Below are 230,686 nucleotides of genomic sequence, written 5' to 3'. Positions count from 1 at the left end.
TAGGGCAAATAAGCGCACCTCTGTCCGTTAGAAATGGAAACGCCGTATTTTCAGGCAAATAAGGGCTCCCCAGTCCGTTAGCTAGCCGCATCGTTCTCGGCCAGCCATCGAACCCGTCATACCCGTCGTGCAGCATACAACATTCGCACGCCCCATGCCACACGGCCCGGGGAAAGCGGCGCCAATTCAAGCAAAAATAACGGGGCTCTCCCCGGTTAACGATTCCGTTTGGGGCATGTCGAGCAATAATCGTGCGGAGTGTCCGACGTCAAATAATACAAGCAGCACGTTTTGCGCACGCGGATCGGGTTAGCGGATTCAGCCGTGAACACTTTGGGACTGTTGAACTTTTTGATCGGGTTGCGCGGTTCGCCAAAAAGACGGGGAGGCGCGTCATAGAGCAGATAGCGGTAATCCTCCTCCATCCGCTGCTTTTGCTCGGGGCTGGCCGCTTCCGCAAATTTTTTCTCATACAGCCAATAGACATAAATCGCCGTATTTTCCCATAATAACGCTTTGGAGATGCCGGCCGCTTTGGACACGGCATTCCATACCCGGGACAGGTTTCCGGCAAACATCGTTTCGATCACCCGGTCGCGCCATTCGCTTCTCTGTCCCTCCCCTGGCTCACTGGCCTCCAGGTCTAGGAGCCTCGCTTTGGGCAGCCATGCCTGTCCCTGGTAGCTCGATTCAATCGAGCCGTTCTCCAGGGCCAAATTCAAGCCTTTGTTGAAGGCGGACATTGCATAAAGTCCGGGGGCGATGACAAGAAAAGCATACCGCTTGGCAAACAGCGAGACGGTCGCGAGCTCGGAATCGGTCTCGAAAATGCCGCTTACCCCGCGAAAATAAGCCAGGCTTTTCTCCGGGTCCAGCAAATCGGCAAACGGAATAGAGAATGACCGGTCGGGCGAGGAGTCCCGGGTTAACCGATAGTCGGCGGCCAGGACTTCAAATTCTTCCGGTTGAAGCGAGTTGTCTGTAGTCTTTTTCATCATGAATTTTCCTTCCCTTTCCGTGAGGGATACATAATGGTGTTCCAAACAAGGGATCGACGGAGATCTCGCAATCCATCCGGAAGACGGCCCTGACCATCTCCCGGGTCACGATATCCTCCGGTCTGCCCTGCGCGAACACGGTTTTGTTGTGGACCGCAACGATATGATGTGCGTAGCGGCAGGCCAGATTCAGATCGTGCAGGACCATGACAATGGTGCGGTTCTCCTGCTCATTCAATTCAAACAGCAGATCGAGGACTTCAATCTGGTGGCTCATGTCCAGGTATGTTGTCGGCTCGTCGAGCAGCAGCGTTTCCGTGCCCTGCGCGAGAGTCATGGCGATCCAGGCGCGCTGGCGCTGTCCTCCCGACAAAGCATCCACCGGACGTTCCGCCATCTCCAATAGACGTGTGGACTCAAGCGCTAGCCGAACCATTCGCTCATCCTCACGGGACCACTGCTTCAGCCAGCTTTGATGCGGATACCTTCCCTGCCGCACAAGCTGGCTCACCGTCAGCCCTTCCGGGGCGGACGGTCCCTGGGGCAAGATCGCCATTCGCCTGGAAACCTCCTTGGTAGGAAGCTTGGCGATCTCTTCCCCGCGCAGCAGCACCGTGCCCGACCGGGGCTTCAACAAGCGGGCGATGGTGCGCAGCAGCGTCGATTTGCCGCAGCCGTTGCTGCCGATCAGCACCGTGATTTTTCCTTTGGGAATTGCCAAATTCAGGTTGTCGATCACTGGCTCCGTTCCATAAGAAATGGTCAGTTCTTTTGTTTCCAAAATACTCACGGTTCTCCTCCTTCTCAAAGAGGTTGTTCAAAACGTCATCCGAATTTTTGAACACACACTTAAAATTGATTTCTGTTCTTGAACAGCAAGTACAGGAAAAACGGCGCACCAATCCCCGCGGTGAACACCCCTGCCGGGACGTCCAGCGGAAGAAACGCCGTGCGTCCGACCAAATCGGCGCCGAATACGAGCAGGGCGCCGGTCAGCGCCGACACGAGCAGCAGGCTGCCGAACATCCGGCCCACCAGTTTTCTGGCGATATGCGGCGCGATCAATCCGGCAAAGCCAAGCGTACCGGCCACGGCAACCGCAAATCCGGCGAGCAGTACGCTGCACAGCAGCAGCATAAAGCGGTGGCGCTCAACGGTGACGCCGAGTCCTGTGGCCAGATCGTCCCCGAATTCCTGCGCGTTCAAACTGCGGGCAAACCAAAGCACAAGCGGTACGACGAGCAAAATAACCGGAATTATCGTATAAACATCCGGCCATGAAGCGCCGTACACGCTGCCCGTCAGCCAAATATACGCTTGCCCGGCGGTATAGAACGGACTGATAATCAGCATAAACGTCGTGCCGGCGCCGGTGATGGCCGAAATGCCGATGCCGATCAGCACGAGGCGGATCGGAGTCACCCCGGCTTTCCAGGCCAGCGCATAGATGACCATCGAGGTCGCCAACGCTCCGGCAACCGCAAAGGCCGGCAACAGCTTGATGCTGACCGCCCCGCCCAGCAGCGTAACAAAACCGACAGCAACAGCCGCCGCGCCGCCCGTGATGCCGATGACATCCGGAGACGCCAAAGGGTTGCGGATCACTCCTTGCAAAATGGCGCCGGACATGCCGAGCGCGGCTCCGACCAGCAGGGACAGCAGCACCCGCGGCAGCCTCAACGTAAGCACTACAAAATCATACTCCCCGGCATTCAGTCCCAGAATCGTCCGGAGCACATCCAGCGGCGAAATCAAGTCACTGCCCAGGCTTGTGCCAAGCACAGCGGCGAGCAGGACAAGAAGAACAAGCACGGCGATGACAAGCACCGCTCTCTTTTCGACCTGCAGAGATACGGCTTCCTGCTTGCTGCGGAAGATAAAAGCACCTCTCATATCTTCGTCACCCCCTTGCGGGCAATGTAGACGAAAAACGGTCCGCCAATCAGGGCGGTCATGATCCCAAGCGGAAGTTCCTCCGGCAGGATGATCAGCCGGGCGGCCACATCGGCCAACAGCAGCAGCACCGCTCCGCCTATAAGCGAGTAGGGAATAAGCCAGCGGTAGTCATTCCCGACCAATGTGCGCATGATATGGGGCACGACGAGACCGACAAGACCAATGGAGCCGGCCACGGCTACGGAGCCCCCGGCGAGCAGCACGGTCACGGCGCCCATGGCCGTCTTGACCAGGAAGACGTTTTGCCCCATGCTTTTAGCGATATCATCGCCGGTCAACAGCAGATTGATCGCCCGGCCCATAAACAGCGCGGCTAGAGCCGCCACGGCCATATAAGGCAGGACGGGATACAGCATCTCCAGCGTGCGGCCGCTGACGGAGCCGGCCAGCCAGAACAACACCTCCTGCAGACCGGTCCCGTCCAGAACAAGCACCGCCTGCGTGAAGGACGAGAACAAGGCGGTAATCGCCGTCCCAGCCAGCACAACCTTGATCGGGGTCAGACCGTCCCGCCCGATAGAGCCGAGCGCATACACGACGGCCGCCGCAACGGCGGCCCCGGTAAAGCCAAACCACATCATCGTATTTAACGAGGAGACCGACAACACCACATTTGCAAACACAATAAAAAATATCGCCCCGGCGTTGATGCCAAACACGCTTGGAGAAGCGAGCGGGTTGCGTGTCAACGCTTGCATGAGCGCTCCCGCAACCGCCAGGCTGGCGCCGACAACGGCGGCGATCACCGTCCGGGGCAGCCGCTCGGTACGGAGCACGATATGCGGGGTAGATTCTTCGTCATAATGTTTGAACGCTTCCACCGCCGTGGAAACCGCAATTTCCGTGCGGCCGTAAATCATGCTCGCGGCACCCGCCGCGGCCAGCAGCACCAGTAATGCCGCCAGCCCCAAAATCTTGGATTTCCCTTGTGCAAACAGGGGCAACATGTCCTCACTCTTTCCCCTTAGTTCAGTTTGAAATACTCATACAGACCATCGAGCAAAAGGTTGGCCGACTTGTAACCGCCCCCGAGGTTCCATATCACCTCATCCACCTGGACAAACTGGTTGTTTTTGACCGCATCCAGATTGGCCCACAGCTTGCTTTTTGTCCATTCCTCGTAATTCTTCTGGGCAGCTTCGCCCTCCTCATTGTAATTGAAGTTAAAGATCATGTCCGCATTCATATCCGGAATGCCTTCCTTCGAGGCAAGCTCGACACCCCAGATATCTTCGTCATGCCCCGGAGGTCTTGTAAAGCCAAGCTCTTGCAAAATTTGGCCGGCATAACCCATATAGTAAATCCGCACCTGATCGGCTCTGAAATTGGTGATCGTGGCTTCAATCGGCAGGCGGTCGCCCATCTTCTGTTTAAAGTCGGCCACTCTCGCCTCCCAATCGGACAACAGCTGATCTGACTTGTCTTCAAGGTTCAACGCCGCGCCCGCCGTGTTCAGCGTTTCCTTCCAGTCGTACAGCGTCTCCAGCATCACGGTCGGCGCGATTTGGGACAGCTGCTCATAAATGTCCTCATGCCGCGTCTTATTGGCGATAATCAGATCTGGCTTAAGTTTATGTATTTCCTCCAGGTTCGGCTGAGTCTCCTGCCCGACGATGGGCACGCCTTCCAAATCGGCCCGCAAATATTCATAGACAGGCTGCTGCGCCCAGGATTCGACCACTCCGGCCGGCTTCACCCCCAGCGCAACCACGACATCGTTGGCCCCTTGGAACAGGGTGACGACTTTTTGCGGTGTTCCCTTAATCTCGGTTTCCCCCATTGCATGTTTAATGATCCGCGTCTCTTCCCCCGCACTGCTATCCGTCACGCCGTTTCCAGCGCTGCCCGCGTTCGCGCTGGCGCCCGCCGCCTGGCTCGTATTTGCCGTTCCTTCCGCCGCCCCGCCGGCGGCTCCGCAGCCTGCCAGCACCGTAATGATCAACACAAGCGCCATATAGCTGAAAAATGATTTGTTAAACCTGAACATCATTGTTTTTCTCCCCCATTACATTCTAAATGATAATGAATATCAATATCAGTTAGATTGTAATGGAGGTTGGAATATTATTCAAGTGGTATTTCAAATTTTTATTATAAAAAAACACGAGCCGCAAGGGCATTTTCCCCCCCACGGCTCGCCAAACTCGATATGCCTGCTATTCACCCGATCAAATCAGCACATTTAAGCGGGCTCGCCAATCACTTTCCATTGCTGGATGCCGGTTGATGCGGCTGCCTTGGCCTTCATCGTTAGCCGGATTTTCGTCGTTGTCACCGGGTCGAAGCTGGTCACATTATACCGATCCGGAAGCACGCCGTATGCGGATGGGTTCGAAATCTGCACCCAATTATTCCCATTCCAGTATTGCAGATAAAAAGACTCCGGCAGATCGATCCCCTGATTATCGTCAAACCAGTACACTTCGCTGGACGAGATCTTAAACGGACGGTTGAAGTCATATTGAACCCACTGCTCGGATCCAGGGTTATCCCAGTTGCCATACACCGGGTGTCCCCGGTCCGCCGAGTTTTCCGGTTCGTACTCGTCATTCAGCCCGGCCAGACTTTCCCAAGGGGATACGTAGGAGGTGGAGGCCGTTCCATTGACGGCTACATTTTCTGCCGGGGCTCCTCCCTGCCCGACGTTTATTGTGAATTGTTTTTGCACCGGAGCGCCCATTTCGTCGTAATCGCGAAGCTGCACGGTAAACCGGTAGCTTCCTTGGGCATTGCCGGATACGGTCCCTTTGATTTCCCCGGTAAAGCGGTCCAAGGTCAGACCTCCGGGCAGCGAGCCTTGCGTAATCGTCCAATCGTAGAAAGGAACCCCGCCCTCGGCCTGCAGCTTCAGTGCGTAATTCCCTCCTGGCGTTGCGTTAGGAACAGCAGTATTTTTGATGGACGGACTCAGGAAAGGTGTCAGCTCACGATTTAATTTCCAGCCCGCTTTTTCCGCGATCAGCAAGGCCAGTTTGGTCAGCATCCAACGCTTGTTGTCGTGAAAAAGATGGTTATATCCGCCGTTCTGGCCGCTGAGCCGGTCCCAATACTGCTGATCTCCGGGAATATGGTAGCTATTGTCGAGCGGTACCGGAACGCCTTGGTAGTCTATAATATTGTCCGCCGTTCTCCAGCCGCCGCGCTCATAGGCCGCCATCCCTTGCCAGCTATCGGAATACGCGACCGCGTGGCCAAACTCGTGCATGATCAGGCCGTAAACGTCCGTGCGAGTACTCGACATTTCCGACAGGTACCATTCCTCGTCATTCAGCGAAGCAAACGGCGTCGCGGTATCGTAAAAGTCAAGGATCGTTAGCAAGGAACGATGGATATTCCCCGGTACGGTCACTCCGCCCCGCTTATGGTATTGTCCGTTGTTCGCCGGTCCGCCGGTCGAATAGGGTCCATTGAGTCCTCTCAAGTAGATCCACATTCCGTTGTAAGGCTCATTGTTGGTTGCGGCGACATGCCCGTTGAACCCATCCTCCGGCAGCCAGGTCGTTTCCGCATTGGCCGGGACGGTATCAAACGGCTCCATATCGAAGAAATAGAACCAGTCTTTGATCGCCTGTTCACTGGCTGCGCGGATCGCGGAATCGCTGAAATAGGGCTGAATCGTGTCGTATCTGTAATCGAATTTAAGCGGCAGTTCCGGCTCCCTATTGTCGTCTTGATCCAGGACGCGAATCGGAGTGGTTTGCGTGCGGGAGGCGCCATTCACGCCGGTCACCGTCAGCTCCAGCGTGTAATGTTCGATTTCGCCGTTTCCGCCGATCCGGTCTGGTTGGATCTCAAGGTAAAAAGGCTTGCGCTCACCGGCGTTTTGGAACGACAGCGTCTTGGACGCCCCGTTTGCGCTAAAGGTGCTGGGACGGTCCAACATCAATCTGGAGGTGCCTTTGGCCTTAATGTTTATGGTCAAAGGATAAGCGGCGTTCTGCGGCGGAACAAGCGTTAATTTGACAAAAGGATTGGCAAGATGGCCTTGCCAGTCCACCAGTTCCACGCCGTAATTGTTCAGGGTTCTCCCGAAAATATCGACAATTTCCGCTTCGTTGCTAAGTTGCTGTGGCTCCGCAGGCTCGGCGGCAGCGGGTAAAGCGAACAAGGAAAACGTTAACAGGAAGCTCATCCATAACGAGACCCATTTTTTCATGCTTTATACCCTCCCTTGATTTCTGGTTGACGGTCGGCTTCTGGTTCGACTAACCGTCATCCTTCAAAAATAGCGGTACTTTATGATCTTATTGTCCGGATTTGATAATGTTCATCACCATTAGCGGAATTTTGTGTCCTTATTGTTCAATGAATGGTGCAGATCGCGGGCATTTCCTAGCGATGGAGGGAAAATAGCGACATAAATTTCCTCTTTTTCTATTTTAATGGATAATATCGCCGAAATAACGACATTTTTTGTCCTTATTGTTTTCGCTTGAAGCTAATTCATTTGCTCATTTAACACCCCAGCCTCCAGAAACTCGGCGTAATGCTGATAGACTCGTTCTCTGGCATACGGGATACCCGGCGCAAATTGAATCGACGCGGAGGAGCGCACACGCCGGACCTCCCGCATCGCTTCAAGCAGCTTGCTTTCCCTGAGGTATCCCAATACTCCGGCATCGCCGCATACGGCCGCGGCGGCCAGCCGCCCTTGAGCCATGGCAACCAGCGCGCTTTCGATCCCGGTAATATTGCCGGCGACATACAAGCCTTCCACCGGGGTTTGCATTTGCTCATTGTGAAGCGGAATATGACCGCCCAGCTCCGGTACATGCATAAAAGGGCATCCGGCCACCGCGGCCAATTCCGCCAGCGGATACAATCCCCCCGCCAGCGCTACGAAATCCACCCGCTCCTCCCGTTCACTGCCGGGGATGAGCTCGCCGGCTCCGGTTACGTCCGCCAGCGTGACGGATTCCACCCGCTCCTTACCGTTTATAGATACGGCCTGCGTTCGCAGCATTAATGGGATGTCCCATATTTTCAACCCGCCTCGGGGAAAAAAACGGGCTGCCGGCCCTGCCATCCCTAATGTTCGCGCTATTCTTCCACCGATCCTCATGAATGGCGAAGGGGCCAAATGGGCCAGGCCCATCAGCTTCGCCAAATTCGCCTTGGGCGAGGCGTCTTCACCGGACAGCGGACCTGGCCCCGGCAGCACGATACCTGCGATCGGCACGCCGCTGACCGCCAGCTCCCGAGCGATAGCCATGGCCAGCGTATTCACGCCGATAATCAATCCGCGCTGGCCGGGTTTCACATAGTGCACATTGGCCAGCACTTGGGCCGCGCCGATCGACATCACGCCGGGCAGCGTCCAGCCGGGGCAGGGCCGGGGAATTTCGGCGGCGCCTGTAGCGAGCAGGACGCGTGCGGCCGTTAGCGATCCGCCGGTCGTTCTGACCACCCAGCGGTTGCCCGGCCTAACCATGCCGTATACGGATACGCCGCAGCGGATTTCAACCCCTAAGGCAGCGCATTTTTTCAACAATTGCTCAGCTTCCCGTCGGCCTACCCACCAGTGTCCTTTTTCCTCGTGAAACTGACCCAACATCCGTCCGCCCGGTTCGGGAAACTCATCCAGTACGGCTACGCCAAGCCCATGTCCGGCCGCTTCGGCCGCGGCCGATAAGCCCGCCGGACCGGCGCCCACAATCAACAGATCGAATTGCGGAGGTTTCGTCACGGCAGCTTCCTCCCCGTGATTTCATTGGGCAGCCGCCGTCCCTCGGAAATACGCATCCCTGCTTCGAGCGGGGTGAGACAGGCACGTACCGGCCCCTTGCCTTCCACGTTCAGCCGGCATTCCATACAATGGCCGATGGCGCAATACAACCCGCGAGGGCTCCCGGATTCCTCGTGCCTGCGCAGTGTGCGAATCCCTGAGGCGAGCAATGCCGCGGCGATCGGCTCCCCTTGCCGTCCCGTCAATTCCTTGCCGTTAAATGTAAAGCTCACCGTTTTACGCGGCATTTTCTGCGGACCCAATATCGGGTGGTCAATGATCCGTTCCACTATTCCTCCCCCCTTGCCAGTTGGCCGAAAGTCACGGGCCGGATCGGCGGGCGGTAGGCTAACAGTTCGGCGCTGCGCGGGGACTCGGGATCCTTTGCGTGGACCCAGGCCTCGAGCAGATGCCTGCATACCCGGCCCTGGCAGGCGCCCATCGCGGCCCGCGTTTTCATCTTAAGCTGCCTGGAGGTTCGGCATCCCGACTCATAGGCCGCCTCCAATTGTTCCAGCGTCACTTCTTCGCAGCGGCAAATCACCAAGGATGGACGTTGCATATCGTAAGCCTCCTAAAAATAATGGACGGCGCAGGTCTTGAGCTCAGTATAGAAATCCAGGGCAGCTTGCCCCTGTTCGCGCGTGTGCGAGCTGGAAAGCTTCAGGCCGCCGAACGGGGCTTGATATTCGACGCCTGCCGTCTCTTGATTGACGCGGACCATTCCGGCCCGGGCTTCGTCCAGGAACCGGTGGGCATAAGATAAATCCCTGGTGAATAAAGAAGCGCTCAGGCCATAAACGGTTTGATTGCACAGGGCGACGGCTTCCGCGAAATCGGATGCTTCCAGCACCACGGCGACCGGTCCGAAAATCTCCTCCTGAATCAGCGGATGCTCCGCGTTTAAGCCCGCTGCCACGAGCGGTCTTATATAATAACCTTCCTGATCCCCTGCGGCTGCCGGACCTTGAGCCAAAATTTCGGCATGCTCCCACGCCAGCTGCACATAGGAGTTCACCGTTTCATATTGGTTTGCCGAAGCTACCGGTCCCAGGTAAGCCTGCGGATCAAGGGCCGGGGCCAGCTTGAGCCTTGATACCGCTTGCGTCAACGCTTCGGTAAACGCATCGTAAATGCCGGATTCCACGATGATGCGGCTGGTCGCCGTGCATTTCTGGCCCGCCGAGCGGAACGCGCCGCTGACAATCAGGGGCACGGTATGCTCTAGATCGGCGTCGCCCAGCACCACCGCGGCATTTTTTCCGCCCATCTCGGTTTGATATTTGATGTTGCGTTTGGCGCAGGCCTCGGCGACGTGCATACCGGTGGCCGTGGAGCCGGTAAAGCTGACCGCATCCAAAGCCGTTTGCTCCAGCAGCGCATCGCCGATTTTACTGCCCTTGCCGACGACCAAATTGACGACACCGGAAGGAAGCCCGGCTTCGGCGAAAATTTCCGTCAGCCTGGTCGCGGTCAAAGAAGCGGACTCGGCCGGTTTCCAGATCACCGTGTTGCCGCAGATCAGCGCCGGCGCTATTTTCCACAGCGGAATGGCCACGGGAAAATTCCAAGGGGTGATAATTCCGGCCACCCCAAGCGGCACCTTTCGGCTATATTGCAAAACATCCGGCTCGCTGGAAGGGATGACCGACCCACCCACCCGGACGCCCTCTGCGGCATAATATCGCAGCAGGTTTACGCCGCGCATGACTTCGCCGCGCATTTCCGTAATCGGCTTGCCCATTTCCATGCTGGCGAGCTGGGCAATCTCGGCGGCCCTTGACTCCAAGGCCGCCGCCAGCCGGTGCAAATGCTCGGCTCTTGCGGCTCCCGTCAAGCGGGACCAGGAGGCGTATGCCAAACGTGCCGCCTGCTCCGCTTGCGCTACGTGCGAGGCGTCGGATAAATGAAGCACGCCCACCTCCTCCCGGGTGTCGGATGGATTGACTACGGCGCACTCTCCTGCCGCGGGGACAATCCATTCTCCTCCGATCCAATTCCGGCTGTGTACCATTGACGATTCCTCCTGTTTTAAGCTCATTCCAAGCTCCCTTCTTTTGCTTCTTTTTTGGACTCAACCCAGAAGTCGGCGCTTGGCTGCAAAGTCAGTTGGCCAATCCATTCGTTTTGAGTTAACGGCTCTGCATCCCGGATCTTCAGTCTTTCGCTAACGGTTGTAACCAGCGCTTATTTAGCCGAAAAGACGGGGATTCAATATCTAACGGTTGTCCCCGCGCTTATTTGGGTAAAACAGGTTCGAATCCTTTGAAATAAGGCAAAATAAGCTCTGTCGCAACCGTTAAATTTGGTTTCCCCTGCATTTTATCGAAATAGCGGCGCTCACAACCGTTAGAATGACGCCGGCCTTGCTTGAAGGAGCTGCGCCGTCCTGATTTCAAGCGCCGCTTTTGCTTTTGCGCCCTTCATTGCGCGCTTCCTTATTATGGCCGACGTACCGGCAATGTCCCTCTTTTGTGTGACCGCCGTTTAATTAGCCGGTTGTTTGCGGTGGGCGGCACGCTCGAACGCTTGTTTAATCACCTCGCAATCGGCATCCGGCAAAGGCAGGCGCGGCGGGCGGGCCGGCCCCACAGGGAATCCGGCCAGCTCCATCATGTACTTGATCGACTGGACGAGCTGCGGGCTGGCATCGAAGTGCAACAGCGGCAGCAGCCGGCGGTACAGCGCGGCGGCTTCCCGAACCTTGCCTTGTCTGGCCAGGCCAAACAGCTCCACACCTTCCTGCGGCAAGGCGTTTGGCACCCCGGAAATCCAGCCTGTGGCTCCAAACAAAACGCCTTCCATTGCTAAATCATCGACGCCGATCATCACTTCCAGATCCGTCTGATCCAGAATATCGTGAACGCGGCGGATGTCGCCGGAAAACTCTTTGACGGCCACGATATGTTCGAACCCGGAAAGCCGGGCAAGCAGCTGCGGCGTCAAGTCGACCTTGTAATCATGCGGATTGTTGTAGGCGATGATCGGCAGTCCCACCTCATTAAGCGCCTCGTAGTGGGCGATGACTTCATGCTCCAGCGGCCGGTAGTTAATCGGCGGCAAAGCCATCACGCCGGCAGCGCCCGCATCCTTCGCATGCTTCACCCACTCGACGGCCTGCCGTGTGGAAGGCGCCGCCGAGCCAGGCACCACCGGTACCCGCCCGGCCGCGGCCGCGATCACGGTTTCCACGACTTTGGCCCGCTCTTCGCCGGTCATGGTTGCGTATTCCCCCAGTGAACCGGCCGGTACCAGACCGTTCACCCCTTGTGAGATCAGCCAGTCGCAAAGCTCGGACAAACGTTTGTAGTCCACCTCGTAGCTATCGGTAAACGGCGTAACGATGGCCACGTAAACTCCTTCAAATCTAGGCATATCGTGATTTCTCCCCTCGCTTTTCATTTATTCATGTCATAAAATATTAATCTAATAAAGTATGAATCCTTCCGGCAGTGGATCGGCCGGGTCCAGCAGGAAATTCATAAAACCTAAGACATGGGCGGTTCCCGTAAACCGCGGGATAACAGCCCTGCGGTCGTATGCCATCGTTTCCCCGGAAATGGTTCCAATCGCGCGGGCGCCGGTTATCCCTTCATAGACGACCTGCTGGCCTCGCGCAAGCAAACCTCGGGAATAGAGAACCGCCAGATGAGCGCAAGCTCCCGCCCCGCCCGGTGACCGGTCAAGCTGTTCCCCGGCGAATACAGCCGCACTCCGGTAGACGATCCGCGCCGGATCACGGTCATCATCACGGTCATCAAGACTGGCTTCACGGCGGCTCCCGAGCCCATCGCCCCTTCGATAAAAAAACACACCATGAATCCCGGAATCCCAGTCCAGCACCGAATGTTTGCCTTGCAGCCGCCTTTCCGCCGCCCCTCGGATCAGCCGGGCCCACTCCCGCAGCTTGGGCAGCGGGTACGCTCCCCTTACGCCGAGCAAAGAAGCATCAACAACGGCGTACAGCTCTCCGCTGAAGCCAATGTCTACCCTCACCTCCGCGCCTTCAACATTCACCGTAAGCGGCTTGTCATAAGCAAAGCTCGGAACCGGCTCAATCGTAACCGCGTGAACTTCCTCCCCTTCGCATTCGGCAATCGCGCGAACCGTGCCCGCCGGGCAATCGATCAGGACACCTGCGGCTGCATCGGAAAACTCCAATTGTCCTGTAGCGATCCAAGCCGTAACCGCGGCGATAATCCCGTGGCCGCTAATGGCCGCCAGGCCCTCTTGGTTCAGGAACAGCAGGCCGAACCGCACTCCTTTCGTTACCGGCGCCGTGACGACCGCCCCGGTCATCGCCCCGTGCCCTCGCGGCTCGGCCAGCAGCAGCTTCCTCGCGGCATCGAAGTTCCGCCGGAAAAAATCCGCCTTCTCCTGCAGCGTAGCTCCGGCCAGCGGCGGCAAGCCGCCGGTGATGATCCTTAGCGGCTCACCTCCGGAATGCGTATCGATCGCCGCATACCATCTCTTCATTTTCATGCAATACCGGCCTCCGAACCCATTCGTATTAGAGGTAATTTTGAACTCTTTTGAACTCTAACTATTAAAGCAGAAAGAACCCCTGATTCAGCTCATCCCGATCCTGCAAAACAAACTGGTGAAAGCCCGTCACCCAAGCCGACCCGGAGATTTGCGGAATGACCGCCGGCAAGCCGCCTACCATCGTTTCTTTCACAATCTTGGCCCGGAACAGCGAGCCCACGATGCTCTCATGGACAAACTCTTCTCCTTTCGACAGTTCCCCTTTGGCATGAAGCACGGCGGCCTTGGCCGAGGTTCCCGTCCCGCACGGCGAACGGTCGATCCCTCCGGGAGGCACGACCACCGTATTCCGGCAATGGGCCAACGGCGATACCGGATCGCTATAGAACTCGATATGGGTAAGCCCGCGAATGACCGGGATTTCCGGATGCACCACCTCAACCTGGCGATTCACCGCCTCGCGAATCTTAACGGCCAAACCAACGATTTCCGAACCCCGCCCGGGAACCAGCGGAAGACGAAGCGGCCGCGCGTCGACAAGCCCGTAAAAATTGCCGCCATACGCAATATCCACGGAGATTTCGCCAAGCCCTTCGACATCCACCAATACATCCCTTTTGTATAAAAAAGAGGCGATATTCGTGAACGTCACTTGCCGCACTTTCCCCTCCTCGATCTCCAGCCTGGCTTCCACAAGCCCCGCCGGGGTATCGAGCCGGATGACGTCTTTGCTGGCGGGATAGATTCCTCCTTCAATCAGCGCGGTGCAAAGGCCGATCGTATCATGTCCGCACATCGGCAAATATCCGCCGGTTTCAATAAACACCACCCCGATGTCGGCCCGCGCGTCGCAAGGCGGGGTCAAAATACAGCCGGACATCACCTCGTGCCCCCGCGGCTCGAACATCAACGCAGTGCGGAAATCGTCGTAATGCTCGGACATGTAGACCATCTTTTCCGTCATCGTCCTTCCATGCAGCTCCGGTGCTCCGCCGGTTACGGTGCGGGTCGGGTTGCCGCCGGTGTGGGTGTCGATCGTGCTGACCAGCTTGGAAAATCTCATACTCATAACACGGCCTCCTGATGGCGGGAAACGGAGCCCCGAAAACGGTCATAGCGCAGCGGCTCGACCGGGATGCAGGTGGCGGCGCCGCTTAACATTTCGCACATTACTTTCCCCGTGACCGCGGCCAAGCTGATGCCGTCTCCTTCGTGCCCCGCCGCCACATAAAATCCGGGGATTTCGTCGATGGCGGAAACGATTGGGAGATGATCAGCGGTCCAAGGACGCAAGCCCGCGTAAGTCCGCAGCAGCGGAATCCGTTCCAGCATGGGGAAAAAGCGAATCGCCCGTTCCGCAATCAGCCGGATCACCTCCTGATCGACACGGCTGTCCAGCCCGGCGAATTGGCGGCTGGAGCCGATCAGAAAGTTCTGCGAAGCGGTCGGTTCGAACACGAGCGCGATGCCGTACTGTTCGAATCTCGGGTCCACCTTGCGCGTTCCGCCGAATTTGCTGATCAAATAGCCGAATTCCATTACTTTCCGTTTCCCAATGCTTTCCCAGCGGGAGGCTACGAGAATGTGGCCCTTACGGGGTTCGATCGGAATGTCTATCCCGGCCATTTGCCCGATCCGCTTCGCCCATACCCCGGCGGCGTTAATGACAAATTTCGCGCGGATCGTGCCGCCGGAGGTTTCCACCCCGCGAATCCGGCCCTTCTCATCCAGCAAAAGCGCCGTCACGGACGTATGGGTTCGCAGACTTGCACCATGGCGGCGGGCGGTGGAAGCTAACGAATAAGTGAGCAATACCGGGTTCACCGTGGAATCGGTGGCGCATTCCAAGCCGCCCGGGAGATCGTCCGCCAGATCAGGCCATTCCTCCCGCAGGTCCTTCCGGTCCAACATGCGAAAGGGGAGGCCCGCTTCGCACTGGCGCGAAACCCAGCTCTCGGCAGCCTCCATCTCTTCATCGGTCTCGCACACGAGAATGCTGCCGGGGGCCCGGTATTCGAATTCCTCATCGAGCTCCCGGGCCCACTCCGCCACCAATTGCTGCGATTTCAGGGACATTTGGCTGTCGAAGCCGGGGGCCTTGTCAATCGCCAAAATATTGCCGTCACATTTAGAGGAGGTGCCTCCAGCGATTTCGCCGCGCTCCACCACGACTACGTCCATTCCGGCTTTCGCCGCATAATAGGCAATGGACATGCCGATGATCCCGCCGCCGATGACGACGACTTCCGCAGCTTCCGAATTCATGAACGATAGTCCCTCCTTCCTTTCAAAAGAGGTTGTTTCTCTTACAGAACGATCAGTTCTTTGTTCGATTTCGTCAGCACCTCAATGCCCGTTTCCGTAATGAGAATGTCATCCTCGATGCGGACACCGCCGAAATCGGGGATATAAATCCCCGGCTCCACTGTCAGGATCATCCCCGGCTCGAGCACATCCTCCGTTTTTTGCGAAAACCGCATCGGCTCGTGGATTTCCAAACCGAAGGCATGACCGAGACCGTGGCCGAAGTAGTCGCCGTACCCGTAGCCAGCTATACAATCCCTTGCCAGCGCATCCCCCTCCTTCCCTGTCATCCCCGGTTTCAGTCCCTCCAGGGCGGCCCGGTTGGCCTCCAACACGATCCGGTAGATCTCCTGATGGCGCTCTGTGGGCTCACCAATAAAGACGGTCCGCGTTAAATCGGAGCAATACCCTTCGTAGCTAGCCCCAAAATCAAGGGTCACGAACTCATTGATGCCAAGCGGCTTGTCGCTGGCCAACCCGTGCGGCAGCGCGGAGCGTACGCCGGAAGCGGCGATCGTGGGATACGCCGACGAAACCGCCTCGTTTTGGCGCATAAAGTATTCCAGCTCCGCAGCCACCTCCCGTTCGGTAACGCCCGGCTTCATGAAGCCCAAAATATGGGCAAAGGCTTTTTCCGTAATCTCGATCGCCCGCCGGATATACGCCTGCTCCCGCTCGTCTTTGATGCCGCGCAGCTTTTCAACGATGTTTTCCGTCGGCACCAGCTCGATGCCCTGAAAACACTTTTCGTATGCCTCATATCCCGCATAAGTCACCTGATTTTTTTCAAACCCCAACGTTCTGACCCTGACCCCTTCCAGCTTCTCCCGGATCAGCTCAAGCGGGTCACCCGCCGCCTGTACAACCTCGTATTCACGAGCCTGCTGGGACGCCTGGCTGGTATAACGAAAATCGGTCACCAGCAAGGCCTGGTCCTGCGTAATCACCACCCAACCCGCAGTGCCGGTGAAGCCGGTCACATATCTGCGGTTATAGGGGCTTGCGATTAAAAGTCCGTCGATCCCCTGCTGCTTGAGCGCTTCCCGCACCTTTTGGAGACGCTGTTCTTCCATAGATTTAACCCTCCCTCTGCATTTTCAATTCCTCAGCCCTTCATCCCGGTTAACGTAATGCCTTCGATAAAATAACGCTGCCCGATAAAAAACACGACGATCACCGGCAAAATCACCACGGTCGAAGCGGCCATCAACAGATGCCACTGCGCACTGTGCAACGATTGGAACATTTGCAGCCCAAGCGCCATCGTAAATTTGCTTTCCTCATTCAAGTACACCAGCGGCCCCATAAAATCGTTCCATGAGTTCATGAAGGAAAACAAACCGATGACGATCAGCGGCGGCTTCGACAAAGGGATGATGATCCGGGAAAAAACCGTCCACGGACCGGCCCCGTCCACATAAGCGGCTTCGTCCATATCCCGCGGGATGCTGGTATAAAACTGCCTTAACAGAAAAATGTCGAAGGCCGAGCCAAACCACACCGGCAGAATAAGCGGGAAGTAAGTGTTGATCAGATCGGCCAGCTTCCAGCCGATAAAGGTCGGAATTAACGTGACCGCACTGGGCAGCATCATGCTCGACAGCAGCAGTCCGAAGAAAAACTTTTTCCCCGGCCAGCTTAACCTGGCGTAACTGTAAGCCCCGAGCGAACTGCTGATCAGCGCTCCGGCCAGGCAGCCGATGGTGATGGTTAACGTGTTGCGGAAAAAACGGAAAAAATCGATCGTCGTCAAGGCCTCCACATAGTTCTGCAAGCGAAAGGGCGAAGGTATCCACCTTGGCGGCATCTCAAAAATTTGCAGCGAACTCATCATCGAACTGCGGACCAGCCAAAATAACGGCAATAGACAAAAGCAGGCTCCTAAAATGAGGATCGTGTAAACGGTCAGCTGCGAGATTCGGCGGCTTCTCCGCATCGTCGCTACACCTCGCTTTCATAAAACACCCAGGACTTGGATGTGCGGAAAAAGATAACCGTGACCAGCAGGATGATCATAAAGAGGATCCAGGCAATAGCCGACGCTTGCCCCATTTCGCCGAATTGAAACGCCTGGCGGTAAATGTAGTAGTTATAAAACAAGCTGGCATTGTTGGGCCCGCCCTGCGTCATGATCAGCGCTTCGGTAAATACCTGAAAAGCTCCGATCGACCCCATGATCAAGTTGAAGAAAATAATCGGCGTCATCATCGGGATCGTAATATGCCGAAACTTCCGGAGCGGGCCGGCGCCATCGACGATGGCCGCTTCATAGAGAGACCTCGGCACGCCTTGCAGGCCCGCCAGGAAAATAATAATCGTGCTCCCCATCCCCCACAGGCTCATCAGCACGATGGAAGGAACCACGGTGGTTTCGGAATACAGCCAATCCAATGTCGGCAGGTTCAAGGCTTCCAGGAAGCTGTTGAACAGGCCCAGGTCCGGGCTAAACAGCCAAATCCAAATCATTGAGGACGCGACTGCGGGCACGATCGCCGGCAAATAATAGATCGTGCGGAACACGGATTTGCCGCGGATAAACTCCATGTTCAGCAGAAATGCAACGATAAACGAAAAGACCAGTCCGAGCGGAACGCGAAGCACGACATATTTGAAGGTGACCCATAACGAGTTGTAAAAATATTGATCCGTGCCGTCGAACAGCCGCGTATAATTCGCCAGCCCGATGAATTTGGGCGCATTTACGATCCGGTAATCCGTAAAGCTGAGCAAGAGACTGGCGACCATCGGCAAAATGACGAACAGCATCAGCCCGCAGATACTGGGCAGGGCAAACAAAATGCCTGCTAAAGCAATACGGCGTTTATGAAGAATAGCAATCCCCCCAATCCGGATGAATGGATAAGCCAGGATATTACCTGCCGTAATATCCTTGAATCAGCGGCTGCACCTTGGGCTCCACCCCCTTCAGCGCTTCTTCGGCCGTCTTTTTGCCCGTCCAGACCAAATCGAGGGCAGGCGTCACCAGGGCATTGATTTTGTCCAGGTTCTTCACTTCGAAGCCCGGGGTGCGGATGCCGTTTTCAATCGTCTGCTTCATATAGGCTTCGGTGTATCCTTCCGGATGCGCCTCGTTTCCGGCGGCCCATTTGTTTATCAGGTCCGGATTCGTGTACCATTCTTTTTTCAGCGGCATCCATAAGCCGCCTTCGATCAGCGGCAGCACCGATTCGGGGTCCGCCATATATTTATAGAGCAGCCACGCTTCTTCCGGGTGTTTGGTCGATTTGAAAATGACCGTCGGCGCCCCGTCCAGCAGGGTATTGCTGACTTTGAGCTTCGGCAGCACTCCGACCCCGAGATTAAAATCCTGCTCCGCAAACGCTTGCAAAGCCCAGTTCCCGGAGACCGTCATGGCGACTTTTTTCGTCTGCAGCGCTGTATCGGGCAAGTTTTTGGTTTGCATCGGGGTGGGTGACACATGGTGAACATACATCAGATCCGCCAGCTTTTGAATCGCCTCGATCGCCTCCGGCTGGGCCAGCCCAAACCCTTTTCCGTCCTCCGTCAAAAAATTGCCGCCATTTGAAACCACCGCCGCCATCATATTGTAGGGATCGTACTGAAGACCGTACTGCCTGATTTTGTCCGGGTTAAAGTTCGGATCGAGCGCATTTCTCCCCTGGTCATCCAGCGTTAATTTCTTAGCGTATTCCACAAACGTATCCCAATCCCAGGCTTTATCCGCGTCGGTCGGGGGCAGCGATGCGCCCGCTTCCAGCAGCAGATCCTTGTTGTACATGAGCCCGTACCCTTCCACCGCGGTGCTCATCCCGATGATGTTGCCGGGAGCGATTTCGTACCATACCTGGTCGAGATAATCCTCCTTTTTAAAATCCGGGTCGTTTTCGATCAGCGGGGTGAGGTTCAGCAGCTTTCCGTCCGCGCCCCAGCTCAAAGCGGCTCCGGAGGACAAATAACCGAGATCCGGGGCGACATTCCCCGCCACCATCGTCGTCAGTTTGGTTAAATAATCGGCCGGAACGTGCATCGGCTCCACGCCAATTCCGGTCGCCTGCTCAAAACGTTCAAGCGCTTCTGTTACCGTCTTTTTCTCGATCGTATCCCCCCAGAAGGAGAACTTCAGCGTGATCTTTTCTTTACCGCCGCCCTGGGTCCCGTCCTGACTTTCGGAGGTTCCTCCGCTATTCGAACACGCCGTTAACATCACGGTGACGGCAAGAACCGCCGGTAAAACCCATCCCGCCAAACGCCTTGCACTCATCATCCCCTAACCCTCCATTCAGCTAAAAATGATTTGTATATTTATTGTAAAAAATCACGGTTCTAAAAAGAATTCGAACATTTTTGGATTGGTGGAGGATTTTTATTTGTTTGGTAAAAATGTTTGTTCAACCCTTTAAAGGTAAACGGATGTGCACGATAGTTCCTTCCCCTTCTTGCGAAGTTATGGATACGCCATAGGCCTCTCCGTAAATAAGCTTGATTCTTTTGTCCACGTTTTGGATGCCGATGGAGCTGCTCTCCATTTCGGTTAATTGCTCTAATCTGTGAGCGGAAATACCGATGCCATTGTCTTCTACCGTGAACGTGCGCTCGCCGCCCTCCACCCGGCCCCGAATCATAATCCTTCCCCCGGTGTGCAGGCGGGAAAAACCGTGGATAATCGCATTTTCGACGAAAGGCTGCAGAAATAGTTTGGGAACTTGATACGAATAAAGCTCGGGAGAGATGTCATAGGTGACGGTAAACTTGCCCTCAAAACGCTCGTTCGTGAGAAAAATATAATGCCGGAGCCAATTTAAATCCTCCGCCATATCGCCGATATCGCGGCTGTTTTCAGAGGTGTACTGCAGCATGGCGGACAAGCTGACGATCATCCGGCTCAGCTCTTTTTGCTCGTTCTCCAGCGCCGTCCAATTCATGATGTTCAGGGTGTTGTACAAAAAATGCGGATTCAGCTGGATATTCAGCGACATGATTTGCGTCTCTTTTTCCCTGAGCTTGACCTTGTAATTCTCTTCGATTAAATTTTTGATTTTTACGTTCATTTGGTTGTATTTATGAATCAACAACCCCATCTCGTTGTAAGACTCAACCCGGATGCGGGTATCGAATTCCCCTTCGCCCGTCTTTTTGATTGCACGCAGCAGTTGATGAATGGGCCTGGTGATGGAATTGGCAAACAACAACGCCAGCAGGAGCGAGAAGATCAGCAGAAATAACGTCAAGTAGAAGGTATAGGATTTGATCTGCGGTAAAAACGCGGCACCCAGAGCTTCCGGCGAGATGGTAACCGCCGATACCCAGCCTGTCACTTCGGAAGTATCAAAGCAAACGATCAGCGGCTTGCCGTCCTCCATCATCGTCAATGTCCCGCTTTTCAGCTTGATCATTTCCTTCAGCCAATCCGGCTTGCCGCCGGCATATGCCCGCTCCATGTCCGTACCGGCGACTAGCTCTCCTGACGGGCTTACGATAAAAAAAGAAGCTCCGTTGGCAGGGAGCGCACTTTCAAACCGGGCACGGTAATAGTCCGGCTGGTAAGTGATGACCAGCACCGGGAGCTCGGCTTTGCCTAGCAGCTCGATCACTTCGCCATTGTTGATTTTGAACAGTTTAAGCAAGCGTACCCCAGTCAGCAGTTGGAAGTATTCCGGCGGGTTGGACGGATTGATTTCCCGCTTGAACATTTGCGCGAACGAAAAGGTAGGGACCCACGCCATCCCCCCATCCGCTTTTACCGCAGCCTGGTATAGACCGGTTTCGTTAAAATCTTCATAAGGGAACAATGCGGAAGCTCCCGTGGGGCCGATGTTGGAATAGCTGGTGAGCAAATGGATCGAGTACATGTCCTGCAAATCGGGAAAGTATTTGTTGAGCGCGCGGCTGACCTTTTTTTCCATCGTAATCATGCTGTATTCGTCCTCCGGGTTCGCATGCAAATATTGCTCGTACAGCATCTGCTCCGCAATCAGGGCGAGGCTGCTTTCCTCCACCCGGGCGAGCTCGGCGTCGATGATTTCGTTGTTTTGCTTCACGATGGAGTAAAGGTTTTGCCGGGCGAATTCGGAGACGAATTCCCTGCCGGAGAAGTAATATTTAGAGCTGAGGATGCCAAGCGGAATCGTGATAATGAGGGCATAGGATAAAAAAAGTTTGGTCCTGTAGCGAAGATCCTTTAATCGCGGCAAACCGTAACGTCCTCTCAAACGACATCCCTTCCTTATTCAGCGAATGGCGGACAGGTGGCGGTATTCTTCCGGACTTGTGCCAAATTCCTTGCGAAATAGGCGGATAAAGTACTTTACATCCTTATAGCCGACGTTTTCGGCAATTTGGTAAACCTTTTGCGAGGTATGCAGCAGCAGCTTTGCCGCCGCCTTCATGCGGGTTTGGGTAATGTATTGGTGGATGGTCATACGCGTATGCGTTTTGAAAAGGTGGCAAAAATACGAAGGATTAAAATGAAATTTCACGGCCAGCGTGCTTAGCGACAAATCTTCTTCATGGTAATGCGTTGCAATGTAGGTTTTGCAGCTTTCGATAATCGGCTCGGCTTTACAGCGTTTACGGTCATTCGGGCGATCGCTCAACTCGAAGAGCCGTTCCCGGGCTGCCTTCGAGGCGGCGAGACGCACAGAGCTTGCTTTTTGCTCCGCTTTCGCCAATAGCGGCACGATTCTGTCCTCTTCCACCGGCTTAAGCAAATAATCGCAGGCGCCAAGCTGCAGCGCGCGCTGCGCATAGGCAAACTCCGAATACGCGCTTATAATAATGACGCATTCGTTCCCGCCGCGCCGGGTCAAATGCTCCACGAACTCGAGCCCGCCCATGACCGGCATTTGAATGTCCGTAAAAACCAGGTCAATGGGTTGAACGCTGATGCTTTCAAGCGCCTCCGCACCGTCCCTGGCATGAAAAATGTTGTACTTTGGGTTCAATCCCTGAAGCATCCGCGACAACCCTTTCCGGTGCTTCGGTTCGTCGTCCACGACCAAAATGTTCAGCATTTTCCATCTCCTCTTTTTTGCCGTCAGGCTTTGGAATCGGAGCAAAACACCGACAAATATTTGACTTCATCCGTCACCGGCGTATATTTATGATTTTCGAAGGAGTCGAAATACAAGCTGTCGCCGGCGTTTAGCGTATACGCTTCGTTGCCTACGTAATAGATCATGGTGCCTTCCAGCACATATATAAATTCCTGTCCGACATGAGACAACGTTCGTTTGCCCGTCTTTCCTTTTCTCGCCACAAAATAAAACGGCTGCATCAATTTCTCCGGCCGTTCCGCCGCAATCGCGGAAAAAGAGTACCCCTTATCGGTGCGGACCATTTTATCCATGCTTGCCGTTTTCGTGGTGTGTACGGTACCATGCAGATCACTGTCATCGAGCAGCACGGAAACTTTGGTTCCCAGCGCTTCGGCAATCTTGATGAGCGTACCGATCGGGGGGACCGTTTTCCCGTTTTCGATTTTGGACAACAGGCTTTTCGTAAATCCGCAAGCCTTGGCGATGTCGTCCAGACTCCGGTTTTGTGATTTACGGATCTTTCGGATTTTGCTACCCAGCTCCACGTAAGTTATCCCCTAAATAAAAATGAATTCAACTTGGTTTAATCAAATGAAACAACATTTAATTGGAATTGTCAATAAATTTTAACAAATCAACCGAGGCAATTTAACATATCTGTGATTCTTGTTATACCTGTTGGCAACAATTATACTTTTTGATATAATGACGTTTGTTGGTTAAAAATTTAAAATGCTTCACTTGGAGGAGCCTGTCACCAAGGGAGTAGTATGTCGATTTCGGCATAACATTCCCTTGGTTGCAGGCTCTTTTTGTGTTTTTTTTAATTTTTTTCACATCATATACTTCAATGGAGGATGATTGACATGCTGATTTTAGAACTGGCCATTATTCTGATTGCATCCAAATTAGCCGGAGACCTAAGCGTAAGATTACGGCAGCCAGCGGTTTTGGGGAAACTGCTTATCGGTATTTTGCTTGGCCCCGCGGTGTTGGGCTTGATCCATGAAACCGATATTCTTGATGAAATAAGTCAGATCGGCGTCATATTACTCATGTTTATTGCGGGTCTGGAAACGGATGTGGATGAATTCAAGAAATCCGGCAAAGCATCCGCTTACGTAGGTTTGGCCGGCATCGCCCTCCCTTTCGGATTAGGATATCTATCGGGTGTTCTAATCGGCATGCCCACATTTGAAGCTATTTTCCTCGGCTTGCTGCTGTCCGCGACAAGCGTCAGCATTTCGGTCCAGGCGCTGAAAGAAATGGGCAGGCTCAAATCCAGAGAGGGTGCTACGATCCTGGGGGCGGCCGTGATTGACGATGTTCTCGTCATTATCCTGCTGGCCTTTGTCATGAGCTTCGCCGGCGGCGACGTAAACTTGGGCATGATTATATTGAAGAAGTTCGCGTTTTTTGCGATCGCGATCGTTTTGAGTTGGAAAGTCGTCCCTTGGGTACTGCGCAAGTTCTCTCCGCTCCGCGTGTCGGAGTCGGTCATCTCCGCAGCATTGATCATTTGCTTCCTGTTTGCTTACATGGCTGAATATGCCGGCGTGGCCGCCATTATCGGGGCGTATATTGCGGGGGTGGCCATCAGCCTTACCACGTATAAGCACGAGGTTACCGAAAAAATCGAAACGATCGGATACGCTGTGTTTGTCCCCGTGTTTTTTACGACGATTGGCGTTAAAGTTGATTTTTCCGCCGTCTCCTCCCAGCTTGGCCTGATTGCCGGATTAAGCGTGCTGGCCATTGCCACCAAACTATTGGGATCGGCCTTTGGGGCCAAAGCCGCCGGCTTCGGTTGGCGCAGCGCCCTAGGGATCGGCTCGGCGATGGTGTCCCGGGGCGAGGTCGCGCTGATCATTGCCGCCATCGGTCAAGAAGCCGGGCTGCTGAACGAAGGGATGTTCGCCGTCATTGTGCTTGTCGTACTGGTCACGACGATCGTCACCCCTCCGATGATGAAGCTGTTTTTTAACGAAAAGGAAAAAAAGCCCGGCACGTTATAGCTTGCATGAGCTTTTGCTTGAAATTGTCGACTCAAGGAGATGGTTCAGAAATCTCCTTGAGTCATTTTTCTCCGCTTAATTGCAAAGGGATTTAAGTTTCTTGATTGCGGAATGAACGGTAAGTCTATGAAAAGTAACCAATTGCCCATGATAAGTAACCCCAAAAATGCCGTACGGCGTTGGGGATAACGCCATCAATTCTTCTCTGTTTTTTATATCAATGACTTTGGCTTCAAGCCCGAGCTTTCGGGCCCCTTCCAACATATTTTCGGTAGCGACATCCACAAACGGACATTGGTTGGTGCGGAAAATGGTTAGTTCATCGGAAGTTTTCAATCTTTCCTCCCAATTGTTTGGAAAAAAAGGAAGCGGACCATCCTTGAGCGGATGTACTAACAGTTCAAATCCGTAGGGCGCTTCTTGAATCAGAGTAAACCCGTTTTTCAAGAAAATGTCTTTGCTCGGAGTCCAAGAAGTGTCCGAATTGGTGATTACCGCAACACCGCATTTATTTTGCTGCCTTGCATCTTCAATGCATTTATGGATAAGCCTGGTTCCGTGGCCTTTTCCGGAAATGTTGACCCATAAGCAATGGATGATCATATAATCGTTGGCGTGGACGACTCTGGACGAATATTCCGCAGCCGTATACTCTATAAATCCTGCTTGTTTTCCATTTTCCATCAGCTTTATGTATTTTAATCCTGCTGCCAGCTCGTCCTTTAACCAGTTGTTTTTGTTCTGATATCCGGTTGATAGAGGTTTGCTTCGTAAGCAATATCCTCCTTCTTCTTCAAGGTTTTGCTGATTTAATTCAATCATCTGAATAGCTTGCATCGGATTCGGGACCTTCCTTTCACGGATGAATTACAGTATGACTTCTAAATCGCTTAATGATTCTATGACATAGTCCGGTTCAATTTCGTGATTCCAAACGCGCTTATTCCGGTTCAACCAGCATGCTTTTATGCCTTCCCGCTTTGCCCCTACGACATCGGAAACCGAATCTCCGATATGAATAACTTTGTCCGGATCCGTATCATAAATTTGAAGCAATTCTTTAAACATGGTATTGTTTTCGTCATTTTTATAAGACCGATAATGTTCGGAAGTCAGAATCCGCATCCCGTATTCCTTATAAAATTCCGGGATCATCGCCTCGTCCGCATCACTAACGATACAAACCTTATAGTTTGGCAAAATTTTATTTAAGAAACCGGACGTGTCTTCATATAATTCCGAGCGTGTGTGTTCCTCAAATAATATTTTAAGGGCTGCCGCTGCCTCGTACGTCATGTTCATTTGCCGGAATAAGCTTCCGAAACTGCGTTCATATACATCGCTCATTAAGAAAAATAGTTTCGTTTCTTTCATCTGTTCCCAATGCTCGAAAAAATAATTTAATAATAAACGCCCGCACTCGTCTGCAGCTTCATGCGTATAGGTATTCACTAATATCGGCTTCCATATCTGCTCGATTCTGGAATCCACATTCACTAAAGTTTGGAACATATCCAGACTAACGACTTCAAACGGTTTCATTTTTTATCATTCCTTAGAAAAGAAGATTGTTGTCCGCGTCACTATCATTACATTCCAACGAAAAACATAAGGACAAAAAATGTCGTTATTCTAGCGGTATCCGTCCATTTGAGAGCATTAGCGGAAATTTATGTCGTTATTTTCTCGGATCGCAAGGAAATGCCCACGTTCAGGACCATTCATAGGAAAATAAGGACAAAAAATGTCGCTAATGGAGATAAACATGCCTTGCTTCGGATGATAAGTACATAAAATTCCGCTATTTCGAAGGCCAACAGTCGGGCGTTCTTGTTTGAATAAAAATCCCTACTTCTTTGAACCTCTCATGGCTAAAGCCACGAGATTCTTGGGTAGTCCGTTCTGCTGAACAGAATTAGCACGTAATGTGCCACCAAGCTATCCCCGAAGTTCCTGCGGTTCCTGCAATTATGCAGATAGGAGTCTCTTGCCTTCGGCAAGGATGTTTTTGCTTGCATTGATATCCCGATCATGGCGGGTTTGGCAGGCCGGACATATCCACTCCCGAATATGAAGGTCTTTAACTTCTTTATTTTGGTAACCACAACACGAACAGAACTGAGAAGAGGCGAAGGTTCGGCCTACGGCAACAACCATTCGCCCATACCACTTTGCCTTATATTCAAGCATCGTTCTAAATTGATACCAGGACACTTCACCAATCGCTTTGGCCAGATTGTGGTTTTTCATCAGGTTAGACACCTGCAAATCTTCAATCGCAATCATGTCGTGGTTTTTGACAATATGCGTTGAAAGCTTTTGCAGGTAGTCTGTTCGGCAGTTGGCAATGCATTCATGGATTCGGACGACCTTCACTCGTTGTTTATTCCAGCCCGATGAACCTTTCACCCGTCTGGAAAGAATCCGCTGTTCTCGAATGAGTTTGTGTTCCATCTTCCGCAGGAATTTCGGATTCTCAAACACTTCACCGCTGGATAATACCGCGAAATCTTTTATTCCTAAGTCAATTCCAACTTCTTGATTTGTTTTTGGCAGGGACTCTATGTCGGTTTCCACTAGCAGCGAAACAAAGTATTTGCCTGAAGGATTACGCCTAATCGTCACATGCAATATACGACCTTCTACTTCTTTTGACTTGGCAAACCTTACTAACCCTAATTTAGGGAGTTTCATCTTGTTGCCTATGATCGAAATATTGCCATTGGTATAGTTGGTCTGATAAGACTGTACAGGATTCTTTTTACTCTTAAATCTCGGTGCGTCAGTCTGTTTCTTAAAAAACCGGTTAAACGAATCCGCCAGATTTTTCAAGGCATTTTGCAAAGAAAATTTGTCCGGTTCTTTTAACCATTCGAGTTCTTGCTTCAATTTCGTTAGTTCGGCTGAACATGCAGCATACGACAATCCTTTTCCTGTGCTGCGGTAAGCTTCATTCCATAATCCCAAAAAGTGGTTAAATACAAAACGGGAACAGCCGATCGTCTTGTTGATGAGAACAGCCTGATCTTTGTTCGGATAAATGCGAAATTTATAGGCTTTATGGATAAGCATGCTCTCACTTCACTTTCTGATCTTGAACATACTTTTGGTTTTGTATGTTCGCTCACCATAGCAACAAAATAGGATGATTCATCACCATAATAATTTTACCATACGTAACAACCATGTCGCTTTATTGACATGTCAAATGACATGCCTGAACCGAAGTTTTCTTACTCATGACTAAAGTCGCGAGTATGCGAAAACTTGTAATCAAAAAAAGTAGGGATCACCGATCCGATATTTATAAAAATGTAAACGCCGACTTAAACTCCTCATAACTGCCGTAGCGTTTCTCCGCCAGCCATGATTTTTCGGCCATGGCCCGCAGCGGTTCGGCGATACCCGCGCTCACTTCAGCTTCGGTCTGCGCCGACGGTTTGTCGCTCCAAATGGCGAATGAGCAGCCGATCAATGCGTCGGGGTATGGCCGCGCGTACTCCTGCCCTTCCGCCTCGCTCACTCTGGGGAACACACCGGGATGCCAGCTGTCGTAGATCTTTTCTCCCTTTGGATATTTGTAGCCGGCATTTTCCCCCAGCACATAGTAGAAATACGAATCGTTATAATTCAATAAGTCATGGCCTTTGTCCATAAAAGCTTCCACCCTGGCCATATTGCGATGCCATTTGGTCCAATAGGCGATTTGAATGGTAGACTTGAGCGCGGCGCGTTCCGTCTGATCGGCGCGGTATAATCCGTCGTTCCACGCCCGCACGACAAAGCCCTTCCGCTCCAGATGATCGGCGATGTCGTTAATATAGTCGATATACGTATCAACGCCTGTTCCGCCTTGGATGCCCAACGTCTCCCGAGCATACGCCTCCAACTGCGGATACGCTCCAAACTTTTCAAAATCGATAAATTCGTCGCCGCCGATATGGAAATAAGGGCTGGCCTGAAACAGTTCCGCATACTCGTCAATCAAATCCAGCACAAACGCTCTGGCGTGCGGATTCGTAATATCCAGCGCTCCCTTGGCCGGAACACCGTTCGTATCTTTCAACAGCCAGTCCGGATGATTCCGCAGCGCGTAACCCAGGTGGCCCGGCGAATCCAGGGAAGGGATCAGCGTGACGTGATAACGTTCCGCCACCCGGACGATCTCCCGCACTTGCTCTTTCGTCAAATATTCCGGCGACATGACTTCCGGATGGCGGTCGCTCCGCAGCGTAAAACCTTCGTTTTCCGAAAAATGCAACTGCAGCGCGTTTAACTTCAGCCAGGACATTTCCTTAATTCTTGCCACGATCCATTCGGCTGTAAAAAACTTTCTCCCCATATCCACATGCAGTGCCCGTTCTTGCACCGCCGGGTAGTCGACGGCCTTGCCGCAAGGCAGATAGCCCTTCCGCAGCAGCTGCTGCAGCATGGTTCGCCCGCCGTACATGACCGCTCGCTCGCCAGAAGCCGTGATTTTAACAAAACTGCCAATGTCGATCGTGTAGCCCTCCGGATTGCTTGTTTCCGGCGGTTCGGCAAGTTCGATGACCAAATCGCCGGGGGCGGCGTCGCCGATAGCTCCATATTGAACCGGCAGCTTGTTTTCGGTCGGCAGCCGTTTAGCCGCAAACTCCGACTGAAGCAGCGACACCGTATCGTCAAGCCGCGGATTGCCGGAGGATTTTGCATTGGGAATAATGAGAATTTTGGAGGCAGCGGCCGGCTTCCACCGTTGTTCGGACGCTGTTGTAAACTGCTGCACGCTCGGAAAAAGACTTCCCATTCCATGCTGAGTTTCCATTAGCTCACCTCATCATTGGTTTTATTCCGAAATGGCACTTAAACCTCTCTCCATATTAACACAGCTGCTGCCCGCAGGCCTGCAATTTCCTCAAAAATCACAGGGACCAGCTTGTTTTTTTTAACTCTTCCGTACTGAATAGAATATCGTAGGCCTCAATCGCCGCTTCTTCGACAAACTCCCTGACAACGCGCTGCACTTCCGCTTCCTCGGAGGCGTGAATCATCGCATATAAATTATACGGCCAATCCGGGTAGGAACGGCGCTGATAGCAATGGCTGACCTCTTTGAACCCAGCTAACCTTTGACCGGCTTCGCGGATTTTTTCCTGCGGCAGAACCGCAACAAACAAACCATTGGCGGAAAAACCGGCCACCCTGTGCCGCAAAACGGCGGCAACCCGCTTCAGAACCCCTGTGGCCTGCAGCCTCTCCAGCCGGATCAATACGTCATCTCGGCCGCAGCCAGCCCGGTCCGCCACCTCGGCAAAAGGGTCTGGCAACAGCGGCATATCGCCCTGCAGCTCGCGAATGATCCGCAGATCCAGTTCATCGGTCTCGCAAGCCCGCCGCGGCGAAAGGCTCACGCGCTCCTGGCTGCCTGGCAGCGGAGGGCTGCTCTTTTCGGCGTTCCCCTCCATATTCAAAAACACGTTCAATTTAAACACCTGCTCGGACGGAAATTCGTACAGCCGCGCATAACCCGCTGCTTTACGAATCGGCCCGAGAATCGCCTCGCGCTCTTCCTCCGACCGTGCCGATAACGTAAACCACATATTCAGCCGATGCCGCCTGCGGTAATTGTGGGTAACCCCTTTAAAGCCGTTGACGACGGCGGCGGCCTGATAAAAGCGGCTCTCCTCCACCTCCATGGCATAAAGCCTTCCCGCGTACCCCAGACCCGCCGGGTTGAAAACGCCGCCAATCCGCCGAATAACTCCTTGCTCCTTAAGTCCCTTTAGCCGTTCCAGCACTTCTCCCGGCTTCAGCCCCAGCTCTTCGCCAACCGCTTGCCAAGGCTCGGCCGTCAGAGGAATACGGGTCTGCAGCCGGTTCAGGAGAGACCGATCCTGCGCATCCAGCTCCATTTAAACTTCCCTCCCGCCCGCCGCTCTTGCAGCCGGTCTTTTATGACACCATGGCTCCTCCGCCAAATAATTGCCGCCGCTGTAAAAATACGATCTGGCCCGGCAGCCTCCGCAAATCCCGACATTCCGGCACGCCCCGCAAGATCCTTCATATTTCTCGAAATTCCTTAAGTCCTGAAACGCCGGGCTGGTTTCCCAAATCTCGTGAAACGGCCGCTCGCGCACATCGCCGACCTTGACCGGCAGGTACGGGCAAATATGCACCTCGCCGTTCGGCAGGATGGAGCAATAGGCGACGCCGGCCAGGCAGCCGCGCGTGTAGCGCAGGTTAAGCCCCATGCTTTTGGCCAAAGGCATAAATTGCGGGGCGCAGGTCGGCTTGATTTCAACCGAGGTCGTCTTTCGCTTCGCCAGGACGTTTTTTAATGCGGTGAAATATTGTTCGCGCTTTAACGCATTTTCTTCGATGTAAATGCCGCGGCCGGTCGGGACGAGAAAAAACGGATGCAGGGAGGAAACGTCCAACTCCTCCGCCAATGCGGCCACCCGTTCGAAATCGTCCATATTTTCGGAGGTCAGCGTCATATTGATCTGAACCTTGAGCCCGGCTTCACGCGCGTAACGTATCCCCAGCACCGCCCGCTCCCACCCGTCGGACGCCTTTCGGAAGCGGTTGTGGTAGGCGGGAGAAGCGCTGTCAATGCTGATGGCGATGCCCGCCAGACCGGCTTCTTTCAGCTCGGCGGCTTTGGCGCTGTCAAGAAGCGTGCCATTGCTGCCCAGCGCGGCGCGCAGCCCACGCCCCGCCGCGTAAGCGATCAGCTCGCAAAGATCGCCGCGGGTCAGCGGTTCGCCGCCGCTGAAAATAAGCATCCGGAATCCCGCCTCCTTGATCTGATCTATCAGCCGGCGCCCTTCCTCCGTCGTCAGTTCGCCCTCCGTCGGCGACTCCGGTCCGGAATCGCGATAGCAATGTTCACAATAAAGATTGCATCTTCTGGTCACATTCCAGGATACGAGCATGGCGTTATCTCCTTTTTATACGATGGCTTTATACGATCCCGATTTCACGATCGCTTAAATAACAGGAAGGATCGGCCGCCCAGAAATCGCCGGTGGCCGACGCTCTTGCCCGGAAGTTGCCGTTGCACAAATCCAGCCAAGCACACGCCGTGCACCGCCCTTTCAGCAGCGGTTTCCGGTCCCGCAGTCCGGCCATAACGGGGTGGGCCGCTTCCCGCCAAACTTCGCTGAACTGCTGCGTTCGAAGGTTGCCAATCTCCAGGTGCCGGGTGAATTGGTCCGGATAAATACGCCCATGCCAATCGACGCAGCCGATCGCCACCCCGGAACGGTTGCCGCCGTTTCGCCGCAGCAGCCCGAGCAAAAGTGGAGCCCGCTCCGGGTCATGCTCCCTCATCCATTGATACAAATAAACCCCGTCCGCATGGTTATCTACGGTAAGCAGCTCTGTCTGTTTCCCTTTCCGGTGCAAATCCAGCGTTTTGGCGATGATCTTGTCCAGCGCCCGCCGCGATTGTTCGCGGGTGACATCCTCCGTCTGCAGCGTGCTTCCTCTACCGGAATATACGAGATGATAGAAGCAGGCGCGCGGGATGTTCTCCTGGTCGATCAAATCGAGCACCCCATCCAAATCGGGATATGTATGCTTGCTGATCGTAAACCGCACGCCCACTTTTTGCCCGACGGACAGGCAGTTGCGCAAACCAGCCAACGACTGGGCAAAAGCTCCCTTCCGGCCGCGGAACAAATCATGGCGCTCCTCCAGGCCATCGAGGCTGATGCCCACATATTTGACCCCGGACTCCTTCAGCAGCCTCGCTTTCTCGGGAGTAATCAGCGTGCCGTTCGTGGATACGACCGGACGCAGTCCCTTGCCGGCCGCATAAGAGATCAGCTCCAAAATATCTTTGCGGACCAAGGGTTCTCCCCCGGAAAAAAGCAGCACAGGCACCTGAAACGAAGCCAAGTCGTCGATAAACGCTTTGGCTTCGGCCGTGGAAAGCTCATCCGGTTCCTTGGCCGCCCGGGCATCCGCGTAGCAATGCTTGCAGCTTAAATTGCAGGAGCGCGTCGCGTTCCAGACCACAACCGGCCCTTTGCCGGCCGAAACGCCATGCGGTTTGTCTCCCGGCGTGATGTCATAGCGGAGATGATCCCCCTCGCTCTGCATGCCGGTGAGCAGTTTCGTCACATTGATCATTTCATTCCTCTCTTTCTCTGTGATAGTAAATTTATCCATCCGAAATTATTATAAACAAAGTATGTGAAAATTCACACAATATAATTCATGGGCCGGCCGCCAGGCCATAGCCTAGCGATCCCTGCCCACGATGAAATGCAGTAAGTGTCTCAAAAAAACAGTGCCCCGCGGCAGCTCCTTCAAAGCTTCGTCGGCCAGGCAGTAATGTTCCCACATTTGCTTTCTGGCGCCTTCCTGGCCGAGGATCGTCACAAACGTGGAGTTCTCGTTCTCCTGATCCTTGCCGGTCGGTTTGCCCAACCGCTGCAAGTCGCCTTCCCAATCCAGCAAATCATCCTTAATTTGAAAAGCGATCCCCGCGTGATAGGAGTAGGTTTTCAGAACGTCCATCTCCGCTTCGCCCGCTCCGGCCAAAATGGCCGGAGCCACCAGCGATACCTCAAAAGCGATGCCGGTTTTGTAAAAGCAATTCCGGTTCAGTTCCTCCAAGGTCAGCGCCTTGCCTCTGGAGCTAAGGTCCATCGCCTGTCCCATGCAAATTTCGCCGGCCTTTTGCGACATGTACCTTAGCAAAGCGAGCACGGCCCCGCTCGGGAAGCCTTCGAGGGAAGAAACCTCCTCAATCGCTTTCTGGATCAGGAATATCCCCGTCAACTCCGCGATCGCGCTGTTATGAACCCGGTGCAGGGTGGGCCTCCCTCGGCGCGTGGACGAGTTGTCCTGGGACGGCAGGTCGTCGAAAATCAAGGAAGCGGTATGCATATATTCGAGCGCTCTGAACAGCGGCGTAAGCTGCGCATCCGGCAGCCCGTACTCCTTGACGCCCATCACCCAGGTGAAGATCGGCCGCAGCCGTTTGCCGCTGCCTTCCAGGCTGTAGTTGGCCGTTTCGATCAGCAGCTCCTGCATCGGTAGAGCGGCGGCTCCCGGTTTAGAGATCGGCAACCGTTTATTAATGGCCAGGCGGGCCGTATGGATGATTTCGGCAAATTGCTCCTGTTCGCTGCGATGGCGATTCATGACGGCGAGCAGTTGGTCCCGCAGCAGTTTATCCAAGAAATCCACGTCTTCCGCTTTGTGCACCATGCGCTCTATGAACCGGTTCAATTCCGGACTGCCCGTGGAAAAAATCTCCAGCACTTCTTCGTACTTCGCTTGACCGGCGCGTTTCCGATACCGCTTAAGCCCATTGATGGCCCGGTCGAGCAGGATTTCGCGCACTGCCGCATCCGAGCGGTAGACATGATGGATCAAATGAAAGATGACCGCCCAGTATAATTCGAAAGGATTGATCAAATCCGGGCGTTGATGGCGGTATTTATAATAATAGGTGTAAGGCGTTACCGCGCCGCGCTCCATATCTTCGGACAGGTCGGCGAAATCGTCGGCCAACTGGTTGTACAAGCCGTAATAAAACACCCGCCGGTCAAAACCCTCGTCCTGCGGGGCCCCGATCACGGAACGGACAATCAGCCGCGACGAAGAGGACTTAAGTATAATTGGCAAATATAGTTCCTCGTTGGAATAATCCGCATGCGCAAGCTCCTTCACCCTGTCCACATGCTGGGCATGAAAGAAAACATAGGATTGGTCGAAAAACGTCCGCTGGGCTTCCGCGGGTTGACGGCTTTTAATGTACTCGTAAGCTTCGCGAAGCTCCGTGTACACGTAGCGCATCAATTCGCGCTGCCCGCCGCTCCATTCCCCTGGTTCAGGTACGGTCCCGCTGATCAGCGCGGCGCGGATCATCCGGGAATACCGCTCCTTTTCGTCCGCGTTCAGCGCCTCGGAATCAAGCAGGTCATCGATAAAAGGATAAGTCAGTCCGTAATAATAACCCGACTTGATCGCCGCCTCCAGGATTTGCGCCCGCTTTGCGGCCGGGGCTTCTTCGCTGATTTCGTCCAAGGCGTGCAATACGACGCCAAGGATAATTTTGATCAGCTTCCGCTGGGCTTCCTCCGCATTCATTTCCTTAGGAAGATGGGCGGACACGCTTTTGATTTTATCGATGAGCCAGATGGCGGCAGTCTCCACACCTTCCTTTTGGGCCCAGCGGTAAAACGACCTGAGGCTAATCAGTTCGGGCAGGTTTCCCTTTGCGGATTCTGCGGGACGAAGAAGATGTTTTTTCAAGTCTGCCAGGAAATGCTCCATCCGCTTTCGCGTACGAGGATCGTTCAAATCTTTGCCTAGATCGCGCAAATAGATATAGGACACGCTGCGTTCCAAATAAGCGTCCAGTTTGTCCGACCGGTTCAGCCACCTCAAATAGGTTTGGACATCGGAGGGATCGGGCCTCTTTCGTGTCTTGGCAAAAAGAAACGGCAGCGGGGCGCGATGAATATGCCTTCTTTTCCACTGCCCAATATCTTCAATTAAACCGGAAACATAACTCCGTTCAAGGACCTGCGCCTTCAGCGCGGCAAAATATTCGGCCGCCCGCTCCTCGGCCCTTTGGTACGAAGCGCCCGCAACCTCAATAAGTTCAATGTTCATAACGCCTACCTCGTTTTGTCTATTCTATGATACGTTGTAATTTATGATTACGTAGCAAACTATCATTACGTTGCAAATAAAGTCATCCCCATTTACTATAACAAATGTTACAGTAAACGGCGTCAACCATATGTAAAGGAGAAATGGGGGAACATGAATGCGTTTCATTTCATTCCTGAGCTCGTTTTATGCCGCATGGCGGGATTATCCGGTTGCGGCGGGCACAGTGCTCGGCAACCGGTATGTCGTACAAGAAATCGTCGGCCAGGGCAGCTACGGTTTAACCTATAAATGCGTAGACCGGGCCAGCGGCAGCCTGGTCGCCGTCAAGCAGGCCAGACCAAGCAAAGGCCCCTATGCCAAACGCTTGCTGGAAAGGGAAGCGATGATTCTGAAGGCGTTGCCGCATCCGCGATTTCCCGCATTCATCGAATGGTTTACCGGCAAGGGCAACGCGTATTTGGCAATGTCTTTTTTGCAGGGCGATACGTTCGAAGATCTGATCTTTGGGCTGGACTATAAGTACGGAGAGCGGGAATGCGTACGGATTACGCGGCAGCTTTTGGAGCTCATTATGTACACCCACGAAAAAGGATATGTCCATTTGGATTTGCGCATTCCCAACGTTCTGGTGAAAGATGGTGAAATCTATCTCATTGACTTTGGCTTGGCCAGAAAAATAGGCGAACCGGCGCCGGACCATTTTCCCGTGCGGAACGGGTTCGGCCGGCATGGTACGGCTTCAAGGCAGTTTAAAGCGGCGGAGGTTTCCTCCGATTTGCTGGACATCGGCCATTTTATGCTATTTCTCCTCTACTCTGCGTACGAGCCGGAAAAAAACAGCGGTCCATCGGAGGAGCGAAGCTGGCAAGACGAGCTGGCGCTCTCCGGCGAGCTGAAAACGGTCATCGAACGTTTGCTGGAACTGCGGGAGCCCTATTCGGGTTCCGCTGATTTCATGAAAGAGCTGGAGTCGCTGAGCCACCTTACCAAACTCCAATAAACCTTCCGATGCATGCGGATTTGAATGTGCCGTCTCCTTTATGTTAATATCCGAATAAAATAACAATAATGATTACAAATAAGGAGAGTGATTACGATGTTAAGAAGATTCATCGATAAGATCCTGCATTCGATGTCTCATGATTCTCACCGAAGGCGGCGCTACAGCAGTTCGGATAGGCATCACGGAAAACGATACAGCAGCAGCGCGGGGAGGCACTACGGAAAACGTTACAGCAGCAGTTACGGACACGCCCGCCCGTTCGGCTCCTCTTCGGATTACAAGCGCCGACACGGCCGCATGGGACACGACTACTACAAGTCCAGAAGACACAGCTCAAGCTAACGGTGATGTACGTCTACGTCAAAATGCGGCCAGATAGCGGTAATTTTAGGCGTTATTTTTGATTTTCGATCCCTCGTCCGTGAATAGCGGAACTTTTGGTCTCTATTTTATTCCAGACTTGAAAAAAAGGGGAGTTTCGCCCTCATCTGCCGAAAATAGCGACAAAATTTTCCTCTATTTGCGATGAACCCCCTGTCTTGACGTAAATAACGCCCTTTTATACCGCTAATTTCGCGGTGGCCCGCGTAACGGTTAGATTAAAAAAAGCGGCGGCCAACCGCGACCCGCAAAAACACCAGGTCCAAGGTTAACCGCCGCTTTATATCCACGGCAATTTAGCGGGTAAAGGCCAAACCGATTTCCGATACAATAGCGCTGCCCAGATACGTTCCCGTGAAGACGAAAATGGCGACGATGGCGACACGCCAGGACGTTTTGCGCAGATCCACCAGCCGGTTGGCCACGGAAATGCCCGCGAACGTCAGGATCGGCGTCGTGATGGCCAGGAAATTCACCGCTTGAATCGCGTTTACGAACACATCGGAGCTAAGGCAAAAGATGAGCGAAGTGATCGACACCCAGCCGAGCACCGGGAATTCCTGCAAAAATTTGACCGGCACCTTCTTCATGGCCGCCGAGATGAGGATGCCGATGAAGGAAAACAGCCACAGCACGGCAAGCCCGCCGATCGTATCCCAGGAGATGGACCCGGATTCCGGATTTCTCCAATATTTGACCTGTTCCGTGAACAGGATCAGCGCCACGCTAAGCAGGAGCACCAAAGCGTATTTGACGTATTTGTTTAAGCTGCTCGTCATTTCGCTCTCCCCCTAACCAACAGTTTGTACATAAAACGCTGCAGCGGCACCGCCAAAAACACCATCGTGTACGTGCCGAGGAAACTGGTTAACAGCTGGCTGGCGGACGCATACGCGGTGATCGTGTCGGCTCGCTCGGGCGCACCCGCGATCAGCGCGGAGGATGCCCCGGTCATCATGCTTGCGGAGCCTACCCCGGAAGACATGGCCAACGCTTCGATGGAGAAGCCGGCCGCGCTCATCAGCGGTGCAATGATGCTGAAGAACAACGTGCCGAACAGGGTTCCGATGATATACAGGGACAACACGCCCCGGCCTTCGTCGGAATCCAGCGTATACTTCTCGGAGATGTAGGCCAGTTCGCCTTCCCGCCCGATACCGAGCGTGGCCCCGATGGCTTCGCGCCGCAGGCCGATCCAAATGGCCACCGGCAAGCCCAGCAGGACGGTCCCCAAGTTGCCGATTTCCTGCAGAATAAATACCCAGCCAACCTGCATAATCTCATGGATTTTCGGAGCGATGTCGGCTCCGTATCTAGCCATGAGCGGCAGCATGATAAAGATCAGGTATTTGCCGGCAAAATCCACGTTTTCTTTGCTGTAGACTTTTTTCATAAACCCTTTGCGGAATATGGCCAAACCCAAAATCATCGTAATCAGGATCGCAAAAACGAGCGGCAGCAAACTAATGCGCACGGAGCCGACCGGAATCGACTGGATTCCGATCCACTCGGAAACGGTGATTACCAGCAGTACAAAAATAAGCAGATAGATAAAGTTTAACTTCGGCTTCATGGGTCTCTCCTCAGTAGTTTTCGTCATTTCCGTTCCACCCGCGCCTTAAGAGGGCGTCAAAATGGAAGCCAGCAGCTTCTCGTAATCGGCGAAAGAACGGCGGTACAGCTTGCTGCGGTCGATGCGCCCGTTCATGCGGTCAAACACCCGGGTCAAAAATTCGGGGAACACGCCATAAATGAATTCCGGGTCGATGTCCTTAAAGTCGTCCCCATGGATCGTTCCCGTAAAACCGCTGTATCCGATTTGAATGCAGGGGATCATAAAGGACAAATCGCCGATGTCGCCGGCCGCGCTGATCGCGTTATTGTTCAGGCAATCGCTGATCTCCCCGGTTTCGCGGAACGCTTCCAGCACGAATTCCGATAAATACCGGTCCTGCACAAACGGCAAATACCCCATCTGCGTCTCGATTGCGACCTCGCCCTGCAACGCCAGCGCGCTGCCTTTGGCGGCATCGTCCATTTTCGCGGCCACTTCGGTCATGTATTCGACGGTTTGGGTCCGCAGATCCGTACCGACCGTAATCTGGTTCGGAATAACGTTGGTGGACATATCCGAGGACATCACGATCGGGTTCATGCGCACTTTTTCCGCGTCTTTCAGCTGCTGGCGGCATAAGCCAAGCGCCACGTTGAACAGCGTGGACATGCTGTACGCGTTTTTTCCCGAAAACGGATCAAAGCCGGCATGGCTCGCCTTGCCCTTAAAGCTGTACTTCTTGTACAAGAATCCAGCCAAATCACAATTGATCTCAATCGTCCGCCGCGGGTATTCCCCGCCCATGGCATGTACGCAGATACCGATATCGATGCCGTCAAAAACGCCCAGCTTCATCGCTTCCGGTTTGCCGCCATAATAAGAGATTTTGCCCTGCTTCAGCAGCTCTTCCCGGTAAGCCAGATCAAGGTATTCTTCGGCAGGCACAAAAACGAACGACAGTGTATAATCATACGCCTCATACGCTTTTGTCGTAAAGAAATAGTTGTATAGAGCGAGCGCGATGGCAACTTGTGTATAGTGGCCGCAGTTATGCGCCGCTCCGGTTTCCTTGTCCGCCCGCCAGTGAGTTGGCGCGTACACGGCGTCCAACTCGGCGATAAACGCGATGTGTAACGGTTTGCCTGATCCGAGCGTCGTTTTTATACCGGTGGTGCTAAAGGTTTCCAGTGCAGCGTCCGGGTTCACCTTTCGTAAATAATCCGACACCAATGCGCTTGTTGAGAATTCCTTGTAACCCAGCTCAGGATGGTCGAAGATCGTCCGGCCGATTTGGGAAATCGTTTCATACTGTTGTTTGAAAAACATTTCGTTTCACCTCCACATCCAATTTGTATAAACATAAATTAAATCTTATTTGAATGCAGCGAATTGTGTCAATATTTGTTGAAAAAAATCTCATACCTTATTATGGTCAGCGCGTTCTGAAAAATTCAGCAAACCAGTGATATCCTTTCATTTACCCTTTCCGTTTATGCGTTCCCCGAAAGGAAAAACAGCAGAACCTCCAACACGCTTCGGAGGTTCTGCTGTTTGAATGATGACCGGTTCCAGGTCCGCTGCTTTCCTTTAATTCGGCCCCGCAGGTAGCGTATCGCGGGCGATCATGATCAAGTTGATCAACGGATCCTGCGCCGCCGTGTTGCGCACCGTGATCTCGATCGTTCCGTCCGTCACGTCCACGCCATGGCTGTACACCCGGTTAGAGGTGAATGTGATCGCCGTTTTCTTTTTCCCGTTAATATATAAATCCGCTTTGCGCGTGCCGTTCCGCCAGATATCGTTAAAACCGGTGTAAACCGTGTAGGTTCCGTTCTCGACCGTAAATTTATAAGTCAAATCGGTGCCGGCGGGAGAATTGACGACATTGCCCCCATTCAAGTACCGGAGGGTCGTAAAAATATCCCCGCTCTCCGCACCGGCCGGCCTCGACACTGTCCCGACATACCCCCAAGGCACGGGATCGCCGGCGTCGTATGCCTGGTCCGGCGTGTCTTTGTTGAGCAGCGCCGGTTCAAGATAAGCGGCCATTAGCAGGTAATCGCTCGTCTTCTGACCGCCGCTGTTCACGAAATATATCGTTTGGGCCGGGACCGCGTATAGGCTGAACTGCAGCGTCTTACCGCCAAACTCCGGCAGCATGGCCTGCAGCGTATAGATGCCCGGCAGCGCAAACGTATCGTCAGCCAGCGGCTGGCCTCCCACGGTCCACACGACCGGCGTTGTTACGGACGCCGATGCGGCGTGCGGTGTCACCTCGATTTCGCTCGGCAGGTTGAGGAGCGTACCGGTTTCGATCACCTGCGGCAAATCGACCTCGGCTTCCACACCGCCCATCCGATCCAATACATCCGGCGTCCAGCTGCCGTACCATTTGATCGAAATGTCCGTCCCCTGGCCGAATTCGATCGGCAGCCAGACGTACTTGGCGCCGCCGTTCGCGGAAAAATTGCCGCCGTTCCAGTTGTCGCCCATGTAAATGAACTTGCCGCGTTCGGGATCAACCGGAATCACGTTTGTCGTTTGCGAATTAAAAGCCTTGGCCGGGTCCGGGTCGCTTGACGAGGTGCGGACAAAAGGATTTTTCAGCGCGGACCAGGGTCCAAAAATATGATCGGCGACGCTAAACATATTTTCGTTGGGGGACCATCCGGTTGCTCCTGAGGTCAGCAGGTAGTATTTGCCGTTATATTTGAACACCGCGGGCGCTTCGCGTAATCCTCCAGGGAATACCCGCACATAATCTTCCCCGTAAACACCTTTATAGGTCGTATCACGGACAGGATTGCCGTGTTCGTCCACATTCCCGTCTTTATGCCAGCCGACCACGTCCGAATAATCGTCGAGCAGCTTGGAAATATACATCGTCCGGTTCTCTTCGCTGGAATAAATCAGGTAAGCCGTGCCGTCATCGTCTTTAAACAGATTCATATCCCGCGCCATGCCCGGGTTGCCGGGCTGGTAATCGACCTGATCCGACGGGCATTGATCCATGCGGTAGCTGCGTTGGTAAACGAACGGCCCTGTCGGCGAATCGCTGATCGCGTATCCGGCCTGCGCCTTCCCGTAGTTTTGCGCGTTGTTTTCCGGATTTTTGTCCCCGTCGATATGGGCCCACATCACGTATTTTTGCGTTTTTTCGTTGTAGATCACCTTGGGTCTTTCGATGATGCGGCCGACGCGAATGTCCGCCCAGACATTGTAGGTATCCGTGCGGCCTTCGTACAGCTCGGAAATCAGCGGGTCATCGGTAAAATCGTCCAGCGATTTCACCATTCTCAGCGCCATGCCTTCGTCTTTCCAGTTGAGCAGATCCGCCGAAGAATAGACGCGTACGCCTGCAGCCGGCCAAGCGCCTTGATGGTATTCGCCGTACCAATAATATTTCTGCGTCTTTTCATCGAACATCACCCCGGCGCCATGGGCGTCGATCGGATTACCGCTCGTATCCGCCCAGATTTGATTCGGCGTAAACGATGTTCTCACCGTGCTCACCCCCGTTGATTTGGACTCGGCCGAAGCGCTCGGCAGCGGGGCGAAATGAACGAACCCCAGAGCCGCCACAAGGCAAAGCAAAAGCGGTTTGCAGAAGCGTTTTAACATAAATCAATAAATCCCTCCTCAAAATAGTAAGCTTTGCGGGAAGTTACCCGCCTAGTTGAGCTTTATAGGCGTCAAGCTGCTTTTGCAGCTCGGCCAGCACTTTGTCGTATCCGGCCTGCTGGAGTTTGCTGCGGAACTCCTCCACCGCCGCCGCCGGATCGCCCGCCTTGCCCATCACGATCGCCGGCCCCAACTCGCCGGTCACTTGGGAGATGGCCGTCAGTTCCGCTTCCACGGGCGTCTTGTCGAACACGAATTGCCCGTAAACGTAAGGTTTCTTGATCTTGTCATATTCGGCGTACAACGTCTCATCGATCTGATCCCAGGTCGTTTCGCTGGGGATTTCAAACTTGTCGACCCGGCCGCCCCAAAAATCGGAGTAGAAGTTGTCTCTCGCTTCGTCGTACCCTTCGGGGCGGGCGCGTTTGCCGTCCTTGATCACGTATTGCACCCCTTCGATGCCGTAATTGAGCAGATGGTAAATCTCCTCGTTGTTGCGGATCAAGTCATAAGCCATCAAAGCGCGCTCCGGATTTTTGCTGTGCGCGCCGACCGAGGTGCCGCCGTGCGTGATCGACAGCTCCATCAGGTTCGTGCCGCGCGTCCGCGAGAACGGGAACATTTGCAGCTCCGACCCCGGCTGCAGCCGGTCCATCTCCACGCGCAGGCCGGAGAACGTCTGGGTATGATGCTGGTCAAGGCCGGACAGGCCCGCCTTCAACGCGTCCCGGTTGTTGTTTTTGTTATTCAGCGCATCCTCGCGCCAGAAGCCTTTGTCGGCCCAGCTTTTCATCATGGTCGCGTAATCCAGAAAAACGTCCTCGAAAACGGGGCTGACGACCGTAAATTTCTCTTCATAAGATTTGGCCGTATAGACCGGCAGGAAACCGGTCGAGATCGGCAGCTCCAACTCGTCGGTGTAGGATTGCACAAATCCGCCCCACGTCTGCGTGCCCGAAGCGGCGTCCCAAGGAATAACGTCCGGTTTGTTGTCCTTGATATACTGCAAGTACTTCCCGATGCCTTCCCAATCCTTGATCGGTTCAGTGATCCCGGCTTCCTTCGCCCAGTCGCCGCGGTAAAAAAAGCCGTGGTTCACCCACTGCGTGTAATCGTTTTCCGGAATCAGCACGATTTTGCCGTTGTACATGCTTTCCTTCCAGTCTTCTTCGGGAATGGAGTTCCACGTTTCCGGGGCGTATTTGGGCAGCAGCTCGTCAAGGTTCATAAACGCGCCGCGCTGTGCATTGCCCCACGTGTCCAGCCAGTCCGTGCCGATCGTGATCAGATCGTAGGGCTCGCCGGAAGCCAGTGCGAGATTGTATTTCGTCTGCCAGTCAGCCCATTCGATCCATTTCCATTCCAGCTCGGCGTTGATTTTTTCCTTCATCATTTTGTTCACTTCGGCAAGCACCTTTTCGAATTGCCCGTTTTTCGATTTGTCGCCAAGCACCAGATAGCTGATCTTGACGAACTTCGATGTGTCAACCTCCCCACCGGTTCCCGTACCTGGATTTGCCGAGTTCCCCCCGGAATTGCCGTCGCTCCCTTTCGCGCCTCCGCCGCCGCTGCCTCCACTGCACGATGCCAGCACGAATACGAGCAGCACCGCCAGCAGCAGGCTTAACCCTTTTTTCCATTTGCTCATGGATATGAACCTCCTTTTTGAATATTTGTTATGGCCTCCTCACCCTTTTACCGCGCCAACCGTAATCCCTTTGATAAAATAGCGCTGCACGAACGGGTAGAACAAAATAACCGGCCCCGTCGCGACGATCGCCGTCGCCATCTTCATCGATTCGAGCGGCACGTCGCGCAGCTCCACGTTGGAGGCCGCCGCCGAGTTGCGGATGAAGTCCGCGCTGGTGATCACGTTATACAGGAACAATTGCAGCGGCCGGTACTTCACGTCCGGCGACAGGAACAGCATCGAGTTGTACCATTCGTTCCAGTAGCCGAGCGCGATGAACAGGCCGATCGTGGCCAGCGCCGGCGTCGTCATCGGCAGAATCAGCCGGACGAAAATCGTAAAGTCGCCGGCCCCGTCGATTTTGGCGGATTCGGTGATCGCATGCGGAATCGAGCGCACAAAACTTTTCATCATGATGATTAGGAACGGGCTGAGCAGCCCCGGCAGCAGCACCGCCAGGTAGTTGTCCTTCAAGCTCAGGTACTGGGTCACGAGCAGATAAAACGGTACCAGTCCGCCGGAAAACAAGGTCGTAAAGTAAATGAAAAACGAAATCTTGTTGCGGTACTGGAAATCGGGCCGCTGCAGCGCGTACCCGGTCATGGCCACCAGGAACAGGCCCACCGCCGTTCCCACCACGGTAATGCCGATCGTCACGAGATACGAACCGAGGATGAGCCCAGGATTCTCAAACACGATTTTGTAGGAAAAGGTGCTGAACTCCCGCGGCCAAAAATTGAAGCCGTATTTTTTAATCGCCGCCTCCGCCGTAAAAGAAGTGCCGAGTACGAGCAGGAACGGCAGCAGACAGAAGAGCGAGAACAAGCCGATGAACACGTAGCCGACCAGCTTGACGACGATCCCGCTCATATCCGTCCGTATGCTGCGGGTTTCGTGTGTATCATCCATGCGCGCTGCCTCCTAGAAGAGAGAGTTGTCGGGGGAGATTTTTTTGACCATCCAGTTGGCGGTGACGACTACGAAAAAGCCGAACACCGACTGGTACAGGCTGACAGCGCTGCCGATGGAGAAGTTGAAGTTGGTCATGAGCGCGCGGAATACGTAGGTTTCGATAATGTCCGTCGTCGCGTACAACGCCGTGTTGTTGGCTCCCACGAGGTTGAAGAACAGGCCGAAATTGCCGCGGAGAATGCCGCCCAGCGAGAACAGCAGCAAAATGATGAACGTCGGTTTCAGCCAGGGCAGCACGATGTAGCGAATGCGCTGGAACGCGTTTGCCCCGTCGATCTCCGAAGCTTCGATGATTTCGTTGTCGAGCCCCATGATCGCCGCGAAATAGACAATGGAGCCGTAACCCGTTGACTGCCAAAGGTAGGTCAGCACGATGATGAAAGGCCAGATGCTCGCATTGGAGTAAGTTTTGACCGGGTCCATGCCCAGCGAGGTCAAAATGCTGTTCAATAGTCCGTAGTCGTAGCTGAGCACGTTGTACGCGATCAGGCCGATCAGCACCGCCGAAATAAAATGCGGCAGAAACATCAGCGTCTGAGTCACTTTTTTGAACCATTTTTGGCGGATTTCGTTGAGGAAAACGGCGACGACAATTTGCAGCACGTTCCCCAATAGGATAAAGGCCAGATTATACACGACCGTGTTAAAGGTCAGCCGCCACAGGTCCCCGGTCATGACGAGAAATTTGAAGTTGTCGAAGCCGACGAACGGGCTGCGGAAAATGCCGTCCGTGTAGTTGTATTTGATGAACGCGAGATACAGGCCCGGCATCGGCAAATAAGCAAATACGATGAAAAATAGGATGGCCGGCAGGCACATCAGCAGCAGCGTTCTGTTGTTGCGGAAGCGTCTCCAGCGGCCGCTGCCATGCAGCGGCTGGCGATGATGCCGCCCGGTTTGCGCCTGCGTTTGCGAAACGGTTGCCATTCGGGTACCTCCTTTCATACCGGTATAAAATCGAGCGACTTCAGCTTTCCGTGGGCCTGCGGATCTACGGCTTCAAGGAAGATGGAAAGCTGTTCGCCTTCTTCACCAAACCACGGGCCCGGCAAATAAAACGAATCCGCGCTGCCGCCGGCCATCACCGGCCTTGCCGCGCCTCCCGGAAGCCATAACCGGCCGACGATCCGCTCGCCCATGAAGACCGTGAGCTTCAGAGCGGAGCCGTTCGCCCGCACCCTCCAACCCTTGCCCGCCGCGGAGCTCTTCACGCTGGCGAACAGCCACCCGGCGGCGCCGGAAGCGAGCGTCAGCGGCAGCTGCTGTTCAGCGGTGGCCTTATCGGCCGCTTCGGCGCTGGCCTTAAGCTGCGGCTCTTCCGCGGCGAAGACGGTGAACCCGGACGCCGCGCTGCCTTCATACACGATGACACGTCCTGCTGATTGACCAATAGAGCGTCTCAGATACACCGTCAACCGTACCGTCTCGCCCGAATTGACGAATGAACTGATATCGACAAACGGATCAAGCGGATGGACCGGGCCCGCCTCATTTCCGTTGACCTCCAACCTTGCTTCGGCCTCGAGACCCCGGAAATGAAGCGTCCACGAGTCGGCGTCTTGCGACGGCTCAAACTCCCTGCGGAAAATTTCATAAGCCGGATGATCCGCTGACTGCCAGCCGCCAAATCCAACCAGCGGCCACAGCGACTCATCATCGGCTTCGCCAGTTTGGCTGCTTGCGCCGGGTTTTCCGGGCTTTTCGGGCTTTTCGTGCATTCCGGTCTTGCCGTTTCCGCCTTCTGCGTCGCCTGCGCCAAACGTATCATCCGCCGTATGAAACACGCGCCAATTTGAACTGATGTCGCATACGCGGGTTACGGCCGTAAGTCCCCTGATGCCTTTTAGCGCCGGCAGCCTGAGCCCCGGTAGCCGGGCATCGTCGAAATTGGTGTGCCCCCAGATTTCCGTCCGTACCTGCAGCCTGAGGGTCCCGGCCGGCAAACCGTCCGATTCGCCGATCAGCATAAATGCGCCCCCTCCCCCAGGAGCCGCCGTCCCGATGTACTGGCCGCCTGCGTACAGCGAGACGACGTCTCCGCCTTGGCGGACGAGGAACCCTTTGATGTTCGTTTTACCCGGGACGCGCACGGCCGTTTCATACCAGGCATAGCCCCGGTAAACGCCCAAATGCTCCAGAAACGGCGGATGCACGCTTGCACCGCCGGCCCTGACGGCCCGCGCTGCCGGCTTGCCCCCGGCCGCCGAAGCCAGCCGCCATTTCACATCAGCGTTCTCGGCGGGCTTCACCGTCTCGGCTGACGGCTGAACAACCGTAAGCTCTCCGTCTAGCGAGACCTCCTCTGTATAAAGCGCTTTCAAACGATCGGTGACGATCAGGGTCAACTGCCGCCCATCCCCCAGCCGGATTCGGCACAAGACCGTCTCGGCTCCGGCAAACCGAATACGCAGCTGGCGGCCTTTTTGTTCAAGCGCTGCATATTCCGCTGCTGCCGACGCCACCGGAGCATCAAACGCCAGCGCCATCTCCCCGCTGCCTTCCATGTGAAAAGCCAGCACCGCTCCTCCTGCCTGCCGCTCTGCCATATAAAGCTCAGCCGTCGAATAAACAATACGGCCCGGGAGCCCCCATAGCGACAAAGGCACGTCAACCGGCAAAGCCAGGGATCTTAAGCCGACGAGCTCCAGCGCTCCGGCGGACGGAAAGCTTAGGCCATTCTCCGCCGCTCGCAGCGTTATCCGCTTGTCACAACCATCCCCGTTGGTGATGAAAACAAGCTGACCGCCGCCTTTCAGTTCCAACGCAAAGGGGCCAAATACATTTTCCGTGTCCCCCTCGGCCTTCCACGCCCGTTTCGCGTCGGGGTCCGCTTCCGCCAACGCCACTCCGTAAGCGCGAATCAGCCTGCCCAGCAGCCTGCCTTCATACGCCTCCGGGCGGATATGCCCCTCCGGGGAAATCATCCCGCCGAAGTCGTAATCCGAGGTGAGAAAGGCGAGCGGTCTGCCCCAGTTGTTCGTCGCGTTCGTAAATCCGAAATTCGTCCCGGACACTTGCAGGTACGGCCCGAGCAGCTTGGCCCCGGCTGACAGAAGCCGGAGCAGCAGGTAATGCGTTCGGTTCGTCTCCGTCACCAGCAGCGGAACATTCATTCCGGCAAGCTTCTCCCGATAATGATGCACCTTGTGCTCGAATTCGGGGTCACGATTATCGGGATAAAAATTGCAGGTCGGCACCACGCCTTCCGCCAGTCCCGAAGCCTGCGGCAGCCCGCCCTGTCCGGCGCAGGCAATGAGCGGCACCTTGATACCTTGCGCCAAAGCCATGTCGCGAAGCGCAGAGATATAGCCTTTGGGATCGCCACAATCGTAAAAATCCAACTCGTTGTCCAGTTGAACACAAATGACGTTTCCCCCTGCACCGGCTTGCTGCCTTTGCAGGATCGGCAGGATTTTGTCATACCACTTGCGGACATACTCCAGGAAAACCGGATCGTTATCCCTTAGCCTCATCGGCGCTTGTTTGGCGTAAAGGTAAGCCGGCAGCGCGCCCCCATCCCACTCGGAGCAGATGTACGGCCCGGGCCGCGCGATCACCCAAAGTCCGGCTTCGGCGGCCAGGCGCAAAAACGATTCCGCGTCCCGCATCCCCTCGAAATCCCATTCGTCTTCACGCAGCTCATGAAAGTTCCAAGGAAAATAAACGTCGATACTGTTGTAACCCATCGCCTTGACCTGCTCCATCCTCTCCCGCCAATGTTCGCGGGGTATTCGGAAGTAGAACAGCGATGCGCACAGAAGGACAACGCTTTCCCCGTTGATACGGACGGCGTTGCCGCTGAAGCTGACGGCTGATTCGGCATGGACACGGATACTCAAACGGAATCACTCCTCACTCATTTGCCGCAATTTTAGTGAAACCCATTTCATGAAACCCGTTTCATTATATGCAAAAAAATAATTATGGCACCAAAACCACAGTGAATGAAACGGGTTTCATTTTGGGGGAAAGAAACAAACGGGTCAGAAAGGCTGGAATAACGCTTGAATAACTTAGGAGTAAAAAATAAGGACAAAAAACGTCGTTATTCCGGCGGTATCAGGCAATTTGAGAGAAATAGCGGAAAAATATGCCGCTATTTTCTAAAATCGCAAAGAAATGCCAGCGTTCTGGACCATTCATCGGAAATTAAGTACATAATATGCCGCTAATGGAAATGAACATGCCAGGGCTCTGGATATAAGTACATAAAATGTCGCTATTTTGAAGTGAGATATGGTTGGACGTTCCGGTAGCCGGCTGTCGTCAAACACCGTTTCCAGGTTAAGCCTAACAAATACTTTGAATTTCAATGGGTTGTAATCGTGGTAAGCTTACAAGGTCGTTTGTAAGTAAGTTGCGGAGAAAGTTGCTGCGATCAAGGGTTATTACATGAATTTTGGACCGGGGTTGGCCCCTGTAATGTAAGGGTTTTCATTCGATATTCTATCCTAGCGGAAAATCGTTGTCAATCCTTTGATTAACGCCTTTCTCCCCCGGCTCCCCTACGCTATCATCGTTTTCCGGCAGGGGTGGCGGTGGATTCGCGCACGACCAGCTCCGGCTTGAGCAAGGTCGTCTTGGCTACTTTGTCCTTGGTAATCATTTTGTGCAAAATTTCGGCCGCCGTACGCCCAAGCTCGTTTGCGCGCAGCGATACCGTGGTCAACTCCGGAATGCTGTTGGATGCGAACGGAATGTCGTCATAACCCACGATTGAGATGTCCTCAGGCACTTTCAGCCCGGCTTTGGCCGCCGCTTTGAGCGCGCCGATCGCCACGAGATCGTTCAGGCAGAAGATCGCCGTGGGCCGCTGCGGCAAGCTTAACAGCCGGTTTATAAAATCCGTACCGCTCGCCACGGAAAAACCTTCATGAAGTATCCATTCCTTCCGCACCGGGATGCCGTGCTGTTCCATCGTTTTCGTGAACGCGGAAGTACGTTGCAAAGTATTGGACATGTGCCGGTATCCGCCAACGATGGCGATATCGCGGTGCCCCAGCTCGATGAGATGCCGGGTCGCCAGCTCCGCGCCAAGCCGCTCATCCACGGCCACCCGGTTGAGTATTGATCCGGGCAGACGCCCATTGATGAGCAGCAAAGGCAGCCTTTTGCCGATTTCGACGACCTCTTCCGCAAGCTCTCTTCCGGGTTTCGCCAGATCGATCCGCCCGCCCAGCATGACGATCCCGTCCACCTGCTTCTCCGTCAGCGCGTTCAAATATTGTGATTCGCGGATATATTGATCGGCGCTGTCACCGTTGGCGGACACCGTATCACAGAGGAAATAAGTATAACCTTGCTTCCGCGCTTCCTGGTCAAACCCGGACAAAACCTCCGGAAAAAAAGGATTCGTAATGTCCGGCAGGATGATGCCGATCATCCCCGTCTCTTTTTTGGTCAAACTGCGGGCCAGGGCGTTCGGCTGAAACTGGTATTTGTTAATCAGTTCGTTGATGCGGTCCCGGGTCTCTTTTTTGACCGGAGCCGTATTGTTCAGCACCCGGGAGACCGTGGCCACGGAAACATTCGCCTCTTTTGCGATATCATAGACTGTAACCGATTTCACAAAAGTCACCTACTTGACATTTATTGGGGACGAAACCAAGTATATCAGAATCCTCGGCACATGAAAACCGGGCTTCTCGCCGAAGGCCGCACGCTGCGCCCCCGTTTAGCGGCCCCGCCCCCTTATATCTTAAAAAAAATCGCGAGTCAGGTTGGCTTCCCCATGCAACTCGCGATTTACGGTCTTTCGCAACTCGGCCCCTTATGAGAGCGGTGATTTTTGACGTTACTTTGCCGCTTAATCGTTTATCATTTGCGCCAGGCCTTGCTTGGAATCGATGTTTTTTTCCATCGTATCCGCCTGCTTCTCCCAGTCCGCAAACTTGCCGTAGGCCGTATAAATCGTCGAGCCGGTCGGCAGCTCGGGATGTTCGTTTTCCCCGTTCGTGCCCCAGTTCACCCAGCCGGAATCACTGCGCTGCACGATTTGGTAACGCGATACGACCTCACTCGTGTACCACACCATGGCATAGCCGGTTTCATCGTTAAGCTCGGCGGTTTTGTTGGCGCTCAGCGGGAAAATGGTTTGCTCGGGCGCGCTGTTGACGTCTACTGTTTTTTGATACAGCACCTGTTCGTTCCGCTCGCCTTGATGCACTTGTTTATGGGATTCGGGAATGATCTCGGCAATATGCGCCTTGATTTCCTCCGGCGTCAAAATCCCGTCCTGGATGCAAAAGATACGCCAGAAGTAATCCCAGGACACCTCGTTGATGTTCTCCCCGATGCTTTCCTTGTACTGCTTCAGCTTGTCGTTCCCCAGCTTGTCCGCGTCCGCCAGCAGCCGGTGAACGCCGTCCGACAAAATATTGGCGTACAGGTCGCCTTCCCGGTAATACGTGCCCCCGTAAGAAGCGAAGGATGTAAATACCCGGTTGCCTTGCCCGCTCTCGAATTCGTCCCCGACCGTAATTTTATTGACGACCGGAATGCCGTCCACTGTGGTAGAGAAATCGTCGACCTCGTATTTTCGGCGGAACCAGGGTGAATTGTAGAAAAACTCCCAGATCACCGAAAACTTTTTCCCTTGCAAATTTTCGTCCAAACCGTCAGGCACTTGGCCGTTCATGCGGTACCGGCAGTAGATCGGGCCTTCGGCCTCGACCACGTATTCCACCTTCGTGTGCTCCGGCGGATTGATCAGCCCGTTTTTCGGGGTGAAGAAAGGACCGTAAAATCCCCCGATCGCATTGGAGTAATCCTTAATTAAATTCTTCCGTTCTTCCTTGGCTTCGAAATACCGGATGCCCCATTTCCCGTAGGAAGTGCCGTCGGCGGTGCCGGAGCACAGCTCCAAGATATAATAACCGGTGTCCAATCTGCGGAAGCCGTCCGCCTGCACGGGGTCGAGCTGCTGAATGCCCGTAAACGCCTTGGCCTTAGCAACCGGATTTTCGCCGGCATACAGCCAATACGTGGCGACCAGTTTGTCCATGCTGACCATGTAAACGATCGACGCTTCCCGGATATATTCCCCGTCAAGAATCACATCCGCGAGTTGAAAAGGAACTTTACGGTGCTCGTCGTCATACAGTTCAAGGCTGCCTGGGTGAACCCGGTAATCGGAGAAATTCAGCTTGGTGATCACCGGCTCGTTTTTTCTCGGCAGATGGTCTGGATTGTTTAGCATGATGGGGAACTTATATTTAAATGCTTGCGCTGTTGTGTCCATAGTCAAAACCTCTTTCCTTGGTTGGTCTGATGCTGCGATTTATTTGGCAAATTTGAAGGAGAACGGCAGCTTTTTGCCCTTCTGGGCGTCGATCAGGACGGCGATTAAAATAATCAAGCCTTTGACCAGCAGCTGCCAAAACGAGCTGACCCCCATTAGGTTCAAACCGTTGCTCACGACACCGATGATCATCACGCCGAAAATCGTTCCGCTGATGCGGCCCCGTCCACCGGCCATGGACACGCCGCCCAGCACGCAGGCCGCGATGGCATCCATTTCATAGCCCTGACCTACCGATGGCTGGCCCGAATACATTCTCGCCGAGAGCACGATCCCAGCCAATGCGGAGAGCAGACCGGCCAGCGTATACACCGCAATCTCCACCTTCTTGATGCGCACGCCCGAGAGACGGGCCGCTTCCCGGTTGCCGCCAATCGCAAAAATGTTCGTTCCGAACTTCGTTTTGTTCAACAGCACGATAAAGATCACGATCAAAATAACCATGTATAGCACCGGCAGAGGCAAAAAACCGAACAGCTTCCCTGTCCCCAACTGGGTGTATGCGTCGTTGGTGATCCGGGCCGACCGCCCGCCGCTGTAAATATAAGCGATCCCCTGGGCGATGTTCATCGTCGCCAGCGTCACGATAAATGCGGGCAGCTTAAATTGGGTGATGATGACCCCGTTAAAAAATCCAAGCAACGTGCCGATGACAATCCCCAGCAAAATCGCCACGGGCATCGGAATGCCGTTATTCACCATAAAACCAACGGTCAGCGTCCCGGAAACGGCCACAATGGCACCGACCGAGAGGTCGATCCCGCCAAGAATCATGACCAACGTCATGCCGAGCGCGAGGAAAACGTTATTGGAAACCTGCCGCAGCACCGTGATCAAATTTTCCGTCGTCAGGAACACCGGCGATACGATCGATAATACCACGCATAAAATCAACAATACGAATATAATGCCGATATTGCTTTTGAACATCGCTGTAAGGGCGCTATTTTTTGTGCTCATCGTTTTCTCATCCTCCTGTCGCATAGCGCATAATATTTTCCTGGGACAGCTCCTCCCGGTTTAATTGCGCCACCAGCTTGCCGCTCCGCATTACGCACACCGAGTCGCACATATTGATGATCTCCGGAAGATCGGAAGAGACCATAACAATCGCCAACCCTTCATTGGCCAGCCGGTTGATGATCGCGTAGATTTCCGATTTGGCGCCGACATCGACCCCGCGGGTAGGCTCATCCAGGATCAAAAGCCGCGGATTCGTGGCCAGCCATTTGGCGATGACCACCTTCTGCTGGTTGCCTCCCGACAAGCTGGACACCTCGATGTCCGCCGAAGCCGTCTTAATATTCAGGTCGCTTACGTATTTGCCGATCTGTTCGCTTCTTTTTTTCTCGCTGATCAAAAACCGGCTGCCCATCAACTGATCCAGATTCGTTAACGTCAGATTGAAGCCGACCGAGTTCTCGAGGACCAGCCCCTGGTCCTTACGGTCTTCCGGGACCATGGCGATCCCCTTGGCGATGGCTTGGCTGCAGTTTTTAAAGCTGACTTCCTTACCGTTTAAATAAATCCGTCCACGGTTATGCCGGTAGGCGCCGAAAATGGTTTGCATCAGCTCGCTTCTGCCCGCGCCCACCAGGCCGGAGAAACCGAGGATTTCGCCTTTGCGCACCCGGAAGGAAACGTCCTCGAACGCGCCCCCTCTGGACAGCCCTTCAACGCGCAGCACTTCCTCGTCCCGCACGGAATAGGTACGGGTATAGAAGCTTTCCAGCTCCCGGCCGACCATCATCGCCACCAAATCTTCCGTGTTGGTGTCCGAGGTTCGCTTCGTGCCGACATAGCTGCCGTCCCGGATGACCGTGATGCGGTCCGCCATTTTGAACAATTCCTCCAGCCGGTGCGAAATGTAAATGATCCCTACGTTTTGCCGCCGCAGCTTCTCCATCGTGACGAACAGGCGCCCCACTTCCTCATCGGACAGCGAGGAGGTAGGCTCGTCCATCACCAGGATTTTCACGTTAAAAGAGATCGCCTTCACGATTTCGATCAACTGCTGCTGGGCCACCGTCAATTCCCCCACCAAGGTCGTGACGTCGATGTTTAGCCCAAGCCGCTCGATCATGCTCTTGGCCTCGTTTTTCATCCGTTTTTCGTCCTTGAACCCCCATTTGTTGACGGGCTCGCGCCCCAAAAAAATGTTTTCGGCGACGCTCAGATAAGGCACGAGGACGATTTCCTGGTGAATGATGCCGATTCCGTAAGCCCTTGCGCTTTGTACGCTATCGATATCCGCGGCCTGCCCGTCGATAAAGATTTGTCCGCGGTCCGGCTTGTGGATGCCGCCCAAAATTTTGATCAGCGTCGATTTGCCCGCGCCGTTTTCGCCCAGCAAGGCATGGATCTCGCCGGCTTTCAGCTCAAAATCGATCCCTTTAAGCGCATGGGTGCCCCCGAAGCTTTTGGCGATCCCATGCATCTCCAGCAGATTATCTGCCATGGTTGCTCACCTCCGAAGCGGTATCTTCTTGAAAAAATTAGAATGCAAGGGACGCTTGCATTCTAATTAAGGGGCTTATTGCCATTTGCCGGCGGTTTCCTCGGCCATTTCCTTCGTTACGATATGAGAAGGCAGCAGCACTTCCTGTTTAATCTCCTTACCCTGCAAATAATCGACCGCCATATTGAAGGAAGTTTCGGCGATTTGAATCGGCACTTGGGCCGAAACCGCCGTGAACGAACCGTCGAGCAAAGCGGCTTTGCCGTCCGGAGACGCATCGATGGAGTACACGCCGATATCCGTTCTGCCGCTGGCCTTAATCGCCGCCGCTACGCCCAAAGCCGAAGGGTCGTTGATCGCAAAAAATGCGTCGATGTCGGCATTCGCCTGGATAATATCTTCCGCGATCGGCAGCGAGGCATCCAGCGCCGCCTTGCCGTCCTGTTGGGCTACGATTTTAAATTTGGAGGCGTTTTCGCCGAGACCGTCCATAAAGCCCGCTACCCGCTGCACGCAGCTTTCATTGGAAGGGAAATCCAAGATGGCGATTTGGGCGCCGTCCGGATAGTCTTTCACCATCTGCTCGCCCATCAGTTTGCCGGCCATGTAAGCGTCGGTGGCGATGATGCTTTTCACGAGGTCTCTATCCTCTTTAATGACGGCCGTGTCGACGTTGAACACCGGAATGTTGCGATCATGCATCGCTTCCAGCCCCTGACGGATCCCCGCGGAATCGACCGGGATAACGAACACGGCGTCAAAGCCCTGGTTGGCCGCGTCCGACATTTGATTGATTTGCTTGTTCAGATCATAGTCCGGGTCGAGCATCGTATATTTGTAGCCTTTCTCTTTCGCCAATCTCTCGAAGGTATCATTCATCGCCGTTTGAAACGTATTGTTCTGCGTGTTCGTCAAGAAGGCAAAGCTGTACGTCCCGTCCTTGCCTCCGCCATTGCCGCTCCCCGCTTGATTTCCCGCCTCGGTTCCTTTCCCGTTGCCGCAAGCCGATAGAGCCAGAACAGTAAGCGCTATCAAGGAAAACTTAAAAAAATGCTTTTTCACAATAAACCAGCCCCCTATGATGATTTAGTGATAAAGAACGTCTGCGGTCGATCCGGTGCGCGCTGTTTCCGTCGAATAAACCGCTTTCAATTTCTTTACGTAAAATGTATCATAAGAGGCTGGGTGATGTCAAATATTTTGTCGAATTTTTAAATAAAAAATAGTTATTAATTTTATTTACGTAAATTTCTTAAGAATTAAATCCTCAATCTCCGCTGGAGCCGGTTCCAATACAATATTTTTCCAAGCCTTCAACAGATTTTTCGATTCGACGATATAAGGCGGTACGCCGATATACTTATGCTCATCACGGCCCAGCAAGGCCTTGGCGGTCGCCAAACCTACCGCGACCCCCTGATCGTATGGCCGCTGCGTTGAAAGTCCCTTCACCATTTCTTCTTTAGCCAAATACGTGGCGATTTCCGTGTCGAGATCGAAGGTGAAGACGGCCACATCCTCCCGCTTCAGCTCCTTCAAAGCCTTGATCGCCTCCAGCGCCGGTCTGTCCCAAGAAATGTACAGGCCTTGAATTTCCGGGTGTCGCTTGAGCATTTCTTTACAAACGTCGTACGTTTTCTCGATTTGGTAAAAATACTGCTCATCAACGATTTCAATATTGCGGAAATTGCTGCGGATCGTATCGTTGGCCACGGCATCCCTTAAATGCGTGCCGTAAAACGGAGCGCCATGCCCGATGAAGCCGATCTTGACGTTCTGCTTATTTTTAAAATAATTGCCGAGCAGGAGCGCCGCATTTTGGCCGTTCTCCCGTTCATTGACCGAAACGCAGCAGGAATACTGGTCTTTCGTCATCCCCTCCGGCACATGGCTCATAAAGATCAGCTTCGTTTCCTCCGAGATGTTATTGAACTTCTTGGCGGTCAGCTCATCGTCGACCGGGATCGCGATAATCGCATCCGGTTTTTGCATGCGCAAGCCTTCGAGTTGCGTGACCTGCAGATTAGGGTCAAAACCGGCATTAGTAATGGAAATAATGGAAATGCCGTATTGGTCCAACACATGGCGGATCCCGTTTTCGTATAGTCTTGTCCACGCCGTGCCGCCATAATGGAAAGAGATGCCGACTTTATAGCTGCCTGCCGTCAATTTTTCAACCTCTTCCTTGGACAACGTCAATTCATCGGGAGAAACCGGCTTTTCACCAAACGGCCCCTTGCCGATCACCTGGGTCGACTTCTGAATTGAAAACGCCATCGGAACCTTGATTTCCCGGGACTCGCCCGGACCGTGATCGATTTTGTCCACCAGCATCGCAACCGCTTCCATAGCCATTTGCTTCGTGTCCTGCTTCAGCATCGTCAGCGGCGGATTGATGATTTCCGACCATTCCTCATCGCCGAACCCGATCACCGAAACGTCGGCCGGCCATTCCAGCCCCAGTTTGTTCAACACCCGCAGCAAATTTAAGGTGATCCGGTTGCCGCTGGCCACAAAGGTCGGATTTTTATGCTGGCCCCAAACCTCTTTGATCCCTTTTTCGAAATCTTCCAGCCGGTTTTGCTCCACTTCGATCAATAGCTCTTCACGAAACGGAATTTTGTAGGAACGAAGCGCTTCGCGATAGCCTTCCAACCGGTCTTCGACACTGGAAAAATCCCCTTTTTCGATGATCAAGGCGATTTCCTCATGTCCCGATTTCAACAGATGGATGCAGCCTCTGTAAATCCCTTCCCTGCTGTCCGCCAGCACCGAGCCGACGCCCTTGAGATCAACCTTGCGGTCCAGGAACAGAAACGGAATCTGCTGCTGCTTAAGCTTCTGGAACTGCTTCGCCTCCGTGCTGGCCGGCACGATGATCAGACCCGCGATCCGCTTGTTGTTCAGAATGTTGGTAATGATGTTCTTCTCCAGCGTCACGTCGTCATGATGGAAATAGACCGTTAAACTATAACCCCGCTCGGTCAAACAGGATGAAATCGCCGATGCCAGCTGGGAAAAAAGCGTCCCCGACAATCCCGGCAGGAGCAGGGCGATCTCCGATTTTTTGCCGATTCTGAACTTATTGCCGGCAACCGCGATTTTCTTGTCGTAGCCCAATTGCTTGATGACGCCTTCCACTTTTTCCACCAGCTCGGGACTTACGTATCTCGTTTTATTAATCACATGGGAAACCGTGGCTATCGACACGCCGGCTTCCTTAGCTATCTCTTTAATTGTCGCCAATTCTCACACCCCCACCCATGAATTTACGTAAATTTATAAAAAAATTGTAGCATTGTATACGATTTCAGTCAATCGAATCCGGGGGAAGTGCTGTTTATATAGTTGAGTTTTATGGTTTTCGAAAATTTACGTATAAGAAAAACGTCTATCGAAACTATGGCAATATTTCCGGATAAGTAACTGTATCTTTTGCAACTATTAGATTCAACAATCATGTATTGGTTTGGGAGACGATAATGGAGTTCAGTAGGAATAACTGTTCCCCACAAATTTTGAGTATGTCCTGATATTATCCTTCCATAATCTGAATAAAGGTTCATCGATTTCTTCTCGACTGCTAAGCCCTTTTCGCCGTGGATTCGCGTTCAACCAGCTTGACGGGGATTTTGAGGCGCTTCCGGCAAACCGCCGCGTGCTCCAGCCAGTCGACCACGACGGCAGCCGCTTTGCGGCCGATTTCGTAAAAATTTTGCCCGACCGTCGTCAGCGGAACGGCGACATGCTCTGTCAGCGGATTGTTGTCGTAGCCGATGATGGAAAGGTCCTCCGGCACGCGCAGACCGCCGTCCAGGCAGCGGTTCAGCAAACTGGCGGCGACGAGATCGTTTTCCGCCTGGACGGCGGTCACCCCCTCGCTGACGTACAATTCCAGCAGTTCCTCAAAAAAGCGGTCCCGTCCCCGCTCCTCGATCGTGGCTCTCCCGTCCAAATGAACCCAGCGGCAATCCAGCGGGATGCCAGCATCCTTCAGCGCCTGGCAGTAGCCGAAATACCGGTCGAGTACCGAGGAAGTCGATTCCAGGGAAACGCTGGACAAAAAGCCGATCTTGCGGTGGCCCAGCCTGGTCAGATGGGACACGGCCTGATACGTGCCGTCCACATTGTCCGATTCGACGCTGCCGATCGAAAGGCTCTCAAAATGCTTATCAATCATCACGATCGGGTACTCTTCCAGGGACAGTTTATGGAGAATGTCGAAGTTCCCCTGGGCCCGCGGGTAATAAATGAGGGCCGAGGCCCCGCGCCGCGGCAGCGTATCCAGCAGGTTCCTTTCCTTGCTGTCGTCATAATTGCTCTGGTGTACGCTCAAAAAATAACCGTGCTTGTTCAACCATTCGGAAGCCCCGCGAATGTAGCCCATCGTCCCCCGGTCGTCCTCCTCGGGGATAATGAGGGAAATCATTTTTCCGATCCGCGCGGTTTGTTCCTTCTGAAACCGGCCTAACGGTTTGACGAAGCTGCCGCTGCCCTGAATCCGGTAAATGTAGCCTTCCTTCTCCAGCTCCTCCAGCGCCCGCCGGCTCGTTACCCGGCTGACACCAAAGCGTTCGGTCAACTCCGCTTCCGTCGGCAGTTGATCATCGGCCTTATACACGCCTGAAGCGATTTTTGCTTTCATTTCCTCGACGATTTTACTGTACAGCGTCCCTCTCATGCTCCGTCTCCGTCCCTCTATTTCTTAAAAAATTATTGCACGGCGTTGTAACGTTCGTATTGCGCTTTCTGAATTTCCAAATATTTTTGCGTGCCCATCCGGTCCAGCGTGTTGACGTAATGGTCCCAGTCCGACTCGAAATTGGCTTTGCCGGTCACGAATTTAACACGCATTTCCGTAATGTATTTGTTGATGTCGGTCAAAACCGCGCTTTGTTCCTTGCTTTCCTCCGGCGTCGGCACAAAGGTCGGCCAAATTTCCTCGGGAAGATACTTTTCCAGCTCTGCCGAATCCGTCTTAAAGTCCTCGTCCACCGTTTTGCCTTTGGCGGCGGAACGAAGCTCCGCCGGCGGTTCGACGTAAGGATAATAACCCCCGTAGACGTTGTCGACGTATTGGAAGGCGCCAAGCTGCTGCCCGCCCTCATAATGCAAAATTTCATCGATATACACCGGTTTACCGTCCACCATATTGTATGTCTCCCCTTCGCTGCCGAAGAACCCATACATCGAGCCTTCTTCCCCGTAAAAATAATCGACCCAGGCGATCGTTTCCTCCGGATGCTTATTGGCTTTGGTGACCGTAAACGAGGAAGTGCCGCGCGTCATCGGGTCCATCCAGTTGACCACCTTGTCGCCGCCCGGCCCGGCGAGCACGTTGATCCCGATGAAATTTTTCGGGCCCGTGGTTCCGATATAGGCCGGATCTCCCCAGGAGAAAGCGCCGACCTTGTCACCCGAAGCGTCAGTGACCCACTGGGCATATTCATACTCGGAATAGTTGAAGAGCGGCAAGGTGCCGTCCCGGTACAGCTGATGCAAATATTGCAGCACCTGCTTATATTTCGGATCGTTAAAGACGAGCTTCAGCTCACCGTCCTTATCCTTGTAAATCCATCTTTCCGCCGCCTTCAAGCCGCCGTTCCCCATGCCGAAGCTGCCGAGCAGCTGGCGCTCGAACATACTGTTGATAGAGCCGGAAGGCATCACCCAGCCCATCTCGTCATGCGGATCGCCGTTGCCGTTGGCGTCTTGTTCTTTGAAGGCCAGCAGCACCTCCCTGAGCTCGTCGGTTGTGGCCGGCGCCTCAAGCCCCAGCCGGTCCAGCCAGGTTTGATTGATGTACAGCCGGATCGAGCGGTATGTCAGCGCACTGTCGATGTAGGGCAGCGAATAAATATGACCGTCCGGCATCGTCAGCGCTTTTTTCACCTCGGGGTAGTCCGTAAACAGCTTTTTCAAGTTGGGGGCATGTTCCTCGATCAGATCCTCCAGCGGTAAAAAAATACCCTGCCCTCCGTAGCTGATCAACTCATCGTTGCTGAAGCCGATCTGGTAAAACGCATCAGGCAATTGATTGGAGCCGAGCATGACATTTTTGCGTTCGGTTAGGCTGGCGCCGGGAATTTCCTCCCATTCGATATGGACGCCGGTTTTTTCCTCGTATTTTTTCCACATCCACAAATCCTTCGACGGCGGCCGGACATCATTGTAGCTAACCCGCGCAAATTTCAGCGTAACCGGTCCGTCCGTTTCCCCTTCTTCCTTGGGCGTCCCTCCTTTGGAGCCGCAGCCTCCAAGCACTAAGCTCAGCGCCAGCAAACCGACCATAAACCAGCGAAGCCGTCGTTCCATCACATCATCCCCTCTTTCTTCAGCCTTTAATGGCACCGACCAAAATCCCTTTTTCAAAAAATTTGGAAAGCAGCGGATACAAAATGAGCAGCGGCAGCGAGGAAACGACCACGACGGCGTATTTAATCCCCTCCTGCACCACCATCCGGTCCGCGTAACCGTCATCGATGGCGATCGCGACCATTTGCCGGAAATCGTTTTGGATCAATATTTCGCGCAGGATCAGTTGCAGAGGATACAGGGAGCGGTCCGAGAGATAAATCATCGCGTCAAAATATGAATTCCAATGGCCGACGCCGTAAAACAGCACCATCACCGCGACAATGGGGGTTGAGAGCGGCAGGACGATTTTGTACAGCAGCCGGTAATCGCTGCAACCGTCCACATAGGCGCTTTCTTCGAGCTCGACGGGAATTTGCGTCTGAAAAAAAGTCCGCATGATGATCAGGTTATACGCGCTGATCGCCCCCGGCAAAATGAGCACCCACATCGTGTTGACGATGCCCAGCGACTGATTGACCAAATAACTGGGAATGAGGCCGCCGCTGAAAAACATGGTGAAGGTAAACAGAAACGTAAAGATGTTTTTGCCGAAAAAACGCCGCCTTGACAACGGATACGCGCCGAGGATCGTCATGATCACGTTCAGCGCGGTGCCGACGGTCGTGTACAAAATCGTGTTGCCGTAACTGCGCCAGATATCCTTATTTTCAAAAATGGTGAGATAGCTTTGCACCTGAAAGCCTTTTGGCCAAAGCAGCAGGGGGTTGTCGTAGATTTGCCGCGGGTCCGAGAGCGACGCGAACAACACGAATAAGAGCGGATACAATATCAGAAACGTCAGCAGCAAAACGAATAGGAAAATGACCGCATCAGCCACTTTTTCCCCCGTTGTCCGATAGATTGCGGTATGCATGTGCGTTCCTCCCTTCGGCTTACCAAAGACTGGTTTGCCCCGCCCGTTTGGCGATCGCATTGAAGGAAATCAGCAGGATGAAATTGATGACATTGTTGAACAAGCCGACGGCTGCGGAAAAGCTGTATTGGGCGTTTAAAATCCCGCTTTTGTACATGTAGGTGGAGATCACTTCCGAGGTTTGCAGGTTCATATCGGTTTGCATCAGCAGCACTTTTTCGAAACCGACATTCATGATGCCGCCGATGCTGAGGATCGACAGGATGACGATGGTCGGCATGATTCCGGGCAAGGTCACGTGCCACATTCTGCTCAGCTTGCCGGCGCCGTCCATGTAAGCCGCTTCATATTGCTCCGGCGGAATGCCGGACATTGCGGCCGTGTAAAGGAGCGACGACCAGCCGATGCTCTGCCACAATCCCGACCAGACGAACAGATGCCAAAACGATCCCGGGTCCGCCAGGAAATCGCGGCTGGTACCGCCAAACCAAGCGATGACCGAGCCGATCACCCCATTCGTTGGCGAAATGAAGAAAAACAGGATGCCGACGGCGACGACGACGGAAATAAAATGCGGAGCGTAGGAGATGGTTTGCACGACGGTGCGAAAACGTTTGGAGCGGAGCTCGTTAAACATGAGCGCGAGGATGATGGGAGCCGGAATGCTGACGAGCAGGCCGTAAACGCTGATCCCCAGCGTGTTGCGCAAAATGTTCCAGAAATAATAGGCATTGAAAAACCGTTCAAAATGCTCAAATCCGGCCCACGGGCTGCCGCCGATCCCCAGCGCGGGCATGAAATCCTTAAAAGCGATTTGCACACCGTACATCGGCCAGTAATGCCAAACGACAAAGTACAGAAAAGCCGGGAAAATGATCACGTATAATGCGAGGTTTCTTTTGAGCTGGCTGCGGATATAGGTCCATCGTGCGGGCGGTCGCTTATTCCCTTGCGGGGGCGGTTGCTTGCTCCATTGCGTTAATCGTTGCGTGATCCAGTGCGGGGGCCATCGGGCAGGTTGATTTGCGGAGGCGGATGGTTTCGTTGGGGGAGTAGTTTTCACATGCAATCATGGCTCCTTTCTGAAAAAGGTGGTGAATGCGCAGTCAGTTGCAACGGTGGTAAAAGGTAAATTCCCCAAATTGTTATGACATATATTATGTCACGAATTATATTTGGTCAATGTGTAATGACAAATTATTAAAATCACATTGGAAATATCCAATCAAGCTGCTAATTTGGCCAATCTTCTTTCCAATCTCATTGGATATTTCCAATCAGAACGTCCTTTTCAAGCGAAGGAACCCTGCTATACTTCTTCCTCCGGCATGTCGGCGAGTCCCGCCCGCAGGCCCTGCAAATCGAGACCGTCGGCCGCAAACGCCTGGCGGATGAGCTCCGGAACGACAAACTCGTCGTATTTCCCCAGGTAAGGCGCTTCCTCCGGCGCCAGCAGATCCTCTTCACGACAGTCCCGGCAAGCTCTTGCGATTTCTCCGATTAAGGTTTGCGGATCGCTTTTGCCTGAAACGATCATGTAGTATGGCTCCATCGGGACGACGGAGCGTAAGGCGAGGCGTTCGGACAAATGGTGCTTAAGCAACCGCTCCAAGGTACGGAACGCCTTGCTGCCGACCCAAGGGAGCACGAACAAGGCGTCTCCGCCGGCCGGCAGGACGACCTGCCGGGCCAGCCCAGTCTCCCTGGCCAGCCGCCGCGCCCGCTCCAACCGGTTCACCGCTTGCGGGGACAAATACGGATAAATGGCGGAGCCGGCGAGCACTTCCCGCATCTTTTTCACGACCTGGGTGTGAACATCTCCGCCTGCCCCAAGCCATAACGTATCCACTTTGCCGATCGCCGGTTTTACGTAAACCGCCTTATGCTTTGCGTCCACCTCCGTCACCTTCCACAGCTTCCCAGCCAGGGTAAAGCAGTATCCGGGCGGCGGAACGGTCGTAATCGAGCCGATCTCCTCGGAACCGTTATACACAGCATGTTCTTCGTCATCCTGAAAGACGGCGTAAAAACGGAAGTTGTTTACGATCTTCTCCCCGGTCAGGCCGATGATCAGCGACTTTTCTTCCGTCCACTGCAAATGGTCGGTTTGCAGGAGATAATTCAGGAACATTTTATACTGCTCCGGGCTCACCTGGCGAAACGACGGCAGCGTCAGCACCGCTTGCGCCAGCTCGGCCGGCTCCACTTCCCCCATGCTTTTCAACATGCTCATCGTTTGATGGTACATCGTGCCGATCGGCAGTTTGCGGCTATTCAGCGGCTCGATCCACTTGTGCCGGACGTACAGCTCGATTACCGCGATCGCGCGCAGCAGCGTCCACGGCATGCGGGCCGGCAGCGGCGCATCTTCGTCTTCCTCCTCTTGGACGACGAACAGCATCTCCGATGCCGCATCGCCGCGCCGGCCGGACCGACCCAGCCGCTGCACAAAGCTGGACGAGCTGTACGGAGCGCCAAGCTGCACGACCCGCTCAAGCTCTCCGAGGTCGATCCCTAGCTCCAGCGTCAGCGTCGCCGCGGACACCGCCGGTCCCGGGCCGTTTTTCAGCGCGCTCTCCGCCTCTTCCCGCAGCATCGCCGAAATGCTTCCGTGGTGAACGTAAAACACGTCCGGCTCGTGGCGTTTTGCCGCAACCCGGCGCATTTCCAGCGTCGTGAGCTCGGCGTCGGAACGGCTGTTGGTGAAAATCAGCGCTTTCTTCAAATGCGTGCTGTCGTAAATGTACTCGTAGTATGCCTTGCGAGCGTTCTGCAACTGCTCGGCCTGCTGTTCGTCACGGGCGTCGGGAAACGAAAAATGCTCGACCCGCAGCCGCAGCTTGCGCCCTCCCGCCGAGGACACGACCTCGACCGGCTCGCGGCTTCCGGCCCCTAACCATGCCTTGGCCGATTCATAATCGCTGAGTGTCGCCGACAGCCCGATCCGTCTCGGCCTGGCGCCGGCCATCCGCTCGATCCGGGCGATTTGGCTCAGCACTTGGATGCCCCGGTCCACCCCCATAAAGGCGTGCACCTCGTCGATAATGATGTAACGCAAGTCTTTAAACAACGCGGGAATCGCGTTGGGACGGTTCATCAGCAGACCCTCAAGCGACTCCGGCGTGATTTGCAAAATTCCGGAAGGATTCCGGACCAGCTTCGTTTTTTCGGTTTGCGGCACGTCGCCGTGCCAGTGCCAAACCGGAATGCGCGATTCGCGCAGCAGATCCTCGAGCCTGGCGAACTGATCGTTGATCAGCGCCTTCAGCGGACCGATGTATAAGATGCCGACGGAGCTTGCCGGCCGGTTGTACAGCTCGGTCAGCGCGGGAAACAACGCGGCTTCGGTTTTCCCCGAGGCGGTGCCCGAAGCGATCAGCAAATGGCGGCTTGTCCCAAAGCAGATGCGGCAAGCCTCCACTTGAACGGCCCTTAGCGTCTCCCATTTCCGCTTATAAATAAATTCCTGAATAAAAGGCGCAAGTTGATAAAAAGGATTATCGCTCATAATTCAAACTCCGCGAGAAAGCCGCCGACTTCATCCGGATCCGCTTCGGCCGGCTTCACCTGGTGCTCGCCGACAAGCCGCTCGAAGGAAGCGTCCGGATTTTGCCGCAGCGTATGCAGCAAATCCATAAAATCCCGGATCACTTCGCGCGGGGTGAGCAACTGATCGGCGCCCAGGCGGCCGACGGCGGCCTCCATAAAATAAACGATCTCCTGCTGCGTAATCGACGGCGCATAGCCAAAATGCTGGGCATGGATGTTTACCAGCTTTTGCAGGAGCAGCAGAATCTCCTCGGGCGACAGCATCTCCAGCTTCAGGATCGGCCCGGAATAATTCACGAAGCCTTTTCCGGCGTAGCGCCCTTCCATCAGCCGGGAGCGCAGTGCTTCATAGCTGAACAGGCCCCTGCGCTCGTCTTCGACAAATTGCGGCGTTCCCCCGACAAAAATGCCCAGGTGCTCCGCTTTGCCCTGCATCGTATCGTTAAACATCGTCAGCAGCTTTTCGTAATTGCTTTGCCGGGACACGCTGTTTGAAATTTTATACAAATTGACGGCTTCATCGATAAACAGCAGCAGCCCCCGATAACCGATCCGCGCCGCGAACTCCGACCACAACTTGACATAGTCGTACCAATTTTCGTCATCGATGATGACGCCGACATTCAGCTCTTTTTTCGCTTCCGTTTTGGTCGGGTACTCGCCCCGCAGCCAGCGGAGCGCCGCCTGCTTCCGGTCGTCGTCGGCCAATTTATGGCCGTTCCAGTAGGCCGCCAGCACTTTGGCAAAATCAAACCCGTGCACGAGGTTCTGCATTTCGGCCGTAACCGCAAAAATCCGCTGCTCCACCGCATCGTTTAAAGCGGGATCGCTTAGCTTTAGGCCCGTCTCCCGCAGCGCCTCCTGCTGCAGAGCGGCGAACCATTTTTGCAGCATCGCTTCCAGCGCTCCACCGTCCGGGCGCGTCTTGGTGGACAGATGGGTCATCAGCTCGCGGTAGGTGGCCAAGCCCTGCCCTTTCGTCCCGACCAGTCTCCGCTCCGGCGACAAATCCGCGTCGGCCACGACGAAGTCCCGGTCCATCGCGTAGTTGCGGATCGTCTGCAGCAAAAAGCTTTTTCCGCTGCCGTAACGCCCGGTAATAAATTTGCACGCCGCTCCGCCCTCGGCGATGTTGTCGAGATCTTTGAGAATGGCGTCAACTTCCGCCCGGCGACCCACCGCGATATGCTCCAGCCCCACCCGCGGCACCACGCCGGCCGTGAGCGAATTGACCAGCGCCGTGGTGAGCCGCTTAGGGATTTTCACTTCATTCACGAGAATTCTCCTTTCAAATGCTCAAAAAATTCCAGATATTCCGGGACAAGCCGTCCCCCGTCAACAACCAGGTCCCCGATTGTTTCCATCGCCAGTTGGTTGATTTCATCCATGATCAGCTCGGGCATGGTGCCGTAAGCTTCAGCCACAGCGGCAAGCGCGGAATCGGGCGATAGGCCTTTAAGGGCGAGCAACGCTTCGAGCTGCACCGAATCAAGCCTGCCGGCGAACGAAGCCCAGTCCTCGTCCAGCGGCGGCATGTCCCAATACGCCGAACTCCCTCCATCTTCCTTGTCAACTTCTTGCTCAGGCACGATAATGTCCAACGTGTCCAAATCCGCTTCCGAGTCCAAATCTCCTTCCAAACCCGAAATCGCCTCTGCCGCCGTTTCGTCCCGTTCCTCATAGCCGATCGTCAGCCTGCTGCGCACATAATCCGAATCCTGCTTAAGCGCCGCCAGTTTCTCCGCGTCGATCTCGATCCGCGGCTGTGAAACCGTCTGCGGAGCAAACTCTTTTTCCAGGTAACGGTCGATCAGGCGCTCTGTCTCAGAATCCATAACGATGCCCCTCAAGCGTCCTCTAAAGCCTCTTAATTCCCTTAATTGGTTTTCGGCATAGCGGATCGTTTGCGTAATGTATTTTCGGAGCGGACGGTGGCTGCTGAGCGGGACCGAAACGAGGGATGCCGTTCTCCCATACAGCGAATCATCGTAGACCGCGCTGCGGAACAGATACCGCTCGATCGTCCGCTCGCGGCCGGGATGGAATTTGTCGATCAGCCGGGTGCCCTGGGTTTTGCACAAAAAAGCGTCAAGCATCCCGACAATCCGCGGGACCCACAGCTCCAGATCCGATTTGCCGGGTCCCTGATAAAATTTGCTGCGCCGCAAATCGTAGTCGCTTAACGCGAGCAGCAGGGCCAGCGGAATCCGGCAGGGCTGCTCTTTAAAAAGCCGCAGCAGCTCCATATCCACCAAAGCCTCCGGATACGAGCCGCCGCCGCGCGTGATGATTTCCAGCAGCGGAACATCCAGTGCGTGCACGAACGCAAAATCGGCGAGCCAATCTTTCAAATAGGCGTTTAACTGCGGGTACTGGCCGCCATACGCGATCCAAATCCGGTTAAGCTCTGCGTACCCTTCCTGCGGGTCCGACCACCCCACGCCGTTGATCAGTTCATAAGCGTATACAAATATGTAGGACAAATCCGTATCGGGATAACGCCCGTCTCGCACTTCGGAACGCCAGTAAAAATACCATTTCTGCTGCGATTCCATCATATGTTCGTAGGTCGGCCAATAGCTCATAAACGGCGCGAAAGGCGCCGGCTCGCCCTGCTCGTTCACCCGTTTTCGCGCCTCCTCGGCAAAATGGCGCTCGCGGTTGTAAAACGGAATGGACACCGCAGACGCTTGACTCAGGTCCGTATCTTTTTTAGGCGGTATATCAAGTCCAGGCTCTTCTTCGCATAAATCGATTTCCGCAAATTCAATGGGACGCGAACGATTTTCCATGGCAAACTCTCCATCCTCATGGACAAACGTTAAATTTCCACTTTAGTATATCATAACTGGGGAACATTTGTTCACATCCGCCTATATGGAAAATAAAAAAACAGCGACTGGACTAGTCGCTGCTCTTGCAAAGTTACTCCGTGGCCTGGTCGTTTCCGATTCGCTTCAGACTTTCCTCATTGGAAGGAAGGGCCGTTACGTCGGGCTGCTCCGGCATAAAGCCGGTTCGCAGATGAGGGCTCGTATCCTCGTAAACAGTTTGCGGGTCCCCGTCTTTTTCGATCGGTATCCGCTCATTAGGCATAGTGATTCCTCCTTTTTTGAATAGATTCCCCGCTTTCGTGAATTCCATGCTCGGGCGGATTATCTAAGGCAAGGGCCATAGGCGGACCCTGCCCATTATCATGCAAACAGACATGGAGCCTATGTCTCCCCCATATGCTGATAGGGAGGGTACGTCTAGGAGGGATGGCTTTTGAGAATACAAGTTCGAGCCGGGGATACGCTGTGGTATTACAGCCAGCTGTTTAATCTGCCGCTGCAGTTGATTGTGGATTCCAACCCTGGACTGAACGCGGCGAATCTTACCGTGGGTCAGGAAGTGAATATTCCGGGTTTTCTGGTTAGCGATTATCAAATCAAACCCGGCGATTCGCTCTGGAAACTGGCCAGGGACCGGGGGATTCCGCTGGATATGCTGATTCTGCTGAACCCGTCGGTCAATCCGAACCGGTTGGAGGTCGGGCAGAGAGTGCAGCTGCCGCTGAGAGTCACCTGGTTTGTGGTGGACGTCAGAAAACCGTACGATTATGCCGCGCTTCGCTCCGATTTGAACCGGCTTATGGATCTGTATCCGTTTCTCGGATATCGTAATATCGGCAATTCCGTGATGGGAAAAGCGCTGCCCGAGCTGCGCATCGGCAAAGGCAACAAACGCGTTCACGCCAACGGGGCATTCCATGCCAACGAATGGATCACGACACCTGTCCTGATCAAGTTTCTGAATCATTATTCGCTCGCATTAACCAACAATACCGGGATCAGAGGACTTCAAATGTGGCCTTACTACGAGGCGGCGACTTTGTCCATTGTTCCCATGGTCAACCCCGACGGCGTGGATTTGGTCATAAACGGCTTGCCGGAGCAGGAGCCATACCGCAGCAATGTGCTGTCCTACAACAACGGAAGCACCGATTTCCAGGGGTGGAAAGCGAACATACGCGGCGTGGACCTCAACGACCAGTTCCCCGCACTGTGGGAGCGCGAAGCCGCCAGAAATCCGCAGGAGCCCGGACCGCGGGATTATGGGGGAACCGCCCCGCTCACCGAGCCGGAAGCGATCGCGATGGCTGATCTAACGAGAGAAAGCGATTTTGCCCGCGTGCTGGCTTTTCATACCCAGGGTGAGGTCATTTATTGGGGGTTTGAAAACCTGGAACCGCCCTATGCCGAAACGATCGTTAACGAATTTGCCCGCGTCAGCGGATACGAACCGGTGCGGAATATCGAAAGCTATGCCGGCTACAAAGACTGGTTCATCCAAGACTGGAGAAGGCCGGGGTTTACGGTGGAGCTTGGCAGCGGGGTAAATCCCTTGCCCCTATCGCAATATGACGAAATTTACGAAGAAAGCCTGGGAATCCTGTTGGCCAGCTTGTATATGTAAACCTTTTATTTTTTAATGGACCGGATAAGGTTATTCCGGTCCGTTAGCCCGCTCCTCCATACGCTTCCAGGCTTCTTCCTGGAGTTCGTTATTGATGGCTATGCCCGTCAAAGCTCCCGCCGCGGCGGCTGCAATCACCTGATACTTGGCGGAAGCCGCATCGCCGGCGCCATAGATTCCCGGCACGTTCGTTTTACCGAGATCGTCGACGATCATCGCACCGCTTTCCGTCATATCACAGCCCAGCGTTTGCGGCAAGCTTGATCCCGGAACCAGCCTCGGTGCAAAAAAGATCCCGCTGCAAGGAACGGCCCTCCCATCCTTCAATACAACCTGCCGCACCATGCCCTCCTGAGAATCAATGCGTTCGACCGGCAAATCGAAGACGGGAACCTGGTGGCGGCGGAGTTCTTCACGCTGTTCCTCCGTCCATTCCCCCTGTTCATGGGTGCACACCGAAAATTGCGCGGTCCAGCCCGAGATCATTTGGGCCATATGCAACGCATGGTCCCTGGGAACGATCACGACGAGCGGCCTGTCCCGCATTTCCCAGCCATCGCAATAAGGGCATACAAATGCGCTTTTCCCGTACACCTCGGCCAACCCCGGGATATCCAGAGGCGCATCCTTCATTCCTGCGGCAAAAAGCAGCTTTTTCGCATGGAACGTCTCCCCCTGTGCGGCAGTAATTTGGAAATGTCCATCCTCTCCTGTCACCGCCGCTGCAGTATCCTCCACAAAGTGAACCGTAGGATAGGCTTGGATCTGTTCTTTGGCGATACGCCGGAATTCTCCCGGTTTGATGCCGTCACGGGTCAAAAACCCGTGGGACTCGCCCGTCACACGGTTGCGCGGGCGGCCTTCGTCAATCACGACTACGCTTTTTCTCGCTCTCCCCAAAACCAAAGCCGCGTTTAACCCGGCCGGTCCGCCTCCGATAATGCCTACATCCAGCAAACTTGTCATGATGATCTTCCTCCTAAACCAAATGGATATTACAGATTCAATATATCTATAATATCCGCGAATGAAATATTCGTCAACTGCCTAAAAAGACCCCGGCCCCTGCCGGACCGGAGTTTAAGTGTTACAGCGATTCTTTGATGACCCGTTTATAGAACATGACGGACAGAAGTCCAAAGACGGAATACAGTACCGTATACAGCAGCATAACCAGGATCATCGGCATCCACAGCTCAGTCCCGAAGAAGAACCAGCCGGATTTGACGGCAAAATAACTGTGGGACAAGCCGACGGCCAGCGGAATGCCGAAATTGAACAGCTGCTTGATTTGTATGCCGGTGAGCAAATTACTTTGCGTGAACCCGATTTTTCGCAGGATCGTATAATTCGGTCTCTCCTCTTCCCCTTCGCCCATTTGCTTGAAATATAAAATGCAGCCCGAAGTGATCAGGAAGGTCAATCCCAGAAAGGCTACGATAAACATAATCAGCCCCATGTTGCCCTTTTGATTGTTGGTGAGCTCAGGCTGGGACATATTGCCGGAACGACTTTCAAAGCCCATGCCTTTATACAGTTCGTCAGCCTGATCCAATTGTTCGCGGTTAACGATATCGATGCCGTAATATACGGAGGTTCCCCTTTGGATATGCGGGTTCACGTCCTTCGCCACCCGTTCAAACACCGCTTGATCCACAACGGCCGCAGGCACTCCGCCTGAAAAAGGAATGGAGACGAGCGCAATTTTATCCATCCCGACCAGCGATAATTTGATCTCGTCCGTTTGTCCCATAAGCGTCAGTTCCCCTGTCGACCGGATCGACATAAACTGGGTCATCGCATCGTTTAACCCCGTAAACAGCGTCTCCCCCGGAGCGATGTCCACGCCGTCCACCGATTTCTCGCTGACGATCGGAAGCGTCATGATTCCGTTGCCGTCGTCCTGCGTGCTGACGCCGATAACTTGGGAGACGTCGGCGTCGACCATAAGAACGTCGCGTTTGGTTTCCTTGTACTCGATGTTCGCCTGCCGGAGCGCCTGCTCAAACGCCGCAACATCCGCGGGCTCCATCATCGAAAAGTGGTTCGGCACGCTTTGCTCGGCCGACGTTTCCGCGGAATAATACGAGATATAACTGAGCGACAGAAGTCCGATCGCCAGCGCCGATACGGTCGTGATGATCGTCAGCAGCAAGGCGTTGGATTTCATCCGGAACATAATCGAAGAAAGTGACAGCACCTCGTTCAGCGACAAATAGCCGCCCTTCGCTTTCCGCACCAGGTTAAAAATAACGCTGACCGACCCTTTATAGAACAAATATGTCCCTAAAATAACGGAGCCCAAGATCAGCACCATCGCCAGAAACAGCTCATTCATGGCGGTGAAAGCGCCGCTGAACAAGCGGGTCGAAACCTTGTATCCGAAAAGGATGAATCCGATGCCGAGCAAGCCGAAAAGCAGCTCGGAGACGCGCATTTTCCGGTACGTATTCTCCGTTGAAGACACGACCCGAAAGAGCGAAAGAATACTCTGCCGCTTGATGAACGTATAGTTCATGAGCATGATCAGCAAATAAACGGCCGCGAAGACAATCACGGTTTGCAGCAGCGCCTGCGCTGAAAAGCTGAGCTTCGCCTGTTCATCGACCCCGATGATTCTGAACAAGATCATAAGGAGCAGCCTTGAGCAAGAAAAACCGGCGAAGATGCCGATCAGCATGGAACCGAAATACAGGATCAGGTTTTCGCTGCTTAAGATCCCAAAAATTTTCCCTTTCGTTAACCCGATTAATTGAAATAGCCCGATTTCCTTGCTGCGGCGCTTGATAAAAATCGTGTTGGCATACAGCAGAAATATCGCCACGATGACAACGAGCAAAACCGACGCGGCGGCCAATCCCGCTGCCCCCTTCACGGAACCCTTGATTTCATCAAGCGCCGGATCGTATTGCAGAGTCACAAACGCGAAATATAAAGCGACGCTGAAAATAAGCGCAAAGACGTACAGGTAATAGCTTTTGATATTTTTCTTTAAATTGCGGTAAATCAATTGGGTTAAGCTCATCCCTGAACACCGCCCAATACGCCTTGTGCCTTGATGATATCGTTAAAAAACGCCTGCCTGGACTCTTCTCCCTTGACCAGCTGCGAGTAGTTCTGCCCGTCTTTGATAAAGACGACCCTGCTGCAATAACTGGCCGCCACCGGATCGTGGGTGACCATGATGATCGTAGCTTCGATTTTCCGGTTGAGTTCGCTGAGCTTGCCCAGCAAATCGGAGGCCGACTTCGAATCCAGCGCGCCGGTCGGTTCATCGGCAAAGATGATGCTCGGATCATGGATAAACGCCCGTGCCGCGCTCGTCCGCTGCTTTTGCCCCCCGGAGATTTCGTTCGGATATTTGTCTTTTAGTTCGTAAATCCCCAGTTCGGTGGCGATCGTGCGAAACTTGTGATCCGCGTCTTTCCGGGACACTTTTTTAATCGAGAGCGGCAGCAGCACGTTTTCTTTGACCGTTAACGTGTCCAGCAGATTGTATTCCTGAAAAATAAACCCTAAATGGGACTTTCGGAATTCGGCGAGTTCCTTTTCCTTCAAACCGGTAAATTCCTTGCCTTCGATTTTGATGCTGCCGAGGCTGACCTTGTCGATGGAGGAGAGCACGTTCAGCAGGGTTGTTTTCCCGGAACCGGACGCCCCCATAATGCTGACGAATTCACCTTTTTCCACGCTGAGGCCGATCCCTTTCAGCACCTCCTGTTTATTGAATTTGTTGCCATAGCTTTTATGAATTTTGCTGGCTTCCAATATCGCCACTTTCCATCACTCCTTTGGTTCTGCCTCTATCTTAACCAATCGCCTCCCGCCCTGTCCTGCGATTCGCCGAACAAAACACGCAGGGCATGTGACAATGTTGTCACATGCCCTGCGTACTTACGAAATCGTTGCTTTGCGGAAAATACAGCGTAAAAACGCTCCCCGCGCCCGGCCTCGATTCTGCCTCGATGCGTATGGACAGCGAATCCGCGGCCTTTTTCGCCAAATACAGCCCCATTCCCGTAGCCGCATGATCCTGATGCGCCGCTGTCGACGTGAATCCTTTCTCGAAGATGCGCGGCATATCCTTCGGATCGATGCCCCGGCCGAAATCCCGGATGCGCAGCCAGGTCTGGCCTTCCTGCGATCCGCTGTCCACGACGATATCGGAAGCCTGGCTGTACTTTACGGCATTGCTCAGCAGCTGCCGGAGGATGAAACCGAGCCATTTGGCGTCCGTCAGCGCCTCCTTAACCGTTAGCGACAAGTCAAAACCGATGCCCTTTTGCAGGCACCAGGCTTGCAGCTCCTTGATCTCCTTGTGCACGACAGGCTCCAGTTCCGTTCGCTCGATATAACGGTCATTTTCGATAAAAGCGATCCGCATCTGATGCAGTTGGCGATCCAGCAGCAGGTGAATACGCAGCCATTCGTACCTCAATTGCGATTTCAGCGTCCCTTCCTCCAGCCGGTCGATCATGAGCCGCATGGCGGTGAGCGGCGTTTTGACTTCATGGATCCAGGACATCAGGTCGTCCTTTTCCTCTTCCAGGCGGGCCACATGTGCCGAAGCTTCCTTCCGGTGCTTGTCCGTCTGCGCGCTTATCATGTCCAGCGTGATCTCTTCAAACGGACTGCCGGGAGGAGCGACCGCGGACAGGTCGTACGTATCGTCCCACGCCGCAAGGCTCTGGTAAAACCTCGTTTCTTTCGAATAACGCAAAATTAGAAAGACGGCAAATAATAGCATCGACAAAAAGACGATATAAAGGATTGGCATCAGCGGGATCGCCCGGTCAATCATCGCGATAAACACCAGCAGCAGCTGTAATCCGAGGATCAGCAAAATCCAGCTCAGCCGTTCCCTTATAAATTTCCATATCATAGCAAAGCCGCCTCTTCCGTGGCCATATACCCTTGTCCCACTTTGGTTTCGATATATGCGCCGAGCCCGATTTCTTCCAGCTTTTTGCGCAGCCGGTTCACGTTGACCGTCAAGGTGTTATCGCTGACGAAGTGCTCGTTGTCCCACAAGCTCCGAATCAGCTCTTCCCGGCTGACGATCTGATTTTTACGTTCGATCAGCATTTTTAAAATGAGCATTTCGTTTTTCGTCAGCTCGATCGTCCCCTGCTCGTTCCGGATCGTATTCCGCACATACTCAACCGCGGCCCCGCGCCACGTCCGTAGCTCCACCCGCTCCGTATTGTAGTCGTATACGCGCCGCAGCGTCGCCTGGATTTTGGCGATCAGCACTTCGAAATGAAACGGCTTTTGGATAAAATCGTCCGCCCCCAGCTGCATGGACATTACCATATCGGTAGGATGGTCGCGCGAGGACAGAAAAATAATCGGTACTTTAGAGTGCGCCCGGATCATCCGGCACCAGTGGAACCCGTCATATTTCGGCAGCTGAATGTCGATCACAACCAGATCGGGACGGATCGCCGTAAACTCCTGCAGCACGTCCCCGAAGTCGCGAACCCCATGCACCCCGTAGGACCACTGCTCCAGCCGCTCTTTGATTTCCCGAAAAAGCGTCCGATCGTCTTCGATTAGCATAATGTTAAACAAGCCTATCACCACATTTGTTCGTTTCGTTTTCCTTTTCAGTTTAATGGAAAACGGACAGCCGCGCTATCCTCCTAACGCTAAATCGCGGTGAGTTCAATCTCGAAGCCCAGATCCTCAATCATGCGGTGATCCAGGGCAACGTCCTGCCCCTCGGTCGTCAAGTAGTCGCCGACGAACAGCGAATTGGCCGCGTACAAGGACAATGGCTGCAGCGAGCGGAGGCTCGTTTCGCGGCCGCCGGCCACGCGGATTTCCTTGGACGGACAAATGAAGCGGAACAGGGCCAGCGTTTTCAGGGCCTTAAGCGCCGCCGTCCGTTCGGCTCGCTCCAGCGGCGTTCCCGGGATGGCGTTGAGGAAATTGATCGGGATCGAATCGGCGTCCAGTTCGCGCAGCGCAAACGCCATCTCCACGATTTCCCGGTCCGTCTCGCCCATCCCGATGATCACGCCGGAACAAGGGGACATACCGTGGGCCTTGGCGATGTTCACCGTTTCGAGGCGCTGATCGTAGGTATGAGTGGTTGTGATGGACGGATAATTCGCCCTGCTCGTATTCAAATTATGGTTATAGCGGTGAACTCCCGCTTCCGACAAACGTTTAGCCTGATCCGCTTTCAGCAGACCGAGGCAGGCGCATATTTTGAGCGGCATGGTCTCCCGGATTTCTTTCACCGCCTCCGCGACCTGCTCCAGTTCCTTGTCCGTCGGCCCTCTGCCGGACGCCACGATGCAGTAGGTTCCGGCTTTGCGCTGCAACGCTTCGCGTGCGCCGGCAAGCAGCGACTCTTTATCCAGCAGCGTGTATTTGGCGACCGGAGCCGCCGAAACGATCGATTGCGAGCAATAGCCGCAGTCCTCCGGGCAAAGTCCGCTTTTGGCGGTAATAATCATGTTCAGCTTCACTTTTTTGCCGAAATAATGCTTTCTGACTTGAAAAGCCGCTTCCATCAGGGGGAGCAGTTCATCATCCTCCGCCTGAAGCACGGCCAGCCCTTCTTCGATCGTGAGGCAATCCCCGTGAAGCGCCTTTAAAACGTAAGTATCCCACGGCCCATTCGTTTTCATCATGTTATCCCATCCCTTCAGAAATTAGCACTATCACTTAATTGTCAACCTAAAATCACTAGATAGGTTAACAATGAGTCCAGTAAATTTTAACAAAAGAAACCGGTTATGCAAAGAACCTTCTGACGTTCATCTTAAATTTTAGATAATTGGTTAACCCCATAAAACAATGATATAATGAATATATCAAAATAACTAAGGAGCAAATAGATGAAAAAAAGTAAACTATTCGAATGGATCCGCAGAGTCATCATGATCATCATTGGGGCAGTGATTACCGGATACGGTCTGGAAGCCGTACTGATCCCCAACGATGTCATTGACGGCGGCGTTACCGGCTTAAGCATCATGGGTTCCGACCTGTTCGGCATTTCTCTCGGTATTTTGCTGTTTATTTTAAATATTCCGTTCGTCTACCTCGGTTACAAACAGGTCGGAAAAACGTTCGCGATTATGAGCAGTGTCGGCATCGTGGCTTTATCGGTTTCCACCGTGCTGATGCATCATATCAAACCGATTTTGGGACCTAAAGATCCTTTGCTTGTCGTCCTGGCTGGGGGGCTGCTGATCGGCGTCGGAATCGGGATCGTGCTCCGCAGCGGGGGCGCCATGGATGGATCGGAAGTGCTCGCGGTGCTGCTTTCCCGCAAAATTCCGTTCTCCGTCGGCGACATTATCCTCGTCATCAACGCCTTTATTTTTACGGGCGCCGGCTTTATTTACGGCCTGGAAAACGCCCTGTACTCGGCGCTAACCTATTATATCGCCAAAAATGTCATCGACATCATTCAGGTCGGTTTGGAGAAATCGAAGTCGGTCAAGGTGATCAGCAGCAAATCGGAAGAACTCGGGGAAGCGATTCAATCCCGTTTGGGCCGAAGCGTTACTTTTACCCCAGGCCGGGGCGGATACTCGAAGGAAGAGACGCAAATCTTGAACTGCGTCATTAACCGCATGGAAGAAACGAAGCTGCTCTCCATCATCAAAGACATCGATCACAGCGCATTTGTCGTCGTATCCGACGTTTCCGAAGTGCGCGGAGGAAACTTCAAAAAACGCGACATCCACTAACATATTTAAATGATATGATAGACGAAGATTATATTTTACATATGCCGATTTAAGGAGATGGATCATATGAAAATGAATCGTTTGGGCGCATCCGATTTGTTCGTCGGCGAAATCGGACTGGGCTGCATGACTTTGGGGACGGACGAAGCCAAAGCCGTCTCGCTTATCCATGAAGCGCTGGAGCTCGGCATCAACTTCCTCGACACCGCCGATCTGTACGATACCGGGCACAATGAAGAGATCGTCGGCAAGGCGATTCGGGGACGGCGGGATCGGGTCGTGTTGGCCACAAAAGTCGGCAACCGGAGAATTCCCGGGCAGGACGGCTGGGGGTGGGACCCTTCCAAAACATATATCCTGTCGGCCGTAAAGGAAAGCTTGCGCAGACTCGGCACGGATTATATCGACTTGTATCAGCTTCACGGAGGAACCATCGAAGATCCGATCGATGAGACAATCGAAGCGTTTGAGCAATTGAAGCGTGAAGGCGTCATCCGGGAATACGGCATCTCCTCCATTCGTCCCAACGTAATCCGGGAATACGCCGCCCGCTCTTCCATCGTCAGCGTCATGAATCAATACAGCATCATAGACCGGCGGGCCGAGGAAACCGTTCTTCCTTTGCTCCAGGAAAAGGGAATCAGCGTTATTGCCCGCGGCCCGCTGGCCAGCGGCAGGCTCGCCGCCGGGAGAGAGCCCGTCAAAGGCGTTCTCGATTATGAGCTGGAAGAGCTGATCTCGCTGCGCAAACAGCTCCAAGAGCTGGAGACCGACGGGCGCAGCCTGACCCAATTGGCGATCCGGTATTCCCTCGCCCACCCGGCGGTGGCCGTCGTCATTCCCGGCGCCAGCTCCAGGGAGCAGTTGCTGCAAAACATCGCCGCCGCTGACGTTCCGGCGCTGTCCGCCGAGGAAGTCCAGCTGATCCGCCGGGTGAGCAAAGCTAACGTGTACGCGCAGCACCGGTAACGGCCGGCGTTGCATGGGCCGTAACGCGCGCCGAGAGAGGAGCGCGTTATCTTACCGAAAGAAGGATTAACTGGTTGAAGTTAATCCTCATGCAAGGCACGGTGATAGGTTGAATTGAGTTAGGTTTGGTTTGGTTTGGTTTTGTTGGACGAGTTGAGTTAGTTAGTTGGGGTGGGTTGAGTTAGTTTGGATAAGTTTGGTTAAGTTGGAGACAGGAGCAGCCTTTCTTTCTGCCCGGGAAACTCCAGCGAAAAAATAAGTACAAAAAATGGCGTTATTCCAGCGATACCGGTCAATTTAAGAGGAATAGAGGCAATTTATGTCGCTATTTTCTCGAATCATATGGGGTTTCCCCGTGTCTGGGCCATTTATAGGAAAATAAGAACAAAAAATGGCGCTAATGAGTGGGAACACGACTTACTCCGGATAATAAGCACATAAATTGCCGCTATTTTGAGAGCCGACGATTCGTTGCCGTTCCAAGCAGCCGGCTTTTTCAAAACGATCACGTGCCAACTCCCCCCATTTGAATTTTTTCAAAGTCCGCCCCGGAATAATTCCCCGGCTAACTTTATAAGCTGCTCCTTGGTTAAAGCGTGCCCGCCGAAAGTGGATAAGAGATAGTAAGCATCCTGCTGTTCGTTATACCATGTAAGGTAATGATAGCTTCTATTCTCTTTTTTCACATGGTTATAAACAAGGTGCCTGCCTTCTACCGAAATAAGCTCTGCCTTGTCTTCCTGCTCCTGCGTAAGCTTTCCGCCGCGAAGCATTACGGCGCTGATTTCAATATGAGCGGTACCTAGTGTATATTTCCCCTGCACAGCACCAGCCTCCGTCCACGGAATCACTTTTGCGGCAACGCCAGTCCCGCTTGATGCTTCGACTTTAGCTTTCAGTTCCTAAAATGCGTCGTAGTCGGTGATCCTGCGCTCCTTATAAGCACTCACCTCCTTGTTTTTCTATGTTTTATAACACATGAAGCAAACAAAAAGTGCCTGCGATCAAAAAAGATTTCGCGGCAATTGGGCATAATAGTCCTGTTTAACCAAAAATAAATTTAAGGAGTTAAAACAATGGGCGTATTGGATGGCAATCCGAAAAATGAACCGATGCATTACGGAGAAATATTTACGATTTGGGAAAGCTCGATGGGAGCGAAAATGATACTGTCGTGTTATCAAGCGTATACTTATCATGCCGGCGATAAGGAGCTGAAAGAATTGCTCGGCGATTTGATCGATCAAGCCAAGCTCGAAATCAAAGAGCTCGACAAACTGCTCAGCGAGGCCGGCATTACGCCGCCTCCCATGCTGCCGGAACGCCCGGAAGCCAAGCTGGAAGATATCCCGGCCGGGGCCCGGTTTGCCGATCCGGAAATCGGCGCAAAGCTCGCCATGGATATCGCGGCAGGATTGGCGGGATGCAGCGCGGCGATGGGCATGTCCATCCGGGAGGACATCGGCGCGTTATTTGCCAAATATCACACCACCAAAACCGGATTCGGCCTGCGGATTCTTCGCTTAAACAAAGAAAAGGGCTGGCTTGTCCCACCGCCGCTGCTCGTTAAAAAGCCCGAATAAAAAAGCAAAGGAGAATAACGATAAAGTTGCCCCCAAAAATCGTTATTCTCCATCCATTCAAACTATAACTTTCTCCACGAAAGGGATGCCCTTCCGGCGGTTCACCGCCATCACGAAATCCGAAGGCAGCTCCGTGCTGCAAAATTCCATGTCCGCTGGCAAAAATTCCGGCTTGCCGGGATCATAAAACTTGCGGGCCGCTTCGGAGCTAAGTATCCTTAACCTGGTTTCTTCCGCCGAGGGAGCGAAGGTTTCCCGAAGCATGCCGGAAATATACTCCGCGCAGGCCAGGTCGTCGTCCCCCGTCGGATGCGAGGCAATGATGTTGACTCCGATGGCGGGATTGGACTTTAGCCAATTCCTTTTAATATATTCGGCGGTTGTCCTGGCGTTTGAAAACCCCGTAACCAAAACGAGCTTGGCATCCAGAGCGTGCAACGCCGCTTTCACGCCATTGGTCGTTTTCTGGACCAAAAACTTCCCTTGAAGGTCGGCCCGCCCTATCCGCGCCGGGGAATTGTCAAGATCAAAACCGTCAATAAGCAGCCCTTTTTCCTCTCCCGCCAGAAGAAGATCCCTCATTTCCTTTTTCAAGCAAAAAGCTTCCTCCAGCGTCGCCGCAAGAAAGATACCTTTAACCCCATGAATGAATGCCAGATGAGCGACCGTAAATGCCCTTATGACGTCAATCACCACGTTGATATCCGAAGCCGCGGGTGTCCGGCCGTCCCCCTGCATAATCTCGATATTCAACATGTTCCTCCCTTCTTCCCGAGCATTATCAGCTTATGCCTAATCCGGCTTATATGGTGCAACGGACATGAAAGTGAATACCTTCCGTGTAAACAACAAATAATGAACTTGTTAATTATGTGTTTACATTTTGCCGATTTGAGGAGCTAATTCACATGGAAAAGACCAAATCACGCAAGCTGAATATTTCGTTCGAAAGCGATATAAGCCTCACTCCAGGCCGCAAATTGAAAGAGATGGAGTCAAACGAGGCGGCAGAAAAGTCCGGCAGCGAATCCAAAGGCCGTATTTGGGAATTTATCGCTATCGCCACCATTCCGATCGTGCAGGTGTTCGGCAATTCGATGCTGGTCCCCGTGCTCCCGGAAATGCAGCGGCAGCTCGGTATCAGCAAATTTCAGAGCAGCCTGGTCATCTCGATTTTTTCTCTGGCCGCCGCACTGTTCATACCAGTGATCGGCTATTTATCCGACCAGTTTGGGCGGAAAATGATCATCATCCCCGCTTTGGTCGTCTACGGCGGAGCGGGCGTACTGGCCGGCTTCGGAGCGATTTGGGACTCCTACGGGGTGATAATTGCCGCCAGAGCGATCCAGGGGATGGCGGCCGCTGGCACCGCTCCCATCGCGATGGCCCTGGTTGGCGACCTTTATAAAGGCGGCACGGAGAGTAAAGCCTTGGGATTGATCGAAGCCTCCAACGGGTCAGGGAAGGTGCTTAGTCCGATTATCGGTTCCCTGCTCGTTTTAATCGCCTGGTATGCTTCTTTTTTCGCGTTCCCCGCGTTTTGCCTTATTTCTTTGCTTGCTGTCTTGTTTTTGATTAAGGAACCCAAACATGAGCAGAAGCAGGAGCTGGGGAAATACATTCACAAAATCGGGGATATTTTCAGCAAAAAAGGCAGTTGGCTGATCACCTGTTTTTTTGCCGGTTCTTTGGGGTTGTTCATTTTGTTCGGCGTGCTGTTTTATTTGTCCAACATATTGGAAGATCCGCCTTACAACATCGACGGAGTCGTCAAAGGCTTGATTTTGGCGATTCCCCTGCTTGGCATGGTCATTACGTCCTATACGACCGGGAGTCTGATCAAGAAAAAAGGCACGCTGATGCGCTGGCTTATAAATATCGGGCTGCTTTTGATGACGCTGGCCCTTGGGGCCACGATTTTTTTCTTCAAAAACATTTACTTATTTATCGGCCTGCTTACGGTCAGCAGCATCGGCACAGGTCTGCTCCTGCCCTGTCTAAACACGATCATTACCGGGGCGGTGCAAAAAAGCGAACGGGGCATGATCACTTCCCTATATAACAGCCTGCGTTTTTTAGGAGTCGCCTTCGGACCGCCGTTATTCGGCTGGATGATGGATCGCTCGGATTATCTGGTGTTTATTTCCGTCTCCGTCTTATCGTTGATTACGCTGGGGCTGGTCTTTTTCCTGATCCGGCCGCCGCGCAAAGTCAGCTGAATCCGCGATTCGCTTTTGCCAAAAGATGGGCACCTGCCGGGGGGCAAACGCATAATATGCCTATGACATTGGATCCAAGATAAGTTTAAAGAAATGAGGAGATTTCAAGATGAATAGTACGTTGCGTACAGTTTGGCCCCCCGAGCTGAACGACCCGAGCGGACTGCGCCATCAAGCCCCTGGCGAGGGCAACCGTCAACCGTTGGAGGCAATGAGCCGCGGCCTCACGATGATCATCGATAAAGGATTGGGCAGAAATGCGTTTGCGGATTTTATCGAACTGGGTTCCCCCTATGTCGATTGCGTTAAATTCGGCTTTGGCACGACCCCGCTGTACAGCACGGAGCTGCTGTTATATAAGATCAACTTGGCCAAACGGCACGGTCTGATGGTAATGCCCGGCGGCACGCTGCTGGAAACGGCCGTACAGCAAGACGTCGTTCCGGCTTTCTTTGACGCGGTCTGCAGCCTCGGTTTCAACGGGATTGAGGTATCCGACGGAACGATCGACCTTCCCCGCAAAAAACGCACCGAACTGATTCAGGAAGGCAAAAAACACGGACTCCGGGTCGTTACGGAATTCGGCAAAAAGTTGACCGGGTCGCTCATCGATGCCACACATCTGGCGGAGACTCAGGAGGCCGACCTGGAGGCCGGCGCCGAATTGATGACCGTAGAAGCCCGCGAATCGGGATGCGGCGTCGGCATTTTCGATGATAACGGCGATTGCCGCATGGACATTGTCGACAATATCCTCGAATTTGTGCCCGATTCCCGCAGGCTGATGTGGGAGGCCCCGCTGAAGCATCAACAAGTGCTGCTGCTGCGGAAATTCGGGTCGGATGTGCACCTGGGGAATATTCCTCCGGCCGATATTTTGTCGCTCGAGACAATGCGCCGGGGGCTGCGCCAGGATACCTTCGAATTTGGCGTTAAGCAAACGGGGGCGAAGGAATTTTTTTACGTGATCTAAATAATCGCGCAATATAATACAGCCTTGGCCCGATGGTTGACGATCGGCCAAGGCTGTTCTCCTAAAAATCGGCTATCTTTTTAATTGCTGAACTGGTCGTTTCCGCTGGCAAGCTCGCCTTGTCATGGTAGAGCATCCAGAGAACGAGGATCACACTGGCCAGCGCCACCTGCGACAACAGCATAAATCCAATCGAATACTGTCCGGTTACGGAATGGATGTAAGACAATAGCAGCGGCGGGAAAAATCCGCCAAGTCCGCCCATCATCGAGACGATCCCGTTGACGATGCCGGCCTGCTTGTTGAAATATTGCGGCACCAGCTTAAAGATCACCCCATTCCCGCACCCCGCGGCGATCGCGATAACGAGGCAACCGACCGTATATAAGGTAAACGTCGGCGAGAAGGCCAACACGATCGCGGCCAGCGTAAAGGCCGAAAAGACGCCGACCAGCAGATACAGCGCGTTAAAGCGGTCCGCCAGCCAACCGCCAACCGGGCGCATGAACGTAGCAAGCGCGATGAAGCCGGCCGTCCGCATCCCTGCGTCAACTTTGTCCAGGCCAAAGTTCGTGACGAGGAAATTGGGCAAATACACGGTAAAAGCGACAAACGAGCCAAACGTAATAAAATAGAGCAACGAAAACAGCCACAGCTTTTCGTTTTTGTAGACGCCTTTGATTTGTTCCATCATTGACGTTTTCACTTTGACTTCCTTGCGGTCGCCTAAGAGAAAATTCAAAGCCGCAAATACCAGCAGCAAGATCAGATACAGCTTCACGGTCATCGTCCAGCCGATTTGCGTAGCGATAACGGGCGCCGAAAATGAGGTGACGGCCGTCCCCAAATTCCCTAATCCGTATACGCCGTTCACCAGGCCATGGCGTTCTTTAGGGTAGTATTTCGGAATCGACGTGACGCCGACGGAAAACACGGCGCCGCCGATCCCGAGGAACAATCCGCCAATGATCAGATCCACGTATGACTTCGCTTCGCTGATGTAGTACACCGGAAACAGCAATAAAATGAAGCTGATCAAAAAGACGATCCGGGCCCCAAAGATGTTCGTGTAATAACCGATGGGTATACGAAGTACCGAACCGAGCACGACCGGAATGGCCGTGATGATCGCCACCTTGTCCGGCGGGATGTTGATGTCTTCGCCCATAAACGACACGAGCGAAGAGATGATCACCCATACGGCAAAACCGACGATGAGATTTAACGTTTGCAGTGGTAATTGAACTTTTCTTATCACATAGATCACCTTTCCCATATTACTGAATGAACCATAATCAGATTCCCCACCCGTATCTTAGCGTATATGTTCCCTACGCCTGAATAGGGATTTCCCCCGATCCGCCCAAGAAACTCCCTTATGTAACCATTTCGACACGAAAAAGCCCATAATCATCAATTGATGGTTATGGGCTGCTCATTGATATATAGGGACTATTCAACAATTAAGTTATACATTTCCCTATACAACTGCTCTTGTTCGGCTTTGCGCATGACCTTCTCGGTCATCGGAAACAGCACCGTTTCTTCCTTGACGAAATGGACGGTCAAGATTTCAAAGGCCTCGCCCGCATCCCGCGAAAGAGCCTTCATTTGCTCAAGCGTGAACTCACCGTCGGAATAATGAAGGAAATGATCGATGTAGGCAAAGACTTCTTCATGCTCATTTTCGATCGAAACGATCGGACCTTGCTCATATCCAATATGTTGCCCCAACCTTGGAAAAAAATAGGCCTCTTCCTTCTGAAAATGTTTGCGCAGAGGCGCTTTGAAATCGTTCAGCAGCTTGCGTAAACGGACTAACTCACCCTTGGCTTGCTCAGGCGTATACCGGTCATTCTGGAGCCCCAATACGATCGCGTGCCACTCGTTCATCAGATGCGCCAAATAGCGGTGCTCGTTTTCCAGGATGCGCATGGCGGGCGCTTCGTTTTGCAACGTTCCTTGTTCCATGAAATCCAGCCTCCGTTAAAATTCCAGGAGCTTTTTTTTGAGCGCGTATTCCACCAGCTCCGGTCTTGTTTTCAGATTCAGCTTTTCCATCATTTTCGCTTTGTGGGCTTCCACGGTTTTGACGGAGATATGCAGCATTTCGGCGATCTCCTTATTCCCGTACCCTTTGGCGACGAGCGGCAAAATTTCGATTTCGCGGGTCGATAGCAATTGGTAAGGACTGGCCTCATCTAGCTGTTGATTATGGGCGATGAACTCCCGGACAAGGGAGGTGGCAAGTTTGGGATGGATATAAACGCCGCCCTGATACACCATACGAATAGCGGTGACGAGCTGCTCGTCCGGCGAATTTTTCAGCACATAGCCGCGCGCGCCGTTCTTAAGCACATGGAATAAATATTCCTCGTCGTCATGCATCGTCAGAATGATGATCTTGGTTTCGGGAAAATCCTCGTTGATCTTGGCCGTGGCGATCAGGCCGCTTTCCCCGGGAGGCATGCTGAGGTCCATCAGCAGAATGTCGGGCCGGTGCTTGGCGACCATTTTGTACGCTTCCAGGCCATCCGCCGCCGTAGCCACGACTTCCATATCCTCTTGAAAATTGATGATCATCGCAAACCCGCTTCTGACAACGGCATGATCATCCGCAATTAACACTTTCACTGCGCAATCCTCCCCGTCCTTGATGTATTCTCTCCGCTTAACCTTTGCTTAAGCGCCTTACCGGGCTTCTCCGAGCGGAACCCTAAGTTGAACCGTTGTTCCTTTGCCCGGCTTCGACTCGACGGAAAGCTCACCGCCCACGAGCTCCGTCCGCTCCTTCATTCCGTATAAACCAAGCCCGGTCCCTTTCGGATCGCGCGTATTGACGTTAAATCCATGGCCTTGGTCGGCAACGACCAGCTCCAGGGTATGCTCCGACGCAAACAGCCGGACGTCGATCTCGTCGACATCGGCATATTTCAAGGCGTTTAACACCGATTCCTGGCAAACCCGGTAAACGACCGTTTCGATTTCGCTGTTAAAGCGCCGGCCGCCCAGTTCCGCGTTAAAATGAACCAACACGCCGTAATTTTTCTCAATCCATTTAAAGTGCGAACGAAAGGCGGCGTCCAGTCCGAGATCGTCCAGCGAGGCCGGCCGCAGCTCCACCGACAGGTTGCGGATTTGTTCCAGCAGCCTGGTCAAGGAAGCCTCGGTTTGCCGTATTTTCTGCAGGGCCTCATCCTGCACCTTGAAATATTTCAATACCCGCAGGTCGACCAGCGAGCTGATTAGCTCCTGAGCTACGCTGTCGTGCAGCTCGCGGGAAATCCGCTTGCGTTCGTCCTCCTGCGCTTTAATAATGCTTTTCGTCATCTTGTTGCGGTTGAGCGTCTGCTGCGTCATCCATTGATTCGTCAGATTGCGCAGCATCAACACCCGAATTCCCGATTCCGCATCAACGGTTTGAAAGCTGGCGGAGTATGGGACAACCTCTTTATTTTTGGTCTCCAAAAACAGCTGGAACGAGCTGAAATCCTTCTGTGTATCGGCGAGATAACAATTCAGGCACGACATCAGCTCATCTTCGCTCGTATAGCCCGCGCACGTGAAGCAAAACGAGTTGCTGTCCGGCTCGGCCGGCTGCTCCAGCACCCGGGGATCCAAGATGGCCTCGGCCTGCGGATTCATCGCTATCACCCGGTGCTGCTTATCGAAGAATACAATCGCATCCGAGCTGTGTTCATACAGGCTCATGAGCAATTCGAACGGAATATTCGCAGGCGGCCGGATCACTGGGGTGTCAACTCCTTTACATCAAATTCGCCAAACTTGCCGTGCAGCGCTTCATGCAAATGCCGAAACGCCTCGTCCGTCATGCGCCGCTCCCCGCGGTAGCCAACGAGCAGCACGCCTTCCACGCGATCCGCCAAATACAAAGGAATCGCCGCCAGGCTGGTCAGCCGCTCCGAAACGACGATCGGATAATTGAACAGATCCGGCGGATTCAATTCCTTGGCAACATTGGAAACGAGCATGGGACTGCCGGTCTTGAAGACGATGCCGGCAATCCCTTTTCCCGATTGAAGGACGATGCGTTTATAGCGGTTGTTTAAATTACCCGATACATATTTCCAGGTGAGGACGAAATCGTTCACGGCCGATTCGGCGAAGGCGAGCGATACGAAATCGTAGCCCATTTGCTTTTTCAAGCGATCTATTATTGCCTGGTACTGACTGGAGGAAGAATTCATATCCACGGCTCCCTAATTCTATTCCAACGATCCAGCTTAATGCTGACGATGCTTCCTATAAAGGATATAGCTTCTCCGGACATAATTCAAGGGTACGCTCCAGACGTGAACCAAACGGGTAAACGGCCATAGGGCAAAGATCAGGAAGCCCGCCAAAATGTGGATCTGAAACGAAAGCGGGACATCCACCATGTAGGAAGCCTCCGGCCGGAAGATCACCAGGTTGCGGAACCAGATCGAAATCGTGTCCCGGTAATCGAACTCCGGCTGAACTTTGTTCGTTACCAGGGTGGAGAACATGCCCATAAATACGATAAACAACAGCAGCAAGTTTACGATCATATCCGAAGTCGAGCTTAAGCGGCGTACCGTTTTGGTCGTTAGGCGGCGCGCCGTCAAGAGCAGCATTCCCGCCAACGTGAAGACGCCGAAGAGCCCGCCGACATACATCGCGCCCATATGGTACAAATGATCGTTCACCCCGATGGCGTTCATCCACGATTTCGGAATGCCCAGACCGGCGATATGGCCCATGATGACCGGAATAATGCCGACATGAAACAGCAGGCTGCCGATCATCAGCTGTTTTTTCTCGATGAATTCGCTGGATTTGGCCGTCCAGTTAAACTGATCGTAGCGGTAGCGGAAAATATGCCCCACCACAAACGTCGCCATGCAAAGATACGGGAAAATGACCCAGATAAACTGATTAATCAGATTCATGTGCTATCACCTCCTGCTGCAGAAGGCACAGCTTAAATGTTTCTCTCAGCGCCTTGATGAGATGATAATAGGGACTCTTATGCTTTTCCAACGATTTCATCAATTGATACGTTCCGTCCTCCAGCACCGTGATGACCGTATGCATGCCCACCTCGCCTCGCGGATGGTCCAGCCAATCGGCCGCGTACAGAAACTCCAGCATCAGCGGCAAATAATCCGGCAATTCCCGGTCTGCCATTTCCAGCCCAAACATTTCATAAATCGTTTTGAGCGTGGTCAACATCTGCCCGCGTTCTTTGGAATCCTCGTATTTGGAAAAGGTCATATACAGCGTTGAGGTTTTCTCGAAATCAAAAGTCCCCACGTAACGCTCCTCGATCTCGTCCATGCTGAGCTGAAGCAGCTCTTCCCGGTATTTCATCACCGGTTCCATGATAGAAGGCGGCAAAACCTCATCCCCGCTCTCGAGGATCTGCGAGAAGGTTTGTTTGTCGGGATAGGCCAACTGTCCGGCAAAAAAGCCAAACAGCTCTCTATGCTCCTGCAATTTTGCCAGATCAATCACGCCAGATCCCCCCGTAAAAGTTTTGTTCGTACAGCTCCCTGCCGCTTTTTCCGGAGTTCGCCGGAACGGCCGGACCGCAGCCGTCGCAATTCATGCCGAAACCTTCCGAGCCCTGGGCGCGGTACGGGTCCATGTAACCTTCCTTATGTGAGGTCGGAATGACGAAGCGGTCCTCGTATTTGGCGATCGCCAGCAGCCGGTACATCTCTTCGATCTGCCGGGCGGTGAGTCCGACCCGGGCCAGGCGGCTTTCGTCAAACGGCTGCTTCGAGAACTGCGCCCGCTGATACGAGCGCATCATTGCCATACGCTGCAAGGCGATTTTGACCGTGGCCGTATCCCCGGCAGTCAACAGATTGGCCAGATATTGCACCGGTGTTCTCATCTCTTCGATCGCCGGGAAAATCAGGTCCGGATTCTGGATCGAATCTTTGCCCTCGAAATGGCTCATGATCGGGCTAAGCGGTGGCACGTACCAGACCATCGGCAAGGTACGGTATTCCGGATGGAGCGGAAACGCCAGCTTGTATTCGATCGCCAGCTTATAAACCGGCGACTGCTGCGCGGCTTCGATCCATTCTTCGGACAAGCCGTCTTTACGGGCTTGCTTGATCACTTCCGGATCATGCGGATCAAGGAACAGCCCGAGCTGCGCCTCGTACAAATCCTGCTCATTTGCCGTGGAGGCCGCTTCCTGCACGCGGTCCGCATCGTACAGCAGCACGCCCAGGTAGCGGATGCGTCCGCTGCACGTTTCCGAGCAAACCGTCGGCAAGCCCGCTTCGATTCTCGGGAAACAGAAGGTGCATTTTTCCGCCTTGTTTGTTTTCCAGTTGAAGTAGACCTTCTTGTAAGGACAGCCGGTCATACAGTAACGCCAACCCCGGCAGGCCTCCTGGTCGACGAGGACGATACCGTCCTCATCGCGTTTATAGATAGCTCCCGACGGGCAGGACGCCACACAGCTCGGGTTCAGGCAGTGCTCGCACAGCCGCGGCAGATACATCATAAACGATTGCTCGAAGTTGAATTTGATCTCCTCTTCGATCTTTTCGATGTTGGGGTCTCGCGGACCGGTAATATGTCCGCCGGCCAGATCGTCTTCCCAGTTTGGCCCCCAGTTCGGCTCCATCGTCTCGCCGGTGAGGACGGATTTCGGACGCGCTGTGGGCTGATGCTTTTTCTCTCCGGAATTCGTCAGCTTCTCGTAATCGTATGTCCACGGCTCATAGTAATCTTTCATTTCCGGCATATCCGGGTTGTAGAAAATTTTGCCCAGGGCGATTTTGGACAGCTTGCTGCCGGACTTCAGCTCCAACTTGCCTTTACGCAGCGTCCAGCCGCCCTTGTAATGCTCCTGGTCCTCCCAGCGCTTCGGATAACCGATGCCCGGCTTCGTCTCCACGTTGTTGAACCACACATATTCGGCGCCTTCACGGTTCGTCCAGGTGCTTTTGCAGGTAACGCTGCACGTATGGCAGCCGATACATTTGTCCAGGTTCAGCACCATGGCAATTTGCGCTTTAATCTTCAAGCCAGTCGACCTCCTTCAGTTTGCGCACGGCAACGTACACATCCCGCTGGTTGCCGATCGGTCCGTAATAGTTGAAGCCGTAGCTGAGCTGAGCATAACCTCCGACAAGCTGCGTCGGCTTCAAATGAATGCGCGTAGGCGCGTTGTGGCTGCCGCCCCGCTCCTTGGTGATTTCCGAGCCCGGCACGTTGATGTGTTTATCCTGGGCATGGTACATGAACATCGCGCCTTTCGGCATGCGATGGCTGACCACCGCTCTCGCCGTCACGACGCCGTTACGGTTGTATATCTCCAGCCAATCGTTATCGTTAATTTGATGCTGCTCGGCATCCTCCCGGCTGATCCATACGGTTGGACCGCCGCGGAACAAAGTCAACATGTGCAAATTATCCTGATAGGTGCTGTGGATGTTCCATTTGCCGTGCGGCGTCATGTACCGCAGCACCAGGGTGTCTTTGCCTCCGGCGATCTGCTTGTCGCGGGGGCCGAACACCATCGGCGGCAGCGTTGGCTTGTAAACCGGCAGCGCTTCGCCGAATTGCAGGAAAATCTCGTGATCCAGATAAAAATGCTGGCGTCCGGTCAACGTACGGAACGGCACGAGGCGTTCGATATTGGTCGTAAACGGCGAATACCGCCGCCCCGATTTATTGGAGCCAGTGAACACCGGCGTTGGGATAACCTCGCGCGGCTGGGCGGTAATGTTCGCGAAGGTGATCCGTTCGGCGGCGCGGTCGGCGGAAATATCCTTAAGCTCTACACCGTGTTCCTGTTCGGCGGATTCCCAAGCCCGCTGCGAAACTTTCCCGTTGGTGGCCGAGGACAGATGCAGCACGGCATTGGCCGCATGTCTCGCCGTATGCAGCTTCGGCCGGCCGTTTTTGATCGTCTCGTCGAAATAAGTGCCATTGATAGACTTAAGTTCTTCGTACTCTTCCTTTACCGGGAAGGATACTCCGTGCGCGCCAACCTTGCCGGTTTCCAGATTCGGCCCAAGCGTTACGTACTTATCGTAAATTTTCGTATAATCGCGTTCGACCACGGCGAAGCTTGGCATCGTTTTGCCAAGGACAGGCGCAGTTTCTCCGCGCTTCCAGTCCTTCACCTCGCCGTATGGCTGGGCGATTTCACTCATCGAATCATGGCCGAGCGGTGAGGACACGAGGTCTTTATACACCCCGGGCAGATGCTCTTTGGCCATCTCCGACACCACGCCGGCCAGCGTGCGGTAAATATCCCAGTCGGAGCGCGATTCCCACAGCGGATCGATGGCCGGATTAAACGGATGCACGAACGGGTGCATGTCGGTCGAGGAAATGTCGACCTTCTCGTACCACGTCGCCGCCGGCAATACGATATCCGCGTACATCGGCGTCGCGGTCATGCGGAAGTCAAGGGACACAAGCAGGTCCAGCTTGCCTTCCACCTCGTCGCGCCAGACGATTTCTTCCGGCTTCTCCTCCTCGTTTGGCGTTGACAACAGCCCGTTATGCGTCCCCAGCAAATGTTTCATGAAAAATTCCTGGCCTTTGGCCGAGCTGGAAATGAGATTGGAGCGCCATACGAACAGGGAACGCGGGAAGTTCTCCGGCGCATCCGGGTCTTCTACCGCAAACTTCGTTTCGCCCGAGACGATCTGCTCATAAGCATGCTTAATGATGTCGGCGTTATCCGTTTGGCCTTTGGCGGCCGCTTCCGCGGCAAACGCCAGACTGCTTTTGTTGAACTGCGGGTACGACGGCAGCCAGCCGAGCCGGGCAGCCAGCACGTTGTAATCCGCCGGATGGCGGTACGGAATGTCCCCGCCCGTCGGCGATTTAAGCGAGTCGGCGCTCATCTCCTCGTATTTCCATTGGTCGGTGGCGAAATAGAAAAACGAGGTCGCGTTTTGCAACCGCGGCGGAGCTTGCCAGTCGCGGGCAAAAGCGATCGATGACCATCCCTCAATCGGCCGGCATTTCTCCTGGCCGACGTAGTGCGCCCAGCCGCCGCCGTTAACGCCCTGCGAAGCCGTCAGCATCACCAGATTTAGAATGGAGCGGTAAATCGTATCGCTGTTAAACCAGTGATTGATGCCCGCGCCCATGATGATCATCGAGCGGCCGCCGGTATCCAGCGCGTTTTGCGCAAACTCACGGGCGATTTGCACGATGAGCGAGGCTTTGACGCCGGTGACTTTTTCCTGCCAGGCCGGGGAGTAATGCGAGCTTGCATCATCGTATCCGCCAGCCGTATGCGCGGCGCCCTGCCGGTTTACACCGTATTGGCTGAGCATCAGGTCGTAAACGGTTGCGGCAAGCCGGGTCGATCCGTCGGCCAGGGTAACCGTTTTGGCCGGAATCGAGCGGGTAAACGTGCCGTTGCCGGCGGCATCGAAATAAGGGAACACGATTTCCGTCCACTCCGCGCCGTGATCCTCAACCGAAAGCGCCGGTTTGATGACCGTGCCGTCCTCGCGTTCGAGAATCAGGTTCCACTTCACGTCTTTTTCCCAACGCTGCCCCATCGTTCCGTTCGGAACGGTCAGTTCGCCGGCGGCCTCGTCGAAGATGACGGGCTTCCACTCGGCGTGTTCCGCCTGTTGTCCGAGATCGCTTGCCCGCAAAAAACGGCCGGCTTTGTATTTGCCTTCATGCGAATCAAGCAAAATCAGAAACGGCATATCCGTGTACTGCTTGGCATAGTTCAGGAACATCGGCTCCTGCCGCTGTACGTAAAACTCGTCCAAAATGACATGCGTCATCGCCTGCGCGACCGCCGCGTCGGTTCCCGGATGGGGAGCCAGCCAGTTGTCGGCAAACTTGACGTTTTCCGCATGGTCCGGTGCCACGGACACCACTTTGGTCCCTTTATAACGAACCTCTGTCATAAAATGGGCGTCCGGCGTCCGCGTCAGCGGCACATTGGAGCCCCACATGATGAGGTAACCGGCATTGTACCAATCGGATGATTCCGGCACATCGGTTTGCTCGCCCCAAATTTGCGGCGAAGCCGGCGGCAAATCGGCGTACCAGTCATAGAAGCTGAGCATTTCGCCGCCCAACAAGGAAATAAACCGCGCACCCGAAGCGTAGCTGATCATCGACATGGCCGGAATCGGCGTAAAGCCGGCGATCCGGTCGGGTCCATATTTTTTAATGGTATAAATGAGCTGCGCGCCTATAAGACGGGTAGCTTCCTCCCAGGTCACGCGCACATGGCCGCCTTTGCCGCGGGCCTGTTTATAGGACTTGGCGGCTTCCGGATTTTCCACGATGCTGGCCCATGCCTCCACCGGGTTGTCGTTGTGCTGCGCCAGCGCCTCTCTCCACAGCCGCAGCAAGCGGCCGCGCATATAAGGATATTTCACGCGCAGCGGGCTGTATTCGTACCACGAGAACGAAGCGCCCCGCGGGCAACCGCGCGGTTCGAACTCCGGCATGTCCGGCCCGCAGGACGGGTAATCGATTTGCTGGTTTTCCCAAGTGATGATGCCGTTTTTCACGAACACCTTCCAACTGCAGGAGCCGGTGCAGTTCACGCCATGCGTCGTCCGCACCACTTTGTCATGCGACCAGCGGCCGCGGTACATGTTCTCCCATTCCCTGCTTTTCTCTTCAACTTTCGACCAGTTTCCCGAAATAGATTCCGCCTTCTTGAAGAAGGTAAGTCCTGATCTTCTTTTCATAGGAAGTATTCACACTCCTTCATCACGAATGAATGCATTTGATCGGGGAATCCAATGGAATTCATTCTGCTCTCTCCATTATCTAGCGGCGCACCTCCATTTTCCCATCAGGGAAATCCCTTAGTATGGAGGTGAAAACCCTAAAAAGAAAACGCCTGACGGCGTCCTTTAATGGCTCTGACTGGCTCTGACTTCTACTCGTCCAGGCCGATTTGAGGTAAATAAGGGTATTTGTGACCGTTACATTTTCTGCCATGCCCGAAAAGTTAAAACTCAACTTTCGCAGAGCAAAAATCAGCTTGAGCCCTTGAACTGAAGATTTTCAAAGAATTAAGATAGGCGGCTGGCAAAATAGAAAAACACCGCTTCGTTTGGTAAAGTCAAGTCCAAAACCGATCGTGGCAAGAAACGCGGAAGGGCGTTGGAAGCTTGAGGACAGAGAAGACCGGTGGGTTGGGCGGCAGATCAACACTCACTGTCCGGACGCTTTGCACGATTATCCCGTTTGATCAGGTAGCAGAGAAACAGACAAGCTCGGGAGAAGAAGATATTTGGTGGAGAAGCAGATCGGTTCGAGATAATTTAGACGGGCTTAGGAGAAGGAATCAGGTTTAGGGGAGGTGAAACAGACCGGACTAGAGATCAAGACAGTAGATCAAGACAGTAGATCAAGACAGTAGATCAAGACAGTAGATCAAGGACAAGACGCGAGGGAAACGAAAAGACCGTGATTTTGCTGTAGCCTGAACCCTTCCATTTGCAGCAACGCCCCGACTGTTCATACTAACCCCTACCCATTAAGTTGATCTGCGTCAAAATTCCCCACCGTTCCAGCGCCTCGATCAGGCCGCAGCCGCAAGGGGCTGGTTCGGTTGGCGTGCGATCAGCTGGCGATAAGGGATCGCCGGAATCGCCACACACATGCGCAGCAATTTCTGCCGCATCGTTTCTTCCGCTCCGGGCAGGTGCAGACGGCGGCGTACGGTGTACTCGTTCAGGTACGCCTGCAGATGCTTCAGTCCCAAGGCTATATACGTACTCTTCAGCGATTCCCACGCCTCTCTCACCACTTTCCGTAAGGGCGCATACAGCCGAAAGGCTAGGGGGAACGACTCTACCGCCGATGTACGGACATCCACATGCCCGTTGATGAACGCGGCGAGTTCGTGACGGTTTGCCCTTTTCCCGTCTCCTCTCTTATGCGGCACCAGGCGGATTTTGACCTGCTCCGGCTCGCCCGATTCCGTTACCGTGCATCCCGCTACGACTGCCGAGGCATACGGATGCGGAAACTGACACCGGGACGGATTACGCCCATACAGATCGCTGTTCACCTTCACGTCTCCGCAGAGCAACTCCCGGGCATCGAATTCCCCGACGGCATGGCGTATTTTGTGTAGCATCAACCAGGCGGTTTTGTAGGTGACCCGGATTACCTGGCTCAGCCGCATCGCCGAGATGCCGTCAGGGAGTAGGAACAACTCCAGCGCTTTAAACCACTTGAGCAGGGGCAGATGCGTTCGTTCAAAAATCGTGCCGACCAAAGCCGACGTTTGATGCTTGCACTTTCCGCACTCGAACAAGAGGATATGCCGGGAAGTCAGACGACTGCACCGGGTGTGAGCGCAGCGCGGGCAGACAAAGCCGTTCGGCCACTTCATCGCGATCAGCGCCTCCATGCAGGCCTGCTCGCTGTTATAACGGCTGCTGAATGATTGAAGTTCCGTTCCCGCATTGCCCTCCATGTTCGCTCGCCCCCGAATCAAGAAATTACAAACGTGTGTTCGATTTATTTTATTATACCAAACATACGTTCCCTTATCAAGCCGAAAATCTCACCTGAACCGCCTCATTTTTCCCCCTCTCTTTTTCTTCTCTCTTTTTTTGGAACCCTTGCCTAGCCCTCACCCCCTGCTTCCTTAACGAAAGGGATAATCGTGCAAAGGCAAGCAGCAGGCAGGGATACCAAGACACGAACCCTTTAGCCCCCCTCCCTCACCTGGCGTCGATTTGTGCCACTGCTCGAAACGGCTAAGGTGCAAAAGGTAGATGCGCTGGCCTTGGCGGATCGTGACGCCCTCTTCATCGTTGACGCTTCCATGCTTCCATGTTTAAGCAGAATCGTAGCAAAGCGGTCGAGTTGCTTGCCCGATTTTGGAAAGACACTGTCCGCCTATGTTTCAGCGTCAACTCCGGCAACGGATTGCTGCTTTACCCAGCTAAATCAAGACTTGTCTGCCGATTTTTATTGCATCGGGTGAATAGCAGGGATGATGTAAATCACTTTACTTTAAATAAATAAGGACGTTCTAAGCGCCTATTTCTCTCATTCCCCGTTCGCACAGAAATAGAGCACTTTTTGTCCTTATACGCTTTTGAACCATTGAACCAGAAATTGCAAACGTATGCAGTAATGATAAACGAGGCGAATGGGCAAATTGGTCATCGTACAAATCAAAACAAAAAGGGAGTTTGCTTAACATGAAAAATATCTCCAAAATCATCATTCTGTGCTTGGCCGTTCTTGTTTCCGGATGCGGAACCAACATGAAGACGCAAAACGGCAGTGTACCGCAAACGCAAAACGTTGCCCCAAAAACACAGACTGTTCGGCAGCTTAAAGAAAATAAAGGCTCCTATAAGGTATTGAATACCAATTTGGATCAAACCTACTACAAAGATGCCATCGGAAAAACAGGTACAGAACTAAAGCGGGAGCTTCATCAAATCATCAGCAAACAAGATAAATTAAGCTACGGAGAAATTTGGAAAGCGTTAGGCGATACGGATCAGGATCCAAACCATCCCGATAACGTAATTCTTCTTTATGAGGGGCGATCGGTCCCCAAAACGAAGCACGAAGGCAGCGGCGGCAACTGGAACCGCGAACATGTTTGGGCTAAATCCCATGGTGATTTCGGCACAAGAGTTGGACCCGGAACGGATTTGCATAACCTTAAGCCGGAGGATAAGGACGTCAACAGCGCAAGAGGTAATTTGGATTTCGACATCACCGAAGCGGCAAACACCAAATATCTAAAAGCTCCGGACACCTACTGGGATAACGATTCCTGGGAACCTAGGGATGAAGTAAAAGGAGATATCGCCCGAATCATCCTGTACATGGATGCTAGGTACGAAGGTAACGGTGAAATCGATCTGGATGCGGTAGATCAAGTCACAAACCGCAGAGCCCCCAAGCATGGCAAATTATCCACGCTTTTAAAATGGCATCGAGAAGACCCGGTCGATGATTTCGAGAAAAGACGGAATCAAGTCATTTATGAAAAATACCAGCACAACCGCAACCCGTTTATCGACCATCCGGAATGGGTAGATCAAATATGGGGGCAGCAAGCGCGGTAGATGTCCCCCGCCGTTAGGAACGGGACACCACCAACCCGAGCGGTTCCCTACCGGTCGAACGCCAAACCGGATGCCTTCATCATACCAGCAGGTTCTTCTCATACAGCTCGTCAAAAATGATCCGGCTGATCAGCGACGCCCGGTCCAGGTCGGCATAACTGAGCCAGGCCAACTCCGCGATTTCGGAAGCGGGCGCAAGCTCCCCGGAGTAATCGGCCGTATAACACGTCATTTTGACGAGCACCCCTTCCGGCTTGCCGTCGGCCTGGGCTTCAAACGCACCATAATACGCGATCGTCTCCGGTTTGATGCGAACGGACAGCTCCTCGCCGATTTCGCGCTGCAGTGTTTCGGCGTCGGTTTCACCGGGCTCCCGCTTGCCTCCGGGAAAATAGAAAAGTTCCTTCCCCTTGGAACGGACGCCCAAAATCCGCTGATCCTTAATACAAATCCAGGCGATTTTATCGATATGCTCCGGCATGTTATTTCCTCCTCGTTCTCTAGGTCCTCAGTTCAACGCTTCCTGCTTAGCCTTCTTGGCGCGGGCCGCCTGTTCGGACCGATGGCGCTCGCCCATTTTATACACAAAAATCCCGCCGACAATGACCAATACGCCAATCAGCTGCTTCGGGGTAAACGGAACCTTCTGCAGCCCGAGCCAGCCCATGGAATCGAACAATAAAGCAAATCCCAGCTCAGAGGTCATGACGATTGCCACGGCATATGTCGGCCCCAAACGTTTAACTCCCTGCACCATGCAGGTGACGACACCTACGCCGATCAAGCCGCTGAAATAAAACCACGGCTGCATATCGTGCAGCGCGAACATATTTTTCCCTTCGAACAAAAATCCGATCACAAAAGAAGCGGCGAACCCGAGGCCAAGCACCAACGTGGTGGTCGTCCAGGTGCCCGTATGCTCATTGACTTTGTTGTTAAAAATATTTTGCATGCCGACCAGCGCCCCCGCGATCAGCGCCAACAAGATCCCTAAAACCATGGTTTCCTCCCGGTTATTCGTAGATATTCCGGTGGGTCAGCTTTTGCAGGCCTTCCCTGTCCTTGACCAAAATGCCCTTCCGGCTCCGTTCGATCAACCCGCGGGCGCCGAACTTTTGCAGCACCCGGTTCAGATGCCGGTAGCTGGTGCCGATCAGGTTGGCCGCATCCGTCAGGTCGGATGTGCTAAGCTCTCCCCTAAAATCCGCATCGGATTCGTCAAACGTTACGGACAGCAAATAGCTCGCGAGCCTGACCTCCACCGGATACAATAAATTAAAGCTCATTGAGCTCGACTTCATGTAAAACTTTTTGGTGATGATGTCCAGCAAGAAATGCAGCAGCGGGGAATGGTCGCCGCAGTATTTCCGCAGCCAGCGGTATTCCACCCCGATCATATGCACCGGCGACACCGCCTCGACCGTGTTGATGATGTCTCCGTTCCGGATATACTCCACATCCCCGATCACTTCAAGCGGCGTCTTGAAGGAAATGATAAGCGTGCGGCCTTCCTCCGACGTGTTGTATATTTTGATTTTGCCTTTCACCAAAACATACATCACCCCGGAAGGCTCCCCTTGGGCGCAAATCAACTCGCCCTGATCGAAAGCAAACAGCGTCAGGTGCGGGATAAGCGGTTCCGTAAATATGTTATCCAATTGATACGCCCGCATATAGGCTTTAAGCAGCCCGCGATCTTCGATTTCATTCAAGTTCCGATTCCCTCCAAGCCTCCGGCCGGCCTACAATTTAAGAATCGCGACGCCGGCGATCATAAGCGCGATGCCGACAAATTGCGGCAGCCGCATTTTTTTCTTTGGGATGCCAAACCATCCGGTGCTGTCAATCAAAAAGGTGATGCACAATTGCGCGATCAGGACGGCCGCGATCGAAAGCGTGACGCCGACGTGCTGAATCGCCGTGACATTGGAGAAAATAATAATAGCCGCGAGCGCTCCACCGCCGAGATACAACGGCTGCACACGCCCCAGCTGTTTCAGATTGCCGTCCCGGATAAACAGCCAGATGAGCAATGCCGCGGCAAAGCCGGTGAATTGGGTCAGCGCGGCCGCCGGCCAGGTGCCGATGCTCGAGCTGATCCGCGCGTTCGCCACCCCTTGGAGCGTAATAAAGGCTCCGGCCATAAACGCAAATAACAAGCCTTTCATGGTGTTCTCCCCTCTTCATAGTCTGTTCATATTAAAAGATAACACGGGACCATTTGGAAAGGACATATGTCCTGAAGTTTGGAACAACTAAAATTTGCCGAGGCTACGGCGCTGTAATAATATTTAAAAGCAAGCTGTTTCGCATTCATTCACTATTATAGGAGGCGCCTTCATTGCAGCTAACGCTCGAAACAAAAACACATTGGGACGAAACTTGGTGGGAACGGCTTGGTCCGATTTACCGGGAAGCCTTCCCGCACGGGGCCAAACCGGAGAAAGTGCTGCGGAGCATGTTAAACAAAGGGGTAGCCTGCATACACGCCGGGGCCCTGGACGGCGAAGCGGCCGCCATGGCGATTACCGGATTTAGCGGCCCGGCGGAAAATAAGCGGCTGATCCTGGATTATATGGCCATCCGCCGCGATTTGCGCGGAAAAGGGCTGGGAGCGGGCTTTTTCAAGCAAATCCGCGATTGGGCAGCTGGCGAAAGCCAGGTCAAGGCAATCATCATTGAAGCCGAGGCGGAAGATACGGAGGAAAACCGCAGCCGCCTAAAATTTTGGAAACGCTGCGGTTTTATAGCCACCTCTTATGTACACCAATATATTTGGGTGCCCGAGCCCTACCGCGCCCTCTACCTTCCGCTGTCCGCCGGCTTTGCCGTCACGGATGACGGGCAGTCCCTTTTCCGCGATATCACTTCGTTCCATCAAAAATCGTTCCGCGGACATTAAGCCGCTTCTATAAATAATACGGATTGAACCTAGGAAAAATAGTTCCGACTGCAGCTTTAATCCGCCTGATAGCTGTCATAGATCTTTTGCAGCAAACTCGATAGCTGTTCCTTTTCCGCCTCCGTCAAGCAGCTTGTAAACCGGCGGTTATGTTCCTCAAAAATCCGCCGCAGTGTCGGCTCGAAGTCTTTGGCCTTTTGGGTCGGATACAACCGGTAGGAGCGGCGGTCATGATCGTCGATCCGGCGGTAAACATAGCCCGCCTCCTCCAGCTGCTTTACGCAGCGGGCCGTGGTCGCTTTGTCGAACTTGGCTTCGCTTGTCAGTTGATCCTGATTGATCCCGGGGTTCGCCAAAATAGCCTTCAGGTAAGTGTGGTGCCCCCCGCCGCCGATGTCGTAAGGCTTCAGCAAGGCGGCCAGCTGCTTTTGGTTCATGCGCTGGATGTATGAGATCAACTTGCCGACGAAAAACTTCTCCATCCCTTTCACCTCTTTGCGAGCGGTCTGTTTTACGAAAATTTTACTAAAAATCTGTTGCAAGCGCAACTAAATCGGAGTAAACTGGAACCAGCAAAAAAAGTTGCGTGCGCAACAAATGCAATCTTTGGGTTTACCGAACAAGAGAGGTGTAAATTTTATGCAAACGGAAAGTAAAGGCGTTCCTGTATCCTATCAGGAGGATCCGCAAATCCAAAAACGGCGCTGGCTGATTCTGGTCGTGCTGAATCTGTTCACGTTTATGTCGACGCTCGACGGCAGCATTGTCAATATCGCGCTCCCGGTCATTTCGAAGCGCCTGGACCTGCAGGTCGCGGAGGCGGAATGGGTGGTGACCGCCTATTTATTGATGATCTGCGCGGCGATTCTTTTTTTCGGCAAGCTGGGGGACATCGTCGGAAAGATCAAAGTTTTCAAGTGGGGTATGATCATTTTTACTGTGGGCTCGCTGCTTTGCGGGTTCAGCTCAACGCTTACGATGCTGGTCGGGTCGCGGTTGATCCAGGCGCTGGGCGCATCGATGACGATGGCGAACAGCCAAGGCATTATCACCGATATTTTTCCGGCAAATGAACGGGGTCGGGCGTTAGGCTTGATCGGCACATTCGTATCCTTGGGCAGCATCGCCGGACCGAGTTTGGGCGGGGTCATCGTGTCGGCGCTCGGCTGGGAGTATATTTTCTGGGTCAACATTCCGGTAGGGCTCATCGCTATCGCGCTCGGCTGGAGAACGCTGCCTGCGGACCGCACCAAACTGCGGGTGAAAATCGACAAAGCCGGCAGCCTGCTGTTCCCTTTATTTATTCTCGCTTTATTCTCCGGCTTGCTGCTGGGACAGCAAATCGGCTACCGCGACCCGCGTATTATCGCGGCCCTGATCATTGCGGCCGTGGTGTTTATCGTTTTTCTCTGGATCGAAACGCGCAAGTCCGAACCGATGCTGCAGCTGTCGCTGTTTAAAAATCCGCTGTTCAGCCTAAGCATCCTGTGCGGATTTCTCGTTTTTGTCGCCAATTTTTGTTTTAATATCATCGCGCCATTTTATACACAGAGCATTTTGAACCTTTCCCCGTCGCAGGCCGGGCTGCTGATGATGCTGTTCCCGATCGTGATGGTGATTGTCGCTCCGCTCAGCGGCGCATTGTCGGACAAAATCGGTTCCGAGCTGCTCACCTTCGCTGGCCTGATTGTGATGGTCGTCGCCCAGGTTGGCCTGGCCGGTCTTCACGGCAGCAGCCCCATTTTCCTGGTCGGTGTATGGATCGCGATGCTCGGTCTTGGAAGCGGCTTGTTCCAATCGCCCAACAATTCGCTGGTGATGTCCAAGGTGCCGAAAACGCAGCTGGGGATCGCCGGCAGCATCAACTCGCTCGTACGCAACATCGGCATGGTGGTTGGGATTACGGTCGCCACCACGACCTTGTTTGGCGTCATGAGCAGCCTGGCTGGCCAGCGGGTTACCGGATTGGTGCCGGGTCGCCCCGACCTGTTCCTCTCCGGCATGCACATCGTCTTTATGACCTCGGCGACCATTTGCCTGGTAGCCGCGGTGCTGACGGGCTGGCGTTTATGGTCGGCCAAACGCGCCGTTCGCGGCGAACAGCTGCGTTCGCAGTAGGCCTTCGCTTACAACTTTCGATGATGATAAACGGCTTTCTACCGGTAACCAGCCGGAGGCGGCCGTTTTTTTTGCGGGTTAAGCGGCAAAAAAACTTGCGGGAATGATCCCTGCGCCTACCTGCTTGGCTTACCAAATTGAGTCAACTGAACCGCTACCTTTATCCAAACGGGTGTCGTTTAGCAACATAAAATAAGAGCAGAAAACGAAAGGAGATGATAGTCCTATGGCAAGAACATTATTGGATTACAATGCATCGGTAGTTTCGCCCGCAACCAATGTCGGTCCGGCGATCCCGATCCCTATTTCACCGGCCGGCGTCCAAATCGCCGCCGTCTCGGTGTTTATTGATCCGGCAAACCCCGCTTCATTTAACAACCGGGTTGAACTGAAAGCCACGATCGGTGTCGAGGCGTTAGCCGATACCCCGAATATTTTGGTGCGGATTTGGAGGGCGGGTACCGAAATATTTTACGGGCTCGTGGAATTGGAAGATCTCTTTAACGATTGGGGCCTGATCACCGTGAATATGGTAGAGCAAGCTCCTCTCGGCACGCAAAATTACCAGTTAATCGTGGAAAATCAAGACAACAATGCCGCGGCAAGAGTTGTAGGTCCGATCGTTTTTACAGCTACGGCCATCGGGTAATCGCTTCTCGTACCAACAAATAAAGAAGATCGCCCCATCCAGGCCAGGAAGGCGCAGAAAGCGGCGATCTTCTGTTTTGTGTTTACGTCCATTCAACCCGGTTCAAAAGCTGGTGTTTCAGCAGCGCCAAAATAAAGTCCAAGTAGAAATCCTTCCGGACCACGACCTTAAATTGTTGTTCCCTGCCCTCGTTCATATAGAACAAAACATCAGTATATACGTCGTTTTCCTCAAACCGTTTCTGCACGTCCCGCATTTTCTCCAGCATCGGCTCTTTCTGCAGAAAGGTGATCTCAAACTCCACATCGGCGTCGCCCGCCGTTTCACGGATCTCCAGGCGCTCGGGATCAAACCGGTATGTGAGCTCCATCTTACATCACTCCTAATATGGATTGACCTAAGAATAACGTCTCACTCACGGCAAGTCAACTTTTGGAAAAAGCATTCCGCACATAACTTCGATAGTCCTCCGGCGTGTCGATGTCGCTCGGCGCAGGACCGGGAAGATCGGCATAAACGATGCGCTCCTCGTATTTGCGCAATAGTTCTTTGGCGCCCGCGTCGCCGTTCAGCGCGGTCAGTTCGGCAAACAGCGGGGCGGCAAACAGCACCGGATGGGCCGGACGATCCTTATAGCGGGCCTGAACGATCAAAGTTCCTGTTTCCCGGAACGTATCGGCCACACGGCGGATTGCCCCGGGTTTCATCTCCGGCTGATCGCCGAGCAGCACCAGGATGGCCGCCGGCGAATGGCGCGCCCGCAGCTGCCGTACGCCTGCGGCCAGTGAAGCGCCGAGTCCGTGGGCCGCTGAGTCCGTTTCCAGCCATTCGACGGACTCTGCTGGAGCCGGCCGGACATGGTGCGCTTCCGTTGCCGTCATTACTCCGGCTCCCTTCTGCAGCTCCGGCCGGACTTCCAGGTGCTCCCGCTTTAACGGCCCGTTTTGGGCGGCGATCACCGCAACCCGGCAATTTCCCGACGACAACGCCTGATATACCGTTTGCTTAAGCACATTGCCCTGGGGCGCCGGAAGCAGCAGCTTGGGCCGCCCCATCCGCACCGACGCCCCGCCGGCAAGAATCAGCGCCCAAACGGCGTTTGCCGCGTCAGACATGGCAAGTGGTCTCCAAACGTCGGCAGAGCTCCCGCGGCGCAGAGCCCGCTTCGGCAACCTGCGCGGACGGAAATGTCGCCCGCAGTCCTTTGCGGTCGCGCAAAAACCCCCCGGGCTTGCCGTTTCGGCAGGCCAACATTTCCGCGAGGATACTCATGGCGATCTCCTGCGGCGTTTCCGCCCCGATATCCAGGCCGACGGGGGAATACAGCTTATCCAGCAGGGTGCTGTCTATGCCGCTGCGATACGCTTCGCCTTGCTCCGTCTCTTGCACCTTTCCCTGCTCTGTTCCCTGCTTCGTCTCTTGCTCCGTTCCCTGCTCCGTTCTCTGCTCCGTTCCCTGCTCCCCGGCTTCGCCAAGGCTTCCGTCTGCTTCATCCGCCTTATGCGGCTGTTTCCGCACGACTCCCATATGCTCCAATATTCTTTCCAGCCGGTATCTTGAGCCGACAAGCCCCAGATAAGCCACCTCCGGCTTAAGCATCTTCCGCACCGCTTCCCGGTCCAAGTCGAGATTGTGCGACATGACCACCACGAATTTGCCTTTAACGTCCACTTGGTCAAAGGCGAGCCTCGGAATGATCTGCAGTTCGTCCGCCTCCGGGAACCGGCTTTCGCTTGCCTTCTCCGTCGCATGATAGGCGACGGTGACACGCCACTGCAGCATCTTCGCCATGCTGCAGAGCACGCGGGCATCGTCTCCGGCGCCGACGATGACCAGCTCCGGGCGCGGTGCGATGCGTTCGACGAGCAGCTCCAGCCGGGAGCTGCCGCGTACGTCTCGCACCAGCCCGGCCGGCCGGCCGCCGTCAAGCCGGCCGGCGTACGACCCGCTGGGGCTAACCCAGCGCGTGCCCGGCGGAACGGCGACGGGATCGGAGGAGCCGATCACCGTCACCGCCTCATAGGGCTCCCGCGTTTCCGCCCGCCCCAGCTGGTCGGATAAAATCCGGTCCGCCGCCTCAGGAAGACGCACCGGATCAAACGGCTCCAGCCAAACGGTGATCGCCCCGTTGCAGCCGAGCCCAAGCCCCCAGACGTCGTCGCCTTTGACCCGGAAGTCGTAGAACAGCTTTAGCGGCTCGCCGGAACTTAGCACCTCCGCGGCGTGCCCGCGTAAATCCTCCTCGATGCAGCCGCCGCTGAGGATGCCCGTCACTTCCCCATCCTCGTGGATGAGGCAGCGCGCCCCTTCGCGGCGGTAGGCGGAGCCGTCCACCTCGATCAGCGCAGCCACGACGCAGGGCCGTCCTTCCGTCCGGCAAGCGAGCAGCGAGCGGGTTATCTCCTCCATGCTCAGGTCATCTCCATCCGTGTCAATTCGGCATCGCCGATAAACAGTACGCGGTCTTTGACTCAAATATGCCGGGATCTTGAATGGGATAACCTGGATTTTTTAAGATGATAGCGTATAAAATTTCCGGCGGACTAAAGGACAAGGCGCAGGCAAAGCGGGGAGACAGGAGAAGAGGGAATGGGAAGAAGTAGAGAAGGGGAAGTTTTCTCGTAGTAGAACCAAAGAGGGAATGGTTATGGGGTGGAAAGTTTACGGCCCGTCTTTAGAGTCAGGTTCTAACCCTAAGGCAAGTTCGATAAGAACCTGTCTCTAACAGCGGGTGGAACCCCAAACCCATCCCGCCCATTGCATCCAACGTATGGGTTTGCACGACAAAGAACCTCGCCAGCGGCGAGGTTTATATTAAGATATGCGTCGATAAACGTTTTCTTACGCCCGCTCTTTTTGTCTGAGCGTCACACCGATCGGCTGAACGACGATCCCCGCTTTCGTCAGCGAGCTGCGGATTATGCCGGCAAATTCCACGGCATGCGCGCCGTCGCCATGAATGCATATCGTATCGGCGCGGATCGGCACGTCCACGTTTTGCTGGGACATCACTTTGCTTTCCGCCACCATGCGAATCACCTGGTTGACCGATTTTTGCTCATCGGTGATCAAAGCATCAGGCTGTCTGCGGGGTGTCAGCGAACCGTCGGATTGGTAAGTACGGTCGGAGAACACCTCGCTTGCGGTGCGCAGCCCCGCTTTTTGCCCGGCTTTAATCAATGCGCTTCCGGCCAAGCCGAACAAAATCAGCTCGGGATCAACTTTGTACACCGCCTCGGCGATCGCTTCAGCCAGTCCGGCATCGCGGGCAGCCATGTTGTACAGGGAGCCGTGCGCTTTCACGTGCTGCAGCTTTACGCCTTCCGCGCGCACGAATCCCCACAGCGCGCCGATTTGATATACGACCATGTCGTAAGCTTCCTGAGGGGAAATATTCATCTCCCGGCGGCCGAAGCCGGCGAGATCCGGCAGTCCCGGATGCGCGCCGAGCGCCGCTCCGCTTTCCAAGGCCAGCTTTACGGTTTGGCGCATCGTCGACGGGTCCCCGGCGTGAAAACCGCAGGCGATGTTGACGGAGGTCACATGCTTCAGCACCTCGCTGTCACTGCCGATTTTATAAGCGCCAAAGCTTTCCCCCATGTCGCAATTCAAGTCCACCACGCTCATGATTCATTCGCCTCGCTTTCGATAGATTATTCAACGATTCGGTTTACTTCTGCTGCTGCAAATGACCAAGTCCCTGGCGCAAAGTAAGAACGGCCTGTTCACGTTCGACGAGCTGCCGCTGCGCCTCCCTTAAGCTGATCATCTGGAATCTCACTTTCCCGCCCAAATTCACCTGGGCGAGCAGCGGCAAATCCGCGGAAGCCACCTGGGCGATTTTCGGATATCCACCGGACGTCTGGCGGTCAGCCATCAGCACGATCGGGTTGCCATCAGGCGGCACCTGCACCGTTCCCATCGTAACGGCCGAGGAAATCATCTCCACGGTGTTCGCCAGCTTGAGCTTGGGTCCTTTGAAACGGTATCCCATCCGGTCGGACTGCGGCAACACCTCAAACGGTTCGCTTACGAATAACGTTTTGCTCTCATCCCGGAACAAATTGTATTGCTCTCCCGCGATAACCCGGACCTTCGGGTTCGGCTCGTAGGGAGGAATGAGGTCTGCGGAAACCGCCCAGCGGCTGACGGCACCCAAGTTATTTTCCGCCTCCCGCGCCAGCAGGCCCAGCATATGGAGGCTTCGCAAAGACATGTTCCCGGCCGGAAGCCGGTCGCCTTTGGCCAGCGCACGCCCGTGATATCCTCCGATGCCGGCCCGCAAATAGGTGGAGCGGCTGTTCATTTGCACCGGCACGTCCACCCCGCCGCTTACCGCCAAATAAGCTCTGCAGCCTTGCTTCATCGGCCCGAAGGTGAGTGTGGAGCCTTTGGGGGCCAGGACGGTCCGCCAACCCGGAAGCGATACTCCGTTTAGCTTGGGCGATAAATCCCCGCCGCAAATCGAGATCAACGCCGTCTGCTCGAACAGGATCTCCGGGCCCATCATCGTAATTTCGAGTCCGGCATCCCCTTCCTCGTTGCCGACGAGCAAATTCGCGATGCGCATCGCGAAGGCATCCATCGCTCCGCTGACGATGACGCCGTATTTTTGCGTGCCGTACCGGCCCAAATCCTGCACCGTCGTCAGCAGGCCGGGTTTATGGATCAAGAGGCTCACCGCTTATCCTCCTCCCAAGCGTCAAATTGCCCGCGGGATATCGGGTAAAAGCGGACCGTATCGCCCGCCTCCAGCAAGGTTGGCGGCACTTGCCTCGGCTTAAACAGCTCGACCGGCGTCCTGCCGATCAGCTGCCAGCCGCCCGGCGTATCGAGCGGATACACGCCGGTCTGATCCCCCGCGATACCGACCGTGCCCGCCGGAATCGACAGCCGCGGGGTTGGTCTGCGCGGCGTCGCTATTCGTTCCGGCATGCCTCCCAAATACGCAAACCCGGGAGCAAATCCGAGCATATAGACCAGGTAGTCAGCCGAGGTATGTATGTCGATGACTTCTTCGGGTGTGAGTTCGTGATGCTCCGCCACCGCAGCCAAATCCGGACCCAGCTCCCCGCCGTAGCAAACCGGAATTTCAACCACCTTCGACGGCGGGAGGCCGGTATTTGTCAACTTGCTCAGTACGTCGCGAAGGCGGGCGGCGGCGAGTTTAAACGGGTATACTTCTTCCTCCCGTCCAGCTTCTTTTTGATCCGTTAGCAGCTGCATGATGTCATAATATATGGTTACCGAAGTAAAGGCGGGTACAAATTCCACCATCCATCGGAACGGATTTTTTTCAAGATAATCGGCCAGTTGCCTGACTTTTTGGTGTACCGCCGGATGAATCGCTTCTCCAAGCTTGACGATCAGAGCGGTATCCCCAAGCGGAACGATTTCCGTTCCCTTTGCATGGCCGGCGCCGAGAGCCCCGTTGTTCATCATATTCCTCCTAAAAACATATAACCGAATTTCGAAATATCAAATCCGTTTTACGAAACTGCACCTTAGAAACCCCGGCGTAAAACATAAGGGCAAAAAAGGGCGTTATTCCGGCGCTCTCCCCTGTTCAAAGAGAAATAGAGGTAATTAATGTCCCTATTTTCTCGAATCGCTACCGAAATCCCCGCTTCTGGGCCGCCCTTAGGCAAATAAGGACAAAAAATGCCGCTAATGGGGATGAACTTGCCCGGCTCCGGATAATAAGCACAAAAAGTGCCGCTATTTTGAAGGACGACGGTTCGGCGAAACTACGGTTCGTCGAGACGACGGGTCATCGTTCCAGCCGACGGTTGGCCTTTCTACCCGACGGTTCCAGCAGCCGGCTGTCAATATTTTAGCGAAAAATACCGCTCAATAAAAGCAAACAGGCTGTCCAAGGATAATCCTCCCCGTCAGCCTGTCTCCATCCGAAGCACACCACTTGAGCCAATATATTCCCCAAGTATGTAGCCTTTCATCTTGTTTCGTTTAGTCCGCAAATTCGACATTATGATACACTTGCTGCACATCTTCCAAATCTTCCAGCGCATCGATCAGCTTCTCGAATTGCGCCTCGGCCTCCTGCGGAAGCGTTACATAGTTTTGCGGCAGCATCGTCAGCTCGGCCACCGTAAATTCGGTAATTCCCGCGTTTTTGAGCGCTTCCTGCACCGTGTGGAATTGATCCGGTTCAGCGTATACGATGACCGAATCATCCTCTTCTGCGATATCGCGCACCTCGACATCGGCTTCCATCAGGATTTCGAACACTTCATCAATCGTTTTTCCTTCCATCCCGATCACCGCGGTAGCGTCAAACATATAAGAAACCGAACCGCTGACGCCCATATTGCCGCCGTTTTTGTTAAATGCGGAACGCACCTCCGGCGCGGTACGGTTCACGTTGTTGGTCAGCGTATCGACAATGACCATCGAGCCGTTTGGCCCGAAGCCTTCATAGCGGAGCTCCTGATAGGTTTCCTCCGAGCTGCCTTTTGCTTTATCCAGAGCGCGGTCGATGATCGCTTTAGGCACATTGTAAGTTTTGGCCCGTTCCAGAACGACTTTCAAGGCGCGGTTCGATTCCGGATCCGGTTCGCCCTTCTTGGCGGCCACGTAAATTTCAACCCCGAACTTTGCGTAAATCCGGCTTGTGTTGGCGTCTTTCGAAGCTTTTTTCTCCTTAATATTGTTCCATTTGCGACCCATACTGTTCCCACTTTCTATGTTTAGTACCTATCTATTATAACCGATTTTTTTCAAGCTGTGGACTATTCTCTCAGGCCCTGCGCAAAAACAAAACAACCCTACCTTTTTACGCAGTAGGGCTGTTTAAGATGGGGCGCATTACCGCTTTCTTTTCCGCCGGGGAGCCGTGGAACAAACCGCCGCCTTGGGCGCCTCACTAACGGCATTGTATTTGACCAGATGCTCGTAAACGGGAACGCAATGACGCCGAGTCACTATGTTTATCGGATGGATGACTCGGACAAGCTGGGGATCGTAGATATCTTGGACGATGACCTGCGTCGGCGCAACAATCGTTACGGGCGGACAGCAATGGCAGCTCATTTGGATTCACCTCGCTATAGGTTATTGGCTTCCTTTACGGTATATGAGACTACCCCGTCGTATGACTGTTCTTTCGCCCTATTCACAATAAAAACAGCCTGCCCTCTGTAAAAGAACAAGCCGCTTCTACTGAATGCCGTTAGTGTCTTCCACTTACAGCATCTTTGTCGTCCACGATTCGCAGTTCCACGTTTCCGTCACGACGTCGCGGTAAAACTCCGGTTCGTGGGAAATCAGCAAAACGCTCCCCTTATACGCCTTAAGCGCGCGCTTTAATTCATCCTTCGCGTCCACATCCAGGTGATTCGTCGGTTCGTCGAGCACCAGCAAATTCGTCTCGCGGTTAATCAGCTTGCACAAGCGGACTTTGGCTTTTTCTCCCCCGCTCAGCACAGCGATTTTGCTCTCGATATGCTTTGTCGTCAAGCCGCATTTGGCCAACGCCGCACGCACCTCGAATTGCGTATACGACGGGAACTCGTTCCAAATTTCCTCGATGCAGGTGTTGTAGTTGGCATCCTTCATCTCCTGCTCAAAATAACCGATTTCCAGCAGATCGCCGAGCTGCACCGACCCGGATAACGCCGGAATCTGCCCGAGAATGCTGCGCAGCAGCGTCGTTTTCCCAATCCCGTTGGCCCCGACCAAGGCGATTTTTTGCCCGCGTTCCATGCGCAGGTTCAGCGGCTTCGACAGCGGCGAATCATAGCCGATCACAAGCTCCGTCGCTTCAAATATCAGCTTCCCGGACGTTCTTGCATCTTTGAAATTAAACTGCGGCTTCGGCTTTTCCCTGGCCAGCTCGATGATCTCCATCTTATCCAGCTTCTTTTGTCTGGACATCGCCATATTCCGGGTTGCCACGCTCGCCTTGTTGCGGGCAACGAAATCCTTCAGGTCGGCGATTTCCTGCTGCTGGCGCTTATAAGCGGATTCCAGCTGCTGCTTTTTCGCTTCGTACACCTGCTGGAAATGATCGTAGTCGCCGGCATAACGGGTCAGCTCTTGATTTTCCATATGATAGATCAAGTTAATGACACTGTTTAAAAACGGGATGTCGTGCGAAATCAAAATAAACGCATTTTCGTATTCCTGCAGGTAGCGCTTGAGCCATTCGATATGCTGCTCGTCCAAATAGTTCGTCGGTTCGTCCAGCAGCAGAATGTCCGGCTTCTCCAGCAGCAGCTTGGCCAGCAGCACCTTCGTCCGCTGTCCGCCGCTCAGGTCGTTAACATCCTTGTCCAGCCCGATATCGGTTAAACCGAGTCCTCTTGCGGTCTCTTCGACTTTGGCGTCGATCATGTAAAAGTCCTGATTCGTCAGCGTATCCTGGATCGTGCCGACCTCCTCCAGCAGCCGCTCAAGTTCCTCCGGCGACACCTCGCCCATTTTACCGTACATGTCGTTCATTTCCTGCTCCATATCGAACAGATACTGGAACGCGCCCCGCAAAACGTCCCGAATCGTCATCCCTTTGCTAAGCACCGCATGCTGATCCAAATACCCGACGCGCGTCCGGCGCGCCCATTCGATTTTGCCTTCATCCGGTTGCAGCTTGCCTGTGATGATATTCATAAACGTGGATTTGCCTTCACCGTTGGCCCCGATCAGGCCGATATGTTCGCCTTTCAGCAGCCGGAAGGATACGTCGTTAAAAATAGCCCGGTCGCCAAACCCGTGACTTAGCTTTTCTACATTCAATATGCTCATAAATTAATTAACACCTTTTCTGTAAGTTAATCTAAAACTCTTGCAAAAAGATACACTCGTCATATTATAAAGGTTAATAGGAGGACAACTCAATACGGCGGAAAAAATTATTACCCGCAAAAAAAGCACCTTCCCCGAACGGATCTTTAGGGACGGTGCTTTTGGCAGATCGTTTAATAACCTAAAATCTCGTCGATTTGGCCCAGCTCTTCGGGGGTGAACGACGTGTTTTGCAGCGCAAGAGCCGCGTCTTCGATCTGGCTGACCTTGCTCGCGCCGATGAGCGCCGAGGTCACTTTGCCGTCTCGCAGCACCCAGGAGAGCGCCATTTGCGACAGCTTTTGCCCTCTTGCGGCGGCCAAATCGTTAAGCCGCTTCACCTGGGCGATCCGCTCCTCGGTCAAATCCTCCGGACGCAGGAACACGCTTGGCCCGGCCGCCCGGGAATCCGGCGTGATGCCGCCCAAGTAGCGGTCGGTCAGGATGCCTTTTTCCAGCGGCGAAAAGACGATCGAACCGATCCCCTCTTCCTGCAAAACATCCTGCAGCCCTTCTTCGATCCAGCGGTTCATCATGGAATAATTAGGCTGATGAATCACGCATGGCGTGCCGAGCTCTTTAAGGATTTTCGCGGCCGCCCGCGTTTCCTTCGGCCGATAGTTGGACAGCCCGACATAAAGCGCTTTTCCTTGACGCACGACGAGGTCGAGCGCGGACATCGTTTCCTCCAGCGGGGTATCCGGATCAGGGCGATGATGGTAAAAAATATCGACATATTCGAGACCCATCCGCTTAAGGCTCTGATCGAGGCTGGAGACGAGATATTTTTTGGAGCCCCATTCCCCGTAAGGTCCCGGCCACATGTAGTAGCCCGCTTTGGTCGAGATGATCATTTCGTCACGGTAAGGGCGGAAGTCTTCCCTGAGCACTCTGCCGAACGTTTCCTCCGCCGATCCCGGCGGCGGTCCGTAATTGTTGGCCAGGTCAAAATGCGTAATGCCGAGGTCAAACGCCCGGCGCAGCATGGCCCGCCCGTTCTCCAGGACATTGATGCCGCCGAAATTATGCCATAATCCGAGGGAAATGGCGGGCAGCTTTAAACCGCTTCTGCCGGCGCGGTTATATGTCATTTTTTCGTATCGGGTGTTGTCTGCCTGATAGGTCATAGCTCGTACCTCCTTTAATGGTCATGAGAACAATATAATCGAAGGCGCGGCTTAACCCTATATCAACAAGGCTGTTTTATATGGCATAATGTCCGTTCCTGTTATAGATTGTCCCGGTAGGCCGATGGGGGGACGCCAATCGTCTTTTTGAACATTTTCGAAAACAGCAGCGCATCCTGATATCCAACCGAACGAGCCACTTCGCCGATCGCAAAGCGGCCCGTTTTCAGCAGCCCGCAGGCCCGCTCCATCCGGTACTGCAGCAAATACCGCTGTGGCGGATATCCCGTCGCCTGCTTGAAAATGGCCGACAAATATTTGCGGTCCAGCCCGACGATCGCCGCCAGCTGGCCGACCGAAATTTCCTCGCCGTAATGGCTGTGCAGAAAATCAAGACAACGGTGAACGTAAGCATCCTTCGCCTGAACTTGAACCGCTGCTCTGCCAGGTGCGGAAACCGGAGCCTGCTCTACCATAACCGAAAAAAATTCGTACAACAGGGCCCGCAAACGCAAATCGCGGGTGGCTGTATTTTCCTCCGCCTCGTTCAGGAGCTCGTACAGCTTCGGCATCAAACGGGTATCCATCGGAAACACCGGCTGCTCCGGGGTCGCACGGGTCCGCGCCAGGATCTCCCCCGCCTGATCGCCGCAAAAGGCAATCCAGGAATAAACCCAAGGCTGCGCGGCATCCGCCTGATAAAATACGACCCGCTCGGGATAAGCGATAAACGCCTGCCCCGCCGTCAGCGTCAGCGTCTCGCCGTCCTCCACGCGAACGATCCCTTTTCCCTCATGGACAAAATGAATTTTATACACGTCCCGCACGCCCGGGCCGAAGGAATGCAGAGGAGCGCAGGCTTCCTTGCCCCAATAGCATAAATACAGCTCCGGCGACGCGCGGAACGGACGATCCGGGTTGTAATGAAAAATCGCGGCCATCTCGGCACCCTCTTTGCACACTGGCAGTGGAATTGAATGCGCTGCATCCGCTGCCATTTTACCACAAGTTGATCCCATACAAAAAAGAGCGAGGCCTGCCAAGGTCATTGGTTTCCTTGGGATACCCGCTCTTTTTTACCCGTTTCGCCAAGCAGATCGCTAATGAACCGCTACAGGCTCCTGCACCTTCTGATAAAAAGCACCAAGCGTATTCATCGTTGTCATTGGAGCGGCCTCTAACGGATAAAAGCCTTTTTTCACCATCCATTGCCATACATCATAAGCGTGGTGCGAGCTCATGCAGAAGGCATGTTCCAGAAAGCTGCGGATTTCGGGATGGCTCATTTCCATGGCCGCCCAGGCGTATTCCCTGCCCGCCCGTTTCAAAGTCAGCAAATAAGCGGTAGCGATCTCCCGGTCGTTGAACTGCTCTATCGAGGTTCTTGGCATGACCGGTACGGGGGACGCGGACGCTTGGGTAAAAGATTGCAGAACAGGCTGCAAATCAGGAATCGGCAGTTTCTCGGCGGCCCCTTCCGCATTGCTTAAATACTCCGCCTTCATGTTGTAATCCTGAATATGGAGCGGAAGATGTTTTTGCAACATCGCCTTCAGTTCAGGGTCCTGCGCTTGATTGATAAAACACGCCATGTTCGTAATCGAGTTGACGCAGCTTAACGCGAGTTCATTCAAATCCTGCGCCTCGTGTGCGGCCAGTTCCATGAAACACGTACCTCCTTCGATTTTTGGTTAGTGAATTGAATAATCACTTATAGAATGCGCCCCATCGTTTTCTATTATTGCCGGAAGCCGTAGTAAAACTGTCCATTACATAGACAAATACCCATCAAAGCCCATTGTGCATATAGTGCATTAATACTAATATTGGAGTGTGAAATCGTGAACAACGAATGGAAACAAGAACATTTAGCCTGGCACGAAACACTGGAGCTGCATGAGCTTGTCGCCTCGCAAGCCGCCAATTTGGCGGTGTTCAAAAAGAAACTGCCGATGGTGATGGACCCGGCGTTAAAAGGGCTTTATGCCGAGGCGATCAAAGCTTTGGAGCACAATTTGCGCGAGCTGCTCAAATTTTATCCGATGGCTCCAGGTATGGCCCGCAACGTTTCGCCCGATATGACCGGCTTTGACGCGGCCAGCCTGCTTGGCTTCGCCAAAACCTCTGTACGCAATTACGCGGTCGCCATCACGGAGACGGCTACGCCTCAGCTAAGGGAAGTGTTCCAAAAACATCTGCTGGCTGCCATCGCCCTTCATGCCAAAATCTTTAACTTCATGTACCAACACGGCTACTATCCGGCGTACAATTTGGAAGAACTGCTGGCCCATGACGTGCAAATGGCCAACCAAGCGTTGAACATGTAATGTAATTAAGAAAAACCTCGCCGCTGGCGAGGTCCACAGGTGGATTATTTCTTTTGTTCCTTTTCTTCAGGTTCATCGTATTTATTGATATGCCCTGTAATGGCTTCGACCGCTTCATTCACATTCGTGGTGGCCGGCACAGCCTTAACCTCGTCTTCGGTCTTGTCGACAAAATTTTGATGATCCGCGCGTACGGCTTCAATTTTATTGCTCACCTAAAGGTCACTCCTTTCCCGGAAAGTTGTGGTTTGAAACTTACTATGCGATATTTTGCGCTTCTTTATGTATAAGGCCGTCCCCAGGCAGATCAATCTGCCGGGACGGCCTTTTTCTCACAACTCTGCGCGGGTCGCCATGTATTCGGGTCTAGGCTTCTTCCCGAAGTAAGGCTCCGCCAATTTGTTCTTCACGCTATTATAGACCATAAAAATATTGCTGCGCGGATATGGCGTGATGTTGCTGTTGGAGCCGTGCATCAAATTGCAGTCGTACAGAAGGACCGAGCCTGCCTTGCCGACCGGCGTTTCAATGCCGCAGCGCTTCGCCAGCTCGGTTAAGCTCGCTTGATCGGGCGCGATGAATTCCTTGGAGGGATCCTCCGGCGTTTGGCTTACGCAAGACACGAAGATTTGATGAGAACCGGGCATGACCATAAGCGGACCGTTAAATGGATAATTGTCTTCCAGCGCGATCAAACAGCTGAGCGCCCGCATGCGGGGCATCCCGTCCTCCACATGCCAGGTTTCGAAGTCCGAATGCCAGTAGAATTCTTTGCCGGTAAATGCGGGCTTGTAATTGATCCGCGACTGATGGATGTAGGCCTGCCCTCCCAGAAAATACTCAACGATCGCAAGCAGCCTCGGATGCCGGGACAACTCCTGAAAAACCGGATGGGTCCGATGGATCGCAAAAATCGATTGCACTTCTTCCCCGCCGGGCACGCGGATAATTTCATCGGATGAGAGGTTCTGGGATGCTTCCCGCAAGCGCCGTGCCTTCTCCTGATAGCCCTTTAATTCCGCTTCGCCGAAAAAGTTTTCCAGGAACAGATAACCGGTTTTGGCGTAAAAATCCGACTGCTCTTTGCTGATCCCGCTTTCCGCGTTCCACTCGCCATATACGATGGGGTCCTGCCGCGGAAGCCATCTCGGCTCAGCATAAACCCGGGAAGGGTAAGCATCCGTCTTTGGATCAAAAATTACGGACGTTTCCAATTTATTCATTTCTCCTCATCCCCTCATGAGAAATATTTGTCCAAACCAAAAAAGGACCTCCGCTTGGTGAAGGCAAAGCTTACCCAGCAGGGTCCTTAAAACGGACAAAGGCCCTAAGAAAAGGGCCTAATAAGATCTCATAATGTAGCGATATAGACCCATCCACTGCTGACGAGGTTAGCTGACGGGCTCGGGTAAGATGGTACCCTACAATCAATGCTGAATGATTCGCCCCAAAAAAATGGTTCCCCCGTTTTCCGGCCGCGTAAGCCGGAAACTAAGCGTGAGTCTATATTAAAGGCAATTCGTGTTCATGTCAACCCATGTTCTGTAACATTTTTGATTTTACCATAACCTCGCGGATGTACTCGTTACCGCAGCTGGCTTTCCGCTTTAGCCAAATCGGCCTGATCCTCCTGTAAATCTTCCTTGGCGCGATCCAGCGGTTCCGGATTCATGCGCCCATCCGCCTGGGAAATAGCCTTTTCCGCTTTGTGTATGGCGTTATAGGCATTCTCCACCGTTTCCTCAGTCGGATGGGACTCTGCCTGCGTTACGGCCCGGTGCGCTTTTTTGACGGATTGCTGGGCCGATGCGATCGGGTTTTGCGATTGCATGCTGGAATAAGGATTTGCCATGTATTCAGCCTCCTCAAACGATAATATGATGCAGGTTCCTTACTAATTTGAGGAAAAGGCCCGGACAATATGCGTTCGAACTTTTGCCAATCCCATGCTCCTGCCGCTTAGGCCGCGGTGAAACCCAACTTTAAAGCAGATAGAGCGTGGATTTGACAGCGATGGAATGCGGAGCTGGAAAAAAGGAAGAGGGGGAAATCGGCACGAAATGCAAAAGTGCAGGCGATTTTCGCTTTTGCATTTGATTCCATCGAGCCGTCCTTCTTACCCTAAAACTGATTCAAGAAGTCGCCGATGATTTGATTTTCCCCCAATTACATTAAGGCTTTCTTGCCCTAGCTCAGGGGTCTTTTTTTCTAAATCGAACTTTTCACCTTCAAAGCTGCCCGTTCCTCCCGCTCCCGCAGCTCTACTCTGCGGATTTTGCCTGTATTCGTTTTTGGCAGCTCGTCGACAAATTCGATCTTTCGCGGATATTTGTACGGCGCCGTCACCGCTTTGGCATGAGCCTGAAGCTGCTTGATCAGTTGCGGCGAACCCGCCCACCCCTCTTTCAGCACGACAAAAGCTTTGACGATATGCCCGCGAATTTCGTCGGGACTCGCCACCGCGGCGCATTCTTTGACAGCAGGATGCTTCATCAGCGCTTCTTCGACTTCAAACGGCCCGATCGTATATCCGGAACTGATGATGATATCATCGCCGCGCCCCTCGAACCAGAAAAAGCCTTCTTCGTCCATTCGCGCCCGGTCCCCGGTAATAAAATACTCAGCGCGCACGTTTTGTTGCTTCCGCTCCGGCTCCAGGTAATAGTTTTTAAACAAAGCCGGCATGCTCACGTGAACGGCAATATCCCCGACTTGTCCTGCAGGAAGCGGAATTCCCCGCTCGTCGACCACCTCCGCCACGCCCGGGGAAACCGCTTTGCCCATCGATCCCTGCTTAAGCGGAGTATCCTTCAAATTGCCGATCAGCAGCGTGCTTTCCGTCTGCCCGTATCCGTCACGAATGGTAATGTTCAATTCCTCCCGGAATCTCCGGATCACTTCCTCGTTTAACGGCTCCCCGGCGGAAACGGCGCTGCGTAGGCCGGACAGGTTATAACCGCCCAGCCCGTCCGTTTTCGACATGATCCGATATTCGGTTGGCGTGCAGCACATGACCTGGATACCGTAGTTCTCCAGGAGCTGCAGGTAGCGATGCGGTTGGAACGCCCCCTGATACACGAAACCGGTCGCCCCATTCCCCAGTACCGACAGGAACGGGCTCCAAATCCATTTTTGCCAGCCCGGAGCAGCCGTAGCCCACACCGTATCTGTGCTTCGGATATCCAACCAAGGCGAGGTGATCCTGAGATGCGCGTAACCCCACCCATGACTATGCACCACGCCCTTCGGATTGCCGGTCGTTCCGGACGTATACGCCAAAATGGCCATATCGTCGCGATGGGTTCGTACCGCCTCAAACGTGTCCGGCTGCCCGTCCATCAATGTCTCAAGAAAAATCCAGCCGGTAGGAGCGAGCGCGGTTTCTTTGCCGTCAGCAACCGCGATGCGAAACGCCCAAGCCGGCAGCTCCTCATCGATGTTGTCCGCCTCTCCGGTCGCATTGTGCCAGGCGATGACCGCCCGCGCCCCGGAGTGCCGGAGCCGGTAAGCCAAATCCTTGGCCCGCAGCATTTCGGACGATGGAATGATCGTCAGCCCCAGCTTCAAGCAAGCCACGTAAACCACGTAAGCACTAATATGCCGCGGCATCATCACCAGCACGCGGTCCCCTTGATTTAACCCGAGTCCGGACAATCCTCCGGCAAGCCGGTTCGCCCTGGCCAACAGCTCTCCGTACGTAATTTCCTCATAATCGCCTTGCTCGCTTAACCATTTTAAAGCCGTTTTCCCCGGATTGTGATTCTCCATCTCCGATGTTATATTGTAAAATTCCGGCGCTAACCATTGTTCATAGTTCAAGTTGATCTATCCCCTTTAACTGAAATTACCAGTATTTTTGATCAACTCATTATACCACATATTAGTACCAGGTTCTAAGACCGAAAGTGAAAAAACCTGCAAAAAAGATTTGCAGGTTTGACAAAAAAGCTCCCTCTATCTGGCCCGCTTGGCGCTTTTGCGGACCACGGCCGGAATTCGGCTACCCAGCGGGTCAGCCGTGACCGTCCGGTACAGCTCGAGCAGCTGCCGGCTCGGTTCGTTCCAGCCTTGGGTCAGGGCCGTTTCACGGGCCCGGTCCCCCATGCGGCGCAGCAACTCTTCATCCAACAAAGCGAGAATGGCGTTAACCAAACTGCCCGGGGTCTCCGGATCGTACAGAAACCCGGTGGCTCCTTCCCGGATCTGCTCCCGGCTGGGCGGGCTTGCGGCGGCCACTACGGCGAGTCCTGAAGCCATCGCCTCCAACAAGACGAGCCCCAGCGTTTCGGTCGTCGAAGGGAATACGAAAATATCGCTGGACGCATACGCCTGCGCCAACTGCTCCCCGTGCAAAAATCCGGTGAACACCGTCCGCGTGCCGGCGAAGTGGGATTCAAGCCGTTCCCGGTGTGGTCCATCGCCCACGATCGCCAGCCGAAAGCGGTCCGACGCGAGCAGTACGTCGCGAAGGCGTTCGATTTCTTTCTCCGCGGCCAATCTGCCGACGTATAATAGCAGCCTTTTGTCCATCTCACCGCCCGAAAGCATCCTGCGCATCTCTTCGTTGCGATGCCGGGGACCAAACAGCTCCGTATCCACCCCACGCTGCCAAAGCCGGACATTGCTGAACTTGCGTGAAACAAGCTCATCCTGGACCGCCCCTGACGTACAAAGATTCAGATCGGCGCGGTTATGCAAGCGGCGCAAATATCCCCAAAGGATCGGCTTCAGCCAGGGAAGCTTGTAAAAATCGGCATACTGCGGAATATGCGTATGGTACGATGCGACCAACGGATAACGGCGTCCATACCATATGCCCGCTACCCCCAGCACCGCCGGATTTACCATGTGAACAAGGTCGGGCTTAAACGTATGCAGCGCCTTGCCGACACGCCGGCTTGGCAGCGCCAGCGGCAGGTTCGGATACAGAAAAAACCGCAAGCTCGGAACCCCGATCACTTGGGCCCCTTCCACTTCGCTCACGCCCTGATCCGGCGCGATCACGAGCACTTCGTGCCCTTCCCGGACCAGCCAGCGGATGCTTTGCATCAGCCGCGTGACGACGCCGTTTGTTGAGGGATAGAAAGTTTCTGTAACGAAGGCGATTTTCATTGGCTGTACGCCCCCTTAACCCCAGCTTACATCGGGCAGCACATTGTTCATGACGACGCGGTCTTTATATTTACGAGCGGTTTCGAAAATGCCCAGCAGCACCTCGTCCGTCAGCAAGTTCGGCGTAAGGCCTAGCTGCTGCAGCTTCGTATTTTTCGCGTGAAAATAATGCGATTCTTTTTCAACCCGAGGGTTCGGCAAATGGGCGATCTCCACCTTGTAACCTTCCCGTTCCACCGCATGTTTTACCTTTTCCGCCAGCTCCAGCACCGAAAATTCCTCGGTAAACTGGTTAAATACGCGAAACTCCCCGCGGTCGGCCGGATGGTTTACGGTAATTTCAATACATCGCACCGTATCCGAAATATTGAGAAACCCCCGGGTTTGCCCGCCCCGCCCGTACACCGTCAAGTCGTGGCCGATCGCCGCCTGAATCAAAAAGCGGTTCAGCGCCGTGCCAAACACGCCGTCATAGTCAAACCGGTTCATCAGCACTGGATCCAGCAGCGTCTCCTCCGTATGCAGCCCGTATACGACGCCCTGATTGAGGTCGGTCACCCGCAGCCCCCAAATCCGGCAAATAAACATCAGGTTATGGCTGTCATGCACCTTCGACAAATGGTAAAAAGACCCCGGCTGCTTCGGATACGGCAGCACGTCCTTGCGGCCGTTGTGCTCGATTTCGATATATCCTTCCTCAATGTCGATATTGGGTGTCCCGTACTCTCCCATCGTGCCGAGTTTAATCAGGTGGCAGTCCGGCGCCAGCTCGCGGATCGCATAGGCTACATTCAGCGTCCCCACCACATTGTTGACCTGGGTGAACACCGCGTGCTCCCGGTCGATCATCGAATACGGAGCCGAACGCTGCTCGGCAAAATGCACGAACGCTTCCGGACGGAACTGGCGCATAACCTCGCACAAAAAGTCGTAATGGTTCAGATCTCCGATATAATACCGGATCATTTTGCCCGTAAGCTTCTCCCACTTGGCCACCCGCTCCTGAAGCGTAGCGATCGGGGTCAGAGAATTCGAGCGCAGCTCCTCGTCCCATTTTCTCCTCGCCAAATTGTCGATGATCGCTACCTCATGCCCTTGTTTTGACAAATACAGCGCCGTTGGCCATCCGCAAAAACCGTCGCCGCCCGCAATAAGAACGCGCATTTCTGGCCGACCTCCTTTAAATGATCCATGCTGAAAGCAAAATTGGTCTTAAGTTAACGATAGCATCGTAATATTAAGGCGGCATAAAACGGCGGAAACTTTCCGCCAAGGTCGCGCTTTCCGCCAAGGTGAGCCAGTTTCCAGCGCTTTCGGCCTTAGTGTCCGGCCTTTCCCGCTTCCTCCCTTTGCCCTTTCGAAAGTGCTACAATAGATCATGCATACATAAGCGAATCGAAATTCGGAGGAGATCAACCTATGGAACCATTCGATACCCTGCTGGAAAAATACGCGGAGCTGGTCATCCAAGTCGGGATCAACGTGCAACCCGGACAATGCTTGATGATCTACGCTCCCTTGGAAACCGTAGAGCTCACAAGGCTGCTCGTCGCCAAAGCTTACCGCGCCGGAGCCAAATACGTTCACGTCGACTGGGAGGACGAGCAAATTACCCGGATCAGGTACGAAACCGCTTCGGACGAATCGCTGTCATATTATCCGCAGTGGCTCGCGGACATGGCCGAGCAGTTTGGGGCGGAAGGCGGCGCGGTGCTGCGGATTAAAGTGCCGGATCCGGAGCTGCTGGCCGGCATCCCGTCCGCCAAAGTTTCCGCCGCCGTTAAAGCGGCCGCCAAAGCACGGGAGAAGCATTTCGCCCAAACCCGCAACAACCAGATCAGCTGGTCGCTGATCAAGGCGCCTACGCGAGCCTGGGCCAATAAAGTATTTGCCGACCTGCCGGAAGACCGGCGCATCCGGGCAATGTGGGAAGCGATTTTCCAAATGAACCGCGTCTACAGCGATGATCCGGTAGCGGCCTGGCGCGAGCATATCGATGAGCTCAAGCAAAGACAGGAGTACATGAACGCGAAACGTTACAAGTGGCTGCACTACCGTGCGCCGGGAACCGACCTGTCCGTGGAGCTGCCCGCAGGGCATCTTTGGCTGGGAGGCGGCGACTACAATGCGGCGGGCAACTATTTCGTAGCCAATATGCCGACAGAAGAAATTTATTCGCTGCCCCACCGCAACGGAGTAAACGGCACCGTCACAAGCACGATGCCCCTGAATTTGAACGGACAGCTGGTGGAAGGCTTGAAACTGACGTTCCGGGACGGCAAAGTGGCGGAATACGACGCCAAATCAGGCCGGGAGCATCTAGCCAACCTGCTGAGCACCGATGAAGGCGCCTGCCGTCTCGGCGAGGTTGCCCTGGTGCCGCACAACTCCCCGATCTCACGGCTGAACCGGATTTTTTACAATACCGGCATTGACGAAAACGCCTCCTGCCATTTGGCGCTCGGCAGCGCCTATCCGGTCAACATCGAAGGCGGAACCAAGTTAAGCAAAGAGGAATTGACGGCCAGAGGCGCCAACGTCAGCTTAACGCACGTCGACTTCATGATCGGCTCCGCGGGGCTCGATATCGACGGCGAACTCGCCGACGGCACGATCGAGCCGATCTTCCGCAACGGCAACTGGGTCTAAGCAACTGGTTGCAAGCCTAGACCCAAGGCGAAAATGAGCCTTCCCACATTGCGTATACGGAACGGAAAAAGGCCGGCGCTATCACCTCACATTGGAAAAATCCAATTAAGCCGCTGTACGTTTCACTTGTTTTCCATCCTATTGGATAATTCCAATCAGAACGTGTTGGAGAAGCCGAGCTCTTGAATCAAATGTGAAAAGAAGCTTCCTTTCCGCTCTACCGCGAATCGGAAGCCTCTTTTTGCTTTGTTTATCTATGTCCTATCGGCCAGATCAACTCCATGCGGCCCGGCCCGATCGTACCCGGCCAAAAGCGGCGGTGTTACACGCTTTGCCCGCTAACCTGCGGCAACCGCCGTCCTTCCCGCAGCGTTACGCGCCCTGCCCGCTAACCTGCGGGCAACCGCCGTCCTTCCCTGTCGCTTCAGCCGCTTGGAGCTGTGCCGTTTCGGACATTTCGAGCCGCCCAGCTCCAGTTGAACGGGCCTGCTCCGGCTCAGCATCACGCCGCAACCGGGCTAATCTCCAAACCCCAAGCAGCGCAATCACCACCCCGATCGCTCCGAACCAGGTGATCGACGTCAGCGACACCTGGCCCACGGCCACGCCGCCAATGGCCGCACCGGCCGCCATCGCCAGCTGGTTCATCGATGAATTGAGGCTCAGCATCACGCCGGACGATTCCGGAGCCAGCGTGACGAGATTATACTGCTGCGTTGGCCCGGTGGTCCAGGCTGAAAAGGACCATAGGATCAGCACCGCAAACACGGCGATCAGCGAACTTGCCGCAAAAGGCAGCAAAATCAACGCGGCGATATGAATGATCATCCCGGCGGCCAACGTAAAGTTGACGCCTTTTTTGTCCGCGCTGTATCCCCCCGCTTTGGAGCCGATCAGACTGGCGATCCCGAAGGCCAGCAAAGCCGTGCTAAGAAGCGCTTCGCCCATGCCCGCCACCTGAAGCAGATACGGCGAAATGTAGGTATAGGCGATCGAATACCCGCCGAGCCAGAAGAAAGTGATCGCCAGCGCGAGCGCGATTTTCGGATTTTTCAGCATGGCAAGCTGTCCGGCCAGCGGTACGGGCTTGTCGCCTTGAAGCCGGGGAATCGTAAAGCGAATAACGATCATCGCCAAGACCCCAACTAAAGCGATCCCCACAAACACGGCTTTCCAGCCAAAGCTAGAAGCGATCACCCGGCCCAGCGGAACCCCAACGATCAACGAAGCGGTAAACCCCATGATTACAGTGGCGATTGAACTCGCCTGTTTCCCTGCGGGGGCGATTTGCGCCGCGATGCTGAGCGCCGTAACGACGACCATGCCCGCCCCCAGCGCCATGACCACCCGTGCGGCAATAAACCATCCGAAGCCAGGCAGCACAAACGATAAGACGTTCGCAACCACAAAAATGCCAAGCGACAGCAGCATGAGTTTCCGCCGGTCCATGGCGGCGGTGAACGCCATCAAGATCGGTGTCCCGATCGCATAGGTCAGCGAAAAGACGGTGATCAACTGGCCGGCCGCCCCGATGGATATGCCAAGCGCCCCGGCAATCTGGTCCAATATCCCCGAGATAATGTACTCCGACGTACCCACCAAAAAACTGATCAAAGCCAAAATATAAATCTTCCATGTATTCGACATTGGTGTTTTGCCCACTCCTTTAAACCTAATTATTATATTTCCAAAAACATCGAAATATACAGCAAAAAAAATTTACTTCAACAAATAAGGCGCATATTTTTCCGCCACTTCGCGGTTTAAGCTGTAATAAATAAAGGTGCCTTCTTTCCGCGAATCCAGCAATCCGCACTCAAACAATTGCTTTAAATGATGCGATAGCGTCGAGTTGGCGACAGTTCTCAGCTTCTCCCCCAGCGAGACGCAGCATTGGTCCGGCTCGTTCGCCAGCAGTTTGACGATATTCAGCCGTGTCGGTTCTCCGAGCGCTTTATAAATTTTTACGGCTTCGCGCGTCTCCGGGCTAATCTCCATTTGCAATGCCTCCTTTCTATACCGGGTTGCATATTTCTATATCGATGGAAATATAGTACCGTACTTTTCCCCTAATGTAAATATCCCAAAAGAAATTCTTGCCGCCCTTCTTCTGCCGCATCACATGCGATTGAATGTCGCCGAATTCGCCGCTGCTGCCGGCAAGAAAAATATACAGATCGCCGCCGATGCCATGAAGTTCGGGCGCCCACAGAAATCGCTTTAGATGATCATGCATTTCGGTATCCAAGATTTTGGTCTCTTCTGCCGCGACCAGCCCGGATATGGAATCCGCCTCTCGGATCGATATCGAATGGTTGCCGTCGGCATCATTTGTGGCGACAAAATAATACGTGCCTTCCCACTGCGCAATGCAAGGGTCGGCACGGTTCATCGCAATCGGAAACGCAAAGCGATTCTGCCGAATGCTTCCCGATATGCGATAAGCTCCGGGACGGCTCCAGTCGATTCCGGCCGCATCCCACTCGACCGGCTTAACGGCGGTTGTGCCGTCACTGTATATAGCCGTCACCTTGACGGCTTTTAACTGTTCTACGGACGAAACGGCTACACGCTCCGGCAACTCATTGCGTACATGGACCGGCACCGTAAGCTTATGAATCAGCCTCTGGGCCACGCTCCGCGATACGTGTATCACATTGCGCGGCACTGCTCCTTCGATGCCGACGGGCAGCGGGCTCAGCGTGAAGGCTTCGCATAACCTTGGCTTCGAAGCGTCGCCCGGGCGTGTCACGTCCGCCATTTCACATTGATAATACCTGTCGTCCTCTTCATGCCAACGAAGAATATACCTTCGGGACGCATGATCATATTCGCACATGATATCCTGTACATGACGCCCGCTCACTAGGTTTAGCAGGCCGCTCTCCCGATACTGCAGCAAATCCGGGGAGGTAAATAGGAGTACCGAACCCTTGCTCTGCTGATCGGGAGAGCCGTCCGCCTCCGTCCGAATGGCTACAACGCCAAAGTTTCCGTCGGCCATAAGGAACAGGTACGGATTTTTCAAACTTTTGGCGGACAGGACGCCATTCGCAAGCTCTGCGGCTTTAGCGAACAGCACCCCTGAGTTATGATTAAGCTCCCGATAACGTATCCCGTCTTCGGTGTATGCGAGATGCATGCTGTACGCGAGCTTCGGGGAATAGATTTGCGGTTCCAGCGGTTCTCTCGTATAGCAGAGAATTCCGTAAAGTTTATTTTCCATACGCTAGTTTCTCCTAATTCTACCTCTCGGTTTTCTCGTAACGGAAAAAGCCGAAGTCGGCATGGCCGCCGATTTGTGCGGTAGCATAATAATATAACCCGATCCGATAGCCCATAAAGTGATCCAAGGTGTAACGCATGTTAAGCACTCCGCCGATCGGCATCCATTCCGACCCGTCGACGGAATAATGAAAGGATGCCAAATCTTTGCTGTTCTCAAAATCAAAGTGAATTTTCATTTGCACATCTCTGCCGTGGAAACGTACGGTTTCCAGCTCTTTCTCTTCACCGTTTCCCCCGTTCACGCTCATGGCAATGAACTTGTCGCCGTTCTTCGCCACCTTGACGCCGACGGTGCCGAAATGGCTTTGCAGGGCAACAAGACCCGCATGATCGCCGGGCTTCATACGGGCCGTGTCCAGCAAGGCCGCCCCCATGCAAGCCGGCCCTTCCGTGCGCTGCGTCAGCGTATTGCGCGCCTGAAGGACGCCTGTCGCCAAGCTGCCCGTCGTCAGTCTCAGAAAGCCGGGGCGTTGGGTCACCGACCATAGCCGGTTATCCGGGTTATGATTCCACTGCCAATTCAGGGCAAGCCTGTCGTCCTCATAGTCGAATTCATCGCTGATCACAAGCGGCTTTGGATGCGCAGCCGGCAGTTTCGTCTCAAAGGATAACGGAACTTTCCCATCCTCTCCAAGAACGGGCCAATCATCTTTCCAGGATAGAGGAACCACACAAGGAATTCTGCCGACAGCGTCATGATCCTGGAACAACACGGCGTACCAGTCGCCGTCCGGAGTATTAACGATGCCCCCCTGGGCCACACCATTATTGTGGTAGTCCATATCATCGTCCAGAAGAACCTTGTGTTCATATGGACCGAGAAGCTCCCTCGAACGATAACACAACTGCCGTCTTCGCCGATTGCCAACTCCCGGCCAATCGATAAAAAACAAATAATAATAGCCGTTCAGCTTGTAAGCATGACAGCCTTCGATGCGCAAATTGATGCCTTCCCGCCCGCCTTCCAGCAGCAATTGATCGATTCCCCCGGGTTTTATGGCCGTCGCGTCTTCCGTCAGCTCCTTAATCCGGATATCGCCGTTTCCGTAAATCACATACACGCGTCCATCGTCATCAAAGAGCAGGCTTGGATCATGGTGAAGTCCGGGAATCACCGAACGCTCCCATAACCCATGTTCAATGTCCTCCGTCCGGTATACATAGAACTGCTGCATATCATTACTGGAGAAGCAGACATAATACCTCCCATTGTTGTAGCGAAGGCTTGCCGCCCATGAACCTTTGCCGTAGATTCCCGTTCCGTCCAGCAAACGGTGAGCATCGTTATCCTCAAAGGTATCGTACACATAATTCACGATTTCCCAGTCCCTCAAGTTCTCCGATTTCATGAGCGGACATCCGGGCATGGAATGCATGCTGGTGCTAACCATATAAAATGTTGTATCCACCCTGATTACATCTACGTCAGGCACATCCGCCCAGATAATAGGATTCGTAATCGTGGCTGTATTCACGGTTATTTGCTCCTCTCTTCGGTTTCGGTCAGATCGATTACACGCCGGAACGCTTCCTTGGGCTCCATCTGCTCGTCAAACAGGAACGGCCAGTTTTTGCGGCCCCGGACAGGGAAGTCATCCAGCCAGGTATAGTTATCGGCCACGCCCCAAAATGTAACGGAATCGATGACATTTCTATGCTCCAGCAGCAGGGAGAAAATCTCTTCGTAGCGCTGCTCCTGCAGCTTCAGCATGTTCTCCGTCGGCGCTGTCAAATCGGTGCGCCGATCATCGAATTGGAACATAGACAGATCAAGCTCGGTAATGTGAAGTTTGACGCCCAAGGAGGCATACCGTTCAATCGCTTGACGAATCTCTTCAATGGAAGGGCCGTAGATATTCCAGTGCGCCTGCATGCCAATGCCGTGAACCGGGACGTTCTGATCCAGCAGATCGCTTACCAGCCTGTAGATCTTCTCGCGCTTGACCGGGTTGGTCTCGTTATAATCGTTATAAAACAGCAGAGCATCCGGGTCCGCTTGATGAGTCATTTCGAACGCATGGCGGATAAAATCCTCTCCGATAATCTGCAGCCATTTCGTATCCCTCAAATATAAGTCGGATTTATCCTCAATCGCTTCGTTCACCACATCCCAAGCGTAGACTTGGCCACGGTATCTGCCGGCTACCGTGTCAATATGATGCTGCAAACGACTCAGCAATTGCTGCCGGGTACAAGGAGCGCCCGCCGAATTCCGGAACATCCAGTCCCCAGTTTGATTGTGCCAGAGCAACGTGTGCCCCCGCACAGCCAGGTCATTCGCTTGGGCAAAGGCAAAAATTTGGTCGGCGGCAGCAAAGTTGTAGCTTCCCTCCAGCGGCTGAACCTCCACCGGCTTCATCTCATTTTCGGCCGTAATGCTGTTAAATTGCTTGGCAATGAATGAATCTTGGCTGGAAAGGATGCCCGTACTCACGGCAGCTCCGATGTTGAACGCATCCTGGAACGCCTCACGTAATGCCGGGGCGCCATTTAATGCTTGTGCCATAACTGTCTTCTCCCCTCAATGAAATGCCTTCTACGGAATCACAAATATTTCGGATTAAGGATTATCCCTTGATGCCGCCGAGCGTCATCCCTTGGACAAAATACCGCTGCAGGAACGGATATACCATCAGAATCGGCAAGCTGGCAATGATCGTCATCGTAGCCCGGATTGAAGCCGGCGTGACCATCGTTCCGCTGTTGCCTTGAGATGCCGAATAAATATCGCTGGTTGATGATGTAGCTGTTGTGGTCGAGGTTTGCAGAATCTTCATCAGCTCATATTGCAACGTACTTAAATTGATATTGGATGAATTGTACAGAAATACGTCAAACCAGGAATTCCATTGTCCTACCGCTACAAACAGCGACACCGTGGCCATAGCCGGAATGGTCAGCGGCAGCACGACACGAATAAAGGTGGTGAATTCTCCTGCGCCGTCGATCCGGGCCGATTCCAGAATCCCTTCGGGAAGGCCTTCGATAAAGGAACGGACGACGATCATGTTGAACACTCCGATAACGCCCGGAACAATATAGACCGAGAAGGTATTAATGAAGCCCAAATCCCGGATAAGCAGATAAGTGGGAATCAAACCGCCGCTGAAATACATGGTGAACACGAAAAATATGGTGACAGACTTGCGCAGCACAAACTCCTGACGGCTGAGGGTGTAGGCCAGCATCGCCGTGCAGAACACGGAAACAGCGGTTCCAACCACCGTGCGCAGCGCCGAGATCAAAGTGGCGTGATAAATATCGGATTCTCCGAAAATGTATTTATAATTGTCCAAGGTCCACATCCGTGGCCACAAATAAATTCCGCCTTTGATGGCGTCGTTGGCGTCATTAAAGGAAACGGCGATCATATTGATGAAGGGATAAATCGTGACAATCATCAGGCAGATCATAAAAATAATGTTGCAAAGATCAAAAACTCTATCACCTAAACTAGACTTGCGTAAGCGGGCCGCTTTCCCTATTCGCATGGCACGGGCCTCCTTTTTAAAATAATCTGCTTTCTCCCATTCTCTTCGCAATAAAGTTGGCGGAGAAAAGGAAGATAAAGCTGACTACGGTTTTGAATATGCCTGCCGCCGTTCCCAGGGAGAAGTTCCCCATCCCCAAACCATACTTCAGTACGAATATATCAAGGTTTTCCGAATAATCCATGTTCATGCCGTTGCCCAGCAAATATTGCGGCTCGAATCCGGATTCAAGAATACTGCCCAGATTCATAATCAGCAGAATAATGATCACCGACTTGAGCCCAGGCAACGTTATATACAGCATCCGTTTGAAACGGTTAGCTCCGTCGATTTCAGCCGCCTCATATTGGGAAGGATCGATCGAGGTAATGGCCGCCAAATAGATGATCGTGTTCCAGCCTACATTTTTCCAAACCTCGGTTGCCCCGAGAATGCCCCAGAAGTATTCTCCTTTCCCCATCCACAGCACCGGCGTATCAATCAGATGAAACTTCATGAGCAGCAGATTGATGATGCCGTCCGGGGACAACACCGTCAGAACAATACTTGACGCCACGACCCAGGAAATAAAGTGCGGCAAATAGCTGACGGTTTGAACGAACCGCTTGAATATAACATTCTTCAACTCATTCAGCAGAAGCGCCAGCGTGATCGCCGTAATGAAACCAAGCACCAGATTTATGGAGCTCATCACTAAAGTGTTGCGCAGCACCCGGTAAAAGGTACTGTCTTCAAACAGAAGACGGAAGTGTTGCAAACCTACCCATTCCTGCTCCGCGAAGGATCTGGCCGGCTTAAAGTTCTGAAAGGCCATCGTCCATCCCCAGAGCGGAAGATATTTGAAGATAAAAGCCCAGATAACGAAGGGGATACACATAAGGGCGAGCGTTCGCTGTTGAATCAGGCGTTTGAAAAACAGGTTTTGTTTCTTTCCTTTAACTGTAGGCGCCGAGTTTAAGGAAACGATCGGTTTCACCATATGAGATTACTCCTTTCCTGCTCTGCTCTAAACCCTGAGGGTCGAAACGCCTTTCGACTTCCGACCCTCAGCATCTGGCAAACCTATTTCAAATGTTGCATTACCATTTTCCGGAAACGCGATCTTTTACAGCCTTCGTTATCGTATCTTCATACGTTTTCTTGTCCAGTTTATTAAACTCGCCCATATACTCGTTCCATGTGTTATCGAAACTGGACGGCGGGTCCATAATCAGCTTGGGCAGGTATTTCTTCTGCAGGTCATCCGCCTTGGTGATGAACATTTGTTCAGGCGATCCTTGCTCCAGGGCGATCGACCAAGCTGGAGACCAAGGACGTTCATCAGGCTTGCTGAACAATTCTGCGAAGGTCTTCACACCGTATTCTTCAAGCAGCTTCTTGTCGCCGTCCGTGTAAGTAAAGGTTGCGACCTCCGGCTGGTTGCCAGGACCATAGGCATTGCCGTCCGCAAGAACGGAATTATTGCCGTAACGAGGCCAACTGTAGTTGAAATAGTCAAACCCGTATTTTCGGCTCAATTCCGGATCCTCGTGGATTTTGCGCTGTTCATCATCCTTGTAATAAAAACGTCCATTCTCATCCACGCTATACGATTCGTCCTTGATGCCCCATTGAACCAGAATCTGGTTTTCCTCTTTCAACAGGTTATCGAAGTACTTGATGATGCGGACGGGATCTTTGGCTTTGACGGTGATCCCGACTCCATAATTGTTGACAAATCCAGGAGGGTCGATATATTGATCCTTAATACCTTTGTCGAAAACGATAGGCAGCGCAACATAGCGTTTATCATCAATGCCGGCTTTCTTCAAATTGTTGGTGGCATCCCCAACCTGCCAGGAATAGCTGAAATAACCGAGTACACGTCCGGAGGTCAGCTTAGCCAAATATTGATCCCGGTTCATCGTGAAAGACTCCGGATCGAGCATCCCTTCGGCATTCACCTCGTTCAGTTTCTGAATCCAGCGCTTTTGATACTCGGAGCCCGCCACCAGATTGGCTTCATGAGTTTCCAGATCGACCATGACGCTGCCGTCATTCGGATAACCAGCCAGGTGCATGGCCGGGTTCTGCAGGGTGAAGAAGTTGCTTGGCTCGCCGGCCAGTGTGGCGAAACCAATGGTTTCCTTGCCGTCCACCTGCGGATATTTGTCCTTGTATTGCTTGATGAGGTCGAAATATTCATCCAGTGTAGTAATTTTCGGGTAATTGAACTCCTTCAGAACAGAACGTTGAATATAGAAGCCGGTCTGAAAATTAGGCTCCGAAATATAGCCGATGTTAGCTCCATAAGGGAAAAAGTAGATTTTCCCGTCATCCTGCCTGAATTTGTCCATATAAGGACCATACACACGCTTGATGTTGGGTCCGTACTTCTCGATCAGATCATCGAGCGGAATGAAAGCTCCCGCATCCATCAGCTTGGCCATTTCTCCGCTGGAGTCAATGATATCGGGATAGTCTCCGCTGGCAATCATAACCCCCGCTTTGGTAGGGGCATCACCCACCAGGTATTCCATCTTCCAGTCAACGCCGGTTTGTTCGAACAATTCTTTCCCGATGGTTGTTTCACTTGCCAGAACATCCTTTTTAGGAGCGCCAAAGGTAAAATACGTATAGGTAACCGGGCTGTTGTCATCGCCACCGGACGGGGAGGCTTCCGAAGATGATGATGAGCTGCCCCCGCTGCAGCCTGCTAAAGCTGCCATCAACAATACTGCCATTCCTGCGATTAGTACTTTCCTTCCAAACATTCAACTGATTCCCCCTTTGGTATCATCAGACTTGTAAGCTCTTTCAATATAACAAGTAACCGCTTACAATGTTACCCAACAAACTGTATTTCCTGCTTTGAAAAGTATATCCTTTTATAAGCGCCTGCTATATTTCCTTCACCTCGTCAATCGGCAGTGCAATTTCGATGTGCGTTCCTTGTCCTTCCCATGTATGGATCGCGAAAGCAAAACGATCCTGATAACAGAGCTTCAGACGGCTGTACGCATTCTTCATGCCGATCCGCTCGCCCATGCCGGCTTCCTGCTCCAAATACTCGCGCAGTTCTTGCAGCTTGGCGGGGGACATCCCGATTCCGTTATCATCTAAGCTGAAGATCAGCTGGTCTTCGCGCAGGGTAACGGACAGCCTGATGATGCCTTGACCCGGAATCGATTCAACTCCATGGATACTGGCATTCTCGACGAACGGGAGAAAGACCATCTTCGGAATCCGCTGTTCAAGTGCCGCCGGTTCCGCTTCAATGCTGTATTCCAGCTTGTCGCCGAAGCGGTACTTTTGAATCTCCAGGAAGTTCCGAATGAGTTCCAACTCCTCATGGACCGTGACATAGTTCCGGCTCCAAGAGATGGACCGTCTGAACATCTTGGCCATGTTATGGATGATCTTGGCTGTCTCCTTCTCTCCCTTGATTAAACTTCTCATGCGGATCGATTCCATGGTATTAAACAAAAAGTGGGGGTTAATCTGACTGTGCAGTGCATGAAGCTGAGCCTGCTGCTGCTTCAGTTCCAGATCCTTCTTCTGAATATCCGCAAGATAGACTTCGTTGATCAAGTTATGGATCGTCTCTGTCATCCGGTTGAACTCGATCGTCAGCTGGCCGATTTCGTCTCTCGCCTCTTCATGGGGGATCGTCTGGAAGTTCTGGGTTTTCACCTTTTTCATATGCTTTAGTATTCGCACCAGCCGTACATGCAGCGACCTCGACATCGCGGCTATGATCAAGCTGGGCAGCACAAAGTTGATGCATGCAAGCCAAACGACCATGGAACGCGACTTCCGAACCTCTTGAAGTACGACTTCTTCATTCATAACGCCTTGCAGCGTCCATCCCTCCAAATAATTAATTCCAGGATAGGAGGCTGCCAAGCGAAGAGAGTCCTTCGGAAACACAATGTCCCCGAATAGAACCTTTTCCGTCGGCCATTCTGTTCCTGAGTCATTGCTAAACCGCACCCGGCCTTGGGGATCAACGAAGTACACCTTGCCGTCGAACCCGCTGCCCAGGAAATATTGGCGGATGAGATCCATATTCAAATCAATCTTAAGCAGTTGCTCAATGCCTCCGGTATTCTCATTGTCCAGTCTTTGAATCAGGCTGAACGTCTGATCCGAATAGACAAGAGCCGGGTAGGGAGCGGTTGACGATCTTAACTGGTTATACCAGTCCGTATTTCGGGCCTCATCGGTCAATTGTTCAATATAGCCGGAAGATAATATGGTAGGATTGTCCGTATACACCTGATACCAACGGATCCCTTGGGCAGGCTGAGCGGAAAATTCTGTTTTCAGATAGGAGTTGTAAGCCTCGATGTAGTCAATTTGACTGTTAAAGTGACGGGTCAGGGTTGCATTGAATACGGGATCGGCATACATGGAATACGATAGGCCGACTCCTTGGTCGATGGTTACGCGCAAGTCGTTTTTGAGATTGTCCAAGGCCATGCCCGCATCGCGAGTTTTCTGGCTGCGGATATTGTCAGTCGTCACATTGTAGAAGACAACATTGGTTACCACAATGGGAATGAATACCGACAACACATACATGAGCAGCAGCTTGTCGCGCAGTTTCATATAATTCAGATTGAATTTTATGTTCATACACAGCCCCTCTATTCTCTGCCAATCAGCATGTTCCGGTACTCCGTTGGCGACACCTGCTCCAGCTTCTCGAATTGGATCACGAAATAATCCGCATTCTGAAAGCCTACCCGGGCCGCGATTTCGTACATCCTGAGATCGGTTTGGCGAAGCAGCTTCTTGGCCTCCCGCACCCGCAGCTGCAGCAGATATTCGTTGAAATAGCACCCGTAGCTTTTGCGGAACAGCCGGCCCAGATAGACGGGGTTCATATAGAATTGAGCCGCTATGCTCTTCAAGCTGATATTCTCGCAGTAATGGGAGTCAATGTATTTCTTAATCTGCTTGATGCCGCCCTTGGACTGCTCCTTCCGCAGCTCTGCTATATATTGCTCCGCTTCTATGACCGCCAGCAAGAAGTGCTCCTTCAACAGCGTCAGGCTCCAGTTGCCGTAATCCCGTTCGGCCAGCTCCTTCAATCGCTGCACCCCTTCAATACTGCCGTCCATTTCCTTTACTACACTGATCATTCCGGTCATACAGCGGGAGAGGGAGCTGTTAACGGCCTGGGGAGTAAAGCGCTGGGTGCGGAAGATTTCGAACATACCGTCTACCGATTGCCGGTACGCCTCCTGTTTGCCCTCTTCCACTTGCATAATCAGATTGCTTACAGTGCCCGGACTCATGTCGAAAACGTACAGGGGTTTATCCTTAATTTGCGCGTATTCAATAACCCCGCAGCCCTCGGCATACTTATGCCTGGCTGCTTCGTTAGCCTCCAAATAGGACCTGCGGACATCCGTTATGTTATGGACTGTTTCGCCTGCATAAAGGCTGACGTCCGCTCCCAGTTGCCCGGAAAGGGCTGAACGAATCTTCTCCATAGCCTGAGTCAGGCCTCCGTACCGTTCTTTCAGCAGCTCCACAGTAAACAACATCCCGAATCTTCCCTGCTCCTGCTCAAACACGGGAATATCGGATTTCCGCTCTTCAAGGGAATATAACGCTTTCATAAATTGCTTTAGACCAACTTGCAGTTCCCCGGGAGCGGCATGAAGTTCGACCAAGGCATAGCGAAAGCCCGCCGCCCCGGTAAGCCCTAAGGCTGCGGCATATGTTTCCGCATCCTCCAACCGAAGCTTCTCCTGCACCAGGGCCTCCAAAAATGAACCGTTAGCGTGATCTTCTCCCTTCGTCTTGGCAATTTTTCTTTTGCTCATGTTTAGGGCAAGCTTTCTTAGGGTTGCGGTCATCTCTTCATCATCCACAGGTTTTAAAATATAATCATGAACTCCGTAGCGAAGTGCCTGCTGTGCATAACTGAAGTCATGATAACCGCTGATCACGATGAAAAACAGGTCCGAATCGGCATCTTCTTTCACGCTGCGGATGAGGTCCAGCCCGTCCAGAGCGGGCATTCGGATATCGGTGATCACAAGATCAGGCTGCAAATGCTCAATCATATGCAGCGCCTTATCTCCGTTATCCGCCTCTCCCACAATCGTATAATTAAGGTCCTCCCATGGAATCAGCTTCTGCAGCCCTTTGCGGACAAAAAACTCGTCATCCACCAACAAAACTTTGAACATGTCCCGTGTTCCCTCCTGCTTTCGGGCAATTGAGCGGCCGCCGGTAAATAAAGGAGCGGCATGAAAGGAAGCCCTGCGAATGAATCGCAGAGCCTTCCGTTTACAAGTTATATTTGGATGCCGGTATAGATGTGAATCGCGTCGCGCAGGAATTCGGCCATACCGGGCTGGTCTTTGTCGTAATAAGCCTTGAAACGCTCGTCGTCCACATACATCTGGGCGAGGCCGGCGTGGGCCTCCTTGCTGTATTCGCTCCAGTAAAACGTCAGCCAGCGTTTATGCAGATCCGCGGCTTTTTGCGCCAGCTCGCCCGCCGGGTCGCCCGTGCGGAAAGCTTCCTCCAGCGTGGACTGCACTTCGTCCGCCAGCCGGGTTACTTCCTCGTACTGTTCGGGTGTCATATTCATCAGCTTTTCATTGGACTTGTTTACGGTCTCTTCACCGTATTTCTCCCGAATTTCCTTTCCGTATTTCCGTTCGTTCTCCTCGATCATGCTTTGCTTAAAGCCTGCAAATTTCTCTTTATCGCTCATCGTCATTCTCCCTTCGTTTACGGCAATCGTTTTTTCAACGTTGGCGATCAGGATGTCGAGCTGCTTTCTTTTGCCGAGAAGCTGCTCGCGGTGCTCTCGAAGAGCATGGACCCCGTCAAAGTCCGGATCCGTCACGATCCGTTTGATATGATCGAGACTCAGGCCAAGCTCCCGGTAAAACAAAATTTGCTGCAGCCGGTCCACCTCCTGTTGACCGTAGATCCGGTATCCCGACGAGTTGATTCTTGCCGGCTTAAGAATGCCAATCTCGTCGTAATAACGCAGCGTTCTGGTGCTGATCCCGGCCAATCGTCCCAGCTTTTGAACGGTATATTCCATGTTTTCACCTCCTGACACTTTCACTCTACACCTTGCCGTAACGTGAAGGTCAAATCTTTTTTAGTGTTGCTTTTTTATCTGATCAGATCCGTCGGATTCATTCCCGTGATCTTTTTGAACAAGGTGCTGAAATACGGCACATTTTTGTATCCGACCTTCTCCGCCACCTCATAAACGAGCATGTTGCGCTCAAGCAGCAGTTCCCGGGCTTTCTCGATTCTCACGCGGGTAAGGTAATTGTTGAAGGTTTCCCCCGTGATGTTTTTGAAAATAATGGACAGATGGTTCCGCGAAATATAGATTTTTTCCGACAGCTCGGCTAGCGTAATATCTTCGGCGTAATGCTCATGGATATAATGAGTCATAAAATCGACGACCTGCCGGTGTTTGCTGTTCCCCCGAAGCTGGCGGCTTCTGCAGATCATGGATATCTTGGAACACAACCAGTCGCCGAGTTGAACCGGATCGGTCAGCAAAATCAATTCTTTGGCGATGAGATCGTTCGGGAACAAGTCGTCCAGCAAAATACCTGCTTCATATAAGCTGTAGTTGAATACGCCCCACACCTCGCCGGCCTGCATTTGAATATACTCCGGTGTAATCGCTTTCTGATTTTCCAACAGCTTCACTTGCTCTTCAACCAGGGCCTTGGCCTCTTCCTCCTGGGACGATTTGATCGCACCCGCAATTTCAACGTAAAATTTGACCGGAAAAAAAGTGACGGACTGCTGATTTTCGCTCCCCTTCTCTTCCCTCTCGTACAAATACATCTCGTAATTCGGGGTGAGCCGCTGGGTTCTCGAATCAATCGCGCGAAACGCCTCTTCGGTCGAGTCGGGAATTTTCGTCCATTCTTGCTTCATTTCCCCAATGCCGACGCGAATCTGGAGCTTCACATAACATTTGACGCTGTCGATCAGCTTCATGCCCAATTCCTTCAGCCGATCCTCCAATTCCCCGCGTTTCTCCTCCGGCTGGGGATGAACGATCAGCACCGCTCTGGAGCTGTGCAGCTCGGTATATTCGATCGCCGCAAAGATTTTACGCGCCACCTCGCATGCAATATTGCTGATGGCAAACCGGAACAGGTTCCAATCGGTCAGCGGGAATTGGCTGGCCCGCACATCGCGGACCGTATCGATGCCGATGGCGATATGATTGCATTTTGACCAATACCGGTATGGATGCGGCAAGCTGTCGGGAGAGCGGTAGGTGCCCTCCAGCGTCCCGACCACGGCCGATCTTACCCATTCTTTTTCGATAAAAGGCTCGTAAAGCCTGAGTTTTTGCTCAACCTCGCCTTGCTTGAACCGCTTAACTTCCTCTTCCGTCAGTTCCTCGACCACCTTGGACAAAATCCTTTTCAGCGTTGGAACGCTGATCGGTTTGGACACATAGTCGCTTACGTTATATCTTAACGCTTGCCTCGCGTATTCGAAATCGGAATAACCGCTCAAAATAATGATCTTGCCGTCGTACCCTTCCTTTCTCAACTGTTCGATCATGTCGAGGCCGTTCATCGACGGCATATAGATATCCGTGATAATGATATCGGGTTCTGTCTCACGGATCATTTTCAGGCCGTCCGCTCCATTCAGGGCGTCACCCGCCCATTCGGCGCCGAGCTGTTCCCATGGAATTGCCCGCTTCATGCCCTGAAGCACCTGACGTTCATCATCAACGATGGCAATTTTCCACATTTCGCTGTCCTCCTAATCCTCTTTCTTATCCTTCCCCGCAGACTGGGGGGGCTCCGTCAGAAGCGGCAAATCGATCACGACGCGAGCACCGCCTTCTTCCCGCTCCGCCAGTTTGACGCCATAGCGGTCATCGAAGTAACCGGCGATCCTTTCCCTCACATTGCGCATCCCGTACCCGCCTGTGCGGCGAGGCTGTTTCCTGTCGGCAGCCCTACTTAGCCCGGATCCGTCGTCTTCGATCGTGATTTGCAAGCCATCGGTTTTATCCTCGAACCGGATGCGAATAAAGCCGCGGCTCCGGGCATTAAAGCCGTGAACGATCGAATTTTCCACGAACGGCTGGAGCGTTAACTTCGGAATAAACAAATCGCGAAGCTCCGGCGGTGCTTCGATCTCAAATTCAAGCCCTTCGCCCCAGCGAAGCTGCTGGATTTCCAAATAACAAGCAATATGTTCAAGCTCCTCGGCAATCGTGATGAAGCTGTTGCCGTTCGACAAGCCGATGCGGAACATGCGTCCCATCAGCTCAAGAATCCGGCTAAGCTCATCCTGCCCCGCTTCAATGGCCATCCAGTTCAACTGGTCCAGCATATTATAGAGAAAATGAGGATTAATGTTGGCCTGCAGCGCCTCAATCTCCGCTTTGCGCTGTTGCTCGTACCGCCGTTCGAGCGAGCGGTACAGTTCCTCAATCCGCTCGTTCTGCTTGCGGTATCCGGCAAACAGATACCCGAATTCGTTTTCATAATCGCGGGGAAGCTCCGTTTTATTGCCATCGACGAAATCCGACCGCATTGCCGTAACAAGCTGTTTGATCGGCTTCGTAAACTGGCTGCTGAGATAATGGGTTAGCAGGAGGACCGACAAAATGGCGGCCAGGCCGATAAACCCGATCACCATGGCAAGCGTATAACTGCCTTCGGTGATTTGCTTCCACGAGGAAATCTCCACCAGCGTCAAGTTGGAATCCAGCAATTTGGAATACACGAGCAGCGAATCGCCGATTTTGGCATTTCCCCGGATCCGGACATGCCCCGATTCCGCGTCTTTGGCATTGATCCATTCGGACAGCTCCGTATGGTCTAAAACTTGTCCGGTTCTGACCAATTCCCTGCCCTGGGAGTCCACCATCAGCCGATTGGCATTGGAGGTATGGCCGGCCAGTATTTTGACAATCTCTTTATATTTGATATGAATCACCAGTACCCCCAGGTACTTGTCATCGTACACGATTTTGCGGCCAAAACTGAGCACTGGGACCTCTCCCTGAAAGCTTCTTATGTTATGTTCGGTGGACCAGGCGAAATCATTGTTCACAAAAGCGCCGGCCCAAGCCTCTTGGTTTAGCTTGTTCAGGTCCCGGAACTGGATGTAATTGTCTTCTTCCCGCTGAAAAGGGTGTTCCATATATAAATCGATGCCTTGGATCAACGGAATCGAATAGGTCAGATTGGCCAATGCATTTACAACGTTGACGGAACGCCGATAAGTGTCGTATTGGTCCCGCCGATCCTTAAGAAAAGAGATAATCTCGTTATCGCGGGAGGTGGACAGCGAAATTTGTTCGATCATCGTAAGACGCGTCGTAATCTCGTTGTTCAACTCATCCAGCAGCCGCTGCTGATACAGCGAGCTGGTTTTAACTAGCTCGTTGGAGGAAATAATGTAGCTGGCCCACGCGATGCAGGCGACCACGATCACGATGACTACGGCAAAGCTGCGAAAAAAAAGGGTGTCGACGCGGAATTTTTTAAAAGGGCTGATCATCTCTCGGGTGCTCCTTTCCGGTACATAAGGAGAAAAAACGGTAAAGCCGCGAAACGAATCGTTTCGGCAAAGCTCTACCGTTATATTATTGGCGGCCCACCATCCTTATCCCTTTATTCCGGTTGTGGCAATGCCTTCAACAAAATACTTTTGCAGAAACATGAATACGAAAGTGGCCGGCAGAATGGATACGAGCGACATCGCCAGAAGCTGGCCCCATTCCTGAGCGGACTGGGAATCGTTGATCATCCGCAGCGCCAGGCTGACCGTATATTTGTCAACCGAGTTGATATACAGCAAGTGGCCGAGGAAATCATCCCAGTTCCAAAGGAAGCAGAAGATCATGACGGTGACGATGGCCGGTTTGGTCAATGGCAGCACGATCCGCCAGAATATGCCGAACCAGGAACAGCCGTCGATTTTGGCCGATTCATCCAGCTCCTTCGGAATCCCCCGGATGAACTGAATAAGCAGGAAGACGAAAAACGTACCGCCTGCGCCTGCCGCTACCAAGTGGGGAACAATAAACGGCAAATACGTATTGACCCAACCCAACTGGTGGAACAATGAGTATTGCGGAATGATCAATACTTGTCCCGGCATCATCAAGGTTAACATGAAGATGGAGAACCAAAAGTTCTTCAGCGGAAAGTTCAGTCTGCCGAACCCGAAGGCTACCAGCGAGCTGGAGATCAAGGTGACAATCAACACGGCGATCTCCAGGCCGAAGGTATTAAGATAAAAATCCGTAAACGTGTGTCCGGGAACCGAATTCCAGCCTTTCACGAAGTTGCTCCACTGCGGAACCTTAGGAAAAATATTCGGCGATCCCAGCTCGGTATTGCTTTTAAGCGATGCGCCGATCCACCAAAGCACCGGGTAGACCATCACAAAACTGAACAGAATCATGAAAATATGCCGGATGAACGGTTTTATTTTGATCATCATCTGCGTCTCTTTCTCCCTTCCGTCTCCGTTTCATAGAACACCCAGTATCTCGACGTTCCGGCGATGATCAGCGATGCGATGACGATGATGACCAGCATGATCCAGGCGAGCGCCGAGGAGTATCCGAGCTGATACCGGCTAAACGCACGTTCGTACAGATAGAGGGCGTATACGTAGGTCGAGTTCATCGGACCTCCGTTGGTGATGACAAACGCGGAGGTGAACATTTGGAACGCGTTGATCACGCCCATGATCAGATTGAAGTAAATAATCGGCGACAGCATCGGAAGCGTAATGCGGAAAAACTGAACAAATTTGTTCGCCCCGTCCACGGAGGAAGCCTCGTACAAGTCGTTCGGAATTTGCTTCAGCCCCGCCAAGAAGATCACCATCGCGGAACCAAACTGCCAAACCGCAAGCAGAACGAGCGTACTCATCGCGGTATCCGGGCTGGTGATCCAGCCCTTGCCTTCGAACCCAAAGGTGGCGATGATTTTGTTGAAAATCCCCTCTACCCCAAAGATGTTCCGCCAAAGCATGGATACGGCGATACTTCCGCCGATCAGCGATGGAAAATAGATCGCTGTGCGGTATATGCCGATTCCGCGAACGGCTTTGTTCAGCAGCATGGCGATCAACAAAGCCGCGATCAGCTTTAAAGGGACGGAGGCGATCACGTATTGGAACGTAGCGCGAAGGGATTCTTCAAATTTCGGATCCGAGGTAAAGATGTTGACGTAGTTTTTGGTTCCTACCCATTCGATCGGTCTGAGCAGGGTGTAGTTCGTAAACGAATAATACAGCGATAATAAAAGCGGATACGCCGTGAGCCCGATAAAGCCGATCAGCCAAGGCGAAATAAATAAATAGCCGGCAATGGGAGCATCCCATCTTTTCAAAGAAGAACGTCGTTTTTTCTTCACGATCCTCTCCTGATTTGCGGCTACGGGTGCGGAACGACCCATATGCGATCACCTCTGTAGTTTGTCTGATAGCTTAAGTATAGATGGGTCTCCAAGGCGGTTAAATGAGGGTAATCCTCGATTTCTTTTAAAATATCACGAAAAAATCCTAACGGACACGGCGTCACATTTTCGTTTTATACTTTCCGGACAATTGCCGCTTCCTGTTTTGTTTCCTCGCTTGACGAACCGTGTCCGGGGCCGAGCAAATTCAGGATCACCACACCGATGATAATCAAGCCGATTCCGATGATGCTGCCGGCATTGATCTTTTCTTTCCAGATGAGCACGGAGATGATGACCGTCAATACGGAACCGAGTCCGGACCAAATGGCGTACGCGGCGTTCAAGGGAATCGTTTTAAGCGACAATGACAAAAAATAAAAGGAACATACGAAGGCGGCGATACTAATTAAAGAAGGCGTTAACTTGGTAAATCCTTGGGAAGCTTTCAGCATCGAAGTCCCGATCAGCTCGCTGGCAATAGATATCAACAGTAACAAATAAGCCATTATTTTCTCTCCTCAATCTCATTTAAAATGTACCGGATTACCTTTTCTTTTAACGCTTGATCCGGCGGGGCAAAACCGAACATTTCGGCAAACCACAGACCGTCGGCGGCCAGCCTGAACAACGTCGAAACCACGGGGTCCAATCCGTCATTTTCGATGTTTTTTTGAAGATCACGGTATTCGTCCTGCATTTCCCGTAACAGATGCGGATTGGTGAAAAGCGCGGTGGAAAGCGCGATCGTCATGTCGTTTTCGTTTTGCACCGAATCATAAGTGGTCTCTATGTAAGCTTTAATCCACGTTCCTTTTTCGCTCGGGTCCTTGTCCGCCCTGGTCCTGAGGCTACCGACGAAGTCATCGGAATATTGCTTTACCATGCCTGAAATCAATTCTTCCTTGTTCGGAAAATGATAAAGCAGGCCGCCTTTGCTGACCCCGGCCTCTTGAGCGACGGCATCCAGGGTTAAATGCTCAACGCCGCTTACTCTCGCCACTTTTGCGGCAGCCTGTAAAATCACGTTTCGCTTGGACGCTTTTTTGGAACCTTCCATGAAATCACCTCCGAATTTAGTATACCGTCTGGACGGTTTGGTTTTCAATTTTTATTTTATCTGCTTGCCCCTTCGGCGGCTGAACCCGTGTTCCCCACGTTGGAAAAATCCAATCTAACCAACAGCGGACGTCACCATTCTGAAATTCTATTGGATAATTCCAACGCAAAAAGAGGAATGGTTGCCCATTCCTCTGAAATAAGTCCGCAAATGAAATTCATGAGACCGCCGGCGGCAATCCGTCATGCCGATTAATAAATCCGTCTGCCCCGTTCGTCGGGGATGCCGCTTTTGCGTAAGAAATACGTGTTGATCTGATCCCGCCATTCTTTGGCGTGTTCCGCCTGCTCCGCCAGCCGGAGCGCGACCTGCTTGTGCAGCGAATCGGGGATCAGGCCGGTCAGGCTGCCCCAGTCTATTTCCAACCGGGCGGCGCGCTCCGCACCTTCGAAATGCGTGTCGTAGATGTGCTGGATGACCGTTTTGCCGGAATGAAGGACATGGGTGTACGGGACGTGATGGAAAAACAGCAGCAGTTCATCCGGGCAGCTATCCAAAGATTCATACAGCCTGAAATTAGGCTCGGCGTATTGGGCCGTATAACCCGTTCCCGTCGCTTTGCTCCGGTCCACCCCGATCCCATGGCAATCGGCAAAATGGTACGTTCCCCACATCGAATATTCATAACCGTCGACGTTGGGCCCGTAATGATGGTTGGGATTGACCATGAATCCGATGCCAAGCGGCGCCGTGTAGGATTCGTAAATGCTTAGGGAATCGAGCAAAATGCCGCAGATCGTCTGAACCACCCGCTTCTCGTTCCCGAAGGTCAGGCGAATCCACTCCTCCGCGATTTCCTCTGCGGTCAGTCTCGGATTCCAGGCGAGCCGGCCGTACCCGTACAGATTGGCCTGAGCAAGCAAATGCCCGGTCCAGTTGGTGCCATCCCCAATATTGGAAACGGCCGCGAAGCCGCTGTACCGGCTGCCGTGTGCCGAACCGTCGACAATCCGCCCCACGGACGTGCCCTCCCCCTGCAAATACGTATCGAATTCCAGCACTTCCTTCCATTGCGGCACCAGATAACACACATGCCGCTGCTGTCCGGTATACTCCTGGGTAATCTGAAACTCGATCATCTGGTTCGTGGCAGGCATTGCGCCAAGGAGCGGCGACACAGGCTCCCGCACCTGAAAATCGATCGGCCCGTTTTTCACCTGCAGGATGACGTTATCATGGAAGCGGCCGTCCAGCGGGACAAAATGATCGTATGCCGCTCTGGCCCGGTCCGTCTTCCGGTCGCGCCAATCCTGCTTGCAGTTGTATACGAAGCAGCGCCAGATCACGACGCCGCCGTGCGGATCCAGCGCTTCGGCCAGCATATTGGCGCCGTCCGCGTGGTCGCGGCCGTAGGTGAACGGCCCAGGCCGGTTCTCCGAATCGGCTTTGACGAGAAAACCGCCGAAATCGGGGATATACCGGTAAATGTCCGCCGCCCGCTCGCGCCACCACCGCCGGACCTCCGTGTCCAGCGGGTCGGCCGTAAGCAAACCGCCGATCTCCAGCGGAGCCGCGTAATTGATACTGAGGAACAACTTGATCCCGTAATTGCGGAAAATCCCGGCAAGCCCGGCCACCTCCGGCAAATACGCCTCCGTGATCAGCATTGTTTCCAGGCGGTGCACATTTACATTGTTGATCGATAGGGCATTCACCCCGGTAGATGCCAGAAGCCTGGCGTAATCGCGAATTCGCTGCAAATCGGAGTTAATTTTCCCGTCCGCATAAAAAATCGAGTTCCCGGCATAACCGCGTTCAATCGACCCGTCGATATTGTCCCATTGGTTGATCATCCGGAGTTGGTTGACCGGATTTTCCACGATATGAAGATCGCTAATGGGGCTGCCAATACCAATCAGTCTCAGCAGATGGAAAACGCCGTACAGCACGCCTGCGGAAGAAACCGCGCCAATGGCGATACGGCCGGCGGACAGATCGCTTTGGATCGCGAAGCCTTCCGCTCCGATGCCTGCCCGCGTTTCTTCGTCAATGAATTCCTGAAGCAGCGTGTTGCCGCCGATGGTTCCAATCACAATGCCTGAACCGCCATCCCAGATTTGTGAAATCTCGGGCGTCTGCCCCAACATCCCTTCCAGTCCGCGGACGAGTTCGGCCACGGCGGAAACGATGATTTCATCCTGTTCCGCAACGACAATGCGGCGATAATCAGCATACTGTTCAAGCGTTTTGCCTGCTAACCGGTTATACCCAAGCCAGGCCTGATAGCCCGTGTTTTTTGCGAAAAATGGTGTATGGCTCATTCGTCCACTACGCTCCTGTCAAATAATTTGGAAAAGCGGCTTTTCAGCAACAAAATAAACGGGAAGGCCCGGGAACCGCGCCCTGAGCACACCCGCCAAATAATTCATGCCGGGCTCCTCGCTTTGCGCGTGGCCCAAGACGATGATGGCCTTGCGTTTTCCTTGCTGCACGGCATCTCTTACATATTCGGGAGTTTCCCACTCCGGTCCTTCGCCCAATATAATCAAATCCAAGTTTTCCTGCTCAAAAAGCGGAATCGCCATAAGGCCGCCGCCCCTGTATCCCGCGAGCATGCCAATTCGCGAACATATCATGGACAGGTCGCCAACGACGCGCACATACGGAACGCCAAGCTTGCTCTTGAGGTGGCCGGCAATTTCACGTACGCTCGCCTCCGGAATTTGGATGATGGCCGATGCCGGATGATATTCCGCAAGGTGCTTCTGCCAGTCCAACTGCTCGATAAGCCCGGTCATGATACCGTCGGGCTGATAACGATGCCAATAATCATGGAACCTGAAAATCGCCATTCCGGTTTCCTCGATCAGCTTTCGTTTTTCCGTGGCTACAGGATCGTTTTTAATGGCTTCTCTATTATTATGATGGCTGAAGAATATCCCCTCGTGGCTGATCAGCAGATTTGCCCCTGCCTTTGCGGCCTGACGAATGACATCAGATGAGGCCACGAACGCCGTGGCAATCCCCCTGACTTCCGCCGACGGATCTCCGAATTCAAGCACATCCACCGTCGTTTCAAGCTGCCCCACGGGGTTGATGAGTTCTTGAATAACATCCTCGATTCGAAGCGGCATGGTTTCTCCCCCTTCTATCCTTATAATCTATGACTGGGTAATATAATACCCGGAACAAGGTTAGCGTTCCGGGTTTTGCGTCTGGCCAAGCTTAGTTTTCGTAAGATACGGAAGCTTCCTTCAATTGATCAAAAGCTTGTTCCGGAGTAATTTTCCCGAAACTGAGTTGGTCATGGACATAAGGGAAGTCTTTATCGATAAAGTTCGTCCAACCGCCAGCGCCTGCCGTCCAGATTTGCGCGTCAGGTGCGGAAGCGTTATACATGTCCAGACCGCCTTTATCCGTTTCGCTCATGCTGGATTCCAGAATTTTTGCGCTTTCGCTATTTGCCGGGATACCGCGCAGAGTGCCCAGGGTCTTAGCTGCTTCCGGATCATTAACGAACCAGTTAACAAATTCGATAGCTTCTTTTTGATATTTGGAGTCATTGGTAACCGCCAAATACATAGAAGGCTTCACCCATCCTCCCGCTTGCTCCGCACGAGGCATCGTCACAAGGGAGTAAGCGCCTTTTTTCAAGCTATCCCAAGAAGTGAGCCCATTGGAGAAGCTGTAACGGAACAAAATTTTGCCCGATGCCATCAGATCCATTTGCGGATCAAGCTCCTTGTCCGCCGTGTTTACGTCTGCCGGAGGCACCAGCCCTTCCTTCCGGAGCTTGTCAAAGTGATTTGCCCAGTCGATGAAGGTATCACGGTCGATGTTGAAATGGCCATCGTCCGTAGTGACCGGGCCCTTGCCTTTAGCGTATTGATAGGCCGAATACACGAAGTAGTTGGCGGCATAATCTTTTACGAAGTATTGTCCTTCCGGCAGTTTGGATTTGGACGATTCGGCTAACGCGAAGAAATCGTCCCATGTCCAGCCGTTGGCCGGAGTTTGAATGCCCAGTTTGTCGAGGGCGGCTTTATCGTAAATCATGCCGAACGCAACCGATCCAAGCGGAACAGCGTATTGTTGGCCGTCAAGCGAGCCGCCCGCGAGCAGCTTCGGATCGAACTTGGATACATCCACATCGGTCAATGGAGCCAATTGATTCCGGCTCATCCAGTCCGGCATCCAGCCCGGATCCAATTGAACGATATCCGGAGCATTTTTAGCCGCTGCTTGCGTGGAGAGCTTATCCAGATAACCGTCCATACCGGAATACTCCGGTTCAAAAGTGATGTTAGGATGATTTTTCGTGTACAAATCAAGGGCGGCTAACGTAGCCTGATGCCGATCCTGTGACCCCCACCACATAATCCGAAGCTTAACTTGCTTGTTGCTCGTGTTCGCAGCCGCGTTTCCGGAATTTCCCGTTTGCGAATTATCGGCAGAATTTCCTCCCCCGCCGCCGCAGGCGGCCAACGAACCTACCAGTGAAGCTGTTACCGCCACTTTAAGTAAACGCTTCCAACCAAACATTGTGAAACCTCCTTTTGAATAGCAAAAATCTGTTTTCATCTCCTATAGTACCGATTCGAAGAGGAGGTTTATATAAGAGCAATGCACGATTTGTTATAAAATTCCTCGAAAATAATAGATCATTCCTCCCGGCATCTCTTAAAAGATACTCCAGTTAAACTCGCTCGACAGCCGCTCCAGCAAATGGACGCCCGCGATGCTGTTTCCTTTCGGGTTCAGCGCCGGCCCTACCACGCCGATGCCCAATCGGCCGGGGACCAGGGTCAAGATGCCTCCCGATACGCCGCTTTTGGCCGGGAGTCCCGCCCCGATCGCGAACTCGCCCGACCCGTTGTACATCCCGCACGTGACCATGAACGTTTTGGCGATTTGCACGTAACGCCGGGGAATCAGCTTCTTGCCGGTGATTGGGTCCGTGCCGTCCTTTGCCAGCACCAACGCCATACGCGCCAAATCGGCGCAGGTTACCTCGATCGAGCAGTGGCGGAAGTAGATGTCCAGCACTTCTTCCACGCCGCAGCCCAGAATCCCTTTATCCAGCAAAAAATAAGCCATCGAACGGTTCAGATGGCCCGTCGCCGCCTCGGACCGATATACCTCCAAATTGTAATCCAGCGAAGGATTTCCGGCCAACTCGCGAAAAAACTCCAGGATGCGGGCCGATTTGTTCGCCGCGCTGTCGCCCTGGATCATCGATGACACCACGATCGCCCCCGCGTTGATCAGCGGGTTAAACGGAATCGCCGGCTGCACCAGCTCGAGCTTCATGATCGAATTGAAGTTATCGCCCGTAGGCTCCATGCCCACCTTGGAAAAAACCGCTTCTTCCCCATGATCCATCAACGCAAGGATCAACGTAAACACCTTCGAGATGCTCTGCATCGTAAACGGAGCCTGGGCATCTCCGGCGCTTACGGATCTTCCTCCCGCATCAATCAGGTGGATCCCCAGCCGATGTTTGGGCGATTTCGACAATTCCGGAATATACGTGGCCACGGTTCCCTTCGCGCTTTCCCGTCGGCTCGTTTCCACCCACTCCGGCAAACATGCTTCCAATCGATCGAGTTCGTTCATGGCCTGTTTCCTCCAATCGATCACGATGTTGGGCCGGGACGAAACGCCGGCGATGCCTTTGCTTCGTCCCGGTCAGAAAATGGAGTTACTGCTGCGAATCACTCAGCTTCTGCTTGGCCAAACGGATCATTTCCCGGACCATCGATCCGCCGATAGCGCCGCCGATTTTGCCGGCCTCCTCCGAGGTCAAATCCCCGTTGTCGCCTTCCTTTAGCGGCACGCCAAGCGATTCGGCCACCTCGTATTTCACGTCGTCCGGATGCTGCGGATCGACGGGGTAGCCTTCGCGCCGCATAACCTCCGCTTTGAACTGCTTCAGGTCCGCTTCGCTGGCGCCTTCCGCCGCCGGACCGTTTCCTCTTCTTTTTACCATGGATATCCCTTTCTTTCAATCAAGAATTATCCATAACATGCCCCGGAGGAGACAAAATAATCGAGCGAAAAATGTATAACCGGCCGGCAAAAACGGAATGAAATAGTATTGAACATTGTTTTTCGTGATGAAGATCATAGTCCGTATGAGTGATAAAAATGATAATTTAATCCGATAATTAATTTTTATCGAAATGCCATTTCTAAGATAAGTGTTCAACAACCTTTAAAGAAAAGAAGGGTTAGAAATGAACTTGAATCAATATGTTCCGCTCATCGCCAAACCGGTCAAAGCCGTCTTAAAACCGGCTCAGGAAGTGGGAATCATCCTCGTTTCGGCGCTGCTTGTGGCCGCTGGGCTTAATCTGTTTCTGATCCCCCACAAGCTGCTGTCCGGCGGGCTGACGGGCGTCGCCTCCTTCATCGGTTATTTTACGGACTGGAATATATCGATTCTGTACTTTCTGCTGAATGTCCCGCTCATCGCCTGGGGCTGGAAGGCGGTTGGGCGGCGGTATATCATTTTAAGCTGCATATCCGTCGTGAGCACGACGTGGTTCATGGCGATCATCCCGCAGATCCAGGTGACCAATGACCCGATTCTCGGTGCCGTGTGCGGCGGGATTATCTCAGCGGCGGGCATCGGATTTTCACTGCGCGTGGGCGGCTCGACCGGCGGCTTCGATATTCTCGGATCGATCGTTACCCGTAAATACGACGTCGCGATGGGCAATATTTTGTTTCTCCTGAACGGCGTCGTAATTCTGGCGCTCGGGTTTCTTCAGAGTTGGGACCTGGCTCTCTACTCCATGCTTTCGACCTTCGTCAAAGGCAAAGTCGTCGACATGATCCATGTCGGACATATCAAGGTCACCTGCTTTATCATCACCAAGCAAAAAGAGCAGATGCTCTGCCGTTTGCGCAAGCTTCACCACGGCATTACGTGCATCCACTCGGAAGGCGGGTACAGCGAGGAGAAAAACTACATGCTGATGACGGTAACGACCCGCTATGAGCTGGCCGCCGTGCGCAAAGCGGTGGCGGAAACCGATCCGTACGCCTTCATGAACGTGGTGCAGTCCACGGAAATCCTCGGGCGGTTCGCCCGGACGGTGAAATAACCCAACAATAAAGACCGTTTCCCAAGTTTAGGAGACGGTCTTTTGCAGGCGATGTATTATTTTTCAAGTCCATATATTTCGTACAGCTGGTCAAGCATCAGATTGGCCGCTTTGATGCCGCCGGCGGTATTCCAGATGGCGTCATCCACTTTATAGACTTTGCCGTTTTTCACCGCGTTCAGGTTTTTCCATAGCGGATCGTTCGTCCAGTCAGTTTCGGTCTGATTCGCTTTGCCGTCGCCCGTTTCGTAAGTAAAGTAGAACAAGCGGTCGGCGTCCGCTTCGGACAGCCGTTCTTTCGTAATTTCATCGACGAACGTGTCTTTGGCGTTTTGCGTCATTTCATTTCTGGCGATGCCAAGCTGCTCGAAAATAATTCCGGAGAATGTGTTCGTGTGATATACGCGGGTTTTGCCGTCCATGAACCGGACAACCGATACCGTTTCTTTCAGCTTGTCGCCGGCCTTGGCTTTGAAATCTTCAATCCGCGCTTCGAAGGCGGCCAACAGTTCGTCGCCTTTGTCGGTCATTCCAAGCGCTTCCGCGTACAGTTTGAAATTGTCCATCCAATTCCCGCGCAGGTCTTCGGACATGATCGTTGGAGCGATCGCATTCAACTGCTCATAAACCTTCTCCTGGCGCATCTTGTTCCCGATGATCAAATCCGGCTGCAATCCGGCAATCAACTCCAGATTCGGCTGGCTCTCCTCGCCAACCACTTCAACCCCGTCCATCTCGGCTTTGATATGCTCATACCAAGGGTCTCCGGTCCAGGAACGGACGGCGCCCACCGGTTTGACTCCCAGGGCAAGCAGGGCTTCCGTGCCTTCATTGGTCAAAATGACAACTCGCTTCGGCGTACCGGCTATTTTCGTTTCCCCCATCGCATGTTTAACGGTACGGACATCATCGGCGGCCGCGTTGCCGCTTGAGTTCCCATTCTCCGCGGCCGGCGTGCCGCTTGCCGCTTGGGTATTGCCGGATGCCCCTTGGCTTTGATTGCTTCCGCATCCGGTCATTGCCAGCAAGAGCGTCAAAATAACGAGCCCCCACCAAACGGTGCGATTTCGAATGATGTGATTGCGAGTAAAGCTCATGAAAGTTCCCCCTTAAATATGTCTGTTTAGTGCTTGGCAAAGATCATAATTCAAACGTGATAATGATTATCATCTTCACCGCGATGTTCAAAACTATAAAGCATGAAAAACCGCTTGTCAATCTATTAAGAATGATTCTCATAATCGTTGACAGCCCGCACCGCATCTTCTAATATTTAATGGATATTATCTTCTACATCCGGAAAGTGGGAATTTGCCTCATGAAAGGTTTCGGCTTATTGATTTCAGCGTTTGCCCTGGCCGCAGCGCTCGTTTGCAGCATCAGTTTCGGCGTGACGGACATTCCTTTCGGCACCGTGTGGGAATCTTTTGTCCGCCCAAACGGCAGCAACGAGCATCTGCTTATCCAAACGGCCCGCGTTCCGCGCGCCTTTATCGCCGCCGCCGTCGGCGCTTGCCTCGCGGTTGCGGGAGCGCTGATGCAGGTCATCACCCGCAATCCAATCGCTTCGCCCAGCACGCTTGGCGTTAACTCCGGGGCGGCCTTCTTCATCATCCTGGCAACCGGATGGCTGGGCATCTCGGGAATGCAGCCCCTTACCTGGGTTGCTTTGACCGGAGCGGCCTTAAGCGGAATGGTTGTTTTTCTGCTCGGAAGCATCGGCCGGGACGGCATGACGCCGCTCAAAATCACGCTTGCCGGCGCTTCGATGGCCGCTTTTTTCTACTCGCTCACGCAAGGCCTGATGCTCTCCGACGGTAAAATGTTCGACCAAGTCCTCGTCTGGCTCGTCGGGTCCGTTGCGGGGCGGGGAATGGATCAGCTTCTCTCCGTTCTTCCCTATATGGGAGCCGGGATGCTTATCGCTTTCCTTTTGTCCGCACAGCTGAATATCCTGGCGATGGGGGATACCGTCGCGCAGGGGCTCGGCCAACGCACGGGGCAAATTAAAGCTTTGGCCGCGGCGTCCGTTATTCTGCTTGCCGGAGGGTCGGTTGCAGTGGCCGGTCCGATCGCGTTTGTCGGAATCATTATTCCGCATATCGTCCGCTATTTCATAGGTACGGATTACCGCTGGATTTTGCCTTACTGCGCCTTGTTTGGAGCCCTGTTGCTGGTGGCCGCCGACGTCGGTTCAAGGTACATCGCCATGCCGAAGGAAGTGCCGGTTGGGGTCATGACCGCGCTGCTCGGAGTACCGTTTTTCGTATATATCGCAAGAAAAGGGGTGAAAAACTGATGGCCAAGCCCGGCAAACTTGAAGTCTCGGCCGCCAAATCGACCATACTGGCGAAGAAAAAAAGAACGATTTGGATCTGCCTGTTGTTGTCCGTAGTATGTTTGGCGGTTATGGTCATCAGCGTTGCTGTCAGCAGCAAGTATATTCCTCCCCTTACCGTTATCAAATCTTTATTCGGCATGGCTGAAGCCGGGGATCAGGTTATCGTGCAAAAAATCCGGCTGCCGCGGATCATTATCGCCGCGCTGGTCGGCGCATCTTTGGCGGTGGCCGGGGCCATTCTGCAGGGCGTCATCCGCAACCCGCTCGCTTCGCCCGATGTGGCCGGAATCACCGAGGGCGCTTCGCTAGGCGCCATCTTGTTCATTTTCCTGTTTCAGGGGACCATATCGATTCATTGGATGCCGCTCGCCGCGATCGGCGGCGCGTTTCTCGTCACGGCGTTATTGTATGTGCTAGCCTGGAAAAAGGGAGTGTCTCCCTTGAGGATCATCCTGATCGGGATCGGCGTTTCCGCCGCCATCAAATCGCTGTCGTTCATGCTGATCATCTCCGGTCCCCTGCAATTGGCCAGCCAATCGCTCACGTTCATGACCGGCAGTATCTATGGCGTATCGTGGGAGAACGACGTGCTGACGCTATTGCCCTGGACGGCTATATTGCTGGCTCTCACCTGGCTGCAAGCCCGCCAGGTCAACATCCAGGCCCTCGGCGATGATATCGCCACGAGCGTCGGCGCCCGCGTGCAGCTGCAGCGTCTGCTGCTGATCGCCCTCAGCGTATCGCTCGCCGGTTCCGCCGTGGCCATCGGCGGAGCGATCGCCTTTATCGGCCTGATGGCGCCGCATATGGCCCGCAAACTGGCGGGGCCGTCCTTTTCCGGCGTGCTCCCGATCAGCGCGCTGCTGGGCGCTTTGATCCTGCTCATTGCGGATCTGATCGCCCGCACCGCTTTTTTGCCCCGGGACGTCCCCGCCGGCGTTTTAACGGCCGCGATCGGGGCCCCGTTTTTTATGATTTTGCTGTACCGGAACCGCAATCGGTTATAAAAAAACATCTAAAAAGCAAAGAAATGGCGGTGCTAGGGAGTTATCCCTGCACCGCCATTCTTATTCGTTATCTAACCAACATGAATCTCCAGTTATGGTCCGCCGTGCCGTTATCGTCCCATTGTACGATCTTTGCGCCTGCTTCCTTGGACATGCCGTCCACGCCGAGCACCATGCCGCTGTGGCGGTTGACCAATTTGTAGCTGCCATCGCCCACCGGCGCGAGCTGCCATTCATGATCCGCCGTGCCATTGTCGTCCCACTGTACGGCGGAAGCTCCTCTAGCCGTGGACATGTTTTCTATACCCAGGACTTTGCCGCTGTGGATATTCGTCAGCTTGTAATAACCGCTGTCTAAGCGCTCAAACCGCCATTCATGATCCGCCGTACCGTTATCATCCCATTGGACCGCCTGCCCGCCGTTGGCCGTGGACATATTGGCAATGCCGATCACCATGTTGCTGTGTACGTTCTGAAGCTTATATACGCGTCCGTTTTCAATCGGCGTCTCCCCACCGGAAGAAGTCGCAAACTGCCAATAATCGAAGTTGAACAGACGCTGGCCGCTGGCGCCTTTAAACATAAAGTAAATATTATGAACCCCTGTCACACGATTAACATTCGTTTCTTGCAATCTCCAAACCTGGTTCCCCCCTGTAGGAGTGACATTAAGCGTGCCGATCACCTGGCCCTTCGGACTGTCGAGGCGAATTTCGATTTGTCCTACCACCGTTGACGCGACGTTAGCTTTAAACGATGTTGCGCCGGTTGATCCGAAATCGGCGTTCCCCACTGCAACCCAGTGCCCGTTGTGGATATCGGTTACATTCATATTTACGCTTGGCACCATGCCGCCCGGCGCTTGGGAAACTTCGGTCAGAATGCCGCCGTTCCACCCGATGGTTTCCGCCTCGGTTCTTTGATACGGATTCAGATGCTTTGTTTGCGAAACACCCTGCATCGTGCCCTGAACCGGTACGATTTCATTCCCGCTATACGTCAGTTCATTGATATGCGGGGAACGGTACCCCATGCCGTCACCTAAAAGGGCTTTGCTGACGGTTTGGGCATGGTAGGTAATATACCACTTATTATTAAAGCTAAAAATGGTGTGGTGATTATTGCCCCCGACGCCGAAGAACACAGCCGGATTCCTCAAGATGGATTTCACGTAAGTAAACGGCCCCATGGGGTTGTTGCTCACCATATAGGCGATTTCACCGGGAGGCGGGCTGCCTGGCGGATGATTTCCGCCAAAGTTGGAGCAATAGGAATAATAGTATTTTCCGTTATACTTGTGGATCCCTGAATCTTCAAAAAAGAAAGGAGCGTCAAGCAATTGCGCATTGCCTTCGGTATGAATCATATCGCTGCTTAATTTGATGACGCGGGCCGTCTTGGGACTTGCCCATTGATTTTGAGTTGGATTATCACCGCCAGGAATTCCCCCGCCAAAATATAAGTAGCCGGAGCCGTTATCATCTACCAGAACAGCCGGATCAAATAACCAAACAACGCCGCTGACTCCCGGGGTACTCCAGGAAACCAGCGCTTTTCCCAGCGGATCCGTCCACGGTCCGATCGGACTATCCGCCGTGAGTACACCGATCCCTCCAGCGCCATTGGCAAAATAAAGGAAAAACTTATCCTGGCCATTTATTTTTTTGTGCGCTGCGGCCGGTGCCCAAGAACCCGACGCCCATTTGGCGATGCCGCCTGACCCGGCCACCGGAATAGCCCCGTGATCCGTCCAATTCACCATATCGTCGGATGAGATCAGATGCACCTTATTTAAATTGCTGAACGAGTTGGCCTTGATCTTTCCGTTACTGTCATATTCATAAGCGTCGCTTGACATATAAATATAGACTCTGCCGTTATATACCAGCGCGGATGGATCGGCCCCAAGCTTGTGATCCATTAATGGGTTGGAGTTGCCCGGAGTTTTAGCGATGGCCGCTGTTTCCGCCTGTGCAACCTGTCCGTTCAGCACTCCCGCCCACATTATGACAAAGGCCAATAATAAAGCTTTCATTCGATTGCTTTTTTTCATTTCATTCCCCTCCTTGCATGAGCTATCTAATAAACGTTGAATCTCCAGTTATGATCCGCCGTACCGTTATCGTCTTCCGGCAAGATAACCCTTCAACCATTTCATGGCCGGACGTTCGGCGCCCGAGCTGGTGATAAGATGAGAGCCGTCCTCCCATGTTTGTCCTTGAATATACCCCCAGAGCGTGATGCCTTTCACGTTCGGGTGTTCCCACAGCACCGGAAACTTTTGCTGGTATCTTTGCAATTGAGTTCCGTCGTCGCCCGTTATATCCAACTCCGAGACGTAGATTGGCAGCCCGGTAGCAGACAGCGTGCTGAGAACGCTGTTCATCGTGCTTACGGAAACGGTATTCATATTGAAATAGTGACATTGAATGCCGATGCCGTCGATCAAACCTCTGGCCTTCAGCAAGTTTATGATCTGAACGTATTGCCGCGCCGCATTCGGATCGCTGATTATGCCGTATTCGTTAATCAATAGTTTGGAATTCGGGAACGCCTTTCTCGCTTGCTCGAACGACCAGATGACCCAATCCCATCCCGTAGAGCCGTCGCCGCCGATCGCATTGCGGTAAGAAGGCTTGGCGTGCAGCGGTTCGTTCACAACGTCGACGAATTCCGCGTTGCGGTATTTTTGACCGGCCGCTTGAATCCATTCGGTAACTTCCGCCTTTTGATTCGCAGCCGGCAGCCCGGAAATCCACACCGGCTCTTGGTTTCCCCATACGAGCGTATGGAATTTGAACGGTAAGCCGTTGGCCTTGGCGTAGTTGTAGGCCATATCCGCTTGCGACCAGTTCATGGAACCGCGTACGCCTTCGACAGAACCCCATTTTGTGGAGTTCTCAGGTGTGACTTGGTTCCAATAAGCAGCAAAATTGGAGGGAACATAGCCAGCGATAATGTTGCCTAAAAATTTGGAGCCTGACACAAGCCCCGCATTCGCAATTTGCGGCAAGGAAAACACCAGCAAAGATACCACCATGACCAAAGCGGTCAATACATGCACAAATTTTGACTTTAACAAATACATAAAATCGCCTCCCAATAATGAATTTTGGAAATCGAGCCGCTTTGCACGGGGGATTCTCCGGATGATCACTCCGTTCCCGTCATCCGGTTTTCGATTCGGAAATAATCGACATCCACGTATCCGCCGGCAGATTGAGTCGCATAATTAAAGATGGCAAACCGATAACCCATGAAATGCGGTATGGTGTAGCTCATCTGCAGCCTATTGCCGATCGCCGTCCACCGGTTGCCGTCCAGACTGTAATAAAAATAGGCTTTATCGGTTTTGTTTTTGAAATCCATTTCCACCTTTAAATACACATTGTTCTGTGTAAGCGGCACGCTGGCCACTTCCACCGGCGTTGCCGAACTGCCGTTGACCATCACGATCGATTTGGAATTGCCGGACATTTTGACGCCAACAAACCCGTAGTTCTTCTGAAGCGCCGCAAGCCCCGCATAATCGCCGTTTTTCATGCGGCTTACGTCTATCGCGATCCGTCCGGAGCTTTCCGGGCCAAAGGTTCTTTGAGTCAGCGAGTTGCGGGCATCCAAAATACTTGTGCTGGTTCTTCCGGTCGTCAGTCTCAGATATCCCGAACGCGCCGTAAGAGACCAAAGATTGTTGTCGGGATTGTGATTCCACTGCCATACCAGCGGAAGCCGGGATTGATTGAATTCATCGGAGGCCACAAACCATTCATTCGAATTCACGCCGGTGACCGGCTTTTGCATCTGCGTGGGGACCTGGCCGTTCACGCCGAATACCGGCCAGTTGTTTTGCCAAGTGACGGGGACAATATAGGGGATGCGTCCTACGGATCCGTGATCCTGGAACAGCAACCCGTACCACTTCCCGTCAGGCGTATCCACGATTCCGCCTTGGGCGATGCCGGCATAGTCCAAAGCGACCCGCCCTTCATAAGGACCTGTAATACGATCCGCTCTAAACACCAATTGGGTGCGGCCGGCTCCCTGCGGCCAGGTGATCAGGAAGACGTAATACTTGCCGTTGATTTTTTGAATATGCGCCCCCTCGGCCGGGAGTCCTACGTTAGGACCCGCTACCAAACTGGCGTTGGGGATAATGACCTGATTTAACCCGCCCGGTTTGACGGCGGCGGCATCCGAGGTGAGTTCGGTAAGGCGAATATCTCCGCTCCCATGAACGAGGTACACTCTCCCATCATCGTCAAACAGCAAAGACATATCATGGTAAAAACCGATCGTTGAGCTTGTCCACGGACCGTTTTCGATATCTTGCGTCCGGTAGATGAAGGTCTTCCCCGCTATGCTGGATGAAAAAACTGCATAATAGGTGCCGTTATGATATCGAAGACTGCTGGCCCACGAGCCCTTGCCGTACTCATTTTGGCCATTCCGTAAAGCTTGCGCGTCCAAATCCCCCAGTGTATCGTAAACATAGTTCACAATTTCCCAATTGACGAGATCATAGGATTTCATGATCGGCACACCCGGGTCCATGTGCATTGTTGTGCTCGTCATATAGAAAGCGTTTCCAATTCTGATTGCATCGGGATCGGGCACATCCGCCCATATAATCGGATTCTCAAAAATATTTTGATCCTGTGCAGTATTCTTTTGTATTACTTTCACGTCTCCTTTCGTTTAACCTCTGAATGGAATCAACCGGAGATCACATCTTCGAATAAACTTTTACTTCCGATCAACCTCCTTAAAAATCATATAATAGAAATATATTACATTTTTACAATTTCACTATAAATGGATTGGCGATAAAACTTAATAGAATTTTTATTGATTTTATTGAACTTTCTTTTGAAATATTAAATTACAAAATCGCGCTTTTGCCGGAAATGCAAAAAAAAGCCCATCTTCCTTTCCGGTTGGAAGCATGGGCCGCACATTATTAAAAAGAGGCGGCGAAAATTTCTCTACTTTAAAACGGAACGTTACCTAGGCATGAAGAGGCCCGATGGGATCAACTGCAAAAGTGCATTCCATTCTCCGCAAATATCCATTTTAGAGCGGTTGAAATGCAAAATTGCATCTCTTTTGGGGCTATACGATAAAAAAGTAGCTCTTGACCCGAAATGAACTGCACTTTTGCATTTCGTGGGATTCCCCCGCTTCCTTATATCGCAACGTGCCGGGAATGGCATATAGTTCCTTCCACGTAAAAGTTTCAGCATGTTCAAGTTCCTGAATAGCGGCTTCAAGCTCCGCATTCCATCGCTGTCAACTCCATGCTCCCCTGCTTTTAGGTTGGTTTTCGTTCTACGAAAGTTGAGTTTTTAATGACCACGCCCCGCCTTTTTACTGAACGTATAAGTGCGTCCGGCCTCTCCCGCAAACGTAACGGAGTCAAGACCCGGCGCTTCCAAGCGGCAAGGCCCGGAAACCGCGCAAGTCACGGCCGCTTCCGTTATCATGCCCTCCGCCCAAGAAAAGTCGACGGTAAAGCCGCCCCGGGCACGCAGCCCTTTGACGCTCCCCTCGGGCCAACTGCCTGGCAAGGCGGGCAGCAGCCGGATCACCCCGGCGTGGCTTTGCAGCAGCATTTCGGCAATGCCCGCCGTTCCGCCGAAATTGCCATCGATTTGAAACGGAGGATGGTTGTCGAAAAGGTTTGGCAGCGTGGAGTGAACCAGCAGCGCCCTCACGTTTTCGTAAGCCTTGTCCCCATCCTGCAGGCGGGCCCAGAAATTGATGATCCACGCCCGGCTCCAGCCGGTGTGGCCGCCGCCGCTCGCCAGCCTGCGTTCCAGTGTCGCCCTGGCGGCTTTGGCCAGCTCCGGCGTGTCCTCCACGCTGAAAGCTTCGCCCGGGTATAAAGCAAATAAATGGGAGATGTGGCGGTGTCCCGGCTCCACCTCCTCGTAATCCTCCATCCATTCCTGAATCTGACCGTATTTGCCGATCTGCGGTTTGGGGAGCCGCTTCAGGGCGGCGGCAAGCTCGCCGCGGAAGACAGCGTCCCGTCCGATGATATCCGCACTGCGGATGCAGGCGTCAAACAGCGCCTCGATAATCTGAAAATCCATCGATGCCCCGATGCACAGCACCCCCGTCTCGCCGCTCGGAAGCTTGTATCTGTTCTCGGGGGAGACGGACGGGCAGGTAATCAGGCGTCCCTCCCCGTCTTCGATCAAATAATCGAACAGGAACTGTGCCGCCTCCTTCATCGTCTCATACGCCCGCGCGAGGAAAAAACGGTCCTGGGTGAACCGGTAATGCTCCCACAGGTGCAGGCATAACCAGGCGGCGCCCATCGGCCAGTAGGAAGCCGGAAGATACTTATCCTGAGGTGCCGTGTCCGCCCAGATATCCGTATTGTGATGCGCCGTAAATCCCCGGCAGCCGTACATGACCCTGGCCGTTACCCGGCCGGGCTCCCGCATCCGCTCGATCAAATCGAACAAAGGCTCGTGGCACTCGGTCAGATTGCAGTTTTCCGCCGGCCAGTAATTCATTTGCGCATTGATATTAATCGTGAATTTACTGTCCCATGGCGGTAAAAAGCTGTTGTTCCATATTCCCTGAAGGTTCGCGGGCAAGGAACCCGGGCGGCTGGAGGAAATGAGCAGGTATCGGCCAAATTGGAAATAGGTTGCGATCAGCCCGTGATCCTCAGCGCCCTGCCGAAACAGCTCCAGCCTATCATCGGTCGGCAGCGCGTCTTTGCCCGGACTCTCCGGCAGCTTCAGGTCTACGCGCCCGTACAGCTCGCGGTAATCCGCGATATGCCGGGCCAGAAGATCAGTGTAGGGAACCCTGCTGAGCTCATCCAACCGCCGCTTGCCGTAAAGCTCCGGGTCCGGGTGGCGAAAGGTCGTGCCGGCAGTCAACAGCAGCGTGACCGCATCCGCTCCGTTCACCAGCAGGTGGTCGCCAAGGGTCCGGCAGTCGCCGCCTTCCGGGACCGCCTTCATTACGGCGCAAAAAGCGCCGCCGCCTTTGCCCCCGCACTCTCCGCGCATAACCAGCCCGGATAATCCCCATTTCTCCGACTTCTCCAGGTATCTCCAATTCTTCCGGTTAAACCGGGCTTTGAAAGATATCGCCTTCGCCTTGTCGGCGGAAACCCGGATGACGATCGCCTGATCCGGATAACTGGCAAACAGCTCGCGGGTGTACCGCACCTCGCCGATCCGATAGCTGATCCGGGATACGCCATTCTCCAGATCAAGCTCCCGCATGTAGTCTTGGGCAGGCTGCACGTGATCAGCGAACGACAGCAGCAGATCGCCGAGCGGCAAATAATGGCGTTGCGCTTCGGGCAGCCCCGTCATCGTCAGCGCCGCCAGTTCCTCCGCCTCCTGCAGCCGTCCCTCCATAATCAGCTTGCGTATTTGGGGCAAATGAGGCAATGCGTCTTCATTGTTGCGATCGCGCGGCCCTCCATACCATACCGAATCCTCGTTGAGTTGGAGCATCTCCTGGGCTGTGCCCCCAAAGATCATCGCGCCAAGCCGTCCGTTGCCGATCGGAAGCGCTTCGTTCCATTCGGCCGCAGGTTTCCTGTACCATAAGCGGTGCTTCTGTTCCAAACTGGTCATACTGCTCCTCCAATCCGCCAAAATAGCATATATGTTCAGCGATTAGTCCAGTTCCACCAAAGCCTTGATCACTTTCGATTCAGGCTTCAGCCAACTGTCGAACTGCCCGATCATGTCTTCAAATCCGCAGCGGTGGGTAATGTAACGGCCGATATCAATGCACCCCGACGATACGGCCGCAAGCACCTGCTCAAAATCCTCCCGTGTAGCATTTCTGCTGCCCTGAAGCGTCATTTCGCGGGCATGAAAATCGGGATCGCTAAAGGTAATCGTGCTTTTTACCAATCCGACGAAGGTCAAAGAGCCGCCATGGCCGACAAGTCCGAAAGCGTTTTCCATCGACGAGACGTTGCCGGTAGCATCGATGACGAATGCCGGGAAGCTGCCGTCCGTTAGCGCGGCCAGCCGCTCCTGCGGCTCCCGGAGCGCGTTCACCGTATGCTCGGCCTTGGCCCAAACCTTGCAAAATTCCAGACGCTCGTCGTTCACATCCATCGCGATCACCTTTGCTCCGGCATATCCGGCCATCGCCATCACGCCAAGCCCGATCGGTCCGGCGCCGATGATGAGCGCCCGATCCCCCGCGCCCAGCCCCGAGCGGCGGACGGCGTGCGCGCCGATCGCCAGCGGCTCCAGCATCGCCGCCTGATCCAACGTCAGTCCTTCCGTCTTGATAAGACTCGATATTGGCACGGAGATTCGCTCCCGCATTCCGCCGTCCGTATGGACACCCAGCACCTTCATATGTTGACAGCAATTCGTTTTCCCGCTCAGGCAGGCCCGGCAATGGCCGCAATGAATGTACGGGACAACGCTGACCTGATCGCCGGCCCGCAGCCCTTCCCGGTTGTCGCCGATTTGCTCGATCGTCCCGGCCAGTTCGTGGCCGAGCACGCGCGGGTAGGTAAAATAAGGCTGATTGCCCCGGTACGCGTGCAGGTCAGTTCCGCAAATGCCAATCCTCCGAATCCTTACGATCGCCTCGCCCTCATGCATTTGCGGCTCCGGCAGATCCCCTCGAAACACGAACCGCCCAACTTCCTCGCAGATGATGCCCTTCATGATCATCGCCCCCCGCTCCGCCGGACCGGCTCTCCGCCCCATTCCGGCCGTCCGCTCGGCCACGTTGCGCCATCGACCGGCTTCAGGATCTCCAATACTTCGCGCAGCAATGCTTCGTCCATCGGTTCTTCCGTCCACAAAATATTATTGCGGATATTGTCCGGGGTCGCCGTGCTGACCAGCGTCGTCGGGATGCGTTCATCCGCCGTGGAGAACTGGACCGCCAGCTTCGCGATGTCCGCTCCTTTACTCCGGCAATGTTCGGCGGCCTGCCGGCAAGCGGCCCTGATGTCCTCGCCCGCAGGATGCCAATCCGGCACGTCCCGGTTGCTCAGCAAACCCATGGACAGCGGCGACGCGTTGATCAGGCCGGTTCCCTGCCGTTCCAAGAGCGGAAGGAGACCAAGCAGCGTAGTATCGTTCAGAGAATAATGGCAGTACGATAAGATGACATCCAGAGCGGTACGGGACAAAACCGCTTCGAAGATATTCAAGGGCAAGCCGGATACACCGAAAAAACGGATTTTCCCGGATTTTTTCAACTGTTCAAGCGCGGGGACTCCTTCCTCCACCACCTGCTCCAGCGAGCCAAATTCGATGTCGTGGAGCAGTAAAATATCGAGATAATCCGTCCCCAGGCGCCGCATGCTTTCTTCCGCGCTGTGAATCACCCGCTCCCGCGAGAAATCAAATTCATCCTGCCCGTAACGCCCCGCTTTCGTGGACAAAACATACCGGTCCCGCGGAATCGCCCGCAGCGCTTCGCCCAACACGGTTTCCGCCTTCGTCAGGCCGTAATAAGGCGAAACGTCAATCAGATTGATGCCCATGTCGATGGCGGTATGGACCGTACGTATCCCCTCATCCCGCTGAACGTCCCGGAACACGCCTCCCAGCGAAGACGCCCCAAAGCTTAACGCCGACACGTTCAGCCCGGTGTTCCCCAACTTTCTGTATTTCATCGCGTCGTTCCCCCAATCTCAATGTTTATTCAACTTGTAAAATTTCGCGGCGTTGGCGCCGAAAACAGCTTCGATCGCTTCCGCGGGCAGCCGGTCTTGCAACGCTTGCCGCAATATGTCCACGACTTGATCATAAGTTGCCGCCAGAAGACACACGGGCCAATCGCTGCCGAACATCACCCTCTCGGGGCCAAACAAATCAAGCGTTGCATGGACGTATGCCGTGAAATCTTCCTTTTTCCAACCTTGACGGCCGGCTTCCGTCACCATCCCCGAAAGCTTGCAGCAGATGTTCGGATATTGGGCGATTTCCGCCATATGGCTTCTCCACGGCTCCAGCACCCCCGAAGCGATCGGCGGCTTCGCCAAATGGTCGACGACGCCCCGAAGCCTGGGGATTCGCTCCAGCAATCGGACAAGCTGCGGCAGTTGATTCGCCAGGACAAGCAAATCAACCGGCGCGTCCTGTTCCGCAAAATATGAAAACGCTTCAAAATAAGCGGGCGATAAAACGGTGTTTGGGTCCTCCATCTCCTGGATCATCACGCGAAGCCCGATAAATTTCGGATGCTTGCAAAACCGCTCATACTGTTTCTTATAAGTAGGGTCCTCAAGATCCAGCCACCCGACCACACCGGCGATGAAATCGGCCGTTTCGCTTAATTCAAGAATAAATTCGGTTTCCTCAATCGTTGGCGCCGCCTGCACCAGAATCGTTTTGCCGATGCCGTGCTTTGGCAAATGCGGTTCAAGATCGGAAGGCAAATAATCGCGGAAAAGCACCGGAATTTCCGGCGTAATCCAGCCGTAATCGTTTCTGTCGATCTTCCAAAAATGCTGGTGAGCGTCAATACGCATCAAACCACCTCCATTCCACCTTATTGTGCGCCAAACTGCTTCATGCGGAGAAGTATGCACAAGGCCGAAAACGGTTTTGCCAAACGGCAGGAAATGTGACCGTCTTCTACTTTCACATCCGTATTGTTGTCCGGGAACATTTGCGTAATTTCGTAATGCCCCCATGCAGGAAGAGGCAGCTTTACACTTTCCGGAACATCACCTCCAAAGGTATGTACAACTGCCATCATCTGTGATCGGTCTTTGGATGTGCGCGTGATTCCTTGCCATCCCTTGGGATGACGATAGCTGTGCACCAAGGTGCCGTATCGATTTGTTGTACCTTCCTTAATGATCGGAGAAACCAGCTTATAGAAAGCAATGGCCTCGTCCACAATTTTCCACTGTTCTTCATTCAAATCATGGATATCGCCGGACAAACACATCCGGCCTAACATCGTGCCGGCCAGCGAGTACACCAAACGCTGCAAACTGTCATTTTTTCTGAGAACGGCCCAGATCTGGCTTTGCCTCGGCAAAATCACTCTATGCAAATTCGCGGCAATGATCGGGATTTCCTCGCATTCATGAGCGTCCGAAAATGATGACATACTTGTAAGTCCAACCATGGAAGGCTCCAAGCGGTGACCGCCGGATGCGCAATTTTCAATCACAATATCGGGTACTTCTTGTTTGATCAACCTGAAAAAATCCTGAACCGCTTGCATCTGCCGGCGTAATCCTTCACCGAGCGATTCCGCGCCGTCGCAGCCGATGCCCAGATTATCGTTATAATCAACTTTTAAATAGCCGAATCCATGATTTTTCAAAAAGGAGATCACTTTCTCTTTCAAATAGCTGACGACAAAGGGATCGCGGAAGTCCCAAAACCGCCGGTCACCGCTCGTGATCGGCAAGCCGTCCCGTTTTAAGAGATGATCAACCCAATGAAACGCCGCGGATTCCACGCCGCAAACTTCCATTTCGAACCAAATGCCGGGAATCATCCCGCATTTTCTAATATGTTCGAGCGTTTGTTCCAGCCCATCGGGGAAATCAATCGGGTTCACATCCCAATCGCCCATACTGTTAAACCAGTGCGTCCCTTCCCGCTTATACCATCCGCAATCAATGACAAGATAACGTATTCCCCTGCCTTTGAGCCGTTCGGCAATCGCGTAAAGATTCGCAGCCGATGGAGACCCCCATGTTGTACAAAACTCGTTAAAGACGATCGGCAAATCTTCTTCCAGCGCCGGCCCGCGCAATAGAGGCCGGTCCTGCATCCCGGTTAACCGCTCCGCCGCACGGTCAACATCCCCCACTACTGCGGTGAGATAGGCGCTGGGAGTCTGAAATGCCTCTCCAGGGCCAATCGTCTTGGTCCAATGGCCAAATTCCCTGTCCGCCAGTCCGCCTGACAGATACAGGGCGTCATCCCGTCTGCCGATCTCGATCTGCCAGGAGGCGGGGTGGGCGATTTGAACCCCCCAAGTCACGCCAACGCGGGTGTCCTCCAAATATGCCGCCGGGAAAAATCCCCGCACCGGCATGGATCCTACCTGTCCGAAGCGCAGACATCGTGTACCCGAAGGCGCCCAGGCCGGTTCAAGGTTTAAATCTTCGATATTACTGGAATATAAGCGCCCTTCCGCGGACCATGAACTAAGGATTCGATGGAAAATTAACGATTCGGGAGCATCATCCTCGGCAAACGGGGTGAACCCTGTCAACGAGAAGGATGATATCATTTCCGCCGTAACGGGCAGTTCGCTTTCATTCTTGACGATTGTAAAAGACTCCAGCGCTCGATACCCCGAATACCAGGTTAAATGATGCTCGACCCGGCACGAACTCGGGCTGCGCCATACGGACACCACCGTTACACTAGTATCGCGCTCCAATTTACGCTGTTCTTCAAATAACAGCGCATCCATGGTTCCGCTGTTGCGCATGGAATGGCCGTGCGCGAATCCGCCGGGATAAGCATCCCCGATGAATTTGAGTTGCACTAAAGGATCCGCCTTGTATTTCTTCTCACAGACATGGGATACCATGGATTCCGGCAGCAGGACCAAGCCCGGTTGCCCGGTTTGGCCGTCTTTAACATAACGGGCTATCATATCGCCGAATCTATAGTCCTTATTAATCTCCATTTCATCCCGACCTTCTTTTTTTAGGATTCGTCTCTGTCCTTTGCCGTTTCGTCTCTTTCACGGTAGGCGCCTGGCGTGATCCCCGTATACTTCTTGAACACTTTGGCGAAATAATGTTTACTCTCAAACCCGACCCGCCGCCCGATCTCGCTCACGGAAAGATGCCGGTGCGTCCCTAGCAATTTCTGCGCTTCCTTGATCCGGAATGCGTTTAAATAATTCACAAACGTGTCTCCCGTCACTTTCTTGAACAAGCTGCTGATGTAATTCGGATGAAGATTCATCAGTTCGGCAAGATGATCCAGCGAAAGGTCGTTCATATAATGCTGTTCTGTATAGGCCAGAATACGTTTCGTGTGCCGTTCACACTCCGAATCGGCTTCGGAAGGAAGCTCTTGATCGATATGTGTCAGCAGCCCGGCAATCTCATTTTTGTCAAGCGGTTTCAGCAAATAATCCACCACGCCCCAGCGCAGCGCTCTCCTCACGTATTCGAAATCGTCATAGCCCGTCAGGATAATAAATCGGTCGCACAATCCGCTCTCCTTGGCCTCCTCCATCAGCTCGAATCCGTTTTTCTCCGGCATATGGAGATCCGTCACCGTAACATCCGGCATATAACCTTTCATGACTTCAAGCGCTTCAAAAGCGTTGCCTGCCTCGCGCACCTCGGTACCGAGCGGAGCCGCATCTTTGATGACCTTGACCAATCCCCCAAGAATAAGCGGCTCATCATCCACAATCAATAATCTCATCGTTGACCCGCCGCCCCTTTCGATATGATGATGGTGAGACATGTTCCCCGGCCTTGCTCACTATCGAGCGCCAAGTGCGAAGCGCCGCCGAAAAACGATTTGACCCGCTCGTTGACGTTAATCAGACCTACGCCTCCCTCCATCTCCTGGACGGAATGTACATCGCCTCCCCCCGTTAGCCGTGAACGGAGCCTGGGCAGTTTGTCTTCCGGAATGCCTATTCCGCTGTCCGAAACGCAGATCCGGATTTCGCCGGCGGTTTCCGACGCCTGAAGCTTGATATGGACGGGTCGCAGCGTCGCGGACGCCCCATGGATGATGCAGTTCTCGATCAAAGGCTGGAGCATGAACCGGGGGCAGGCGATCTGCTCCGCGTCGACGGCAATGTCAATCTCGTAACTCAGCCTGTTCTGAAGCCGCATTTTGTGAATATTGAGATAGAAGACGACCGTCTCGATTTCCCTGGCAAGCACCGTCTGATCCTCCTTCGAAGACAGGCTGTAACGCATCAGCTTCCCGAACCAATAGGAAATGTCGGCTACCTCTTTATCGTTGTTGGATTCCGCCAGCATTCGGATGGTCTCAAGCGTGTTGTACAGAAAATGCGGTTTGATTTGGGCTTGCAGCACTTTATAGGCCGCTTCTTTGTTTCGCAGCTCGGCCCGGTGGACGTTGTTGATCAGCTCATCCATACGCTGGATCATCGAATTGTAGGTCATGGTCAGAAACCCGATCTCATCCTGACGGTTCGGCTTGTCGTGCTTGCTGATGTACTGTTTCATATTGTCATCGCTCAAGTTGCGCATATGTCTGGCCAGGCGAAGGATACGTTTCGTAATGGTAGACGCGAGCGCATAATACGCAAGCGACAGTGCCGCCAGAAGAAGGACGATGGTGGAAATCAGAATAATCTCTTTGCGTTTGACTGCGTGAAACACTTCGTCTACCTTTCCGGTGACGACGACCCGGACGCCAAGCTCCTCGATGTAAAGCTGATTTACGATCGTTTTCCGGTTGATGAAATAAGCTTTCGTATCGTTCGTGCCGAGCAGCTTCCACGTTTCGTCGTCAATCCCGGCAGCTGCGCCTTCCGCCGCCGGCAGACCTCCTTGCTTCGGTAACAGGAACGCTTTCCAGTTGCCTTCTCCGCCTGTCGCGTTGTAAAATTTCCGGATCAGACCACCGCTGATGCGGAGCTCGAGAAGCCCGATGACCTCTGTAAAATCCGGGTTGTAAATGTTCTGGTAAAAAACGAGCCGCGGTTCCCGGGCTCCTGGATCGGGCACACCCCACACTCCTTGACCAGGCTTCAGCGAACTGGCGATCTCCTTGCCCTGAGGATCCAGAGACGATATATCGAGAAACCGGTCGGTGATTTGAAGCGCGCGCTCCTTTGTTGTATATATCCTGAACCTCTCAATTTCCGGATTGGCATACAGCGACTGTGTAATAATCGGACTGATATACCGGTTGTAGGCGTAAATGCTGTCCGATTCGGATTCATAAATTCCGCCTAAATAATCCGTCACATACGGGTTATATTGCAGCAAGCGATGGATGGAGTCGACGCGGGTCAGATCCGCCTTCATGTTTGCCTTGGCCTGTTCCAATATTTTTTGCCGGCTCTCCACGAATTGTTGGGTCAGGTTGCCGTAGATTTGTACATAATAGTAATATCCGAACGTGACGACCGGAATAAAAATCAAGATGACATATCCTAAAATGATTTTGCGTACGATGCTCACGGTAACGATTCCCCCCGCTGCCGATTTATTTCTTCTAACCGTACCATGAGCAAGCAAAACCCGGTAGAGTTTTGACCTCCCTACCGGTTGCGGCGACCTTCGCTTACTCGAACAAATCCTTCTTCTTCTGATAAGTCTCGTTTGCCCAATCGACAAGCTCTTGCAAGCCCATATTCTCGGCCGTCTTCACCATATTCTCGTATTTCGCAACGGCTTCCTCTTCGGAACCCGCCAGGTAAATTTTAACCTTCTCATTTTTGATCATCTCGTCGATCTTGGTTTTGATCGTCTTTTCTTTAGAATCCGGCTGGGTCTGAATCAGGCCGAGCGCCGGCTTATAGGCGGTAATGGCCTTTGTCTCCAGTAAGGCCTGTGTCTTCTGCGTGCCCGGAACATAGGACAGCATGCCTTCCGTGACTCCGTCGTTGTACAGATACCACCATTTAATTCCATTGCCGTTCATGAAATCGGCATCGGTCGGATTGTATTTCAGATCCGGATAACCCGCATCGTTCCATGTCCAATGCTCGCCCTCGACGCCAAACATGGTCAGTTTTTTGCCTTCGTCGCTCGCCAGGTATTGAATGAACTTGATTGACGCCTCCGGATCCTTGTTTTTCTTGGTGATGAAAGTACCGGCAAATCCGAGACCCGTGCTCACCACCTTCGCGTCTTTCGACAAGGCGCTGGGCAGCATTTTGAACGTAAATGAACCTCCGTTGCTCTTAATTTTGATGTTATCCGAGTCCGCCGTGGTAACGGTATAAACGTGAGCAAACGCTTTGCCGCTTGTTACGTACTGGTCGTCAATCTGGTCGTTTGCGAAGGCGAAATTTTCCGCCAGAATGTATCCATTGCGATATAAGCCATTCATAAATTTGAAGAAGTCCAACATCTTCGGCTGTCTGATGGCATAATCCACTTTTCCATCTCGTTCATACCAGCCATCCAGGAGGGCTTCGGTGCCGAACTGCTGCAGAAAATACTGCTCAATCCACTCTTTGTCCATCATCAGCGGCACCATATCGGGATACTTCTCCTTGACCATGCCCAGCACCTTCGTGAAATCGTCGAGCGATTGAATCGGCGGATTGCCGAGCTCCTTCAGGATATCTTCCCGCACGGCTATGCCGGGATTGCCGTCGCTGCCGATCGAATATTTATTTTGAGCCATTTCCTCCTGTGTGGCGAAGGAATTCCGTACCGTGTAGAAGTTGCCGTCGTCCATTGTATGGATCGCAATTCTCGTCTGATCGATTTTGAAATCCGGCGCATATTTCTCGATCAACTCATTCCAGGGATAGGACAGCTTCGAATCCGACATTCGATTAATGTTGGCATACGTGAAGACGAGGTCCGGCAGATCTCCGGAAGCGATCATCAGCGGCAGCTGCTTATCGTCCGTTGCGACGGTAACGTTGAGCTTGACTCCCGTTTTCTCCGTAATTTTCTCTGCGATCGGTCCTTTCCATTCTTTAACCGGATACCATGGCGCATCGATGAACAGCGACAACTCCTTCACGCCGCCGGATTTCTCCGGCGAATCGCCGCCTTGCTTCGCGCCTTCGCCGTTGCCGTTGTCGCCGCAGGCGGACAGCAGCGTGAACGCAAGCACCGCCGCCAGTGTCGCTGCAAGCAGCTTGTAGCTTTGGAATGTTTTCAAAACAAACCCCTCCAATGGATATATTGTCATTTTAATGTAAGCGCTTAAAAATAGAAACAACCACTTATCCTTTCACAGAGCCTAACATGATTCCATGCACAAAGTATTTTTGCAGAAACGGATAAACGCAGATGATCGGCACAATGGAGACCACCATCGACGTTACCTGCAGCGAGAAGCTCGTAACCCCTGCCGAGGCCGAAGCGCTGTTTGCAACGGCAATGGCATCCATTGGCGAGTTGCTCTTGTTGATCACTTCCATCATGCGGTAAGTAAGCGTTCTCAGGTTCTCCGATTGTACGAAATAAGCGGAATCCAACCATGAATTCCATTGGCCGACGCCCATGAACAACGCCATGGTGGCCAGTACCGGCGTCGAAACCGGCAGGATGATCCGAAAAAAAATCACGAGTTCGCCAGCGCCGTCCATGTGCGCCGATTCCTTCATCTCGCCGGGGATTTCCCGGAAGAACGAGATGGCGATCAGCAGAAAAAACGTGTTAAGCATGGACGGGACAATGTAAACGGCAAATGAATTAAGCAGTCCGATCGAACGCAGCACCACGTAATAGGGAATCAAGCCACCGGAGAAGTACATCGCGAAAATGATGATCGTAAAATACGTCTTGCTGAACAACAAATCACGGTGCGAAAGAGCGTAAGCGACCAGGCTCGTCAGCAGAAGTCCCAACACCGTGCCCGATATCGTCCGGGCAACCGTAACCAAGAAGGCGCGATACCATTTCGGATCGTCCAGAAAAACTTTGTAATTCTCCAGAGTAATGCTTCGGGGCCACAAATAAACGCCTCCCAGGAGTGTATCGGAACCTTTGTTAAATGAGGCGATCAGCACATAATAGAACGGGTACAGCATGGTGAGCATGATGATAAACAAAACGATGTAAATCACGCTGTCAAAAAGAAAATCCTTCTGTTTTTGGCTTTTGAGCACCACCAACCCTCCTTTTTTCTAGAATAAGCTTGACCCTGACACTCGCTTGGCGATGAAGTTGCTGGAGAAAATCAACACCACCGAGATGACGGATTGAATTAGATCGATCGCCGCCGCATAGGAAAAACGGCCGTCGCTCAGACCGACTTTGAACGCGTAGGTCTGTACGATCTCCGATGTCGGATTGTTGATGCTGTTGCCGAACAGGTAGGCCTGCTCGAAGTTCGAACCGACCAGCCCGCCGCCGAGAATGCTGCCGATCGTCAGGACCAGCACAACGACGATGGTCCCCTTCATCCCAGGGAGCGTGATATAACGGATGCGCGCCACCCTGCCGGCGCCGTCAATCTCGGCGGCTTCGTAAAGCGAGGGATTGATTCCCGTAATGGCCGCCAGGAAGATGATCGTCCACCAGCCCATTTCCTTCCAAATCGCGCTTCCGACGGCAAGCCCCCAGAAGTAATTGGGACTCGTCAAAATATTGAGCGGTTTGTCGATGAATCCGGCTTCGATCAGGGCTCTGTTGACCATGCCGACGTCCGCGGACAGAAAAGCGTAGGAGACGCCGACAACAACAACCCAGGAAATAAAATGCGGCAAATAGCTGATTGTCTGAACGAACCGCTTGAACGCCATGTTCTTCACTTCGTTCAGCATGATCGCGAGCAAGATCGGCGCGGGAAAAGCGAAGATGACCTTCAGAAAGCTCAAGACCAGCGTGTTGCGGACAATCGTGGCAAACTGATAATCGTGGATGAATTCATCGAAATACCTCAGACCCACCCACTCGCTGGTAAAGATCCCCTCAATGCCGTTTGAAATGCTGTAGTCTTTAAAAGCCATCAAAATACCGAACATCGGCGTGTACGAAAAAATCAGCAGAAAGATCATGCCGAGTCCGACAAATACATGCAGTACCTTTTGCTTTTTGAACCGCTTCCACAATTGGGTTCGCCGGCCACCCCCAGCCGCGGGGCTCATAAGCTGTGTATCCAGTTCCATATGCGCTCCTCCTCAAAGTTTTGTGCGCATTGCTTCCTGAGTAAGCTTCGTGCAAAACTTACTTCGGAACCATGGGCTTTACATCTAGTGTATCCTCCTGGACTTTATCGCCGTAAGCCAACATTTCTAAGAAAGCGTTGTCATTTTTTAAGAGCCAGCCCCGTTGCCGGATCAAAAAGTATAAAAAACCTGAAGCCAAAGCAAAGATTTCTCATTGCCTGGTTCAGGTTTCGGTTTAAGTGAATAACTCTTTTATAGTTGAAATCCAGCGTTTTACTTCTAAGCGCTGTTCGCTTCTAAGGCACGCAATACCGTAAACCACTTCTTCAGTATAGCTTAAGGGAACAAAGGCGATCTCATTGTCCTCTCCAATCACAAAGTCCGGCAGAACCGAAACGCCAAGATCGCTTTTTATCATGGTATGTACTGTATTTATGGTATCTCCATAGGTATAAATGGAATCGGGACAATTCTCAATAATTTTCCTGTTCATCCTTTTTAGTGTTGGAGGGGATTGGTGTTCGTCAAATAAAATGATCGCTTGATGATTTAATTGTTCGATGTCCAGCACACTTTCATTCGCAATAGGATGATTTTTGGGCAGTACACAAACATAGGACCCTTTAAGTACTGGATAAAAACAAAAATCAATGTCCTTTCCCAAATTATCTTCCGAAGTAAATATGATATCAAACTTTTGGTTTAATAAGTCTTCTTTCTCTCTGGTCAAATTAGACTTCTTCAACTGAATCTGAATCTGCGGGTATCTTTCCTTAAACCGCCTAATAATGTCCGGCAAAACTTGCTTCTCAAAAACAGTCTCCGTGTATCCGATAACCAAAGTGCTTTCATATTTTTCCGAGAGCAGTTTTGCTTTCTTAATGGATTGGTCTAATCTAAATAGCAGTCCTTCCATATCTTCGTAAAAGCTATTGCCGGCTAAAGTCAAATTAACGGTCCTTTTATTGCGAACAAATAAAATGATTCCCAGCTCATTTTCTAAACTTTTTATATTGTGGCTTACAGCAGGTTGTGTCAAATTTAATTTCTCAGCCGTTGTTGAAAAATTCAGGGTCTCGGCAAGAGAAACAAAGCACTTTAGTTGCTGAATATTCATTTGAAACACCCTTTTTAGTAATAAATCCTTTTTATAAATCATAACATAGGGTAATTTCACTGTAGTGTCAACCTATGCTATTCTTTCCTTGTGAAAGTTATCACTAGGAAAGAAGGAATAAACATGCGTTATATTGTAACAGGCGTAGATGGTCAACTAGCAAGCCGTGTAGCGGAAACCGTGCTAGCAGAAGTAGATGGCCGCAATTTAACCTTCACATGCATGAAGAAAGACAGAATTCCCAAAGATACGGTTCAACGATGGGAAAATGCGGGAGTCAAAATCTTTGAAATCAATTATGATGACATTCCATCCATGGAACGGGCTTTCAAAGATGGTGACCGCATCTATATTGTCTCTGGCCTTGAAGTAGGCAGAAGAGTCCAGCAACACAAAAATGCGATTGATACGGCGATCAAAGCAGGAGTCTCCCACATCACGTATAGTTCATTTATCGGTGCGACAGATCCTAATTACGCTCACGTTTTTGTAACTCCGGACCATACAGCAACTGAAAACTACTTAAAGTCAACGGGCATTGCCTACAATGCAATGAGAAATAACTTATATTTAGAAAACTATCTGACTATGTATACGATGTTGGCACTAATGTCCGACAATAAATGGTTGAGCACTGCCGGCGAAGAACGGGCTACTTTAGTTCACAAAGATGATTGTGCAAGGGCCGCAGCCGCAGCCCTGCTCGGAAAAACCAAAGACAACGAGGCTTATAATATCGTAGGATCAGAGTCTGTTTCCGTAAGGGATCTGTGCAACCTCATTAAAGAAGTTTCCGGTAGAGACCTGGAGTATATTCCTGTGAATGCGGAGCAGTATTATGAACACCTGGAGAAACTGCACATTCCTAGAGAAATTACCGGGGATTTCTCCCGCTCGCCCGTTCCATTCTGCGGCGATGATCTCGTGACAACCGATGCCAGCATTAAAGAAGGGCTTTTAAACGTTCATTCCGATGCCATTGAAACTTTAACTGGACAAAAGCCAAAAACAGCAAGGGATATTATCGGAAAATATAAATATATTTGGGAGAACAATATCCAAAACTGGCGGGATATGAAATGAAACCCTTCAAGCAGGCATTTATTTAAATAAGGAGAGATTTCATATGCAACCGAAAGAAGCTTTAAAAGACTTTGTAGGAAGCCATATGATTTATACTTATGAAAATGGTTGGGAATACGAAATCTACATTAAGAATGACCATACCATTGATTATCGGATCCATAGCGGCATGGTTGCGGGCCGCTGGGTGCGGGACCAGGAAGTTGATATTGTAAAACTAACGGAAGGCGTTTATAAAGTATCATGGACCGAACCAACAGGAACGGATGTTTCCTTGAATTTTATGCCAAATGAAAAACGAATGCACGGTGTTATTTTTTTCCCAAAGTGGGTTCATGAACATCCGGAAATTACGGTTTGTTATCAAAATGACCATCTTGAATTAATGAAAGAATCGCGCGAAAAATATGAAACTTATCCCAAATATGTTGTTCCTGAATTTGCTGACATCACATTTTTGGAGAATGCCGGCGTTAACAATCAAGAACTAATCTCCAAAGCGCCTTACAAAGGGATGACAGACGACATCCGTGCAGGAAAATTGAAATAAGTAAATCTAAAAACGCATGAAAAATCGGCCTCTTCGCAGACGATGCGAACAAGGCCGATTTTTAGATGGTATTCCTATTCTATTCATCTCCAAGTAATGTAAACGAGGACAGGCTTGCGCTTCCCGAGCCTCTATACGTAAAATATAACGCCTGTATGCCGTCCGGTATGACGAGATCGGCAAAATATTCCGTCCAGATATTCGAAAAATTAACCGGTATATTTCCGAGAGCCGGGCCGTCCCAAGCTGTTTTCACCTCAAAGACGCCGTGGCAATATCCGCGCACCTTGATTTTAATCTTCCTGATTCCATGGCAATCAAAATACTTGAACCCGGCCGTAGCGGAATCCGTCATATTGGCGATGTACCCGATTTCTTCATCCCCGTCTTTTCCATCCTGGGTGATTTTCGGAAAACGGCTATCCAGCCATGCCCCGGATTGGCCGAAACCGCCTGTATACAGCTCCTCGTCTTTACAAAACAGATTGCATGCCAGGTAAGCGGGATATTCCCCGCGCCCCGCAAGCGGTCCGCCATTCGGACCGCAGGAGGTCATCTCCGCCTGAAGGAGCGTTCCGTCTTCCCGGAATGCGATCGGCTCGATACAGCCTTGCCGGCAGAAAGCTGTACCGTTGGTATGTCTATGGTAAAAAACAAACCATTTCCCGTTGATGTCGACGATGCTGCCATGGTTATTGCCGCCGTAATACATCGGTTTATCCGCCGGCTTGTAGGAATCGATATGAAGGTCGTTGTTGCTTACGACAACCCCCTGGTAGACAAAACCTTTCGTTGGAAATTTGCTGGTGGCATAACACAATTCATGCATGGCGATCGAGGAATAGACAAAATAATAGGTATCGCCTTTCTTCCTTATGGAAGGAGCCTCAAAAAACTCATGTCCTTCAAACCCGCTGCCCTTGCCGTAAGGTTCGCTCGGCGCGACAAATACCGGTTCTTCCACAATCGTGAGCATATCAGGACCAAGCACCGTGGCCATTGCGCCGTGTCTGGATTTGTCTCCAATCGCACAGAAACCGGTATACAGGTAGGTACGCTCTCCTTCCGTCAACACGCCCGGATCAAACTGGGGTTCATCGCCTTCTCTTTCGCCTAGGCGTGTGCCGTCGGCATATCTGACGTAACCGTAAAATTCATACTTGCCGGCCGGCGTATCGCAGACGGCTACCGAAACGATGGAAACCTTATCCAAAACATAGTAGAGATAATACCGTCCATCCGGGCCGACGGTAACGTCAGGCGCATAAAGGCACATTCTGCTATCCGGATTCAGCGGGTCATCCGTCTTCTTGTAAATCACGCCTTCATACCGCCAGTCGCCCAAATCGTCCACGGGCGCCGACCAGCACACATAGTCATCTAAGCAAAAAGCGTGTCCGTTGAAACGGTCGTGAGAACCATACACATAAACCCTGCCGTTAAAAACATACGGTTCTCCGTCAGGTACGTATTCCCATGATGGCAGATAGGGATTCAATCCTTGCTTTTTCACTATAATTACACCCTCCTTGTTAACAGCAAGACTTTCTTCTCATACTTCAATCTCATCTTCCCTCACGACCACCGGGGCACCCTGATAAGAAACGATGTTTTGACCGGATTTCCCGGCGATTTCCACTGCGAATTGTCTGTCCTCAGGCATACCGTCATAACTGCCGGTCCGCCCCCCAATCGTCAACGTGCGGTCCGATTCGCACCAACGCATCTCAATCGTGGAATAAGCACCCGCCTCATAGTTATAAGTATCCCCCTCATCTTCATAAAGCGTAAATTCGGCATCTTTACCGGGGTATACTTTCAGGCGAATAACCGCTTCAGGCTGTTCATCCGCATATTGCACGTCCGGTCCGACAGGAATGATGGAGCCGGCACGGACAAAAAGCGGAAGCGTCTCCAAATCGGCTTTCGCTTCAATCGTTTGGCCGCCCTCGATTCTTTCGTCAGTCCAATAATCGTACCATTCGCCGGCCGGCAGGTAGACGCTGCGCGACTTGCTGACGCCTTGAAGTTCACGGGAACCGGGCCCGTAATACATCGCTGTCGTGACGGGCGCAACCAGAAAGGCCGGACCCAGCATAAACTGGTCGTCAATATCGTGTACGCGCGCATCCTCCCGATAATCGAAAGCTAGCGCCCGGAGCATCGTATAGCTATGATGCGCAACCGCCCCCGCAAGTGAATAAATGTAGGGCAGCAGCCTGTACCGAAGCTTCAGATATTTCGCCAACGTATCGTAAAATGGTTCGCCCGGCTCGCCGAATTGCCAAATTTCCCTTGGCGTGTCCGTCCCGTGGGAACGGAACATCGGCAGACAAGCCCCCAATTGGAACCAGCGGACATACAGCTCGCGATACCCCAGATCTGCAACTCCATCGTTATAATCTCCGTTCCAGAACCAGAGATCTTTATGGTTATGAACGAAAAACGCGCCGATATCCAGCGTCCAAAATGGAGACCCCGCCGCGCAAAAGTTAAGACCGTCCGCAATCTGCTTTCTCAGCGTCTCCCAGTTGGCAGATATATCGCCCGACCAAGTAACCGTGCCGTAACGATGCTGCCCGGCATAAGCGGAACGCGTCAAATTCACGACCCGCTTGCCGTCGGTTACGGAACGTTGTCCCTCATAGATGCCTTTGGAATGCAGCAGCGAATAGGCATTGATATACTCCGGATCGAGATAAAGCTTGGCTTCCGCCGTATTCATCAGCATTCGCTGTTCGGGCTCCGGCTTGACCGCTCCTTTCCAGTCCGCTTCGAACGGCTCGGAACAGTCGCACCACCATGCGTCTATCCCATGCGAGAACAGTCCGGCATGAGCTTGCTTCCAATACAATCGGCGGGCTTCATCCGTAAAAGCGTCATAGGTTGCCTGGTTGCCGAGCAGAAACCCATGTTCGCTCATTTCCCGATGATTCTCGCCGCCCTCTTTCATGATCGGCCAGATTGATACCATCAGCTTGGCGTTCAGCGCATGCAACTTGCGCATCATTTCCGAAGGGTCCGGGAAACGCTGCGGGTCAAGCGTCTTTTGCCCCCATAGCTCCCCCGTCCATGATTGCCAATCCAATACAATGCAATCGAGAGGCAATCCGCGGCGGCGATATTCCTGTACGGTATCGATCAATTCCTCCTGGGAAACGTAGCGTTCCTTCGATTGCACATAGCCGTAAGCCCATTTCGGCAGCATCGGCGCTTCGCCCGTCAAATCGCGAATCCCGGCGATGATCTGATCGAATTCCGGACCGTAAATAAAATAAAATTCCATTTCATCGTCGACGTCAGTCCAAATGTAAGAACCGAAGGAGTCGTCATGAAAACTCATGTACGAATAGGAGTCCACCAAAATTCCATAACCTCTTGTAGATAAAAGGGCCGGGATAACTGCCTTCATATTTTGCTGATACAAATATTGATGTTTACCCCGAAGATTCATCATCCCCTCTTCATGCGAGCCAAGCCCATACAGCGCCTCGCCAGCCTGCCATTCGAACTCCAGCTTCGTATGATAGGCCTGCCTGTCGAAAATGCGGTTCATCCCTTCCGCCCTAGCGCGGAACCCGTCCGCCCCATGATCCGTATCAACCCCGCCCGCAGAAGCATCGAAGATCTTGCGGTAAACGTCGGTGCGCTCGAGCGTTTTTCCGCCTCTGGACGGTTCTGCCGCGAGCAGACTGCCGCTAGAATCCCAATAGCTGAATGCGCAAGTTGATTTGTCCACCCTTACCTTAAGCAGCTCGGTCGAGATTTCCAGATGGCCCGAATGATCTGCAATCTTCAATTGCACATCCTGTCTTTCCGGCCGATTCACAACCATAAGGCTCTGTTTCCCGCTGAACTCCGAATCCAAAGTATAACGGATTCTGGCAATCCCGGGTGTGCAAAAAGCAATCTGCATGATTCCGGCAGAGGTGTTTAACGTAACGCCGTTCGCTTCGGTATGAAAATGCGTCAACCTCAAAACTATCGCTACCCTTCCCCGTGGATTTGATAATATAATGATATTATTGTTAATCACATCATATCTAGCAGATAATTGCGTATTATCGTCACTATATTACGATTTCCAGGAGGGCGCATGTTCGAGCATCGTTACCGGGAAAACAAGCCGCACGGCGTTCCCGACTTTCCGCTGCATATATACAAGGTGGAGCATCAAGCCGGGGTTCTTTCCATCCTTCCCATCCATTGGCATAATGAGATGGAAATCATCTATCTGGCCCAAGGAAAGGCCACGTTCCGCATTGAAAGCCGGGAGTTCGCCATTCGGGAGGGAGAAGCGCTCGTCGTTCACCCGGGCGAACTCCATTCGGGAATGAACGATCATGATGCAGGGATATGCTATTACTCCATCGTGTTCAAATTATCCTGGCTGTCTTCGCTCCAGGCCGATCGAATCCAGGAGCTGTTCCTCGGGCCGATCCTGCAGGGGACAGCCAGGCTGCCCGCCTTGTTGTCCGCTCCCGCAGGGACGCCTCCCGAATTGCTGGACTATATACGGCAGCTTCTGATCCGCTTCGAGCAGCGGTCGCCCGCTTACGAATTGAGCTTGAAAGGCCTCCTGCTGCTGCTGATTGCGGATGTTTGCCGGCACGGATTGATGGAAAAAAACGACGATCAAGGAAAACGCCACGCATATGAATATAACCGGCAAATCAAAAAGGTGCTGGCTTATATGGAAGAGCACTCCCATGAAAAGCTTGAGTTGGATCAACTGGCTGCCGTAGTGTCCCTTAGCCGTTCCCATTTTTGCAAATTTTTTAAAACGCAGACCGGAATGCGGCCGATGGAATATGTGAATTTTATCCGGATCAATAAAGCCGCGGGCTTGCTGCGCAGCGGATCGTACAATGTTCTGGAAGCCGCGCTGGAGTCCGGCTACCAGCATGTCAGTTACTTTTCCAAATGGTTCAGGTTTTATATGAATATGACGCCTTCGGAATACAAGGCCTGCTATGCTTCCGGACTTTAAAAGGCAACTTTAGAAAGCGTCAAAATCACAAAAAGGACCCGTCGCCGCTTTGCGAGCCGGTGCGATATTCCTGCGGCGTTAAGCCGGTCCATTTTTTAAAAAACCGGGTAAAGGATTGCGGCATTTCGTATCCGATCAACCAACCGACCTCGGCCACCTTCAACTCGTCCTTCCTCAGCAGCTCCTTCGCTTTGCGGATTCGGAGCTCATCGATATATTCCGATAGATTGACACCCCGTTCCTGCTTGAACAGCCTGGACAAATAGGAGGGATTGAAATGGAATTCATCCGCCAGTCTCACAAGGGACAGATCTTCGCTGATGTTATGTTCAATGTACATGCACATTTTATCGATTGCGCCGGCCGCCCTCTTCTGCTCTCCGCTTTGCCGGAGCGAAAACAGAACCTCGGCCGCGCCTTTCAAAAACTCCAAGGCTTCTCTCCAGGAATGATAGTCCTCCAGCCGCATCAGGCCAAACGAACCGATCTCGCGAACTTCCCAGCGATTGATGTAAGACAGCAGCACAAGCGCAATGGTGTAACAAAGCTCCGTCAGATTGGGGTCTTCCCTCCCGTGTTCGTAAGCTGCCGGCTCGGCCAATTCGTCGAACAGCCTCATGAATTCCTTTCTTCTTCCTGCTTCCAAATGCGCGGCTAACGCTTCGGATTTATCGCGCAATGACCGGCTGCGGATCGAGGCGGACGCCGGGGCGTCCTCATTGGGAAACACCTTTTGGACCATTCGCGTTCCGTCCCCGGTCCGATCATGCTGGTGCCGCCTCATTTTGTCGTAAACGGCGGGAAGTCCTTCCCAGGCGAACGCTTCGCCGCTTAGCGTAACGGCAACCGTCGTATCGAGCGACTCCAGGCAGGCTTGCAGAATCAGCTCAAATGTCCCTTCCAAATACATAACCGTCTGTTCGAAAGCGTCCGTTCTTTCCCCATCGATAAGCCGCTTGGGCTGAAAAAGCCAAATCAGATCGCCGTATCGATCAATGACACCGATGCTGTTCGTCCGCTCCGCCAAAAACGCCTCCGCCAGAAACTTAACCGCAAGTGCCGTCTCCTGCCGCTCGGCATACGATGGGGATGCCCCCGCCGTTCCGGCATGCGTTAAATTGCAGAGCGCGATCAGGACCGGCAGAGACACGTCCAGCGGTATCTGCAGCCGCTGGAAATCTTCCGCCAGTACCCGTTCGAAGAGGACGTCATGGAATAACAGATTTCGAAAATAGTCCCCATGCGCAAGCGTCTCAAGCGTATGCAGCTGCTCTTTCGACCGCCGGATCAGATCGTTCGCGCGCAAGGTATCCGCCAATTCCTGAAGCGCTCGCTCAACGGCTGCGATCAATTTCGGATAACCTTCGTTCTTCAGCACATATTGCACGTCCGGCGCTTGAATCGCCTGATAGACATAGTTGAAGTCGCTATGTCCCGTCAGAAAAACAATTTTGCACTGCGGCCAGTTGAGACGTATGGCTTCCATCAGTTCCAGGCCGTCCATACCGGGCATGCAGATATCGGACAAGACGATATCGACTCTGGTCCGGTTTAACAAGTCCAGCGCTTCTTGGCCGGAATACGCCTTGTACAGATCGAGGTCGAGGTTCAGCTTTCCGAAAATATCCGCCAAGCCATCCGTAATGATCTCTTCGTCGTCAACGATCAGCATTCTGTACACCTGACCGGTCACCTCCATCGGCAAGAAGGATCGTTACCCTAAGCCCTCCAAGCTCGCTCCGTTCCGTTTGCAATCCGCTATCCTCCCCGAATGTGATGCGAATTCGGCGATGAATGTTGACCATCCCCGTGGTCTCGGCCTGATCCCGGACATCGTGCAATGCTATCCGTATCCGCTCCAACGCTTCATCCGCCAAGCGGTCTCCGTTATCCTCCACGATAATTCGGACCTGGCTGCCCGCCTTCTCGAAACGGACGGCGATCAAGCCGTCCTTGACCTTTTTTTCAAGGCTGTGCTTGAATGCGTTTTCAATGATAGGTTGAACGATCAACCGGGGCACGGGAATCGACCGCAGCTCATCGGGCAGCGTATCGAAACGGACCTGAATCCTTCTGGAAAACCGCAACTCCTGTATTTCCGCATACATTCTCGCATGATGAATTTCCTGTTCCAAAGCAACCAGGTCGGAAGCATTTCTCGTCACAAACTCGAAATACTCCCCGAGCAGCGTCGTAAACTGTTCGATGCGTTCCGTGTCCCCCGTCTTGGCCATCGTATTCAAGATAAAAAAACTGTTATATAAAAAGTGCGGGTTGATTTGCGATTGCAGTTGCTTCAGCTCCGCTCGCTGAGCCATGATTTTTTGCTTATAGACTTGATCGATCAAGGAACGCAAATTTTCCACCATCTGGTTAAACCGGCCGTACAAGTACCGAAACTCGTCTTTGGATTCATGGGCGATATAAATGCTCAGATCCCCTTGCTCCATCCTCCTGAAGCTTTTAACGAGCGTCAGCATAGGCTTGTGGATGAACTTATAGGTAGACAACGCAAAAGCGGCAAAAATCCCCAACGCACAGGCGGCGAATACCCATGCCCATTTGTAAAACTTGCTCAACGGCTTTTGCACGACCTGTTCGGGAATGAAACGGTAGATCGATAATCCCAGGTCCGCAGAGTGCGCCTGGACGGCGTAATACCGGTTCCCCGCAATAAGCAGCTTGGCCGTTTTGCCTGCTGCGTCCGGCCGGATTTCCCGGATATAAAAGGGTGCGCCGGCTTTCGACAATTCCCCCGTTCCGCCCGCCAAAGCCACCTTGGCGCTATCCGACAGCAGCAGCGTGCCGCTGCCGGGATAGGTGTTGAATTGGGCCAGCGCCTCCTGAAGCTTTTGCGGATCCAGCTCGATCTCGACCGTAAACAACGGCTCCGCCCCCTTGGTTCCCCGCTGTTTCATCGCGCCGAGGAACAGTCCGCCATTCCATTCGATGACCTGGGAACCGCCGCCAAATACAGAGCGGATTTCGCGGTAGCGCTCAGCTTCGAACCCGCGCACTCCGCCCAGGGCCGACATCGTTCGATCGATCGTCGCGATATGAACGCTCACGTCCTTGATATACATGCTGCTGTTTTGGACGGTGTACAGCCGTTTCATCAGCGAATTCATATTCTCCGTACGGTCGATCGTCGCCATCGTTTCCCAGGCGAGGGCGAGTTCGTTCAGGTTATCGTCCTCCAGCAGACTGAACTGCAATAGCTTTATACGCTCGATCTCATTTTCCAGGTCGGTCAAATAGAATGCAGTTTGCGCGGCAGCCGTCTTGGTTATGTCCGCGCTTGCGGTTTGCACGACCCAATGGTACAGATAAACCGCGGATAACAAAATAGGCAGCATGATCAGCAGAAAAGTGATGATCAACCGTAGAAATATCGTATTTCGCAGCGAAAAGTCCTGCCTTAAAAACAAAGCCGATGCCTCCAGCCATTTTTTCTCAATTATAGCCCGAAACCGAAGAGACAACCAGACATTCGAAGCAGCCCTATGCAATTAATCGCACATTCATCCTTTGACGCTGCCCAAAACGATGCCTTTTACGAAATATTTCTGCAAGAATGGATACGCCAAAATAATCGGGAGTGAACCGAGGAAAATCTGCGACGATTTCAACGTCCGATCGGAAATAAGCGCCAGGTTGAGCATATCGTCTCTCGACATATTCGACAGGTTTTGCTGGATCACGATGGTTTGAATATAGCTTTGCAGCGGATAATTGGACGGGTTGCCCATCAGCAGCAGACCATCGAACCAGCTGTTCCAATGCTCGACCATGGAAAACAAGGCCAGTGTGGCAAGTGCGGGCTTGGAGATTGGCACGAAGATCGCCCACATCGTCCTCCAGTGGCTCGCTCCGTCAATGAGCGCCGCTTCTTCCAGCTCCTTCGGAATCTCCCGGAAAAAGTTAAGCAGCAGCACGACGCTGAATACGGGAACCGCGCCCGGCAGAATAAGCGCCCAGATCGAATCGAGCAGCCCGTATTCTTTAATCGTCGAATACCAGGGAATCAGTCCCCCGTTAAACAGCATCGTAATAAAAAAGAGCCACGCATACAGGCTGCGAAACCGAAAAGCATGCGACTCTTTGGCCAGCGGATAAGCGACCAAGATGGTCAACAGCAGGTTAAGCGGAGTTCCCAAGCCAATCCGCGTCAGCGACACGAGCATCGCTTGCCAGAATTCGTTGCGGCTCGCCGTATACATGTAAGAGGCGAATGTGAACTCGACGGGCCACATCCTCACGTACCCCGCCGAGGCCGCCGCGCTCGAACTGAAAGAAACCGCTATGATATGAATCAAGGGCAAGACGCAAATGAGTGAAATCAAGATAAGAATAACGGCATTGACCAGGGGAAACCATTCAAACCGTTTTCCCTGCCGGATGCGGGCATACCCTGCCGGTTTTGGCGCCAACCTTTGCTCCAAAGTTCTCCCTCCTCTAAAAAATCCGATATTTCGCAACCCGATAGGCAAAGAAATAGGAGCCGGAAATCAGCGTAAACGATACGACCGATTTGAATAAACCGACCGCCGTCGCTACCCCGTACTGCGCGTCAAGCAAGCCGATCCGGTACACGAACGTATCCAAAATATCGCCGCTCTCGTAAACTTGCGGACTGTATAAATTAAACACTTGATCAAACCCGGCATTCAGCAGCTGCCCCAGGCTTAATACCGACAGCAGCACGATCACCATGCGCATTCCCGGAATCGTGATATGCCACATTTTGTGCCAGCGATTGGCGCCGTCCATGGTCGCCGCTTCGTACAGTCCCGGATCGATGCCCGTGATTGCCGCCAAATATACGATTGTCCCGTAGCCGAAGTTTTTCCAAATGTCCGAAGCGATCAGCGTGAAGGGAAACCAGTCGTTGTCGCCGAGGAAAAAGATCTTCGAAATCCCAAATAATCCGAGGAATTCATTAACGATCCCTCCGGAAGGGGAAAGAATATCGATCAGAATGCCGCCCAGCACGACCCAGGATAAAAAATAGGGTAAATAAATCGCGGTTTGCACGGACCGTTTGATCAGATTATTTTTCAATTCGTTTAAGAGAATCGCAAAAATGATCGGAACCACGAGCCCTAATATAAGCTTAAAGCCGGAAATAAAAAGGGTGTTCCACAAAACCTGGGTGAAATTCGGCAAGTTCATGACATACTCGAAATTATCCCAGCCGACCCACTTCTGCTCGCCGAACAAGCCTTTGGCGGGAATAAACTTTTGAAACGCAATCATCACGCCGGCCATCGGGATATACGAAAATAACACGATCAACATTAGTCCCGGCAGTATCATTAAATGAAGCGGCAATTCTCTTCGCCATTTCGCTCTCATTTTCATCCTCCACATCGGTGAGCAAGAGTAGGGCTGAGGGAGAGCAAAAGCCCCCCTCCGGCCCGGAATCGTTACTTCGTAGTTTCATACCATTCGTTGACTTCCTGGGTAATTTGGTCCCCGCCAAGCTTTTTCCAATCGGCCACGAACTGGTCGAATTTATCGATGGGATCCCCTAATATGATCTTGACGAACACCTCGTTTTGCAGCTTTTCGAGCGTCGCTTTGCGTTCCACCATGGTTGGAGTCGGGGCGCCGACAAATTTTTCCCGCAGAAACTGATTGTTTTTGTCGTATTGATCAGCGATTCCCATAGAGCCTACTTCTCCATAAATCCGTTCCCAGCCCCATAACGCGAACCCTTCCGACGATCCCGACGCGTAGGCTTCCAGTTTTTCTTGAATCGTCTTGGCCTCCCCGGTCAGTGTGGAGAAATCACCGGCTTTGCGCGCGGCATCAATCGCCCGGAAGGCGTCTACGTTTTTCTTAACCGGATACGGCGTAACGGGCGAGAGCTGCCATACGCTTTCGGCCTCCGGCGGCGCAAAATACTTATCGAACTCCGCAGTCTCGCCCCAGTTTTTCTCCAGATGCAAATTGAACATTTTGATCACTGCTTCAGGATGAGCGGCTCCCTTCTTAACGGCGAAGAAACGGGTAGTGCTGAATTTAAGCGGCACCTTCGGGGTCTCGCCCGACTCCGATACGATCGGGAAAGCCTGCCATTGCGCGTTCGGATCATTATCGCGGTTAAGCTGAAGCGGCCATATAGAATTCCATTGCTCGCCGTACTCCATCCCGATCTTTCCGGCGGAGACCTGTTCGGACACCTTGCCCCCGTCTTTGACCCCGAATTCCTGATCGATCTGGCCGTTTTTGGCCATATCCTGCAACACCTGAAGCGCCTTTTTCACTTCCGGCTGAGTGCTGCCAAACACGAGTTTTCCGGAGGCGTCTTCCACCCATATGTTGGGGTAGGCAGCGTATCCGGCCATAAAACCTTCAAGTCCCATCGCCCCGCCCCATAAATCTTTCGTCACGCCAAGACCGAAGGTATCCTTCTTGCCATTCCCGTCCGGATCGTTCTCCGTAAACGCTTTCGAAATCGCCAGCACGTCGGCCATCGTTTTCGGCGGCTTCAAGCCTAATTTATCCAGCCAATCGGTACGAATCCAAATGTACATCGCCCGTTCCATGGAAGATTCCAACTGGGGAACCGCCATCAACTTTCCGTCGAACGTAGCGGCATCGAACACACTTGTTCCTTCTTCCGAGAGCACTTTTTTCGTAAAAGGAGACGCGTACTTTTCGTATAACTCCGTCATGTCCTCGATTTGGTCGGAATCGGCCAATTGCTTGAGCTGCGTGGCATTCACCGGGATGACGTCCGGCAAGTCGCCGGAAGCCAAAGTAACGTTGATTTTCTGCAGATATTGATCGGAAGTCGGGCTGCCCTTGACGACCCAGTCGTATTTGATCTTGATGCCAAGCTCGTCCTCGTACAATTGGGTCCAGCGATTGTTGTCGATCGTTTCGCCCTTCAGCACGCCAAGCACATTGTTCTCCACAACATCGCTCAAATCTCTGACGAATGATACTTCGATCGCCGGATCGTATTTGCCGAGCGGGCCGTCATCCGCGGCGGAGGTCTGGTTCTGGTTATCCTTTGAAGCTCCGCCAGGATCCCCGTTTGCCCCGCTCCCACCCGAGCAAGCGGCAAGCATAAACGAAACCAGCACTAATACGGAGAGGCCTTTTAACCACACTGAGCTATTTTTGGTCCTCATTTTCATTTGCATCCCCCAGTTCAATTGTATTCGCCTTCCATTTGGTTACGCTTTCATTATGCATTGGAGCACATTTCGCGACAACGTTCATCTTTTTACTTTACTTCTCCTTCATTTACCGAAACCAATCGAGTACCGTACATGATTCTCTTCCTTGCAGAATTTAAAAAAGGGCTGCCCCTTAGGTCAATGTTTCACGACCTTTTGGGACAACCTCTTAATCTGCCTCTTTTTCAAGAGGTTTAACGTAGGTTATCTACGACAGCGTCAGGTAAGGTTGTGTCTGTCTCAGCTTCATTGGTGGCGCTTCTACCTGAAGCTGTGCCAAGATCAGCTACGAAGGTGGTCACGCTTTGGGCGGGGAGATGAGCCCAGAAATTCTGACCCGTCACCGTAAGCTCCGTTCCGGGTTGAAGATTGCTGCTGCTGCTCGTGATCCATCGGGATACTTTCGAAACCGATCCATTCTGAAGGACAAAGTTCTGATTGACCCCGGAGCTGCTCCGGTTTATGGCAACGATAACGATTTTGTTGTCACCTTTATAGGCCGACACGTATACGGTGGTTTCAGGATTTTTCGTGGCATCCACCCTGACATAACCGGGACGAACGAATTTGGAGAAATGAGCCATATTGTAACCGCGTTTGCTGATTGTGCCGTCCTCCTTCATCGGACCGTATGATCTGCGGATATACCACCATACGTAAGCCTGAAAATCTCCCTCTACCATCGCATTGTGGATATGGTAGGACACATCCAAGGCTTCGGGCCAGCGATCCGCCGAGTTGTTGTCGCTGTTCGGGTAATATACCTCCGTCATCCAGAGATCTTTTCCCGCCCCTTTTTGTTTGAATAGCGGATAAGCGAAATTGCTGATCTGGGTACCGTATAGATGTGCGCCAAGAATATCCATATTGGCAAGCGCCTGCGAATCGTTCAATATCGGGTCCGACATATTTTTCAGATACTGGAACGATTCCGGCGCGATCACTCTGGCATTAATGGAACCGGCGTTTTCTTTCATGAAGCGAAGCATTTCCTGCGGAGTCCACCACGTCCAGTCATGCGCATAATCGGGTTCGTTTTGTACGGAAATCGCATACAGATTCACGCCATTATTCCTCATATAAGTCACGAAATCGTTAAGGTGCTGGGCATACGCGGCGTACTTGTCGTAACGGAGCCGTTTTGCCGACGTATCCCCGTTGCGGTTGAAGGTCTCTACCATGTCGGCGGGCGGGTTCCATGGCGACGCAAACACGATGGCTCCGAGGGCGATGGCTCGTTTTGCCGTTTCCAATTCCCGGTACCACTGATTGCGGTCATCATGTACATAGATTCTTAAGATCGAGAAACCTAACTGGTTATTTCCGTTTCCGAAAGCGGTTTCTCTTTGTGCCGCCGTCAAATCTCCGATCCAAGCCGGGTGGTTGATGCCTCCGAAACCGCGAATCACTTGTTTTTCCGCCGATACATTCACGACGGCGTCGCTGGCTGCGGCAACATCGCCCGGTGCCGCCAAGGTCAATGCAATTACAAGGGCCAAACCTGCACAAATAGCTTTCTTAAGCCATGAAATCATAAATCTGCTCCTCCCTAATTATTTTGCGTCAAAAACTGGACGCATTCGGTTGAATAAATATACGTCCTGTCAATCCTCGAATAAATTTTTACGGCCGATCACCCTCCTTAAAAATCATATAATAGTAATATATTACATTTTTACAATTTCACTATAAATGGGTTGGCGATATAATTTAATAGAATTTTTTTTGATTTTATTGAACTTTCTTTTGAAATATTGATTTAGTGGTTAGCAGATCAATATCCACTGTCCGGACGCTTTGCACGATTATACCGTTTGATCATGAAGCAGAGCTGACGGGAGGGATGGGGCAAGACACCGGGAAAAATGAAAAGACCGTGAGCCTACTGCAGCCTGAATCCGATTGCAGCAACAACTGCACCGTTCAAGCACTTCTATCAGGCTGCAGCCGCAAGGGGCTGATTCGGTTGGCGCGCGATCAGCCGGCGGTAAGAGATCGCCGGAATCGCCACACAGATACGCAGTAACTTCTGCCGCATCGTTTCTTCCGCTCCGGGCAGGCGCAGCCGACGGCGTCCGGCGTACTCGTTCAGGTACGCCTGCAGATGTTTCAGTCCCAAAGCTACATACGTACTCTTCAGCCGATTCCCACGCCTCTCTCACCACTTTCCGCAAGGGCGCATACAGCCGATAGGCTAGAGGAAACGACTCTACCGCCGATGTACGGACATCTGGATCCCTTATCCTTGCCCCCAACCCCTGCCCCCTGAACGAAGGGGATAATCGTGCAAAGCAGCATGCAGGGACACCAAGACACGAACTCTATAAATAGACAGTCCCCTCAGTCCTCAGTACGGCAGCCTCGAATCAATAGAGCTAAAGTCATAATTTATTTCGTCAGCCGCTCCTTCTCATTGTTTAAACTTTAAACAGCAGTTGGGAAAAATAGTACAGATCGTTTTTCCACACGGGCCAATCGTGTCCGCCGCTTTCCTCAACCCAAATGTGAGGCACACCGTGCTCCGCCAAATAAGCGTGCGTCCGTTCGCTGATATGCTTGAGATTATCCTGATCCCCGCAAGAAAGCCACAGCAGTCTGAGAAGGGCCGCCGCCTGCGGATTCGGAACGAGTTGCTCGGGAGCTTTTGTATTGGGGGCCGGGGAAAAAGCCCCGATCCAGGCGAAGCGGTCGAGATGCTTCAATCCTATGTTCAAGGACTGCCCGCCGCCCATGGATAAACCTGCAATCGCGCGGCTCTCCTGAACAGTAGATACCGGGTAGTTCGATTCAATAAAAGGGATCAGATCGTGGAGCAAATCAAATTCGAACCTCTCAAACGCCTGGATCTTTTCGGGGGCGAAAATGTCTCCCACCGGACGGTCGTCCGGCATGGCGCGTCCGTTGGGCAAAACGACGATCATAGGCGCGAGCTTGTTGTCCGCATAAAGATTGTCAAGGATGATATGGGGCTGTCCATGGTTGAACCATTCATTTTCATCCCCGCCTATGCCATGCAAAAGATACAATACGTTATACATTTGGTTTCCGGAATATCCAGGCGGAGTATATATCCTCGTTTTGCGAGGGGTCCCTACCGCCCCGGAGAAATATTCCACCACTTCGACATTGCCGCGGGCTATGTTTTCCCTGTACCGGTCGTATCCGTCAGGAGCTGTTGTTCTCATTTCATTCTCTCCTTTCGTTTTTCTCAAAGCGAATTCATAACGGCGCATATCCAAATCCCAGGATCGTAAATCGATTATGCTCACGGCCTTGATCATATCACGATAAGCATGCGACTCCCGCGGCGGCTTGATCACCCTTTAACCCCGCCGACCATCATGCCTTTGACGAAATATTTTTGCAAGAAAGGATACACCATGATAATGGGGACGGAGGCAACCATCGTCATCGTGGCGCGAACGGACAACGGTGTAACGGTGTTTTGCTGCGCTCCGCTGGCGCCCAGGATCATTCCGTCCAGGCTCGAAGTTCCCGAAGTCGTATTGGAATTCTGCAAAATTTTCTGCAGTTCATACTGCAGTGTGCTTAATTCAATGTGCGAAGAATTGTACAAAAACACGTCAAACCAGGAGTTCCACTGAAAGACGCCCGAGAACAAGGCCACCGTAGCCAAAACCGGCGTCGTCAACGGCAATACGATGCTGAAAAAAGTTCTGTAATCGCCCGCTCCGTCAATCCGCCCCGATTCCAGAATGCTCTCGGGGAGATTCTCAATAAAGGAACGGATGATGATCAGGTTGAACACGCCGATTAATCCGGGCAGGATGTATACCCAGAAGTTGCCCACGAGTTGCAAATCCCTCATCAGCAAATAGTTGGGGATCAACCCACCGTTAAAATACATGGTTAAAATAAAGGCGATCGTAATAAATTTGCGGAGCACGAAATCCTGCCTGCTGATCGAATAAGCCACCATGGCGGAGCAAAACACCGTAGCCAGCGTACCGATGATCGTACGCAATATCGAGACGAGCGTGGCGTGAAATATCGTGGCTTCCCTGAAAACATAATTGTAATTGTCCAGCGTCCAGATCCTCGGAAGCAAATAAATCCCCCCTTTGAGCGAATCTTGAGCGCTGTTCAGCGATACGGCCAGAACATTTATGAACGGATATAGCGTCACGGCCATCAATAGAACCATAAAGATGTAATTGCAGAGATCAAAAATACGATCACCGCCGGAAGATTTAATTCGCGGTTTCCTAACCCTTCTCGCGGCGTTTGCGGATCGATGATCCATTGGTTTTGCCTCCTTCTCTAGAAAAGTCTGGCTTCACCCGCCCGTTTCGCGACATGGTTCGCGAAGAACAGCAAGATGAAGCTGACCACCGTCTTGAACATGCCGGCCGCGATGGATAGCGAGAAGTTGCTTTGGGCGATGCCGTATTTTAATACGAATATGTCAATGTTTTCGGAATAATCCACGTTCATGCCATTACCCAGCAAATATTGGGGCTCGAATCCCGATTCCAGCAAATAGCCGATATTCATAATTAAAAGGACGACAACGACGGATTTAATGCCCGGCAATGTAATATAGATCATGCGTTTAAACCTGCTGGCGCCGTCGATTTCGGCGGCTTCGTATTGCGCCGGATCAATCGTCGTTATCGCGGCCAAATACACGATCGTGTTCCAGCCGATATCCTTCCAGACGGAGCTGGCTCCAAATATTCCCCAGAAATATTCGGGAACCCCCAGAAATAATATTTCGTTCCCTCGATCAACCAATCCCGTCCAGATCAACAGCTGGTTGATGATTCCGTCAGGCGCGAGCGTCGTTTGAATAATGTTTGCGGCCACTACCCAGGAAATGAAATGGGGCAGGTAACTAATCGTTTGCACCGTCCGCTTAAATGCTACGTTCCGGAGTTCATTGAGCAGCAGCGCGAGCGTAATCGCCGTCACAAAGCCGAGAATCAAGTTGATGGAACTCATGGCCAGCGTATTTCGCAATACGCGCAAAAACCGCTCGTCTCCAAACAAAAATGTGAAGTGTTGAAATCCGACCCAGGTTTGATCCAAATACCCGCGCGCCGGTTTATAATCCTGAAAAGCAATCGTCCAGCCCCATAAAGGAACATATTTGAAAATGACGAGCCATATGAAAAAAGGGATAGTCATTACGGCCAAGGCGCGCTGCTGCACCAACTTTTTGAAAAACGGCCCGATCCCTTTCGGTTTTTTGTATGTCTCCGGCCGGGACGCGGCCAGCACCGAATCAGTCTCCATACTATTCTCTCCTCCCCGGCCTTCCGATAGAATCGATTATTTACCGCCGGTAACGATTTTGACTTTCTCCTGCGCTTGCTCCGTCGTCCACTTTTCATAGCCGGCCGTGTCTAGTTTTCCAAATTCGTTCATGTATTCGCTCCATACCGAATCAAACTTATCCGGCGTTGCGAGCACGAGTTTCGGGAAGTATTTCTTGGTCAGTTCATCCTTGGCCGTTTCCCACAGCTGCTGCGGCGAATTTTGTTCCTTGGCGAATCCCCAGGCAGGATACCAAGGGCGGAACTTTGGGGCCGCGAACATTTGGCTGTAAGTTTGCACGCCGTATTTGTCCAGAATGTCCTTATCCGCCTGCGTCAAGCTCATTTGGAATACTTCGGGCTGGTAAGCCACGCTTTTGGGATTCCCGCTCGCGAGTGTGGAATTGGCGTTGTACATCGGCCAGTTCCAATTGTAATATTTAAAGCCGAACTTCTCGTTAAAAGCTTCGTCGATCATGTTGATCTGTTCCTGTGTCCGGTAAAAGCGGCCTTGTTCGTTGACTTCATAGGTTTCGCCTTCGATGCCCCAAGACAACAGGGTTTGGTTATCTTCGGTCAGTATATTGTCGAAATATTGGATGATTCTTACCGGGTCTTTTGCGCTGACCGTAATACCGATGCCGCGGTTCGTTGCCAATCCGCCTTCGGCGTCGACATACGCATCGGGCGTGTTCTCGTCAAAGGTAACGGGAAGCGGGAAGTAGTTGTAAGCGTCCTGGGCGGGATCCTTGCGCGCCGCGTCCTTCAGGACGTTGAGCGCATTTCCCACCTGCCAGCGGTAATCAAAAAAGCCCAGCACTTTATGGGAGGTTAATTTGGCGATGTATTGGTCGTAATTGTCCACGAAAGAAGCCTTGTCGAACAGACCTTCCGCATTTAACTCGTTCAGCGTCTTCAGCCATCTTTTCGTTGCGTCTGATGCCGCGTACGTCTTGGCTTCAAACGTTCCCGGATCGACGATGACTTCGCCGTCGTTCGGGTAACCCATGAGATGCATCGGAGGATTGGATGTCGCAAAAAATCTCCAGTCATGCGTAAGGGTGATCATGCCCGTCAAATCTTCATCCTTATGCTTCTCGGCATAGTTTCTAATCAGTTCAATATATTGATCCAGCGTGTTGACTTTCGGGTAACCGGCCTCGGCCAAGACGCGGCGCTGAATCCAAAATGCGGCTCCGGGCTCCGGGTCCGGAACGAAGTCGCCGACCTGCACGGCGATCGGAAGGAAATAAAGCTTGCCGTCTTCAGCTCTAAGCTGGTCAAAATATGGACCGAATACCCGTTTGATATTCGGGCCGTGCTCTTCGATCAAATCGTCAAGCGGGATAAATACGCCTGCGTTCAAAACGCTTTCCATCGCCGCATCCGGAATCAGCACTTCCGGATACTCGTTCGCGGCGATCATCGTACCGATTTTCGTATTCAGGTCGCCGACCAGAAACTCCAGTTTGAAATTGACTCCAGTTTGGTCTTCCAGCATTTTTCCGAGGGTGGTCTCGTTTGTATTGCGGTCCTTGGACCCGGCCACGCCATTAAAGATCGTAAAGGTGACCTTGTCCTGCTTGTTGCTTTCTTCCGGGTTGTTGCCTGTCTCGCCCGCGGCTTTATGGTTGTTATTGCCGCCGGAACAAGCGGAGATTACAGACAACAGCAATACCGCGACCAGAAAGAGAACCCAAAATTTCTTTTTTGTCAAAACTGATCTGCCCCTTTCGTTTGTTGATTGGTATTTACAGGAACAGTATAAAATCGTTTTCCATTTGGGGTTACCCGGAGAACTATAGGGCTTCCTGCAAAAATTTCAGTATTTGTTTCGGCGGTCAACTTTTTTCGTTCGGGATGGCGAGCATGACGCAGGTCCCTTCTCCCGGACGGCTGTCCAGCGAAAAACGAATCTTCTCCCCGTATATTATTTTGGTTCGGTAAATCGCGTTTTGAACACCGATGCGTTCGCCCATGGTTTCCTCGGCCTCCAGGTAACGGTACAGCTTGTTGACCGTTTCATCGTCCATGCCGATCCCGTTGTCCCTGACGGTAAAAGTCAGTTCATCTTCCGTGGCGTCGATGCGAATCTCGATCATCCCTCCGTGTTTCAGCGGCTCGATGCCGTGGATACAGGCATTCTCGACGAAAGGAAGGAACGCCATTTTCGGCACCAGGCATTCGTACGCTTCCGGCGCGACGGCGATCCGGCAGTCCAGTTTGTCCTCGAAGCGATATTTCTGAATGTCCAAAAAGCATAAAATAAACTCCATCTCTTCCTTCACCGAAACCCGGTCTTTGTTCCAGGTCAAGGAGCCCCGGAAGAATTTGGCCATGCTATGGATAATCTTAGCCGTGTCGCGCTCTTTTTTCAGCAAGCTTCTCATCCGAATCGTTTCCAGGGCATTGAACAGAAAATGGGGATTCATTTGGCTTTGCAATGCATTCAACTGCGCCTTCCGGCGCTCCAGCTCCAGCGACTTCTTCTGGATTTCCGCCAGGTACACGTCATGGATCAAGCTTTTGATCTGCAGGATCATCCGGTTGAATTCCAGCGTCAATTGACCAATCTCGTCCTTGTGCGCCTCGCCCTGAATCGGTTCAAAACTTTGGCTTTTCACTTTTTTCATATGCTTCAGGATTTGGATGATGCGCAGGTTAATCGACCGGGTGATGATAAGAATAATTATGGTCGGAATGATCATCATCACGCCGCCGGACCATAAAATAAAATCACGCGACTCGCGGACTTCCTTAACGATTTCGCCTTCGCTGACGATGCCGGCGATCTTCCATCCTTCCAGATAACTGACTCCCCGGTATTCCTTCACGAACCGGATCGTTTTGTCCGATCCGAGCGAGGCGAACGAGGTTTCATTCCCGCCCTGCCAGTCGATTTCCCCGTTTGTCGTATACTCGATCCCGCCGTCCGGGTTGATCAGATACATATCTCCCTGCACGTTTAAGTTCGAAAACAGAGACACCAGATCGATCGTTTTAAAATCGATTTTGAGCAGCTTTTCCTTTGACATCCGGTTCGCAAAATAGTCCAGACGCCGGATCAGCGAGAAACTGGCGAAATGCCCGTCATCCGTTTTCGTGCGCGCAAACACAGGCTGGGTCCGATCGCTGCCCGCCGCCATTCGATACCAATCCTCCGACCTGATATCATCCGACAGGTAGCCGATGTTTCCGGAATTCAGCAGCGTCGGGTTGTTCACGTAAATCATCATGTTCTGGAGATACAGGGAAACGGGGTGATAACTGTTCAGCACCCGTCTTAAATAATCGTCATAAGCTTCGACGTAATCTTCCGTATTGGCAAAATTCCGCTCCAGAATTTCATTGGTCTTGAGGTCGGCGTAAAAAAATGAGGACAAGCCCACCGCATCGTCAACCTGGGAGCGGAATTCGTTTTTGATTTGCTCCACCGCCAGGTCGATATCCCTGACTCTCCCCTCCCTGACATTATTCGAGATGAGATTATAAAAAATAGCGTTGGTCACGATCATCGGCGTAAAGATGCAAAGAAAATAGACCAGCAGCATCTTGTTCCTTAGCCGGGTATTATGAAGCAGTCGGTTCATCGCGCGCCGCCCCCTTCCGCTACCGATTGCTCATGCGATTGCGGTATTCCGTAGGGGTCATCTTCTCGACCTTCTCGAACTGGGAGACAAAATACTCGGCGCTGTTGAATCCGATCCGCTCGGCGATTTCATAAACGCGCATATCCTTTTGCCTCATCAGTTTTTTGGCCTCTTCGATCCGCAGCAGCAGCAAATATTCGTTAAAATAAACGCCATAATGCTTCTTGAACAATTGCCCGACGTACGCGGGGTTCATGAAGAACTGCGCCGCAAGGCTTTTTAAGCTCAAATTTTGCTGGAAGTGCTGGTCCACGTACGATTTAATTTTGTGAATTCCGCTCTTGCCGCTGGAATTATAAAGCTGTTTGACGAGTTCCGCGGCTTCGGACGCGAATTCGCCAAATAATCCGCGCAATTCTTCCAATGTGAGATTATAATCGTGCCAGCCCAGAATCGCCTCGATCAGGCCGAGTTCCTTCTCGTCACCTTCCACGCTTCTGACGGAGTGCACGATGCCCAGAACACATTGCATGATCGATGTTTTGATCGCTTCGATAGAGAAGTTCCGCTCCAGAAAATCCGCAAAGATGCGGTCGATGGCGCTTCGAATGCCGTCCCTGTCCGATGCTTCGACCGCTTCGATCAAAGCGTGGATCGACGGTTCGCGAAGATGCAAATAGTTCAGTTCCGCGCCGGCGATGTCCGAGTATAGCAGCGCATGGGTGTTGTGACGGAGCCATTTGTGCTGCATCGTTTCCTTCGCGCTGATATAGGAGAACCTCAACCGGTTTAAGGATTCGACGGATTGGCCGGCATAGATTCGCAGTTCCAGGGCGAAAGCATCCTTCAGCCGCCGAAGCGCGGACCGCATAAAAAGACGGATATCTCCGCCGAAAGGGATGAGGTACGTATCCGGCACAATGAAGCCGTACGTGCGGCGATGCTCATACACGATCGGCGGCGAAGCGGCAGCGCCGAGTTCTTGCACCGTTTCCCGGACGGTTTCCATTAGCCGGTCTCTTGCCGGGGAAACCGCATTTTTCCAAGGTACGACATTGTTAACTTCCAGCAATATGTAAGTAAACGCTTTCGCATCGTCGAAAAAAGAAACCTTACTCCACTCATCCAACGCCGTCTCGTCGATCTCGTCCCGCAGCAGGGTTTCAATCAGTTTTTCGCCCATCTGCCTGCGGTTTTGATCCCGCAACCGTTGTTTTGCCGACAGCTTGTCTCTAAGCTTAACGAGCGCTTGCTGAATATCGTCCGGATCGATGGGCTTGAGCACATAATCCTGCACGCCGAACCGCACCGCCTGCTGGGCATAGCGGAAATCGTTATGCCCGCTGATGATGACGAATTCCGTTTCCAACTGCAGCTTGCTCGCGGCCTCGATCAATTCGAGCCCGTCCAGCACCGGCATACGGATGTCGGTCACGACTAGATCCGGCTTTTTCGCCTGGATGATCGCCAGGGCGTCTTCTCCGTTGTCGGACTCGCCAATCACTTTAAAGCCGCTGCTTTCCCAATCGATCATTTCGATTAAGCCTTTCCGGACAAACAACTCATCGTCCACAATGATGATGGAATACATTTAGACCCCTCCCACTATAAAGTAATAACTTCTCCTGTTTTCTCGTTCATTCTCAATATTTCAACTTTGACAGTGTAAGAGATACTGGTGGAGAATATAGTCTACACCACGATTTTCTGTAAGAGCGTAGGCGGGAACAGAGCTTAGGATCTTCTCGTTTCCAAAACTGTAGATAATTGGTTATGATCGCACAATGGATCTCCACATTCCGCCCTTGGGGTTCACCCTCCCATGTCACACTGGGTCTATGCCCTTACATTCCTTCGTTCTACCTCTCAAGGGGTGGATGCCGTTTCTCGCTCCTTTACAGGGTCGTTGCCCTTACGGTGTGTCGTGCGTCGGCTTCTCCGGTGCTTCCGTTGTCTAGTTGTACACATGTGAATAAGCGATATTGCAGGGTGATTGCTTCCTTGACTTTATGCAGCCAATTGTTGCAGCTGGGCTTGCCTAACGGGGCCCATGACATCGTTGGCGTTATACATTCTTTGCTTTGTTCCCAGGGTATAAAGCACCCGTATGAGTTTTCCACATAGGGCAATGAGAGATTGCTTCTTCTTCAGCGGGTTCTGGCTCCGCGTCGTGTAATACCGGTGAAGCGCTTGGAACTCCGGATTCTTTGCAACCAGCGGCATCACCGCTCGGAACAACAGCGCCCGTAGGCGTGATCGCCCTCGCTTGGTTATGCCTGTCTGTCCTTTCCGTATGCCTGAACTGTTTTCCATCAGATTAAGGCCCGCCAGACGAATGATCTGCTGACCGTGATCGTAGTGATTCAGATCTCCAACCTCGGCTAGAAATCCGGCTACGGTCAGAACGCCGATTCCGGGTACAGACAGCATTTCTGTCGTTCCTGGAATGCCCTCCAAAATTCCGGCCACTTGATGCATAATCGTTTCAAGCTGCTCGTTAAACAGGTCAAACTGCGACAGTAGCGTACTTAGTTCCAGCCTGGCGGCAACGATGCCTTCTGTCAGACCGATGGAGACGCTTGCTGCAGCGTAAAGCGCTTCTGCCCGCTTGATTCCAACGCCACGCCTGACTTCCGTCTTCCAATGCGCTAGGACGTCTCTAGCGCCCTTGGCGACGATATCAGCAGGCAACGGGAAGGCTCGCATGGTCATGAACGATGCCTTGCCACTCCAGTTTTTAAACACTTTTGCGTACTCCGGAAAGAATCGATCAAACCAATTGCCGATGCGGCTTTTGACTTGAGTTAGACTGTCCGATACCTTCTCGCGGAGGTTCATCAGGATCCGCAGTTCTGCGAATTCCTTCGTCGGCAACTTCGGTTCGGAGTAATTCCCATCCCGAATGAGTTTTGCGATGACTTTTGCATCCTTGTAGTCACTCTTCGTCGGTGAGTTATCTTCAAGCTCTTTCGACTTATTGACATGATGCGGGTTTACCACTACGACTTGAATCCCTTGATCCTGTAAGAAGGCTGCTAACGGAAACCAGTAGTGTCCAGTAGGCTCGATGCCAAATATGATGTCCGTCTTGCCGTGTGTCTGCCCGAGCTCCTTCATCCACGTCGCCAGCTTCGTCAGCCCTTCCTGGCTATTATGAAACACGCAGTCTTTTCCAAGCTCAATGCCACGGAAATCTACTGCACGAGCCACATGAATCTTCTTGGCGATATCCGCTCCGACGACCAGTGTCGATTCGGTAATTCGTGTAATTCGTTGATTCTTTTTCTGTTTCAGCTTATACTTCATGTAGAGCGTCCTCCTTCAATTAGGGCAGTGAATGGCCACCATTCCGAGACCCAGCATACAGGAGGCGCTTTTTCTTTTCAAGGGGCAAATTACTTCATTACAGGAATGGCTCCTTATGAAGAGTTATACATACTATACTTTTTCGGGAAAACGCTTTAATTCATTCACCTCCTATTGTGCTATAATATAGCAAAAATAGAAAATATGGAGGATTTTTCTATGCCGATTATCCAACAAGGCGCTTTTTATACGAAAGAATACAGGAACCTGTTCAAGGAGCTCGGCTACTCCGAAGCGGACATCGAGGCTAGGCTCGAACGGACATGGGCCGATTTGTTTTATGGAGATCCGGATGTGCGGATCTATTATCCGCTGGGCGACGATAAAGGCTATATTCTCGATACCGGCAATCTGGACGTTCGGACGGAAGGGATGTCCTACGGGATGATGATGGCCGTGCAAATGAACAAAAAAGAAGAGTTTGACCGGTTGTGGAACTTCTCGAAGACGTTTATGCAGCATAGAGAAGGCCGTTACGCCCATTACTTTGCCTGGCATTGCAAGCCTGACGGTATTCGCATCTCCCAGGGGCCTGCGCCGGACGGGGAAGAATATTTCGCAATGGCCCTGTTTTTCGCCGCAAGCCGTTGGGGAGACGGGCCGGAACCCTATAACTATTCCGAGCAGGCGCGAACGATTTTGCGCGCATGCCTGCATCAGGGCGAAGCCGGCGACGGCGACCCGATGTGGGACCCGGAAACGAAATTAATCAAATTCGTACCGGAATCCCCTTTCAGCGATCCGTCTTACCATCTGCCGCATTTTTACGATTTGTTCGCCCTTCGGGCCGACGAGCGGGACAGCGCGTTTTGGAAGCAAGCGGCGGATGCCAGCCGCACCTACCTTCACGCCGCATGCCATCCGGAAACCGGACTTGCCCCCGAATACGCCAATTTTGACGGAACCCCGGCAGAGCCGCAGCCGCATGGCGATTTCCGTCATTTCTTCAGCGACGCTTACCGGGTTGCCGCCAATATCGGGCTGGATTGGGCATGGTTCCGAAAAGATCCCTGGCAGGTCGGGCAATCCAACCGGATTCAAAGCTTTTTCCGGAACATTGAAGTTTCGGATTACCGCCGGTATACCATAGACGGACAGCCCTTCGACGAACCGGCGCTGCACCCGATAGGATTGCTGGCGACCAACGCGATGGCTTCGCTCGCCGCCGACGGCCCGGAAGCGCGTCATTTTGTCCGTTTGCTTTGGAATACACCTTTACGCACCGGCCAACGGCGTTATTACGACAACTGCCTGTATTTTTTTAGCCTGTTGGCCTTAAGCGGAAATTATCGGATTTACTGACGGGCCCGATTTATGCATTTTGAGGCGATTTCAGAGGCGACTTCGGAGGCGATTTTGTGGATCAGCTTCAGCGGTTGCAGTAAAGCGACGCCTCACCTGAGCATACCTGCTTCCAGCCCTAGCTTTCCTGGTCCATGTTGAATAGAATAGTTGCAAAATGTACATTTACTTATCCGCAAATGCTGCCACAGCACTTGATTAAGTGTAAAACCTGCAATTACTCCGCTATCTTTTGAAGAATGAGGCTAAAATCGAGGAAATAAATGTATGAAATGCAATTAAACAGATGATTAGGTGAATGAACGTAAAGTTAGTTGTATGATTTGCAATTAATGGTCGGAGCCAAGCCGGTCAAGCACACTTTTGCGTGTCAACCGGCCCGGCGAAAAAGTATTCATGAATGCAATAAAACCGCAAAAAAAGACCAGCGAGGCCAATGATAGCCAAGTGGTCTTTTTTACAATTATAAAGTTTAATATTAACCCAAACCGTGACCATTCGTGGTGAAAAGAACGGGGCTGTGTTGCTTTCCGATAGAGACTAGAGTAGTAACTGGGGCCGCCACAGCCGCCAATAAGCTACAAGTAGCTATCCATAAAGCCAATTTCCTCTTCATTCAGTTTCCGCACCTCGCTAATTAAATTTTTATACCGCTCGTTCGCCGCTTCCGTTGCAAAATTCCGGTATTGTTCAAATATCCCTATACATTTTAGCATACCGTATCTGTTGTAAATTTCAATCGCGAATGCCAAACTGTCCAGTACATACTTCAGCCCTTGGGCAAAATCTTTTTTATTTAAATAATACTCGCCTAAACCTGCCAACATGTTTGCGTATCGATCTGCGGTGAATTGCTCGCTAATTTTCTTAATACGATAGTGTTGCTCTTGGTAAGTTAGATAAGATGCGTATTGTTCAAGCACATCGTCGATGTTAATATCAAACTTGTTCGCAGCAGTCACGATCTCACATAAGGCCGGGAATACTTCATTCCCCCTTGTGGAAATAAACTTTAAATATTCCGGCAGAACCTCGACCTTACCTGACACTAGTTGATACATATGACGGTTGCCTTCAGCCCATTCCTGAAATTGCTCGATCACTGCCGTCTCGTCTTCAGTGGGGTTCTTGACCCAACTGCAATCCGTATACAAGGAGACATAATGCAGCGCGGTTTCATAATCTCTCGTATAAAAGTGTGCTTCACCCAATACCAAATAGGAATACAAAATGTAAAAAACAATCTGCTTTTTGGTTTCCGGTGATTTTTTGCTCCCGTTTAACTCATAATGAATGGTTGCTTTTATTTTAAGTTTTTCCCCTAATTCTTTTAACTTGTCCCAACGACGCAAGGAAGAAAACACATTGATTAAATCATTCAGCGCATCCAGTTGATAAAGTTCGTCCAGCCGGTCGACAAAAGGCTCAAATTGCACGGTCAACAATAAATTCCGGTTCTGATCTTTAGACAGCCGCAACGTGAACAACCGGTATTGACACAGCGCCAGCCGTTCGGAATGCTGCTTCTGTTCACCTTCCGCTACCGCTTCGTACAGCAAGATGGCCGCTTCTCGTTGGCCTTCATGAAAAAACTGCTCGGCCAAGTGAAAAAGCAATGGTATGTAAGATAGGTTGTCCAACATTAAGCGTATTGACCGCTCGATACAGTCCAGCTTGTTCAATTCGGCGCACCGCCGCAAGAAGGGCCCCAGTCTGCGCCAGTCGGGCGCGGCCTGAAAGAAACACTCGTCAACATACAAATCGTAAAAATAACCTTCGGGCAACCCCATTCCCGCCGTAATCCGGTCAAGCTGCTGCATGGCAATGGGACGATGGCCATTGATGATCCCGCTTAACGTTCCGGAATTGATCCCTGTAAGTTCGGTGAACTGATTGAGCGAGAGTCTCTTGTTTTTTAAATAATCCTCCAATTGAGAGCGAATCGTGCTTGCCGGCTTCATACGAACACCTCCTCTGTTCAATAATGGAATTATCAACCATATATTCCTAATGATATTGTTTATTGTAACATTGGTCAATAAATAATAAGGAAAAAAATGTGTCCGTTTCCATCGTAACCTTAGGTAACCCCCTAATATGGATTGATCCACGTTGAGTCCATCCAGCCATCCAAATCGTATTCGCTCATGCACTGATCCTCCATTCTTTTGAATGCTTCGGCTCTGGGTTATCCATTATACGGATTATGGAACAATTTCAAAAACAGTACCTTGATTAAAATCAGTCACTTTCATAGAGCCATGCACCCCTAAATATAGCCTGCTCTGATCCAGATTCGTCCCCAAACTAACATAATAAGCGGATTGAGACCCAAAGTTATAATTGGTTTCAATCACACCAAAATCACTTAGTTTGCAATCATTTCTTATCCTAGTGTAAGCCAGAACCCCATTAACCGGAGGTCGAGATTCTTCTTTTCGGGCAAGATCGGTAAACACAACGCTTCCCATCAAATCGGGGATTCCATTCCCCATATATGACTGGACGCCTGTAAGTGAAGTTCCTCCAAACTTATCGGGACGGGGGTCTTTATGAAAATAACTGGTTAAAGGCTGAAGACGCCGCACTGAAGTTTGTACTGCTTCATCGTAATAAGCGATTGTTTTCTCATCCAAAGCCGGGTTCGAGGGACAATCTCTTATAATCGAAGTCGGAAAAGCACCTTCCCACCCTCGCCAGCCAAAATTAATAAATCCCTCCGAGTCAAGCTCAACTTTCATTAAAGAAGCTTGAATAAGCTGTGTAACCGGTATGGGTTTATAATGAGTGAATGAAAAAATCGACTCTACCAAACCTTGCCCGACATTTCCTACATATTTAATATACTGACTATAAGACCTTTGAAAGGAAACCCCCGGAATATTGCGAACCCCTTTAGCCATTGCCGTAAGCGTTTCCTGAATAGGTGATGGAAGTTCATTAAAACGTGTGACTACAGGCGGATTTTCGATAAGTGTATTCTTAGCCACATCGATTTCAATTATTTTTCCGGCGATTTCCATATCATCCTGACTTAAATTAAATGGGTCATAGCCCGCTCCGCCATCTCCGGTTGTTAAAATCAGTTTTCCATTTTCAGGTGAAAAGTTTAAACTATTGACGCCATTATGATTAAAAAATGGTCTTCTTATGTTAAGCAATGTCCGTCGTTTTTGAGGTTGCCCATTCGGCTGTAAAATCCATTCTTCAACGGTATCAATGTGATCATATTGCGTTTCTCTATTCATCCACTGTAAGTTTAAGGTTTCCGGATCACATGGGTCAGGCTTAAAAGGTTTAGGAAGAGCACCCGGACCTTGTGTTCCGGCCACAGAATAATGAAGATAAAACCGGCCGTTATAATAAAAATCGGGATGAAACGCCAGCCCAACTAATCCGCGTTCGTCATATCCGCCTCTAGAAGCACCTAGTTTTATGATTCGTGGGCGAATATCCAAAAAAGTCCTTATAACTCCGTTTCCTATGTAAAAGATCTCTCCTACCTGGGTTGCAATAAATAATCTTTCAATGGAGTCCCCCGGAAGCACAGCTGTTTTCATTACAGTCGGTAAATTTATCTTACTTACAATGGGCTGTAAACTAACCTTAACTTTTTTCAACTAGCTTTACACTCCCCCCTATTTTTTCTTTTAAAGAATATGAAAAGTACGGTTTCATTAGTACCAAATTGGGGGCCGGGGCCGATCACCCTTTAATCTGACGGTACACGATGTGCTTAATTGAACGTGCTGATTAGCTATAAATTATAGCGTCATCCTGAATTGAGTAGAATAGACTTCAAACTACAGATTCTCTACTAACATGAAACGGATCAGCATTCTTTTCTTCTAGCAACTCCTCAAATTTATCCGCCCCATTTTTTATGAAATATTCATATTCTGATTGTGAGATAAAAAAGGCTAAAAGAATTCTCCCATCTTTTTCTTCGCTTTTAGTTGTGACATGGCTGTATTCTTCTGGGAATGCAAATGGTTCAGTAAAATAAACTGCACCTTTGTTGTATTTTTGTACGAATGATTTATCAATGTTTTCAATGCCGCTAATCGCTATTCCTCGTTCCATTTGCATTTGGTTAGCTATACAATAAAACAATGTACTTGCAAGAATATATCCAGCACTGCTAAATGCTCCATCAACTACCATTGAAACCTCTATATTATCGCCTACTACCTCCTCATACTTGCTAAATCCGAGAGTATTATAAACTAAGCATTCTTCAAACACATTTTCATATTTCAAAATTTGTATTTTTGGCATTTCCTCAATATTTTTAAATACCTCTCGGTCGATTGGGTTCCCTAAAAATTTGCTGTAATGGTCGTAGTATAATTCTCCAAAGTTAATCATCCTAATTAACACCTTTTATAAGTTTCTTCTACTTCATAGTTATAACTGACAGGCTCTCTTTTCTCCTTCTACCACCATGGTGCCTGTGGTAATTATCATTATTATACTCTACCTGTTAACCTCAGGCAGTGTGTTGGTGATGGCCCATCCACTTGACTGTGTGCACATCCTTCAACAAAAAGAGAGTATTCTAGAGCAATACTTATAAGCATGCTTTTTGCAATCCCTGATTCGACGTTCGGCTAGTGATTTAAAACCTTAAAGAGAAAAAGCTTAAAAAAACAGGTCTATATAGGTTATCTAACCATAATAGACCTGTTTAACGTAACGTATAAGTACATCTAATTTTTGATGACTTCATAACAAGAGAATAAGCTAATATTGGTAATAAGTGCTTCATTAAGCATTGGAATGGGTATTATACAATTTACTCATAATCCTTTTTAAAAATGGCCCCCACTTGTTCCGGACTTGTATTTTCAGGCCAAGTAGTCTTATCGTTGTAGAAAGCCCCATTAAAAATGACATTACTAATCTCTGCATTTGAAAAATCAACTTCCGATAAATCAGCATTAGTAAAATCTACACCTAGAAGTTTAGAATTTCTAAAAGATGCCCTAGATAAATCGCAATTTATAAATTTGATATTTTTAAGATTAGAATATATAAATCTTGCCTTCATCATGCTAGAGTTGGAAAAATCCACTTCCTCGGCTACTGATTCATAAAACGTAGCTTTTATCACCTTAGAGTAAGATGCATCACATTTTTTAAATAATGAGTAATCCAGATTTGACTTTGTCAAAATTATTCCATTCATACTCGTCTCTAGAATATTTAGAGATGCTAGATTCGAATAATAAAAATCAGTATTGGTTAACAAGCACTTTTGCAATGTTGAGCCTACTAATACAACATCTGTCAAGTTCCTACCAACTAAATCTAACTCTAGTAAAGTAACATCCTCTAACTGCAATTGTGAACCTTTCGATTTGGATTCAGTTATCCATAACTGGTGATCTTCCACCATTTTATTTAGTTCTTGTTGTGTTAACATCCATTACACTCCTCTGCCCATGTTATGGCCACCAAAGGATATTCACCTTCCAATCCATTGTACCGATAGCTTTTTTTAGTTGATCAATATGATCCTGAGATAATTTAGTGGTATCAAGAATAACATTTTCTCCCTTTCGAAGTTCATCCTCTATATCTATCAATGCTCTATCTAATCTGAACCCACCTTTTCTAGGAGGATAATAAGAGTTAAATCCTTTTACATCCCATACTTGTCCATCCCTATCGATAAATTCACCTCTACCCTTAACTGGGTCACGAATAATTGGCCCCGCAAGTTCTTCCCTAACCTCTAATTCAAGCCCAGCCTGTCGTTCTATTTTAGATTTGTCATCAATGTTAAAATTATGGTCTGGATCTTTTGCCAAACTCTCATACTCTTCTATAGACCTATCAAAATATCTTCCCTTATCTCCATACTTGTCTATCAATTCTTTATAGTAATCCGGCGCAGTTTCTCTGATTTTGTCTAAATCGGCTTTCGGCGTTCCCTCAGTCTCTTCCTGTCTCTCTTTATTACCTCTATCCTTCCTCTCATCTCCCCCGCCACCATGATGTTTCCGGTAATCATTATTATACTCCACCTCAAAATGACGTCCTAAGCCTCCGCCGCCATTACCTTCGAAGCCGAGGCGTCTTCCGCCCATGCCGCTCATCCAGCCTTGCAGGCTTAGGGAGAGGCCTTCCAGGATTTCCTCAAAAGCTTCCGCCGCTTGCTCCAAAGATTTCAAGCTTCCGGTTTTTAGCTTGCCGTCCCCCAGTTTCGGAGTTCCGTGTTCGTCGGTGAAAAATGACTTCATTTTTCCTGCGAGCCCCAGGCCTCCGGCAGCACCGGCCGCGCCCATTTCCGCGTTCCCCAGGGCCCGGCCTGCCGCGCTTTTCGCCTTCAACATGCTGGCCGCTTTTTTGGCGACCCCGGCTCCTCCAGCAGCGGTAAGGCCGATATCCACCGCCAAACCCGCGGCTTCAATCGAGTCATACCCGATCTGATAGCTCTCGTCTTCCCGATCGGTGAGCGGGTTCGGCAAGCCGTTGTTCCACCATTTGACTAACGGGTTCACGAAACCCTTTAAGGTCTCTCCACCATCATGCAGCAGCTCGGAGCCCGATTTTTGATAGGTCACCGCTTCCAATACGTATTGTCCAGTGTTGATAGCCGATTTCACCGTCTCATTGCGTTCCGCGAGCGGTTTGACCTCTTCGTCGGTAAACAGTCCGTAGTATGAGCTGACCAGAGGATCTCCAAATTGCGCCGTCAAAAGCGCGTCCGAAATATCGCTGGCTGTATTCCATAAACCTTTAACGTATTCTACGGCTCCATCCCATTCCCCTTTTAGTGTCGCCCCAATATTGTTCAGGGCAACTTCCCCGACGGCATATGCCGCCCCTTTCTCCTTCAGCACCTGCTCAAACGGAGACAAGAGCTTCTCATACGTTTGGTGCAGACTTCCGGCCAATTCGACCTGCTGCCCGCTGAATTCAGCGGATTCATTATGCTGTGCCTTGCTGTTCTTTGCTTCTACATCGAGACCGTCCGTTCCTTCCACCCGGATTTGGCCCGCCCGCAAAAACAAATTTTTCCCGGCGCTGACGTTTATTTTTTGCGAGCTCTGGAGGCGAACTCCGCCCGTCTGGTTCATCCCGATATACAAGGTATCTTCCTGTGCGCTGATCAACAAGTCCGCATCGCCGAGCACGATTTCTTTGCCCTGCGGGTTGCCGAATGATTTTACGCCCGGGTCCTGCATTTTGCGCTCATATTTGTCAGCCGGACTTTCCGGCAAACTCTCCGCAGGTAACGCTCCCCTGGCTCCTCCAACCGCAGGCGTAAACGTTGGAGCAGGCTCCATCCGCACCGACTGGATGACCATCGCTTCATCCTCGTCCGCACTGGGAAAATACAGCTTGATCCGGCTGCCGATTTCCGGCATCATATACCATACCTGACTGCCTTCGGCGGCATAAGGGAACCACTGGGCGTCCTCCGGGTCCTGCTTTTCGTCCATATCCAGATGAATGCGCACTTGGTTGCGGCTGTTTTGCAAAATCTTCCCTTCGATCGCCGCGCCAATCACCGTGGAATTATATTTCTTCGGAACGATCAGCCCTTCCGGACGTCCGCACTCGTAACTCCAAGTCAAAACTCCCTGACGCATCCGGGCAGTGCGTTTGTAAATGGCAAAGATTACTCCCCCGCACTCCACCTCATCGCCAAGCTGCAAAATTTCCGGCCATTCGAACGTATACCCGGTATGCCGGATAACATCTTCCCCCGCAGAAGCTTCATTTGCAGCGCTTAACGATGCCAGCGGAATCATTTTCCGCTCGTACACGAGGGGGACAGTCTCCAGTTTCAAGCGGCGCCGGCCTTGCGGCAGCCCCACCCAGAACTGAATCCGATGCGCCGTAATATTCGGGACCAGCATCGCCCCGGCATGCGAAGCCAAACGCTGCAAAAAACTCCAATCCGTCTCCTGATACTGCAAGATAAACCGTCCGGTCGCCCGTTTGTCAAACGCTTCATCGATCATATCCGCGCCGGGATAGTCTCCGATCACTTGGCGAATGACCTCGACGTAGGTTTGACCTACATGCTGAAAAGAGCGGTTTTGGAGTGTCGTGTCCAGCTTGAAGCTGTGCGACACCGCCTCCAGTTTTATATTCAGCCGGTCCATCGCCTTCGAAATTTCGATATCATACAATTGCCCTTTAAATAATGGCTGATCCTGCCCCACATCATCGGTGTGCCAAAGCTCGATCAAATCATCCGAACTCGTTCGCCTAAGGATCGTCTCTTCCTTAGCCGGATCGGCGCTACCTTGAATGCTTAGCCGCGCATGTTCCCCGGCTGAATGGCAAAGTTCCACCCCAGCCAGGCGAAACTCGCCGTACGGCCAAACCATTTTTAACTGCCCATATGTAATGACGTTATCGGTGGTTGCAGCCACGTTCCTCCCCTCCTTCCCTATCGAAATCAGCCGCCCTGCCCATCGTTCGTAATGGTAATGATCCCCCCGGGGCTTTTACATGTGCAGCGCAGCGTCGATTTGCTCAGCAGAGCCTGCTCCCCTTCGACCAGAACATCCTCCTTGCCATCCGTCCATTTCGACCCGAAGTCGATTTTCGGCTTGCAGATATTGTTTAACAATTTACACATGCCAAAAGCGCCCACATTGCTAATGTTGGCATCGGGTCCGCAGACGCAATCGGCAATATTCATCACCGGCTTGCCTTTGACATATACGCCGTGGCTGAGCGGCAAATTAAGCACCCCCGGGCGATTCCCTCGATCGCATTCGAGTTTGGCCCCCCGAACCACATAGGAGTACTCCTCATTTAACGCCCCGAAGCTATATGCCATTAATAATTGCTGCAGATTCATCGGCTGACCTCCTTTTCGGCTTTTTCCCAGCGCAGCGCCCCCGCCATAGCAAAGGCAAGCGGATAATAAAGCCCCGCTTCCGGCAAAGGAAACTGCGCACTGGCCATCAATCCTTTTCCGCTGTCTCCTTCTATTTCACGCTGACAGTAACTGACCAGAACTACCTGGTAATAAGGCTTGGCACCCGCCAAAAAAAGTGCCTCATAATAAGCAAACGGCTGCTTCTTCCCGTGGTAAACGCCCTTTCCCTGTACCTTCATTTCCGGTTTTGCAAACAAGCTGTTCGTAAGCAGCATATCGCGTACCGGCTCCAGCTGCGCTTCACCCAGTTCGATGTCCAGCCATTTCACTCCAAAGCCTGCGGCGGCCGTGCGATCCAGAAAGTAACTGCGCGTAGGAGCCGGCCTCCCTTGCCCTATCGGAATGTCAGGGTGAAACGATTCCGGCATCAAAAGCGCCAACTGTCCGCCCAAAGCGCTTCGCCCTGCGACGCCGATCGTTTGTCCATCGCGCAAATCAATCGTTCCTCGCTCCAGGCCTTCCAGACATTCGTCCATGCCGACGCTCATCCACGAATCGTCGTTTGCGGCCTCGGTCAGCTTCCGGTGCATCAGCCGCTGATTGTACGCCGTCAAATACTGTTCATCCAAATAATCGGTCACAGAGCATACCCTCCATCCAGTTCGGTCTTTTCCAAAACAAAACCGCTTAACCCCCGGCGCAAAAAACTCTCGGCGGCATGGAGGCTGATCGCAAGATAGCTTTCTCCTCTTCTCGGTCCGCGAATCTGCACGATGTGATGCCCCCGCAACTTGCCCCGGTCCAGCACCAGACGCTTCACCGACCCGTTATGGACGTGGTATTCTGTTGCGGACGACAACACGTCCACGGACGGATAATCGGCGAGCCAGTAGACCAGGTCATTCCCGGATGAAGGATCAACGATATAGACCTTCTTGAACCGGATAAATATGTTGTATTTCTCCGCAATATTTTTCAACGCGTCCGAGTAAAGCGGTACCGGATCAGCGATCCAATCCACCGCCTCCATCGCGGGATCCGGTCTCGCCTCCAGCACCTGCACCGGCGGCAGCTCATGAAAGGGCTTCTTCAACAAGTCGATCTGCAGCACGGCCGGTTTATGAGCTATACGCGGATCGTTTTTCATCACAAAATAGTCAGGCAGCCTCATCTTCCCCTCTCTATTCGATCCAATGAACCGATCCTGCCTGCTCCTCGCTCAGGTCCAATTTCTTTCGGTCCAATGTGCGAAAGCGCGCGCCTTCCAGCGAAGCCTCGTGAAAGCTGACCCTTCCTTTCAAACCCGCTGCGGTGAAATCAGCCCCGTCCAGCCTTGCCCGATCAAAACGTAAGCCCAGCAATCCCGGCAGGCGGTAAATGGAATCCAGCGGCTCCAGCCGGCCGATATTCACGAATACCGCGCCCTGCAGATCGCTATCGGTAAAATCGGCGTCGGTAAGCAGGCTTCCGCGGAACTCCGCCCCGTTTAGGTTTGCTCCCCGCCAGCTCGTCCCGACCAAGTTGCATTCCACAAAGCGGCAGAAACTAAGGTTGCCCCGGCTGAAATCGGAATAAGGCATCTTCTTTCCGTTAAAAATATGCCCGGTTAACGGCAAGCTGCGAAAATGAGTATAGGCCAGCCTTCCGCGGTCACCTTCATCCGATCCGAGAAGCGCCTGTATTTTTTCCGCCTCGCCCGCCTGCTTCTCCTCCCAGTACAATATCTCGCCCCGGTCCATCAGTTCCCCCGTCCTGATCTGCAGCCGGTCGGCTTTGTCGAGCGCGGTAAACTCGGGAACTTTTACGAGTTCAGGCATGGCAGTCCGCAATAAAGCGGTGACGTATTGGTCAAACGCGGGAGCGTACTCGAGCGCCAGACGCTCCGCATCGGCCCCGCTTAGCAGGCCCATATATTTCTTGCCTTCCCGTTCCAATTCGGCCAGAAAGCGCGAATAGCTCCGGTAGGCCCAGCCGGCGTCATACGTAACCGCACACTCAGCCTCGTCAAAATAAAATTCGCGCGAATCGGCCGCGAGCAAATATGTAAAGGATTGATCCAGCAAGGAGGTGCGCAGCATGGAATAATGAATATAGGCGATCGGCGCTTTTTGCGAACGCTGCTGCATGTCGAACGCCTGGCGGCATAACGCAGCAAAAGACGCTTTCAGTTGTTCCGTCAGCCACTGCCGGTTGTGCAAAAACTCCAGCTCCACCTCCTGAAGACAGTCACTAAGCAAAGGGAGTACTTTTTCTTCCGAAAGTTGCCGTAACGCATCCTGCTTATTCATAGGCGTTCCTCGCATCAGTTCATTTTGATTTCCGACCCGGACAATAAAATCTCCTCTTCCAAAGACAAGGTGCTTCCCTTGCCGGATAATTCGATTTTGTCCGCCGACAGCTGCAGCATCTGGGAGGACAATACCAGCTCTCCACCCGCCGTAATGCTGATATCCTTGTCGCTTTTGATCGTAATTCCTTCGCTGTCGCTGACGGTGATGGACATCCCGCCCGAAGAGATCACGATTTTGTCCGGGGCCAGCACGATTTTTTTGCCGTATTTCGTCTGCAGCGTTTTTACCGCCGGATCGGCCATCACATCCTCACCAGCGGCCGAGTTATGCGGCTCGGGGGCTGCCGCTACTGCGGACGTCTGGCCTTTTGCTGCTGCCGCAACCGGGTTTGTCCGTTTCACCGAACTGATCGCGTAGCCTTCTTCCTCTTTGTAGCTGGGAAAATAAATGCGCAGCTGGTCGCCGACCTCCGGCATGCAATACCATCCCGTCTGTCCCTCCGATGCATAGATGGTCGAGTAAGGAAACCAGAAATCGGTGGCCGGATCGACCTGCTCGTCCATATCCAGCTTCACCTGCACCTTGTCCTTCCGCACCGCCAGCACCTTGCCGTGAATGGACGCCCCGATGATGGCCCGGTTGTACATTTTGATCGGGCGCAGCCCGCTGCGCGGACTCAGCCTGTAGCTGTGCTTCAGCAAGCCTTGCCGCAGTTCGCTCACCGCCTCGGCGACCAGCCACTGCCGCCCCTGAAACATCACCTCATGGCCCGGTTCCATCAGCTTGTCCGCCTCCACCTCGTATTGCAGAAAATCCTCGTTCCGTACTCCGGGAATGCGGTTTTCTGCAGCTGTCTGGTACGCGGATACTCTTTTTACGGCTTTGTAATTGTGAACCTGCAGTTCCCCCTTGCTTAAGCCCATCGGCATCCCGAAATAAAGCTTGGGCACTCCGTATCCGACAGCCGGGATCAGCGGCGAATAGAAATGGGAAGCCAACCGCTTTAAAAACTCCCAGTCCGTCTCATCGTACTGCATCACGAGCGTCCCGATCACTTTGCCGCCGGAAGCCATGTCCATCACATCGGCCTCTCTTCCGTATTCCTCCACAATGCTTTTGATTAATTCGGTATAGGTTATACGCGGGTTTTGAAACGACCGTTTCCGCCGCTTCATATCCAGTTGGTACGTATGGGAGATGGCCTCAACCGTCATATAGTTAATCCCGTTAACCATCTTAACCTTAACGTCCAGGGCGATTCCGCGAAACAGAGCATGCCGGCTCCCTTCCCCATCTTTAACAAAAACCTTCACCTGCGTCTCTTCATCCGAAGCCTTCATGTAATAGTCGCGTAAGTTTTCGTCAACCGTTCCGGTAAAAACCAATCTGGCATGATCATTCGCCGCTTTTACGACCTTCAATTCATGGAGATGTATTAATTGGTAAGGCATAATTTCGATTTGACTAAGCGTAATCGTCCCGTCCATGTTCCACCTGCCTCTATTAAATTTTAACAATAATTCATATAGTTCCATTTAATCTCTATATATCCCTATATCGGTCTATATTATATAGGTTTTAATATAACGTAGGATTGCAGCCCCTGTTATGGACCGTTTAAGGTCGCTGGGGTCCGTCTTAGCAACGCGAAGGCTGTCCAATTCGCACACACGTATCAAGCCGCTCCCTCTTTTGCTTAGTGAGGACAATTGAAGGGAGGATAATAAATAGACAGCCATAGAAAAAAAAGCCGCACAGGGCAAACATCCCGTACGGCCAATCATCTTGATTTGAGCATATTGTGTAAATCCAATAAACGTCTTTCGATTTAGTAATTAGCGGATCGACTCGGCAATGCGGATGATCTCGCTTCTGTCTACACTACGACTGGAGAGGTAATATAGTGCGTCCTTGGTTTCCCAAAGCAGAACTCTGTCATCCATCAGGATCGCTATAACGCCATTCAACTGCAATTCCTCAAGCTTGCCGTCCGTACCCGTGCCGTACGCGGTTTCCTCATCAGGTAGCCGCTGCTGCATGTAGATACTGCCTTTTGTCTCCTCGTTTGTAAAATGGAGAGTGACATATTTGCCGCTTACCTCCTCCGCGTCACGATAAAATTCCGCTCTGTCAAAGGCGTATCCCTTTGGCAAATACTGCGGGAGCTTTACCGGAAAGTCGGCATAGTCGGCCAGCTTCGCTGTGTCCTTTATTCTGAGTATGTGCTCCGCGATGTCCGGGTCCCGCTCTTCCTTTTTTACAGACTGCTTGCCCGTTGATTCTGCCGGTTGTACCTGAGGTTCTGTCTGCGCCACCTCAATATGTCCCAGATTGAACGAAGCCAGCACTTTATCTACTATATCCTGTGCAAAGGAAGGCTGGGCAATGGCTATGCTCAGTACTCCGGCAGCCAGTGTCGCGCTCAGCGCGATGGCAGGACGTTTGAATCCGCGTTTATTTTTCATTGTGTTTGCCTCCTGTTTATTGTTCATCGTCCGTACTTTAAACAACACAGCTCTGCGGTTGGAATGTTGGCTGAAATCTTTGCCGGACAACGCTTGGCCAAGCTCAAGCAACTCACGGTTTTCTTTTGTATCGGCCAGATCACCGGGAACTGCACCGTGCTGACAAGCCTCCATATCACACAAGAACTTATCGTTATTGCCTTTGAGTCTCATAACTGATCCACACTCCCAAGTTCAGCTTTCAGTTTTTTCATGGCACGGTAGAGAATCACTCCGATATTGCTTTCGGTCAACCCGGTAATCTGGGCAACTTCCGTGTTCCGGAGACAGGCTCCAAATTTCAGGGCCACCAGATTCCGCTCTCTTTCATCCAGTTTGTTCAGCGCACCGATCAGTTTGTCGCTCCGCTCTTCCCGCAGGATCAGGTTTTCCGGGTCTTTTTTGCTTGATACCCGTTCCCTGACCGCTTCCAGTGAGAAAAACTGCCGTCTTTTTTGCCTTCTGTAGTAGTCGTTCACTACATTTCTCGCAATGGCAAACATCCATACTTCAAAGGGGGCTTTTTTCTGCGAATATGTCCCCAGCTTGCTTAATATCTTTTCAAACACCACACTCGTCAGATCCTCAGCGGTATGAACACTGCTCACACGATAGCCGATATAGTTGAAAATCCGTTTATAGTAGGCTTCAAAAATCTCTGTAAACAGCCTGTCTATTTCCGTCTCTTCCCAGATCTCCTCCTGTATGAAAGGGTGAAGCAACGCGCGGTCTTGCATCACTTAAGAGTCTCCTTTCGCCAATGTATTACCTGGCCAAGTAATTCAACAGTTAATACGCCTTTCCTCCGGTTCCATTACAAAAAAATACCGGCTCCTGATCCCAGGAAACCGGCATTTATAACTGTACACCTCCATCGTCATTCCATCGTTCTTATTCAGGGACTTATCGGATATTTTGCTGTACATAGGACTGCAACTGACCAATGAAGCGGTTAAAAGAAACAATACAACTAATTTCATACTAACGCTTATTCTTCCCATATTCCCAACCTTTGTTATAAGGCCAGCCATACACGAACATGACTTCCAATAATTTAAAGCGGAATCCAATGCCCCAAACTTCTCAATTATTGAGGTTTGGACGGATCCCGCTCGATTTCCCCCTTCATTTGCTGCTATTTAGAACCGGGTCGAATGTAACTGAAATTATTGATAAACCCGTCTTCTTGAAGAAATATCGGCTCTGATTTCTTGGTCTTCAAGTCAAGATAAAATATCCCTCTTTGATCGGTCTTGGCGTTTTTGTCCTCACCCAAATAATAAATGCCTTTCCCATCTTTTGATAGATATATTCCTTTTCTTGCTGTAATAGGCAAATCTAACTTCGTTCTTTCGCCTGACTGAATGTTGACCATGCTATACTCAACCGGGCCGCTATTAATGACCTTTGCCGTTGCTATCAGGATTTGATCGCCGCTTACGGTTAAACTTAGAATTTTTTCCGCCTTCAACTCAATGATTTTACGAGTCGCTAGCGTTGCATTGTCAATCTCTATGATCCAGTGATTAGACGGAATCATATCCGTATTCGCCATATTCGCTTTCTTCATTTGAATACGCTTCTGAGCGTCAGAATATTGGGCTGCGTACGTTTTGTTGGTTTCCGGATTATAAGCGATGTCCCATGTATGGGTATCCAGATCTTGATCATCCACAAAGCGGATATCGCCACCTTTCTTATCGAAAAAGCCGACTTTCAAGTTAATTTCTCCTCGCTTTACCGCTACCATGATCAGCTTGTTATCGGCAGTAAGAGGAATAATTCTATTGATTGCAAAAAGGTCGGAACTTAGCTGCTTTGAAGATTGTGTCTTTAGATCATAAACAAAAAGTTCGTCTTCATCCCGCTCCCCCTCCGCAGAATAGTAAATTTTATGCTCAGGTAAAGAAGCCACCGAGAGGGGATACTGTGATGTATAGGGCAATTCGGTCACTTTAGTCAGCTTTTTGCTGCTAAGCTCATAACTGTACACCTCCATCGTCATTCCATTGCTCGTATCAGTCCCGTTCGTATACTTCGTATAGGTGATGGTAAGGTAGTCGCTTAAATCAATGTTTTTATCCGGGGACTTATCGGATATTTTGCTGTACGTAGGACTGCAACTTACTATTGAAGCAGTTAAAAGAAACAATGCGACTAACTTAATACAAACACTTTTTCTCCCCATATTCCCCACCTTTGTTATGAAACCCGGGAACAAAACATTGTCCCCGGGTACAACCTATTTTGTTGTATTAAAAACTATAATAATACCACGAGTAGCTGCATCGCCACGTTCTATCTACATCTCCTGTTATTTATTTCACGTTCATTATAATAGCCATTTCATGTCGAATTACTTTCAATCATTTAAGTTATTCGACAAAAATGCCTACTTCCTATTTGCCGTCAGCATATATCCGATTCCTTTTATTGAAATTAAATACTTTGGTTTTCTTGGATTTTCTTCAATCTTCTTCCTCAGCCGACTTATGTACACCTGCAAATCACTTACACTTATTTCAGTATAAAGTACAGACAAGAGCTCATTATACCGAACGATATGACCTAAGTTCTCTGTTAATCGTGTTAGCAACAGAATCTCACTATGTGATAATGCACATTGCAGATCATTTTTCATGAAAATAGACTTATCAAAGTCAATATAACTATTTCTTCCAAGGGGCAACTTATGGATTGTCAGGTTCATATTCTTGTTTCCTCTCTCTATTTTCCATTATTAGAATAATATAAGAGATAGAGACTTGTCCTTACAGAATGGTTACACTGGCGGTTACAAAGTCATTACAACTATGATTATTTACATTTTTATAAGAAAAACGTCTATCGAAGTACTTTCAAGGAAGCCAGACCGCGTTTAGCGGTGGTTTTTCTTGCGATTATAGAATTGCTCAGCTCCGCTGAGAACTTATAAATTCTATAATCTTAAAAAAACCGGATCACTGGTTATGAATAACCAATAATCCGGAATTTTCGAAAGACATATTCCCTTATAGGCAAAAGTTAAGATCCCGCTCCCCGGTACCGCTTCACGCCATAGTTCCAAGAGGTGATCCCGATCGCCAGAAAAACCACGCCGACGACCGGAGTGAGCCAGGCCATCATCTGCATCTCCTCCCGGTGCAAAAACAGCGAAGCCGGATAAACGCCGACGAAAGCGAACGGCAAAATCCAGGTTAGCAGCACTTGAATCGCCCGGTTGTAAATCGTTACCGGATAACGTCCATAACCCTGCACGTTGTACATCAGCGGCAAGATGCCGGTCGGCGCGTCGGAATAAAACGACAGCGAGGTCAGCGTCGTGTAAATCCCGGTGTAAATAGCAACCGCGCTCAAAGTGAACAGGAGCAGGGCCGGAATCGTCCACCACTCCAAGCCAAGGCCAAGCTGCGCCCCGCTGACGCCCATGATGATCAAGCCGATGATTGAGCCGACGAGCGCCGGCGGATCGACGTTTTCCAGGAAGATCTGGAACAGGTTGTAGGCCGGCCGGGTCATGATCCGGTCCATTTCGCCTTTGACGATATAACGTTCGCTGAAGTTCCACATATTGACGAAACAGCTGAACACCCCGAACGGCACCATAAAAAAGCCGTAAACGAACACCACTTCGCTTTCGCTCCAGCCGCCGAGGCTGTCGGTATGCATGAAGATGACAAAAATGAAAATCAGGTTCGTCGCCTGAAACAGCAAATCGGAAATGACCTCCACCCAAAAATCCGCGCGATAGGTCAGCCGGGTTTTCATATAATTTTTCAAATATTCGCCAATGAGGCCCAAATAGTACATGTTGTTCTCAACCTCCTTGAACGAACAGGCGCCGCCGCGACGCATGATACAGCCAAACCATCGGAATCAGCAAAATGACGAACCAGACAACCTGAATGCCCAGCACGCTCCAAATCGAGGCGCCTTGAATCCGGCCCGTAAACACGGAGCCCGGCAAATAGGTGATCGCCTGAAATGGCAGGTAATTCATGGGCCCCGAAAGCCAGGACGGAAACAGGCTGATCGGAATGATGAGCCCCGAAAACAGATCGACGACGACACGTTTCATACGCATAAAGCCTTCGTTGTTTTCCACGAAAAAAGCCATCAGCCCAGTGATAATGTTGAGCTGCGAATTGATCAGGAAGCTGAAGAACAGCATCACGAGGAACCCCGCCCAGGCGGATGGCGCCGTCGGCAGCTTCACCGGATACAGCAGCATGGCCACGGCCATGCCGGGAATCATCAGCATCAGAAAGCGGAACATCCCTTCGCCGAGGCCCTGCATCATCTTGACGAGCACATAGTTATAAGGGCGAATGAACTGGATGGCGATGCTGCCGTCGCGGATATCCGTGGAGATTTCCCGGTCGAGATTGTTGAAATAAAAAGCTCTCGCCATCCACGATACAGCCAGATACGTCGTCATCTGCGAAGCGGTAAAGCCGCCAAGCTCGCCGCCCCCGCCATAGATCGCCTTCCACGTAAAATAATAAACCCCGATGTTCAGCGTATAAATCAAAATGCCTGAATAATAATTCACCCGGTAAGCCAGCATCGTCAAAAAGCGGATGCGGATGAAATCGATGTAAGCTCCTAAGGTGTTAGACATGGACCACCGCACCTTCACTTTCAGCCGGCTCGTCCGTTTTTTTCTCCGCCGTACCGGCTTGGTAGATGCTGCGTACGATTTCGTCGGTATTCGTCTCGATGATTTTGATATCGGTGATGTCCGCTTTGCCGACGACTTGCCCCAGCACCTCGGACACGCCGATGTTGAGGGGAATCCATACTTTGGCGTTCAAATCGTTTTCCGCCGTCCAAACCACCGGCAGCGAACCGGTCCAGGACCGGAGCTGATCGAGTTTGGTCGCCGTCCCGAATTGGAACAGCACCTCCCTGCCTGTCCCCCAGCGGTTTTTGAGCTCCTCCAGCCCGCCGTCGTAAATGATCCGGCCGTCGTCAAGCATGATGACCCGGGAGCACAGCGCCTCGATATCCTGCAGGTCGTGCGTGGTCAGCAGAATCGTCGTTCCGTGCTCGCGGTTCATATCTTTCAGGAAATCACGGATTTCCGATTTGACCACGATGTCCAGGCCGATTGTCGGTTCGTCGAGGAACACGATCGACGGATTGTGCAGCAGCGCGGCGACGAGCTCGCAGCGCATCCGTTGGCCCAGGCTCAGCTTGCGCACCGGGCGGTTCAGCAGCTCCTGCAGCTGCAGCCGTTCCACCAGCTCGTCCAACCGCTTCTTATAGTCGGCCTGCGGCACGCGGTACACCTTGCGCAGCAGCTCGAACGATTCAATCACGCCGATGTCCCACCATAGCTGGCTGCGCTGTCCGAACACGACGCCGATATGCTGCACGAACTTCTCGCGCTCGGTATAGGGCACAAAGCCCCCTACCTTCAAATGTCCCGAAGTCGGCACCAGGATGCCGGTCAGCATTTTGATCGTCGTTGATTTGCCGGCCCCGTTTTCCCCGATATAACCGCAGATTTCCCCCTCCGGAATCTGAAAAGAAATATCTTTAACGGCGGCCACTTCGTTGTACTCCCTCTTAAACAAATCAAGGAAGGCCCCTTTGAGGCCTCCGCGATTTTTCTGCACTTTAAACGTTTTGCGCAAGTCTTGCACTTCAATGGCAGCCATGTCATCCCTCGCTTGTATATAAATTTTAGCCCGCTAAAAATTATATAGTAACTTCCATCAAAGCACCAGTCCCTATAAGCGCGGATTCAAAAGTTAGTCAAGTTCAAAAAGTCGGGAAAGCGGACTTTTTGAACTACCTTTATAAATTGAAGCGGTAGCCGACGCCCCAGATTGTCTCAATATATTGCGGTTTGGACGGATCCCGCTCGATTTTCTCCCTTAATTTGCTGATATACACCGTTACGGAGGCGACATCGCCCAGCGAGTCCATGCCCCATATTTTTTCGAACAACTCGTCTTTTGTAAACACCCGGTTCGGGTGCATCGCCAAAAACAACAACAAATCGTATTCCTTGCCGGTAAGCGACAACTCCGTGCCGTCCGCCCAAACTTTCCGCGACAATTTGTCGATGCGGAGGCCGCGGATGCGCAGTTCATCCTGCTCCTTCGTCCGAATGCCGCCCGTCAGGCGCTCATAGCGGCTGAGGTGGGCCTTGACCCGGGCCATCAGCTCGCCGAGGCTGAACGGTTTAATGACGTAATCATCGGCGCCCAGGCCAAGGCCGCGGATTTTATCGATATCTTCTTTTTTGGCGGAAACCATCAGGATTGGAATATCCTTGGCCTCCCGGACCCGCCGGCAGATTTCAAAACCGTCTGTGCCCGGCAGCATTAAGTCAAGCACGATTAGATCAAATGATTCCTCCATCGCCCGCTTGAGTCCCGTGTCTCCGGTTGGGGCGATTTCCGCGAGGTAGCCGCTTGCCGTCAAATAGTCGCGCTCGACCTCGGCGATCACCGGGTCGTCCTCGATAATCAAAATTCGCTTCATTCCTGTTCACCGCCCATCGGTAAATTTCCCCGCCGCGGCAGCGTAAAAGAGATCGCCGTTCCTTCGCCAACCGCGCTGTCCGCCCGCACGTTCCCGCCATGCTCCTCGACGATCTGCCGCACGATCGCCAGCCCCAGACCGCTGCCTCCGGTCGTCGAACTCCGGGCGGACTCAGCCCGGTAAAAGCGCTCGAACACGTGCGGCAGCGCCTCGCCGGCGATGCCGGCCCCGTTGTCCGCGATGCGGATGATCGCTTCGCGCGGCCGGGCATCCAGCTCGATACGCAAGTCCTTCTCCGGCTTATTCATATATTGCAGACTGTTGCCGCCGATATTCATCAGCACCCGCTTCAGTTTATCCCGGTCGGCCAAAACCGGCAGCGGCCCCGCCAGCTTGGAGCGGAAATCAATGTGCACGTCTTTGTATCTCGGATCGGTCTTTAATTCCTCCGCCCATTCCTCCAGGTACCGATGCAAATCGACCGGTTCAAAATGAAACGGCAGCCGCTTTAAATCCAGCTTGGAGAACAGGAACAGCTCCTCGATCAGCCGGTCCATGTCCGCCGTTTTTTGGCCGATCATGGCGATATACTTATCCCGCTTCTCCTCCGTATCGGCGATTCCGTCGCGCAGTCCCTCGACGCACGCTTTAATTCCGGTAATCGGGGTTTTCAGATCATGGGAAATGTTTGAGATCAGCTCTTTGCGGTTTTCCTCGTATTGGAGCTGCAGCCGGATCGACGCTTTCAGCCGTTCCCGCATTTCCTCGAACGCCTCCCCAACTTCGCCGAATTCGTCCCTGCGCTTTAGTTCGAGCGGCTGGTCCAGTTCCCCTTCCTTAATCCGTTCCGCTGCATGCTTTAACGTATACAGAGGGCGAATGATGCTGCGGGATACGAAAAACGTCAGCAGCAAGTTAGTGAAGGCGATGACGATCAACAGGGACAAAAACAGCGTCGGCATAAACTGCGACATTTTGTTGAAAACCGGATTCAAATCGGAAAGCAAATACAGCGAGCCCGGGCTTTGGCCGGCAAAAACGAAATCGACCCGCTCCGCATTGTAGCGGCCGTTCACCTTCGGCTCTTTTATCCATCCGCTGTGCCGCCGCTCGCCGCCAGTCCCGACCTTGCTTAAATCGTCTTCCAGCCCTTCGCGGTTCACGCCGGATGAGGCGAACAGCACCTCTCCGTTTTTGACGACGACCAGACCGGCTTGCAGCCCCTGGAGCGTTTTGTCCGTCTCCGTTAGAAATTCATTGTCCGCAAGCAGCCCGGGATCATGCTCCGCGATGAATTTTACCCCGTTCATCACCTGTTCTCTTTGGTTGATCGTTTCCCAAACCTGAGAAAAGGCGGCGCCATGCATAGGAAAGATGCCCTCTTTATTGCCGTCGCCCGCTTCACCGCCAAAAAACACGCGGGTGAGAATCATCCCAATGATCAGGATCAAAAACAGCGGAATAAGCACCATGGCTACATAGGAAAGGATAAGTCTGCGTCGGATCGTCATGCGCGAAAAGTCCCCTTCAGGTGAGATGTACTTCGTTAAAACAACTTTCGTTCAAAAGTGGCGAGGCCGCCTATATATGCCATCATACTATAAGCGAGCAGAATGAAAAAAGATGACAGCAGCTTGCCGGCAGGCGCCCCGCCTCCGCCCCATAACAAATGCCAATCGGTATAGGAATATAGCGACCACAGGGCCAGCGGCGGATAAAAAAGCGGCAGCAGCTTGCCGGCAAGGTAGACGAGGACGGCGCAGCCCAGCGCGGCGGCGCTGCCGGCAAAATACTGGGCGATCCAGACGGCCGCCAGGCTAACGGCCAGCATCGGTACCACGGATACCGCGTAGGCGATCGTACTTTCCGCCCACTCCGCCAGCGGATCAGCCGAACCGGCCCATAGGCCGCAAACGGATGAAGCCAGCCAGGCGGCAGCCAAAATGATGGCCGTAAACGCAGCCAAAGCCAGCACTTTGGAGGCGAACAGCTTGGCGCGCGTCACCGGGCGCACCAAAGCCAGCTTAATTGTACGCGCCGCCGTTTCGCCGGCAAACAACTCCACCGCCGACATCGCCAAATATAACGGCAGCAGGATGCCGGTAAACAGGTTCAGTGTCAAAAGGGCAGCCTGCCCGCTAAGCGCGGCGCCAAGCCCGGCGGCATCGTTCAAAAACCGCGTCAACAGCGTCAGCATCAAGGGGACAATCACCGCCAGCCCCAACATCGCCTTTGTGCTTTTTTTCAGCCACAGCTTTTCCAGTTCATTATGCCAACTCGCCAGCAAACTGCTCACGGCTTTCCGCCTCCTTTCCGGCTCCAATCGTATTTAAATAATACTCTTCCAGCGTCATTCCCGGCGGAATCAGCTGAAACCGGCCGCCAAACCGCAGCAGCTCGCCGTGATGGAGAATTCCGATATGCGTTGCGATCGGCTCAAGATGGCTGATCATGTGGCTGGACACGAGAAAAGCGATCCCTTCCTGGCGGGATAACCGTTCCATCGTGTTCCGAAATTCCGCCATCCCTCCGATATCCAGCCCGTTGGTCGGCTCGTCGAGGATGACCATCCGGGGATGGTGCAGCAGCGCTGCGGCGAGCGCCAGCCGCTGCTTCATCCCCAGCGAATACTGCTTGGCCCGCTCGTGTTTGAAAGGGGCGAGGCCTACCAGCTCCAGCACTTCATCAAGCCGGGCCGCCGTTACCCCAGGGTAAAACCGCGCCACCTGGCGCAAATTTTGATAGCCGGTCATGTATTCGTATGCATCGGCCGTCTCGATCACGCAGCCAACCTGGGCCATCGCTTGCTCAAACCGCGTTTCCGGGTCCAACCCGAACAGGCCCACCGTTCCCGCGTCGGGACGGCACAACCCGGTGATCGTCTTGAGCAGCGTCGTTTTGCCGGCCCCGTTTTGGCCGAACAGCCCGACGATTTCACCGGCGTGTACGTTAAAGCTAATATCGTGAATTCCGCGCTGATTGCGGAATCGCTTGGTCACGTGATTTACGCTCAATAAGGCGTCCATGACAGTTTCCCTCCCTTAGTATAAGCAGCGCCGGGCCATGGTTGCCCGGCGCTGTCCGCCCGCTAGGAACGGGTCTTCCTCAGCGGCGTTAACGATGCCACGGCGGCGTATGACCGTTCCGTTCGATCGTCTCCACCTGCTTCCCGGTCAAATCAACCGTATCGGGCGTTGTCTGGCCGAATCCGGACAAATCGCAATCAATGGAGATGACCAGTTCATGCTTGTCGCCCGCTTTATCGGTGCCGCTGATGGTAATTTTCCCTTGCTGGTGCTTAATGTATTGTTCCGGGCTGATTTCGGCGTCAAATTGGATATCCTCCACTTTAACGTTATCCGTCAACTCGGGAAAATCCACCTTGGGCATGGAGGGATGAGCCAAGCCATCCTTCTGGGCGGTTTCGCTGTCATTTCCCGCCATCCGGCCTTCTGCCCCCATCTGCCCGTGGAACTTCGGGCCGGCCGTCAGATGGCTCGCCGCCAGCGATCCGGCCGCTTGTACAACCGCCGGGATTTGGCTGCCGGACAGATGCAGGGACGCTTGCTTCACGCCGGAAGGAAGCTCCTCAACCGTCGCCAGGTCCTTCACATTGCCCATCAGGGCTTCGATGAACTGTTCCGCGTGCTGCGGAGGCGCAAACTCCCCACTGCCCGCTTCCCGCTTGTTTTCACCCAAGTTCATTACCCGGTACGTATCCGAATCCCCTTCGTGGAGGATTGCTTTTTCACCCTGCTTGAAGGCCTGCATGGTTTGGCTTTCCGATGCCCCCGTTACGGTGAACTTTGCGCTTGCGCTCATCCCGTTTGTCTCTTTGTTTCGTTTCGCCTCCAGATCGGCGCGGAAAATCTGCTTGCCGTTGTCGGTCACGACGATGGTTCCCTGATTTGTCAAGCTTTCAGCCGAAATCGTATGTTTCAGGGCGGATTTGTACGTTTCGTACCCGGACGTTCCTGCCATCGCGGACAGTCCGCTGGCCAGCAGCAGAGCGGCCCCGAGGCCGAACACCGTCCCCCGCTTGATCCATATTTTCGTTTTATTCATGGCGTTCTTCCTTTCTTAAACTTTGGTTTATCGGATGTTCGGAAGCGCGGCATGCCTGAACTGAACTTCCTGTCATTAAGCATAATCGCCAGGTCTAAAACGCCTCTAAACGAATTCTTAAAAAAGTATAAAAAAAGCGGACGGCACGACATACCGGTGCGGAAGTAGGAGGATAAGCGAATGGCGAGAAAGCCTGGAGGTGAGCAGTGATGCCGAAAAAGGCGGGGCGTAGTAATAAGGCATATTACAGGGTGTAGTCAAAGTGTTGTATATCAAGTGTGATGGAGAGTTGTACGGCGGATGTGTGAATCGCGGGATTTCCAAAGTAGCGGACAAAGTATTCCCTAACGCTGCAACAATTCTGAACCTTAGAACCATTCTAACGGTTGCCACAAGCGCTATTTATTCCAAAAACGTTGATTGCAAATTCTAACGGTTGCCCTGGCGCTTATTTCATTTAAAACCGTCCATTTTCACCTAGATCAAGGCAAATAACGTCGTTCACAACCGTTAGGATTTAGAAAAGGCCTTTTTTCGAAAAATAGTGGCTGATACAACAGTTAGATTTCCGGCTGGCTGGTGCGTCACGGTGACTGTGGTGACAAACTTAACGCTTCCCCGACGCACGGCTTAAGCGTGCTGCGGATCACCCGGACGATGAACGGAAACAACACCGATAGATGGCTTTCCTCCGTGAAGCATGTGTAAGACACGTGGATCCCGGGGATGCAGGCGGCCGACAGCCGTTCGAACATCGCTTTGGCGTCTTCGATCATATGCGGCTTTTCCAGGCTGCCGACGCCCAGATAAAGCCCGATGAGCGGCTTCTCTCCTGCGGAATCCGCGGCGAAGCCAGCATCTGCCGCCAGCCCCGCCTCCCTCCATCGCCGAACCGACTGTTCCGCAACCGGAACGATATAGCGATTTTTCCACCAGATCGACGGGCTTCCGGCGGCATAATGTTGAAAAGCCCGGGGCCGCGCAAACAGCGTATACAGCACAAACCAGCCGCCCAGCGAGTGGCCGAACAGCGTTTGACGGGTGCGGTTAATCGGCAGCGCCCGCTCGATAAGCGGTTTTAACTCCTCTTCGATAAACGCCAGGAACTGCTCCGCTCCCCCGGTTTTCGGCCACGGTACATCAATCGGGCGCTGCGGCAGCTCCTCCTGATCCGCATGGATCGTAAAATCGTAAAAACGGGCGTCCGTGTCAAACGGCCGATCCGTCTCATACCCGATGCCAACGACGATAGAAGCTTCCAGCCGATGGGGTCCGCGCGCATGCATGCGCACCGCCTCCGCCATCGCCCCAAAACAGGCGTTGGCGTCCAGCAAATAAATCACCGGAAAGCCGCCCTCCGGCGCCTCCACCTCCGGCTTCCACAGCATGATGCGGTAATCGCGCCCGCCGCAGCTCGTCATCGTCCATTGCTCCGCCCCGGGGATGCGAAACGGCTGTTTCTCCAGCGTATAATCCAAGGTAGCGCCCTCCTATCTTTTTCTTGCCCGATATAATTGGTAAACGAAATAAGGCACCCCGATGATCGAGATAACGATGCCCACGGGCAGCTCGGCTGGCGCAAACACCGTCCTGCCGATCAAGTCGCCGAGGATGACCATCACCATCCCGATCGCTCCGCAGGCGGGAACCACATACCGGTAGTGGATGCCGACCAGCCGCCGGGCGATATGCGGGGCGATCAGCCCGACAAAGCCGATGCTGCCCGACACGGATACGCAGGCGCTGACAAGCCCGATGCTGCAAACCAGCAGCCACCGCCGCTGGGCTCCCGCACGCACCCCTAAGCCGACGACGCTCGTCTCATGCAGCTGCATCACATCGAGCACGCCCGCTTTGCACCAAATGATCGGGATGAGCACCAGCAGCCACGGCAGCGTCGTCAGCACCTGCTCCCAATTGGCCCCGTAAATGCTGCCCGTCAGCCATACCGTCGCCATTTCGAAGTCCTGGGGGTTCATTTTCAGGGACACGTACAATGTAATGGCGCCGAAGCCCGAGCCAAGCGCGATGCCGACGAGGATCAAACGCTGAGGGTCGATGACTCCATTACGGCCGGAAAAGAAATACAGCAACGCCGCCGCGGCGAGACCGCCGATCCAGCCAAACAGCGGCATCGATAAAACCGAGCTAAAACCGCCGCCATTCACCGGCCCCTGCAGAAAGAACATAAACAAAACCACCGCCGTCCCCGCGGCGGCATGAATGCCCAGGATGCCGGGATCGGCGAGCGAATTTCGCGTGATCCCCTGCAGCGCGGCGCCGGCCACGCCAAGGCCGCAGCCGACCAATGCGGCGATCAAGATCCGCGGCAGCCGGAAATCGAAGATGACCAGATCGTGATCCTGCTGCGGATCGATGCGCAGCAGCGTCCCGAAGACGTCGCGAACCGACAGATCAAACGACCCGTTCGTGAGGCTGAGGTACATCCCGCATAACGCGAGGCCGCAGCAGACGGAAAAAACCAGCCAAAACCGCGCCGAAGAATATGGCCTACTCACTTTTTTCCCCTCCTCTCGTCTTGATCAAGTAGAGGAAATAAGGCACGCCAAACAGCGCGGTAACGACGCCGACCGGCACCTCGAACGGCGGATTCAGAAACCGGCTGAGCAAATCGCACCAAGCCAAAAACAAAGCGCCAAGCAGCGCCGCAAACGGAATTACCCTCCGGTAATCCGGGCCTACCAGCAGACGCGTAATATGCGGCATGATCAAGCCGACGAAGGCGATTTTCCCCGCGATCGCCACGGCAGCGCCGGTCATGACAACGACGCTGAGCATCGCCGCCGCTTTGATCAGCTTGACGTTCAGCCCCAGTTCCGACGCCAGCTCGTCCCCCAGCGCGAGCGCCGTTACCGGGCGGGCCAAGAGCAGGGCCAGCAGCAGTCCGAAGATCCCGCAAGGAACGGCCAGCCAGAGCATATCCGGAGCGATATCGTGCAGCCGGGCGTTGTACCAGAAGCTGATATTTTGCGATACCTGAAAATAACTGGCCAGCGCCTGGGACACCCCGCCGAGAAAAGTGCCCAAAATCGTCCCCAGCACCGCCATCATGACCGGAGAGGAGCCGCCGGGCAGCACCCTGGACAAGCCGAAAACGAGGCACGCGCCAAGCGCCGAGCCCGCCAGGGAATACCCGATCATCCCCATATTCGTCGTCCCCGGCATAAACGCCATACACAAGGTGACCGCAAACGCCGAACCGTCCGAAATCCCCATAATCGAAGGCGAGGCCAGCGGATTTCTGGTGATCCCCTGCATCAAGGCCCCGGAAACGGCCAGCATCGCTCCGATCAGCAGCGCGCCGACCGCGCGGGGAATCCGGGACGTCCGGACGATCTGATGATCGATATTGCCGGCATCAAAATGAACGACGGCGTCCCATACCTCATCGTAGGTGATCGGCTTCGTTCCGTGCAGCACCGATCCCGCGATCGTGACGGCGATGAGCAGAACGCCCAGGGCCAGAAGGCCTGCGTTTCTCAGCTTGCGTATTCCCGCCGGCGTCTCGGTTCGAATATCCCCGTTCATTCCATTACTCGGCAAGCCGTGCCTGCGCCGCCTTCAGAAATTCGATCCGGCTCCACGCAGGGCCTCCTTCCGCAAGCGGATCGATCACGTTCACGAACACTTTGCCGTTCTTCACCGCATTTATGTTTTTGACGATCGGGTCTTCCAAAAATTCATCCAGCGCCGTCTTCGTTTCCTGGTTCTCATCACTCGCAAACTGAATGAACAAATAATCCGGGTTCATCGCGGCAAACTGCTCGATCGTCACTTCTTCCTGCGCTTTGGCCGCGGCAACCTCAGCCGGCGTTTTCAAGCCAAGGTCAGCGTACAAAATCGGATTGAAAAACACCGTTTCCGGATAGATAAACAGCTTCCCGGTACGTATCCGCACCGCCAGCACGTTTTGATCCTGGAGCTTCCCGGTCAGTTCCGCTTTGGCTTTCTCCAAGTCGCTTTGGTACTCCGAGATCGCCTTTTCGGCTTCAGCCTGCTTTCCCGTCAATTCCGCAAGCAGGTTCAAATTCGCTTCCCAGTCGACGGCCAAATGCGAGACGAGAATGGCCGGCGCGATTTTGCCGAGCTTCTCCGCTACCTCTGCGGGAAATTTCGTCGAGCCGAGAATAACGTCCGGTTTAAGCTTCAGAATCGTCTCGAAATTGGGCTGGGTTTTCTCCCCAATCGATTCCGCCTGATCCGTAATCGCCGCAAAGCGCTCCGGAAAAGCTCCGCCGAACGTAATCGCGCCTACCGGATGCACGTCCAGCACCAGGGCGTCCTCCATCGCTTCCATCGAGCCGGTGATAACGACCCGTTCCACTTTGGCCGGAACCTCGTAGGTCTGGCCCAAATATTCAATCGTACGCGTTCCCGTCCCGGCAGCCGGCGTATTCGCCGAAGCGGCATTCGCGTTCCCCGCGGCGTTTTGCTGCGCCCCCGCTCCATCGCTTCCCCCGGACCCGCACGCCGTTAACACCCCTGTAAACAGCAGGACAACCAACGTCGCCCAAGTCAACTTTTTCATCTCTCCGTAGACCCCTTTCCATATGCAGACAAGACCATCATCGCATGTATATGATAATGATTATCATTGTCGATTATAAAAAGAGGACGTTCACTTTGCCATGGATAATCTTCGGAACAATTATGGACTTTCTCCCGGAAACAACCGGACAAGCTGCTCCAGCATACGCAGGTGGGCATGCGGAGAATATTCGAGCCACGGGTCCGAGGACAGCATGCGTACTCTTTGCCGTTCAACTGCGGGAAGCGCCAGCCAGTCCCGATCCGTTTGCAAGCTTGCCCACGCATCGATCGTTCCGCTGTCCTGACGCACCATCATCAAAATATAGCCGGGATTGATTCGTTTTAGCTCCTCCAGGCTTACCGGCAGGTTGTAAACATCCGACTCCCCGGCATAAGCGGGAATCAGCTCCAAATCGCCATACAATAACCCGGCCATGCCGCGATTGCAATGCAGAAACAGGCTTTCGTTCATCATGCGGATGACGGCCACCGTCTCCTTGCGGAGCACAAGCGGCAGCAGCTCCTTCGTCCGGTTCAACTGAAAAGAATAATCTTCCAGCCATTTTCCGGCCTGCCACGTTTCGCCCAAATCCGCGGCCAGCGAAGCAAACTGCTCCCGCCAGCCGAGACGCGATACGGCAAGCAGCTTCACTGGGGCAATTCGTTCCAGTTCGCTGCGTTCTTCCGCCGAAATCGTCTCGGCGGCGAGAATCAGATCGGCGGAAATTTGCCGAAGCTGCTCCAGATTGGCGCGCCAGTCCTCATTGTAACGGTAGGCGCTGAACTGGACCGGGATTTCGCTGCTGAACTCGCGGTAATAGTATTCCGTCCACTTCGGATGGAGCGGTGCCGCGTGAGGCAAAATCCCGAGCGGGACCAGATAGCCGAGCACTGGCGGGCTGTAGGCCGCCAGCTTCCTGCGGCTGCTTTGCATGTAGGCGGACGGCGATACGCCGATGGCCTGTTTGAACTTGCGGCTAAAATAAAATTCGTCCGTATAGCCGATCATATGCGCGATGTCGCGCAGCTTGGCCGGGGACCCCGCCATCAGCCGCTTCGCCCGCCGTATCCGCAGTTCCGTGACGTATTCAATCGCGCTTTTGCCGTATTTTTTCTTGTATAACTCCACGAAATATTTCGGGCTAAGCTCCGCGATCCGGGCCAGCCGCTCGATCGTAATCGGCTCGGCGTAATGCTCCTCGATGTAACGTTTGGCGTATTCCACGGCCGCGCCGGCGTTCTCTGGCTTCGACCTGCGGTTGCGGTATATGTAAAAAAGCATCTCCTGCAAATCGATCTGACAGCGAAAATGCCCCATCTCGTCCTCGCCATGCCATGTCTGATACAGATCGGCGCTCATCGTCGCCAGTTGATCGTAAGGATAAACGAACATTTTTCCCGGATACGGCAGCGCTTCGGAAGACCGGTCCATCCGGGGGCAACTCCGCTCCCCGCTATGTT

193 protein-coding genes and 1 riboswitch (1 of these 194 running past the window's edge) are annotated in these 230,686 nt (G+C 52.7%); of the genes, 22 read left to right on the top strand and 171 right to left on the bottom strand.

The features are described 5' to 3' along the window. Positions 1–215 precede the first annotated feature (215 nt). The 21 genes from EHV15_RS24395 to EHV15_RS24295 form a co-directional block, all read right to left on the bottom strand. Complete coding sequence (locus EHV15_RS24395) at positions 216–998, bottom strand: IucA/IucC family C-terminal-domain containing protein (protein ID WP_128633513.1); 783 nt, start codon at positions 996–998, stop codon at positions 216–218. Further along, positions 952–1,788: an ABC transporter ATP-binding protein gene (locus tag EHV15_RS24390; protein WP_128633512.1), complete on the bottom strand. Its 837-nt coding sequence runs from the start codon at positions 1,786–1,788 to the stop codon at positions 952–954. Before EHV15_RS24390 ends, EHV15_RS24395 begins: the two co-directional genes overlap by 47 nt. A 59-nt stretch (positions 1,789–1,847) precedes the next feature. Continuing rightward, the gene (locus tag EHV15_RS24385; protein ID WP_128633511.1) at positions 1,848–2,891 is read right to left on the bottom strand and encodes a FecCD family ABC transporter permease; all 1,044 of its coding nucleotides are present in this window, start codon (positions 2,889–2,891) and stop codon (positions 1,848–1,850) included. Further along, positions 2,888–3,901: a FecCD family ABC transporter permease gene (locus EHV15_RS24380; protein ID WP_128633510.1), complete on the bottom strand. Its 1,014-nt coding sequence runs from the start codon at positions 3,899–3,901 to the stop codon at positions 2,888–2,890. Before EHV15_RS24380 ends, EHV15_RS24385 begins: the two co-directional genes overlap by 4 nt. Positions 3,902–3,918: 17 nt before the next feature. Beyond that, a complete protein-coding gene (locus EHV15_RS24375) occupies positions 3,919–4,941 on the bottom strand; it encodes an ABC transporter substrate-binding protein (protein ID WP_128635513.1) in 1,023 nt (340 codons plus the stop codon). A 195-nt stretch (positions 4,942–5,136) separates the two neighbouring features. Then, complete coding sequence (locus EHV15_RS24370) at positions 5,137–7,110, bottom strand: putative Ig domain-containing protein (protein ID WP_128633509.1); 1,974 nt, start codon at positions 7,108–7,110, stop codon at positions 5,137–5,139. 282 nt (positions 7,111–7,392) lie between these two features. Next, complete coding sequence (locus EHV15_RS24365; RefSeq protein WP_128633508.1) at positions 7,393–8,640, bottom strand: NAD(P)/FAD-dependent oxidoreductase; 1,248 nt, start codon at positions 8,638–8,640, stop codon at positions 7,393–7,395. Further along, positions 8,637–8,969, bottom strand: a complete 333-nt coding sequence (locus tag EHV15_RS24360; RefSeq protein WP_246061754.1) for a (2Fe-2S)-binding protein — start codon at positions 8,967–8,969, stop codon at positions 8,637–8,639. The genes EHV15_RS24365 and EHV15_RS24360 overlap by 4 nt, the downstream gene beginning before the upstream one ends. After that, complete coding sequence (locus EHV15_RS24355; protein WP_128633507.1) at positions 8,969–9,241, bottom strand: (2Fe-2S)-binding protein; 273 nt, start codon at positions 9,239–9,241, stop codon at positions 8,969–8,971. Before EHV15_RS24355 ends, EHV15_RS24360 begins: the two co-directional genes overlap by 1 nt. 12 nt (positions 9,242–9,253) lie before the next feature. Continuing rightward, positions 9,254–10,720: an aldehyde dehydrogenase family protein gene (locus EHV15_RS24350; RefSeq protein ID WP_246061753.1), complete on the bottom strand. Its 1,467-nt coding sequence runs from the start codon at positions 10,718–10,720 to the stop codon at positions 9,254–9,256. Between the two features lie 446 nt (positions 10,721–11,166). Further along, the gene (locus EHV15_RS24345) at positions 11,167–12,054 is read right to left on the bottom strand and encodes a dihydrodipicolinate synthase family protein (protein ID WP_128633506.1); all 888 of its coding nucleotides are present in this window, start codon (positions 12,052–12,054) and stop codon (positions 11,167–11,169) included. Positions 12,055–12,105: 51 nt separating this feature from the next. Then, the gene (locus EHV15_RS24340) at positions 12,106–13,161 is read right to left on the bottom strand and encodes a proline racemase family protein (protein ID WP_128633505.1); all 1,056 of its coding nucleotides are present in this window, start codon (positions 13,159–13,161) and stop codon (positions 12,106–12,108) included. A 64-nt stretch (positions 13,162–13,225) separates the two neighbouring features. Next, positions 13,226–14,227: a proline racemase family protein gene (locus EHV15_RS24335; RefSeq protein ID WP_128635510.1), complete on the bottom strand. Its 1,002-nt coding sequence runs from the start codon at positions 14,225–14,227 to the stop codon at positions 13,226–13,228. 2 nt (positions 14,228–14,229) lie between these two features. After that, positions 14,230–15,429: an NAD(P)/FAD-dependent oxidoreductase gene (locus EHV15_RS24330; RefSeq protein ID WP_128633504.1), complete on the bottom strand. Its 1,200-nt coding sequence runs from the start codon at positions 15,427–15,429 to the stop codon at positions 14,230–14,232. 41 nt (positions 15,430–15,470) lie between these two features. Next, positions 15,471–16,541, bottom strand: a complete 1,071-nt coding sequence (locus EHV15_RS24325; RefSeq protein WP_128633503.1) for a M24 family metallopeptidase — start codon at positions 16,539–16,541, stop codon at positions 15,471–15,473. 32 nt (positions 16,542–16,573) lie between these two features. Next, positions 16,574–17,404: a carbohydrate ABC transporter permease gene (locus EHV15_RS24320; RefSeq protein WP_128633502.1), complete on the bottom strand. Its 831-nt coding sequence runs from the start codon at positions 17,402–17,404 to the stop codon at positions 16,574–16,576. Positions 17,405–17,409: 5 nt separating this feature from the next. Further along, positions 17,410–18,213, bottom strand: a complete 804-nt coding sequence (locus EHV15_RS24315) for a carbohydrate ABC transporter permease (protein ID WP_128635509.1) — start codon at positions 18,211–18,213, stop codon at positions 17,410–17,412. Positions 18,214–18,340: 127 nt separating this feature from the next. Then, complete coding sequence (locus EHV15_RS24310) at positions 18,341–19,714, bottom strand: ABC transporter substrate-binding protein (RefSeq protein WP_128633501.1); 1,374 nt, start codon at positions 19,712–19,714, stop codon at positions 18,341–18,343. Between the two features lie 124 nt (positions 19,715–19,838). Then, positions 19,839–21,659 (bottom strand): cache domain-containing sensor histidine kinase, encoded by a 1,821-nt coding sequence (locus EHV15_RS24305; protein WP_128633500.1) that lies wholly within the window; start codon positions 21,657–21,659, stop codon positions 19,839–19,841. 18 nt (positions 21,660–21,677) lie between these two features. Beyond that, positions 21,678–22,460 (bottom strand): response regulator transcription factor, encoded by a 783-nt coding sequence (locus EHV15_RS24300; protein WP_128633499.1) that lies wholly within the window; start codon positions 22,458–22,460, stop codon positions 21,678–21,680. A gap of 23 nt (positions 22,461–22,483) precedes the next feature. Next, complete coding sequence (locus tag EHV15_RS24295; RefSeq protein WP_128633498.1) at positions 22,484–23,029, bottom strand: helix-turn-helix domain-containing protein; 546 nt, start codon at positions 23,027–23,029, stop codon at positions 22,484–22,486. A 321-nt stretch (positions 23,030–23,350) separates the two neighbouring features. Here EHV15_RS24295 and EHV15_RS24290 point away from each other — a divergent pair, with 321 nt between their 5' ends. Beyond that, on the top strand, positions 23,351–24,499 hold the full coding sequence (locus EHV15_RS24290; RefSeq protein WP_128633497.1) for a cation:proton antiporter: 1,149 nt from the start codon (positions 23,351–23,353) through the stop codon (positions 24,497–24,499). Positions 24,500–24,574: 75 nt separating this feature from the next. Here the strand turns inward: EHV15_RS24290 and EHV15_RS24285 are convergent, their stop codons facing one another. The 8 genes from EHV15_RS24285 to EHV15_RS24250 form a co-directional block, all read right to left on the bottom strand. Further along, the gene (locus EHV15_RS24285; RefSeq protein ID WP_128633496.1) at positions 24,575–25,336 is read right to left on the bottom strand and encodes a GNAT family N-acetyltransferase; all 762 of its coding nucleotides are present in this window, start codon (positions 25,334–25,336) and stop codon (positions 24,575–24,577) included. A 30-nt stretch (positions 25,337–25,366) separates the two neighbouring features. Further along, positions 25,367–26,041: an HAD family hydrolase gene (locus EHV15_RS24280; RefSeq protein ID WP_128633495.1), complete on the bottom strand. Its 675-nt coding sequence runs from the start codon at positions 26,039–26,041 to the stop codon at positions 25,367–25,369. 426 nt (positions 26,042–26,467) lie between these two features. Beyond that, positions 26,468–27,571 (bottom strand): IS200/IS605 family element RNA-guided endonuclease TnpB, encoded by a 1,104-nt coding sequence (gene tnpB, locus EHV15_RS24275; RefSeq protein WP_128633494.1) that lies wholly within the window; start codon positions 27,569–27,571, stop codon positions 26,468–26,470. A 232-nt stretch (positions 27,572–27,803) separates the two neighbouring features. Further along, positions 27,804–29,303 (bottom strand): beta-N-acetylhexosaminidase, encoded by a 1,500-nt coding sequence (locus EHV15_RS24270; protein ID WP_128633493.1) that lies wholly within the window; start codon positions 29,301–29,303, stop codon positions 27,804–27,806. A gap of 97 nt (positions 29,304–29,400) precedes the next feature. Beyond that, positions 29,401–30,390: a siroheme decarboxylase subunit beta gene (gene ahbB / locus EHV15_RS24265; protein WP_128633492.1), complete on the bottom strand. Its 990-nt coding sequence runs from the start codon at positions 30,388–30,390 to the stop codon at positions 29,401–29,403. Then, positions 30,391–31,413: a radical SAM/SPASM domain-containing protein gene (locus tag EHV15_RS24260; RefSeq protein ID WP_128633491.1), complete on the bottom strand. Its 1,023-nt coding sequence runs from the start codon at positions 31,411–31,413 to the stop codon at positions 30,391–30,393. 28 nt (positions 31,414–31,441) lie between these two features. Next, positions 31,442–32,614, bottom strand: coding sequence for a radical SAM/SPASM domain-containing protein (locus EHV15_RS24255; RefSeq protein ID WP_128633490.1), 1,173 nt, complete (start codon positions 32,612–32,614; stop codon positions 31,442–31,444). A gap of 111 nt (positions 32,615–32,725) precedes the next feature. Then, positions 32,726–35,113, bottom strand: a complete 2,388-nt coding sequence (locus EHV15_RS24250; protein ID WP_128633489.1) for a polyprenyl synthetase family protein — start codon at positions 35,111–35,113, stop codon at positions 32,726–32,728. 157 nt (positions 35,114–35,270) lie between these two features. Between EHV15_RS24250 and EHV15_RS24245 the strand changes: the two genes are divergently transcribed. Then, positions 35,271–36,116, top strand: coding sequence for a serine/threonine-protein kinase (locus EHV15_RS24245; protein WP_128633488.1), 846 nt, complete (start codon positions 35,271–35,273; stop codon positions 36,114–36,116). Positions 36,117–36,212: 96 nt separating this feature from the next. Continuing rightward, positions 36,213–36,461 (top strand): hypothetical protein, encoded by a 249-nt coding sequence (locus tag EHV15_RS24240; protein ID WP_128633487.1) that lies wholly within the window; start codon positions 36,213–36,215, stop codon positions 36,459–36,461. 335 nt (positions 36,462–36,796) lie between these two features. Here the strand turns inward: EHV15_RS24240 and EHV15_RS24235 are convergent, their stop codons facing one another. From EHV15_RS24235 to EHV15_RS36645, 22 genes are all read right to left on the bottom strand, one after another. Beyond that, a complete protein-coding gene (locus tag EHV15_RS24235) occupies positions 36,797–37,279 on the bottom strand; it encodes a hypothetical protein (protein ID WP_128633486.1) in 483 nt (160 codons plus the stop codon). Beyond that, positions 37,276–38,073, bottom strand: coding sequence for a DUF3100 domain-containing protein (locus EHV15_RS24230; protein WP_128633485.1), 798 nt, complete (start codon positions 38,071–38,073; stop codon positions 37,276–37,278). Before EHV15_RS24230 ends, EHV15_RS24235 begins: the two co-directional genes overlap by 4 nt. A gap of 45 nt (positions 38,074–38,118) precedes the next feature. Further along, positions 38,119–39,381 (bottom strand): M20/M25/M40 family metallo-hydrolase, encoded by a 1,263-nt coding sequence (locus EHV15_RS24225; RefSeq protein ID WP_128633484.1) that lies wholly within the window; start codon positions 39,379–39,381, stop codon positions 38,119–38,121. 261 nt (positions 39,382–39,642) lie between these two features. After that, positions 39,643–41,676 (bottom strand): glycoside hydrolase family 43 protein, encoded by a 2,034-nt coding sequence (locus EHV15_RS24220; RefSeq protein WP_128633483.1) that lies wholly within the window; start codon positions 41,674–41,676, stop codon positions 39,643–39,645. A 43-nt stretch (positions 41,677–41,719) separates the two neighbouring features. Continuing rightward, a complete protein-coding gene (locus EHV15_RS24215; protein WP_128633482.1) occupies positions 41,720–43,324 on the bottom strand; it encodes a DUF3502 domain-containing protein in 1,605 nt (534 codons plus the stop codon). A gap of 39 nt (positions 43,325–43,363) precedes the next feature. Next, on the bottom strand, positions 43,364–44,275 hold the full coding sequence (locus EHV15_RS24210; protein ID WP_128633481.1) for a carbohydrate ABC transporter permease: 912 nt from the start codon (positions 44,273–44,275) through the stop codon (positions 43,364–43,366). 12 nt (positions 44,276–44,287) lie between these two features. Next, positions 44,288–45,157 carry an ABC transporter permease gene (locus EHV15_RS24205; protein ID WP_246061975.1) on the bottom strand — a complete coding sequence of 290 codons (870 nt, stop codon included), beginning with the start codon at positions 45,155–45,157 and terminating at the stop codon, positions 44,288–44,290. Positions 45,158–45,279: 122 nt separating this feature from the next. Further along, a complete protein-coding gene (locus EHV15_RS24200) occupies positions 45,280–48,177 on the bottom strand; it encodes a beta-galactosidase (RefSeq protein ID WP_128633480.1) in 2,898 nt (965 codons plus the stop codon). A gap of 674 nt (positions 48,178–48,851) precedes the next feature. Then, positions 48,852–49,907 carry a LacI family DNA-binding transcriptional regulator gene (locus tag EHV15_RS24195; protein WP_128633479.1) on the bottom strand — a complete coding sequence of 352 codons (1,056 nt, stop codon included), beginning with the start codon at positions 49,905–49,907 and terminating at the stop codon, positions 48,852–48,854. A 237-nt stretch (positions 49,908–50,144) separates the two neighbouring features. Next, entirely contained in the window at positions 50,145–51,578 is a 1,434-nt protein-coding gene (locus tag EHV15_RS24190; protein WP_128633478.1) for a hypothetical protein, read from the bottom strand. Between the two features lie 39 nt (positions 51,579–51,617). Further along, a complete protein-coding gene (locus EHV15_RS24185) occupies positions 51,618–52,598 on the bottom strand; it encodes an ABC transporter permease (RefSeq protein WP_128633477.1) in 981 nt (326 codons plus the stop codon). 7 nt (positions 52,599–52,605) lie between these two features. Next, positions 52,606–54,096 (bottom strand): sugar ABC transporter ATP-binding protein, encoded by a 1,491-nt coding sequence (locus tag EHV15_RS24180; RefSeq protein ID WP_128633476.1) that lies wholly within the window; start codon positions 54,094–54,096, stop codon positions 52,606–52,608. Between the two features lie 75 nt (positions 54,097–54,171). Next, entirely contained in the window at positions 54,172–55,158 is a 987-nt protein-coding gene (locus EHV15_RS24175; protein WP_128633475.1) for a sugar ABC transporter substrate-binding protein, read from the bottom strand. A 177-nt stretch (positions 55,159–55,335) separates the two neighbouring features. Further along, positions 55,336–57,342 carry a LacI family DNA-binding transcriptional regulator gene (locus EHV15_RS24170; protein ID WP_128633474.1) on the bottom strand — a complete coding sequence of 669 codons (2,007 nt, stop codon included), beginning with the start codon at positions 57,340–57,342 and terminating at the stop codon, positions 55,336–55,338. Positions 57,343–57,679: 337 nt separating this feature from the next. Then, positions 57,680–58,777, bottom strand: a complete 1,098-nt coding sequence (locus EHV15_RS24165; RefSeq protein ID WP_128633473.1) for a GntR family transcriptional regulator — start codon at positions 58,775–58,777, stop codon at positions 57,680–57,682. A 32-nt stretch (positions 58,778–58,809) separates the two neighbouring features. Continuing rightward, complete coding sequence (locus tag EHV15_RS24160) at positions 58,810–60,411, bottom strand: extracellular solute-binding protein (RefSeq protein ID WP_128633472.1); 1,602 nt, start codon at positions 60,409–60,411, stop codon at positions 58,810–58,812. 19 nt (positions 60,412–60,430) lie between these two features. Further along, complete coding sequence (locus tag EHV15_RS24155) at positions 60,431–61,327, bottom strand: carbohydrate ABC transporter permease (protein WP_128633471.1); 897 nt, start codon at positions 61,325–61,327, stop codon at positions 60,431–60,433. 19 nt (positions 61,328–61,346) lie between these two features. After that, complete coding sequence (locus tag EHV15_RS24150; RefSeq protein WP_128635507.1) at positions 61,347–62,321, bottom strand: ABC transporter permease; 975 nt, start codon at positions 62,319–62,321, stop codon at positions 61,347–61,349. 315 nt (positions 62,322–62,636) lie between these two features. After that, positions 62,637–64,835: a DEAD/DEAH box helicase gene (locus EHV15_RS24145; protein WP_128633470.1), complete on the bottom strand. Its 2,199-nt coding sequence runs from the start codon at positions 64,833–64,835 to the stop codon at positions 62,637–62,639. Beyond that, a complete protein-coding gene (locus EHV15_RS24140) occupies positions 64,832–66,151 on the bottom strand; it encodes an ATP-binding protein (protein WP_128633469.1) in 1,320 nt (439 codons plus the stop codon). The genes EHV15_RS24145 and EHV15_RS24140 overlap by 4 nt, the downstream gene beginning before the upstream one ends. Next, positions 66,148–67,668 (bottom strand): TerB N-terminal domain-containing protein, encoded by a 1,521-nt coding sequence (locus tag EHV15_RS24135; RefSeq protein ID WP_128633468.1) that lies wholly within the window; start codon positions 67,666–67,668, stop codon positions 66,148–66,150. Before EHV15_RS24135 ends, EHV15_RS24140 begins: the two co-directional genes overlap by 4 nt. 133 nt (positions 67,669–67,801) lie before the next feature. Further along, positions 67,802–67,972: a hypothetical protein gene (locus tag EHV15_RS36645; RefSeq protein WP_178075946.1), complete on the bottom strand. Its 171-nt coding sequence runs from the start codon at positions 67,970–67,972 to the stop codon at positions 67,802–67,804. 171 nt (positions 67,973–68,143) lie between these two features. Here EHV15_RS36645 and EHV15_RS24130 point away from each other — a divergent pair, with 171 nt between their 5' ends. Further along, positions 68,144–69,334 carry a M14 family metallopeptidase gene (locus EHV15_RS24130; RefSeq protein ID WP_128633467.1) on the top strand — a complete coding sequence of 397 codons (1,191 nt, stop codon included), beginning with the start codon at positions 68,144–68,146 and terminating at the stop codon, positions 69,332–69,334. A 30-nt stretch (positions 69,335–69,364) separates the two neighbouring features. Here EHV15_RS24130 and EHV15_RS24125 read toward each other — a convergent pair whose 3' ends face one another. From EHV15_RS24125 to bioB, 6 genes are all read right to left on the bottom strand, one after another. Further along, positions 69,365–70,300, bottom strand: coding sequence for an NAD(P)/FAD-dependent oxidoreductase (locus EHV15_RS24125; protein WP_178075945.1), 936 nt, complete (start codon positions 70,298–70,300; stop codon positions 69,365–69,367). A 121-nt stretch (positions 70,301–70,421) separates the two neighbouring features. Further along, positions 70,422–72,359 (bottom strand): FtsX-like permease family protein, encoded by a 1,938-nt coding sequence (locus tag EHV15_RS24120; RefSeq protein ID WP_128633465.1) that lies wholly within the window; start codon positions 72,357–72,359, stop codon positions 70,422–70,424. Then, positions 72,356–73,111 (bottom strand): ABC transporter ATP-binding protein, encoded by a 756-nt coding sequence (locus tag EHV15_RS24115; protein ID WP_128633464.1) that lies wholly within the window; start codon positions 73,109–73,111, stop codon positions 72,356–72,358. The genes EHV15_RS24120 and EHV15_RS24115 overlap by 4 nt, the downstream gene beginning before the upstream one ends. A gap of 100 nt (positions 73,112–73,211) precedes the next feature. Further along, positions 73,212–74,216, bottom strand: coding sequence for a sensor histidine kinase (locus tag EHV15_RS24110; RefSeq protein ID WP_128633463.1), 1,005 nt, complete (start codon positions 74,214–74,216; stop codon positions 73,212–73,214). Beyond that, the gene (locus EHV15_RS24105; RefSeq protein ID WP_128633462.1) at positions 74,213–74,905 is read right to left on the bottom strand and encodes a response regulator transcription factor; all 693 of its coding nucleotides are present in this window, start codon (positions 74,903–74,905) and stop codon (positions 74,213–74,215) included. The genes EHV15_RS24110 and EHV15_RS24105 overlap by 4 nt, the downstream gene beginning before the upstream one ends. A gap of 77 nt (positions 74,906–74,982) precedes the next feature. Continuing rightward, the gene (gene bioB / locus EHV15_RS24100) at positions 74,983–75,975 is read right to left on the bottom strand and encodes a biotin synthase BioB (RefSeq protein WP_128633461.1); all 993 of its coding nucleotides are present in this window, start codon (positions 75,973–75,975) and stop codon (positions 74,983–74,985) included. A 207-nt stretch (positions 75,976–76,182) separates the two neighbouring features. Between bioB and EHV15_RS24095 the strand changes: the two genes are divergently transcribed. Both EHV15_RS24095 and EHV15_RS24090 read left to right on the top strand, forming a co-directional pair. Continuing rightward, a complete protein-coding gene (locus EHV15_RS24095; RefSeq protein ID WP_128633460.1) occupies positions 76,183–77,043 on the top strand; it encodes a YitT family protein in 861 nt (286 codons plus the stop codon). 66 nt (positions 77,044–77,109) lie between these two features. Further along, complete coding sequence (locus tag EHV15_RS24090) at positions 77,110–78,012, top strand: aldo/keto reductase (RefSeq protein ID WP_128633459.1); 903 nt, start codon at positions 77,110–77,112, stop codon at positions 78,010–78,012. A 536-nt stretch (positions 78,013–78,548) separates the two neighbouring features. On the opposite strand, the gene EHV15_RS24085 is transcribed toward EHV15_RS24090, so the two are convergent. Continuing rightward, the gene (locus EHV15_RS24085) at positions 78,549–78,836 is read right to left on the bottom strand and encodes a hypothetical protein (RefSeq protein WP_128633458.1); all 288 of its coding nucleotides are present in this window, start codon (positions 78,834–78,836) and stop codon (positions 78,549–78,551) included. A 252-nt stretch (positions 78,837–79,088) separates the two neighbouring features. Between EHV15_RS24085 and EHV15_RS24080 the strand changes: the two genes are divergently transcribed. Further along, the gene (locus EHV15_RS24080) at positions 79,089–79,595 is read left to right on the top strand and encodes a DUF3231 family protein (protein ID WP_128633457.1); all 507 of its coding nucleotides are present in this window, start codon (positions 79,089–79,091) and stop codon (positions 79,593–79,595) included. Positions 79,596–79,652: 57 nt separating this feature from the next. On the opposite strand, the gene EHV15_RS24075 is transcribed toward EHV15_RS24080, so the two are convergent. Next, positions 79,653–80,348 carry a 2-phosphosulfolactate phosphatase gene (locus EHV15_RS24075; protein WP_128635506.1) on the bottom strand — a complete coding sequence of 232 codons (696 nt, stop codon included), beginning with the start codon at positions 80,346–80,348 and terminating at the stop codon, positions 79,653–79,655. Between the two features lie 155 nt (positions 80,349–80,503). Between EHV15_RS24075 and EHV15_RS24070 the strand changes: the two genes are divergently transcribed. Further along, positions 80,504–81,814 carry an MFS transporter gene (locus tag EHV15_RS24070; RefSeq protein WP_128633456.1) on the top strand — a complete coding sequence of 437 codons (1,311 nt, stop codon included), beginning with the start codon at positions 80,504–80,506 and terminating at the stop codon, positions 81,812–81,814. Positions 81,815–81,923: 109 nt separating this feature from the next. Next, the gene (gene comA / locus EHV15_RS24065; protein ID WP_128633455.1) at positions 81,924–82,787 is read left to right on the top strand and encodes a phosphosulfolactate synthase; all 864 of its coding nucleotides are present in this window, start codon (positions 81,924–81,926) and stop codon (positions 82,785–82,787) included. 61 nt (positions 82,788–82,848) lie between these two features. Here the strand turns inward: comA and EHV15_RS24060 are convergent, their stop codons facing one another. From EHV15_RS24060 to EHV15_RS24015, 10 genes are all read right to left on the bottom strand, one after another. Beyond that, complete coding sequence (locus EHV15_RS24060; RefSeq protein ID WP_128633454.1) at positions 82,849–84,045, bottom strand: nitrate/nitrite transporter; 1,197 nt, start codon at positions 84,043–84,045, stop codon at positions 82,849–82,851. A gap of 194 nt (positions 84,046–84,239) precedes the next feature. Continuing rightward, positions 84,240–84,758: a hemerythrin domain-containing protein gene (locus EHV15_RS24055; protein ID WP_128633453.1), complete on the bottom strand. Its 519-nt coding sequence runs from the start codon at positions 84,756–84,758 to the stop codon at positions 84,240–84,242. 15 nt (positions 84,759–84,773) lie between these two features. Next, positions 84,774–85,421, bottom strand: a complete 648-nt coding sequence (locus EHV15_RS24050; protein ID WP_128633452.1) for a response regulator — start codon at positions 85,419–85,421, stop codon at positions 84,774–84,776. A gap of 57 nt (positions 85,422–85,478) precedes the next feature. Next, positions 85,479–86,498 carry a sensor histidine kinase gene (locus EHV15_RS24045; RefSeq protein ID WP_128635505.1) on the bottom strand — a complete coding sequence of 340 codons (1,020 nt, stop codon included), beginning with the start codon at positions 86,496–86,498 and terminating at the stop codon, positions 85,479–85,481. A gap of 35 nt (positions 86,499–86,533) precedes the next feature. Then, entirely contained in the window at positions 86,534–86,995 is a 462-nt protein-coding gene (locus tag EHV15_RS24040) for a GAF domain-containing protein (protein ID WP_128633451.1), read from the bottom strand. A gap of 36 nt (positions 86,996–87,031) precedes the next feature. Next, positions 87,032–87,718, bottom strand: coding sequence for a respiratory nitrate reductase subunit gamma (gene narI, locus EHV15_RS24035; RefSeq protein ID WP_128633450.1), 687 nt, complete (start codon positions 87,716–87,718; stop codon positions 87,032–87,034). After that, positions 87,705–88,283, bottom strand: coding sequence for a nitrate reductase molybdenum cofactor assembly chaperone (gene narJ, locus EHV15_RS24030; protein ID WP_128633449.1), 579 nt, complete (start codon positions 88,281–88,283; stop codon positions 87,705–87,707). The genes narI and narJ overlap by 14 nt, the downstream gene beginning before the upstream one ends. Continuing rightward, a complete protein-coding gene (gene narH, locus EHV15_RS24025) occupies positions 88,276–89,817 on the bottom strand; it encodes a nitrate reductase subunit beta (protein ID WP_128633448.1) in 1,542 nt (513 codons plus the stop codon). Before narH ends, narJ begins: the two co-directional genes overlap by 8 nt. Then, positions 89,807–93,484, bottom strand: a complete 3,678-nt coding sequence (locus EHV15_RS24020; RefSeq protein WP_128633447.1) for a nitrate reductase subunit alpha — start codon at positions 93,482–93,484, stop codon at positions 89,807–89,809. Before EHV15_RS24020 ends, narH begins: the two co-directional genes overlap by 11 nt. An 842-nt stretch (positions 93,485–94,326) precedes the next feature. Beyond that, positions 94,327–95,229 carry a transposase gene (locus EHV15_RS24015; RefSeq protein ID WP_128633446.1) on the bottom strand — a complete coding sequence of 301 codons (903 nt, stop codon included), beginning with the start codon at positions 95,227–95,229 and terminating at the stop codon, positions 94,327–94,329. A 736-nt stretch (positions 95,230–95,965) separates the two neighbouring features. On the opposite strand from EHV15_RS24015, the gene EHV15_RS24010 reads away from it, so the two are divergent. Continuing rightward, positions 95,966–96,850 carry an endonuclease I family protein gene (locus EHV15_RS24010; RefSeq protein ID WP_128633445.1) on the top strand — a complete coding sequence of 295 codons (885 nt, stop codon included), beginning with the start codon at positions 95,966–95,968 and terminating at the stop codon, positions 96,848–96,850. 79 nt (positions 96,851–96,929) lie between these two features. Here the strand turns inward: EHV15_RS24010 and EHV15_RS24005 are convergent, their stop codons facing one another. The 4 genes from EHV15_RS24005 to EHV15_RS23990 are packed head-to-tail and all read right to left on the bottom strand — an operon-like array spanning position 96,930 to position 99,018. After that, positions 96,930–97,331, bottom strand: coding sequence for an NUDIX hydrolase (locus EHV15_RS24005; protein ID WP_128633444.1), 402 nt, complete (start codon positions 97,329–97,331; stop codon positions 96,930–96,932). 27 nt (positions 97,332–97,358) lie between these two features. Beyond that, complete coding sequence (locus EHV15_RS24000; protein ID WP_128633443.1) at positions 97,359–97,850, bottom strand: DMT family transporter; 492 nt, start codon at positions 97,848–97,850, stop codon at positions 97,359–97,361. Between the two features lie 13 nt (positions 97,851–97,863). After that, on the bottom strand, positions 97,864–98,562 hold the full coding sequence (locus EHV15_RS23995) for a Crp/Fnr family transcriptional regulator (protein WP_128633442.1): 699 nt from the start codon (positions 98,560–98,562) through the stop codon (positions 97,864–97,866). Positions 98,563–98,592: 30 nt separating this feature from the next. Further along, positions 98,593–99,018, bottom strand: coding sequence for a DMT family transporter (locus tag EHV15_RS23990; RefSeq protein WP_128633441.1), 426 nt, complete (start codon positions 99,016–99,018; stop codon positions 98,593–98,595). Between the two features lie 173 nt (positions 99,019–99,191). Here EHV15_RS23990 and EHV15_RS23985 point away from each other — a divergent pair, with 173 nt between their 5' ends. Beyond that, positions 99,192–99,752 (top strand): GNAT family N-acetyltransferase, encoded by a 561-nt coding sequence (locus EHV15_RS23985; protein WP_128633440.1) that lies wholly within the window; start codon positions 99,192–99,194, stop codon positions 99,750–99,752. Positions 99,753–99,808: 56 nt separating this feature from the next. Here EHV15_RS23985 and EHV15_RS23980 read toward each other — a convergent pair whose 3' ends face one another. Then, on the bottom strand, positions 99,809–100,234 hold the full coding sequence (locus EHV15_RS23980) for a MarR family winged helix-turn-helix transcriptional regulator (RefSeq protein ID WP_036622748.1): 426 nt from the start codon (positions 100,232–100,234) through the stop codon (positions 99,809–99,811). A 157-nt stretch (positions 100,235–100,391) separates the two neighbouring features. Here EHV15_RS23980 and EHV15_RS23975 point away from each other — a divergent pair, with 157 nt between their 5' ends. Both EHV15_RS23975 and EHV15_RS23970 read left to right on the top strand, forming a co-directional pair. Next, positions 100,392–101,870 (top strand): MFS transporter, encoded by a 1,479-nt coding sequence (locus tag EHV15_RS23975; protein ID WP_128633439.1) that lies wholly within the window; start codon positions 100,392–100,394, stop codon positions 101,868–101,870. Positions 101,871–102,096: 226 nt separating this feature from the next. Then, positions 102,097–102,519 carry a hypothetical protein gene (locus EHV15_RS23970; protein WP_128633438.1) on the top strand — a complete coding sequence of 141 codons (423 nt, stop codon included), beginning with the start codon at positions 102,097–102,099 and terminating at the stop codon, positions 102,517–102,519. A gap of 82 nt (positions 102,520–102,601) precedes the next feature. On the opposite strand, the gene EHV15_RS23965 is transcribed toward EHV15_RS23970, so the two are convergent. The 11 genes from EHV15_RS23965 to EHV15_RS23910 all read right to left on the bottom strand — a co-directional run bounded on the left by EHV15_RS23965 (position 102,602) and on the right by EHV15_RS23910 (position 114,109). Further along, entirely contained in the window at positions 102,602–102,889 is a 288-nt protein-coding gene (locus tag EHV15_RS23965; protein ID WP_128633437.1) for a hypothetical protein, read from the bottom strand. 55 nt (positions 102,890–102,944) lie between these two features. Continuing rightward, positions 102,945–103,634 (bottom strand): nucleotidyltransferase family protein, encoded by a 690-nt coding sequence (locus EHV15_RS23960; protein ID WP_128633436.1) that lies wholly within the window; start codon positions 103,632–103,634, stop codon positions 102,945–102,947. Beyond that, complete coding sequence (locus EHV15_RS23955; RefSeq protein ID WP_128633435.1) at positions 103,627–104,928, bottom strand: XdhC family protein; 1,302 nt, start codon at positions 104,926–104,928, stop codon at positions 103,627–103,629. The genes EHV15_RS23960 and EHV15_RS23955 overlap by 8 nt, the downstream gene beginning before the upstream one ends. A 432-nt stretch (positions 104,929–105,360) precedes the next feature. After that, entirely contained in the window at positions 105,361–106,146 is a 786-nt protein-coding gene (locus EHV15_RS23950) for a LamB/YcsF family protein (RefSeq protein ID WP_128633434.1), read from the bottom strand. 43 nt (positions 106,147–106,189) lie between these two features. Beyond that, entirely contained in the window at positions 106,190–107,200 is a 1,011-nt protein-coding gene (locus EHV15_RS23945; protein ID WP_128633433.1) for a 5-oxoprolinase subunit C family protein, read from the bottom strand. Further along, positions 107,197–107,958 (bottom strand): 5-oxoprolinase subunit PxpB, encoded by a 762-nt coding sequence (gene pxpB, locus EHV15_RS23940; RefSeq protein ID WP_128633432.1) that lies wholly within the window; start codon positions 107,956–107,958, stop codon positions 107,197–107,199. Before pxpB ends, EHV15_RS23945 begins: the two co-directional genes overlap by 4 nt. 528 nt (positions 107,959–108,486) lie before the next feature. Beyond that, positions 108,487–109,206 carry a YebC/PmpR family DNA-binding transcriptional regulator gene (locus EHV15_RS23935; protein ID WP_128633431.1) on the bottom strand — a complete coding sequence of 240 codons (720 nt, stop codon included), beginning with the start codon at positions 109,204–109,206 and terminating at the stop codon, positions 108,487–108,489. Between the two features lie 516 nt (positions 109,207–109,722). Continuing rightward, positions 109,723–111,279 carry an ABC-F family ATP-binding cassette domain-containing protein gene (locus EHV15_RS23925; RefSeq protein ID WP_128633429.1) on the bottom strand — a complete coding sequence of 519 codons (1,557 nt, stop codon included), beginning with the start codon at positions 111,277–111,279 and terminating at the stop codon, positions 109,723–109,725. A 173-nt stretch (positions 111,280–111,452) separates the two neighbouring features. Continuing rightward, positions 111,453–112,445 (bottom strand): L-glyceraldehyde 3-phosphate reductase, encoded by a 993-nt coding sequence (mgrA, locus tag EHV15_RS23920; RefSeq protein ID WP_128633428.1) that lies wholly within the window; start codon positions 112,443–112,445, stop codon positions 111,453–111,455. Positions 112,446–112,546: 101 nt separating this feature from the next. Next, positions 112,547–113,386: an AraC family transcriptional regulator gene (locus EHV15_RS23915; protein ID WP_128633427.1), complete on the bottom strand. Its 840-nt coding sequence runs from the start codon at positions 113,384–113,386 to the stop codon at positions 112,547–112,549. 159 nt (positions 113,387–113,545) lie between these two features. Beyond that, the gene (locus EHV15_RS23910; RefSeq protein WP_128633426.1) at positions 113,546–114,109 is read right to left on the bottom strand and encodes a spore coat protein; all 564 of its coding nucleotides are present in this window, start codon (positions 114,107–114,109) and stop codon (positions 113,546–113,548) included. Positions 114,110–114,286: 177 nt separating this feature from the next. Between EHV15_RS23910 and EHV15_RS23905 the strand changes: the two genes are divergently transcribed. After that, positions 114,287–114,772 carry a spore coat protein gene (locus tag EHV15_RS23905; protein WP_246061752.1) on the top strand — a complete coding sequence of 162 codons (486 nt, stop codon included), beginning with the start codon at positions 114,287–114,289 and terminating at the stop codon, positions 114,770–114,772. Positions 114,773–114,816: 44 nt separating this feature from the next. Here EHV15_RS23905 and EHV15_RS36640 read toward each other — a convergent pair whose 3' ends face one another. The 6 genes from EHV15_RS36640 to EHV15_RS23880 all read right to left on the bottom strand — a co-directional run bounded on the left by EHV15_RS36640 (position 114,817) and on the right by EHV15_RS23880 (position 121,048). Next, a complete protein-coding gene (locus EHV15_RS36640) occupies positions 114,817–114,987 on the bottom strand; it encodes a hypothetical protein (RefSeq protein ID WP_155619422.1) in 171 nt (56 codons plus the stop codon). A gap of 117 nt (positions 114,988–115,104) precedes the next feature. Next, complete coding sequence (locus EHV15_RS23900; RefSeq protein ID WP_128633425.1) at positions 115,105–115,995, bottom strand: phytanoyl-CoA dioxygenase family protein; 891 nt, start codon at positions 115,993–115,995, stop codon at positions 115,105–115,107. Between the two features lie 142 nt (positions 115,996–116,137). Then, positions 116,138–116,280, bottom strand: a riboswitch (cyclic di-AMP (ydaO/yuaA leader). A gap of 77 nt (positions 116,281–116,357) precedes the next feature. Beyond that, the gene (locus EHV15_RS23895; protein ID WP_128633424.1) at positions 116,358–116,624 is read right to left on the bottom strand and encodes a hypothetical protein; all 267 of its coding nucleotides are present in this window, start codon (positions 116,622–116,624) and stop codon (positions 116,358–116,360) included. 356 nt (positions 116,625–116,980) lie between these two features. Continuing rightward, positions 116,981–118,540: an acetate--CoA ligase gene (locus EHV15_RS23890; RefSeq protein ID WP_128635503.1), complete on the bottom strand. Its 1,560-nt coding sequence runs from the start codon at positions 118,538–118,540 to the stop codon at positions 116,981–116,983. Positions 118,541–118,726: 186 nt separating this feature from the next. Then, on the bottom strand, positions 118,727–119,884 hold the full coding sequence (locus EHV15_RS23885; protein ID WP_128633423.1) for a glycosyltransferase family 4 protein: 1,158 nt from the start codon (positions 119,882–119,884) through the stop codon (positions 118,727–118,729). 15 nt (positions 119,885–119,899) lie between these two features. Further along, on the bottom strand, positions 119,900–121,048 hold the full coding sequence (locus EHV15_RS23880; RefSeq protein ID WP_128633422.1) for an NAD-dependent epimerase/dehydratase family protein: 1,149 nt from the start codon (positions 121,046–121,048) through the stop codon (positions 119,900–119,902). A gap of 255 nt (positions 121,049–121,303) precedes the next feature. On the opposite strand from EHV15_RS23880, the gene EHV15_RS23875 reads away from it, so the two are divergent. After that, a complete protein-coding gene (locus EHV15_RS23875) occupies positions 121,304–122,533 on the top strand; it encodes an aminopeptidase (RefSeq protein WP_128633421.1) in 1,230 nt (409 codons plus the stop codon). Between the two features lie 372 nt (positions 122,534–122,905). Here the strand turns inward: EHV15_RS23875 and EHV15_RS23870 are convergent, their stop codons facing one another. The 22 genes from EHV15_RS23870 to EHV15_RS23765 all read right to left on the bottom strand — a co-directional run bounded on the left by EHV15_RS23870 (position 122,906) and on the right by EHV15_RS23765 (position 148,798). Beyond that, positions 122,906–124,180, bottom strand: coding sequence for an MFS transporter (locus EHV15_RS23870; RefSeq protein ID WP_128633420.1), 1,275 nt, complete (start codon positions 124,178–124,180; stop codon positions 122,906–122,908). Between the two features lie 72 nt (positions 124,181–124,252). Next, on the bottom strand, positions 124,253–124,531 hold the full coding sequence (locus EHV15_RS23865) for an ArsR/SmtB family transcription factor (RefSeq protein WP_128633419.1): 279 nt from the start codon (positions 124,529–124,531) through the stop codon (positions 124,253–124,255). A gap of 16 nt (positions 124,532–124,547) precedes the next feature. Continuing rightward, positions 124,548–125,759, bottom strand: coding sequence for an Ig-like domain-containing protein (locus EHV15_RS23860; RefSeq protein WP_178075943.1), 1,212 nt, complete (start codon positions 125,757–125,759; stop codon positions 124,548–124,550). A gap of 19 nt (positions 125,760–125,778) precedes the next feature. After that, complete coding sequence (locus EHV15_RS23855; protein ID WP_128633418.1) at positions 125,779–127,296, bottom strand: glycoside hydrolase family 43 protein; 1,518 nt, start codon at positions 127,294–127,296, stop codon at positions 125,779–125,781. 2 nt (positions 127,297–127,298) lie between these two features. After that, positions 127,299–128,327: an endo-1,4-beta-xylanase gene (locus EHV15_RS23850; RefSeq protein ID WP_128633417.1), complete on the bottom strand. Its 1,029-nt coding sequence runs from the start codon at positions 128,325–128,327 to the stop codon at positions 127,299–127,301. 61 nt (positions 128,328–128,388) lie between these two features. Beyond that, positions 128,389–129,312, bottom strand: a complete 924-nt coding sequence (locus tag EHV15_RS23845; RefSeq protein WP_128633416.1) for a carbohydrate ABC transporter permease — start codon at positions 129,310–129,312, stop codon at positions 128,389–128,391. A gap of 16 nt (positions 129,313–129,328) precedes the next feature. Then, positions 129,329–130,291: an ABC transporter permease gene (locus EHV15_RS23840; RefSeq protein WP_128633415.1), complete on the bottom strand. Its 963-nt coding sequence runs from the start codon at positions 130,289–130,291 to the stop codon at positions 129,329–129,331. 100 nt (positions 130,292–130,391) lie between these two features. After that, a complete protein-coding gene (locus tag EHV15_RS23835; protein WP_128633414.1) occupies positions 130,392–132,065 on the bottom strand; it encodes an ABC transporter substrate-binding protein in 1,674 nt (557 codons plus the stop codon). Between the two features lie 127 nt (positions 132,066–132,192). Continuing rightward, a complete protein-coding gene (locus EHV15_RS23830) occupies positions 132,193–133,929 on the bottom strand; it encodes a sensor histidine kinase (RefSeq protein ID WP_128633413.1) in 1,737 nt (578 codons plus the stop codon). A gap of 11 nt (positions 133,930–133,940) precedes the next feature. Beyond that, complete coding sequence (locus EHV15_RS23825) at positions 133,941–135,497, bottom strand: response regulator (RefSeq protein ID WP_128633412.1); 1,557 nt, start codon at positions 135,495–135,497, stop codon at positions 133,941–133,943. Positions 135,498–135,604: 107 nt separating this feature from the next. Beyond that, on the bottom strand, positions 135,605–136,369 hold the full coding sequence (locus tag EHV15_RS23820; RefSeq protein ID WP_128633411.1) for a MerR family transcriptional regulator: 765 nt from the start codon (positions 136,367–136,369) through the stop codon (positions 135,605–135,607). A gap of 74 nt (positions 136,370–136,443) precedes the next feature. Further along, positions 136,444–138,069, bottom strand: coding sequence for a response regulator transcription factor (locus EHV15_RS23815; RefSeq protein ID WP_128633410.1), 1,626 nt, complete (start codon positions 138,067–138,069; stop codon positions 136,444–136,446). 12 nt (positions 138,070–138,081) lie between these two features. Continuing rightward, positions 138,082–139,836, bottom strand: a complete 1,755-nt coding sequence (locus tag EHV15_RS23810; RefSeq protein WP_128633409.1) for a sensor histidine kinase — start codon at positions 139,834–139,836, stop codon at positions 138,082–138,084. Between the two features lie 105 nt (positions 139,837–139,941). Continuing rightward, positions 139,942–140,784, bottom strand: a complete 843-nt coding sequence (locus EHV15_RS23805) for a carbohydrate ABC transporter permease (protein WP_128633408.1) — start codon at positions 140,782–140,784, stop codon at positions 139,942–139,944. Continuing rightward, positions 140,781–141,749 carry a carbohydrate ABC transporter permease gene (locus tag EHV15_RS23800; RefSeq protein WP_128633407.1) on the bottom strand — a complete coding sequence of 323 codons (969 nt, stop codon included), beginning with the start codon at positions 141,747–141,749 and terminating at the stop codon, positions 140,781–140,783. The genes EHV15_RS23805 and EHV15_RS23800 overlap by 4 nt, the downstream gene beginning before the upstream one ends. Positions 141,750–141,883: 134 nt before the next feature. Then, complete coding sequence (locus tag EHV15_RS23795) at positions 141,884–142,261, bottom strand: DMT family transporter (RefSeq protein ID WP_392391858.1); 378 nt, start codon at positions 142,259–142,261, stop codon at positions 141,884–141,886. Further along, positions 142,258–142,809 carry a TetR/AcrR family transcriptional regulator gene (locus tag EHV15_RS23790; protein ID WP_128633406.1) on the bottom strand — a complete coding sequence of 184 codons (552 nt, stop codon included), beginning with the start codon at positions 142,807–142,809 and terminating at the stop codon, positions 142,258–142,260. Before EHV15_RS23790 ends, EHV15_RS23795 begins: the two co-directional genes overlap by 4 nt. A 251-nt stretch (positions 142,810–143,060) precedes the next feature. Beyond that, the gene (locus tag EHV15_RS23785; protein ID WP_128633405.1) at positions 143,061–145,130 is read right to left on the bottom strand and encodes an alpha-glucuronidase family glycosyl hydrolase; all 2,070 of its coding nucleotides are present in this window, start codon (positions 145,128–145,130) and stop codon (positions 143,061–143,063) included. A gap of 18 nt (positions 145,131–145,148) precedes the next feature. Continuing rightward, positions 145,149–145,943, bottom strand: a complete 795-nt coding sequence (locus EHV15_RS23780; RefSeq protein ID WP_128633404.1) for a Nif3-like dinuclear metal center hexameric protein — start codon at positions 145,941–145,943, stop codon at positions 145,149–145,151. 91 nt (positions 145,944–146,034) lie between these two features. Then, positions 146,035–147,351, bottom strand: a complete 1,317-nt coding sequence (locus EHV15_RS23775) for an ABC transporter substrate-binding protein (protein ID WP_128633403.1) — start codon at positions 147,349–147,351, stop codon at positions 146,035–146,037. Positions 147,352–147,489: 138 nt separating this feature from the next. Then, a complete protein-coding gene (glsA, locus tag EHV15_RS23770) occupies positions 147,490–148,425 on the bottom strand; it encodes a glutaminase A (protein ID WP_128633402.1) in 936 nt (311 codons plus the stop codon). Between the two features lie 85 nt (positions 148,426–148,510). Then, complete coding sequence (locus EHV15_RS23765) at positions 148,511–148,798, bottom strand: small, acid-soluble spore protein, alpha/beta type (RefSeq protein WP_178075942.1); 288 nt, start codon at positions 148,796–148,798, stop codon at positions 148,511–148,513. 247 nt (positions 148,799–149,045) lie between these two features. On the opposite strand from EHV15_RS23765, the gene EHV15_RS23760 reads away from it, so the two are divergent. Further along, complete coding sequence (locus tag EHV15_RS23760) at positions 149,046–149,918, top strand: YitT family protein (protein ID WP_128633401.1); 873 nt, start codon at positions 149,046–149,048, stop codon at positions 149,916–149,918. Between the two features lie 56 nt (positions 149,919–149,974). On the opposite strand, the gene EHV15_RS23755 is transcribed toward EHV15_RS23760, so the two are convergent. Continuing rightward, positions 149,975–151,015 (bottom strand): ABC transporter substrate-binding protein, encoded by a 1,041-nt coding sequence (locus EHV15_RS23755; protein ID WP_128633400.1) that lies wholly within the window; start codon positions 151,013–151,015, stop codon positions 149,975–149,977. 221 nt (positions 151,016–151,236) lie between these two features. Here EHV15_RS23755 and EHV15_RS23750 point away from each other — a divergent pair, with 221 nt between their 5' ends. Then, positions 151,237–152,217, top strand: a complete 981-nt coding sequence (locus EHV15_RS23750) for a FecCD family ABC transporter permease (RefSeq protein ID WP_128633399.1) — start codon at positions 151,237–151,239, stop codon at positions 152,215–152,217. Next, the gene (locus EHV15_RS23745; RefSeq protein ID WP_128633398.1) at positions 152,217–153,266 is read left to right on the top strand and encodes a FecCD family ABC transporter permease; all 1,050 of its coding nucleotides are present in this window, start codon (positions 152,217–152,219) and stop codon (positions 153,264–153,266) included. The genes EHV15_RS23750 and EHV15_RS23745 overlap by 1 nt, the downstream gene beginning before the upstream one ends. Positions 153,267–153,333: 67 nt before the next feature. Here the strand turns inward: EHV15_RS23745 and EHV15_RS23740 are convergent, their stop codons facing one another. The 14 genes from EHV15_RS23740 to EHV15_RS23675 all read right to left on the bottom strand — a co-directional run bounded on the left by EHV15_RS23740 (position 153,334) and on the right by EHV15_RS23675 (position 173,124). Further along, positions 153,334–155,319, bottom strand: a complete 1,986-nt coding sequence (locus EHV15_RS23740; RefSeq protein ID WP_178075941.1) for an RICIN domain-containing protein — start codon at positions 155,317–155,319, stop codon at positions 153,334–153,336. A 66-nt stretch (positions 155,320–155,385) separates the two neighbouring features. Next, positions 155,386–156,306, bottom strand: a complete 921-nt coding sequence (locus EHV15_RS23735; protein ID WP_425464487.1) for an endo-1,4-beta-xylanase — start codon at positions 156,304–156,306, stop codon at positions 155,386–155,388. A gap of 113 nt (positions 156,307–156,419) precedes the next feature. Then, positions 156,420–157,949 carry a glycoside hydrolase family 43 protein gene (locus tag EHV15_RS23730; RefSeq protein WP_246061751.1) on the bottom strand — a complete coding sequence of 510 codons (1,530 nt, stop codon included), beginning with the start codon at positions 157,947–157,949 and terminating at the stop codon, positions 156,420–156,422. Positions 157,950–158,608: 659 nt separating this feature from the next. Beyond that, the gene (locus EHV15_RS23725; protein WP_128633396.1) at positions 158,609–160,873 is read right to left on the bottom strand and encodes a glycoside hydrolase family 95 protein; all 2,265 of its coding nucleotides are present in this window, start codon (positions 160,871–160,873) and stop codon (positions 158,609–158,611) included. A 42-nt stretch (positions 160,874–160,915) separates the two neighbouring features. Next, the gene (locus tag EHV15_RS23720) at positions 160,916–161,935 is read right to left on the bottom strand and encodes a zinc-binding alcohol dehydrogenase family protein (RefSeq protein ID WP_128633395.1); all 1,020 of its coding nucleotides are present in this window, start codon (positions 161,933–161,935) and stop codon (positions 160,916–160,918) included. Between the two features lie 2 nt (positions 161,936–161,937). Continuing rightward, complete coding sequence (locus EHV15_RS23715) at positions 161,938–162,897, bottom strand: aldo/keto reductase (protein WP_128633394.1); 960 nt, start codon at positions 162,895–162,897, stop codon at positions 161,938–161,940. An 18-nt stretch (positions 162,898–162,915) separates the two neighbouring features. After that, positions 162,916–163,755, bottom strand: coding sequence for an amidohydrolase family protein (locus EHV15_RS23710; RefSeq protein ID WP_128633393.1), 840 nt, complete (start codon positions 163,753–163,755; stop codon positions 162,916–162,918). A gap of 20 nt (positions 163,756–163,775) precedes the next feature. Then, complete coding sequence (locus tag EHV15_RS23705; RefSeq protein WP_128633392.1) at positions 163,776–165,890, bottom strand: glycoside hydrolase family 36 protein; 2,115 nt, start codon at positions 165,888–165,890, stop codon at positions 163,776–163,778. A gap of 20 nt (positions 165,891–165,910) precedes the next feature. Continuing rightward, positions 165,911–166,645 (bottom strand): response regulator transcription factor, encoded by a 735-nt coding sequence (locus EHV15_RS23700; protein WP_036622664.1) that lies wholly within the window; start codon positions 166,643–166,645, stop codon positions 165,911–165,913. Beyond that, positions 166,642–168,390 carry a cache domain-containing sensor histidine kinase gene (locus EHV15_RS23695; RefSeq protein WP_128633391.1) on the bottom strand — a complete coding sequence of 583 codons (1,749 nt, stop codon included), beginning with the start codon at positions 168,388–168,390 and terminating at the stop codon, positions 166,642–166,644. Before EHV15_RS23695 ends, EHV15_RS23700 begins: the two co-directional genes overlap by 4 nt. A 103-nt stretch (positions 168,391–168,493) precedes the next feature. Beyond that, the gene (locus EHV15_RS23690) at positions 168,494–170,053 is read right to left on the bottom strand and encodes an extracellular solute-binding protein (protein ID WP_246061750.1); all 1,560 of its coding nucleotides are present in this window, start codon (positions 170,051–170,053) and stop codon (positions 168,494–168,496) included. Positions 170,054–170,117: 64 nt separating this feature from the next. Continuing rightward, positions 170,118–171,005, bottom strand: coding sequence for a carbohydrate ABC transporter permease (locus EHV15_RS23685; RefSeq protein WP_128633389.1), 888 nt, complete (start codon positions 171,003–171,005; stop codon positions 170,118–170,120). Positions 171,006–171,023: 18 nt separating this feature from the next. Further along, positions 171,024–172,007 carry an ABC transporter permease gene (locus EHV15_RS23680; RefSeq protein ID WP_128633388.1) on the bottom strand — a complete coding sequence of 328 codons (984 nt, stop codon included), beginning with the start codon at positions 172,005–172,007 and terminating at the stop codon, positions 171,024–171,026. 235 nt (positions 172,008–172,242) lie between these two features. Continuing rightward, the gene (locus tag EHV15_RS23675) at positions 172,243–173,124 is read right to left on the bottom strand and encodes a LysR family transcriptional regulator (protein ID WP_128633387.1); all 882 of its coding nucleotides are present in this window, start codon (positions 173,122–173,124) and stop codon (positions 172,243–172,245) included. 123 nt (positions 173,125–173,247) lie between these two features. Here EHV15_RS23675 and EHV15_RS23670 point away from each other — a divergent pair, with 123 nt between their 5' ends. Continuing rightward, positions 173,248–174,207: an NmrA family NAD(P)-binding protein gene (locus EHV15_RS23670; protein WP_128633386.1), complete on the top strand. Its 960-nt coding sequence runs from the start codon at positions 173,248–173,250 to the stop codon at positions 174,205–174,207. A 43-nt stretch (positions 174,208–174,250) separates the two neighbouring features. Beyond that, entirely contained in the window at positions 174,251–174,757 is a 507-nt protein-coding gene (locus EHV15_RS23665; protein WP_036622652.1) for a phenolic acid decarboxylase, read from the top strand. A gap of 79 nt (positions 174,758–174,836) precedes the next feature. Here EHV15_RS23665 and EHV15_RS23660 read toward each other — a convergent pair whose 3' ends face one another. Together EHV15_RS23660 and EHV15_RS23655 are read right to left on the bottom strand one after the other, a co-directional pair. Further along, positions 174,837–176,270, bottom strand: a complete 1,434-nt coding sequence (locus EHV15_RS23660; protein WP_128633385.1) for a family 43 glycosylhydrolase — start codon at positions 176,268–176,270, stop codon at positions 174,837–174,839. Positions 176,271–176,309: 39 nt separating this feature from the next. Continuing rightward, positions 176,310–178,736 carry a glycoside hydrolase family 31 protein gene (locus EHV15_RS23655; RefSeq protein WP_128633384.1) on the bottom strand — a complete coding sequence of 809 codons (2,427 nt, stop codon included), beginning with the start codon at positions 178,734–178,736 and terminating at the stop codon, positions 176,310–176,312. Positions 178,737–178,853: 117 nt separating this feature from the next. On the opposite strand from EHV15_RS23655, the gene EHV15_RS23650 reads away from it, so the two are divergent. Continuing rightward, entirely contained in the window at positions 178,854–179,747 is an 894-nt protein-coding gene (locus tag EHV15_RS23650) for a helix-turn-helix transcriptional regulator (protein ID WP_128633383.1), read from the top strand. Between the two features lie 25 nt (positions 179,748–179,772). Here EHV15_RS23650 and EHV15_RS23645 read toward each other — a convergent pair whose 3' ends face one another. The 14 genes from EHV15_RS23645 to EHV15_RS23580 all read right to left on the bottom strand — a co-directional run bounded on the left by EHV15_RS23645 (position 179,773) and on the right by EHV15_RS23580 (position 199,097). Further along, positions 179,773–181,419 carry a response regulator gene (locus EHV15_RS23645; protein WP_246061972.1) on the bottom strand — a complete coding sequence of 549 codons (1,647 nt, stop codon included), beginning with the start codon at positions 181,417–181,419 and terminating at the stop codon, positions 179,773–179,775. After that, positions 181,406–183,175 (bottom strand): sensor histidine kinase, encoded by a 1,770-nt coding sequence (locus EHV15_RS23640; RefSeq protein WP_128633381.1) that lies wholly within the window; start codon positions 183,173–183,175, stop codon positions 181,406–181,408. Before EHV15_RS23640 ends, EHV15_RS23645 begins: the two co-directional genes overlap by 14 nt. 93 nt (positions 183,176–183,268) lie before the next feature. Then, positions 183,269–184,189 carry a carbohydrate ABC transporter permease gene (locus tag EHV15_RS23635; protein ID WP_425464449.1) on the bottom strand — a complete coding sequence of 307 codons (921 nt, stop codon included), beginning with the start codon at positions 184,187–184,189 and terminating at the stop codon, positions 183,269–183,271. A 13-nt stretch (positions 184,190–184,202) separates the two neighbouring features. Beyond that, positions 184,203–185,102, bottom strand: a complete 900-nt coding sequence (locus EHV15_RS23630; protein WP_115311178.1) for an ABC transporter permease — start codon at positions 185,100–185,102, stop codon at positions 184,203–184,205. Between the two features lie 71 nt (positions 185,103–185,173). Continuing rightward, entirely contained in the window at positions 185,174–186,889 is a 1,716-nt protein-coding gene (locus EHV15_RS23625; protein WP_128633380.1) for an extracellular solute-binding protein, read from the bottom strand. Positions 186,890–187,131: 242 nt separating this feature from the next. Then, the gene (gene xynC, locus EHV15_RS23620) at positions 187,132–188,472 is read right to left on the bottom strand and encodes a glucuronoarabinoxylan endo-1,4-beta-xylanase XynC (protein ID WP_128633379.1); all 1,341 of its coding nucleotides are present in this window, start codon (positions 188,470–188,472) and stop codon (positions 187,132–187,134) included. A 401-nt stretch (positions 188,473–188,873) separates the two neighbouring features. Beyond that, positions 188,874–189,056 (bottom strand): hypothetical protein, encoded by a 183-nt coding sequence (locus EHV15_RS23615; RefSeq protein WP_036622635.1) that lies wholly within the window; start codon positions 189,054–189,056, stop codon positions 188,874–188,876. A gap of 298 nt (positions 189,057–189,354) precedes the next feature. Next, on the bottom strand, positions 189,355–190,122 hold the full coding sequence (locus tag EHV15_RS23610; protein ID WP_128633378.1) for an alpha/beta hydrolase: 768 nt from the start codon (positions 190,120–190,122) through the stop codon (positions 189,355–189,357). Positions 190,123–190,253: 131 nt separating this feature from the next. Further along, on the bottom strand, positions 190,254–191,201 hold the full coding sequence (locus EHV15_RS23605) for a carbohydrate ABC transporter permease (RefSeq protein WP_128633377.1): 948 nt from the start codon (positions 191,199–191,201) through the stop codon (positions 190,254–190,256). Between the two features lie 17 nt (positions 191,202–191,218). Then, a complete protein-coding gene (locus EHV15_RS23600; RefSeq protein WP_128633376.1) occupies positions 191,219–192,193 on the bottom strand; it encodes an ABC transporter permease in 975 nt (324 codons plus the stop codon). A 36-nt stretch (positions 192,194–192,229) separates the two neighbouring features. Further along, on the bottom strand, positions 192,230–193,930 hold the full coding sequence (locus EHV15_RS23595; RefSeq protein WP_128633375.1) for a type 2 periplasmic-binding domain-containing protein: 1,701 nt from the start codon (positions 193,928–193,930) through the stop codon (positions 192,230–192,232). Positions 193,931–194,054: 124 nt separating this feature from the next. Then, entirely contained in the window at positions 194,055–195,803 is a 1,749-nt protein-coding gene (locus EHV15_RS23590; RefSeq protein WP_128633374.1) for a sensor histidine kinase, read from the bottom strand. A gap of 19 nt (positions 195,804–195,822) precedes the next feature. Next, a complete protein-coding gene (locus EHV15_RS23585; protein WP_128633373.1) occupies positions 195,823–197,394 on the bottom strand; it encodes a response regulator in 1,572 nt (523 codons plus the stop codon). A gap of 416 nt (positions 197,395–197,810) precedes the next feature. After that, positions 197,811–199,097 carry an IS110 family RNA-guided transposase gene (locus tag EHV15_RS23580; protein WP_425464476.1) on the bottom strand — a complete coding sequence of 429 codons (1,287 nt, stop codon included), beginning with the start codon at positions 199,095–199,097 and terminating at the stop codon, positions 197,811–197,813. Positions 199,098–199,328: 231 nt separating this feature from the next. On the opposite strand from EHV15_RS23580, the gene EHV15_RS23575 reads away from it, so the two are divergent. After that, positions 199,329–200,471: a family 8 glycosyl hydrolase gene (locus tag EHV15_RS23575; RefSeq protein WP_128633372.1), complete on the top strand. Its 1,143-nt coding sequence runs from the start codon at positions 199,329–199,331 to the stop codon at positions 200,469–200,471. Between the two features lie 578 nt (positions 200,472–201,049). On the opposite strand, the gene EHV15_RS23570 is transcribed toward EHV15_RS23575, so the two are convergent. The 27 genes from EHV15_RS23570 to EHV15_RS23440 all read right to left on the bottom strand — a co-directional run. Continuing rightward, a complete protein-coding gene (locus tag EHV15_RS23570) occupies positions 201,050–202,582 on the bottom strand; it encodes a helix-turn-helix domain-containing protein (RefSeq protein ID WP_342774039.1) in 1,533 nt (510 codons plus the stop codon). A 93-nt stretch (positions 202,583–202,675) separates the two neighbouring features. Continuing rightward, positions 202,676–204,091, bottom strand: a complete 1,416-nt coding sequence (locus EHV15_RS23565) for a PQQ-dependent sugar dehydrogenase (RefSeq protein WP_128633371.1) — start codon at positions 204,089–204,091, stop codon at positions 202,676–202,678. 178 nt (positions 204,092–204,269) lie between these two features. Continuing rightward, positions 204,270–204,839: a suppressor of fused domain protein gene (locus EHV15_RS23560; protein ID WP_128633370.1), complete on the bottom strand. Its 570-nt coding sequence runs from the start codon at positions 204,837–204,839 to the stop codon at positions 204,270–204,272. Positions 204,840–205,266: 427 nt separating this feature from the next. Beyond that, entirely contained in the window at positions 205,267–205,896 is a 630-nt protein-coding gene (locus EHV15_RS23555; RefSeq protein ID WP_128633369.1) for a pentapeptide repeat-containing protein, read from the bottom strand. A 22-nt stretch (positions 205,897–205,918) separates the two neighbouring features. After that, the gene (locus EHV15_RS23550; protein WP_128633368.1) at positions 205,919–208,864 is read right to left on the bottom strand and encodes a contractile injection system protein, VgrG/Pvc8 family; all 2,946 of its coding nucleotides are present in this window, start codon (positions 208,862–208,864) and stop codon (positions 205,919–205,921) included. A gap of 26 nt (positions 208,865–208,890) precedes the next feature. Next, positions 208,891–209,298: a DUF4280 domain-containing protein gene (locus tag EHV15_RS23545; protein ID WP_128633367.1), complete on the bottom strand. Its 408-nt coding sequence runs from the start codon at positions 209,296–209,298 to the stop codon at positions 208,891–208,893. Next, a complete protein-coding gene (locus EHV15_RS23540) occupies positions 209,295–209,960 on the bottom strand; it encodes a hypothetical protein (protein WP_128633366.1) in 666 nt (221 codons plus the stop codon). The genes EHV15_RS23545 and EHV15_RS23540 overlap by 4 nt, the downstream gene beginning before the upstream one ends. Beyond that, positions 209,957–210,490: a hypothetical protein gene (locus EHV15_RS23535; RefSeq protein ID WP_128633365.1), complete on the bottom strand. Its 534-nt coding sequence runs from the start codon at positions 210,488–210,490 to the stop codon at positions 209,957–209,959. The genes EHV15_RS23540 and EHV15_RS23535 overlap by 4 nt, the downstream gene beginning before the upstream one ends. 10 nt (positions 210,491–210,500) lie before the next feature. Further along, the gene (locus EHV15_RS23530) at positions 210,501–211,607 is read right to left on the bottom strand and encodes a pentapeptide repeat-containing protein (protein ID WP_178075940.1); all 1,107 of its coding nucleotides are present in this window, start codon (positions 211,605–211,607) and stop codon (positions 210,501–210,503) included. A gap of 14 nt (positions 211,608–211,621) precedes the next feature. Further along, entirely contained in the window at positions 211,622–213,097 is a 1,476-nt protein-coding gene (locus EHV15_RS23525) for a phage baseplate assembly protein V (RefSeq protein WP_128633363.1), read from the bottom strand. 348 nt (positions 213,098–213,445) lie between these two features. Continuing rightward, entirely contained in the window at positions 213,446–214,288 is an 843-nt protein-coding gene (locus EHV15_RS23520) for a DUF4367 domain-containing protein (RefSeq protein WP_128633362.1), read from the bottom strand. Continuing rightward, complete coding sequence (locus EHV15_RS23515) at positions 214,285–214,851, bottom strand: sigma-70 family RNA polymerase sigma factor (RefSeq protein WP_128635499.1); 567 nt, start codon at positions 214,849–214,851, stop codon at positions 214,285–214,287. Before EHV15_RS23515 ends, EHV15_RS23520 begins: the two co-directional genes overlap by 4 nt. Before the next feature lie 398 nt (positions 214,852–215,249). Further along, entirely contained in the window at positions 215,250–216,302 is a 1,053-nt protein-coding gene (locus EHV15_RS37560) for a hypothetical protein (RefSeq protein ID WP_246061749.1), read from the bottom strand. A 204-nt stretch (positions 216,303–216,506) separates the two neighbouring features. Continuing rightward, complete coding sequence (locus EHV15_RS38415; RefSeq protein ID WP_425464486.1) at positions 216,507–216,755, bottom strand: winged helix-turn-helix domain-containing protein; 249 nt, start codon at positions 216,753–216,755, stop codon at positions 216,507–216,509. A 383-nt stretch (positions 216,756–217,138) separates the two neighbouring features. Continuing rightward, positions 217,139–217,924, bottom strand: coding sequence for an ABC transporter permease (locus EHV15_RS23500; protein WP_128633360.1), 786 nt, complete (start codon positions 217,922–217,924; stop codon positions 217,139–217,141). Between the two features lie 7 nt (positions 217,925–217,931). After that, positions 217,932–218,735 carry an ABC transporter permease gene (locus EHV15_RS23495; protein WP_128633359.1) on the bottom strand — a complete coding sequence of 268 codons (804 nt, stop codon included), beginning with the start codon at positions 218,733–218,735 and terminating at the stop codon, positions 217,932–217,934. Further along, entirely contained in the window at positions 218,728–219,777 is a 1,050-nt protein-coding gene (locus EHV15_RS23490) for an ABC transporter ATP-binding protein (RefSeq protein WP_128633358.1), read from the bottom strand. The genes EHV15_RS23495 and EHV15_RS23490 overlap by 8 nt, the downstream gene beginning before the upstream one ends. Positions 219,778–219,916: 139 nt before the next feature. Then, positions 219,917–220,609, bottom strand: coding sequence for a response regulator transcription factor (locus EHV15_RS23485; RefSeq protein WP_128633357.1), 693 nt, complete (start codon positions 220,607–220,609; stop codon positions 219,917–219,919). Continuing rightward, the gene (locus tag EHV15_RS23480) at positions 220,606–222,120 is read right to left on the bottom strand and encodes a sensor histidine kinase (protein WP_128633356.1); all 1,515 of its coding nucleotides are present in this window, start codon (positions 222,118–222,120) and stop codon (positions 220,606–220,608) included. The genes EHV15_RS23485 and EHV15_RS23480 overlap by 4 nt, the downstream gene beginning before the upstream one ends. Positions 222,121–222,155: 35 nt before the next feature. Beyond that, complete coding sequence (locus tag EHV15_RS23475; protein WP_128633355.1) at positions 222,156–222,905, bottom strand: ABC transporter permease; 750 nt, start codon at positions 222,903–222,905, stop codon at positions 222,156–222,158. After that, positions 222,877–223,635 (bottom strand): ABC transporter ATP-binding protein, encoded by a 759-nt coding sequence (locus EHV15_RS23470; protein WP_128633354.1) that lies wholly within the window; start codon positions 223,633–223,635, stop codon positions 222,877–222,879. The genes EHV15_RS23475 and EHV15_RS23470 overlap by 29 nt, the downstream gene beginning before the upstream one ends. A gap of 88 nt (positions 223,636–223,723) precedes the next feature. After that, positions 223,724–224,674 carry a hypothetical protein gene (locus EHV15_RS23465; RefSeq protein ID WP_128633353.1) on the bottom strand — a complete coding sequence of 317 codons (951 nt, stop codon included), beginning with the start codon at positions 224,672–224,674 and terminating at the stop codon, positions 223,724–223,726. A gap of 584 nt (positions 224,675–225,258) precedes the next feature. Continuing rightward, on the bottom strand, positions 225,259–226,152 hold the full coding sequence (locus tag EHV15_RS23460; protein ID WP_128633352.1) for an alpha/beta hydrolase: 894 nt from the start codon (positions 226,150–226,152) through the stop codon (positions 225,259–225,261). 12 nt (positions 226,153–226,164) lie between these two features. Then, positions 226,165–227,121 (bottom strand): FecCD family ABC transporter permease, encoded by a 957-nt coding sequence (locus tag EHV15_RS23455; RefSeq protein WP_128635496.1) that lies wholly within the window; start codon positions 227,119–227,121, stop codon positions 226,165–226,167. A 64-nt stretch (positions 227,122–227,185) separates the two neighbouring features. Further along, positions 227,186–228,223: a FecCD family ABC transporter permease gene (locus tag EHV15_RS23450; RefSeq protein WP_128635497.1), complete on the bottom strand. Its 1,038-nt coding sequence runs from the start codon at positions 228,221–228,223 to the stop codon at positions 227,186–227,188. 4 nt (positions 228,224–228,227) lie between these two features. Then, complete coding sequence (locus EHV15_RS23445; RefSeq protein ID WP_128633351.1) at positions 228,228–229,223, bottom strand: ABC transporter substrate-binding protein; 996 nt, start codon at positions 229,221–229,223, stop codon at positions 228,228–228,230. 120 nt (positions 229,224–229,343) lie between these two features. Further along, on the bottom strand, positions 229,344–230,686 hold the 3' portion of the coding sequence (locus EHV15_RS23440) for an AraC family transcriptional regulator (protein WP_128633350.1). 304 nt of this gene lie beyond the right edge of the window; the window shows 1,343 of its 1,647 coding nt (coding positions 305–1,647); its start codon lies off the right edge, out of view; it ends in the stop codon at positions 229,344–229,346.

The sequence above is a fragment of the Paenibacillus oralis genome, from assembly GCF_003863965.1.
Lineage (GTDB): Bacteria > Bacillota > Bacilli > Paenibacillales > Paenibacillaceae > Fontibacillus > Fontibacillus oralis.
The sequence above is the reverse complement of the archived record's forward strand: the minus strand, read 5'-3'. Positions and strand labels throughout refer to the sequence as shown.

Bases quoted from the DNA above. Each gene is read 5' to 3' on its own strand.
- EHV15_RS23870 (WP_128633420.1), bottom strand. From the start codon at position 124,180: ATGTCGAATACATGGAAGATTTATATTTTGGCTTTGATCAGTTTTTTG.
- EHV15_RS24355 (WP_128633507.1), bottom strand. From the start codon at position 9,241: ATGCAACGTCCATCCTTGGTGATTTGCCGCTGCGAAGAAGTGACGCTG.
- EHV15_RS23500 (WP_128633360.1), bottom strand. From the start codon at position 217,924: ATGTACTATTTGGGCCTCATTGGCGAATATTTGAAAAATTATATGAAA.
- EHV15_RS24020 (WP_128633447.1), bottom strand. From the start codon at position 93,484: ATGAAAAGAAGATCAGGACTTACCTTCTTCAAGAAGGCGGAATCTATT.
- EHV15_RS23835 (WP_128633414.1), bottom strand. From the start codon at position 132,065: ATGTTTGGAAGGAAAGTACTAATCGCAGGAATGGCAGTATTGTTGATG.
- EHV15_RS24005 (WP_128633444.1), bottom strand. From the start codon at position 97,331: ATGCCGGAGCATATCGATAAAATCGCCTGGATTTGTATTAAGGATCAG.
- glsA (WP_128633402.1), bottom strand. From the start codon at position 148,425: ATGAACGAACTCGATCGATTGGAAGCATGTTTGCCGGAGTGGGTGGAA.
- EHV15_RS23665 (WP_036622652.1), top strand. From the start codon at position 174,251: ATGCAACCGAAAGAAGCTTTAAAAGACTTTGTAGGAAGCCATATGATT.
- EHV15_RS24220 (WP_128633483.1), bottom strand. From the start codon at position 41,676: ATGTTAAAACGCTTCTGCAAACCGCTTTTGCTTTGCCTTGTGGCGGCT.
- EHV15_RS24330 (WP_128633504.1), bottom strand. From the start codon at position 15,429: ATGAATTCGGAAGCTGCGGAAGTCGTCGTCATCGGCGGCGGGATCATC.
- EHV15_RS23900 (WP_128633425.1), bottom strand. From the start codon at position 115,995: ATGAATAAATTGGAAACGTCCGTAATTTTTGATCCAAAGACGGATGCT.
- ahbB (WP_128633492.1), bottom strand. From the start codon at position 30,390: ATGGAGCTGGATGCGCAGGATCGGTCTCTCCTGAACCGGCTGCAGACC.
- EHV15_RS23515 (WP_128635499.1), bottom strand. From the start codon at position 214,851: ATGCAAGACCGCGCGTTGCTTCACCCTTTCATACAGGAGGAGATCTGG.
- EHV15_RS24225 (WP_128633484.1), bottom strand. From the start codon at position 39,381: ATGTTTTTCAAACAACAGTATGAAACGATTTCCCAAATCGGCCGGACG.
- EHV15_RS23645 (WP_246061972.1), bottom strand. From the start codon at position 181,419: ATGCTGATCGTTGACGACGAAGAGATCATTACGGATGGCTTGGCGGAT.
- EHV15_RS24385 (WP_128633511.1), bottom strand. From the start codon at position 2,891: ATGAGAGGTGCTTTTATCTTCCGCAGCAAGCAGGAAGCCGTATCTCTG.
- EHV15_RS23785 (WP_128633405.1), bottom strand. From the start codon at position 145,130: ATGAGCCATACACCATTTTTCGCAAAAAACACGGGCTATCAGGCCTGG.
- EHV15_RS23965 (WP_128633437.1), bottom strand. From the start codon at position 102,889: ATGGAGCTCACATACCGGTTTGATCCCGAGCGCCTGGAGATCCGTGAA.
- EHV15_RS24310 (WP_128633501.1), bottom strand. From the start codon at position 19,714: ATGATGAGTGCAAGGCGTTTGGCGGGATGGGTTTTACCGGCGGTTCTT.
- EHV15_RS23625 (WP_128633380.1), bottom strand. From the start codon at position 186,889: ATGAGGACCAAAAATAGCTCAGTGTGGTTAAAAGGCCTCTCCGTATTA.
- EHV15_RS23545 (WP_128633367.1), bottom strand. From the start codon at position 209,298: ATGAATCTGCAGCAATTATTAATGGCATATAGCTTCGGGGCGTTAAAT.
- EHV15_RS23800 (WP_128633407.1), bottom strand. From the start codon at position 141,749: ATGGGTCGTTCCGCACCCGTAGCCGCAAATCAGGAGAGGATCGTGAAG.
- EHV15_RS23890 (WP_128635503.1), bottom strand. From the start codon at position 118,540: ATGGAGAATCACAATCCGGGGAAAACGGCTTTAAAATGGTTAAGCGAG.
- EHV15_RS23895 (WP_128633424.1), bottom strand. From the start codon at position 116,624: ATGGCAAATCCTTATTCCAGCATGCAATCGCAAAACCCGATCGCATCG.
- EHV15_RS23680 (WP_128633388.1), bottom strand. From the start codon at position 172,007: ATGGAACTGGATACACAGCTTATGAGCCCCGCGGCTGGGGGTGGCCGG.
- EHV15_RS24015 (WP_128633446.1), bottom strand. From the start codon at position 95,229: ATGGAGGGCAATGCGGGAACGGAACTTCAATCATTCAGCAGCCGTTAT.
- EHV15_RS23650 (WP_128633383.1), top strand. From the start codon at position 178,854: ATGTTCGAGCATCGTTACCGGGAAAACAAGCCGCACGGCGTTCCCGAC.
- EHV15_RS24260 (WP_128633491.1), bottom strand. From the start codon at position 31,413: ATGCTCGTATCCTGGAATGTGACCAGAAGATGCAATCTTTATTGTGAA.
- EHV15_RS24135 (WP_128633468.1), bottom strand. From the start codon at position 67,668: ATGGAAAATCGTTCGCGTCCCATTGAATTTGCGGAAATCGATTTATGC.
- EHV15_RS24325 (WP_128633503.1), bottom strand. From the start codon at position 16,541: ATGGAAGAACAGCGTCTCCAAAAGGTGCGGGAAGCGCTCAAGCAGCAG.
- EHV15_RS23885 (WP_128633423.1), bottom strand. From the start codon at position 119,884: ATGAAAATCGCCTTCGTTACAGAAACTTTCTATCCCTCAACAAACGGC.
- EHV15_RS24235 (WP_128633486.1), bottom strand. From the start codon at position 37,279: ATGACGAGCAGCTTAAACAAATACGTCAAATACGCTTTGGTGCTCCTG.
- EHV15_RS24380 (WP_128633510.1), bottom strand. From the start codon at position 3,901: ATGTTGCCCCTGTTTGCACAAGGGAAATCCAAGATTTTGGGGCTGGCG.
- EHV15_RS24370 (WP_128633509.1), bottom strand. From the start codon at position 7,110: ATGAAAAAATGGGTCTCGTTATGGATGAGCTTCCTGTTAACGTTTTCC.
- EHV15_RS23490 (WP_128633358.1), bottom strand. From the start codon at position 219,777: ATGGCTGCCATTGAAGTGCAAGACTTGCGCAAAACGTTTAAAGTGCAG.
- EHV15_RS23950 (WP_128633434.1), bottom strand. From the start codon at position 106,146: ATGAGCGTGGTGGACTTGAATTGCGACATGGGGGAAAGCTTTGGCGCT.
- EHV15_RS23520 (WP_128633362.1), bottom strand. From the start codon at position 214,288: ATGAGACTCAAAGGCAATAACGATAAGTTCTTGTGTGATATGGAGGCT.
- EHV15_RS37560 (WP_246061749.1), bottom strand. From the start codon at position 216,302: ATGGGGAGAAAAAGTGTTTGTATTAAGTTAGTCGCATTGTTTCTTTTA.
- EHV15_RS23710 (WP_128633393.1), bottom strand. From the start codon at position 163,755: ATGCGTATTGACGCTCACCAGCATTTTTGGAAGATCGACAGAAACGAT.
- EHV15_RS24230 (WP_128633485.1), bottom strand. From the start codon at position 38,073: ATGAAGCCGAAGTTAAACTTTATCTATCTGCTTATTTTTGTACTGCTG.
- EHV15_RS23960 (WP_128633436.1), bottom strand. From the start codon at position 103,634: ATGTCTGACGCGGCAAACGCCGTTTGGGCGCTGATTCTTGCCGGCGGG.
- EHV15_RS23495 (WP_128633359.1), bottom strand. From the start codon at position 218,735: ATGTCTAACACCTTAGGAGCTTACATCGATTTCATCCGCATCCGCTTT.
- EHV15_RS23455 (WP_128635496.1), bottom strand. From the start codon at position 227,121: ATGTACCTCAGCCTCACGAACGGGTCGTTTGATCTGTCGGTTCGCGAC.
- EHV15_RS24345 (WP_128633506.1), bottom strand. From the start codon at position 12,054: ATGCCTAGATTTGAAGGAGTTTACGTGGCCATCGTTACGCCGTTTACC.
- EHV15_RS24180 (WP_128633476.1), bottom strand. From the start codon at position 54,096: ATGGCAGATAATCTGCTGGAGATGCATGGGATCGCCAAAAGCTTCGGG.
- EHV15_RS23750 (WP_128633399.1), top strand. From the start codon at position 151,237: ATGAAAGGTTTCGGCTTATTGATTTCAGCGTTTGCCCTGGCCGCAGCG.
- EHV15_RS24045 (WP_128635505.1), bottom strand. From the start codon at position 86,498: ATGAGCCTGTATGAACACAGCTCGGATGCGATTGTATTCTTCGATAAG.
- EHV15_RS23590 (WP_128633374.1), bottom strand. From the start codon at position 195,803: ATGAACCGACTGCTTCATAATACCCGGCTAAGGAACAAGATGCTGCTG.
- EHV15_RS23525 (WP_128633363.1), bottom strand. From the start codon at position 213,097: ATGGACGGGACGATTACGCTTAGTCAAATCGAAATTATGCCTTACCAA.
- EHV15_RS23970 (WP_128633438.1), top strand. From the start codon at position 102,097: ATGGCAAGAACATTATTGGATTACAATGCATCGGTAGTTTCGCCCGCA.
- EHV15_RS23765 (WP_178075942.1), bottom strand. From the start codon at position 148,798: ATGGTAAAAAGAAGAGGAAACGGTCCGGCGGCGGAAGGCGCCAGCGAA.
- EHV15_RS23605 (WP_128633377.1), bottom strand. From the start codon at position 191,201: ATGGATCATCGATCCGCAAACGCCGCGAGAAGGGTTAGGAAACCGCGA.
- EHV15_RS23485 (WP_128633357.1), bottom strand. From the start codon at position 220,609: ATGAAGCGAATTTTGATTATCGAGGACGACCCGGTGATCGCCGAGGTC.
- EHV15_RS23840 (WP_128633415.1), bottom strand. From the start codon at position 130,291: ATGGTGAAACCGATCGTTTCCTTAAACTCGGCGCCTACAGTTAAAGGA.
- EHV15_RS24240 (WP_128633487.1), top strand. From the start codon at position 36,213: ATGTTAAGAAGATTCATCGATAAGATCCTGCATTCGATGTCTCATGAT.
- EHV15_RS24080 (WP_128633457.1), top strand. From the start codon at position 79,089: ATGGGCGTATTGGATGGCAATCCGAAAAATGAACCGATGCATTACGGA.
- EHV15_RS24280 (WP_128633495.1), bottom strand. From the start codon at position 26,041: ATGAAACCGTTTGAAGTCGTTAGTCTGGATATGTTCCAAACTTTAGTG.
- EHV15_RS24215 (WP_128633482.1), bottom strand. From the start codon at position 43,324: ATGAGCAAATGGAAAAAAGGGTTAAGCCTGCTGCTGGCGGTGCTGCTC.
- EHV15_RS23720 (WP_128633395.1), bottom strand. From the start codon at position 161,935: ATGAAGGGCATCATCTGCGAGGAAGTTGGGCGGTTCGTGTTTCGAGGG.
- EHV15_RS23925 (WP_128633429.1), bottom strand. From the start codon at position 111,279: ATGAGCATATTGAATGTAGAAAAGCTAAGTCACGGGTTTGGCGACCGG.
- comA (WP_128633455.1), top strand. From the start codon at position 81,924: ATGAATAGTACGTTGCGTACAGTTTGGCCCCCCGAGCTGAACGACCCG.
- EHV15_RS24395 (WP_128633513.1), bottom strand. From the start codon at position 998: ATGATGAAAAAGACTACAGACAACTCGCTTCAACCGGAAGAATTTGAA.
- EHV15_RS24010 (WP_128633445.1), top strand. From the start codon at position 95,966: ATGAAAAATATCTCCAAAATCATCATTCTGTGCTTGGCCGTTCTTGTT.
- EHV15_RS23445 (WP_128633351.1), bottom strand. From the start codon at position 229,223: ATGAAAAAGTTGACTTGGGCGACGTTGGTTGTCCTGCTGTTTACAGGG.
- EHV15_RS36645 (WP_178075946.1), bottom strand. From the start codon at position 67,972: ATGCCTAATGAGCGGATACCGATCGAAAAAGACGGGGACCCGCAAACT.
- EHV15_RS24070 (WP_128633456.1), top strand. From the start codon at position 80,504: ATGGAAAAGACCAAATCACGCAAGCTGAATATTTCGTTCGAAAGCGAT.
- EHV15_RS23810 (WP_128633409.1), bottom strand. From the start codon at position 139,836: ATGATCAGCCCTTTTAAAAAATTCCGCGTCGACACCCTTTTTTTTCGC.
- EHV15_RS23980 (WP_036622748.1), bottom strand. From the start codon at position 100,234: ATGGAGAAGTTTTTCGTCGGCAAGTTGATCTCATACATCCAGCGCATG.
- EHV15_RS23825 (WP_128633412.1), bottom strand. From the start codon at position 135,497: ATGTTCAAAGTTTTGTTGGTGGATGACGAGTTTTTTGTCCGCAAAGGG.
- EHV15_RS23990 (WP_128633441.1), bottom strand. From the start codon at position 99,018: ATGAAAGGCTTGTTATTTGCGTTTATGGCCGGAGCCTTTATTACGCTC.
- EHV15_RS23560 (WP_128633370.1), bottom strand. From the start codon at position 204,839: ATGATTAACTTTGGAGAATTATACTACGACCATTACAGCAAATTTTTA.
- EHV15_RS24315 (WP_128635509.1), bottom strand. From the start codon at position 18,213: ATGGTCGCCAGTCTCTTGCTCAGCTTTACGGATTACCGGATCGTAAAT.
- EHV15_RS23880 (WP_128633422.1), bottom strand. From the start codon at position 121,048: ATGCGCGTTCTTATTGCGGGCGGCGACGGTTTTTGCGGATGGCCAACG.
- EHV15_RS24040 (WP_128633451.1), bottom strand. From the start codon at position 86,995: ATGAATTCTTCCTCCAGTCAGTACCAGGCAATAATAGATCGCTTGAAA.
- tnpB (WP_128633494.1), bottom strand. From the start codon at position 27,571: ATGCTTATCCATAAAGCCTATAAATTTCGCATTTATCCGAACAAAGAT.
- xynC (WP_128633379.1), bottom strand. From the start codon at position 188,472: ATGATTTCATGGCTTAAGAAAGCTATTTGTGCAGGTTTGGCCCTTGTA.
- EHV15_RS23805 (WP_128633408.1), bottom strand. From the start codon at position 140,784: ATGATGATCAAAATAAAACCGTTCATCCGGCATATTTTCATGATTCTG.
- EHV15_RS23555 (WP_128633369.1), bottom strand. From the start codon at position 205,896: ATGTTAACACAACAAGAACTAAATAAAATGGTGGAAGATCACCAGTTA.
- EHV15_RS23850 (WP_128633417.1), bottom strand. From the start codon at position 128,327: ATGGCACAAGCATTAAATGGCGCCCCGGCATTACGTGAGGCGTTCCAG.
- EHV15_RS38415 (WP_425464486.1), bottom strand. From the start codon at position 216,755: ATGAAAAATGATCTGCAATGTGCATTATCACATAGTGAGATTCTGTTG.
- EHV15_RS24055 (WP_128633453.1), bottom strand. From the start codon at position 84,758: ATGGAACAAGGAACGTTGCAAAACGAAGCGCCCGCCATGCGCATCCTG.
- EHV15_RS24210 (WP_128633481.1), bottom strand. From the start codon at position 44,275: ATGGATGATACACACGAAACCCGCAGCATACGGACGGATATGAGCGGG.
- EHV15_RS24205 (WP_246061975.1), bottom strand. From the start codon at position 45,157: ATGTGCCTGCCGGCCATCCTATTTTTCATCGTATTTGCTTATTTGCCG.
- EHV15_RS23815 (WP_128633410.1), bottom strand. From the start codon at position 138,069: ATGTGGAAAATTGCCATCGTTGATGATGAACGTCAGGTGCTTCAGGGC.
- EHV15_RS24340 (WP_128633505.1), bottom strand. From the start codon at position 13,161: ATGAAAATGAAGAGATGGTATGCGGCGATCGATACGCATTCCGGAGGT.
- EHV15_RS23735 (WP_425464487.1), bottom strand. From the start codon at position 156,306: ATGGTGGTATCTTTGCTGGTGTTTTCCTTGCCGCAAATTGCGAATGCG.
- pxpB (WP_128633432.1), bottom strand. From the start codon at position 107,958: ATGAACAACGGGGCTCTCGGCGCCGGCCATGCAAAGGGAACGGAAATC.
- EHV15_RS23700 (WP_036622664.1), bottom strand. From the start codon at position 166,645: ATGAGATTATTGATTGTGGATGATGAGCCGCTTATTCTTGGGGGATTG.
- EHV15_RS24185 (WP_128633477.1), bottom strand. From the start codon at position 52,598: ATGAGCACAAAAAATAGCGCCCTTACAGCGATGTTCAAAAGCAATATC.
- EHV15_RS24250 (WP_128633489.1), bottom strand. From the start codon at position 35,113: ATGAACATTGAACTTATTGAGGTTGCGGGCGCTTCGTACCAAAGGGCC.
- EHV15_RS23860 (WP_178075943.1), bottom strand. From the start codon at position 125,759: ATGGAAAATAAACTTTACGGAATTCTCTGCTATACGAGAGAACCGCTG.
- EHV15_RS23745 (WP_128633398.1), top strand. From the start codon at position 152,217: ATGGCCAAGCCCGGCAAACTTGAAGTCTCGGCCGCCAAATCGACCATA.
- EHV15_RS23820 (WP_128633411.1), bottom strand. From the start codon at position 136,369: ATGGAATATACCGTTCAAAAGCTGGGACGATTGGCCGGGATCAGCACC.
- EHV15_RS23715 (WP_128633394.1), bottom strand. From the start codon at position 162,897: ATGAAATACAGAAAGTTGGGGAACACCGGGCTGAACGTGTCGGCGTTA.
- EHV15_RS24375 (WP_128635513.1), bottom strand. From the start codon at position 4,941: ATGTTCAGGTTTAACAAATCATTTTTCAGCTATATGGCGCTTGTGTTG.
- EHV15_RS23865 (WP_128633419.1), bottom strand. From the start codon at position 124,531: ATGGAGATTAGCCCGGAGACGCGCGAAGCCGTAAAAATTTATAAAGCG.
- EHV15_RS23450 (WP_128635497.1), bottom strand. From the start codon at position 228,223: ATGAACGGGGATATTCGAACCGAGACGCCGGCGGGAATACGCAAGCTG.
- EHV15_RS24335 (WP_128635510.1), bottom strand. From the start codon at position 14,227: ATGAGATTTTCCAAGCTGGTCAGCACGATCGACACCCACACCGGCGGC.
- EHV15_RS24155 (WP_128633471.1), bottom strand. From the start codon at position 61,327: ATGCATACCGCAATCTATCGGACAACGGGGGAAAAAGTGGCTGATGCG.
- EHV15_RS24320 (WP_128633502.1), bottom strand. From the start codon at position 17,404: ATGCGGAGAAGCCGCCGAATCTCGCAGCTGACCGTTTACACGATCCTC.
- EHV15_RS24350 (WP_246061753.1), bottom strand. From the start codon at position 10,720: ATGAGCTTAAAACAGGAGGAATCGTCAATGGTACACAGCCGGAATTGG.
- EHV15_RS23530 (WP_178075940.1), bottom strand. From the start codon at position 211,607: ATGAATAAGCAGGATGCGTTACGGCAACTTTCGGAAGAAAAAGTACTC.
- EHV15_RS23955 (WP_128633435.1), bottom strand. From the start codon at position 104,928: ATGGAGGAGATAACCCGCTCGCTGCTCGCTTGCCGGACGGAAGGACGG.
- EHV15_RS24125 (WP_178075945.1), bottom strand. From the start codon at position 70,300: ATGACAAGTTTGCTGGATGTAGGCATTATCGGAGGCGGACCGGCCGGG.
- EHV15_RS24285 (WP_128633496.1), bottom strand. From the start codon at position 25,336: ATGCAAGCTATTCAGATGATTGAATTAAATCAGCAAAACCTTGAAGAA.
- EHV15_RS23725 (WP_128633396.1), bottom strand. From the start codon at position 160,873: ATGACCAGTTTGGAACAGAAGCACCGCTTATGGTACAGGAAACCTGCG.
- EHV15_RS24255 (WP_128633490.1), bottom strand. From the start codon at position 32,614: ATGATCAATGTGACGAAACTGCTCACCGGCATGCAGAGCGAGGGGGAT.
- EHV15_RS23755 (WP_128633400.1), bottom strand. From the start codon at position 151,015: ATGAGCTTTACTCGCAATCACATCATTCGAAATCGCACCGTTTGGTGG.
- EHV15_RS23670 (WP_128633386.1), top strand. From the start codon at position 173,248: ATGCGTTATATTGTAACAGGCGTAGATGGTCAACTAGCAAGCCGTGTA.
- EHV15_RS23775 (WP_128633403.1), bottom strand. From the start codon at position 147,351: ATGTTTGGTTGGAAGCGTTTACTTAAAGTGGCGGTAACAGCTTCACTG.
- EHV15_RS24290 (WP_128633497.1), top strand. From the start codon at position 23,351: ATGCTGATTTTAGAACTGGCCATTATTCTGATTGCATCCAAATTAGCC.
- EHV15_RS23760 (WP_128633401.1), top strand. From the start codon at position 149,046: ATGAACTTGAATCAATATGTTCCGCTCATCGCCAAACCGGTCAAAGCC.
- EHV15_RS23575 (WP_128633372.1), top strand. From the start codon at position 199,329: ATGCCGATTATCCAACAAGGCGCTTTTTATACGAAAGAATACAGGAAC.
- EHV15_RS23910 (WP_128633426.1), bottom strand. From the start codon at position 114,109: ATGGAACTGGCCGCACACGAGGCGCAGGATTTGAATGAACTCGCGTTA.
- EHV15_RS24090 (WP_128633459.1), top strand. From the start codon at position 77,110: ATGAAAATGAATCGTTTGGGCGCATCCGATTTGTTCGTCGGCGAAATC.
- EHV15_RS23875 (WP_128633421.1), top strand. From the start codon at position 121,304: ATGGAACCATTCGATACCCTGCTGGAAAAATACGCGGAGCTGGTCATC.
- EHV15_RS23975 (WP_128633439.1), top strand. From the start codon at position 100,392: ATGCAAACGGAAAGTAAAGGCGTTCCTGTATCCTATCAGGAGGATCCG.
- EHV15_RS24245 (WP_128633488.1), top strand. From the start codon at position 35,271: ATGCGTTTCATTTCATTCCTGAGCTCGTTTTATGCCGCATGGCGGGAT.
- EHV15_RS23480 (WP_128633356.1), bottom strand. From the start codon at position 222,120: ATGACGATCCGACGCAGACTTATCCTTTCCTATGTAGCCATGGTGCTT.
- EHV15_RS23740 (WP_178075941.1), bottom strand. From the start codon at position 155,319: ATGAAAAAAAGCAATCGAATGAAAGCTTTATTATTGGCCTTTGTCATA.
- EHV15_RS23585 (WP_128633373.1), bottom strand. From the start codon at position 197,394: ATGTATTCCATCATCATTGTGGACGATGAGTTGTTTGTCCGGAAAGGC.
- EHV15_RS23535 (WP_128633365.1), bottom strand. From the start codon at position 210,490: ATGAGGCTGCCTGACTATTTTGTGATGAAAAACGATCCGCGTATAGCT.
- EHV15_RS23470 (WP_128633354.1), bottom strand. From the start codon at position 223,635: ATGGACGCCTTATTGAGCGTAAATCACGTGACCAAGCGATTCCGCAAT.
- EHV15_RS24000 (WP_128633443.1), bottom strand. From the start codon at position 97,850: ATGGTTTTAGGGATCTTGTTGGCGCTGATCGCGGGGGCGCTGGTCGGC.
- EHV15_RS23935 (WP_128633431.1), bottom strand. From the start codon at position 109,206: ATGGGTCGCAAATGGAACAATATTAAGGAGAAAAAAGCTTCGAAAGAC.
- EHV15_RS23610 (WP_128633378.1), bottom strand. From the start codon at position 190,122: ATGAGAACAACAGCTCCTGACGGATACGACCGGTACAGGGAAAACATA.
- narI (WP_128633450.1), bottom strand. From the start codon at position 87,718: ATGAATCTGATTAATCAGTTTATCTGGGTCATTTTCCCGTATCTTTGC.
- EHV15_RS24110 (WP_128633463.1), bottom strand. From the start codon at position 74,216: ATGATATGGAAATTTATAAGGGAACGGCTGAGCTGGATTTTGCTGATC.
- EHV15_RS23790 (WP_128633406.1), bottom strand. From the start codon at position 142,809: ATGGAAGGTTCCAAAAAAGCGTCCAAGCGAAACGTGATTTTACAGGCT.
- mgrA (WP_128633428.1), bottom strand. From the start codon at position 112,445: ATGACCTATCAGGCAGACAACACCCGATACGAAAAAATGACATATAAC.
- EHV15_RS23780 (WP_128633404.1), bottom strand. From the start codon at position 145,943: ATGCCGCTTCGAATCGAGGATGTTATTCAAGAACTCATCAACCCCGTG.
- EHV15_RS24190 (WP_128633478.1), bottom strand. From the start codon at position 51,578: ATGGACACAACAGCGCAAGCATTTAAATATAAGTTCCCCATCATGCTA.
- bioB (WP_128633461.1), bottom strand. From the start codon at position 75,975: ATGATGAAAACGAATGGGCCGTGGGATACTTACGTTTTAAAGGCGCTT.
- EHV15_RS23675 (WP_128633387.1), bottom strand. From the start codon at position 173,124: ATGAATATTCAGCAACTAAAGTGCTTTGTTTCTCTTGCCGAGACCCTG.
- EHV15_RS24120 (WP_128633465.1), bottom strand. From the start codon at position 72,359: ATGAGCTTAACCCAATTGATTTACCGCAATTTAAAGAAAAATATCAAA.
- EHV15_RS23845 (WP_128633416.1), bottom strand. From the start codon at position 129,312: ATGCGAATAGGGAAAGCGGCCCGCTTACGCAAGTCTAGTTTAGGTGAT.
- EHV15_RS23630 (WP_115311178.1), bottom strand. From the start codon at position 185,102: ATGAGAGCGAAATGGCGAAGAGAATTGCCGCTTCATTTAATGATACTG.
- EHV15_RS23465 (WP_128633353.1), bottom strand. From the start codon at position 224,674: ATGAATAAAACGAAAATATGGATCAAGCGGGGGACGGTGTTCGGCCTC.
- EHV15_RS23600 (WP_128633376.1), bottom strand. From the start codon at position 192,193: ATGGAGACTGATTCGGTGCTGGCCGCGTCCCGGCCGGAGACATACAAA.
- EHV15_RS24095 (WP_128633460.1), top strand. From the start codon at position 76,183: ATGAAAAAAAGTAAACTATTCGAATGGATCCGCAGAGTCATCATGATC.
- EHV15_RS23915 (WP_128633427.1), bottom strand. From the start codon at position 113,386: ATGGCCGCGATTTTTCATTACAACCCGGATCGTCCGTTCCGCGCGTCG.
- EHV15_RS24160 (WP_128633472.1), bottom strand. From the start codon at position 60,411: ATGGAACGACGGCTTCGCTGGTTTATGGTCGGTTTGCTGGCGCTGAGC.
- EHV15_RS24165 (WP_128633473.1), bottom strand. From the start codon at position 58,777: ATGAGAGGGACGCTGTACAGTAAAATCGTCGAGGAAATGAAAGCAAAA.
- EHV15_RS23705 (WP_128633392.1), bottom strand. From the start codon at position 165,890: ATGGAGATTAATAAGGACTATAGATTCGGCGATATGATAGCCCGTTAT.
- EHV15_RS24145 (WP_128633470.1), bottom strand. From the start codon at position 64,835: ATGAGCGATAATCCTTTTTATCAACTTGCGCCTTTTATTCAGGAATTT.
- EHV15_RS23830 (WP_128633413.1), bottom strand. From the start codon at position 133,929: ATGAACATAAAATTCAATCTGAATTATATGAAACTGCGCGACAAGCTG.
- EHV15_RS24270 (WP_128633493.1), bottom strand. From the start codon at position 29,303: ATGGAAACTCAGCATGGAATGGGAAGTCTTTTTCCGAGCGTGCAGCAG.
- EHV15_RS24300 (WP_128633499.1), bottom strand. From the start codon at position 22,460: ATGCTGAACATTTTGGTCGTGGACGACGAACCGAAGCACCGGAAAGGG.